This window comes from Geomicrobium sediminis, assembly GCF_016908595.1.
Classification (GTDB): Bacteria; Bacillota; Bacilli; order Bacillales; family Marinococcaceae; genus Geomicrobium_A; species Geomicrobium_A sediminis.
In genome coordinates this window covers 1-230,686 of sequence record NZ_JAFBEC010000001.1, presented here as the reverse complement: position 1 = coordinate 230,686, position 230,686 = coordinate 1, and the positions used below count along the sequence as shown (strand labels likewise).

The 230,686-nt window shown below is 41.0% G+C and carries 247 protein-coding genes, 1 other RNA gene and 4 pseudogenes (1 of these 252 cut by a window edge); 197 read left to right on the top strand and 55 right to left on the bottom strand.

Features of this window, described 5'->3' with window-relative positions:
* Positions 1–369 carry the end of a nucleoside hydrolase gene (locus JOD17_RS01250; protein ID WP_204695352.1) on the top strand. Its footprint begins 564 nt before the window's first position, so 369 of the gene's 933 nt are visible here — the last part of the coding sequence; its start codon lies beyond the left edge, outside the window; it ends in the stop codon at positions 367–369.
* A gap of 106 nt (positions 370–475) precedes the next feature.
* Here the strand turns inward: JOD17_RS01250 and JOD17_RS01245 are convergent, their stop codons facing one another.
* Positions 476–1,816: an alkaline phosphatase gene (locus JOD17_RS01245; protein WP_204695351.1), complete on the bottom strand. Its 1,341-nt coding sequence runs from the start codon at positions 1,814–1,816 to the stop codon at positions 476–478.
* A 278-nt stretch (positions 1,817–2,094) separates the two neighbouring features.
* A complete protein-coding gene (locus tag JOD17_RS01240; protein WP_204695350.1) occupies positions 2,095–2,733 on the bottom strand; it encodes a FusB/FusC family EF-G-binding protein in 639 nt (212 codons plus the stop codon).
* Between the two features lie 120 nt (positions 2,734–2,853).
* Between JOD17_RS01240 and JOD17_RS01235 the strand changes: the two genes are divergently transcribed.
* On the top strand, positions 2,854–4,257 hold the full coding sequence (locus tag JOD17_RS01235; RefSeq protein ID WP_169964555.1) for an APC family permease: 1,404 nt from the start codon (positions 2,854–2,856) through the stop codon (positions 4,255–4,257).
* Positions 4,258–4,293: 36 nt separating this feature from the next.
* Here the strand turns inward: JOD17_RS01235 and JOD17_RS01230 are convergent, their stop codons facing one another.
* On the bottom strand, positions 4,294–4,506 hold the full coding sequence (locus tag JOD17_RS01230) for a hypothetical protein (protein ID WP_204695349.1): 213 nt from the start codon (positions 4,504–4,506) through the stop codon (positions 4,294–4,296).
* Positions 4,507–4,731: 225 nt separating this feature from the next.
* Here JOD17_RS01230 and JOD17_RS01225 point away from each other — a divergent pair, with 225 nt between their 5' ends.
* Both JOD17_RS01225 and JOD17_RS01220 read left to right on the top strand, forming a co-directional pair.
* Positions 4,732–5,634 carry a cation diffusion facilitator family transporter gene (locus tag JOD17_RS01225; RefSeq protein WP_204695348.1) on the top strand — a complete coding sequence of 301 codons (903 nt, stop codon included), beginning with the start codon at positions 4,732–4,734 and terminating at the stop codon, positions 5,632–5,634.
* Between the two features lie 69 nt (positions 5,635–5,703).
* Positions 5,704–6,027, top strand: a complete 324-nt coding sequence (locus JOD17_RS01220; RefSeq protein ID WP_204695347.1) for a DUF3817 domain-containing protein — start codon at positions 5,704–5,706, stop codon at positions 6,025–6,027.
* Between the two features lie 43 nt (positions 6,028–6,070).
* Here the strand turns inward: JOD17_RS01220 and JOD17_RS01215 are convergent, their stop codons facing one another.
* Positions 6,071–6,502, bottom strand: coding sequence for an Rrf2 family transcriptional regulator (locus tag JOD17_RS01215; RefSeq protein WP_204695346.1), 432 nt, complete (start codon positions 6,500–6,502; stop codon positions 6,071–6,073).
* Between the two features lie 169 nt (positions 6,503–6,671).
* On the opposite strand from JOD17_RS01215, the gene JOD17_RS01210 reads away from it, so the two are divergent.
* A complete protein-coding gene (locus JOD17_RS01210; protein WP_204695345.1) occupies positions 6,672–7,307 on the top strand; it encodes an NAD(P)-dependent oxidoreductase in 636 nt (211 codons plus the stop codon).
* Positions 7,308–7,351: 44 nt separating this feature from the next.
* On the opposite strand, the gene JOD17_RS01205 is transcribed toward JOD17_RS01210, so the two are convergent.
* On the bottom strand, positions 7,352–9,160 hold the full coding sequence (locus JOD17_RS01205) for a UbiD family decarboxylase (RefSeq protein WP_204695344.1): 1,809 nt from the start codon (positions 9,158–9,160) through the stop codon (positions 7,352–7,354).
* Positions 9,161–9,358: 198 nt separating this feature from the next.
* On the opposite strand from JOD17_RS01205, the gene JOD17_RS01200 reads away from it, so the two are divergent.
* The 19 genes from JOD17_RS01200 (at position 9,359) to ssrA (ending at position 29,608) form a co-directional block, all read left to right on the top strand.
* Entirely contained in the window at positions 9,359–10,501 is a 1,143-nt protein-coding gene (locus JOD17_RS01200; RefSeq protein WP_204695343.1) for a TRAP transporter substrate-binding protein, read from the top strand.
* Entirely contained in the window at positions 10,458–10,985 is a 528-nt protein-coding gene (locus JOD17_RS01195) for a TRAP transporter small permease subunit (RefSeq protein ID WP_204695342.1), read from the top strand. The genes JOD17_RS01200 and JOD17_RS01195 overlap by 44 nt, the downstream gene beginning before the upstream one ends.
* 2 nt (positions 10,986–10,987) lie before the next feature.
* The gene (locus tag JOD17_RS01190; RefSeq protein ID WP_204695341.1) at positions 10,988–12,304 is read left to right on the top strand and encodes a TRAP transporter large permease; all 1,317 of its coding nucleotides are present in this window, start codon (positions 10,988–10,990) and stop codon (positions 12,302–12,304) included.
* 103 nt (positions 12,305–12,407) lie between these two features.
* Entirely contained in the window at positions 12,408–13,175 is a 768-nt protein-coding gene (locus JOD17_RS01185) for a 3-hydroxyacyl-CoA dehydrogenase (protein ID WP_204695340.1), read from the top strand.
* Between the two features lie 12 nt (positions 13,176–13,187).
* Entirely contained in the window at positions 13,188–14,333 is a 1,146-nt protein-coding gene (locus tag JOD17_RS01180; protein ID WP_204695339.1) for an acyl-CoA dehydrogenase family protein, read from the top strand.
* Between the two features lie 26 nt (positions 14,334–14,359).
* On the top strand, positions 14,360–15,514 hold the full coding sequence (locus tag JOD17_RS01175; protein ID WP_204695338.1) for a thiolase family protein: 1,155 nt from the start codon (positions 14,360–14,362) through the stop codon (positions 15,512–15,514).
* 14 nt (positions 15,515–15,528) lie between these two features.
* Positions 15,529–16,653 carry a CaiB/BaiF CoA transferase family protein gene (locus JOD17_RS01170; protein ID WP_204695337.1) on the top strand — a complete coding sequence of 375 codons (1,125 nt, stop codon included), beginning with the start codon at positions 15,529–15,531 and terminating at the stop codon, positions 16,651–16,653.
* 147 nt (positions 16,654–16,800) lie between these two features.
* Positions 16,801–18,321 carry a class I adenylate-forming enzyme family protein gene (locus tag JOD17_RS01165; RefSeq protein WP_204695336.1) on the top strand — a complete coding sequence of 507 codons (1,521 nt, stop codon included), beginning with the start codon at positions 16,801–16,803 and terminating at the stop codon, positions 18,319–18,321.
* A 73-nt stretch (positions 18,322–18,394) separates the two neighbouring features.
* Positions 18,395–20,023: a class I adenylate-forming enzyme family protein gene (locus tag JOD17_RS01160; RefSeq protein WP_204695335.1), complete on the top strand. Its 1,629-nt coding sequence runs from the start codon at positions 18,395–18,397 to the stop codon at positions 20,021–20,023.
* A 148-nt stretch (positions 20,024–20,171) separates the two neighbouring features.
* Positions 20,172–20,759, top strand: a complete 588-nt coding sequence (locus tag JOD17_RS01155) for a TetR/AcrR family transcriptional regulator (RefSeq protein WP_204695334.1) — start codon at positions 20,172–20,174, stop codon at positions 20,757–20,759.
* Positions 20,760–20,889: 130 nt separating this feature from the next.
* Complete coding sequence (locus tag JOD17_RS01150; RefSeq protein WP_204695333.1) at positions 20,890–21,660, top strand: enoyl-CoA hydratase/isomerase family protein; 771 nt, start codon at positions 20,890–20,892, stop codon at positions 21,658–21,660.
* A gap of 212 nt (positions 21,661–21,872) precedes the next feature.
* Positions 21,873–22,664, top strand: a complete 792-nt coding sequence (locus JOD17_RS01145; RefSeq protein ID WP_204695332.1) for an IclR family transcriptional regulator — start codon at positions 21,873–21,875, stop codon at positions 22,662–22,664.
* Positions 22,665–22,678: 14 nt separating this feature from the next.
* The gene (locus JOD17_RS01140; RefSeq protein WP_204695331.1) at positions 22,679–23,458 is read left to right on the top strand and encodes an enoyl-CoA hydratase/isomerase family protein; all 780 of its coding nucleotides are present in this window, start codon (positions 22,679–22,681) and stop codon (positions 23,456–23,458) included.
* 38 nt (positions 23,459–23,496) lie between these two features.
* Positions 23,497–24,675 (top strand): CaiB/BaiF CoA transferase family protein, encoded by a 1,179-nt coding sequence (locus JOD17_RS01135; RefSeq protein ID WP_042360475.1) that lies wholly within the window; start codon positions 23,497–23,499, stop codon positions 24,673–24,675.
* 15 nt (positions 24,676–24,690) lie between these two features.
* Positions 24,691–25,839 (top strand): acyl-CoA dehydrogenase family protein, encoded by a 1,149-nt coding sequence (locus JOD17_RS01130; protein WP_204695330.1) that lies wholly within the window; start codon positions 24,691–24,693, stop codon positions 25,837–25,839.
* A gap of 13 nt (positions 25,840–25,852) precedes the next feature.
* Positions 25,853–27,049 carry a thiolase family protein gene (locus JOD17_RS01125; protein ID WP_204695329.1) on the top strand — a complete coding sequence of 399 codons (1,197 nt, stop codon included), beginning with the start codon at positions 25,853–25,855 and terminating at the stop codon, positions 27,047–27,049.
* A 3-nt stretch (positions 27,050–27,052) separates the two neighbouring features.
* On the top strand, positions 27,053–28,330 hold the full coding sequence (locus JOD17_RS01120) for an acetyl-CoA hydrolase/transferase family protein (protein ID WP_204695328.1): 1,278 nt from the start codon (positions 27,053–27,055) through the stop codon (positions 28,328–28,330).
* A gap of 32 nt (positions 28,331–28,362) precedes the next feature.
* On the top strand, positions 28,363–29,124 hold the full coding sequence (locus tag JOD17_RS01115; protein ID WP_204695610.1) for an SDR family NAD(P)-dependent oxidoreductase: 762 nt from the start codon (positions 28,363–28,365) through the stop codon (positions 29,122–29,124).
* Positions 29,125–29,232: 108 nt separating this feature from the next.
* Positions 29,233–29,608, top strand: a transfer-messenger RNA (tmRNA) gene (ssrA, locus tag JOD17_RS01110).
* Between the two features lie 75 nt (positions 29,609–29,683).
* Here the strand turns inward: ssrA and JOD17_RS01105 are convergent.
* Genes JOD17_RS01105 through JOD17_RS01095 form a run of 3 tightly spaced genes read right to left on the bottom strand, consistent with a single transcriptional unit; the run spans position 29,684 to position 31,597 of the window.
* Positions 29,684–30,745, bottom strand: coding sequence for a site-specific integrase (locus JOD17_RS01105; protein WP_204695327.1), 1,062 nt, complete (start codon positions 30,743–30,745; stop codon positions 29,684–29,686).
* Positions 30,746–30,759: 14 nt separating this feature from the next.
* Positions 30,760–31,161, bottom strand: a complete 402-nt coding sequence (locus JOD17_RS01100) for an ImmA/IrrE family metallo-endopeptidase (protein WP_204695326.1) — start codon at positions 31,159–31,161, stop codon at positions 30,760–30,762.
* A 13-nt stretch (positions 31,162–31,174) separates the two neighbouring features.
* Positions 31,175–31,597, bottom strand: coding sequence for a helix-turn-helix domain-containing protein (locus JOD17_RS01095; RefSeq protein WP_204695325.1), 423 nt, complete (start codon positions 31,595–31,597; stop codon positions 31,175–31,177).
* 300 nt (positions 31,598–31,897) lie between these two features.
* On the opposite strand from JOD17_RS01095, the gene JOD17_RS01090 reads away from it, so the two are divergent.
* From JOD17_RS01090 to JOD17_RS01020, 15 genes are all read left to right on the top strand, one after another.
* Positions 31,898–32,101: a helix-turn-helix domain-containing protein gene (locus JOD17_RS01090; RefSeq protein ID WP_204695324.1), complete on the top strand. Its 204-nt coding sequence runs from the start codon at positions 31,898–31,900 to the stop codon at positions 32,099–32,101.
* Positions 32,098–32,325 (top strand): helix-turn-helix transcriptional regulator, encoded by a 228-nt coding sequence (locus JOD17_RS01085; protein WP_204695323.1) that lies wholly within the window; start codon positions 32,098–32,100, stop codon positions 32,323–32,325. The genes JOD17_RS01090 and JOD17_RS01085 overlap by 4 nt, the downstream gene beginning before the upstream one ends.
* A gap of 29 nt (positions 32,326–32,354) precedes the next feature.
* A complete protein-coding gene (locus tag JOD17_RS01080; protein ID WP_204695322.1) occupies positions 32,355–32,582 on the top strand; it encodes a group-specific protein in 228 nt (75 codons plus the stop codon).
* Positions 32,583–32,706: 124 nt separating this feature from the next.
* Positions 32,707–32,856, top strand: coding sequence for a hypothetical protein (locus JOD17_RS01075; RefSeq protein ID WP_204695321.1), 150 nt, complete (start codon positions 32,707–32,709; stop codon positions 32,854–32,856).
* 156 nt (positions 32,857–33,012) lie between these two features.
* Positions 33,013–33,198 carry a helix-turn-helix domain-containing protein gene (locus JOD17_RS01070; protein ID WP_204695320.1) on the top strand — a complete coding sequence of 62 codons (186 nt, stop codon included), beginning with the start codon at positions 33,013–33,015 and terminating at the stop codon, positions 33,196–33,198.
* 510 nt (positions 33,199–33,708) lie between these two features.
* Entirely contained in the window at positions 33,709–33,936 is a 228-nt protein-coding gene (locus JOD17_RS01065; RefSeq protein WP_204695319.1) for a hypothetical protein, read from the top strand.
* 79 nt (positions 33,937–34,015) lie between these two features.
* Positions 34,016–34,474 (top strand): hypothetical protein, encoded by a 459-nt coding sequence (locus JOD17_RS01060; protein WP_204695318.1) that lies wholly within the window; start codon positions 34,016–34,018, stop codon positions 34,472–34,474.
* Entirely contained in the window at positions 34,471–35,655 is a 1,185-nt protein-coding gene (locus JOD17_RS01055) for a DUF2800 domain-containing protein (RefSeq protein ID WP_239575093.1), read from the top strand. Before JOD17_RS01060 ends, JOD17_RS01055 begins: the two co-directional genes overlap by 4 nt.
* 26 nt (positions 35,656–35,681) lie before the next feature.
* The gene (locus JOD17_RS01050) at positions 35,682–36,467 is read left to right on the top strand and encodes a DUF2815 family protein (RefSeq protein ID WP_204695317.1); all 786 of its coding nucleotides are present in this window, start codon (positions 35,682–35,684) and stop codon (positions 36,465–36,467) included.
* Positions 36,464–38,419: a DNA polymerase gene (locus JOD17_RS01045; protein ID WP_204695316.1), complete on the top strand. Its 1,956-nt coding sequence runs from the start codon at positions 36,464–36,466 to the stop codon at positions 38,417–38,419. Before JOD17_RS01050 ends, JOD17_RS01045 begins: the two co-directional genes overlap by 4 nt.
* A gap of 11 nt (positions 38,420–38,430) precedes the next feature.
* On the top strand, positions 38,431–38,682 hold the full coding sequence (locus JOD17_RS01040) for a hypothetical protein (RefSeq protein WP_204695315.1): 252 nt from the start codon (positions 38,431–38,433) through the stop codon (positions 38,680–38,682).
* A 143-nt stretch (positions 38,683–38,825) separates the two neighbouring features.
* Complete coding sequence (locus JOD17_RS21810) at positions 38,826–39,263, top strand: zinc-finger-containing protein (protein ID WP_420827923.1); 438 nt, start codon at positions 38,826–38,828, stop codon at positions 39,261–39,263.
* Positions 39,260–39,553, top strand: coding sequence for an AbrB/MazE/SpoVT family DNA-binding domain-containing protein (locus JOD17_RS01030; RefSeq protein WP_204695313.1), 294 nt, complete (start codon positions 39,260–39,262; stop codon positions 39,551–39,553). The genes JOD17_RS21810 and JOD17_RS01030 overlap by 4 nt, the downstream gene beginning before the upstream one ends.
* Positions 39,550–40,233 carry a sigma-70 family RNA polymerase sigma factor gene (locus JOD17_RS01025; RefSeq protein ID WP_204695312.1) on the top strand — a complete coding sequence of 228 codons (684 nt, stop codon included), beginning with the start codon at positions 39,550–39,552 and terminating at the stop codon, positions 40,231–40,233. Before JOD17_RS01030 ends, JOD17_RS01025 begins: the two co-directional genes overlap by 4 nt.
* Positions 40,233–40,370 (top strand): hypothetical protein, encoded by a 138-nt coding sequence (locus JOD17_RS01020; RefSeq protein ID WP_204695311.1) that lies wholly within the window; start codon positions 40,233–40,235, stop codon positions 40,368–40,370. Before JOD17_RS01025 ends, JOD17_RS01020 begins: the two co-directional genes overlap by 1 nt.
* A 10-nt stretch (positions 40,371–40,380) precedes the next feature.
* On the opposite strand, the gene JOD17_RS01015 is transcribed toward JOD17_RS01020, so the two are convergent.
* Entirely contained in the window at positions 40,381–40,785 is a 405-nt protein-coding gene (locus JOD17_RS01015; RefSeq protein ID WP_204695310.1) for a YhjD family protein, read from the bottom strand.
* An 89-nt stretch (positions 40,786–40,874) separates the two neighbouring features.
* Here JOD17_RS01015 and JOD17_RS01010 point away from each other — a divergent pair, with 89 nt between their 5' ends.
* The 41 genes from JOD17_RS01010 (at position 40,875) to JOD17_RS00810 (ending at position 72,531) form a co-directional block, all read left to right on the top strand.
* Positions 40,875–41,303, top strand: coding sequence for a hypothetical protein (locus JOD17_RS01010; protein ID WP_204695309.1), 429 nt, complete (start codon positions 40,875–40,877; stop codon positions 41,301–41,303).
* Positions 41,300–42,046 (top strand): zinc-finger domain-containing protein, encoded by a 747-nt coding sequence (locus tag JOD17_RS01005; RefSeq protein ID WP_204695308.1) that lies wholly within the window; start codon positions 41,300–41,302, stop codon positions 42,044–42,046. The genes JOD17_RS01010 and JOD17_RS01005 overlap by 4 nt, the downstream gene beginning before the upstream one ends.
* An 8-nt stretch (positions 42,047–42,054) precedes the next feature.
* A complete protein-coding gene (locus JOD17_RS01000; RefSeq protein ID WP_239575091.1) occupies positions 42,055–44,469 on the top strand; it encodes a virulence-associated E family protein in 2,415 nt (804 codons plus the stop codon).
* 286 nt (positions 44,470–44,755) lie between these two features.
* Positions 44,756–45,049 carry a PDDEXK family nuclease gene (locus tag JOD17_RS00995; RefSeq protein ID WP_204695307.1) on the top strand — a complete coding sequence of 98 codons (294 nt, stop codon included), beginning with the start codon at positions 44,756–44,758 and terminating at the stop codon, positions 45,047–45,049.
* The gene (locus tag JOD17_RS00990) at positions 45,039–46,424 is read left to right on the top strand and encodes a DEAD/DEAH box helicase (RefSeq protein ID WP_204695306.1); all 1,386 of its coding nucleotides are present in this window, start codon (positions 45,039–45,041) and stop codon (positions 46,422–46,424) included. The genes JOD17_RS00995 and JOD17_RS00990 overlap by 11 nt, the downstream gene beginning before the upstream one ends.
* Positions 46,421–46,921: a sigma factor-like helix-turn-helix DNA-binding protein gene (locus JOD17_RS00985; RefSeq protein WP_204695305.1), complete on the top strand. Its 501-nt coding sequence runs from the start codon at positions 46,421–46,423 to the stop codon at positions 46,919–46,921. The genes JOD17_RS00990 and JOD17_RS00985 overlap by 4 nt, the downstream gene beginning before the upstream one ends.
* A gap of 129 nt (positions 46,922–47,050) precedes the next feature.
* Positions 47,051–47,452 carry a phBC6A51 family helix-turn-helix protein gene (locus JOD17_RS00980; RefSeq protein ID WP_204695304.1) on the top strand — a complete coding sequence of 134 codons (402 nt, stop codon included), beginning with the start codon at positions 47,051–47,053 and terminating at the stop codon, positions 47,450–47,452.
* 303 nt (positions 47,453–47,755) lie between these two features.
* Positions 47,756–49,462, top strand: a complete 1,707-nt coding sequence (locus tag JOD17_RS00975; RefSeq protein ID WP_204695303.1) for a hypothetical protein — start codon at positions 47,756–47,758, stop codon at positions 49,460–49,462.
* Positions 49,463–49,475: 13 nt separating this feature from the next.
* Positions 49,476–50,792, top strand: coding sequence for a phage portal protein (locus JOD17_RS00970; protein WP_204695302.1), 1,317 nt, complete (start codon positions 49,476–49,478; stop codon positions 50,790–50,792).
* 112 nt (positions 50,793–50,904) lie between these two features.
* Positions 50,905–51,660, top strand: coding sequence for a minor capsid protein (locus JOD17_RS00965; protein WP_204695301.1), 756 nt, complete (start codon positions 50,905–50,907; stop codon positions 51,658–51,660).
* Between the two features lie 50 nt (positions 51,661–51,710).
* Positions 51,711–52,292 carry a DUF4355 domain-containing protein gene (locus tag JOD17_RS00960; RefSeq protein WP_204695300.1) on the top strand — a complete coding sequence of 194 codons (582 nt, stop codon included), beginning with the start codon at positions 51,711–51,713 and terminating at the stop codon, positions 52,290–52,292.
* Positions 52,293–52,316: 24 nt separating this feature from the next.
* Positions 52,317–53,207 (top strand): phage major capsid protein, encoded by an 891-nt coding sequence (locus JOD17_RS00955; protein ID WP_204695299.1) that lies wholly within the window; start codon positions 52,317–52,319, stop codon positions 53,205–53,207.
* A gap of 73 nt (positions 53,208–53,280) precedes the next feature.
* Complete coding sequence (locus tag JOD17_RS00950) at positions 53,281–53,763, top strand: putative Ig domain-containing protein (protein WP_204695298.1); 483 nt, start codon at positions 53,281–53,283, stop codon at positions 53,761–53,763.
* Positions 53,756–54,076, top strand: coding sequence for a phage head-tail connector protein (locus tag JOD17_RS00945; protein ID WP_204695297.1), 321 nt, complete (start codon positions 53,756–53,758; stop codon positions 54,074–54,076). Before JOD17_RS00950 ends, JOD17_RS00945 begins: the two co-directional genes overlap by 8 nt.
* Positions 54,070–54,432, top strand: coding sequence for an ABC transporter ATP-binding protein (locus tag JOD17_RS00940; RefSeq protein ID WP_204695296.1), 363 nt, complete (start codon positions 54,070–54,072; stop codon positions 54,430–54,432). Before JOD17_RS00945 ends, JOD17_RS00940 begins: the two co-directional genes overlap by 7 nt.
* Complete coding sequence (locus JOD17_RS00935) at positions 54,432–54,824, top strand: HK97 gp10 family phage protein (RefSeq protein ID WP_204695295.1); 393 nt, start codon at positions 54,432–54,434, stop codon at positions 54,822–54,824. Before JOD17_RS00940 ends, JOD17_RS00935 begins: the two co-directional genes overlap by 1 nt.
* Positions 54,821–55,285, top strand: coding sequence for a phage tail terminator family protein (locus JOD17_RS00930; protein WP_204695294.1), 465 nt, complete (start codon positions 54,821–54,823; stop codon positions 55,283–55,285). The genes JOD17_RS00935 and JOD17_RS00930 overlap by 4 nt, the downstream gene beginning before the upstream one ends.
* Positions 55,266–56,318: a phage tail sheath subtilisin-like domain-containing protein gene (locus tag JOD17_RS00925; RefSeq protein ID WP_204695293.1), complete on the top strand. Its 1,053-nt coding sequence runs from the start codon at positions 55,266–55,268 to the stop codon at positions 56,316–56,318. Before JOD17_RS00930 ends, JOD17_RS00925 begins: the two co-directional genes overlap by 20 nt.
* A 12-nt stretch (positions 56,319–56,330) precedes the next feature.
* Positions 56,331–56,774 (top strand): phage tail tube protein, encoded by a 444-nt coding sequence (locus tag JOD17_RS00920; RefSeq protein ID WP_204695292.1) that lies wholly within the window; start codon positions 56,331–56,333, stop codon positions 56,772–56,774.
* 26 nt (positions 56,775–56,800) lie between these two features.
* Complete coding sequence (locus tag JOD17_RS00915; RefSeq protein WP_204695291.1) at positions 56,801–57,184, top strand: phage tail assembly chaperone; 384 nt, start codon at positions 56,801–56,803, stop codon at positions 57,182–57,184.
* Between the two features lie 23 nt (positions 57,185–57,207).
* Positions 57,208–57,363, top strand: coding sequence for a hypothetical protein (locus JOD17_RS00910; protein WP_204695290.1), 156 nt, complete (start codon positions 57,208–57,210; stop codon positions 57,361–57,363).
* 43 nt (positions 57,364–57,406) lie between these two features.
* Positions 57,407–59,311, top strand: a complete 1,905-nt coding sequence (locus tag JOD17_RS00905; RefSeq protein ID WP_204695289.1) for a phage tail tape measure protein — start codon at positions 57,407–57,409, stop codon at positions 59,309–59,311.
* A gap of 13 nt (positions 59,312–59,324) precedes the next feature.
* Complete coding sequence (locus JOD17_RS00900; protein WP_204695288.1) at positions 59,325–59,741, top strand: hypothetical protein; 417 nt, start codon at positions 59,325–59,327, stop codon at positions 59,739–59,741.
* A 2-nt stretch (positions 59,742–59,743) separates the two neighbouring features.
* The gene (locus tag JOD17_RS00895) at positions 59,744–60,739 is read left to right on the top strand and encodes an XkdQ/YqbQ family protein (protein WP_204695287.1); all 996 of its coding nucleotides are present in this window, start codon (positions 59,744–59,746) and stop codon (positions 60,737–60,739) included.
* Positions 60,740–60,998: 259 nt separating this feature from the next.
* A complete protein-coding gene (locus JOD17_RS00890; protein WP_204695286.1) occupies positions 60,999–61,442 on the top strand; it encodes a DUF2634 domain-containing protein in 444 nt (147 codons plus the stop codon).
* Positions 61,432–62,496: a baseplate J/gp47 family protein gene (locus JOD17_RS00885; RefSeq protein WP_204695285.1), complete on the top strand. Its 1,065-nt coding sequence runs from the start codon at positions 61,432–61,434 to the stop codon at positions 62,494–62,496. The genes JOD17_RS00890 and JOD17_RS00885 overlap by 11 nt, the downstream gene beginning before the upstream one ends.
* Positions 62,486–63,013, top strand: coding sequence for a putative phage tail protein (locus JOD17_RS00880; RefSeq protein WP_239575088.1), 528 nt, complete (start codon positions 62,486–62,488; stop codon positions 63,011–63,013). Before JOD17_RS00885 ends, JOD17_RS00880 begins: the two co-directional genes overlap by 11 nt.
* Positions 63,003–63,761 (top strand): hypothetical protein, encoded by a 759-nt coding sequence (locus JOD17_RS00875; protein ID WP_204695284.1) that lies wholly within the window; start codon positions 63,003–63,005, stop codon positions 63,759–63,761. Before JOD17_RS00880 ends, JOD17_RS00875 begins: the two co-directional genes overlap by 11 nt.
* Entirely contained in the window at positions 63,761–64,705 is a 945-nt protein-coding gene (locus JOD17_RS00870; protein WP_204695283.1) for a hypothetical protein, read from the top strand. Before JOD17_RS00875 ends, JOD17_RS00870 begins: the two co-directional genes overlap by 1 nt.
* A 16-nt stretch (positions 64,706–64,721) precedes the next feature.
* Entirely contained in the window at positions 64,722–65,045 is a 324-nt protein-coding gene (locus tag JOD17_RS00865) for a hypothetical protein (RefSeq protein WP_204695282.1), read from the top strand.
* Positions 65,046–65,198 (top strand): hypothetical protein, encoded by a 153-nt coding sequence (locus tag JOD17_RS00860; RefSeq protein ID WP_204695281.1) that lies wholly within the window; start codon positions 65,046–65,048, stop codon positions 65,196–65,198.
* A complete protein-coding gene (locus JOD17_RS00855; protein WP_204695280.1) occupies positions 65,191–65,340 on the top strand; it encodes a hypothetical protein in 150 nt (49 codons plus the stop codon). The genes JOD17_RS00860 and JOD17_RS00855 overlap by 8 nt, the downstream gene beginning before the upstream one ends.
* 44 nt (positions 65,341–65,384) lie before the next feature.
* Complete coding sequence (locus JOD17_RS00850) at positions 65,385–65,654, top strand: BhlA/UviB family holin-like peptide (RefSeq protein WP_204695279.1); 270 nt, start codon at positions 65,385–65,387, stop codon at positions 65,652–65,654.
* Position 65,655: 1 nt separating this feature from the next.
* A complete protein-coding gene (locus JOD17_RS00845; protein ID WP_204695278.1) occupies positions 65,656–65,916 on the top strand; it encodes a holin in 261 nt (86 codons plus the stop codon).
* A gap of 2 nt (positions 65,917–65,918) precedes the next feature.
* Positions 65,919–66,707, top strand: coding sequence for a peptidoglycan recognition protein family protein (locus JOD17_RS00840; RefSeq protein WP_204695277.1), 789 nt, complete (start codon positions 65,919–65,921; stop codon positions 66,705–66,707).
* 871 nt (positions 66,708–67,578) lie between these two features.
* Positions 67,579–68,103: a DUF4145 domain-containing protein gene (locus JOD17_RS00835; protein ID WP_204695276.1), complete on the top strand. Its 525-nt coding sequence runs from the start codon at positions 67,579–67,581 to the stop codon at positions 68,101–68,103.
* A gap of 16 nt (positions 68,104–68,119) precedes the next feature.
* Positions 68,120–68,284 (top strand): hypothetical protein, encoded by a 165-nt coding sequence (locus JOD17_RS00830; RefSeq protein ID WP_204695275.1) that lies wholly within the window; start codon positions 68,120–68,122, stop codon positions 68,282–68,284.
* A 773-nt stretch (positions 68,285–69,057) separates the two neighbouring features.
* The gene (locus tag JOD17_RS00825) at positions 69,058–69,909 is read left to right on the top strand and encodes an SDR family NAD(P)-dependent oxidoreductase (protein ID WP_204695274.1); all 852 of its coding nucleotides are present in this window, start codon (positions 69,058–69,060) and stop codon (positions 69,907–69,909) included.
* A gap of 629 nt (positions 69,910–70,538) precedes the next feature.
* The gene (locus tag JOD17_RS00820; RefSeq protein ID WP_204695273.1) at positions 70,539–70,862 is read left to right on the top strand and encodes a hypothetical protein; all 324 of its coding nucleotides are present in this window, start codon (positions 70,539–70,541) and stop codon (positions 70,860–70,862) included.
* Between the two features lie 49 nt (positions 70,863–70,911).
* Positions 70,912–71,844 carry a hypothetical protein gene (locus JOD17_RS00815; protein WP_204695272.1) on the top strand — a complete coding sequence of 311 codons (933 nt, stop codon included), beginning with the start codon at positions 70,912–70,914 and terminating at the stop codon, positions 71,842–71,844.
* Between the two features lie 408 nt (positions 71,845–72,252).
* Positions 72,253–72,531 (top strand): hypothetical protein, encoded by a 279-nt coding sequence (locus tag JOD17_RS00810; RefSeq protein WP_204695271.1) that lies wholly within the window; start codon positions 72,253–72,255, stop codon positions 72,529–72,531.
* A 271-nt stretch (positions 72,532–72,802) separates the two neighbouring features.
* Here the strand turns inward: JOD17_RS00810 and JOD17_RS00805 are convergent, their stop codons facing one another.
* Entirely contained in the window at positions 72,803–73,186 is a 384-nt protein-coding gene (locus JOD17_RS00805; RefSeq protein ID WP_204695270.1) for a hypothetical protein, read from the bottom strand.
* Positions 73,187–73,460: 274 nt separating this feature from the next.
* On the opposite strand from JOD17_RS00805, the gene JOD17_RS00800 reads away from it, so the two are divergent.
* Together JOD17_RS00800 and JOD17_RS00795 are read left to right on the top strand one after the other, a co-directional pair.
* Entirely contained in the window at positions 73,461–73,664 is a 204-nt protein-coding gene (locus JOD17_RS00800; protein WP_204695269.1) for an LPXTG cell wall anchor domain-containing protein, read from the top strand.
* Positions 73,665–73,882: 218 nt separating this feature from the next.
* Positions 73,883–74,236 carry a hypothetical protein gene (locus JOD17_RS00795; RefSeq protein WP_204695268.1) on the top strand — a complete coding sequence of 118 codons (354 nt, stop codon included), beginning with the start codon at positions 73,883–73,885 and terminating at the stop codon, positions 74,234–74,236.
* Positions 74,237–74,408: 172 nt separating this feature from the next.
* Here JOD17_RS00795 and JOD17_RS00790 read toward each other — a convergent pair whose 3' ends face one another.
* On the bottom strand, positions 74,409–74,666 hold the full coding sequence (locus JOD17_RS00790) for a hypothetical protein (RefSeq protein WP_204695267.1): 258 nt from the start codon (positions 74,664–74,666) through the stop codon (positions 74,409–74,411).
* A gap of 50 nt (positions 74,667–74,716) precedes the next feature.
* Here JOD17_RS00790 and JOD17_RS00785 point away from each other — a divergent pair, with 50 nt between their 5' ends.
* Together JOD17_RS00785 and JOD17_RS00780 are read left to right on the top strand one after the other, a co-directional pair.
* Positions 74,717–74,881: a hypothetical protein gene (locus JOD17_RS00785; protein ID WP_204695266.1), complete on the top strand. Its 165-nt coding sequence runs from the start codon at positions 74,717–74,719 to the stop codon at positions 74,879–74,881.
* 209 nt (positions 74,882–75,090) lie between these two features.
* Positions 75,091–75,525 carry a hypothetical protein gene (locus JOD17_RS00780; RefSeq protein ID WP_204695265.1) on the top strand — a complete coding sequence of 145 codons (435 nt, stop codon included), beginning with the start codon at positions 75,091–75,093 and terminating at the stop codon, positions 75,523–75,525.
* Between the two features lie 168 nt (positions 75,526–75,693).
* On the opposite strand, the gene JOD17_RS21465 is transcribed toward JOD17_RS00780, so the two are convergent.
* Positions 75,694–75,819: a hypothetical protein gene (locus tag JOD17_RS21465; protein ID WP_265182270.1), complete on the bottom strand. Its 126-nt coding sequence runs from the start codon at positions 75,817–75,819 to the stop codon at positions 75,694–75,696.
* A 132-nt stretch (positions 75,820–75,951) separates the two neighbouring features.
* Here JOD17_RS21465 and JOD17_RS00775 point away from each other — a divergent pair.
* Positions 75,952–76,478: pseudogene (locus tag JOD17_RS00775) on the top strand (GNAT family N-acetyltransferase).
* 126 nt (positions 76,479–76,604) lie between these two features.
* On the opposite strand, the gene JOD17_RS00770 reads toward JOD17_RS00775, so the two are convergent.
* The gene (locus tag JOD17_RS00770; protein WP_204695264.1) at positions 76,605–77,873 is read right to left on the bottom strand and encodes an acyl-CoA thioesterase/bile acid-CoA:amino acid N-acyltransferase family protein; all 1,269 of its coding nucleotides are present in this window, start codon (positions 77,871–77,873) and stop codon (positions 76,605–76,607) included.
* Between the two features lie 54 nt (positions 77,874–77,927).
* Positions 77,928–79,181 (bottom strand): aminopeptidase, encoded by a 1,254-nt coding sequence (locus JOD17_RS00765; RefSeq protein ID WP_204695263.1) that lies wholly within the window; start codon positions 79,179–79,181, stop codon positions 77,928–77,930.
* 265 nt (positions 79,182–79,446) lie between these two features.
* On the opposite strand from JOD17_RS00765, the gene JOD17_RS00760 reads away from it, so the two are divergent.
* The 4 genes and pseudogenes from JOD17_RS00760 to JOD17_RS00745 all read left to right on the top strand — a co-directional run bounded on the left by JOD17_RS00760 (position 79,447) and on the right by JOD17_RS00745 (position 82,264).
* Positions 79,447–79,881, top strand: coding sequence for an NUDIX hydrolase (locus tag JOD17_RS00760; RefSeq protein ID WP_204695262.1), 435 nt, complete (start codon positions 79,447–79,449; stop codon positions 79,879–79,881).
* 59 nt (positions 79,882–79,940) lie between these two features.
* On the top strand, positions 79,941–80,495 hold the full coding sequence (locus tag JOD17_RS00755) for a histidine phosphatase family protein (RefSeq protein WP_204695261.1): 555 nt from the start codon (positions 79,941–79,943) through the stop codon (positions 80,493–80,495).
* 78 nt (positions 80,496–80,573) lie between these two features.
* Positions 80,574–81,042, top strand: a pseudogene (locus JOD17_RS00750) (NUDIX domain-containing protein).
* Between the two features lie 916 nt (positions 81,043–81,958).
* Positions 81,959–82,264: a hypothetical protein gene (locus tag JOD17_RS00745; RefSeq protein ID WP_204695260.1), complete on the top strand. Its 306-nt coding sequence runs from the start codon at positions 81,959–81,961 to the stop codon at positions 82,262–82,264.
* Between the two features lie 816 nt (positions 82,265–83,080).
* On the opposite strand, the gene JOD17_RS00740 is transcribed toward JOD17_RS00745, so the two are convergent.
* The 4 genes from JOD17_RS00740 to JOD17_RS00725 are packed head-to-tail and all read right to left on the bottom strand — an operon-like array spanning position 83,081 to position 87,651.
* The gene (locus tag JOD17_RS00740) at positions 83,081–83,842 is read right to left on the bottom strand and encodes a cyclase family protein (protein ID WP_204695259.1); all 762 of its coding nucleotides are present in this window, start codon (positions 83,840–83,842) and stop codon (positions 83,081–83,083) included.
* A 26-nt stretch (positions 83,843–83,868) separates the two neighbouring features.
* Positions 83,869–85,845 carry a sodium:solute symporter family protein gene (locus tag JOD17_RS00735; protein WP_204695258.1) on the bottom strand — a complete coding sequence of 659 codons (1,977 nt, stop codon included), beginning with the start codon at positions 85,843–85,845 and terminating at the stop codon, positions 83,869–83,871.
* Positions 85,846–85,902: 57 nt separating this feature from the next.
* Positions 85,903–86,724 carry a TrmB family transcriptional regulator gene (locus JOD17_RS00730; protein ID WP_204695257.1) on the bottom strand — a complete coding sequence of 274 codons (822 nt, stop codon included), beginning with the start codon at positions 86,722–86,724 and terminating at the stop codon, positions 85,903–85,905.
* A 21-nt stretch (positions 86,725–86,745) separates the two neighbouring features.
* Positions 86,746–87,651: a fumarylacetoacetate hydrolase family protein gene (locus tag JOD17_RS00725; protein WP_204695256.1), complete on the bottom strand. Its 906-nt coding sequence runs from the start codon at positions 87,649–87,651 to the stop codon at positions 86,746–86,748.
* 250 nt (positions 87,652–87,901) lie between these two features.
* On the opposite strand from JOD17_RS00725, the gene JOD17_RS00720 reads away from it, so the two are divergent.
* Positions 87,902–88,174, top strand: a complete 273-nt coding sequence (locus JOD17_RS00720; RefSeq protein ID WP_204695255.1) for a hypothetical protein — start codon at positions 87,902–87,904, stop codon at positions 88,172–88,174.
* A 140-nt stretch (positions 88,175–88,314) separates the two neighbouring features.
* Here the strand turns inward: JOD17_RS00720 and JOD17_RS00715 are convergent, their stop codons facing one another.
* The gene (locus JOD17_RS00715; RefSeq protein WP_204695254.1) at positions 88,315–89,208 is read right to left on the bottom strand and encodes a hypothetical protein; all 894 of its coding nucleotides are present in this window, start codon (positions 89,206–89,208) and stop codon (positions 88,315–88,317) included.
* A gap of 114 nt (positions 89,209–89,322) precedes the next feature.
* Here JOD17_RS00715 and JOD17_RS00710 point away from each other — a divergent pair, with 114 nt between their 5' ends.
* Together JOD17_RS00710 and JOD17_RS00705 are read left to right on the top strand one after the other, a co-directional pair.
* Positions 89,323–90,261: a hypothetical protein gene (locus tag JOD17_RS00710; RefSeq protein ID WP_204695253.1), complete on the top strand. Its 939-nt coding sequence runs from the start codon at positions 89,323–89,325 to the stop codon at positions 90,259–90,261.
* Positions 90,262–90,288: 27 nt separating this feature from the next.
* On the top strand, positions 90,289–90,732 hold the full coding sequence (locus JOD17_RS00705) for a hypothetical protein (RefSeq protein WP_204695252.1): 444 nt from the start codon (positions 90,289–90,291) through the stop codon (positions 90,730–90,732).
* A gap of 111 nt (positions 90,733–90,843) precedes the next feature.
* Here the strand turns inward: JOD17_RS00705 and JOD17_RS21805 are convergent.
* A pseudogene (locus tag JOD17_RS21805) lies at positions 90,844–91,056 on the bottom strand (redoxin domain-containing protein); the annotation flags it as partial.
* Between the two features lie 362 nt (positions 91,057–91,418).
* On the opposite strand from JOD17_RS21805, the gene JOD17_RS00695 reads away from it, so the two are divergent.
* A complete protein-coding gene (locus tag JOD17_RS00695) occupies positions 91,419–91,970 on the top strand; it encodes a hypothetical protein (RefSeq protein ID WP_204695250.1) in 552 nt (183 codons plus the stop codon).
* 425 nt (positions 91,971–92,395) lie between these two features.
* On the opposite strand, the gene JOD17_RS00690 is transcribed toward JOD17_RS00695, so the two are convergent.
* Positions 92,396–92,647, bottom strand: coding sequence for a hypothetical protein (locus JOD17_RS00690; protein WP_204695249.1), 252 nt, complete (start codon positions 92,645–92,647; stop codon positions 92,396–92,398).
* A gap of 263 nt (positions 92,648–92,910) precedes the next feature.
* On the opposite strand from JOD17_RS00690, the gene JOD17_RS21460 reads away from it, so the two are divergent.
* From JOD17_RS21460 to JOD17_RS00585, 21 genes are all read left to right on the top strand, one after another.
* On the top strand, positions 92,911–93,966 hold the full coding sequence (locus tag JOD17_RS21460; RefSeq protein ID WP_275581610.1) for an ABC transporter ATP-binding protein: 1,056 nt from the start codon (positions 92,911–92,913) through the stop codon (positions 93,964–93,966).
* 101 nt (positions 93,967–94,067) lie between these two features.
* Positions 94,068–95,615, top strand: coding sequence for an ABC transporter permease/substrate-binding protein (locus tag JOD17_RS00680; RefSeq protein ID WP_275581609.1), 1,548 nt, complete (start codon positions 94,068–94,070; stop codon positions 95,613–95,615).
* A 368-nt stretch (positions 95,616–95,983) separates the two neighbouring features.
* Positions 95,984–97,954: a putative Ig domain-containing protein gene (locus JOD17_RS00675; RefSeq protein WP_204695248.1), complete on the top strand. Its 1,971-nt coding sequence runs from the start codon at positions 95,984–95,986 to the stop codon at positions 97,952–97,954.
* A 145-nt stretch (positions 97,955–98,099) separates the two neighbouring features.
* Positions 98,100–98,651 (top strand): putative glycolipid-binding domain-containing protein, encoded by a 552-nt coding sequence (locus JOD17_RS00670; protein ID WP_204695247.1) that lies wholly within the window; start codon positions 98,100–98,102, stop codon positions 98,649–98,651.
* A 104-nt stretch (positions 98,652–98,755) separates the two neighbouring features.
* Positions 98,756–99,610 carry an alpha/beta fold hydrolase gene (locus JOD17_RS00665; protein WP_204695246.1) on the top strand — a complete coding sequence of 285 codons (855 nt, stop codon included), beginning with the start codon at positions 98,756–98,758 and terminating at the stop codon, positions 99,608–99,610.
* Positions 99,611–99,913: 303 nt separating this feature from the next.
* Positions 99,914–100,120, top strand: coding sequence for a DUF3311 domain-containing protein (locus JOD17_RS00660; protein WP_239575086.1), 207 nt, complete (start codon positions 99,914–99,916; stop codon positions 100,118–100,120).
* A gap of 12 nt (positions 100,121–100,132) precedes the next feature.
* The gene (locus JOD17_RS00655; RefSeq protein ID WP_204695239.1) at positions 100,133–101,632 is read left to right on the top strand and encodes a sodium:solute symporter family protein; all 1,500 of its coding nucleotides are present in this window, start codon (positions 100,133–100,135) and stop codon (positions 101,630–101,632) included.
* Positions 101,633–101,646: 14 nt separating this feature from the next.
* A complete protein-coding gene (locus tag JOD17_RS00650) occupies positions 101,647–102,792 on the top strand; it encodes a M20 family metallopeptidase (RefSeq protein ID WP_204695237.1) in 1,146 nt (381 codons plus the stop codon).
* Positions 102,793–103,414: 622 nt separating this feature from the next.
* The gene (locus tag JOD17_RS00645) at positions 103,415–103,840 is read left to right on the top strand and encodes an NUDIX hydrolase (protein ID WP_204695236.1); all 426 of its coding nucleotides are present in this window, start codon (positions 103,415–103,417) and stop codon (positions 103,838–103,840) included.
* Positions 103,841–103,882: 42 nt separating this feature from the next.
* Complete coding sequence (locus tag JOD17_RS00640; protein ID WP_204695235.1) at positions 103,883–104,290, top strand: DUF1801 domain-containing protein; 408 nt, start codon at positions 103,883–103,885, stop codon at positions 104,288–104,290.
* 248 nt (positions 104,291–104,538) lie between these two features.
* The gene (locus JOD17_RS00635) at positions 104,539–106,053 is read left to right on the top strand and encodes a class I adenylate-forming enzyme family protein (RefSeq protein WP_204695234.1); all 1,515 of its coding nucleotides are present in this window, start codon (positions 104,539–104,541) and stop codon (positions 106,051–106,053) included.
* Between the two features lie 163 nt (positions 106,054–106,216).
* Positions 106,217–107,257 carry a Gfo/Idh/MocA family protein gene (locus JOD17_RS00630; protein WP_204695233.1) on the top strand — a complete coding sequence of 347 codons (1,041 nt, stop codon included), beginning with the start codon at positions 106,217–106,219 and terminating at the stop codon, positions 107,255–107,257.
* 282 nt (positions 107,258–107,539) lie between these two features.
* The gene (locus JOD17_RS00625) at positions 107,540–107,800 is read left to right on the top strand and encodes a metal-sensitive transcriptional regulator (RefSeq protein ID WP_042360513.1); all 261 of its coding nucleotides are present in this window, start codon (positions 107,540–107,542) and stop codon (positions 107,798–107,800) included.
* Between the two features lie 78 nt (positions 107,801–107,878).
* The gene (locus JOD17_RS00620) at positions 107,879–108,358 is read left to right on the top strand and encodes a DsrE/DsrF/DrsH-like family protein (protein WP_204695232.1); all 480 of its coding nucleotides are present in this window, start codon (positions 107,879–107,881) and stop codon (positions 108,356–108,358) included.
* Between the two features lie 14 nt (positions 108,359–108,372).
* Positions 108,373–108,936, top strand: a complete 564-nt coding sequence (locus JOD17_RS00615) for a sulfurtransferase TusA family protein (RefSeq protein WP_204695231.1) — start codon at positions 108,373–108,375, stop codon at positions 108,934–108,936.
* A complete protein-coding gene (locus JOD17_RS00610) occupies positions 108,933–110,060 on the top strand; it encodes an MBL fold metallo-hydrolase (RefSeq protein WP_204695229.1) in 1,128 nt (375 codons plus the stop codon). Before JOD17_RS00615 ends, JOD17_RS00610 begins: the two co-directional genes overlap by 4 nt.
* Before the next feature lie 29 nt (positions 110,061–110,089).
* A complete protein-coding gene (locus JOD17_RS00605) occupies positions 110,090–110,320 on the top strand; it encodes a sulfurtransferase TusA family protein (protein ID WP_204695227.1) in 231 nt (76 codons plus the stop codon).
* Between the two features lie 57 nt (positions 110,321–110,377).
* Positions 110,378–111,166 (top strand): sulfite exporter TauE/SafE family protein, encoded by a 789-nt coding sequence (locus JOD17_RS00600; RefSeq protein ID WP_338028737.1) that lies wholly within the window; start codon positions 110,378–110,380, stop codon positions 111,164–111,166.
* 137 nt (positions 111,167–111,303) lie between these two features.
* A complete protein-coding gene (locus JOD17_RS00595) occupies positions 111,304–111,852 on the top strand; it encodes a cupin domain-containing protein (protein WP_204695603.1) in 549 nt (182 codons plus the stop codon).
* 237 nt (positions 111,853–112,089) lie between these two features.
* A complete protein-coding gene (locus JOD17_RS00590) occupies positions 112,090–112,362 on the top strand; it encodes an ArsR/SmtB family transcription factor (RefSeq protein WP_204695602.1) in 273 nt (90 codons plus the stop codon).
* A gap of 53 nt (positions 112,363–112,415) precedes the next feature.
* Positions 112,416–112,820, top strand: coding sequence for an ArsI/CadI family heavy metal resistance metalloenzyme (locus JOD17_RS00585; RefSeq protein WP_204695223.1), 405 nt, complete (start codon positions 112,416–112,418; stop codon positions 112,818–112,820).
* Between the two features lie 305 nt (positions 112,821–113,125).
* Here JOD17_RS00585 and JOD17_RS00580 read toward each other — a convergent pair whose 3' ends face one another.
* On the bottom strand, positions 113,126–114,442 hold the full coding sequence (locus tag JOD17_RS00580) for a hypothetical protein (protein ID WP_204695215.1): 1,317 nt from the start codon (positions 114,440–114,442) through the stop codon (positions 113,126–113,128).
* A gap of 212 nt (positions 114,443–114,654) precedes the next feature.
* Here JOD17_RS00580 and JOD17_RS00575 point away from each other — a divergent pair, with 212 nt between their 5' ends.
* From JOD17_RS00575 to JOD17_RS00540, 8 genes are all read left to right on the top strand, one after another.
* Positions 114,655–115,476 (top strand): hypothetical protein, encoded by an 822-nt coding sequence (locus JOD17_RS00575; protein ID WP_204695213.1) that lies wholly within the window; start codon positions 114,655–114,657, stop codon positions 115,474–115,476.
* A 66-nt stretch (positions 115,477–115,542) separates the two neighbouring features.
* On the top strand, positions 115,543–115,719 hold the full coding sequence (locus JOD17_RS00570) for a hypothetical protein (protein WP_204695211.1): 177 nt from the start codon (positions 115,543–115,545) through the stop codon (positions 115,717–115,719).
* A 53-nt stretch (positions 115,720–115,772) separates the two neighbouring features.
* Positions 115,773–116,267 carry a hypothetical protein gene (locus JOD17_RS00565; RefSeq protein ID WP_204695209.1) on the top strand — a complete coding sequence of 165 codons (495 nt, stop codon included), beginning with the start codon at positions 115,773–115,775 and terminating at the stop codon, positions 116,265–116,267.
* Positions 116,268–116,285: 18 nt separating this feature from the next.
* Positions 116,286–116,837, top strand: a complete 552-nt coding sequence (locus JOD17_RS00560) for a GNAT family N-acetyltransferase (protein ID WP_204695207.1) — start codon at positions 116,286–116,288, stop codon at positions 116,835–116,837.
* A gap of 998 nt (positions 116,838–117,835) precedes the next feature.
* A complete protein-coding gene (locus JOD17_RS00555; protein WP_204695205.1) occupies positions 117,836–118,210 on the top strand; it encodes a transposase in 375 nt (124 codons plus the stop codon).
* The gene (locus tag JOD17_RS00550) at positions 118,207–118,380 is read left to right on the top strand and encodes a helix-turn-helix domain-containing protein (RefSeq protein WP_204695203.1); all 174 of its coding nucleotides are present in this window, start codon (positions 118,207–118,209) and stop codon (positions 118,378–118,380) included. The genes JOD17_RS00555 and JOD17_RS00550 overlap by 4 nt, the downstream gene beginning before the upstream one ends.
* Before the next feature lie 274 nt (positions 118,381–118,654).
* Entirely contained in the window at positions 118,655–118,831 is a 177-nt protein-coding gene (locus JOD17_RS21800) for an IS3 family transposase (RefSeq protein WP_420827922.1), read from the top strand.
* Positions 118,832–118,924: 93 nt separating this feature from the next.
* Positions 118,925–119,167 (top strand): hypothetical protein, encoded by a 243-nt coding sequence (locus tag JOD17_RS00540; RefSeq protein ID WP_204695199.1) that lies wholly within the window; start codon positions 118,925–118,927, stop codon positions 119,165–119,167.
* A gap of 338 nt (positions 119,168–119,505) precedes the next feature.
* Here the strand turns inward: JOD17_RS00540 and JOD17_RS00535 are convergent, their stop codons facing one another.
* Both JOD17_RS00535 and JOD17_RS00530 read right to left on the bottom strand, forming a co-directional pair.
* Positions 119,506–120,606 (bottom strand): hypothetical protein, encoded by a 1,101-nt coding sequence (locus JOD17_RS00535; protein ID WP_204695197.1) that lies wholly within the window; start codon positions 120,604–120,606, stop codon positions 119,506–119,508.
* Positions 120,607–120,989: 383 nt separating this feature from the next.
* Positions 120,990–122,729 (bottom strand): P-loop NTPase fold protein, encoded by a 1,740-nt coding sequence (locus tag JOD17_RS00530; protein WP_204695195.1) that lies wholly within the window; start codon positions 122,727–122,729, stop codon positions 120,990–120,992.
* 903 nt (positions 122,730–123,632) lie between these two features.
* Here JOD17_RS00530 and JOD17_RS00525 point away from each other — a divergent pair.
* From JOD17_RS00525 to JOD17_RS00505, 5 genes are all read left to right on the top strand, one after another.
* Positions 123,633–123,806 (top strand): hypothetical protein, encoded by a 174-nt coding sequence (locus JOD17_RS00525; RefSeq protein WP_204695193.1) that lies wholly within the window; start codon positions 123,633–123,635, stop codon positions 123,804–123,806.
* Positions 123,807–124,205: 399 nt separating this feature from the next.
* A complete protein-coding gene (locus tag JOD17_RS00520) occupies positions 124,206–124,961 on the top strand; it encodes a restriction endonuclease (protein ID WP_239575082.1) in 756 nt (251 codons plus the stop codon).
* Between the two features lie 395 nt (positions 124,962–125,356).
* Positions 125,357–127,849: a BsuBI/PstI family type II restriction endonuclease gene (locus JOD17_RS00515; RefSeq protein ID WP_204695191.1), complete on the top strand. Its 2,493-nt coding sequence runs from the start codon at positions 125,357–125,359 to the stop codon at positions 127,847–127,849.
* A 321-nt stretch (positions 127,850–128,170) separates the two neighbouring features.
* Positions 128,171–128,638 (top strand): hypothetical protein, encoded by a 468-nt coding sequence (locus JOD17_RS00510; RefSeq protein WP_204695185.1) that lies wholly within the window; start codon positions 128,171–128,173, stop codon positions 128,636–128,638.
* 123 nt (positions 128,639–128,761) lie between these two features.
* On the top strand, positions 128,762–129,211 hold the full coding sequence (locus JOD17_RS00505) for a DUF2188 domain-containing protein (RefSeq protein WP_204695183.1): 450 nt from the start codon (positions 128,762–128,764) through the stop codon (positions 129,209–129,211).
* Positions 129,212–129,283: 72 nt separating this feature from the next.
* Here the strand turns inward: JOD17_RS00505 and JOD17_RS00500 are convergent, their stop codons facing one another.
* Positions 129,284–129,568, bottom strand: a complete 285-nt coding sequence (locus tag JOD17_RS00500; protein ID WP_204695181.1) for a DUF5316 family protein — start codon at positions 129,566–129,568, stop codon at positions 129,284–129,286.
* A gap of 159 nt (positions 129,569–129,727) precedes the next feature.
* Between JOD17_RS00500 and JOD17_RS00495 the strand changes: the two genes are divergently transcribed.
* The 22 genes from JOD17_RS00495 to JOD17_RS00390 all read left to right on the top strand — a co-directional run bounded on the left by JOD17_RS00495 (position 129,728) and on the right by JOD17_RS00390 (position 160,172).
* Entirely contained in the window at positions 129,728–131,140 is a 1,413-nt protein-coding gene (locus tag JOD17_RS00495) for a sigma-54 interaction domain-containing protein (RefSeq protein ID WP_239575080.1), read from the top strand.
* A gap of 145 nt (positions 131,141–131,285) precedes the next feature.
* A complete protein-coding gene (locus tag JOD17_RS00490) occupies positions 131,286–132,605 on the top strand; it encodes a GntP family permease (RefSeq protein WP_169964969.1) in 1,320 nt (439 codons plus the stop codon).
* A 30-nt stretch (positions 132,606–132,635) separates the two neighbouring features.
* Positions 132,636–133,418, top strand: a complete 783-nt coding sequence (locus JOD17_RS00485) for a 3-hydroxybutyrate dehydrogenase (protein WP_204695174.1) — start codon at positions 132,636–132,638, stop codon at positions 133,416–133,418.
* A gap of 55 nt (positions 133,419–133,473) precedes the next feature.
* On the top strand, positions 133,474–134,406 hold the full coding sequence (locus JOD17_RS00480; protein ID WP_204695172.1) for a 3-hydroxyacyl-CoA dehydrogenase family protein: 933 nt from the start codon (positions 133,474–133,476) through the stop codon (positions 134,404–134,406).
* A gap of 1,117 nt (positions 134,407–135,523) precedes the next feature.
* Positions 135,524–138,322, top strand: coding sequence for a DUF2252 family protein (locus JOD17_RS00475; RefSeq protein WP_204695170.1), 2,799 nt, complete (start codon positions 135,524–135,526; stop codon positions 138,320–138,322).
* A gap of 17 nt (positions 138,323–138,339) precedes the next feature.
* Positions 138,340–139,845: a Ppx/GppA phosphatase family protein gene (locus tag JOD17_RS00470; protein ID WP_204695169.1), complete on the top strand. Its 1,506-nt coding sequence runs from the start codon at positions 138,340–138,342 to the stop codon at positions 139,843–139,845.
* Complete coding sequence (locus JOD17_RS00465) at positions 139,832–141,940, top strand: RNA degradosome polyphosphate kinase (RefSeq protein WP_204695167.1); 2,109 nt, start codon at positions 139,832–139,834, stop codon at positions 141,938–141,940. Before JOD17_RS00470 ends, JOD17_RS00465 begins: the two co-directional genes overlap by 14 nt.
* A gap of 178 nt (positions 141,941–142,118) precedes the next feature.
* Positions 142,119–143,177, top strand: a complete 1,059-nt coding sequence (locus JOD17_RS00460; RefSeq protein WP_204695166.1) for a tartrate dehydrogenase — start codon at positions 142,119–142,121, stop codon at positions 143,175–143,177.
* Between the two features lie 11 nt (positions 143,178–143,188).
* A complete protein-coding gene (locus JOD17_RS00455; RefSeq protein ID WP_204695164.1) occupies positions 143,189–143,929 on the top strand; it encodes an SDR family NAD(P)-dependent oxidoreductase in 741 nt (246 codons plus the stop codon).
* A 1-nt stretch (position 143,930) separates the two neighbouring features.
* Positions 143,931–145,355 carry an aldehyde dehydrogenase family protein gene (locus JOD17_RS00450; RefSeq protein WP_204695162.1) on the top strand — a complete coding sequence of 475 codons (1,425 nt, stop codon included), beginning with the start codon at positions 143,931–143,933 and terminating at the stop codon, positions 145,353–145,355.
* 16 nt (positions 145,356–145,371) lie between these two features.
* Positions 145,372–146,313, top strand: coding sequence for a bile acid:sodium symporter family protein (locus JOD17_RS00445; protein WP_204695160.1), 942 nt, complete (start codon positions 145,372–145,374; stop codon positions 146,311–146,313).
* 126 nt (positions 146,314–146,439) lie between these two features.
* Positions 146,440–147,762, top strand: a complete 1,323-nt coding sequence (locus JOD17_RS00440) for a short-chain fatty acid transporter (protein WP_204695159.1) — start codon at positions 146,440–146,442, stop codon at positions 147,760–147,762.
* A 475-nt stretch (positions 147,763–148,237) separates the two neighbouring features.
* The gene (locus tag JOD17_RS00435) at positions 148,238–149,632 is read left to right on the top strand and encodes an MFS transporter (RefSeq protein ID WP_204695157.1); all 1,395 of its coding nucleotides are present in this window, start codon (positions 148,238–148,240) and stop codon (positions 149,630–149,632) included.
* Between the two features lie 10 nt (positions 149,633–149,642).
* Positions 149,643–151,301: an IucA/IucC family protein gene (locus JOD17_RS00430; RefSeq protein ID WP_204695155.1), complete on the top strand. Its 1,659-nt coding sequence runs from the start codon at positions 149,643–149,645 to the stop codon at positions 151,299–151,301.
* The gene (locus JOD17_RS00425) at positions 151,270–153,063 is read left to right on the top strand and encodes an IucA/IucC family protein (protein WP_204695154.1); all 1,794 of its coding nucleotides are present in this window, start codon (positions 151,270–151,272) and stop codon (positions 153,061–153,063) included. Before JOD17_RS00430 ends, JOD17_RS00425 begins: the two co-directional genes overlap by 32 nt.
* Complete coding sequence (locus tag JOD17_RS00420; RefSeq protein WP_204695152.1) at positions 153,045–153,830, top strand: HpcH/HpaI aldolase family protein; 786 nt, start codon at positions 153,045–153,047, stop codon at positions 153,828–153,830. Before JOD17_RS00425 ends, JOD17_RS00420 begins: the two co-directional genes overlap by 19 nt.
* Positions 153,823–155,049 (top strand): type III PLP-dependent enzyme, encoded by a 1,227-nt coding sequence (locus JOD17_RS00415; RefSeq protein WP_204695150.1) that lies wholly within the window; start codon positions 153,823–153,825, stop codon positions 155,047–155,049. Before JOD17_RS00420 ends, JOD17_RS00415 begins: the two co-directional genes overlap by 8 nt.
* Positions 155,050–156,828, top strand: a complete 1,779-nt coding sequence (locus tag JOD17_RS00410) for an IucA/IucC family protein (protein WP_204695149.1) — start codon at positions 155,050–155,052, stop codon at positions 156,826–156,828.
* 1 nt (position 156,829) lies between these two features.
* Positions 156,830–157,432, top strand: a complete 603-nt coding sequence (locus JOD17_RS00405) for an RraA family protein (RefSeq protein ID WP_204695148.1) — start codon at positions 156,830–156,832, stop codon at positions 157,430–157,432.
* A gap of 254 nt (positions 157,433–157,686) precedes the next feature.
* A complete protein-coding gene (locus JOD17_RS00400) occupies positions 157,687–158,454 on the top strand; it encodes an ABC transporter ATP-binding protein (RefSeq protein WP_204695147.1) in 768 nt (255 codons plus the stop codon).
* Positions 158,455–158,468: 14 nt separating this feature from the next.
* A complete protein-coding gene (locus tag JOD17_RS00395) occupies positions 158,469–159,416 on the top strand; it encodes an ABC transporter substrate-binding protein (RefSeq protein WP_204695146.1) in 948 nt (315 codons plus the stop codon).
* Between the two features lie 3 nt (positions 159,417–159,419).
* Positions 159,420–160,172, top strand: a complete 753-nt coding sequence (locus JOD17_RS00390) for an ABC transporter permease (protein ID WP_204695145.1) — start codon at positions 159,420–159,422, stop codon at positions 160,170–160,172.
* Here JOD17_RS00390 and JOD17_RS00385 read toward each other — a convergent pair.
* The gene (locus tag JOD17_RS00385; protein WP_204695144.1) at positions 160,169–160,609 is read right to left on the bottom strand and encodes a winged helix-turn-helix transcriptional regulator; all 441 of its coding nucleotides are present in this window, start codon (positions 160,607–160,609) and stop codon (positions 160,169–160,171) included. The genes JOD17_RS00390 and JOD17_RS00385 overlap by 4 nt on opposite strands.
* A 109-nt stretch (positions 160,610–160,718) precedes the next feature.
* Between JOD17_RS00385 and JOD17_RS00380 the strand changes: the two genes are divergently transcribed.
* The 7 genes from JOD17_RS00380 (at position 160,719) to JOD17_RS00350 (ending at position 168,006) form a co-directional block, all read left to right on the top strand.
* Positions 160,719–161,234 carry a DUF4242 domain-containing protein gene (locus tag JOD17_RS00380; RefSeq protein WP_204695143.1) on the top strand — a complete coding sequence of 172 codons (516 nt, stop codon included), beginning with the start codon at positions 160,719–160,721 and terminating at the stop codon, positions 161,232–161,234.
* An 18-nt stretch (positions 161,235–161,252) separates the two neighbouring features.
* Positions 161,253–162,308 (top strand): acyl-CoA dehydrogenase family protein, encoded by a 1,056-nt coding sequence (locus JOD17_RS00375; protein ID WP_204695142.1) that lies wholly within the window; start codon positions 161,253–161,255, stop codon positions 162,306–162,308.
* 228 nt (positions 162,309–162,536) lie between these two features.
* Positions 162,537–164,618 (top strand): BglG family transcription antiterminator, encoded by a 2,082-nt coding sequence (locus JOD17_RS00370; RefSeq protein ID WP_204695141.1) that lies wholly within the window; start codon positions 162,537–162,539, stop codon positions 164,616–164,618.
* A 1-nt stretch (position 164,619) separates the two neighbouring features.
* Complete coding sequence (locus JOD17_RS00365) at positions 164,620–164,886, top strand: PTS sugar transporter subunit IIB (protein ID WP_042358364.1); 267 nt, start codon at positions 164,620–164,622, stop codon at positions 164,884–164,886.
* 19 nt (positions 164,887–164,905) lie between these two features.
* Positions 164,906–166,258, top strand: coding sequence for a PTS ascorbate transporter subunit IIC (locus tag JOD17_RS00360; RefSeq protein ID WP_169964749.1), 1,353 nt, complete (start codon positions 164,906–164,908; stop codon positions 166,256–166,258).
* A gap of 162 nt (positions 166,259–166,420) precedes the next feature.
* Positions 166,421–167,287: an SDR family oxidoreductase gene (locus JOD17_RS00355; protein ID WP_204695140.1), complete on the top strand. Its 867-nt coding sequence runs from the start codon at positions 166,421–166,423 to the stop codon at positions 167,285–167,287.
* A 335-nt stretch (positions 167,288–167,622) separates the two neighbouring features.
* Positions 167,623–168,006: a FixH family protein gene (locus tag JOD17_RS00350; protein WP_204695139.1), complete on the top strand. Its 384-nt coding sequence runs from the start codon at positions 167,623–167,625 to the stop codon at positions 168,004–168,006.
* A 34-nt stretch (positions 168,007–168,040) separates the two neighbouring features.
* On the opposite strand, the gene JOD17_RS00345 is transcribed toward JOD17_RS00350, so the two are convergent.
* A complete protein-coding gene (locus tag JOD17_RS00345; protein WP_204695138.1) occupies positions 168,041–168,352 on the bottom strand; it encodes a DMT family transporter in 312 nt (103 codons plus the stop codon).
* Positions 168,334–168,684, bottom strand: a complete 351-nt coding sequence (locus JOD17_RS00340; RefSeq protein WP_204695137.1) for a DMT family transporter — start codon at positions 168,682–168,684, stop codon at positions 168,334–168,336. The genes JOD17_RS00345 and JOD17_RS00340 overlap by 19 nt, the downstream gene beginning before the upstream one ends.
* A gap of 160 nt (positions 168,685–168,844) precedes the next feature.
* Between JOD17_RS00340 and JOD17_RS00335 the strand changes: the two genes are divergently transcribed.
* Positions 168,845–169,378, top strand: coding sequence for a TetR/AcrR family transcriptional regulator (locus JOD17_RS00335; RefSeq protein WP_204695136.1), 534 nt, complete (start codon positions 168,845–168,847; stop codon positions 169,376–169,378).
* A 157-nt stretch (positions 169,379–169,535) separates the two neighbouring features.
* On the opposite strand, the gene JOD17_RS00330 is transcribed toward JOD17_RS00335, so the two are convergent.
* Complete coding sequence (locus JOD17_RS00330) at positions 169,536–170,090, bottom strand: TetR/AcrR family transcriptional regulator (protein WP_204695135.1); 555 nt, start codon at positions 170,088–170,090, stop codon at positions 169,536–169,538.
* Positions 170,091–170,290: 200 nt separating this feature from the next.
* Between JOD17_RS00330 and JOD17_RS00325 the strand changes: the two genes are divergently transcribed.
* Positions 170,291–171,709 (top strand): DHA2 family efflux MFS transporter permease subunit, encoded by a 1,419-nt coding sequence (locus JOD17_RS00325; protein ID WP_204695134.1) that lies wholly within the window; start codon positions 170,291–170,293, stop codon positions 171,707–171,709.
* 485 nt (positions 171,710–172,194) lie between these two features.
* On the opposite strand, the gene JOD17_RS00320 is transcribed toward JOD17_RS00325, so the two are convergent.
* Both JOD17_RS00320 and resA read right to left on the bottom strand, forming a co-directional pair.
* Complete coding sequence (locus JOD17_RS00320) at positions 172,195–172,800, bottom strand: cytochrome c biogenesis protein CcdA (RefSeq protein ID WP_204695600.1); 606 nt, start codon at positions 172,798–172,800, stop codon at positions 172,195–172,197.
* Positions 172,801–172,820: 20 nt separating this feature from the next.
* Positions 172,821–173,276: a thiol-disulfide oxidoreductase ResA gene (gene resA / locus JOD17_RS00315; protein ID WP_204695133.1), complete on the bottom strand. Its 456-nt coding sequence runs from the start codon at positions 173,274–173,276 to the stop codon at positions 172,821–172,823.
* 224 nt (positions 173,277–173,500) lie between these two features.
* Between resA and JOD17_RS00310 the strand changes: the two genes are divergently transcribed.
* From JOD17_RS00310 to JOD17_RS00265, 10 genes are all read left to right on the top strand, one after another.
* Positions 173,501–173,857: a metalloregulator ArsR/SmtB family transcription factor gene (locus JOD17_RS00310; protein WP_204695599.1), complete on the top strand. Its 357-nt coding sequence runs from the start codon at positions 173,501–173,503 to the stop codon at positions 173,855–173,857.
* Positions 173,858–173,862: 5 nt separating this feature from the next.
* Positions 173,863–175,992 (top strand): heavy metal translocating P-type ATPase, encoded by a 2,130-nt coding sequence (locus JOD17_RS00305; protein WP_204695132.1) that lies wholly within the window; start codon positions 173,863–173,865, stop codon positions 175,990–175,992.
* A 44-nt stretch (positions 175,993–176,036) separates the two neighbouring features.
* The gene (locus tag JOD17_RS00300; RefSeq protein WP_204695131.1) at positions 176,037–177,074 is read left to right on the top strand and encodes a flavin-containing monooxygenase; all 1,038 of its coding nucleotides are present in this window, start codon (positions 176,037–176,039) and stop codon (positions 177,072–177,074) included.
* Between the two features lie 3 nt (positions 177,075–177,077).
* A complete protein-coding gene (locus tag JOD17_RS00295) occupies positions 177,078–177,473 on the top strand; it encodes a FixH family protein (RefSeq protein ID WP_204695130.1) in 396 nt (131 codons plus the stop codon).
* 12 nt (positions 177,474–177,485) lie between these two features.
* A complete protein-coding gene (locus JOD17_RS00290; RefSeq protein WP_204695129.1) occupies positions 177,486–178,082 on the top strand; it encodes an SCO family protein in 597 nt (198 codons plus the stop codon).
* A 253-nt stretch (positions 178,083–178,335) separates the two neighbouring features.
* The gene (locus JOD17_RS00285; RefSeq protein ID WP_081831703.1) at positions 178,336–178,683 is read left to right on the top strand and encodes a cytochrome b5 domain-containing protein; all 348 of its coding nucleotides are present in this window, start codon (positions 178,336–178,338) and stop codon (positions 178,681–178,683) included.
* A gap of 588 nt (positions 178,684–179,271) precedes the next feature.
* Positions 179,272–179,577, top strand: coding sequence for a PadR family transcriptional regulator (locus JOD17_RS00280; protein WP_042416701.1), 306 nt, complete (start codon positions 179,272–179,274; stop codon positions 179,575–179,577).
* Positions 179,574–180,017 (top strand): hypothetical protein, encoded by a 444-nt coding sequence (locus JOD17_RS00275; protein WP_204695127.1) that lies wholly within the window; start codon positions 179,574–179,576, stop codon positions 180,015–180,017. The genes JOD17_RS00280 and JOD17_RS00275 overlap by 4 nt, the downstream gene beginning before the upstream one ends.
* 460 nt (positions 180,018–180,477) lie before the next feature.
* On the top strand, positions 180,478–181,692 hold the full coding sequence (locus tag JOD17_RS00270; RefSeq protein WP_204695126.1) for an MFS transporter: 1,215 nt from the start codon (positions 180,478–180,480) through the stop codon (positions 181,690–181,692).
* A gap of 60 nt (positions 181,693–181,752) precedes the next feature.
* Positions 181,753–182,226, top strand: a complete 474-nt coding sequence (locus JOD17_RS00265) for a GNAT family N-acetyltransferase (protein WP_204695125.1) — start codon at positions 181,753–181,755, stop codon at positions 182,224–182,226.
* A gap of 70 nt (positions 182,227–182,296) precedes the next feature.
* Here JOD17_RS00265 and JOD17_RS00260 read toward each other — a convergent pair whose 3' ends face one another.
* Entirely contained in the window at positions 182,297–182,506 is a 210-nt protein-coding gene (locus JOD17_RS00260; protein WP_204695124.1) for a DUF2975 domain-containing protein, read from the bottom strand.
* 255 nt (positions 182,507–182,761) lie between these two features.
* On the opposite strand from JOD17_RS00260, the gene JOD17_RS00255 reads away from it, so the two are divergent.
* Positions 182,762–183,103: a VOC family protein gene (locus JOD17_RS00255; RefSeq protein ID WP_204695123.1), complete on the top strand. Its 342-nt coding sequence runs from the start codon at positions 182,762–182,764 to the stop codon at positions 183,101–183,103.
* A gap of 650 nt (positions 183,104–183,753) precedes the next feature.
* Here JOD17_RS00255 and JOD17_RS00250 read toward each other — a convergent pair.
* Positions 183,754–185,457, bottom strand: a complete 1,704-nt coding sequence (locus tag JOD17_RS00250; protein WP_204695122.1) for a sensor histidine kinase — start codon at positions 185,455–185,457, stop codon at positions 183,754–183,756.
* Entirely contained in the window at positions 185,454–186,158 is a 705-nt protein-coding gene (locus tag JOD17_RS00245; protein ID WP_204695121.1) for a response regulator transcription factor, read from the bottom strand. Before JOD17_RS00245 ends, JOD17_RS00250 begins: the two co-directional genes overlap by 4 nt.
* A gap of 167 nt (positions 186,159–186,325) precedes the next feature.
* Between JOD17_RS00245 and sppA the strand changes: the two genes are divergently transcribed.
* From sppA to JOD17_RS00225, 4 genes are all read left to right on the top strand, one after another.
* A complete protein-coding gene (gene sppA, locus JOD17_RS00240) occupies positions 186,326–187,297 on the top strand; it encodes a signal peptide peptidase SppA (RefSeq protein WP_204695120.1) in 972 nt (323 codons plus the stop codon).
* An 11-nt stretch (positions 187,298–187,308) separates the two neighbouring features.
* Positions 187,309–187,731 carry an RDD family protein gene (locus JOD17_RS00235; RefSeq protein ID WP_204695119.1) on the top strand — a complete coding sequence of 141 codons (423 nt, stop codon included), beginning with the start codon at positions 187,309–187,311 and terminating at the stop codon, positions 187,729–187,731.
* Positions 187,732–187,909: 178 nt separating this feature from the next.
* The gene (locus JOD17_RS00230) at positions 187,910–189,154 is read left to right on the top strand and encodes a hypothetical protein (RefSeq protein WP_204695118.1); all 1,245 of its coding nucleotides are present in this window, start codon (positions 187,910–187,912) and stop codon (positions 189,152–189,154) included.
* Positions 189,155–189,357: 203 nt separating this feature from the next.
* Complete coding sequence (locus JOD17_RS00225) at positions 189,358–189,657, top strand: hypothetical protein (RefSeq protein WP_204695117.1); 300 nt, start codon at positions 189,358–189,360, stop codon at positions 189,655–189,657.
* A 1-nt stretch (position 189,658) separates the two neighbouring features.
* Here JOD17_RS00225 and JOD17_RS00220 read toward each other — a convergent pair whose 3' ends face one another.
* The 6 genes from JOD17_RS00220 to JOD17_RS00195 all read right to left on the bottom strand — a co-directional run bounded on the left by JOD17_RS00220 (position 189,659) and on the right by JOD17_RS00195 (position 192,447).
* Complete coding sequence (locus tag JOD17_RS00220) at positions 189,659–190,051, bottom strand: hypothetical protein (protein ID WP_204695116.1); 393 nt, start codon at positions 190,049–190,051, stop codon at positions 189,659–189,661.
* Positions 190,052–190,125: 74 nt separating this feature from the next.
* Positions 190,126–190,365, bottom strand: a complete 240-nt coding sequence (locus tag JOD17_RS00215; RefSeq protein WP_204695115.1) for a hypothetical protein — start codon at positions 190,363–190,365, stop codon at positions 190,126–190,128.
* A gap of 43 nt (positions 190,366–190,408) precedes the next feature.
* Entirely contained in the window at positions 190,409–190,804 is a 396-nt protein-coding gene (locus JOD17_RS00210) for a hypothetical protein (RefSeq protein ID WP_204695114.1), read from the bottom strand.
* A 39-nt stretch (positions 190,805–190,843) separates the two neighbouring features.
* On the bottom strand, positions 190,844–191,335 hold the full coding sequence (locus JOD17_RS00205; protein ID WP_204695113.1) for a hypothetical protein: 492 nt from the start codon (positions 191,333–191,335) through the stop codon (positions 190,844–190,846).
* Positions 191,336–191,445: 110 nt separating this feature from the next.
* Complete coding sequence (locus JOD17_RS00200; RefSeq protein WP_204695112.1) at positions 191,446–191,757, bottom strand: hypothetical protein; 312 nt, start codon at positions 191,755–191,757, stop codon at positions 191,446–191,448.
* A gap of 204 nt (positions 191,758–191,961) precedes the next feature.
* Complete coding sequence (locus JOD17_RS00195) at positions 191,962–192,447, bottom strand: SH3 domain-containing protein (protein WP_204695111.1); 486 nt, start codon at positions 192,445–192,447, stop codon at positions 191,962–191,964.
* Positions 192,448–192,550: 103 nt separating this feature from the next.
* On the opposite strand from JOD17_RS00195, the gene JOD17_RS00190 reads away from it, so the two are divergent.
* The gene (locus JOD17_RS00190) at positions 192,551–194,149 is read left to right on the top strand and encodes an N-acetylmuramoyl-L-alanine amidase family protein (protein ID WP_204695110.1); all 1,599 of its coding nucleotides are present in this window, start codon (positions 192,551–192,553) and stop codon (positions 194,147–194,149) included.
* 311 nt (positions 194,150–194,460) lie between these two features.
* Here JOD17_RS00190 and JOD17_RS00185 read toward each other — a convergent pair whose 3' ends face one another.
* Both JOD17_RS00185 and JOD17_RS00180 read right to left on the bottom strand, forming a co-directional pair.
* Complete coding sequence (locus tag JOD17_RS00185) at positions 194,461–195,231, bottom strand: HAAS domain-containing protein (protein ID WP_204695109.1); 771 nt, start codon at positions 195,229–195,231, stop codon at positions 194,461–194,463.
* Positions 195,228–195,566: a PadR family transcriptional regulator gene (locus tag JOD17_RS00180; protein ID WP_204695108.1), complete on the bottom strand. Its 339-nt coding sequence runs from the start codon at positions 195,564–195,566 to the stop codon at positions 195,228–195,230. The genes JOD17_RS00185 and JOD17_RS00180 overlap by 4 nt, the downstream gene beginning before the upstream one ends.
* Positions 195,567–195,723: 157 nt before the next feature.
* Between JOD17_RS00180 and JOD17_RS00175 the strand changes: the two genes are divergently transcribed.
* Complete coding sequence (locus JOD17_RS00175) at positions 195,724–195,924, top strand: hypothetical protein (RefSeq protein WP_204695107.1); 201 nt, start codon at positions 195,724–195,726, stop codon at positions 195,922–195,924.
* A 166-nt stretch (positions 195,925–196,090) separates the two neighbouring features.
* Here JOD17_RS00175 and JOD17_RS00170 read toward each other — a convergent pair whose 3' ends face one another.
* Entirely contained in the window at positions 196,091–196,879 is a 789-nt protein-coding gene (locus JOD17_RS00170) for an enoyl-CoA hydratase/isomerase family protein (protein ID WP_169964797.1), read from the bottom strand.
* Positions 196,880–197,189: 310 nt separating this feature from the next.
* Between JOD17_RS00170 and JOD17_RS00165 the strand changes: the two genes are divergently transcribed.
* Positions 197,190–198,383 carry an ABC transporter permease gene (locus tag JOD17_RS00165; RefSeq protein ID WP_204695106.1) on the top strand — a complete coding sequence of 398 codons (1,194 nt, stop codon included), beginning with the start codon at positions 197,190–197,192 and terminating at the stop codon, positions 198,381–198,383.
* A gap of 80 nt (positions 198,384–198,463) precedes the next feature.
* On the opposite strand, the gene JOD17_RS00160 is transcribed toward JOD17_RS00165, so the two are convergent.
* The 7 genes from JOD17_RS00160 to JOD17_RS00130 form a co-directional block, all read right to left on the bottom strand.
* The gene (locus JOD17_RS00160) at positions 198,464–199,681 is read right to left on the bottom strand and encodes a CynX/NimT family MFS transporter (RefSeq protein WP_204695105.1); all 1,218 of its coding nucleotides are present in this window, start codon (positions 199,679–199,681) and stop codon (positions 198,464–198,466) included.
* A gap of 188 nt (positions 199,682–199,869) precedes the next feature.
* The gene (locus JOD17_RS00155; protein WP_204695104.1) at positions 199,870–200,310 is read right to left on the bottom strand and encodes a VOC family protein; all 441 of its coding nucleotides are present in this window, start codon (positions 200,308–200,310) and stop codon (positions 199,870–199,872) included.
* Positions 200,311–200,356: 46 nt separating this feature from the next.
* Positions 200,357–200,824, bottom strand: a complete 468-nt coding sequence (locus tag JOD17_RS00150) for a DinB family protein (protein WP_204695103.1) — start codon at positions 200,822–200,824, stop codon at positions 200,357–200,359.
* 94 nt (positions 200,825–200,918) lie between these two features.
* A complete protein-coding gene (locus tag JOD17_RS00145) occupies positions 200,919–201,629 on the bottom strand; it encodes a dihydropteridine reductase (RefSeq protein WP_204695102.1) in 711 nt (236 codons plus the stop codon).
* A 664-nt stretch (positions 201,630–202,293) separates the two neighbouring features.
* Positions 202,294–202,707, bottom strand: coding sequence for an arsenate reductase (thioredoxin) (gene arsC, locus JOD17_RS00140; protein ID WP_204695101.1), 414 nt, complete (start codon positions 202,705–202,707; stop codon positions 202,294–202,296).
* Between the two features lie 12 nt (positions 202,708–202,719).
* Positions 202,720–204,018, bottom strand: a complete 1,299-nt coding sequence (locus tag JOD17_RS00135) for an arsenite/antimonite efflux transporter (RefSeq protein ID WP_204695100.1) — start codon at positions 204,016–204,018, stop codon at positions 202,720–202,722.
* A 16-nt stretch (positions 204,019–204,034) separates the two neighbouring features.
* The gene (locus tag JOD17_RS00130; protein WP_204695099.1) at positions 204,035–204,382 is read right to left on the bottom strand and encodes an ArsR/SmtB family transcription factor; all 348 of its coding nucleotides are present in this window, start codon (positions 204,380–204,382) and stop codon (positions 204,035–204,037) included.
* A gap of 179 nt (positions 204,383–204,561) precedes the next feature.
* On the opposite strand from JOD17_RS00130, the gene JOD17_RS00125 reads away from it, so the two are divergent.
* A complete protein-coding gene (locus JOD17_RS00125) occupies positions 204,562–204,915 on the top strand; it encodes a DUF2200 domain-containing protein (protein ID WP_204695098.1) in 354 nt (117 codons plus the stop codon).
* A 35-nt stretch (positions 204,916–204,950) separates the two neighbouring features.
* Here the strand turns inward: JOD17_RS00125 and solA are convergent, their stop codons facing one another.
* Positions 204,951–206,102, bottom strand: a complete 1,152-nt coding sequence (gene solA / locus JOD17_RS00120; RefSeq protein WP_204695097.1) for an N-methyl-L-tryptophan oxidase — start codon at positions 206,100–206,102, stop codon at positions 204,951–204,953.
* 87 nt (positions 206,103–206,189) lie between these two features.
* Positions 206,190–206,654, bottom strand: a complete 465-nt coding sequence (locus JOD17_RS00115; RefSeq protein WP_204695096.1) for a DinB family protein — start codon at positions 206,652–206,654, stop codon at positions 206,190–206,192.
* A 139-nt stretch (positions 206,655–206,793) separates the two neighbouring features.
* Between JOD17_RS00115 and JOD17_RS00110 the strand changes: the two genes are divergently transcribed.
* The 11 genes from JOD17_RS00110 (at position 206,794) to JOD17_RS00060 (ending at position 215,707) form a co-directional block, all read left to right on the top strand.
* Complete coding sequence (locus tag JOD17_RS00110) at positions 206,794–207,243, top strand: GNAT family N-acetyltransferase (RefSeq protein WP_204695095.1); 450 nt, start codon at positions 206,794–206,796, stop codon at positions 207,241–207,243.
* A 16-nt stretch (positions 207,244–207,259) separates the two neighbouring features.
* Positions 207,260–208,102, top strand: a complete 843-nt coding sequence (locus tag JOD17_RS00105) for a hypothetical protein (protein WP_204695094.1) — start codon at positions 207,260–207,262, stop codon at positions 208,100–208,102.
* Positions 208,103–208,368: 266 nt separating this feature from the next.
* Positions 208,369–209,421, top strand: coding sequence for a Delta(5) desaturase DesA (gene desA, locus JOD17_RS00100; RefSeq protein ID WP_204695093.1), 1,053 nt, complete (start codon positions 208,369–208,371; stop codon positions 209,419–209,421).
* Between the two features lie 68 nt (positions 209,422–209,489).
* Positions 209,490–210,623 (top strand): sensor histidine kinase, encoded by a 1,134-nt coding sequence (locus JOD17_RS00095; protein ID WP_204695092.1) that lies wholly within the window; start codon positions 209,490–209,492, stop codon positions 210,621–210,623.
* Positions 210,620–211,219, top strand: a complete 600-nt coding sequence (locus tag JOD17_RS00090; RefSeq protein WP_042358413.1) for a response regulator transcription factor — start codon at positions 210,620–210,622, stop codon at positions 211,217–211,219. The genes JOD17_RS00095 and JOD17_RS00090 overlap by 4 nt, the downstream gene beginning before the upstream one ends.
* 310 nt (positions 211,220–211,529) lie before the next feature.
* Complete coding sequence (locus tag JOD17_RS00085; RefSeq protein ID WP_204695091.1) at positions 211,530–212,645, top strand: sensor histidine kinase; 1,116 nt, start codon at positions 211,530–211,532, stop codon at positions 212,643–212,645.
* Positions 212,642–213,250, top strand: a complete 609-nt coding sequence (locus tag JOD17_RS00080) for a response regulator transcription factor (RefSeq protein ID WP_204695090.1) — start codon at positions 212,642–212,644, stop codon at positions 213,248–213,250. Before JOD17_RS00085 ends, JOD17_RS00080 begins: the two co-directional genes overlap by 4 nt.
* A gap of 1 nt (position 213,251) precedes the next feature.
* A complete protein-coding gene (locus tag JOD17_RS00075; RefSeq protein ID WP_204695089.1) occupies positions 213,252–213,857 on the top strand; it encodes a DUF998 domain-containing protein in 606 nt (201 codons plus the stop codon).
* 2 nt (positions 213,858–213,859) lie between these two features.
* Entirely contained in the window at positions 213,860–214,507 is a 648-nt protein-coding gene (locus JOD17_RS00070; RefSeq protein ID WP_204695088.1) for a hypothetical protein, read from the top strand.
* A 74-nt stretch (positions 214,508–214,581) separates the two neighbouring features.
* Positions 214,582–215,280 (top strand): L-2-amino-thiazoline-4-carboxylic acid hydrolase, encoded by a 699-nt coding sequence (locus JOD17_RS00065; RefSeq protein WP_204695087.1) that lies wholly within the window; start codon positions 214,582–214,584, stop codon positions 215,278–215,280.
* 103 nt (positions 215,281–215,383) lie between these two features.
* Positions 215,384–215,707: a hypothetical protein gene (locus tag JOD17_RS00060; RefSeq protein ID WP_204695086.1), complete on the top strand. Its 324-nt coding sequence runs from the start codon at positions 215,384–215,386 to the stop codon at positions 215,705–215,707.
* Between the two features lie 116 nt (positions 215,708–215,823).
* Here JOD17_RS00060 and pdxR read toward each other — a convergent pair whose 3' ends face one another.
* Positions 215,824–217,281 carry a MocR-like pyridoxine biosynthesis transcription factor PdxR gene (gene pdxR, locus JOD17_RS00055; protein ID WP_204695085.1) on the bottom strand — a complete coding sequence of 486 codons (1,458 nt, stop codon included), beginning with the start codon at positions 217,279–217,281 and terminating at the stop codon, positions 215,824–215,826.
* 57 nt (positions 217,282–217,338) lie between these two features.
* Between pdxR and JOD17_RS00050 the strand changes: the two genes are divergently transcribed.
* The 5 genes from JOD17_RS00050 to JOD17_RS00030 all read left to right on the top strand — a co-directional run bounded on the left by JOD17_RS00050 (position 217,339) and on the right by JOD17_RS00030 (position 225,398).
* Entirely contained in the window at positions 217,339–218,202 is an 864-nt protein-coding gene (locus JOD17_RS00050; RefSeq protein WP_204695084.1) for a DMT family transporter, read from the top strand.
* A gap of 186 nt (positions 218,203–218,388) precedes the next feature.
* Complete coding sequence (locus JOD17_RS00045) at positions 218,389–219,546, top strand: TAXI family TRAP transporter solute-binding subunit (protein ID WP_204695083.1); 1,158 nt, start codon at positions 218,389–218,391, stop codon at positions 219,544–219,546.
* Positions 219,547–219,573: 27 nt separating this feature from the next.
* A complete protein-coding gene (locus JOD17_RS00040) occupies positions 219,574–221,484 on the top strand; it encodes a TRAP transporter permease (protein WP_204695082.1) in 1,911 nt (636 codons plus the stop codon).
* Between the two features lie 11 nt (positions 221,485–221,495).
* Positions 221,496–223,607 (top strand): acetate--CoA ligase family protein, encoded by a 2,112-nt coding sequence (locus JOD17_RS00035; RefSeq protein WP_204695081.1) that lies wholly within the window; start codon positions 221,496–221,498, stop codon positions 223,605–223,607.
* Positions 223,608–223,622: 15 nt separating this feature from the next.
* A complete protein-coding gene (locus JOD17_RS00030) occupies positions 223,623–225,398 on the top strand; it encodes an acyl-CoA dehydrogenase family protein (RefSeq protein WP_204695080.1) in 1,776 nt (591 codons plus the stop codon).
* A 38-nt stretch (positions 225,399–225,436) separates the two neighbouring features.
* Here JOD17_RS00030 and JOD17_RS00025 read toward each other — a convergent pair whose 3' ends face one another.
* The gene (locus JOD17_RS00025) at positions 225,437–227,287 is read right to left on the bottom strand and encodes a M14 family metallopeptidase (RefSeq protein ID WP_204695079.1); all 1,851 of its coding nucleotides are present in this window, start codon (positions 227,285–227,287) and stop codon (positions 225,437–225,439) included.
* A gap of 208 nt (positions 227,288–227,495) precedes the next feature.
* Here JOD17_RS00025 and JOD17_RS00020 point away from each other — a divergent pair, with 208 nt between their 5' ends.
* The 4 genes and pseudogenes from JOD17_RS00020 to JOD17_RS00010 all read left to right on the top strand — a co-directional run bounded on the left by JOD17_RS00020 (position 227,496) and on the right by JOD17_RS00010 (position 229,858).
* Positions 227,496–228,530 (top strand): S66 family peptidase, encoded by a 1,035-nt coding sequence (locus JOD17_RS00020; RefSeq protein ID WP_204695078.1) that lies wholly within the window; start codon positions 227,496–227,498, stop codon positions 228,528–228,530.
* A gap of 145 nt (positions 228,531–228,675) precedes the next feature.
* Positions 228,676–228,786: pseudogene (locus tag JOD17_RS21795) on the top strand (TetR/AcrR family transcriptional regulator); the annotation flags it as partial.
* A 36-nt stretch (positions 228,787–228,822) separates the two neighbouring features.
* Positions 228,823–229,113 (top strand): hypothetical protein, encoded by a 291-nt coding sequence (locus JOD17_RS00015; protein WP_239575076.1) that lies wholly within the window; start codon positions 228,823–228,825, stop codon positions 229,111–229,113.
* A gap of 100 nt (positions 229,114–229,213) precedes the next feature.
* Complete coding sequence (locus JOD17_RS00010) at positions 229,214–229,858, top strand: CPBP family intramembrane glutamic endopeptidase (protein WP_204695077.1); 645 nt, start codon at positions 229,214–229,216, stop codon at positions 229,856–229,858.
* A gap of 142 nt (positions 229,859–230,000) precedes the next feature.
* Here JOD17_RS00010 and JOD17_RS00005 read toward each other — a convergent pair.
* On the bottom strand, positions 230,001–230,686 hold a 686-nt coding region (locus JOD17_RS00005; protein ID WP_420827921.1), incomplete at its 5' end, for a BclA C-terminal domain-containing protein.

The following is a 230,686-nucleotide window of genomic DNA, read 5'->3' as shown; positions in this document are numbered from 1 at the left end:
GATCTTACTCATCAAGCGTTGGCGCAAGACCGAGAAATTGTTGCAATCGAAAACATTGATGGAGAAGTAGCGACATTTACTGTGGAATTATTGAAGTTTTTCCGTTCAACCTATCTAGATGTGTTTGAGATTGACGGGGGACCGATCCATGATGCATGTTGCATTGCATACTGCATCAATCCAGAAGTGTTCACGACGAAGCACCTTCATGTAGATATTGAAGTGAAAGCTGAACATACATACGGGATGACGGTCATTGATTATCATCATGTGTTAGAAAAAGAACCAAATGCACACGTAGCAATGGAACTGAATCAAGACATATTCTGGGATATGCTTTATTCCTCACTAAGAAACTTAAACAAATAGAATCGTCGACGGTTTTGTAAGCGGCTGTTGTGACTACGCCTTCGTCACAACAGCCGCTTTTTCTAACACATCGTTTCAATACAAGAATACAAGAATAAAAGCGTTGCTATTCGTCACGTTTCTCGGATTGAAGTTGTAGAAGTTCACGCATCTTTGCTGGGATCTCAGTGTTATCCTGCGTTGTAGCAAACTGAGAAGCGCCGGGACCGTAACTATACAAAGGGACATTTGCGGCTTCATGAGCGTGAGTCGTCCAACCAATCGCTGCTCGTTCACTGATGAGGGTAGCGATTTCTTTATGCATCGTATCAGCTTGTTCCACGCGTTCAACTTCGTCCTCTGTGACATCTTCAATTCCTGCGTATTCTTCTAGCACTTCTTGAACATCCATTTTCTCTTTTTTAATGTAATCTTCTAATGCATCTACAGAACGTGTGACGTTTTGAATAACTTCAGGATAGAAATGATAGTCGTTATCATAACCAAGAGCCATACCGCCAGTGCTATGATCAGCTGTCACGACAATAAGTGTATTCTCATCTTGTTCAGCGAAGTCATAAGCAACCTGAACCGCTCGATCAAATGCGAGCGTTTCTTGAATCATATCTGCTGGAGAATTGTCATGACCCGCATGATCAATTCGGCCACCTTCAACGACTAAAAAGAAGCCATCTTCCGTTTTATTAAGCTGCTCGATTGCGACTTCGGTCATCAATTCCAGCGAGGGCTCTTTTGTATCTTCTCGGTCAAGTTCAAAGGAGAGATGGCTATCATGAAACAAACCTAATACTTTATCCGTCCCGTCAATCCGTTCCAAGTCATCGATGTCTTCAATGAACTCGTAGCCAAGTTGGTTTGCTTCGGCGATTAAGTCTCGATCATCGTCGCGGTCGTCAAAATAGGTTCGCCCACCGCCAAATAAGACATCAGTCTCGTCATCGAGCAATTGTGGTGCAATGTCTTCTTCGCTTTTTCGACGATCAATGTGGGCTGTGAATGCGGCAGGTGTTGCATGTGTAAGACGTGCAGTAGTGACTATTCCAGTTGCTTTGCCATTCGATTTAGCTTCTGTAAAAATGGACGACACCTCTTCATAAGTTCCTTCTTCGGTTGGTGCTTTGCCGATGACACCATTATCCGTTTTATAACCAGTAGCGAGTGCCGTTCCTGCTGCTGCAGAGTCGGTGACAAGGTGGTCGTTGGAATGAGTTCGAACGAGACCGATAGAAGGAAATTGATCGACAGCAAGCTCACCGTAGTCACTACCATCACCGAGCGTATACGAAGCAGCGGTTAATTGATCTGTCCCCATCCCGTCTCCGATCATAAGAATAATGTTATCAACCGTTTCTGTTTCTTGATCCTCGGTTTGAAAGAACGATAATCCGATGATGGAACTTACGATGAATGCCAATGAAGCTACTGCTTTTATGAGTGAAAATCGCAAAGCAACCACCTCCACGATGAACTAGAATCTCCATTATGAAATGAATGTAGCATGAGAATTGCATGAGAAGCGTGTTAAAAATAACTTTGTTTAGCTTATGCAAAGGGGTGGGAAGTCTATCCTGTTGACGGTTTTTGAAGAAGGTTACAAATGATAAGTGTGTGGGGATTTAAGGGGTTTTTATTCTTAATGGGGGAGAGATCCCATCAAACAACTGTTTACGGAGGAATTTCAAACGAAAAAACGAGGAGGACTCCCCTCGTTTCTCAAACGCTTGATTACTTTGTCATCTTCGAAATGAACGTGTACAAATGGTCAAGTACACGAATGTTCTCGTTGCATTGGCGCGTGTCGGAACAGACGTATTGAGAATACGACGTGTAGTTTCCTTCATCACCACGTTCTTTGTACGAAGTGGTGAATTGTCGTGTTGCTGCATGGTGGTTACAAATTGAACAGACCCCGTGCACAGTTCGAGTATGTAAACGACCTTCGATTCCCACGTGTTTATGATCAACATAGGCAATAATATAGCGTTTTTGCTGCCCTGTGTCGTCCCAGCTAATGTAGGAAGAGAATTTTCGTTCTGACTCTTGGATGGACATGCGACCTAACTTTGCTTTTGGAAATAATTGCGTGATTTGTGTGTTGTTAATCGCAGGGAAAGGAATGATCAGCGATGCTATCTGGTCCAGAAACAGTTGTGCATCACCTTCATCGTTTAGTTGAGCAGTAAGCGTAATTAACTTATTTTGTTCATTGGATAACATAACAAACTGTTCAGCAATTTGCTCAATCGCAAGGGATTGGACAGCTTCAAGTACATCGTCATCGTTTAAGGTTGCTTGATTGTAGACAAGCTTATTCACTTGGTATTTCCATTCGTTGTACTGATCGTTGCGAATGAAGGCTTCCATATACATACGTCCTTTCTAGAACTCGAGGCGAGTATAACGCATTTTTTATGTAGATGTACAACAAATAATCATGCAAATTATTTGGAATATTTATTATACTGATAAAAAGGAGGCAAGATTATGGAAGAAAAGCAAAAACTAAAAAAAGTATTGAGCAAGACGGATGCCATTGTATTATCATTCGGTGCAATGATCGGTTGGGGATGGGTTGTCCTTTCTGGTGGCTGGGTTACTGATGCTGGAGTAATCGGAGCGATGCTTGCATTCTTAATCGGTGGAGTGCTCGTGCTTTGTGTAGGTTTTACATATTCAGAGCTGGCGTCATCCATGCCTAAAGTCGGTGGTGAGCATTCATATGCGCTACGCGGAATTGGTCCTCGGGGTTCATTTATCGCTTCATGGGCGATTGCGCTCGGGTACGTATCAGTTGTAGCTTTCGAAGCTGTTGCCTTACCTAACGTTGTTGAGTACTTGTTCCCGAACTACAAAGTTGGTTACATGTATAGTGTGACAGGATACGATGTGTACTTTACTTGGGTATTAGTCGGTGTTGCAGGTTCATTGTTTATCGCCTGGATCAATTATATCGGAATTAAATTCGCTTCATTCGTCCAGATGATTCTCACGCTAATGATTGTGCTCGTTGGTTTATTGTTAATTTTTGGGGGAGCTGTCAATGGGGACATTGCAAATGCAGATCCATTGTGGGTGACGAGTACGACGGGACTATTGGCGGTTATGATTATGACGCCATTCCTTTTTGTCGGCTTCGATGTAATCCCTCAAGCAGCTGAAGAGATGAACGTAAAACCTCGTTCGATTGGAAAGCTACTTATAGCATCTTTGATTTGTGCGATTGTGTTTTACTTAGCGGTTATCTATGCGGTGGGATTCGGTCTAGGTTCAGCAGAACGGGAGCAATCGGTGTTGCCGACTGCAGATGCAATGGTCAACCTGTTTGGCGGTGAGATATTCGGAACCATTCTTGTTTTAGGTGGGATCGCAGGAATCTTGACGAGCTGGAATGCCTTTATTATTGGGGGAAGTCGAATCATCTTTGCGATGGCGGATACGAAGATGCTGCCCCAATGGTTTGCAAAAGTTCACCCGAAATACGGTACGCCATCCAATGCTATTTGGTTTATCGGCATACTGTCGGCGGTCAGTCCATTCTTCGGTGCACCGATGCTCGGTTGGCTTGTCGATGCAGGCGGTCTGACAATCGTCGTTGCGTATTTAATGGTTGCGGTATCGTTTTTATTCTTACGTAAAAATGAACCTGCGATGGTTCGTCCATTTAAAGCGGGTCGTTCTTCAATCTTCGGTTGGCTGGCACTCGTCATGAGTATTTTCTTCGCTGTTCAATATCTACCAGGAATGCCTGCTGGTCTTGGGTGGCATGAATGGGTCATTTTACTAGGTTGGTGGATAATCGGGGCATACTTTGCAATTACTCGTTACAATCAATACAAAACACTGACGTATGAAGATGATATTCATGATTTGGATGAGCGAATTAGTTAATCGTATTGCAAAAAGCATGAGGAATCATTCAATTCCTCATGCTTTTTTTCGTTGTAAGCGAGCATTTTTTCGTTTGAAATTGTAAGCAATCCCAACCATCATTGCAAATAGAAGCAGAACGAGTGTAATCATGTTGAAGTTCCCTGATCCTATGAACGTTAACGTTGAGAACAAGAGACTGACGAAGATGATGAGCAATAAGGTTATGACATATACAGTTAATGGGATGTTAAGTAGAATCGTTTTCACCTTCTCACCTCCTAAAACAGTAATGTTCATTGTATCATCTGTAATTGCAAAATATCTTTCATATTTAAACTAGTTTGTTCAATGTTTAACAAACTTTAGACAAAGGGTAGAAAATCTGCTATAATGATTGATATTCAGTCACCTTGGGCGCTGACCGCTTGGGGTGGCTCTATTTATTCACAAAAAATGACTGATATTCAGTCATGAGAAATAGAGGTAGAAACAATGAATAGGGATACAACCTCAAAAATATTACTTCTTTCCGCTTCCACAGCTTTTGTATTTGCGGTTGTAGGAATTATTTGGGGAATCATCAGTGCATCACAAATGATTCTTTTTGATGGCATCTATTCAATAATTAGTTTGTTCATGTCACTAATCGCATTAATTGCATCGCAATACGTGCGAAAAGAGGATACAAAAAGGTTTCCTTTCGGTAAAGCTTCGATCGAACCGATGGTCGTCATTATACAAGCAATCGTGATTAGCGTTCTTTGTGTTGCTGCAGTGTCTTCATCGATTATGGCATTGGCTAGTGGTGGACGAGATGTGGCACTCGGGAGTGCACTTTTATATGGAATCTTCTCTCTTGTCGTCTGTTTTGTCATTCAACAAGTGATGAGAAGAAATCGACACCACTCTGAATTTATAAAGGCAGAATCAGCACAATGGTTGATGGATACGTTATTAAGTCTCGCTGTTGTGGTCGGTTTTATTAGTGCAATCTTTTTGCAAAACACAAGCCTTAGTTGGTTTGTTCCTTATATTGATCCGATTATGGTATTGCTTGCAGGTGTCTATTTCATGACGGTTCCTATTTCTTTAATTCGAAGAAATGGTCGAGAACTGCTTCACATGTCCTCTGACGCCAAGACGGATCAACAAGTGAAGAACGTAGTCACGGAACTTGAAGCCATGTATGACATTAAAGAGACCCACATCCGTTCTTCAAAAGTAGGCAGAACGCTTTATATTGATTTTCACTTCTTACTTGATGATCAGTCGAAAATTACGTGTGTCGACGATATTGATCAGTTCCGGGAGCAACTGTATGATCGGTTGTCGAATGTAAAGCAAACGAAATGGATGAACATTAACTTCACGAAGCAAAAAAAGTGGGCATTATAAAAAGGTTCACGGAATTGTCCTCTCTCTCGGCAAATGAAATCTAGTAAAGTGAATAGGGAGGGGGCGTATATGAAAAACTTCCAGCTTAAATGGTTTCGCAGAGTAGGATTGGTCGAGGGATTGTCACTCATTACGTTATTATTTATTGCCATGCCACTTAAATATATGTTCGGCGTTGACCAAGCAGTCTCTATTGTCGGGATGGCGCACGGTGTACTGTTCTTGCTCTACATGGCGTTTGTATTTCTTGTCACACTTACAGTGCGTTGGTCTCTTAAGTGGTTTCTCGGGGCAAGCGTGGTCGCAATTATCCCGTTTGGGAACTTCGTGTTCGATGCCAAATTAAAAAAAGCAGACTTTGCACAACCAGAATCGGTTGTAGAAAAAGTATAGAAAAAACAGCCCTTGGGCTGTTTTTTTGTGTCTATCGTGAGATCTATGAATGTACGTCTTTTCTTATGTCGTTGATCACATCTTTAATCGTCATCGTTTTTAGTTCGTCTTCCATCGCTTGTTGAGCCCGGTGGAAATAATGCTCCACAGATCCTTGGATGTTTTGACCAACAATACAGTTTGGATTAGGGTTGTTGTGAACACTAAATAGCTCATTATCTTTTACCACATGCACCGCATGGTACACATCAAGTAAAGTAATGTCTGCGTAATCTCGAGCGAACTGAATTCCTGCAACTCCAGGTTGGACGGTGATGAGGTCAGCTTTTTTTAGCATTCCCATAATCTTACGAATAACAGCTGCATTTGTATTGACGCTTTCTGCAATGGATTCAGATGTATTGACGGTATTCTTATTTAGTTCAATGAGAGACAAAATGTGTATTCCTACGGAGAATCTACTACTAATTGACATAAAGTCACCTGCTTTCAAGACAAATGCTTATCGTAAAGTAGTTCCTATTATAGCGCAGAAAAAGGCAAGATGCTTCTTGTTAATAAATACAAGTTGACGAATCACTAACATGTAACTATTATGAATACATGTAATGATAATGATTACAAGTTGTGAAGGAGTCGATCAAATGAAAGTGGCGATCATCGGAGCAAGTGGTAAAGCTGGACGTTTAATTATGAAAGAAGCATTAAAACGAGGTCATGAAATTATGGCAGTTGTTAGAGATCGTTCTAAAGTAAAAGAAAATGTAGTCATTCTTGAAAAGGACGTATTTGAACTTACGTCTAATGACTTGGAACCATTTGACGTTGTCGTTAGCGCATATGGTGCGGCGTTCGGTGAAGAAGACAAGTATGTTCAAGTCGGTAAAGCTCTGGTTGAAGCGCTAGCTGGAACAACAGCACGATTTATCGTTGTTGGAGGGGCAGGGAGCTTGTATGTGGATGAGCAAAAAACAACGCAACTTATGGAAACAGCAGAATTCCCTGAATTTGCGTTAGCTACGGCTAAAGGACAAAATGAAAACTTGGACGTTTTACAAAACACAACAAACGTCACGTGGACATTTATCAGCCCAGCCGCTTTCTTTGACCCAGATGGAAAGAAAACAGGTGCCTATGAAAAAGGTGGCGACATACTCATCGTAAATTCGACAGGCGAGAGCTACATTAGCTATGAAGATTATGCGATTGCAGTCGTCGATGAAATTGAACAAGAGAAGCACGTGAACGAACGCTTTGCGGTCGTTGGTGAAAAAGCGTAATCATAATAAAGCCCAGTTCCTAAACTTAGGAACTGGGCTTTATATTAGTTCGTTGTTAACGGAAAGTAGCGATCAATCTTCTCATTGATCGACTCGTCTTCAATGAGTGGCGGTGCATGATGAGGCTTTAGACGGGCATCGATAATGACGTTGTCACAACCCCAATGTTTGTGCTTCGTGAAACTATTGATTCCGTGCATGTCGTGAGAAGGATTACTTCTCGTAAATGTGACCCATAAAAAGTTTGAGAGTGTTTCGCTTACGAATGAACTGTCATCAGCAACGACAATCAGTGGGCACTCATCTAAGTCTTGATGATTTGCTAATTGATTTGTAACACGTTCAATCTGCTTCTCCGCTTCCTCTTCATTAACATAGTCACCGAGTTCAATGCTCACAACCCCTGGAATGACGAGTTGTGGATTGTGGATATCTTTGTTTTCTTTTAAAGATTTCGGGACCTCTGTGGATAAGTCGCGCAATTTATCCCCATAGGCGGCAAAGATAACTTTGCTTCCGCTATTAAGACCTGTGCCTGAATAATCGAGCGTATCAATGGTTGTATTCGTTTGGAAATGCAAATCACGGGATAAGTCAATTCGTTCGAGCACGTACTGCATGAATTTTGCTTCATCGTGCGTACTAATGTCATCATCTGCCGTAATAAATAAATACTTCGCTAAGCTAAGCTGACCAAATCCGAGAATACGGTTAGCGATTGTTAGCAGTTCCATCGGTTTTTTGACCGGTTGGAATGGTGTATAGCGCTCACTTCCAATCGCAAATAAAAGGGGATGAACACCTGCAGCATCAACCGCATGGACTTCTTTTACACCAGGGAGTTCTTGTTTTACAGCGTCGCCAGTTAATTCATGAATCACGTCACCGAAGCTTGTATCTTCTTGTGGAGGACGTCCGACGACAGTAAACGGGTAGATTGCGTCTTTTCGTGCGTACACTTTGTGCACGTGCATCACTGGAAATTCATGCGTCAAGCTATAATAACCAAGGTGGTCGCCAAACGGGCCTTCGGGTTTCGTGTCATCAGGGTAAATCTCACCTGTAATGACAAAGTCAGCGTCGTGGCTAATCATAAACCCGTCTTCATAACTATGGCGAAAACGTCGGCCAGACAAGAGACCTGCAAATAGCATTTCACTTAAACCTTCAGGGAGAGGCATAACCGCAGCGACCGTGTGTGCAGGGGGGCCTCCGACGAAAATACTTACTTTTAGCGGTTCGCCCTTTTTAACTGCTTTGGCTTGGTGAACGCCAATTCCACGATGGATCTGATAATGAAGGCCGACTTCTTTGTTAGGCACGTACTCATTCCCGTTAAGCTGGACACGGTACATGCCAACGTTTGCGTTCATGATCCCAGGCTTGTCCGGGTCTTCAGAGTACACTTGTGGAAGTGTAATAAACGCTCCACCATCATCTGGCCACGACTTAATCATCGGCAAGTCAGATAGAGAAACTTCTTCTAATTTGGAATGTTTCACACTCGGCAAACGCATTGGCAATGCTTTGACGGCAGAGACGCCTGTTGTTGCGTTTTTGAATGGATGCTTCAGAGCGCTCATCGGATCGTCTCGCATCGCGATTACATCGTTCACACCATCCCACGTTTTTCGGAAAAGAAACTTTGTTCTCTCCACGGAACCGTACAAGTTTGCGACGGCGCGGTACTTAGAGCCTTTTACATTTTCAAAGAGGATGGCAGGACCATTTTCTTCGTACGCTCTTCGTTGAATGGCAGCCATCTCTAAATCAGGATCGACTTCTTCTTTTATACGTAGTAAATCACCGTTTTTTTCTAAATCTAGCAATGCTTCTTCAAGGGTATGATACATCGTCTTTTCAGCCTCTCTATGAAGAAATTGAACACTACAATCATATCACGAGTCAGTAGGAGTGGTCATGATCAACACAAGTTAGGAAAGTAAAACTTTAAATAATTAAAATAATTTGACATTTGAATATACATTCAGTAATATAATGGAAATGCAAAAAATGAAAGCGATTACAAAATAAAAGAAGGTGGGGATCGTTTGCGCTGGTTGTTAGTAAGTGTAGTCGTTTGCAGTCTAGTGCTGACCGGGTGTAGCTCAACAGTAGCATCAGAAGAAGAGGGAGGCGAAGAGACGTACCACCTCGTATTAAATTCTTCGCAACACCCTCCGTATTTTGATTGGGAGCCAAAGTATTATGCGGTTGAGGAGTTTACACAACTAGTTGAAGAACGTACGAACAATCAAGTGACGTTTGATATTTATTATAGCAATCAATTGGCGGGTCAAAGGGAATCTGCGGACGCGCTTGCAAGAGGAACGTATGACATGCAAGAAGTGAATGGGGCGTTTTGGACGGAGCGGATTCCTGAGCTATACGTCGTTTCGTTAATGTTTTGGAATTATGGTGAAGAGCACACGTTGCATATGATGCGTAATACAGAGTTCGGAGAACTCTATGAACAATCATTAGAGGACTACGGAATTAAGCTGATGCACTTTTGGCCAGCGAGTGTGACTGGTTATATGTCTTCAACGCCACTCGCTTCCATGTCTGATATGAACGGGCTGATTATGAATCAAACGAGTAATCTAGCTATGGATTACCATCAACAGGTAGGTGCTGGGATTGCGACCATGCCAACGGTTGAGCAGTATGAAGGGTTAATGCGAGGAACGCTCGATGCGATCCAATTCCCATTCTATTCGTTGGAAACGTATCGTTACGTAGAAGTCGTTGACTATATTTCGTTACCGACGTTAAATCCTGCAATCTCGATGGTAACGATCAATCAAGATTCGTGGGATGAACTGCCCGAAGACATTCAAGAGATTATGATTGAAACGTCACAAGAAGTCGAAATGAAAGCTGCTGAAGCATCTAAAGCAATGACGGAGCGTGCGTTTGAATTTGCGAATGAGAATGATGTTACGTGTGTAGCTATGGATCGTGAAGATTTTGAGAGTATGCGTAGTGCAGTCAAAACGCATTTGTGGGGGAAGTACGCGTCGATTAATGAACGGACAGAACGAATGGTAGAAGTGTTAGAGGAAGAAACCGAACGTTGGTTAGAAGCAAATCCAGAATTCAAACAGTATTTCGATCCATACTTAACGGATTATTCTGGAGGTGAAGAAGATGAGCATAATCATTCAGATGATGAAAGCAATCACTATTGTTAATAAATCGATGCCGTGGTTCATTGGCTCTTTAATCGCTGTTGTTAGTTTCTTGCTTGCCTTAGATGTTGTGCTGAGATACTTCTTTAGTGCGCCAACGGTATGGGCCTTTGATTTATCCACATGGTCAACGGGTGTTGTCGCATTTTTACTCGGTGGGTACGCGCTTGCTAAGGGGCACCACGTCAGAGTGGATATCCTCTTTGAGCGTTTTTCTGAACGAACGAAAAGCATCGTCGACGTCATCGGTGGGATGTTTCTGCTCTTAATTGCAAGTACGTTAGTCGTTGTCGGTTTCTCGTACGTTATTCATTATTTCCAGATTGGTGCAACATCATCAGGTGGGATGGAAATGCCTCTTTGGGTTCAATGGTTGATCGTTCCGATTGGTGGTCTTTTAATCGGATTGCAAGGACTTGTGAAATTGATCAATGACATTGCGATGATCACGAGAGGCAAGCCTTTGTATGTGACAGAGGAGGAATAACGATGGAGATTTGGATCATTGCATTACTATTGTTTCTGTCGTTGTTAACGTTCCTTCTCCTTGGTGTTCACGTCGCCTTTGCTCTTGGTGGCATCTCAATTCTATTCGGTTTGATTTTTTGGAATGGGTTGCCGAGTTTAGACGGCTTTGTACTTGGAACGTATGAACGGACGACACAAGCGATATTAACAGCACTACCGTTGTACATTTTTATGGCTGCGGTGCTCATGTATAGCGACTTGGCAGATGATATGTACGAAGCAATTTATCGTTGGTTTGGCGGGGTGAAAGGAGGATTGGCAGCAGGGACGTCTATTGTAGCTGCGGTTTTTGCATCGATGGTTGGTGTCGCTTCAGTCGCTACAGCAGCGGTTGGAATGGTCGCTAGACCCTCAATGTTAAAGCGTAAATACGATGACCAGCTTACGTTAGGTGTTATAATGGCTGGAGGTGTACTAGGTGCGTTAATTCCACCGAGCATCGTCATGATTGTCTATGCTGCTGAAGCGAGTGTTTCGGCGGGTGCATTGTTTATGGCAGGTATTGTACCGGGGATTATGGCTTGTTTGCTTTTTATCGTGTATTCACTCATTCTCTGTTACTTCCGACCTGAGAAAGGCCCGAGTGTTGAAGTAGATATGCGATATACGTTAAGAGAGAAATTCCAATCGTTAAAATCAATTGTTTTACCTGGTTTGGTCATTTTACTCGCTCTTGGATCCATTTACTTAGGGGTGGCGACACCTACTGAAGCAGGTGCAGTTGGCGCTGTAGGAGCTGTCTTTGCTGCAGGCGTACGGAAAAAGCTCACCTTTGTAAATATCAAACAGATCTTTATGATGACCGCAAAGCTTTGTGGAATTGTGTTTTGGATTCTGATCGGAGCAGTGGCTTATGCTCGTATTGTAACGGTGACCGGTACAGGAGAATGGTTAGGGAGTATGATTACTGACGCGGGACTCAATCGCTGGGTCGTACTCATCCTTATATTACTCTTCTTCTTAGTGTTGGGGATGTTTATTGATACGGTTGCGGTCTTACTGATCACTGCACCACTCTTTCTACCTGTTTTAGGTGCTTTTGACTTTAATATGGTCTGGTTTGGTATTCTGTTTACAATAGCAGTATGCATCGGGAATTTAACGCCACCATTTGGGATTAGTATTTTCATTATGAAAGGTGTCGCACCAGATATTAGAACGTCGACACTATATCGTGCCGTATGGCCATTTGTTTTTATTTTATTGTTCTGTATGATTCTCGTCTTGTTGTTCCCTGAAATTGCCATGTTTGTGCCTACACAAATGCTCGGACAATAAGTTGAATTTTCTAAAACTTAACTTGACATTCAAAAAGTAAACATTTAGAATTCTAACTAATTATAAGCTCATTTTGCTACTTGAGATCGAAAGGGGTATTCAAATGGAGATTGCTAAGAAGACGGTTGTCGTAACAGGTGGAGCGTCTGGTCTTGGAGAAGCGGTTGTACGCCAATTTGTTGAAGCGGGAGGAACCGCAGTTATTCTAGATGTAAATGAAGAAAAGGGCGGAGCGTTAGCAGACTCGCTAGAAGATAAAGCTGTTTTCGTAAAGACAGACGTCACGAATGAAGAAAGTGTTGAAAGCGCTTTAAAAGTCGCAGTTGATCACTTCGGCAAGATCGATGTACTCGTCAATTGTGCGGGTGTAGGTGGCGCGATGAAGACGTTTGGACGTCAAGGAGTACATGATCTTGCACACTTCACGAAGATTATTAACATCAACCTGATTGGTACATTTAACGTCTTGCGATTAGCAGCAGAGAAGATGAGTGAGAATAGTCCAACTGACCAAGGGGAGCGTGGCGTCATCATTAATACAGCATCTGTTGCTGCGACAGATGGGCAAATCGGTCAGGCGGCTTATAGTGCGTCAAAAGGCGGTATTGTCGGAATGACACTGCCGATTGCAAGAGATTTATCTACACTAGGTATTCGTGTGATGACCATTGCTCCAGGGATCTTTGAAACGCCACTTATGGCAAATGCGCCAGAAAAAGTGAAGAAAGCACTCGGTGAAATGGTGCCATTCCCACCACGCTTAGGTGAACCACCAGAGTTTGCCCAACTCGCACTCAGCATCATTCAAAACCCAATGTTAAATGGAGAAACAATCCGCTTAGACGGTGCAATTCGTATGCAACCAAAATGATGAGGTGAGACGATGAAGCGAACGGTATTTAAAGAGGAGCATGAATTATTCCGTAAGTCGATTCAAAGATTTCTAGATTACGAAGCGATGCCCTATTACAAGGATTGGGAGAAAGAGAAGCAAGTCCCTCGCTCGTTTTGGAAGAAGATGGGCGAGCAAGGGTTTCTCGCACCTCAAGTTGCTGAGAAGTACGGTGGTATGGGCACGAACTTCTTATATAACGCATTGCTCTCAGAAGAATACAACCGCGTAGGCAGTGGTTTAGGTGGGGTTGGTGTCCATAGCGACATCACCGTTCCTTATATTGAAGCCTTTGGCAGTGAAGAAATTAAAGAGCATTATTTACCGAAGCTCGTAAGCGGTGAGATGATCTGTGGAATTGCGATGACTGAACCAGGAACAGGTTCGGATTTGGCGAACGTCAAAACGACGGCAGTTCTTGAAGGCGATCATTATATCGTCAACGGTGAGAAAACCTTTATTACTAACGGTTATTACGGTGATCTGTTCGTCGTCGTTTGTAAAACCGATCCAAATGCTGAACCCGCACGTCGTGGAATTAGCCTTCTACTCGTGGAAGCAGAGTACGATGGATTTTCACGTGGTAAGAAGTTAGAGAAACTAGGTCAGCACGCCAACGATACGAGCGAGCTAGTCTTTGAAAATGTGAAAGTACCGAAAGAGAACCTGCTAGGAGAAGAGAATCAAGGCTTCTACTATTTAATGGAAAAGCTACAACAAGAACGTTTAATGCTATCGATTTCTAGTATTAACACAGCGAAGATTGTGCTTGATCAAACGATTGATTATGTAAAAGAGCGAAAAGCATTTGGTACACCGATCTCTAAGTTTCAAAATACGCAATTTAAAATTGCAGAAATGAAATCAGAAATTGAAATTGGTCGTACATTTGTTGATCGTCTCATTGAAGAGCATACAGCAGGCAACAAAGTTGTAAACGAAGTCTCGATGGCAAAATGGTGGGTGACGAGCTTGTATAAGCGAGTCGTGAACGAGTGTTTACAGTTGCATGGTGGGTATGGCTATACCGAAGAGTATGATGTAGCAAGACGTTACCGTGATGCTGCGGTGACTTCGATCTATGCTGGTTCAAATGAAATTATGAAAGTAATTATTGCAAAGAATGAAGGATTATAAATCAGAAGATTAAAGGAGGTCATTTCATGAGAGAAGTCGTTATTGTAGAAGCCGTACGTACGCCTGTTGGTAAGAACCGGGGGGCATTAAGCGGGATCCGAGCCGATGAATTAGCGGCGTTGCCGATTAAAGAAGTCGTGAACCGTGCTGGGATTGATCCGGGACTTGTTGAAGATGTGATTTTAGGGTGTGTAAGCCAAATCGGTGAGCAAGCTTTAGACGTCGCTCGTAGTGCAACGTTAATTGCAGGGTTTCCGATTGAAGTCCCAGGAACGACCGTTGATCGTCAGTGTGGTTCGAGCCAGCAAGCAGTAAGTTTCGCGGCACAGGCAATACTGAGTGGTGATATGGACGTTGTCATCGCTGGTGGTGTTGAGAGCATGTCCCGTGTTCCGATTGGTTCAACGAGACAAGGTGTAAGGCCTAGCCCGAAATTATCTGAAAGGTTCGAATTGATCCATCAAGGGTTGTCTGCAGACCGGATCGCAGATCAGTGGGGATTTACTCGGGAACAGATGGATGAATACGCCTTTGAAAGTCATCGTCGTGCGGTGGAAGCGCAAGACCGTGGCGGCTTCCAAAGTGAAATTATGCCGATTGAGGTAACACTCCCTGATGGGACGACGGCGACAATAACAGAAGATGAAGGGCCTAGAAGGAATTCGAGTGTCGAAAAACTAGCTACATTAAAACCAGCTTTTGCCGAAGATGGCAAAATAACAGCGGGGAACTCGAGTCAGATTAGTGATGGCTCAAACGCCTTGTTACTCATGAGTAAAGAGAAAGCAGAACAACTCGGGTTAAAGCCGCGCTTTAAAATTGTTGCGCGCTCGGTAACCGGCTCTGACCCTACGCTCATGCTAACGGGCCCAATTCCTGCGACTCATAAAGTGTTGGAAAAAGCGAATCTATCAATTGAAGAGATTGATCATTTTGAAGTGAATGAGGCCTTTGCAAGTGTCCCGATGTGTTGGCTGGAAGAGTTCAAAGTTGATCCGAAAAAGTTAAATCCAATTGGTGGTGCAATTGCGCTTGGGCATCCACTTGGAGCGAGCGGTGGACGATTAATGATTAGCATGATGAATGAGCTAGAACGAACAGGTGGAAGATACGGTCTTCAAACGATGTGTGAAGGAAATGGGATGGCAAACGCGACGATTATCGAACGAATCGTGGATTGATAAGGAGGACTTCAATGCCACTTACATCTGTAAAAGTATTGGATTTAACTCGTCTTCTTCCTGGGCCGTATTGTACGATGATGCTTGCGGATTTTGGAGCTGAAGTGATTAAAGTTGAAAGCCCTGATGTGGGAGATTATGCACGGGAAAGCCCGCCTATTGTTGACGGCGATGGTGCGATGTTCCATAGCCTCAATCGCAATAAGAAAAGTGTGACACTGGACTTGAAAAGCGATGAGGGTAGGGATCAGTTTCTAGCGCTTGTTAAAGATGCAGACGTCATCGTCGAAGGGTTTCGTCCTGGCGTGATGGAGCGTCTTTCATTAGGCTATGAAGAAGTAAAACGAGTGAATGCTCGCATTGTGTATTGTTCGATTACAGGATACGGTCAGACAGGTCCTTATGCAAAAAAAGCCGGTCACGATGTGAATTTTATTAGTACAGCCGGATTGTTGAATCTAATCGGTGATGAGACAAAGCCACAAATCCCTGCCGCGCAAATTGGGGATATTGGTGGTGGAGGATTAACGGCTGCGGTTGGAATTTTAGTCGCTCTATTGGAACGAGAGCGTTCAGGTGAAGGGCAATATGTCGATATTTCAATGATGGACGGTGCGGTCTCTTGGATGCAAACATTCTTGCCTCATTTTCTTATGGGAGGCAAGGAGCCTAGCCGAGGCAACATGGTCTTAAGTGGTAAACTTGCTTGTTATGAAACGTATGAAACAAAAGACGGTCGTTGGTTTGCGGTAGGCGCACTTGAACCGAAGTTCTGGAAGAACTTCTGTGAAAAGCTTGGACGTCTTGATCTCATAGAACAACACCGTGCATCAAGTGACGTACAGCGCCGTGTGAAACATGAAGTACAGTCAGAATTCTATAAACGAGACTTTCATGAATGGCAGAACGTCTTTTTAGATGCGGATGCTTGTGTCACACCAGTTCTTACGTTAGACGAGATGGTCGATGATCCACAAATCAATGATCGTCAGATGATTCTTCCATATGGAGCAATGAAAACGATCGGATTCCCGATCAAACTTTCCCGCACACCTGCGAAACTAAAAGAATTGGCTCCGAAACTAGGCCAACATAATCAAGAGGTGTTAACAGCTCAAGAACAACTAAGAGAAACGTAGACGGTTGCGAATTCGAATCATCAACCGTGTATGTGCAAAAGGTCGGTGCCAATCATTTGTGGCAGCGACCTTTTCAGCAAAATCGTGTTGGCACAATCACTTCATAAGAAACTCATTTGTTTTTATAGTAAAGGTGGTATGTGATCAATGATTTACTCATTAGTAAAGGAGAGCGTAACAAAAGAGGAAGATCCATTCGTCCACTTTGAGGGAGAAGCGCTGCGCTATTCTGAGGTGTTGCAACGAGCAGACGGTTTTGCTCAACACCTAGTCAGTCTCGGAATTAACGCTCGTGATCGGGTGGCATGGCTCGGAACTAATCATCCCCATTTCATCGTTTCCTTACTTGCTTGTTCGAAACTAAATGTGACATTCGTTCCGTTGAACTATCGGGGAAAGTATGCGGAATTGCAGCAGATGGTTGAGGATAGTGGCGCAAGAGTTATCGTGAGTGAACGTCGTTATCGTGAGCTGGCAGACGACTTAAATACGCACTGTCGTACAATTGAACAGGTTATTTCGGCAGAGGAAGTGTATGTGGGGCAAGAACCGCTTGCTGTTACGCAAGGCGCTAATGATGATTTGGCATATTTGATTTTTACGAGTGGGACGACATCACAGCCAAAGCCTGTGATGATTACGAGCAAAACGATCGCAAACTTTCTTAGTGTGTATCCGAATGCAGACTCCATTGGTAAGACGGTCTCATTGCTTCACGCCCCGAACTTTCACATTGCAGGTTTGTTAAATGCGCTTTTATCCTTAGTAGGAACGAATCATATTGCGATGCTTCGACAATTTGATGCTCGTCAGTGGCTACAAGCTGTAGAAGACGTAAACGTTACGAAAACATTTCTAGCTCCAACGATGATGAAGCTAATCACCGACACACTTCAAGAGCGCCAGTATGATCTTAGCAGCTTGCAAAGTATTGTGTACGGGTCAGCGAAAGCTCAGTTACCGGTACTAGAAGCATTTATGAATGGTTTACCAGAACAAACAGCGGTCACCCACGTGTATGGCATGACGGAAACGTTGTCCACAATTACGCTATTAGGATCTGACGTGCATGATGAACATCGCAAACGTCCAACTGAACAGACGAAGCGACGCATTCAATCGGTCGGGAAGCCACTTCCTGATGTGGAAATTCAAATTTGGGATTCTGAAGGTCAAGTGTTGCCGGCTAATGAAGTAGGAACGGTTGTGGCTCGTACATCGCGAACGATGCAAGGGTATTACAATCGTCCAGAGGCGACGGCAAAAGCATTACAAGGCGGTTGGTACGTATCGAGTGACGCGGGATATCTAGATGAAGAAGGATACTTGTATGTTGAGGGACGACTTGACGACATGATTATTCGTGGTGGTGAGAACATTGCCCCGAATGAAATTGAGGAAGTCTTATTGTTGCATGAAGGCGTATACGACGTTTCGGTCGTACCTCGTGTCAGCGAAACGTGGGGGCAAGAAATTGTAGCGGTCATCGTACCTAGTCACGCGAAGAACACCTACAGTGAAAAAGAACTCCAAGAGCATGTAAGGCAACACTTGTCTAGTTTCAAAGTTCCTTCTGCATGTCATTTTGTTGATGAATTGCCTCGCAATGCCACCGGTAAGATATTGAAGCAACCTTTAATTAAGGCAGTAGAAAACTTAAAAATGTAAGCGTTAACATATGAAGATTAAATGTCGTGTGAGCGAACGGTTATGTGAAAAAATTCGATGGAGGCGATGAACGATGACACAGCTGACGTATCCGCAACAGCCTGTGCACCACATATTAAAAGGGAGTGCAAGGCGCTATGGGGAGCGGCTCGTGTTAATTGACCAAGAAGAACATCTCACCTATGAACAGCTTTATAAAGATAGCCTGAAATTCGCTCGTGCCCTCGTACGGCTTGGTATTGAAAAAGGCGATGTCGTTTGTGTGCATCTTCCGAACTGCTCATCGTTTCTTGTTGCTTATTACGGGACGTTGATAAGTGGGGCGACATTTACACCGGCCAATCCCTTATTATCTGAAGATGAGTTGTCTCATCAATTAAACGATGCGAGAGCACGAGTAATCATTACGTCGAACTCAGCGGTGTCTTTTAAAGAGACATTGATCGAACACATCATCTATGTCAGTGATGAAGGTGTAGAAGGTTTGAATTTCAAGCAACTGCTTCAACAAGAGGAAGCCACTCCGGTTGCAATTGACATAGATGTGGAGAGTGATTTGGCGCATATTGCATACACGGGAGGTACAACTGGAAGAAGTAAAGGCGTTATGCTTACGCACGCAAATGTTGTCACAAACGTTGTTCAGTCGTGTTGCTTTACAAACGGAGGCGTGGCGGAAGTTGAAGATGAAGCGATCGTATTAAATGAATTACCAGGTGATAAGGAGAAGTATGCCATTCCGTTTGGTACAGGAAGGTTATTAAATGTAACGCCTTGGTACCATGCCATGGGAACAGTCGGTTATTTGAACAATGTGCTACTTCAAGGTTCAACGATTATTTTAATAAAGCGGTTTGAGCCCAAATCATTTCTAGAGGCGATTGCCTACCACCAAGTGACATCGGTCGGTGGAGCAGCGCCGATGTTTCATGCACTCATTAATGTTCCAGGCATTGAGAAGATGGACCTTAGTAGTGTGAAGCAAGTCCGTTCAGGAGCATCGCCAATTTCTAAAGTTGCATTGGAGAAGTTAAAAGGTATTTTCCGTAATGCAACAGTTACGGAAGCATACGGGTTGAGCGAGGCGACGATGATGTTAACATCGAACCCTGCAGAAATTGGAGGAAAGACGAAAGTGGGCTCTGTAGGAATTCCTACGTACGATACAAAAATTCGCATTGTAAAAGAAGACGGAAGTGAAGCGGCGACAGGAGAAGTTGGTGAAGTAGCTGGCAAAGGACCACAAATCATGCAAGGGTATTTGAATAATCGGGAAGAAACAGCGATTGCCTTACGTGATGGCTGGCTTTACACCGGTGACTTAGGTTACGTAGACGATGAAGGGTACGTATACATTGTCGATCGCAAGAAAGACTTGATCTTATATAAAGGATACAACGTCTATCCGAAGGAACTTGAAGAGATTCTGTACCGACACCCAGAAGTTGCGACAGTCGCAGTCGTCGGTGTCCCTCATGAAATTAACGGTGAAATCCCAGTCGCATTTGTCGTGTTGAAAAACGATCAACCAACAGAACCGATGAAACAGGCGTTAATGGGCTACGTAAACGATCAAGTAACACCGTATAAAAAAATCCGTGAGGTCGCGTTCGTCAAGGAATTACCGACAAGCGGGGCAGGGAAGGTTTTGAAACGAGCGTTAAGAGATCGCGCAAGTGAGTGGCTGAAATTAAACCAATAGCTGTCCATCTATACTTGTCTACGTGGTCTGCTCACGAGCAGTTTAAGGGGAAAACAGCTGTGATCGTAAAATAAATAGAAATTTCAAAAGATTAATTTGACATTTAAAAATTGAACCCATAGAATTTATGTCAATAAGGTGTGATGATATGTCATTGAGAGAGCGAAAGAAAGAGAAGAAGATCAATGAAATTATGAATTCTGCCATGGGTTTAATCTCAAAAAAAGGATATCATGCAACGACGATGGATGATATTGCAAGTGAGTTACTCATGACGAAGGGGTCGTTGTATTACTATTTCAAGGATAAAGAAGACCTTGTCTTTTATTGTACGAAGCAGTTGCTCGGTGAGAGTATTCAGCAGGCGGAAGAAATTGAGCGATTAGACGTGAACAGTCACGAGAAATTGCACAAAGCCATCGTTGTCCACATGGAATACTTATTAACCGAAAGGTCAGGCTTTGAAATTGGGTCAAAGCCGAGGTCGTTCTTTTCTGGAGAGAAGCTGGACCATGTCGTGAAACTCCGGCACGATTATGCATCGTGTATGGACCGTATGATTGAAGAGGGTATGGCGTCTGGAGAGTTTGAGCAAGGTGATGTGAAAGTAAAACGGAACCTTTTATTAGGTGCGATGAATTACTCAATTTCTTGGTACTCACTGTCGGGCCCATTAGACATTACCGAGACAGCTCATAAAAGTGCTGAACATTTAATGAAGATGTTTGTGAAGTAACGGAAGGGAGGAACGGGAAGTTTCATCATGTGATTTTGAGAGCGCAGTCACTCGAGTGATGGATCGAAAATTGAGGTCATAATATACGACGCAATAACAACGAGCGTTGAATTAAAGAGGAGATGTTACGATGTACGAAGTGATTTCTTTGGAGAAAAAAGGTCCAATTGCAATTGTAACGATCGATAACCCACCGATGAATCCACTCAATATTCAAGTGCGTACTGAACTGATTTCTATGGTTCGTGAGCTTGAGCAAGACGATGATGTTGTCACGCTCATCATTCGAGGAGCTGGAGACAAAGCATTTGTCGCTGGAGCGGACATCAAAGAGTTTCCGCAACGCTTAAAGCAACAACAGCAATCAGCAGATCAAGAAAGTGTCTTTGAAGTGGTTGCGAATACACCAAAACCTACGATTGCTATGTTGAATGGCTATACGTTAGGCGGTGGGTTAGAACTTGCGCTCGCGTGTGACTTGCGGGTTGCTGAAGATCATGTGAAAGTGGGCTTCCCTGAAATTAAGCTCGGTTTACTTCCAGGTGGTGGCGGAACGCAACGCTTACCGAAGATCGTCGGACCATCAAAAGCGAAGGAAATTATGTTTACAGGTTCTCAAATTGAAGCCGAAGAAGCGTTAGCACTCGGCATTGTGACTGAAGTCGTACCAAAAGGCGCAGGTATGGAGAAAGCAGAGCTTCTCGCAACGAAAATCTCCCGGCACTCGTTACAAGCACTGTCGAGAATTAAAAGCTGTGTAAACGTAGGAGAAGAACAACCGTTGAGTGAAAGCTTGCAATATGAACGGCAAATGTTCCAAGAGTTGTTTAGTACTGAAGACGCAAAAGAAGGCATTAGTGCATTCATTGAAAAACGTCGACCGGTCTTTACACATAAATAATCACAAGGCGAAGTCAAACGTCATTGACTTCGCCTTTAGTATAAAAGAAGAAATCGTCTAAATTTTATTGACAAAATAAGTTTTTATATATAAAATTTTCTGTAAGCGATTACAGTTAGGGGTAGTTTGTTTCGACAAGAAATCACGTTGTAATCGCATGAGAGCCCCGATGAATTTTTACGAAGGGGCGGATTGAAGGAGGTACTCCACCGTTGCTTACTGGAGATCAGAAGAAAAAACAAAAAGCAAAGTATAGTGTACCTGCCGTAGATAGTGCATTTAGAATCTTAAGGTTACTAAGTCGCAAGAAGTTCAGTGATAGCACAGTAACAGAAATCGCAAACGCGTTAGAACTGCAGCCCACAACGTGCTTTCGAATTCTACAACAATTAAAAGAAAGCTCGATTGTTACCTTCCATGAGAAGTCAAAGCGTTATCGCCTAGGGCCTTACCTCGTCGTACTTGGTGAGCGGGCGAAAGAAAATTCTCTCGACTTGGCGTTAGTATTGCCATATCTTGAGAAGATTTCTGAGAATACGGGTCTTACATCTGTGATCGTAAGTCGGGTAGGTAAGATGAAGACAACGATCGTTGCGAAAGTAGAAGGTGGAGACTTTGGCGTTCATGTTTCAGTCGGTCGTCATTTTTCTATTGAAGCAGGCGCATATGGAAAGTGTTTGCTCGCTTACATGCCGCCAGAGGAACAACAAGACATTTTCCGAGAGCTTCATGAGAGTGAGACGTTTGAAGACGTCTCAAAGATTGAACAAGAACTACCAAGTGTCGTAGAAAAGGGATATGCAACAAACTACGGAGAGTCAATTGAAGGGATCTTTGGTGTTGCAGCTCCGATTTTTAATGTGAATCACGATGTCGAGATGAGCATTTGTTTGTTTGGGATGACAGCAAGGTTGAAGCAAGATGAACTCGAAGAAATCGGAAGTTATTTACATAGTGTTTCTAAAGAAATCAGTCGCAAGATTCAAGGGGCTGAACAATTCTAAAAGGAGTCGATGCTATGCAGCCGTCATTCATTGTTAAAGAGAAAGTAGGTACAGTTCTAAGGATTGCGCTAAATGTACCAGATACAAGAAATGCACTTTCCATGGAGTTACGTTCTGAACTGTTGCAAGCGTTAGAGGAAGCTGAACGTGATGAAGACGTTCGAGTCATCATTTTAACTGGAGAAGGAAAAGCATTCTCCGCAGGTGGCGATCTAAAAGCGTTAAAAGGAATGACAACACTTAAAGGTCGACAGCGATTGCAACAGTCACAACCACTAATCTTTAAGATGCTAGATATGGAGAAGCCGATTATCGCTTCGGTGAATGGACCGGCTGCTGGCGCTGGGTTTAGCCTCGTCCTTCTTTGTGATTATGTGATCGCTTCTGAACAGGCGTTTTTCGTTCAGTCGTTTGTTCATGTAGGGCTCGTGCCGGATTTTGCGGCGCTTCATTTTTTACCGACACTAATTGGTAAGCAAAAGGCAAAAGAATTGATGTTCTTAGGAGAGCGTGTGACCGCACAAGAAGCTGAACAATTAGGCATTGTGAATCGAGTTGTCGCTCACGACTCTCTGCAAGAGGAAACGTATGAAGTTGCCAAACGGTTAGCGAGTAAATCGCCAGTATCGATTGGCCTTACGAAGAAATTACTGAATTCTCATATGAATCGGGATTTAAAAACGTTGCTAGAACTTGAAGCGAGTGCTCAAGACTTATGTTTCCAGTCTGATGATTTTAAAGAAGGTGTATCGGCGTTTTTTGAAAAGCGTAAACCTGAATTTAAAGGAATGTAGCAGATCGCACATTCATGCCAATGAAAAGGGATGATTCGATGGAAGCTTTGTTACGAGGAATTAAAGTGCTGGACTTAACGCGGTTACTTCCAGGTCCATATTGCACGATGTTTCTATCTGATCACGGAGCGGATGTTATCAAAGTGGAAGAGCCAACGCTCGGTGATTACGGTAGAAGCACTGAACCAATCGTAGACGGATATAGTGCGAGGCACTTGTCAGTGAACCGCAACAAACGTAGCCTCTCACTGAACTTAAAGAGTGAAGAAGGAAAAGAAATCTTTTTAAAGCTCGTTCAAGATGCAGATGTCGTTGTGGAGAGCTTTCGACCAGGTGTGATGAAGAAGCTCGGATTGTCGTATGAAGAACTGACGGCGTACAAAGAAGACCTCATTGTCTGCTCAATCTCAGGTTTTGGTCAAGACGGACCTTACGTGAAGCGTGCAGGTCATGACCTTAATTACATTGGGTATGCGGGCATCTTAGGATTAATGGGTGAAAAAGGACAGACGCCACCTCCTCCGAGCGTCCAAGTGGCCGATCTTGGTGGCGGTTCATTAATGGCACTTTCGGCAATCTTAATGGCTTTGTTTTCAAGGGAACGAACGGGCAAAGGACAATACATTGATATATCGATGTTGGATGGTGCGTTGTCTTGGTTATCTGCGATCGCTGGAGGTCATCTCGAAAAAGGAGATCTCCCTCAACAAGGAGAGTTCAGGTTGTCGGGTGTGAAGGCCAGCTACTCTGTGTATGAAACGAAAGATGCCAAGTACATGGCGGTCGCTCCGATGGAAGAGAAGTTCTGGCGTCGTTTTTGTGAATTGATTGGTCGTGAAGATCTCATTGAACACCTCCACGACTCACTTGAAGGTCAAAAGCAAATGAAAGAAGACCTCCAACAACTCTTCTACACGAAAACACAAAAAGAATGGACCGATTTGCTTGCGCATGAAGAAACATGTGTAAGCCCTGTAAATGATATTGAAGAAGTGTTGCGTGACCCACAAGTTGAAGCACGGAACATGATTATTGAAACCGAGCACCCTGAACTTGGGACTTTGAAGCAGCTAGCTTCTCCGCTTAAATTTTCCGGTGCCGATGCGCAAATAGAACGAGAAGCACCAACGCTTGGACAACATACCGATGAAATTCTATCGGAACTTGGGTATTCAAAGGAAACGATTCAGCACCTACGACAAACAAAACTAATTTAATGGAGGTTTTTTTCAATGACAGTTGTATTTTCAGAAGAAGTAAAAATGCTAAAAGATACCGTGAGAGGGTTCATAACGAATACCGTTGAGCCGGTAGCTCATGAGATTGAAGAAAACGACCATATTCCAGCAGAAGTGATGAAGAAAAGCAAGGAACTTGGGCTGTTCGGATTAAGTATTCCAGCTGAATATGACGGTCTTGGCATTACGATGTATGACAAGTGCGGGATTTACGAAGAACTCGGAAAGACCGTGAACGGTTTTACTACGGTTATTGGAGCACATACAGGAATCGGTAGTGTCGGCATTGTTGAATTAGGGAACGAAGCGCAAAAACGCAAATACTTACCCCCAATGGCAAGTGGTGATTGGATCGGTGCATTCGCACTTACTGAACCGAGTGCAGGGTCAAACGCTGCCAACTTAAAAACGACAGCGGTGAAAAAAGGAGACCACTACATTCTTAATGGTTCCAAGCACTTTATTACGAACGGTACGATCGGTGACATATTTACGGTAATGGCGGTTACAGATCCGGAAAAAGGTGCAAAAGGGATTACATCGTTTATCGTCGAAAAAGACTTCCCTGGATTTATCGTTGGAAAAGTCGAAGAGAAAATGGGTCTGCACGGTTCACAATCAGTTGAATTATTTTTCGAAGATTGCGAAGTGCCTGTCGAAAACGTACTCGGTGAAGAAGGTCAAGGTTACGTGAACGCGTTGAAGATCCTTGCAAACGGACGTACTGGTTTAGCGGCAAGAAACTTAGGCTCTTGTATTAAATTGTTGGATCTTTCAATGAAGTACTCCCTTGAGCGAATTCAATTCGGCAAGCCAATCTTCGAACAACAAATCATTCAACATTACTTAGCGGACATGGCAACAGACATTGAAGCACTATCAGCAATGACGTACAAAATTGCCAAAGACACTGATGAAGGCAAAAAAGTCATTAAAGAAGCGGCAATGGTCAAGCTTTACGGATCAGAAGTGTACAGCCGTGTCGCTGATTTGGCCGTCCAAATTCATGGCGGTATGGGTTACATGCGTGAATTCTCAATCGAGCGTTACTACCGTGATGCGCGTATTACGAGAATTTACGAAGGAACGTCTGAAATCCAGAAAAACATTATTGCGGCTCAGTTGAAAAAAGAATATTCATAAGAGGTGATTGTGGATGAGAGAAGTTGTTGTAGTGGATGGTGTTCGAACTGCGATTGGTCGTATGGGTGGAACGTTAAAATCAGTTGAACCAGATTATCTAGCGGCACATGTCATGAAAGAACTACTCGAACGCAATCAATTTGACGGGAATGATGTGGATCATGTCATTCTCGGACACGTCAAACAGAGCACAGAACAACCGAATATTGCTAGAAAAGCAGCACTAAGAGCAGAGATGCCGATTGAAGTTCCTGCTTATACGGTTCATCGTCAGTGTGGTTCTGGTTTGCAGTCAATTAATAACGCTGCTCAAGAGATTATGAGTGGGTTAGGAGAAGTGATCGTAGCGGGTGGTGTTGAGAGCATGAGTACAGCACCGTATTACATTCGTGGCGCGCGTTTCGGGCTTCAAGCCGGCAACAGTGTGATCGTTGATCCGAATACCGAAAGCCAACCGAAAGCGCAACCAGAAGAAGTGTATGGCCACCACTTAACGATGGGCTTAACCGCGGAGAATTTAGCGGAGCAGTACGATATCTCCCGTACAGAACAAGACGAATTTGCATTGCGAAGCCAAGAGCTTGCAAAGTCAGCAATTGAGCGTGGCGCATTTAAAGATGAAATCACACCGTTTGAAGTGAAAGAACGAAAGCAGACGATCTTGTTCCAAGAAGACGAACATCCACGGGCGACGAACCTTGAGAAGCTCGGCAAGCTAAACGCCGTCTTTAAACAAGGTGGAACGGTCACGGCTGGGAACTCGAGTGGCAGAAACGATGCCGCCGCAGCAACGCTCGTTATGTCAAAAGAAGAAGCAGAGCGCCGTGGACTGCAACCGAAGCTACGCGTTGTCGCTCAAGCAAGCGCGGGTGTCCGTCCAGATTATATGGGGATCGGTCCTGTACCATCAACACACAAAGCATTAAAACAAGCCGGTCTCACGTTAGACGATATTGATTTGATTGAGTTAAACGAAGCATTTGCAGCGCAAGCATTAAGCGTCGTGAAAGAACTCGGAGCCGATCTAAACCGTGTGAACGTGAACGGTGGTGCAATCGCGCTCGGTCACCCATTAGGTGCAACGTGCAACATTCTTACGATCAAATTAATGAACGAAATGAAAGTAAGAGGAAGTCGCTACGGCTTAGTAACGGCGTGCATCGGTGGAGGACTTGGAATCACGACAATTTTTGAAAACTTACAGGTGTAAGTGATGATTTCATATACGCCAATCGATCAAGCAATTGCCCAGATTCCTAAAAGCGGTACCGTCGTTTTACCTGGCCTTTCAGGGGAACCGTTGCACCTTCTCGACGCACTCGTGTCAGAACGTGAACGCTTTACAGGTTTGACGATTTATCATATGCCACTTGCAACGCCATGTCATTATGCAAATCCGTTTTATAAGGAGCACTTTCAGATTCGTTCGTTTTTATTAAACGGTCAAGTGAAAGAAGCGGTTAAACAGAACATGGCTGAGTATGTGCCGATGAACCTGTCTAACGTTCCAGGTTATATGGAGACTCTACAGCCAGATGTTGCGTTCATCATGTGCACAGAACCAAACGCCGAAGGGCACACAAGCTTAGGTGTTTCATGTGATTATACGTTGGCTGCGCTTCGAGCGGCAGACGTTGTGATTGCCGAAGTGAACCCGTCGCTGCCATGGACAGACGGTGCGCCAGTCATTTCTACGGATGAGATTAGCTACTTCGTAAAAGGTGAAGGGCAATTAAACGAGCTGTCGGCCGCGACGCCAGGTGAACTTGAGCAACAAATCGCAACACATGTGGCGACGCTCGTACCTGACAAAGCGACGATTCAAGTAGGAATTGGCTCTTTAGCAAATGCGGTCGTCGCATCGTTGCATGATAAACAAGAGCTCGGTGTTCATACAGGGACATTCCCAGAAGCGATGATTCAATTAATCAACGATGGGGTCGTCACAAATGAACATAAAGAAATGGATCAAGGCAAAGTCATGGCCACGTGCCTCGTCGGCTCAAAGGAATTGTACGCCTTTGCCGATCGCAATCCCCTGATAGCGTTGCAACCGTCCAACTACACGCACCATACCGCAACAATTGCTAAGCTTTCCAATTTCATTGCCATTAACTCTGCGATTGAAGTCGATCTTGTCGGCAACATCAACGCAGAAATGATTAATGAAACGTTTGTTGCAGGTGTAGGTGGGCAAATGGACTTCATGCGTGGCGCGATGGCGTCTCGTGGTGGGAAGTCAATCATCGCTTTGCCGTCAACGGCAAGTCGTGGCAAGCGATCAAGAATTGTCATGAACGTCCAAGGGTTTACTTCTACGAAATCGGACGTTCATTACGTTGTTACAGAGTACGGGATTGCCTCGTTATTCGGGAAGAGCACGAGTGAACGTGCAGAGGCATTAATCGACATTGCCCACCCGGACTTTCGGGAGGCACTTCGACAAGAGTTTTATGAACAGGTTGGACAACATGAACCAAAGAGCGTGTAAAGAGAGAGATCGGAGAAGGAGAGATTTTCGTGATGAAACGTTTTGATACACGCGTGGCTGTCGTAACAGGCGCGAGTCAAGGAATCGGTGCAAAAACGGCAGAGATGTACGCATTGGAAGGCGCATCGGTTGCGCTGTTTGATGTGAATGTTGAAAAAGCCGAAGAAGTTGTAAAGCAAATTGAAGAGCAAGGCGGCACAGCCATGGCCGTACGTTGTGATGTGAGTAACAAAGAAGAAGTCCAAGATGCGATGAAACAAGTCGCAGAACGTTACGGCCGCATTGATATCCTCGTTAACAATGCCGGGGTTACTCGTGACAGTCTTCTGTTCAAATTAGAAGAAGAGGACTTCGATCTTGTTATGGATACACACTTAAAAGGCGCGTACCTCTGCTCAAAAGCGGCACAAGCGTATATGGTGAAGCAAAAGTACGGCAAAATCGTGATGCTTTCTTCGCGCTCTGCACTCGGAAACCGAGGGCAAACGAACTATTCTGCCGCCAAAGCAGGGCTTCAAGGAATGGCCAGAACACTCGGCATCGAGTTAGGCCCATTTGGCATTAACGTCAACGCGGTTGCACCAGGCTTTATTGAAACGGATATGACAAAAGCCATTTCAGAGAAGACAGGCATTCCGTATGAAGATGTGAAACAAGGCGCAATTGATCAGAACAACATTAAACGCGTAGGAACACCAGAAGACGTCGCAAATACGATCCTATTCTTAAGCTCAGACCAAGCAGGCTATGTGACAGGGCAAGTCATTTATGTCGCCGGTCGCGTCGTCGGCTAATCGTTAACCATCCGCAGAACGTTTCTGCGGATGGTTATGTAATTGACACATGTTTTATTTAGTGATAGTATATACTATCCAGAGGGTAACCTCTGCCTCATACACCATGGGGACGATACGGATTCGACAGGAATAGGTCGAGCTTAGACCGCGAGTCGAGCTGGGTAGGCTCGTAAAAATGCCCACGCCTATAATTGGCAAAGCTAAAGAAACTTTCGCAACACCAGCTCTAGCAGCTGCGTAAATAACGTTGCGGATCCTTCCTTCTATCGCCCATGTGGAAGCTTCGAAGGGTCTCACTTATTAGTGGGCTACGCTGTCTGACCCCCGTCTGAGGTCAGCAGAAGAGACTAAACAGACTAGCGTTCATCTAAGCCTGTTGCTAGGCCGAAATGATCGCGAAATGATAATATAGCAACTACGCTCGTAGACGTTTAAGTATCGTTATTTCTGGACGCGGGTTCAACTCCCGCCGTCTCCACCAATACTTAGCAAACACCTTCACCACAAGGGGTTTACGTTGGTGGTAACATTTTTGGTAACATATCAATTTTCAAGTTTAGAAGTCGTTTTCCATTTGGAGGACGGCTTCTTTTTCTGTACTAGGGTACAAATGGCTATAAATGTTTAATGTTGTCGATATATCACTGTGACCAAGTCTCTGAGCTACTATCCCAGGAATGGCATTGTTATTTATTAGATAGCTTGCGTGGCTATGCCTGAAATCGTGGATTCGAATCTTCTTTAATCCTGACAATTTTAGATACTTCGTAAAATAACGATCTAAAGTCGTTGTTGAAGTGTAATCATAAACTTCACCAAAAACAACATAGTCTAGTTTTTTGTGACCCTGGGCCACCTGTAGATCAGAAAGGAGTGACATTGTGTGCTCCGGCATAATTATTGTTCTTCTGCTAGCTTTTGTTTTTACACTAGTTACGTTGCCTTTGTAGTACGTTTTATTTATTGTAATCTTGTTATTTGGAAAATCAATATCATTCCAAGTTAACGCTAAAGCCTCTCCTTTTCGCATTCCACTGTAATAAAGTGTCATGAACAGAGTGTGATAGAAGGGATCATCTATCTTTGAAAGAAAGCATTTGAATTCCTCGAGTGTCCAGTAATCAACATGACGCTCTTCTTCTAAATCAACATTTCCAACAATAGCAGCTGGATTCAGCTTAATGTATTCTTGTTTTATTGCGTAGTTGAATACTGCCGATAGCGTAGTGTGTATTTTCTTCACATGGTGTGCTGAGTAATGTTTATCGATTAACTTGTCTTGAAATTTAGTGATATCGCGGTTTCTGATAGCGTCAATCTTTCTCTTGCCGAAGTTTGGGTTTAAGTGTGTTCTTATCAAACTAGACAGTTTACTGTAAGAAGATTCCTTCCTTCTTTTTTTGTACCAACTTAAATATTCAAGAGCAACTTCTGAAAATAGCATGCTTTCATCTTTTGTTTCTTCATTTTCCCAGTCAATTAACAGTTGAGCTTCTGCGAGTCTAGCTTCTTTAGGTGTTTTAAAACCCCTACGTTTAATCTGTTTAGTTTTACCATTTCGCAATTTTACACGAGTAACGAAATAATGAGTGTCATTTACGTCTTTATAAACAGTCAATCTTATTCACGCCCTTAGTTAGGTTGGAGGTATTCAAGAGGGATGCCGTATTCATACAACAACTCATCTTTAGTGATGGTTTTGTCCGAAAACAAAAGCATAGATGCAAAATAGTTAGCTTCTTTCTCAATGCTATCAGTGGAAAAAAGAGTGTATTTATTGAGGAAAGACGTGTTTTCATTAGGGTGTAGTATTGCATGCCCCAATTCGTGAGCCACCACAAATAATCTTTGTTTATCACGCACCTCTTCATTAATGTGAATAATCGGAATACGAGACATGTTAGAGTAATAGCCCCATATACTTCCTAAGAACTCAAATTGAACTAAGATCTTTTTTTGTTCAGCTATTTTATATGGATCAGTTGTATTATATTTTCTTTTTAACTGATCCACTCTCTCTTTAATATGATCCATTAAATCGACACTCCTAATTTCGGTATTTTTTAGGGGTGAATTTCTGTTTTGCTATTTTCTTGGATATTTTCAGCGAATGTCTTAGTGAATCAATGAGTAGTTCACGATCCTCTTCGTCCAAATCGTCTATTCCTCTGCCACCAAAAGCCGCGTATCCACCATTGTCTAAACCTGCGATCATTTTTTCAAGATCTTTTTCAATGTTAGCCTCATCTTTATCAGTGAGTTCGTAGTACCTTTTCTTGTCAGTTTTGCCCAATAGATAGTCCACGCTTACGTCGAAAAACTCGCTGACTAATTCAATCTTACTGATACTAGGACTGGAAGTATCCCATTTTCTTACTTGACCGTTAGATATACCAGTTTTTCTTTCTAGTTCAGCGATTGTAATTTTTTGTTCGTCACAGAGTTTTTTAATTCTATTCACCAAACTCATTGAGCTACCTCCTGGAGCTTATGGGATAAAATATCAAATAAGTTAATAATGTGTTGACAATTATTTTATTTGATATTATTATGTGTACATAAGCTAATTTATTGGCTAAAAAAGGCAACAAAAATATGACTTCGCAATATACAATTTTAATGCTGGGGAGCAGACAAAATGTATTAACCGCGGACTTTTTATGTCTTATTTAGCTCTGCCTTCATAATATCATATTCGCTAATTAGGGTCAAATAAATTAGCTAATAAATTAGCTTAATATTTGCATTTATTTACAGAGGAGGTGAAACGGTGAGTAAGTACACTGAGTTCGGAGCAGAAGTTCGAAAAGAATTGTTGCTAAGAGGTAGATCGGTGAGGTGGCTAGCTGAAGAAATAGGAGTGTCGGCACCTTATTTGACAGACATTCTTAAAGGCAATCGAAAAGGAACAGCAGTAAAAGTGAAAGTTCAAGAAATATTGAATATCGAATCAGTTAAGGAGATGAGGTTTTGAAGAACTACAAACTCTATATTGCTCGAAAAGAGCGAAAGCTCCGCCAGATAGACATAGCAAAGAAGTTAAGTATATCTAAGCAGAGTTATTATAAAAAAGAAAACGGGTTGAGTTGTTTCACTCAAATTGAAATGAATATGCTTGCAAAGATATTTAATTGTAGCCTGGATGATTTATTTTGGTATGAAGAATCAAATATCGAGTCAAAGTTACATCTATTATAATCATTCCTAAAAGCTAAGGAGTGATCGTAATGATAGAAATTAAGATTGACCGCGATGAAATAAAAAGCTTGATTGAGCAAGAGATGAAAAAAGCGCTAGAAGAAACAGACAACGAACTCTTGTTTTGGGATTCTAAAGAGCTGAAAAGAAGAACTTGTATGGGATGGAATACCATACTAGATCAATTTTTCCACGATCCTGACTTCCCAAAATATAAGAAGGGTGGTAAATGGTACTATCCGGCAGAAGAAACCTAAGAGTTTTTGATCAACTGGCTGAAAGAATGAACTTATAGCAGTTCCTAAGTGAAGGAAGTAGCTTCATTTAGAAGGTTAGATATAATTCGTTATTATCATCCCTAAATACTGAGGAGTGATTGAAATGAAAGAACGAAAAGAAATTAACCATCAAAACAATTTAAAGCAACCTTCACAAGAAGCGCTTTACCAAGCATTGCATTTCATCTATACCCAGGCTTATCCTCGCATCTTGAGAGAAGAACAAATTCGAGATGATGTTGATCAAAAATAGGAGGTGACAAAGTAAATGCATAAATCACTTGAACGATTTTTCTTAGAATTTGCAGTAATTATGCTTGCTAAAGGTAGAAAAAACACTGCGGATTGGGCTTATAAGAAGTCGTTGAGTTACGGATCAAGGTAAGAAGTATGAGGAGTTGAAAGTAACGTGCAGCATCTAAAGGAGATTAGAAAAAGACAAGGGCTTAGTCAAGAGGGCATGGCAATGCAAATCGGAGTATCGATTTCATATTACGAGAAAGTAGAAGGCGGTTTTAAAAATCCAAGCTTTCAATTTCTTGTAAAACTAAAAAAGAGTTTTGGTGAAAAAGTTGACCTTAACAAGTTCTTTTAAATTAAAAAGACACTTCTCCACCCTACTGGAAAAGTGCCACGGAAATTTTTAAAAAGCTTTTAGTTAGTAGGGTAACTACCACAACTTCGCTGGTATCGTCTCCAGCACTGCAAATGGCGTAATATCCACTGTAATTTTTTAACGTGCTTAGGTATGTAAATGTCACCCATGAAACGGAGTTAGTGTCTCCCTAGCATGTCTGCCATTACTACCTTTCCCTCTAATTTTTACGTCTTAGGAAGACGATTGCAAGCCAGCAACGCAAGACCTGCGACTACAGATTCAATTACAAAAGCACAGTGAAGTTCAAAAGTTTGCCCATTAGGCATCACTCCTATTTACACAGGATCTTTGAACAATTCTATTTTAGCAAAATTATCACTATTTGTGAAGATTGGAGGTGGAGGTTTTGGTTGATCCGCATAAAAGTCAAGAGCCGATGATCATGATTGTAGGAATTTTAACGTGGTTCGGTTGCATGGCTTTACTAATTTAAGGAGGTGAGAAGTTTTGAAGGTGTACGTAGTTGAAATTGACAATATTATGGGGCTTAACGAGCATCGAGTTTTTAATCGTGAACGTGAGGCCATCCAATTCCTAATCGATCGCACCGGCAGACCTTTTAATTTAGGGCGAGTTGATAAAGTAATTGAATTAAACACAATTAATTGCGCTGCACAAGAAGTCGAGATTACGGTTTTTAGAAATGAGTTGTCTTTAACAAAAAAAAAAAGCTGATCAAGCAGCCACTTGATCAGCACACAAAACTATAGATAGCTGGATTATAACACAGTCCAGTCTAGAGAGGAAATTTTATATGAATCATACCATTAGCGTTGAAATTAAAGCATCACCTGAACTTTTGGCAGTATTACAAGGACTAGCTGTGACATTTGGGCAAGCTGACAATTCAGTCCAACAAGAGCAACCGTCTTTAGATCATAAGGCTTCAAACGTTAGTCAAGACACGCCAGTGCAACCGCCAACGGTTCCAACACAACCACCACAAGAGCCAGTGCAACAGTCGCTAGTTCAACCACCGACTCAAGCACCAATGAATCAAGCACCGACTGAGCCTCACACCGTGCCGACGACTGCTCCATCTTATTCATTTGACGATTTAGGCATTGCGGGTAGGACGCTTGCTGAACAAGGTCACGGAGATCAAGTACGTAACGCGATTCAATCACTTGGTTTTGCCTCGCTTGTAGAAGTCCCACAAGAGCAGTACAACGCCTTGGCACAAAAATTCCGTGAGCTAGGGGCAAAAATATGATAGCAGAGCAAGGACATGCAGCTCGTGCTCATGCTTTGTTGTCTGCATCTGGTGCTGTTCGGTGGCTTAATTGTCCACCGTCAGCACGGCTAGAGGAAGGTTTTGCAGACACAACTTCTGATCACGCAAAGATCGGTACGCTTGCTCATGAAATCGCAGAAATTAAGCTTCACAAGCAATACACGGCTGGTTTCGGTCAAAAGAAATATGACGCAGCACTAGCAGAGTTTGTAGAGCACGGACTGTATGACGAGGAAATGCTTGAGCACACAGACGCGTATTTAAATGTCATCAAAGACATCGTTAAACGTCTAGGTGGCAAACCTCACGTAGCAATTGAACAGCGTGTGAGCTATGACAAGTACGCACCGGAAGGCTTCGGGACTTCTGACACGATCGTTGTAGGTGACAACGCGATGTACGTTGTTGACTTTAAGTACGGCACAGGCGTGCCAGTGTCAGCCGAAGACAATCCACAAGCAAAGCTTTACGCGCTGGGTGCTTATGAAATGTACGGCTTTCTTAGTCAGATCGACGAAGTGCACATGGTGATTGTACAGCCAAGACTTTTCGATGAACCTTCACACTGGTCAATATCAACGACGGACTTACTTTCATGGGGTGAATCGATTAAGCCCGTCGCAGAACAAGCCTTTAAAGGTGAGGGTACGTTTAATCCTGGTGAACATTGTGGCTTTTGCCGTGCACGTTTCCAGTGTCGAGCACGTGCTGAACAATTCAGCCCACTTAAAGATTTCGGAGATCCGAAGCCTAAACCTGATTTGATGACGCATGAAGAGGTTGGAAAAGCATTAGAAATTGGGAAGCACTTAGCGCCCTGGGTTAAGGACTTGGAAAAGTTCGCACTCTCTGAATCATTGAACGGAAAAGAAGTGCCAGGTTTTAAAGCTGTCCACGGTCGAGGATCACGGGCATTCGTTGATCAAGATAAGGCGTTCGAGCATCTTCAAAATAACGGTTATGATGAGTCAGTTTTGTATGATAAGAAACCTCTATCCGTTGCACAACTTGAAAAGATGCTCGGTAAGAAAGATTATCGAAAGCTTTTAGAAGAAGAAAAGCATGTAGAGAACAGTCCAGGTAAACCGACACTTGCACCGGAGTCAGACAAGCGCGTAGCAATTACTCACGCCCCTGCTGCAAGTGAAGACTTTCAATAAATTAAATAAGAGGAGATTGATGATAAATGACAGATCAGACTAACCCAACAAGAGTAGTTACAGACGAGGTTCGTTTCAGTTTCGTGAATCTATTACAACCGCGCTCGATCAACAACAGTGATCCTAAATATAGCGTTGTTTGCTTGCTACCTAAATCAGACGTTCAGACGAAACAGCGTATTGATTATGCTATGCAGCAAGCCGAACAACGCGGAATTAAAGATAAGTGGAATGGCAAAAAGCCTGCTCGTGTAGCAAGTCCGGTCTATGATGGAGACGGCACGCGGCCTAACGGTGAACCTTTTGGCGAAGAATGCCGTGGACACTGGGTGTTTACTGCTACGACTAAGGCCGATCAACCGCCTGAAATTGTAGATGCAAACCTGAATAGCATCATGAACCCTACAGAAATTTATTCTGGTATGTATGGTCGTATTGCAATCAACTTTTCTCCTTATAGTGTTAATGGAAATAACGGCATCGGTTGCTATTTGGCTACAAACGTTATGAAAACACGTGACGGTGAGCCTTTAGGTGGATCAGCCCCTTCTGCTACAACTGACTTTGGCGGCGCACCGCAGACGCAACAAAGTTTTGGACAACAAGCGCCAGCGCAACAAGCAAATTACGGACAACAACCACCGAACTACGGGCAACAGGCACCAGTGCAAGAGCCGAATTACGGTTACCAAGTACCGCAGCAGGGCTATGGACAAGTTCCACCGACACAACAAGCGCCACAGCAGCAACCGCAACAGCACGACCCGATTACTGGCTTTCCTGAGCAACGAGGCAACATTTACGGGATATGAACAATTTAAGCATTGATATTGAGACGTATTGTGAAGCTGACCTTAAAAAGACAGGGCTGTATAGATACGTCCAGGATGATAGCTTTGAGATTTTGCTTTTTGCTTACTCAGTCGATTTTGGCGAGGTGCAAATTGTCGATCTAGCCCAGGGGGAGCACATTCCCCCTGGCATCATCTTTGCACTGTCTGACGAGAGCGTTACTAAACGAGCCTTTAATGCAGCATTCGAATGGTATTGCCTAAACACAATCGTTGCCACACCACTTAATCAATGGCGAGATACAATGCTACAAGCGTTGTATTGTGGCTATCCGGGTGCACTTGGCACCGTGGCAAAAGCACTCAAACTTGATGATGGTCAGCAAAAGAAAGCCGTTGGTACAAAACTCATTAACTACTTCAGTAAACCTTGTAAACCAACGAAAAATAACGGCAACCGAACAAGAAATCTACCGCACCATGACGTTGATAAATGGCAACTATTTAAGGATTACAACATTCAAGATGTTGTCGTAGAAATGGAAGTCTTAAGGCGCTTTGAATCCTTCCCTGTGCCCGAGCAAGAGCAACGTATGTGGGAACTCGATCTACAAATCAATGCTCACGGTGTTGCTGTCGATCAAGATGTCGTAGACGGTGCACAGCATGTCAGTGACGAGGTAACGGACAAACTCACAGCCGAAGCAAAAGAGATCACAGGCTTGAGCAACCCAAACAGCACCGCGCAGCTTCAAAAATGGCTGCAAGAACAAGGGATGAAAATTGACAACCTTCGTAAAGACACTGTTGCCGATAAGATCGAAGAATCTACAGGTGACGTCAAACGCATGCTAGAGATCCGCAAGGAGCTTTCTAAGACCAGCGTTAAAAAGTTTAAAGCGATGGATGCCGCACGCTGCGAAGATGGCCGTGCCCGAGGACTATTACAGCATTACGGCGCTAATCGCACCGGGCGATGGGCTGGAAGGCTCGTGCAAGTACAGAACCTTCCAAAAAACGAAATGGACTCATTGGCGTTTGCTCGCAATCTCGTTAAAGATCGAGCCACGGAAGCGCTGGAACTGATATACGGTAACGTGTCAAACGTGTTATCTGAGCTTATCCGCACCGCGTTTGTCGCTTCCCATGGTCATAAACTTGCTGTGTCTGATTTTTCAGCCATCGAAGCCCGTGTGATTGCTTGGTTGGCGGGGGAGCAATGGCGATTAGATGTGTTTGCTACACACGGCAAAATTTATGAGGCATCGGCATCGGCTATGTTTAACGTCCCCATTGAAGAGATTACGAAAGGTAGTCCTTTAAGGCAGAAAGGAAAAGTGTCTGAGCTAGCACTTGGCTATCAGGGATCAAAAGGAGCTCTTATGCAAATGGGTGCACTGGACATGGGGATTACTGAGGAAGAATTGCCGGACATCGTAAAACGTTGGCGATCGGCAAACCGACGGATTGTTGATTTATGGTACTCACTCGAAAACGCCGCATTAGCTGTTATGAAAACTGGTGATCCAGTCGGTGTAAAAGGATTGCTTTTTGCGAGAGAGTTCGACATTGAAAGAGGACTCGACTTTCTTACAATTCAATTGCCTAGCAGGCGAAAGCTCTATTATGCCAAGCCATTCATTGCACCGGGGAAGTTTGATCAAGATGCTGTTCACTATTACGGATTAGGCGAAAACAGGCAGTGGGCGAAGATTCCTACGTATGGTGGGAAGATCGTGGAGAACGTTGTACAAGCCATTGCTCGTGATTGTCTGGCAGAAGCACTGTTCCGTGTACACAATGCCGGTTATCAAACTGTGATGCACGTGCATGATGAGGTCGTTATCGATGTGCCAGAGCATCAAGCTGACATTAAGTACCTGGAAGAAATAATGGGTGTACCGATGCCGTGGGCGCCTGACTTGCAGTTAGAAGCTGACGGATTCGTGACAGATTTCTATCAAAAAGATTAGGGGGCTTATTAATGAACGATATAATCACGAAATTAGTTGCTGAATTAAAGAGAGTTGCGAATGTCGAGACATTAGACATTAAAAATAAAGATTACATTCTTCAACTTCAAGACGGCGCTTTTCATTTCGGTTGGGATGAGGACGAAAAAACCTTAAAAATTCAGGTTTCCATTGGAGAAGAAGTAGAGTTGTACCATTCTGATAAGCGCATTAATGACATTGGTGACAGCCCAGTGTATGAGGAGAGCGAGTCAGATGAGTAAAGCTGTTGAAATTAAACAATTCAACAGCTCGCTGAACTACTGTAATTGTTGTGACATGGACGAAGTAGAGCCCCCGGTGTTTATGATCACTTTTTATCATGGTAATAGTGGCGTATCAATCCGGTTATGTCACGACCATTTAGATGAGCTTCGTGTTCGTTCTAATATCGTCTTGGGCCAAGTGCATTGTGAGAGTTAACTGCTCGTACTGTTTTCGACCAGCAAAACTTATCAAAGCTAAGGAGCTTCATCCTAGAAAACGTGGATGGTTATATATCTGTTATAACTGCAAAGCTCATGTCGGCTGTCATCGTGGTACACGTGAGCCTTTAGGCTACTTGGCCACAAAAGATGTTCGAAGACTACGGCACAGATGCCATAAAGCACTTGACCCAATTTGGCAGAGTCAAATAGTGACACGATCGGAAACTTATGAATGGGTGGCGAAGGTGCTTAATCTGCCTGCTGAGGAAGCACACATTGGCAAGTTAAATAAATCACAATGCCAAAAGCTATTGGTGGCAACTAAACAATTAAAATACCAATTCTACGGGTTACTACAAAAGGGTGATAAAGAATGAAGAGTATCGGAATTGTACGCAGGATTGATGATTTAGGACGTGTCGTTATTCCAAAAGAAACACGTAAAATGTTGGGCATTAAAGAAGGAGACGCTTTAGCGATCGGTGTTCAGGGTGATCGCGTAATTGTTGAAAAATACGAGCCTCATTTGACTAAAGATGATTTATACGAAATGTGGCGCGTTGAGGTAGGCGAGAGTAAGGCAAAGCTTTTATATCGTGGCGCTGCAATAACTGCTGTTATGAAAATGTCCGAAGAAGATGCTAAAACCGAGGCAGATCGACCATGAGAAAAGACATCGGTGATGGGCTGCAAACCGTAGACGAAGCGTTTGAGCAGCACGGAAAACTCGTTTACTTCTGCGCTCATAAATTTCAACGATCGTTGTTAGATACTGGATTAGATTTTGAAGATTTAGTTCAAGCAGGATGCGAAGGGTTTACCCTAGCTTTTCAAAGGTTCGATGAGAGTAAAGGGTTCAAATTCTCCACGTACAGTATTTCTATAATTAAAAGCCACATGATGCGATTGTTACGAGATTATTCAACAGTGTATTTCAGTCGACCAATGAAAGATAACGGTAAAAAGCTATTGAAGAATGGTTTTGATGAACATTCAAAAGTTGATGACATCGTTAATTTTCTTAACTGCTCTAAGAGAGAAGCGAGGTACGCACTTCAATATATCACTCATCGACAGACAGCCTCTTTCGATCGTATCATCGACCCTCACTCAGGGCTCACTTTGTATGACGTAGTTGATCAAGGTGCAAATGATAGCAATTACGTGGTGAGCGATTTTGTTAGTCGGCTCTCACAACGTGAACAGGATGTTGTCCGTTTAACACTAGCTGACGTTAAGCAAATCGAGATTGGCAATACGATCGGATGTGCTCAAGCGCACGTGAGCCGACTAAGAAAACAGGCTTGTGATAAATGGGAACGTTACGCAGCAGGAGAAGCGATTTAGTGAAACGTTATGTACAAGAAACGGTTGAATGTATAGACGGAGAAGACTTGCAGAAGGTTGTCATCTTTGAAGAAAAGCAGAAGCCTATTAATTTTGAATATGTCGTGTTTCTCCCGCAATTAGAGGAATCAAGATGATCGTAGCTCCCTAAACATCCCATAACAACGTTTCTATACCTGTTTCTACTGGCTTATCAATTAATTGCTGCATCATATCACATGAGTGGTTGTAGAGCATAGTCGGTTGGTACTTCATTTCTATAAGTTGCCCGCGGCACCAAGCTTCGTAATGTACAGTACCGCCAGAGCTTAATTGATCTTTTTTTGAAATCTTAATCCCGTATTTATAGAGGTGTTTTTTGATGTGCTTCATGCGCCGATTGCCTTTTGATATTAGAGACTCTGTGTAACCTTGCCAGATACGGCTCAACTTAAACGGTGAGTTATCCGCAGCGTATATCCGTTGATCACGGTTAAGGGATCGGATCGTTAACTCCAAAATGATGTACTCGTGTGCAAGATCATAATCACGTTTGTACTCATGGGGTTTCATCAATTACACCTCTTATCCGAACGTATGTTTGTAATTAAGAGTATATGACAAAGGAATTTGTAAAGCAAATGGAAATTGGAGGGTTAACATTGAATGCTATTTTTCTTCCAGATTTCGCACTTGAAGACAGTAAATCTGTATTAAAAAGTCATCGAGATCAATGGAGAAGCGACGCTTCTAACTTACGGAAGAGGTATCGTGTTTCGAAGACTGAGCAAGAACGTCCATTTGAAATACAAACTAAAATTGATCGATTTGAATGGCTTCTTTCAACGTTTAAGCAAGCCAAGTGCCGACCTGTGTTAATGGATAATACATCTATTGTCATCGACTACGGGTTGTATCAATCGTTAATGAAGAAGCCCAAATCGTTTGAAGTAATCGTGCAATATGACCTTCATGGAGTGTACATCCACTACTCTAATTCATTCGAAGGAGTAAAAGGTGCATGTTTTCTAAATGACATTTCCAGTCATTTTTATAGTGCTGAATCATTTCCGAAGGCTGAGATACGATGAGGGATCGCAAAGAGATTATGACAGACATTGGAGTAAATCTAGATCGTTACTGTGAAGGTTGCAGTGTGAACAAAATCGTCTATGGTAATCAAGTCAATCAATTTTGTTGGAGCCAGTGCAAGATTGGTTACAAGCTTCTGGCTTTAGGTGACGAGTTAGAAGATCTAGGCAGATCAAAAGCGAAGCAAAAGAGAAAGAAGGAGGTTCTTATGAAACGTAATAAGCACGAGCTAACAAAAAAGAAATACCAGGAACTGAAAGCTTCAACTTCTTACTCTGATTATGAGATTGCAGAAATCTATCAAATCGCTACAGCCACGCTTTATAACTGGAAAGTTAAATGGGGTCTTGCCGGTAAAAACAGAAAAAGCAAACCTTCTTCAAGCGTTGAGCCAAAAAAGGAAGTGGAAAAGTTGGATAGCAATCAATCGAAAGTACCTGTTAAACCAGCAAAGGCACAAGAATTGGAAGACATTCATCCGCGTCGTATTTCTGCACCGTCACAGGCTGCCTCCCCTCAATCTTGGCAAAAGCCTACGCCGCAGTTCGTTAGTAAGCCAGATAAGCAATCAATTACAGCCGATCAGGTGATTCGTGAAGCAGTGCGAGACCTTAAAGAAATGGAAGCGTATTACGTCGGAAATCTTTTTAACAGTCTCTGGATATGGAAGCAAGACGGCAACCCCGCAGCGCTTAAAAGAGCACAAGGATATATTAATCAGATCATAGAGCAAACAGAGTAGGTGAGGGCATGATTCAATACGATCGACAGTTAACCATATCAAGCGCTGGCAGTCGAAGAGATACGCTTTGGCCGTCTCAAACTATTCATTGGTCGGACATGGTAGAGAAACTTCGCTACGCCGTTCGAGGAACTGAGACGCTTGACGAGTATCTAAAGATGCGAAAGCCCGAGCAAGATGAACGTAAAGACGTTGGGGGATTTGTTGGGGGAACCCTTCGTAACAACCGGCGAAAGGCTGCCAATGTGGAAGGGCGTGACCTCGTTACGCTGGACTTGGACAACATCGACAACGGCTATACCGATTACGTAATTAGTCGTGTTGATAGTCTAGGTTGCGCTTATGCGATTTATAGTACGCGAAAGCACGAGCCGACTTCACCTCGGCTTCGCGTGCTTTTCCCTGTCAATCGGACTATGACAGCTGACGAGTATGAGCCGATTGCTCGCAAGTTGGCTGACATGATCGGTATAAGCTTTGCCGATCCGACCACGTTTAAAGCTGAACGCCTCATGTACTGGCCGAGTGTCAGTGCAGACAGTCAGTACGTATTCACATACGGTGACAAGCAGATGGTCAACGTAGACGGAATGCTCAACCTCTATCAAAACTGGAGAGATGTTCAAGAATGGCCAGAAGTACCCGGTGCTGCAAAGACGCACGTACGGATGGCTGCCAAGCAAGGTGACCCGGCTAGTAAACCGGGTGTCGTAGGCGCCTTTTGCCGTCAATACGACATCCACCAAGCCATTGAAACGTTTCTTCCTGGTATTTACGAGATGACCGATGACGGGTCAGGACGTTATACGTTTATCGACGGCTCAACGGTTGGCGGTGCAGTGGTATATGACGATGGGGCATTTCTTTATAGTCATCATGCGACTGACCCGACAGGTGGGCGCCTCGTAAACGCTTTTGATTTGGTAAGGCTTCATAAGTACAGCGATGAAGACGATGAAGCAAAGCCGGATACACCAATTAACCGGATGCCATCGTTCAGCAAGATGTCAGCATTTGCGCTTAACGACGCAGATGTTGCGACAGCTATTAATCAAGAAAAATATGAACAAATGACCGAGGATTTCGGCGGTACATCAACACCTGCCACAAAGGTAGATACGGAGTGGATTAAACGGCTCGAAGTAAGCGCAAGCACAGGTAAACCCGCCAAGACCATCGCAAATGTCGAGCTAGCACTTGCTAATGATCAAAACCTTGCAGGAAAGATCATGATGGACACTTTTGCAGATGCAATTCTCGCACAAGGCCCGTTCCCATGGGCACCGCGAGAAGACGATCACAATTTGTTCATGTGGACAGATCGAGACGACGCCGGATTGCGTTCTTATATGGAAAAGATTCTCGGTTTCAAAGTCAAAGATACGATCAACGATGCCTTGGTGATCGGTGCAGCACGGAATCGTTTCAACCCAGTTGTAGATTACTTAAATAGCTTGGAGTGGGATGGCGTGCACCGACTAGACCGACTTTTTATCGATTATATGGGTGCGGCAGACACGTCTTACATCCGTGCTGTCACACGCAAGTCCTTTATCGCTGCTGTCGCGCGTGCAATGGTGCCTGGGATCAAGCATGACACGATGCCTGTATTAACCGGGGCGCAAGGATTGGGAAAGACGACATTGATTCAAAAAATGGGGCAGTCGTGGTTTACCAATAGCATTGAGAGCTTCGAGGGTAAAGACGCAGCCGAATTGCTTCAAGGCGTCTGGATCGTCGAGGTCGGTGAGATGTCGGCGTACAGTAAAAGCGATGTTAATACGATTAAGGGTTTCCTAAGTCGTACGGAAGATCAGTACAGGGCTGCATATGCCCGTAAAGCCGAGAAGCACCCGAGAAAGTGTGTGTTTTTTGGTACGAGCAATCAATCGGACTATTTAAAGGACGCAACCGGTGGTCGTCGTTTTTGGCCTGTTGATGTTGGGGTTACAATGCCGGTTAAGAGTGTTTTCACTGATTTAGATGAGGAGATTGATCAGTTATGGGCTGAGGCAGTCGCAGCCTGGCGGTCGGGCGAGATTACGTTTTTAACTGGGGCACTTGAAGAAGAGGCGAAACGTCAACAGGAAATGCATACGGAGCAAGATCCGCGTCAAGGGCTGGTACAGGACTTCTTGGAACGCCCTGTTCCTTTAGATTGGCAGAAGAAAAGCATTGAGCAACGGAAGATGTACTGGAGTAACGATTTTAAGACCGAAGCGCCTGAGACGGCGTCACGTGATCGAGTGTGTGCTGCCGAGGTGTGGGTGGAGTGTTTCAATAACGATTTAAAGTTTATGAAACGTCACGATACCGTTTCAATTAACAGTATGATCGATAACGTCGTAGGTTGGCAGAAGCTTCCCAATCCATCCAGATATGGGCCCTACGGAAAGGTTCGGGGTGGCTTCGTAAAGTCTTGATCTTTGTCTACATTCTATCCAATATGTCTACTTTGTAAAAAATGGAATATGTCTACGTTGTCAACCTTGTAAATTTAGAAAGTAGACGAGAAAGTAGACGGTTAAACCCGCACCAATAACGTATTTATTATAAATGTCTACTTTGTCTACTTTATATATATATATAAATAAAAATAGGTAAATAGAGAATATTAGACACGCCCTAGTACGCCCTGTACGCCTAAATTTATATCTATACACGTGTAAGTGTGCAAAGTAGACGAGGTTAGTTTATGGAGGTTTGATCATGAGAGAACGAGACATTGAAAACTATCTCCGAGATCGCATCAAGAAGGTCGGCGGAATTGCTTATAAATTTGAATCGCCAGGAAATGTTGGGGTGCCGGATCGACTTATCTTGCTTCCTGGAGGCGAGGTGCATTTCATAGAGCTAAAAGCACCAGGACGTAAGCCGACGAAAAACCAAACGCATCAACACAAAAGGTTTGAACGATTGGGAAGTATCGTCCATGTGATTGACAGTAAACAAGGCGTGGACGAGTGGATCGACAAGATGGTGGGTGCATCAAATGCAGTTTAAGCCTTATGACTACCAACGCTATTGCATCCACCGCGTTCTACATCAACCGGCACTTGGCTTGTTTTTGGATATGGGACTTGGAAAAACAATCATCACCTTAACTGCAATAAATGATTTGATTTACAGCCGATTCCAAGTTGCAAAGGTGCTGGTAATCGCACCGAAAAAGGTAGCTGAATCAACTTGGATCAATGAGACCAAGAAGTGGGATCATCTGCATTTGCTTCGAGTGACGTCAGTGCTTGGCCCGCAAAATAAACGAATGAGAGCTTTGAGCCAACCGTCTGACATCTACGTCATTAATCGTGAAAACGTGCCGTGGCTTGTCGAGTATTACAAAGATGACTGGCCATTTGACATGGTGGTCGTGGACGAGTTCTCCAGCTTTAAGAGCCGTCAGGCGAAGCGCTTCAAAGCGTTAAACAGTGTTCGGCGTCATATTAAACGAATCATTGGGCTAACGGGAACGCCAGCACCAAACGGGCTATTAGACTTGTGGGCTCAGGTGTACTTGTTAGACGGCGGAAATCGATTAGGTCAAAACATCACCGGCTATCGTGAAAGATACTTCGTACCGGATCAACGCAGCCGTGACATGATCTACACTTACGCCCCTAAAGATATGGCAGAGAGCACGATCCACAGACAGATTGCAGACATATGCGTCAGCATGAAATCAGAAGACTACCTAGAATTGCCAGACATCACGTACAACACAATTCCTGTTTATTTAGACAAGAAAGCACAAGAAGCTTATGACGAGTTTGAAAAAGAAATGCTGCTTGAAGTAGGAGAAGACGAGATCGTGGATGCTAACAATGCAGCCGTTTTATCTAATAAACTTCTGCAATTAGGTAATGGGGCGATGTATGGCGAAGAACGTCAAGTACACGAAATCCACAACAACAAGATCGAAGCGTTTCAAGAGCTTGTGGAAGGTTTAAACGGCAGTCCTGCTTTGGTCTTTTACAATTTTCAACATGACAGAGAAAGGATCAAGCAGGCGCTTAAAAAAACAAAGCTTCGTGTACGAGAGTTGAAAACGCCGCAGGATCAAGACGATTGGAACAACCGAGAGATTGATATTCTTCTAGCACATCCGGCTAGTGCAGCCTACGGACTTAACCTGCAAGAGGGTGGGAATCACGTGATTTGGTTCGGTCTTAATTGGTCACTGGAGCTATACCAGCAAGCCAATAAACGACTGCACCGACAGGGTCAAAAGGAAAAGGTGATTATTCATCACTTGGCAATGGCCGGTGGCGTAGACGAAGATGTCGTTGCTGCATTGCAGGATAAGACGGCAACGCAAGATGAGTTGCTTCTAGCACTTAAAGCAAGGATCGAGAGAGTTCAAGAGGGGGAGTCTGCATGACGTTAACCTGGGCAGACGAATTAATCAGACAGTATTTGCGCACGATCAGTGATCTCAAAGACCAGAGCACATTGTTATCAGACAACGAGTTAGACATTGAAGATCGGAAAAAGATTAATAGCATGATTCGTGATTTACAAGATTCTGTACAGTGGATGGAGACAGGACGAGAACCTGGAGCAAGACGAGGCATTGATCAACGATCGGTTTATCAGAGCACGGCATTGATGGATACAGACATTTTTCCGTCACTAGCCGTTGATGAGGAACAACCTCTGACAACATACGAACGCCGCAGGGTTGCAATAGTCCTTCGACTGTTATCAAAGCAGGAACGAATTTGTTACGCTTTATTCAAAGCATATGAATTACCCCAACAGCAAATTGCTGAAGAGATGAATCTATCAAGGCAGAGTGTGAGGACGTATATTGATAGAGCAGAAAAAAAGATAAAAAAATATTTTGAGGAGAAAAAACCTACAATGACAGGGGATTGAAAGCCCTTGTCATTTTATTTTGGTACGAGAGAAGGCAAAATTTGTAGCCGTTATGTAGCCATTTTCCCAACTATTAGTAAGAGGGTTTTTAAATCGTAAACGTGTAAAACGAGAAGGGAGGGTCGGCAGATGCTAAACGAGCCGATGATGAGAGCTGTTGAATTGATCGCTGAGGGACAGCTAAACAAAAGCGAGATTGCAAGTCGGGTCGGCATCAGTCGACCTACACTTTATAAGTGGCTGGACAACGAAGAATTTAAGGCTGAGGTTCACAGTCGCTTACACAAGGAGAGAGTCTTTGCTGAGAAGATGATCGAGGCGAGATTAGAGTTTGCTATCAATAAGCTGCATGAGATTGCCAAGGACAGCAGTAACCGCCGGGTGCAGGCCCAGACCCTACAGTACCTAGTGGATAGGGCACTGGGTAAGCCTACCACCAGGGTAGACCTAGACCAGGTTACCAGTACCGCCCAGGGCGTGGAGGGTGATGTGTTGGATGCTGAACTGGATAAGTGGTCAAAGGATGAATAGATTATTCATCGGTATACAAATCGACTTCCGAAAAGGATCATTATGTTAACTAAATAAATTGAGGAATCCTTTGTTATCAAGGGATTCAAGGCGATCAATTGTTAATGAATATTATTGAATTTATACAGTCCAAAAAGCCTGCTAAATCAGGCTGTAAAATAATTGGAAGTCGATGCGTTTTGCATAAAATCCTGCATAAACGTAGCGATGGGGGTACTTTCTGTTTGAATTGTCAGACAATTGGCTTTGGGGACACTGACAATTTTGTTCACAATTTTTGAAGTCTGAAAGGAGGCGTCGGTAATGGAAACGCCTGTTGAAATTAATACACCGGATAACCGGCGCACTCTGTTCAAGTATCTGGTGAAATTGTATGGCAGCGATAAAGCAAAACAACTCATGCACAAACATCGAAGAAATTTGTTTGGGGTGAATGGACTATCTTTCGCAGTAGGGAAAAGAAGTATTGAATATTTTTGTATGTTCTACTTGCAGGATACTTTCGTTCCTAAAGAAGGCAACGATGTACGAGAACTTGCGCCGTTCCACTATCAGATCTGGGAAGAATTGAACGCGATGTTTGTTGACGATGAATACGATCAGGAAGCATTGATTTGTCCGAGAGGTGTAGGCAAGACGACCGTAGGAAACTCTGCACTTGCCGTATGGGCTCATGTATATGAGGTGAGTCATTACTCGCTTGTTGCAGGACGTACTGAGCAAGATGCGGTGGAATTCATCCGTGAAGTTAGGCACGCATTTGAAGAGAATGAGTATGTAATCACGACGTTCGGCAAGCTATTAGATCCGCAGCGCTTTTTGACGAATAAACTTGAACTTGAACTCACCAACCGAACGAAGGTGCAGGCAATCAGTTCCACATCATCGTTACGAGGAAAGAAATACAACGGTCGCCGTCCGTCAATCATCATTGCCGATGACTACCAAGGTAAACGAGACGTGATTACGCAGGAAGCGCGCGATAGCAAATTTAATACGTTCCAGCAAGATGCAAAATATGCCGGAGATACGGCAGTCTACCGTGACGGAAAGAAAGTTCGAATGGCTACGAAGTTTTTGGTGCTCGGAACGATCCTACACCGCGACTGCTTCGTTAGCAGGATTTCAAGGTTACCATCTTATCGATCTATCAGTGAGAAAGTCGTGCAAGTAGAAGATGTGGATGAGTTGTTTAATACTGGTTTATGGGCTGAATTTAAAAGTCGCTACTTCAATGCGAAAGATCCTCATGCAGAAGCTAATGCGAAAGAGTTTTATTATCAAAATGACTTTCTCATGGATTACAAAGTACTTTGGCCAGATAAGTTCAGCTGTTTGCAACTTGCCATTGATTATTACGAAGATCCAACCAGTTTTAAGCAAGAAATGCAGAATGATGCTAGTAAAATCGGACAACGTGCGTTTCACCAGATCACGAAAATACCGCGTGCAGAAATTGAGGAAGAAGATTTCGTCAGAACCATGCTCGTTTGTGATCCGGCTGTTGAAACGGGACGACATAATGACTATACGGCGCTACTAGTCGGCGGGAAAACCTCCAATGAATTCCGTTGGATCCGAGAAGGTCGCATCAAGAAAGTCAGCTTTGATGACTACATCAGTAACGTGATTGAACTGCTACATGGCTACCCAGACATCACACACATCTGGGTGGAGAAAAACACATACAATGGCGCTGACGTTCGGGAGATCAAAAAATGGATAGAAAAAGACGTTGATCTTTCCCACCGTAACATAGAAATTTTGAATGAACGCCAAAACAAGAACAAAGAAGCGAAGATTCGTGCCATATCCGCAAAAGTGGATAGTGGCTTTTTTGTATTTGCTGAAGAGGATCAGCCTTTCTACGACCAAGTGCTTGCTTACGAGGGCGAAGGATTTACCGCACATGATGATGCGCCGGACGCACTAGCAGAGTTTGACCGAGTTATCGATGAGATCGAGGAAACGCCAGAAGTGAAAATTTTGGACAGCTCGTTGCTGTTTTAGGGGGTGAGGGAGAGTGGATGAGGAGTTAATCAAAAAATGTCTACGAGCATTTCGCCAGCAGCGAATTAAATACCGTAAATATCAAGATTACTATGATGGGCGTCATGATATTGTGAGAAATTACGCAATGGCAGATTCGAGAGCGAATATGAAAGTGGTAGTCAACTTTTTCAAGAAATTCATCAATGATGAAGTTGCTTACGCCCTAGGGAATCCAGTTTCATACGTTTCTCGTAAGGATGACCACAATACTACTGATTTAGTTGATCTTAATTTTGGCCACTGGTCAAAGCAGCACGATCAGAATTTGATTCGACAGGCTAATATTTTTGGAGAAGCTTATGAACTCTTCTATATCAATGAAGATAGCGAATTTAAGGCGACAACACTAACTCCACTGAACGCTTTCGTCTTGGAAAACGGTGATGCCGAGAATACAGTACGACTTGCGCTGCACGTCTATAAAGAACACCGATTCAGCGACAGAGAGATGCTGGATGTTTACGAGGGTGAGAAGGTACATCAATTCTCAATTGGCAATAACGACGCTCACAGGCTCGTTCACCTTGATACGAAAACAACCAATTTTAAGCAAACGCCAGTTGTGGTTTGCATGGCAAATCCAGCAAGACGCTCACTTCTCGATGATATTAAGTCGGCAATCGATGCCTATAACAACACACTGTCCGATCTAGTCAACGAAGTATCAGATTTTAGACAGGCTTTTTTGAAGATCACCGGTGCAACACTCGGGGATGACGAAGCCAAGAAAATGAAGCGATCAGGAATTATCAATGTTCCAGCGAAAGGTGAAGTTGATTATCTGACTAAGCAAATTAACGATACGTTTGTAAATAACCTTCTTAGTAATCTTGAGGAGAAAATTTACAAGCTATCCAGCCACATTGATACGAATGAGAAGTTACAGTCCAACTTATCGGGGGCAGCATTGCGATCGCGGATGATAGCACTCGAAAATCGTTGTGTACTCATGCAAAGCATGCTTGAAAAAACTGTCAAACGGCGGTTGAAAGCGTTTTTTGAATACCAACAGCTAAGAACCGGACAAGTTTTGGATTATCGACAGATTAAACTTAAATTTACGATGAACGTTCCGCAAGACATTTTGATGCTTGCTGATGCACTCAGCAAGTACAACGGGATCGTTAGTCATCGAACCATGCTGTCTATGCTGCCGTTTGTTGAAAACCCAGATCTAGAGCTTGAGCAAGTCAGAAAAGAACGAGATGACGAAACGCAACGCTTTCTTGATTTGGATCGTGTCGGGATGAACCCGGGAACTGTCACTCCAGGTGATGACGATGGCTAGTATGCAACGAGACATACAAAAGATCCATCGTCTAATTGACCGTAATACTTCGGGCGGTATGCGTCCCATCTTACGTGCTTATAGAGACTCGCAGAATCGCGTGCAGGGTGAGATGGCCAGACTCACGGCAGAGTACATCCGTGACGGGACTCTGAGCATGTCGAGTCAACAACGATATCAAGTGTTAGCTCAACTTGATCAACAGATTGTCGATCAAGCACGCCAGCTGGGTGCCGTTGACCTTGAGCACACAACAAATATCTTAAAAGAATCGTATCAACAGAGTTATTACAGAACCGCATACACACTAGACCGGGGTTTGCAGCAGCCGGTTTCTTTCTCGTTACTCAGACCTGAGTTTGTAGAAGCATCAGTCAATATGCCTTTAGCAGGCGAACGATTTAGCGATCGCATTTGGCATAACAAGGAAAAGCTGGTCGCTCGTACACGGTCGCTCGTGCAACGCTCGATGATCGACGGTGCCGATCCTGTGAAATTGGCACGGGAGCTCAAAAGGGAATTTGGAACAAGCGCTTACGAAAGCACTAGACTGGTTCGGAATGAAGTCGCTCGTTGTACACGGATGGCACAGGATCAGATATACAGCGATTCCCAAGTCGTTAGCGAGGTCATGTTTGATGCAACACTCGATGGGCTAACTAGCGAAATTTGTAAGGATCTGGACGGGGAACGATACCCGATCGATCAAAAACCTGAGATCCCAGATGACACACATGTTGGCTGTCGCTCAGACTACATTCCTGTAGTCGACGGATGGGAGCCATCGCAGAAGTTTGATAACGAAGAAAAACAATTAATCGACTATAGCTCATATCCCAAATGGGCGGAATCACAAGGAATCACATAACATTTTGCGTATCCAGGGCGTTGCGTTGGGTGGGCTAGGAGGATGACACGATGAATTGGGAAGAAGTAAAAAAATGGCTAGAAGAGAACAGCAATGATGAAAACGTTCGTACTTTTATTGCCGGCAACATTAAGACTGAGGAAGTGAAAAAGCTTGCCGATGATAATAAAGATTTAAGCAAGTGGCTTGAAGGAGAGAAGGATAAACACTCTTTAAAAGCTTTGGAGACTTGGAAAGAAAATAACCTTGATAAGCTCGTAGATGAGAAGGTCAAGGAGCTTTACCCTGACGAGACAGAAGGCCAAAAAGAAATGCGGAAACTTCAGGAAAAAATCTCGCAAATGGAGGGGGAGAAAACACGTGAAACTTTACGAAATAAAGCCCTTACTATTGCAGGTGAAAAGGACTTACCTACATCCATTCTTGACCACTTTATCGGCAAGGACGAAGAAACCACCTTGAAAAATCTTGAGACGCTAGAGTCTGCTTTAAAAGACGGTGTACAAAAGGGTGTCGATGCTCGGTTGAAAGGTAGTAGCTACACTCCTCCTGGGGGTGACGACAATGAAGGTGGTTCTAATGATGGCAACAGCTTCTTAGATGTCATCAAAGATGAGCAAGTCAAACGATAAATTACTTTATGGAGGACGAATAAGATGACATATCTAAAAGATGAACTACGAGGCTTCGTGCCAAAACCGAAAGCCAATGAAATTATGAAAGATGTAGCGCGGGGGTCAAGCCTCATTCGTTTGTCGCGCATTGAGCAAATGACAAGCGATAAAAAACAATTCCCAATGATGGTAGATGGGCCCGGTGCCTACTGGGTAGGCGAATCGGAACGAATCCAAACATCGAAAGCCGAGTGGATTTTTCCGGAGATTGAAGCGAAAAAACTCGCTGTAATTGTGCCTACGACTCGTGAAAAAATGAACGACTCAACCATTGATGTATTCGGAGAAATGCGCCCTGCAATTTCTGAAGCGTTTTACACAACTATTGATGCTGCTGGATTAATGGGTACCAACTCCCCATTTTCGAAAAGTGTGTTGAAATCCGCAGTTGAAGCTAAGAATGAAATTACTTTAGGTGATAATCTCGATATTGACGCGTCCGAGTTAATGGGGTTGATTGAAGAGAAAGGTCACGATGTAAATGGCTTCGCTGCCCATTACGGAATGAAAAATAAGCTTCGTAAATTACGAGATGCCAACGGGAATGCACTTTTTGTTCCTGGTGTAGGCCAAAGTGAATTTTACAGCAACCCGATTGAATTTGTTCGTAATGGTGCTTTTGACAAGTCACAAGCAGAGGCAATTGCAGCAAACTGGAACTATTCAATTGTCGGCATCCGTGAAGATATTTCTTATGAAATTTTGACTGAGGCAACATTGCAAAACGTAACAATGAGCGACGGTAAGCCGTTATCGTTGGCAGAAAACGACATGATTGCTATCAAGGCGACCATGCGTATCGGCTATCTGCCAATTAAAGATGAAGCATTTGCAGTGCTACGTCCTAAAGGGTTTGGTGACTCGGGGGAGTAAATTACCCCGAGATTAAGGATGTCAATCCTACGACTGGCGGGGCAGTCATCAACTTATCGTAAGGAGGGCTATCATGGCTTTTAAAATCTATCAAGGTGATACCGTGGTGGTTGAGGGTGAAAGTCCTCTTGAAATTACAGGTATTGATCCAAACACGAGCATCGAAAGTGGAGAATACAAGGCTGTGAGAGTTGAAGATGACAGGGAGTCCGAACCAGTGGATGTTCCTGCATTCACCACACGTCTAATTGAGGTTGAGGGTGTTAGCCTTGCACCTCGCTCATCAAGCGCTGAAACGGGCGAAGAAGGTAATCGTCAGCTTAATGCTACAGTATCACCGTCTGAGGCTAACAATCCTGCTGTTTCTTACGTTATTGCTCCCGAGGCAGACGGTTTATCTGTAAGTGATGGTGGTAGAATATCTTGGTCTGAAAACACACCAGCTGGCGAGTATACAACGACAGTTTCCACAGATGACGGCGGGCACACAGACACTCATGTCTTGACGTTAACGGAACCTGAGCCAGAGCCCGGTGAGGAAGATAATAATGAGTAATCAAAAAAAGATCATAAAGCAGCTTCTTGAGATTGACGACGAACTAATGGACGATGTGATTGAATATTACATTGAATCTGCTCGTCAACGCCTTATGAACGCTTGTTATCGAGATGATTTTCCGTTGCAGTTGAACCACATTGTAACGGAAATGGTCTTTCAGAAGCTGGATAACGGATCGACGCCAGGCGTGACTTCTGTAAGACGTGGGGATACGTCTACATCATTCGATTCCAGTGATGCGTTTCATCGGGTCATGGAGCGATACAGTGAGGAAATCGCAATGTTTAGAAAGGTGCGATCAGGGTGCTGAAAGCTCGAGCAGAACGAAAGGCGCTTGAGTCAACCTACTATCACAGAGCACGGATAGAACGGTATGAATCGTATGTAGAAGAATGGAGAGAAACGCGCCAGGGCTATCGTATGAAATACGACGATAAACCTTGTGCGCTAAGTCAGGCAAGTCGCTCAAATTCAACACAAACTCAAGGGCCGAACCAGATCGATTACGACGCAAAGCTATTCTGTAGCCCGAAGCTACTCATTAAGCCTGGTGATCGTGTTACAGTTACTTTTGAAAACGGCTTAGAACGACAATTTGAGGCAGGCGAACCCTTCCCTTACCCACATCATCAAGAGATCCCATTACTAAGAGAGGATGATGCATAGTGTCGGTAGAAACATTTGGATTTGATAATTTACAAAACCGTCTACTTGCTGTTGCTGAACGTGATGCACCACGACTCATTGATGAGTCTGTTGAGCGTCAAGGAATGCAAATCGTAGCAGATGTCAAACAAGGATCACCGGTGCGTGCGGAATCTGGTGGAGGAAACTTGAAGCGCAAGTGGACAATCGGCGTTGTTTCTAATGGTGCTGTTGAGATTGGTACGAATGTTGATTATGCACTACCAGTTGAAAAAGGCTTCATCCATAATAACGGTGGCTTTAAAGTCAAAGGAGTCCACATGCTAGAAAAAGCAGTAGAAAACGGACGCCGTAGACTTCCTGGTGAAATGGATCGACTCATGTCTGCCATTCGAAACGAGTTAGGGCTATGAAGTTAATTACAATTCAACGTGCCGTCATATCTCAATTGGTTGAGAAATTTGGGTATACGGTTTATGGCGAAGAAGTAGGGACGGGCTTTAAGCGACCGTCCTTTTTTGTGTATCTGGTGCCTCTTGAAACTCGAAATTTAACATACTACGAACTGGATAAAGCAGTGATGGTCAAAATCGATTATTACAGCAGGGACGAGACCAGAGCTGAACACTGGATGATGGCTGATGAACTTGAATCCTTGTTTAATAAATCGTTAAAGGTTGACAATCGCTATTTGAATATTGAGCGATCAACGAAAGAAGAAATTGAAGGCGTTCTTTCATTTGGATTCACGGTCGAATACACCGTTGCCATTGATCGGAGAGATGTTGATTTAGGTTACGGAGACGGAAAAGACAGGAATATGGAAATTTTAGAAATGGAATGGAGTGATCCGAATGGGACTTCCAGAAATTAATATTCGATTTCAGACACAAGCCACAACAATGATTCAGCGCTCAATGCGGGGCGTTGTTGGGTTAATTCTTAAAAGCGAAAACAATCAAGGCATTCATACGTTCCGTAGCCCAGAACAACCACTTGAAAACGAATGGGGTTCGAGCAACTATGATTACATTCGATTAGCTTTTATTGGAACGCCATTTAAAGTTGTAGTGTTTGCTATTGATCCCGAAGATGGAATTAATAACGCTTTAGAAAAGGTGAAAGGCAAGGGCATTAACTATGTGGCGATCCCAGAAGCGACATCTGACGAATCAGAACTACTGAGTACCTTTATCAAAAGCCAGCGTGAAAATAAGGCAAGCACTATCAAGGCTGTGGTTGCCAATCAAAGGGCTGACAATGAAGGTGTCATCAATTTTACGACAGGAAATATTGTTGTCGGCGATGAGACTTACAGTGCAGCTGAATATTGCACTAGAATTGCTGGAATCTTTGCAGGTTTATCATTGGAACGGTCTGGGACGTTCTATGAACTTTTAGAAATTGATAGCATTGAAGAGAAAGACGATCCTGACGCCGCCATTGATAACGGTGAACTCATCCTCATCGACGACGGGGAAAAGATCAAGATTGGTCGGGCTGTCAACTCGTTTACTTCTACCACCCCTGCTAAACACGAAGAATTTCAAAAGATCAAGATTGTTGAAGGTGTTGACATGGTTCGTGACGACATTAGAAACACTTTCCAAGATGAATACATCGGTAGAGTAATTAACGATTACGACAATAAGATGCTGTTCTTTGCTGCTGTAAATGCGTATTTTAGACAGATCGCACGAGAGAATGTCCTTGATTCTAATTTTGACAATTATGCAGACATCGACTTTGAAGCACACCAATCATATATTGCTGCACGAGGTGATGATCTTGATGAATATGAGGATCAACAAATTCGAGCTGTGAACACAGGATCTACTGTTTTTGGTCAAGCATCAGTAAAGTTTGTTGATGCGATGGAAGACCTTGAATTTGATGTATTTATGTAGGAGGGATAGCATATGACAGCAACTTATAGAGGACGTAATGTGATCAACGGCGCTCACGGTAAATTGTGGTGGGATGGTGAACTCATCATGGAAGTTAAATCGTTTGAAGCAAAGGTGGTCGCCAACCGTGAAGAAGTCCCAATCGGTCTTGATGTTGATTCCAAGATTGTCAGTCTTGCCGGCGAAGGAACGATGACACAGAAAAAAGTCTACTCTCGCGGGATGCGCAAGTTTTTGGATGCTTGGCGCAATGGTCAAGATTTACGGTCGACACTTACAGGAGTCTTGGCTGATCCAGACGCTATTCGGTCTCAAACAGAGCGTGTGAGCATCAGTAATGTTTGGTTTAACGAAATGACAATTATGCAATGGGAAGAACAAGCGAAGTTAGAACGAGAATTTCCGTTTGGCTTCACGGTTTCTGACGTAGATATTCAAGATACAATTGACGCTTAAAATACACTAATCGGAGGTTATTCATAATGGCAAAAGATCGAATTACGATTCAACGTTTATTGGCAAAGCGAGAGCATATTGAGAAGGGTCATGAGAAACAGGCTGAAATGTATATTAAATCCTTAGATGGCACGGTTCATGTGCAATCACCACCGCGTGATGTTGTGCTTGATGCATTAGATGCGGAGAGTTCAACCGAAGGGAATCGAATGCTCGTTTATGAGGCGGTGACAGAGCCTAATCTTAAAGATGCGGAGTTGCATAAAGAATTCGGCGTTGCTCACAGCCCAGATCTAATCGTTGATAAGCTTTTTAACCTAGGTGAAGTGGCTGGCATTGCAACTGAAGTGATGAAGATGAATGGTTTCGATGGGAAGTCCACCCAATTGGTAGATGAACTAAAAAACTAATTGATAGTGATGGAGAGTTTCAGATGCTTCATCACTACACCCAAAAAGGTGTCCATCCTGACGTTATTATGAATGCAGATATTACATTGAAAGCATGGTATAAGGCTTCTATGGCTAAAGATATTGAAGATGATTCTTCACAAAACGCACAATTAAAGAAGATGTTAGGACGTGGATAATCCACGTTCTTTTTTTTATCCCCGATGAAAGGGGTGAGAAACCTTGAGTAGCTATGAATTTGGCGCGAAATTTACGATAAAAGACGAGTATTCACAACCTTTAAAAGATGCAAATGAACAACTAAAGGGCACAGAAGATGCCGCCAAAAAAGGCGGTAAAGGTGTCGATGGCATAAAAAAGAAAATGCAAGGCGGCATTAAAACAGCTGCTAAGTGGGGAGCTGGTATCGCAGCCGCAGGGACTGCTGTAGTCGTTGGCGGTGTTGCAATGGCAAACCAGTTTAGTAAGACAGCTAATAAAATTGATCAAGCATCGATTAAAGCTGGATTACACACAGATACCTTGCAAGAAATGCAGTACGCACTTGGACAAACAGGCATGGGCACACGTGACGTCGAACGTACTTTTGAGCGTCTGACTCAACGTATGGGTCGTGCAGCGTCAGGCAATGAGAAGTACGGAAAAGCGCTTGAAAACGTTGGTGTCAATCTAGCAGATGTGAAAGACGGCACGGTAACGACAGAAGAGGCTTTTGTTCAGGCTATTGATACGTTGCACGGTATGGAAAATGCCATGGAACGGTCGGACGCTGCGGGTGACCTTTTTGGAACAACGCTAGGTCGAAAGCTCTTGCCGGCGATTGAAGAGGGCGGTGACGCCTTAGAGGCGCTTCGAGAAGAAGCCCACCTGTTTGGAGCCGTAATTGATGAAGATGCGATTGAAGCAGGAAAGCTGTGGGGCCAATCGATGGATCAAGTGAAGACCATTCTTAGTGGAGTGGGCACAACACTAGCCACAACAGCACTTCCTTACTTACAGCGTTTTCTTGATTACGGCATTGAGCACATACCGAAAATACAAGAATTCATGAGCAACGCAATGGAACGAGTCGGATCGGTTTTCTCTTGGATTGGTGAGACTGGTGTTAGTATTTTTCATAGCATCCGTGATGCGATCCAGGATAACATGCCGTCGTTTGATTTGATTAAAGATCAAGCGCAAACCTTCGGTGAGATGCTCGTGAATGCGTGGGAAGGCGCTCAACCGTATATTGAGTGGTTTATCGATGAAGGAATCCCGAAAGGTGTAGAGGTACTAAGTGACATTGTAGATTCAGCAATGGATCTGTACCACACGATCGTTGATAACTGGGGAATGATTGAGCCGTTCGTTATCGGTATTGTTACTGCATTTACAGCTTGGCGTGCAATTACTGCTGCCCATGCTGCTGTAACTGGAACTATGACCGCAGCGCAATGGGCACTCAACGCAGCCATGACAGCAAACCCTATTGGAATTGTAGTCGCTGCAATCGGAATACTCATCGGTATAGGTATTTTGCTTTGGCAAAACTGGGATACGATCCGTGAAAAAGCAGGCGAGTTATGGGATCGCATACGTGAAACCTGGGACAACATCAGAAATAGAACTTCTGAAATTTGGAATAACGTAAAGGATGCCATATCTGATGCAATGGTCAGTGCTTTAGCATCTGTAACAAGCTTCTTTCAACCATTGCTAGATTTCATCTCTAACGTCCGCAGTGCATGGGATCGATTGACCAGTGCGTTTAGTAACTTCAGCATGCCGGATATTGGTCTTCCAAAATGGATGGGCGGGGATGGGCTACTAAGCTTTGACGTTGGTACAAATGCTGTTCCTCATGACATGATTGCACAGATTCATAAAGGTGAAATGATTGTGCCGGCGAAACAGTCAGCAGAGCTACGTAAGCAAGGCGTCACGATCGATAACATCACCGATATGTCGCGAGTTGTAAGAGGGAAGAAAGAGCAATCTGAGCCAACGAGTCAAGTGAAGTCGGTTCAAGCACCAAATAAAACTGGTTCAGGGAACAGCTTCAATTTCTACATCAACGGTCTTTCTGTAGATGAGGTTTTAAATGAACTCGTTCCAAAATTAAAATTGGCTTTAGCTAATATGTAAGGAGGGGAACAGCGTGGATGTTTTTTTGAGTGTGAATAACAGAGAACGAGTAATTCAATTGCCCGTTGTTCCTGAGGGTTTTAAGATCGATAGTCCTCACAACAACGAGACGTACAACTCGTTTAAATGGGGCGATATTAAGTTGATCGGCACTACTGGTCTAAAAGGGTTCACCCTATCAAGTTTTTTTCCTATTAAAGACTATCCGTTTCTACGCAGTCGTGATTATTTCGGCTGGGAGTACATCGAAGAAATAGAGGAATGGAAAAATAGGCGTGTCCCGATTCGTGTAATTGTCACTGGAACACCGATTAACTGGCCAATGTCTATTGAGAATTTTACGTATGGCCCAGAAAATGGGAGTGGCGATTTGTATTATGACTTGCAGCTTGACTACTTCCCTTGGCTGACGAGATTGGAGCGATCGTAGACATGGCCAATAAACCTTTTCAATTGCTCGTGACTACATCTGCTACACGTACCATTGATGTGACGCCTCTCGTTGGCAATATTAGTTGGCGCTCAAGTGTGGACGAGCTCGGCCAAGAGTTGGATTTTGAGGTCGCGTACAGTGATCAAAAGCACCTTGCTGGCAATCCTATACAGATAGGTCACCAAATGACACTACTACAAGGATCCGAAGAAGTGCTTCGAACAATTGTTGTAGACGAAGGACGACAAGGGAGATCATCTCGCTCATACGCAACATTTGACTCTGCTTTCTACCTTAATAAATCGATAGCAAGCTATCAATTTAATAGCATCACCGGTGATCGTGCCATCCGCAAAATTGCCCATGATTACAGTATCCCGATCGGTCATATTACGTCCATTCCTACACGCATCAAAGAGATCTTCATTGGCGACACGCCAGCTGACATCATACGAGAGATTTTAGAGCAGGCCGAACGTGACCAGGGAGAAAAGTATCGCCTTGAAATGCGCGTTGGGCAGCTGCATGTAATGCGCCAGCGTGAAATGCTCGTGCGTGGCCGTTTTAAGCTATATCATCCACGAGGGTCTTGGCGAGATATGTCTGAAGGTATGAGTAACCCTCAGCGTTCGCAGTCCATTGCGGATATGCGAAACAGCATCATCGTTGTCCGAGACGATGAGGTGATCGCCACAGCTGAGAATCAAACATTGATTGACCAGTACGGCTTGCTACAGGAAGTGGTTGATGTGGATGAGGATACAACAAGGTCACAAGCACGTAACATCGCTCGAAACACCCTTCGTGAACTCGGACGTATCCAAGAAGATAACAGCATGGATTATGTTGGAGACATACGTGTCCGATCTGGACGCTTAATTGACATAGATGAACCTGTGACTGGCATTGCCGGTCGCTTTTTAGTATCTGCTTGTTCTCACACATTGAGTAACGGCTTGCACAAAATGACACCGACTTTAGAGAGGGTGGTATGATGACTGATGCATTAACGGAGTTCGCTAAACTTTTTAAAGACCGAGATCATAAACCCGTTAAGATGCCTACTACCGGTTTTGTAAAGTCCGTACCTCCCAATCCTAAAATTAGGTTGACTGATAACATTATTTTGGATAAAAGCCACTTGATATTTTGTAATAGAACAGCACTGTCATATGACGTTGGTGATGAAGTGGTGCTCGTACCACAGCATCGTAATATGTACATTGTTTTAGATCGGGCGGTGAGGTATTAATGTTGCCTAAAATTACGCAATTGGAATTCGATCGACCTTACGATCAAGAAGTTACTGAAGCCACTCATAGTGGGAAATCTTATTTATTTGATTTCGAGAAAGGTGACTACGTAACTCGTGACGGTAAAATGGTTCCGATTGAGGGTATTGATGCTGTCAGGCAATGGATAAAAACGACAATGCTCACCGAGTTTGGTCGTTACCGAGTGTTTGAGGGCGTTGATCACGGCATACGAACGACAGGACTGATTGGTTCGGCATATCCAATTGATTTTGTTAAGACGGAATACAAGAGAGAGATAATTGACGCGTTGACTCTGCATCCGGCGATTACATCGCTTGGTCAATGGTCATTTGCACACGAAGGGTCAACGCTGCACATCTCGTTTCGAGTGGATACGATTTACGGCGATTACAGAGATGAGGTGAGGGCAATTGTCAGCTGAAAGAGAACGGGAAATTCACCAGGAAATACTGGACGGTATATCCGACGATCATGAGAAGATACCCGGCGCACCGGTCTACGATTGGACACGACCGCCAGCGCGCAAATTTGCGGAATACGAACAGCAACAAGACCGCATTGCTGGCAAGCTGGATGTACGTAATCTGACTGGCGATGAGTTGGAAAGCTACATTAATCAGCGCACTGGCCAAGAACGCCAGCAATCGACGCATGCGATCGGCCAAGTGCTTGTTGTAGCTGACGGCACTGTACCAGCTGGCGCTCGTTTTGAGACAGTATCGGGCATTGAGTATGAGGTGTTGGAAGCTACACCTATCGACGAAGAAGGGCGCGTTGACATTCGTGCGGTAGAGTCTGGACCAATCGGGGTAGTGCCTGCCAATCAGATCATAGAAATACCCGTAACACTTGAAGGTGTTGTTTCAGTGACCAATCCAGAGCCAACATATGACGGCTTCTCAGCCGAGTCAGACGATGACCTATTACAGCGTTACTACAAGCGTATTCGTACCCCTGCAACATCGGGAAATAGATTTCATTACGAGAATTGGGCGCTTGAGGTGACGGGCGTTGGTGCTGCTCGTGTCTTTCCGTTGTGGGACGGGGACAACACCGTGAAAGTGGTCATCATTGACGCTGATCGGCTACCAGCATCAGATGAATTGGTTGCCGAATTGCAGGAATACCTTGATCCAGGCATCACCGGCAAAGGTGACGGACAGGCGCCAATAGGTGCATACGTCACTGCAGAGAGTGCCGCCGACAAAGCCATTTCGCTATCATTCACACTGTCGGTTGCAGGAAGCGCTGAGGTGGATGAAGTGATCGAGGGCATTGAAACTGATGTGACCGCCTATTTGCGAGAGATCGCATTTGAACAAGACTTTGTTTCATACGCTGCAGTAGGCGCTATTATTTTGGCTGCTGATGGCGTAGCAGACTATACAGATCTGCTCGTTAATGGGGACAATCAAAACGTAGCGATTGGAGAGCAAGAAGTGGCTGTGCTCGGAGGTGTTGACGTTGATACGTGATCTTCCCACATTCATGCGCGGATCGTCCATCCTTAACCAGGTCTTTAATGCTGAGGGCAGGCAGTTTGATAAGCAAGGCTATCGGATATTGGACATACACCGGCAGATGAACCTCGAAACAGCTACATGGGCGCTTGATATTTACGAACGTGAGCACGGCATTCGTGTTGATCGACGCAAACCATACGAGGAGCGCCGGTCTGTTTTACGATCTCGTATCCGTGGTACTGGCTTAGTGAGCGCCGACATGATCAAGGCGGTGGCTGACAGCTATACAAACGGTGACGTAGACGTGGACTTTCTCGGCTATATACTCATTACGTTTACATCTCGTATTGGGCGGCCGCCCAACTTGGTGGATGTGACACAAGCGCTTGAGGATGTTGTTCCCGCCCACCTTCGTATTGAATATGCTTTTCGCTACCTTACTATCGGTGAGATTAGCACACGGACGATCGAAGAGGTGCAAGGGATGACACTAGGTAAATTCGCAGGAGGTGAAGCTGTTGGCAACTGAAACAGAGAAATTGAAGCTATATAGAGCCAATCCAGAAGCCAATCCAGATGAAGTGTTTGACTTTGACCGTTTGCTTAATGAGAACTGGGAAAAGTTGGACGAAGAAGCACAGACCGTCGGTGAGTTCATGGACAGCAAAGGTGAACCGGGAGGTTTGGCAGAACTAGATGAAAACGGAAAAGTAAAAGGTGTAGAGATTCCAGAGTTACCCGAAATGACAATCGAGAACATTGAAGGGTTGCGAGATGCACTCAATAGAAAAGCACTTATAGATCACTCGCATAATCCTTCGCAAGTTGGTCTGGGAAATGTAATTAATGAAAAGCAAGCTACTAAAATTGAGTTTGACGATCACACGAATGACAACACCGTTCATATTACGCAGCACGAACGAGAGAAATGGGATTCAAAAGAGACGCCCTCAGGCGCTCAGCAAAAGGCTAATAATGCAGAAACCAAAGCTAATGAATACACTGACAAACATGCCGAATCTTTTATTGCACACGATGAGATCAGTAATCGCAAACGTCTAAATAAAGACGACTCAGGTATCTTTACAACGATCGAATGGCGCCGAGAAGACGGTACACTTGCCAAGCGATCGGTACTAAGTGGCGGGGAGTCGCCTGATTACACGCAACGTACAGTGACTTATTTTGCGTTAGATGGTTCATCAACAGAACATACGGTTGTTTACGATCAACAGTACGATGAGGATGGCGACTGGATCGAGGAGGTGCCACGATAATGCAGGATATACAGCTTCATGGGATCACTGCTGGATCGAATATGCGAGGGAGAAGGCACTTTAAAATTTTTGTTCAAGCTGACGAACCTTCAGCAAATAACATCGGTGATATTTGGATCGTTACTGATCAAGCCATTAACGAGATAAAGACGACAGGACGACAGCCGCAGAGCCCTAGACGTGATGACGTGTGGGTGAGGCTCAACAATTTAGAATATGAATTAAGTCTCGATAAAGCAAACGATCTATTCTATGAAGGTACAGTCCATACACTCTATTATGATACTACCGAAGAAAGTCTTGTTAGCGAGTTAACTGATGATAATTTGCTGCTATGGGAAAACCCGTCCACAAAAGCTTACGGAAGACCGTCTCACGTCCACAAGTGGGACAGGGACAATGTTAGATGGAATCGCTTAGAAGCTTACACGTGGAATGGAGAAGAATGGGAACAAATCTCGTCTCTAACATTCTATCTTTATGAAGAAGGCACTCTGCATGAGCCTTGGGAGTTATACAGAACGGGAGATGCGGCGACATGGAGAGCTACTGTGGAATTTAGAGACGATCACATGTATTTGTCGGGAGGAGCGCAAGCAAATAGTCAACCTGGAACGGGATATCAAACAGGACACGGTAACGCTGTTACAGCAAACCCTATAGATGTTACTAATTTAACTACGCTCCACCTTAGATACACACTAACTGTATTTGGTGGCCAAGGAAGAATGTATATAAGCGATGTTGCATCATCGCCAAGTCAGGGTAATTCACTTTTGTACGCTCGCCTAGATAATAATAGAGACAAAGATGAGTGGTACTCTTTTGATGTATCTTCTTTGACAGGTGAAGCATATCTTCACTTTTCAGCTTGGGCTTCACTCGGTTTTAGTGCCAATAACGGTTACGCAAGATTGAATGTCTATGAAGTTTATTTTGAATAAGGAAGGGGACGGTGTAATGGAAGGTTACAAGTATTTAGTGTACCACTTGGAAAGTGGTCTCGTTATTGAAATTCGAGAAACGGAGCCGGTTCACCAAACAGGTTATAGCTACGCACTATCTGATCAACATAAACCTGGTGACGAATTCGAGTTCTCAATCTGGGTCATTAGAGTAAATCATAATAAGATATTAGTTTCTCACACTTCAATTCGTAATAATCCACAAGCTGAAAGACTTTTGCGGGAAAGTGTAGAGATTAAAAATGATATGAATGAAGCTATATTGGAGCTAACAATGCTACTGGCGATGCAGAGTGCGCCGCAGACGGAGGACGATTAAATGTTTGATCAAAACAGCATAGTAGCCCGGACATGGGCAGAAGTGGTTTATAAAGGGGATCGATCCATTGAAGAAGTTCCTTCTCTTTTTAATCTTGTTGACGTTGTTACTCACATGGTTAATGAAGATAAAGGGGGTGAAAATAATGTTTAATGAGAATAGCATTATCGTTAGGACTTGGTTCACAGCTGTGCTTGCTAACGTTTATCCATTTCATATGGTGCCAGATCTTTCTAACTTAAAAGAAGTTGTAGGGCAGAAATTAACTGAACTTGGTTTTGACACCAACGCCTAGATAGGCGTATTTTTTATGCCATAAATAGAGATAGGTGACAGATAATGTGGGAGTCCATAATTAAATATGGAATTGATTCGGACATCGGTATTTTCGGTGTCCTTTTTATTTTGTTGTTAGCACTGCTTTGGGTAGGTGTTTGGTGGATTATGAAGAAGAACGATGAACGAGAAAAGCGCCTTCAAGCTAGGAATGAAGAACGGGAGAAGCGCTATATTGATGTGATCGACAAGCAAGCAGAAGGACTTACTGCAATTAACAATGTACAAAAAGATGTGTCAGAAATGAAAAGTATGCTTTTAAGGAGGAATTGATGTGACTGAGATTTTAGCAATGGTATCTGTTCTCGCACCGGTAACAACAGGCGTAGTATTAGCACTTCACAAGACAGGATTGAAGAAAAGCTATAAACCTTTCATTGCGATGATTGTTGGGGTAGTTATCGGTCTACTTGGCGCACCGTTGATCGTTGATGCTGAGATTGGCCAACGTTTATGGGCGGGCTTTCTATCTGGTCTGACGGCTGTCGGCTTATTTGAGGCAGGGAAGCAGACAATTAAAAGTAAGGAGGATTAGGTATGATTAAACCTACTCTGAGGTGGGGGAGTCTTACACCGATCGGACAGGTGAGACGTATTATCATTCATCATCCCGCAGCTGTAAGATACTCTTATTTACAGATCCACAACCAACACCGTAATCAAGGATGGTCAGGGGCAGGGTACAATTACTATCTGCAAAAGAACCATGAGTTTTATGAGCTTCGAGGACTAAATGTAGGTGCTCATGCTGCCAATGAAAACAGCGATTCATTAGGCGTCTGTGTTGAAGGGAACTATGACGTAGAGAATATCAATGAATCTTTGTTTTTGAGGTTTGTCGATGAAGTACGGAAGCTCATGAGAAAACACGGTTTAACAGCGAATGACGTCTACCGTCACAGTGATGTAGGGAATACCAGTTGTCCTGGTGGTTACTTCCCGTGGGCGCGGTTTAAGAGGTTGATTGGGCAGGCAGAAGAAGTGAAGTCAATTGTACATGAACCAAAACAAGAAGAGGTGATCTACGTGAAAGCAGGAGATTTTCAGTGGGCATCAGGTAAAGAGCGATTTGAACATATTCTTAATCGTCACGGAAACAGCAGCGAACAAGAAGCCTATAAGAATGATGAGTTAACAGTTAGCGATGCATTTGGAGTTTTGGCTAAAGGTGTACTTGCTGAGCCGTCACAGACAGTACCAGAAGCTCATAAAGAGGCATGGGATGAGTATACAGAACGTGGTGTATATAACGGCAAGAATCCGAACCATCCGATCACAAGAGCTCAGCATGCAACAGTAACAAAGCGCATTGAAGATGGTATGTGATTGGTATATTTTACTATTACAAAAGTATTAATTATTTAGGTTATAAGTGCTATGATTAAAACTCCATCATTTGCTCGCAATGGTCGAGCGATTACCCCGTAACTAACCGTGCGGGGTTTTTTTATGCAAAAAAAAGCACGCCCCCAGAAGGGGCGTGTCAAGGTTGATGCGAGAAACAAAGGGTTGCTGTAGTAAAGTTATGTACAAGTTTTAAAGGAAATATACCTCTGTGTTAATAAAAGACACGTCTCACCACAAGACGTGTCAATGTATGCATATACGCGGAAATTGGAGTGGGTAATTATAATTTAACCCATTGATGGAATTATATACATTCCTAAACAAAAACACGCCTCATAATTGAGACGTGTTCACCCAATGTCATGGTTTGGGTTTACCACACAGGAGTGGTACTTATAAAGTACTCAAAGTCGCATTGATATATACATCTGTATAATGGAGGGATTTGAAGCGTCTAAGAATCAACGGGAGGAATAGACGTTGCCCTCTGCAATTATTGTATGTAACGAAATTAAAAACGTTATAAACAATAAACAGAATTAGTTATAGGGATTTAGGACTGGATGTTGATTGACATAAAATTGAGACTATTTTATTATGTTAGTGAAGGAGTTGCACACAGCTTCTTTCACTTTCGATTAAAAGCCACGTTTTAAATGGACGTGGCTTTTACTACTTATAGTTGGGGTTGAGTCAAATTACACAAATACATATGATGAACAGGAATTTTTCAGATAAGCAGTCGACATACACATCTAATACATTTCCTAGTAGCTGTCCCAGATGTAATCTGACACAACAGCCGAATTTGCTACGCGGCATACATATCAAGGGGGGGATTTATGAAGTATTGTTCAAATGCGTGAACTCAAAATGTTTATTTTTATTTTTAGCTGAATATAGGAAGGTTGGTTCTCCAACAAATATGCGTGTGGCATTAGTAAGAACTTATCCTGCTGAACCAAAAAAGTTCGAGTTCAGTGAAGATGTACATAGAATATCAGAGAAGTTCGTGAAAACATACAATCAATCTGTAGCAGCTGAAGAAGCTGGTTTAGATGAATTAGCAGGTGTAGGGTACCGAAAAGCGTTAGAATTTCTCATAAAAGATTATTTAATAGAGCATGAAAATGTAGATCCTGACAAAGTCGCAAGCAAGTTTCTTGGAACAGTAATTAACAACTTTGTGAAACACGAAAGTATAAAAGAGATGGCAAGGCAAAGTGCTATCCTAGGAAATGATGAAGCGCATTATGTTAGAAAGCACGAAGACTATGATATAGAAAATCTTAAAGTGTTTTTGAATTTAACTGTTAAATGGATTGAAATGGAACTAGATACTGCTAAGTTAACAGGCATGATTCAGAGCAAATAGCGAAGGGTTTGATCCAATGAGCTTAAACAAAACACGAAACAAGTTGTACAAGGCTGCACGGATCCTAGGTGATGTGAACGCTGTGAAGAAAGGTCGAGTCGGACGTCGCGTTGCTCGCCGTGCTGCCGGCAGAGTCACTGGTAGAGGCTTGGGTAAGTTATTCAAAGGATGGAAGTTCTAATAAAGTAAAAGCCGTACTTAACTGTACGGCTTTTTCAATGAATATTTTATGCATTTTTTATACATTCTGGTAACATTACCGGTAACATTGAAGTAAAAACATACTACTACAGGCAAAATCCTAAACCTTGTCAAACCTCGATAAGTAAAGGGATCCTGTTAATAATACATTTGTTATTTTATCCTTTATCTGACTCCCGCCGTCTCCACCATACATAGAGATGGTGGTTTTTTTTGTGGATTTGTCACTTGAACCATAAGTTTGCCAAAACGGCAAGCTTATGGTTCTTTTTACTTTTGGCAATTTTATGGTTCCAAACAAGGATAATTTATATGAATTTTACTTTAAGGATGGGATCTCATTTACTCGAGAAATCTTCAACAATCGGCCATTTAATGGAATAACAAATAATTTTTATCTGCCGAAACATTTTTTGGATTAAACTCATAACTACGCTAGTGGTTGCTTTTAGCGCTTTTTTTAATTATACTTTATGTACAAAATTAAGGAGGGATTTATGAATGTTAGTTATTTTCCGCGCGTTGAACAGCTAAATTAATAGTTCAGTGGCTCTGATTTTTCAGGGTGAAGCGGGATAAGTCTATCCATTTATATTTCTCTTTCGGTCATAAAAGGAGTAAGGTGGGTTAACCATCTTACTCCTTTTTATATATTTTTTGAATGTATCCTTAATTACTTTGCAATTATCTCGGAGACACTGCTCTATTCCATTTGATTTTACTAAAAGATGTTTTAGAGAGGTGTGTTTATTAATGACGAATAAGCCATTAGAATCTAGAGTCTGGTTGATTACTGGCGCAAGTAGTGGGCTTGGATATGAATTTACAAAAAAAGCACTTGAATCTGGCGACAGAGTAATTGGAGTTTCTAGAAATTCAGATAAATTAATCAGGTTTGAAAAGGATTATTTAGAAACTTTTAAATCATTTGAGCTAGATATAACAGACAGAGATTCTGTATTTCAAGTTATAGATAACGCTGTTGACCATTTTGGCAAACTTGATGTTGTTGTAAACAATGCAGGAAGTATGATATTAGGAATGATTGAAGAGTTCACTAAAGCTGAAATACAACAGCAGATGGAGACAAACTTTTATGGTGCCGTTTGGGTGAGTCAGGCAGTGATGCCTTATTTAAGAGCACAAAAGTCTGGTCACATTGTGCAAATATCAAGCATAGGTGGTATACTCTCTGGTCCTATGACAGGTATCTATAGTGCAAGCAAGTTTGCTCTAGAAGGGTTTAGTGAAGCGTTAGCCCAAGAAGCCTCACATTTTGGCGTTCATGTCTCCATTGTTGAACCAGGAGGTTACTGGACTAATTTATACACAAAAATGCAATTTGCTAATTTAAATGAAGACTATAATTCAGTCAGAGAAGTATTAGCAAAACAAAACATTGAAAGTAAGGATAGCCACCCAAAAGAAGCTGCACAAGCGTTAATGAAACTTGTGAACAACGACAATCCACCTTTAAGGTTAATTTTAGGTAGCCTTGTCTTTGATGCGGCTATAGATCATGCCAGCAATAAAATTAAAATATGGAAAGATTGGGAGGATACGAGCCGTTCGGCTGAGAAGGCAATCCCTGACCCTAATGAATAAATGTAGGGTACTTCCTGTTTAGGAAGTACCCCACCCTAGCTCATGCTTATCTTGAATCTTTAGTTTACTGCAGTTACTTATCTTTATTCCATTAACAATCGGGCGCCATCCTGTAAGAGGGATTGCGCTTTTTAACATGTAGCATATTTAATTTATATAGTGCAGAAGATGCAAATGATAAAGCCTCCAGTTACTATTCACAAGGACTGACCCTAATTCGGACAGAAATTGTAAACAATCATACTGGGAATTATGAGATCTTAGGAACACTCGATACAAACTTTATAGAAAATGAAGAATTTGATTGGAAAGATATATGAGCAGGGAACAAGCAGGGTAAATTAGCTACCTTGCTTGTTTTCTGCGAATGTTGAATATGATGAAGACTTCTTTACATTAGAAGATGTTGTATTTCTAATTGGAGTTGTATCAATGGCCATAGGTCCCGCACTGTTTTTATATGTTCTGTTTTATTATCCTGCTTGAGATGAAAGCTGTGGGGAGGTTTAGCAGTTAATCTGTACTCAAAGTATTAGGATTAATAGTTGCTATAGTAGGTATTATTACAGGTACAATAAATTTTATAATTTGTTGTGCTAATTATCAATTAGACTTAACTGAAAGCTATAATGCAAGCTGGGGATGGTTTTACAACATTTGCAAACCCTCGTGTATGGGGGAGTACTACGGTTCAAAAAGGCACTAGTTACAAAGGATGGGCAAAAACTAATGCTAACACCAACTTAGATCAAATTCGAGCAGTAGCAAAACTATACTATAGAGGTGGAAAAATAGCTCAGGGTACAGATACAAGAAGAAATCATAATTATGCTGGAGCTATGTTTGACAAGGCTAATGTAGGGTTGACACGAGATCATTATGCGGCAGGAGAACATATTGGTAGAAAATCCGGGTACAAAGATTTAACATTTAACACAAGAAAAAGTTATTAAATATTGATTCTCGCCGTGGAATTTTCACGGCGAGAAATACAAGGAGTGCATGAATATACTTAAACCCACTAAATGTATAGTACTTATATTAGGTATTAGTTTACTAATGTCATGCAATAGTAATAGTGAAAGTAATGCCAACATAGATGATGACATTCAAAGAAGTGAAGATGATATAACTGGCATGGTAGATAAAGACAGTATGGTTTTATCTTATGGCTTGTATGATGATAAAGAAATAATTATTGACACATACATTGATGCTAAATATGATGACGAGTACAATTTAACTTTTGAAATGGGACAGTATTATCCGAATGATTTAGAATTTAAACTGCTTGTATTTGAGGATTATATTCAGAAAGATTTTTATACTGATGAAGAGACTGTATCTAGTGTCGACTATACAGTAAAATCCAACGGTATTGAAAAGATTGACTTTAAAATATATCCAGATCAGCAAGCAAATGAAGTATCAATTTTAAATATAATCTCGCCAAACATTCAATTACAAGACATTGATGAAGAATTTGGTTATGATTCTAATACAGCCTATCCAATTAGGAGAGCTGTATCTCAAGAAGTTAATAAGAAAGAGTTCGACCAAAATGTAGAGGTAAATAATATTGATGAGGTGAACTTTGACTCTTTCTTGTCACGTTCCGAAGGTGAGTTTGAATTAATTAATGACGCAGACAAAGGTGAAAGTTTATATTTGAATTTAGGCAATATTTATGATCGAGATGTAACATATGCAGTAATTGCTTTGCTTGATTGGAAACAAGTACCTTTAAATGGTAAAGATGTTTTATTTACTAAAGTTGATAAAGATAAAACAGGTGTTTTGGAAATTGAACTTCCTGATGATATTGATGGAAATCCATCTTATCAACTTATTGCATTTTCTTACCCTTATGAAATTGAAGAAGGAAATTATGATGCTGCTGATGTATATCCCACTCAAAGAATATTCTTAAAATAAATAAACTTGCTGTTTTCAATTAAAATAGATAGCTCTTTTTTAGAGGGCCATAGATGAGGGACATTTCACGCCATATATGCTCACTGTTATTTACGGAGCAAACTTTGATCCAATCCAAACTATGGGCGAAGATCAGTTTGAGCGTTTATTGGGGATAATGGGAGTCGAAATGTTCCATATAGGGGCGATTATAGCTCTAGTTTTGGCAATTCTGATGCTTCTATGGGCGGAATTTAATATAATACGAAAAAAATAAAGCATAGGGAATTAAACTAGCTGTCAAATGGTTGGTATTTCCTCTGAACTTCGCCTAGACATTTACCTTTTCAGGAATAAATAGTAGACCTTTAAAAAAGTGTTCAAGTTACTATTGCCATTCCAAAATAACTAGGTAGAGGTATGAATAATATGAAAATTAAAATCCTTATTACCGTATTAATTTGTGCTATATTAATCGTTGTTTTTTGGCGCTTGAACGTAGAGCCGGAAATATCAGAAGAAGAAGCACTTTCGTCAGTAATTGATAAAAACAGTAATGAAGACGAAGAAATCGAAATGTTATCTATAAAAAAACGATGGGGAAACTATATTGTAGAGTGGGAAAAAGAAGAACACTGCGAAGAAGGTACAAATACCGTTGACGGAGTTACCGCTGAAATTATAAAAGGTGAGGTATCCATTTGCTAATGTAGGCTGACTCTCTGTGATCTTTAAAGATTGTTGGGAGTATATATTTTAAGGACCACAAAGAATTTATGAAGAATATAAATTTATGAACGAATTCCATAACTAAGACCATAGCCTTTCAAGGTTTTCACACTACAAAAAAGAGTATCCTCCCAGACAGTCGAACGAGTAAAACTCGATAATTCGAAGCCCTCTTATGGCCACTATTCAACAAGCGAGCTTAATTCCACAATAGGGCGCAATCCTGTAATGACAGAGGTTGCGCTTTGAATTACTTTATGTAGAAATCATTTTTGCGTTTAGATATCTCCAGTACTTTTAAGGAAACGTAGAATGATAATCCTGCCAATAAGTATAATAATATCTCCCAATCTATAGGAGAGTTATTGACGAAATAAATCATTAGGCCGCCAAGAACACCAGCAACGGAGTAATTCACCCAACGAATTCCTTTATTGATATGTTCTATGATGAATGAAGCAGGTACAGCCAGAAGCAAATAAGCTGGCAAAGCATAGATTAAGAAGATCAGATAATAGGAGTCTAAAGGAAAAGACGGGAAAGTACTATTTAAGATGAACTTTGGTATTTGATAAATACCAATGAGTAAGGAAAATACAAAAGGGGATAGTATGGCAGCAAATATCTTTAACATAGGATCACCTCCACTGTTGATCCTAGCATGAACGATCAGGTTTAGACAGGATACATGAAATTGAGTGTTCATTATGATGCCAGCATAGAATTGCCCATAAGAGATTGATGTAACAATACTTGTTATATGTTTAACGATCGACCCAAAATGCTAAACGTGGATTTGGAAAAACATTCAGAGTAGTTTTGATTGTAATACGTATGTCGAAGATGAGCCTGGGATTCCAAGATGGGAGTGGGATAAATTATTAAATTAATCACTTGGAGCTTAAAAGATGTCAACTGATCAAAAAGCATTCCATACGACAGGTATAATAACAATCCTATTAGGTATCATAACTATCCTTTGGATTAACGTTGGTAACGGTGGCGAAAGCGATTTAAATTGGACTTACATCATAACAAGAGTATTAATTGGTGTTGTAGTAATAGGACTGGTTGTGTTCTTTTTCTATCGCAAAAAGAATAAGAAAGACTAGAGGGTGCGCATGCATTGCGCTCCTTATTCAACGGGTAATTGGTGTCTTGTTGATGGGTGTTTCTTTGTATCTATTTTATAAAAATTAAAGCAGTCTTAAACAATCGGTCGCTTTAATGTAAGTGAATGTAGTAGTCAAAAACAATAAATTAATATCACTTAATATTCTTTATAATGTAGCATGCTATTTAAACTGAAATATGTATAGGGGGGTCATATATGAAAAGAATAGTTTTATTATTATTAACGTTCACTCTCTTTCTGGCTGGTTGTAGTGAAATAATGGAGAAAAGCTATGAGGGTGATGTATGGAATGTGGAGTTTGAAGCAGAGGAAACGAGTTCTATAACATTCACGTATTTACCGAGTAATCCAGAAGATATAGATACTTTTGGTTTTGTTTCAAGTACAGGTATAACTAAACTTGGGATTCCTCTAGATCAAAACGGTATGCACACAGATAATAGCGGTTGTAGAGGATGTGCACAAACCGTTGATAATCCAATAGATATTGATATGACTTGGGTTACAGTGGATGGAGAAGAATTTGAAAAGTCCATCACATTGAATTAAACACATCATGCTCTTTCATGTAATTATCCAAGTTTAATTACTTTAACCATAGGTGCTACTGTTTAATTTTATAGATTAACACGTTGTGGTTTTGTGTAACTTATATGGATCATTATGTATATCAATAAGAGTACAACAAAGAAGCATAAATAATTGATAGTTATAAAATCATTTATGCAAAAAAATCAAGCCAAATCCGCCATATAGAAAGTATAAAAAGTAATGAAATCAAGATATAATTAAAAATAATGAAACCTCTGGAAAGAGTGTTTTCTTTTTTCCCAATTATATTTTGTACTAATAAAAACGCACCAAAAATTAAAGGGATTGTGAAAAATAAGCTAAAAGAACTTCCTGAAATAAAAAGTGTGAGGTCAATTATTACAAAAATAACCATAAGCACACCTAGTATGTTGCTTACCTTCTTCAAAATATACACCCCTCCCAATTATTACCATTACATTATAAAGAGGTCAATAGATGCTCCTGCAATTTGGTGAGAAGTCACAGATCGGTTCAACAACTGGCAACTTTGTTGGAAGAGAAATTAATATTGAAAAAGCGGCATTCAATCAATCGGGGTTAGAGATTGGAAAATTCATGGCTATTTTGCATACAGCATGGTGTGCATCTGGAAAGATTTAATTTAAATATGCTATTAAACAATTGGGCGTTTTGTTTAATTAAGGGAGACATCGTTTCTCAGAAGTTTGTAACATCAACAATATATACTGGCCTATGCTTTTGGAATTCATAAACTTGAAATGATGCTGTACAATAAATGCAAATGTTTTAGAAATCTTTGTCTGTTGAATACTTTTTAAAGGTTCACATATAATTCTGGAGGTCTATCCATGACCAAAAATGCTTGGGTCCATATTGGCTTTTTTATATTGTTAGTGTTCTTGTCTGTATTTAGTTTTTTTTATATTTTTGGATCTGGATTTGGTGGAAGTTTGAATGCATCTGTATTTATTATGTTGGCAATCTTTTCAATCCTATGGTCTTATACGTACATTAAACAAATCCACCTAAGCAAATCTTATTATTATGTTATTTCAGGCTCAATCATTGTTTACAATATTTTTCTCTCTACATTGTTTTGGTATCCAGAGAATTGGCTTTATATTGGAACGCCTATAATTATGCTTGCAGGATGGTATATTTTAATCTTACTTGCGGATAAAAAGTATGCATCGCATTGGTCAGTATTACTTTTGGTAATTATTATTTCAATTTATTATGCATGGGACATTACAAGGTTTTATTACGAAGGGATCGGGATTTGAAGATTAATTTCTACAAGAAAGTATTGAGTTAGATAAAGAACAGCAGTATGACTACGGGTTCTATAGGAGGTAGTAAACAAATCAAGGAAAAACGGTAAAATTTCTTCTCGATTCCTAAGATCCATTTTTCAATTACCTGTATATAAAAAGGTTCAGTGAGTTCATTTACTAATCATTAACTTTCTTAAGTGCTTTAATAAGTATATAAAAAAGAAAAGATACGATTGTTATAACCCCTAAGATTGTAATAATTTGAATGGCGGTAGTTGCTACTGCGATTTCTGAGTACGGCATAATGTTCTCTCCTAATGAAGTACATGTTATTACTATAATCCTAACAAAATCTTAAGTGGAATTAAATGGATACTCTATTTTAGAGAGCAATCCTGTAACGCCTGAAATTATAGTTATGAGGGATGTGTTTCGTTGAATTTTAACACTGAAAGATTAACAATCAGACCATTTGAAAGTAATGACTCACTTGATGTATTTAAAATCTATAATAACGATGATACTTGTAAATACCTCCTGCATGATAAATGGGTACATGAAGATTTAGAGGGAGAATTTAATAAAAAGCTAACCAATTGTTCATTATCAAAAGACTCTATGTTGAGTTTGGCGGTTGAAAATGGGAATAGAGTCATTGGTGATTTATCAGTATGGTATACAGATATGAAAGATACTGTTGAGATTGGATATAGTTTCTCGAATGAAGTATCAGGAAAAGGGTTGGCAACGGAAGCAATAAGTAGTTTAGTCTATAAACTATTTGATGAATTTTCTGTACATCGCATCCAAGCAAATCTTGATGCACGGAATATAGCTTCACAAAAATTATGTGAGCGAATAGGTATGAGAAAGGAAGCGCATTTCATACAAGATTTTTGGAAAAAAAAGATGAATGGACAGACAGTATTGTATATGGAATGTTGTCTTCAGATCTGAAGTGAAGATAGTAAAAGATCGGTTTGAATGAAGATTTATAATGTCACTATCATTAATTAAGTACTCTAACAATAAACCAGCTACTTTTATGGCAGTTGGTTTCTCTTACAAAATTTCTATCATTCATTGGGTTAACAAGCGTGTCTTTGTAAAAAAGATACTATGATGGGCCAAGATTCCTTGGCAGCATTGGCATTGGCAGATTGCGTTCCTCCATATTTCATTACCATTCCTCCACCAACGTGTTCATAAATAGTAGAAGGCATGTTGGGTAGAGCGTAAGGAAAAGAAAGAAAATGTCCTGCATTTTCAAAATAGAAATGTTCTGTTTGTGGTAACCGACTTTTTATTTCTTCGGAAAATAAGGAAGACGGCCAGATTTCGTCATCAGTACCTGAGAGGAGAAGAACTGGGGCTTTAATATTTTCTGCTTTTATTCTGACCTCTTCATTAATCGTAGTCTTGAGGCTGCTATCCCAAATTCCTTTAAAGGATACTGGCTTTTTTGTTAACCATTTACTTATGAAATAAAGCATAGTACTGGGACGATAACGGAACTTAAGATAGGGTTTAGCTTCACCGTTAATTGTCCACGAGTTGATTGGTGCGTAAATCGAATTTCTTAATCCAGATGTTATGTATGCACTCGGTGCCCCTGCAACAACCGCATTAAACTCATCGTATTCCGATGCTAACAAAAGTGCCAGTTCAGCACCTCTTGAATAACCAACAAGCGTTACTTTTTCGTGATTATCGGTAATTTTCTTTAGAAGTTCTATTGAACTCTTAAAATACTCCAAAGGAATGTTTTCGAGATCTTTTGGTACCCCTGATTGATTAAAATACGAGAGATCTAGCACGTTAAATCCTTTAGAAGCTAGGAGAGCTGCTGAATGTTCTAAACGTCCCCCATCTGACCCTGCTAACAATATGATATTTTGATAGTTTCCTTCATAAATTGGTTGATACAAGGTACCAACTGTACCGTCTTGATTAACATCGGTTCTGGTGACCTCGCCTTTATCAAAATATCTTTCGATTAGAACCTCATCAACAACTTCATTATTGATTTCTAACTTAATCGTAATCTTTAATTCCTTTGCAGTCGTTTTTGTGAAGTAATGACCGTGTTTTTTCGTTTCATGGGACATTGACCAGAATATGCCGTTCACATCTACTTCATTATAATTCCCAGAAATAGGTGCCACTTTAGAGATCAGTACCTGGCCTTTTGTATCCGTAATAAACGTAGCTTTTGACATAAACGGTTCACTTTCATCGTCTGTTACGTATGCATATAATGAGACTTCTTCACCGGGGTTGCATCCACTTATTATGATGGTTACATCCTCGTCTATATAGGATTGTCTTGGTGTGATCGTTACCGTAGGTTTTGTCATTCTATAATTCCCCTCTAATTATTAATTACTCAAAATACTTCAGTAGTAGCCAAGTTAGAATTGAAAATCCCCATCTTTCAGTAAAAGGACTTTAGTTTTGTCTTCTTTAATACCTACTACTTTCATATCTTCGGTACCAAAGGTCACATTGATTAACAGGAGTGAAGTATTTAGTCCGGCTTCTTTCAATTCTTCCTTCGATAAGTCACTGCCATTTTGAAGGTTAGAAGGGGAAGCGTTGCCGATTCCAATATGACAAGCGGTATTTTCATCAAATAAGGTGTTGTAAAAGAGAGTATTCGTTTGAGACAGAGGAGAATGGTTAGAAACTAAGGCGATCTCACCTAGATAATGTGAACCTTCGTCGGTTTCGATGAGACGTTGTAACGCTTCTTGCCCTGTGGTGGCATCATAGTCTGTAATCCGTCCCTCTTTAAAGGTTAGGTAGAAATCGTCGATGACACTTCCTCCATAGATCAGCGGTTTAGTGGAGAATAGTTTGCCATTGACCTGATCTCTGTGGGGAGCGGAAAAGATCTCTTCAGTGGGAATGTTCGGAAAGAATGGGATACCCTTTTTATCCTTAACACCCCCGCCGATATATCGGTGATTTTTAGGCATTCCGACTAATAAATCAGTTCCCCGACGATTCGTAAAATGTAAGGCATCGAACTGGCTGTCGTTTAAGAACTTTTTTCGGGACTCGAAAGCTTTGTCATGATTTTCCCACTCTTTTATAGGATTTGGTCCATCTGCCCGAGCTCCTTGTAAGATCAATTGCCATAATAATTGCAAAGCTTCTTCTTTACATAAGTGGGGAAATACTTTAGTTGCCCACGAAAAGGAAGGCACAGCGAGAAGACACCAACGTACCTCGTGGGATCTAGTCTTTGCGTAATGATCCTTCAACTTGGTGCGGGAAACTTTTTGGAAATGGCTCATCCGTTTCGGGGATACCTCTTTAAAGACCCCTGGATTTTCAGAAATAATATGGATATACGCAGCACCCATATTGTCCCACTCCTTATAGCGGGCAATCTGCCAGTCAGGAAAGTGATCGATGGCATCATTTGTTGCATGTAAATAAAATTCTTTAGTAGACGCTTCATCTGTCCAATCGATAACCACGTTTGAAGCACCCGCATCATAGGCAGTTGTTTGGATTAGACGTGCAAACGTAGCATGTTCGATGTCACTATGTATAATGACTAATTGATTCTTTTGCACATTCACACCCGACCATACAGCAAGCTCTGCATACTTGTTCAACTGTTCTTCACTAACAAGCTCATACTTCCCTCTAATCATATTCTCAGCTCCTAACCGTTACAATAACGATCCCAATTCACTTAGTTATCTTTAAATTATACCAACTAATGTGAATTCAATAAAAGCATCGAAATAGTAGGCTATTTTAAACACTATATTAATTAGAAAAGAATTGGTGACGTTGTACTATGATCAGACGTGATTGTGTATGAAAGTCCATTTAACGACATAAGAGAGCTTATAAAAGGGGATATTGCAAGCTGTGAAGAAGTAGTAAGGATATTTTAATAGGAGGTATTTAAAAATGTTTATTGTAAATGTTGAAGGTGCAATAAGGAAAAATGATAAGTGGCTGATTATTGTAAGAAGCCACAAAGAGGAACATGCAGGTGGCCAGCTTTCTCTTGTTGGGGGCAAGGTAGATCTAGTTGGGAATTCATCAGACATATTAGAGAAAACAGTGAAACGAGAGATCGTAGAAGAAGTCGGTGTGAACGTTAAAGACGAGTTGAATTATGTACATAGTACATCGTTCGTAACAGATAAAGGTGAACATGTTGTGGATATTGTTTTTCTTTGTAAATATGAATCGGGGGAGGCATTTTCTAAAAGCCCTGACGAAGTAGAAGACGTATTATGGTTAACAACTGAGGAAATCGTAAGTCAATCCAATTCACCAATACATTTAAAGGAAAGCATTAAACATGCGGAGTCATTAATTCGAAGTCATTCGTCATAACAACGTTGATGTGTAGATGGAAGTAATAGTTGTTATACATAAATGGGGAGAAATGGTGTATGGAAAAAAGAATATACATAGTACGACATTGTGAAGCACAAGGGCAACCTCCGGAGTCACAATTAACTAAACAAGGATTTATGCAAGCAATACATTTAACTGAATTTTTCTCGGAAATTACAATCGATCGAATTATATCAAGTCCCTTTTTACGTGCAATTCAGTCAGTTGAACCCATGAGCGAGAAAGCTAAACTAAAAATAGAGATTGATGAACGTTTATCAGAGCGCACATTAAGTACAAGGGATTTACCTGGCTGGCTTGAAAAGCTTAAAACAACATTCAGTGATTTGGATTTGAAATTCGAAGGTGGCGAGTCGAGTAAAGAGGCTATGAAGCGAATCGTAAACGTTGTAGACGAAGCTTTTGAAAATGAGTCTGAAAACACCATAATCGTTACTCACGGAAATTTGATGTCTCTATTATTAAAGAGTTATGATAACAGTTTTGATTTCAACAGTTGGAAACGTCTTAGTAATCCTGATGTGTTTGTATTAAATTACATCAACAATGAAGTTACTATGGAACGTTTATGGCGAGAGGATCTAAGATAAGAGTTGTGGAGTTTATCTTGTCCACAATATGGATCGCGTAAATCTTAGTGAAGAGGCACGTAAGGGAGTGAATAAGTCATGGATATTAATGATAAGTTTTGGACGCTTTGCTTAATACAACATGGCGATAAAGTTCTGTTATTAGATCGAAACCATGACGATTTTAAAGGGTTTATTCCACCTGGAGGTAAGGTTGATTTCCCTGAAAGCTTTGTAGAAAGCACAATTCGAGAAGTAAAAGAAGAAACGGGTTTAGACATTTTCAACCCTCAATTCAAAGGGATATATGAATATGTAAACCCTGGGAAAAAAAGATCGGTACATCATCTTTAATTATCTATGCAAGGAATTCCAAGGAGAAGCATTGTCGAATCCTCCTGAGGGAACGCCAACTTGGGTTGAAATTAAGGATGTGAACGATCTACCAATGCAAGAGTCTATAAGAAGGCGGTTTCCGTTGTTCTTTGAAGATGGCACATTTGAAATACAGGTACAGTGGGATAATGAAAAAGATACTGCTGGTAACATCGTAACTAGAATAACTTAAATAGTAGCATCTCGTAATCAATCTTATAAGCTTAACTTAAGGAGTGAATACGTATCGCTTACCTAAGGACGCTTGCAAAAATATTGTTCGGTGCAGCCGGAGGTTTTGTATTACTTCTCACCTACCATTGGTTGGCTGACCCGTAAGTTTCTCTTCGAAATACTGTAACGATAGGTATCATTGCTACGATTTTAATTTCTATTATAGGTGCAATTTATACATTTATGAAAAATAAAAAAGAAAATAAGAGAGCGTGAGGTATCTTGTGTAAATGCACAAAAACTCGAAAAAAGAAGCGCTTTTCTAGAAAAATGATTTGATCTATGGCTACTCAACGGCAGTGTTTGTGATGCTCTTTTGGGTACTAATAACATTTTTCATATAAGAATACACTCTTGCCTCAATATGTTTTGTGGAGGAATTCCAATGACGAATACGGAATCGAAGCAGATAAGGAATCGATTGTTTCTTTATTTTTTTATTCTTTTTCCCTTTTCAATCGTTGCAGGAAGATACCTATCGGAGTTGGGTCGATCAGGAGAAATTGCCAGTATAAGTGATATAGTTTCGACTGGTGTTATATCAATGATGATGTTTGGACTTATTTACTTTCTTTTTAAAAAGCATCTTATATATAAAATGAGAGAAGAGATGAATACAAGTAAGAAGAAAATTATTATCGGATGGGGTGTATACCTTACTATCTTAATCTTATTGGTATATGGAATCCCTTTCATGTTTAATTTGTTAGTGTAAATGTTTCTCATTTCTATGTAAACAGACCAGGTAGTTGAGCATTTAGTTGGAAGATTAGTGGAAGTTTCTTGAGGGTATAGAAATAACACTGGTGAAGCAATGAGTATTGGCTCTCAGAAAAATTGCTTGGAGTTGGCTATCCTGGAAAGGGGCTCTGTTAATGAGTATTAAAGAATACTTATTTAACCTGTTAAAGCATGCTGTAGGGTTACTTATAGGAATACCACTATTATTAGTGTTGGCATGGACAGTTAATATGGATCTTGCATTTGTTCAAGTTTTGACTGTTGCGATTACTGTTTTTGTATTATCAGCCGTTCTAATGCCTTTAATACAGCCTTATTATAATGAAAGAAAAAAATCTAAAAACCTAACAGGTAAGCAAAAGGTAGTGCGTTATAGCATTTTCTTTGGCGTGATTTTGATTATGTTTTACGGAATAAATTTACTGGCAATAACGACTTAATTCTCTGATCGTTGTTGTGGGGGTGTCGGCGTTAACGTAATTAAGAATGTATTCATAGTTTTGACGGTGCTTTATTGTCTATTCGGTTCTAATATCAACTTTTGAAATTATCCCTATTGAATTACCTCTGTTTCCTATTTTTTTAGCTGTAAGTGCGGTGTTCTTCAATGAATTTATTTCAGAAAAAGAAAGTCTGCTGAGTAAAGCTCATTATCTTTTATTGGCGATCTTATTCTTGATTTTGTTCGGGCTGTTCTTTTTCAATTTTTAGTTTTTTGGTTGATTCACTATAGGAGTCAGGGGGAGATTATGAGGGGGATAAGCAACATAATTATTATGCTTATGATTATTGTCGTCATTCTTAACTTTGTCTTTTCTTTTAGTTTGTTTAGTGCAATCCCCTTCCTGTTTGGTGCCTTTTTAATAGTACAGACTTTAATCGGTAAAAAAGAGAACACAGTTTCAAATCAACAAAGTGTTTTTTACTATATTTTAGCTTTCATATTTCTACTATTGACCATTTGGTTTATTTGGATTGATTTTTTATATAAATAATTTTGTAAATAGAGGCTCACGGTTTATATTTTACAAAAGGATTCTAAGTTTATTATTGGGGTTTGTATTAAATCTGGACGAAAGAATACACACAAGTACTTTGATACAAATAAGTATTTATAGCTTGGTTGTTTCAACTTTGAAGGCGATTAAAGCTGAAAAGAGATCCAAGGATAATAACAAGTTATTCTGTGGACCTCTTAAGATGATATTTAATCGAATTAGCGTTATAAAAGCTTCACATAGCTTGTAGCATAAAATTTATTCGAAAATTGCTACTGGTCTAGACCAACCAGCGCTTGCTCCTGTGATTTTAATCGGAAACGCTGCGACCTTAAATCCGTGTTTTTCGGGTAGTTGATCAAGGTTAGCAAGCTTCTCAATTTGACAATATTCCGCCTCTTTGCCGACGAAATGCGCTGCCCATAGTACACCCTCTCTTGGATTCGTACGATAATCTTCAGCTTGTAGTGCTAGTGGGATATCCCAACCCCAGCCATCGATACCCATAACCTTAATACCTTTATCTATGAGCCAACGGGTAGCATCCGCAGATACCCCAGGTTGTGAAGCTAGATAGTCCTCTTTAAACAAGTTATGATCTGTGTCCGTTCGAATTAGAACGATATCAAAAGGTTTAAGATCATACGACATCTCATTTAGTTGTTTTTGTAAATCCTCAGTCTGTATTTCATAACCTGGTTCTTTGTCACTAAAATCAAAGAGAACACCATCACTATAAAACCATTCTAAAGGTAACTCATCAATCGTTCTGGATTTTTCACCTGCAGTTTTAGAAGCATAATGCCAAGGCGCATCAACATGTGTTCCTGTATGAGTGGTCAATGTGACGGTTTCATTTGCCCATGCCTCATTATTAGGGAAGTCGCTTGCCTCAAGCCCTAAAATCCCTGCTGCTTGAACGGCGCCTTTAGCATGAGAATCATAAGTGATCTCTGGTGGAAAAGGTTCCTTTACATTATTGTCCATCGGAACACTCAAATCAATTATTCTTCTAGTCATGTTATTTCCTCCTAAGTTAATTAATTTTAAGCTTCTTTTATTATTTGGTTTTTGTATTTGTTCACTATGCCTTTACCTTTGTCAGTTACAAGGATTTGTCGCCGCCATAACCCTTTTTCAATCAAATATTTATCATCTTTGAGCTTCGAGAACATTGCGGATATTTTGAGTGATTCTAGATTTTCTTCGTCAATATATTGATTAAAAACCTCAATGCCTGCATCAATTTTCTCTATGAACATAATCTCTTCATTCGTTAATTTATCTTCAATGAATGTGACAAGTCCTTGGCTATATCTGGTTCCATCATCGGTTAGCGAGAATGAATAGAAGCCTGCTCCAGTAAGTTTTTTTCGTACAATAAGTCCTTGTCGATCAAGGTTTTCGATGGCTCGATTACTTACAGATGAATCCACACCAAGCATATCGGTAATTTGTACCATCGTATTGTAACCCCGATTAATTAAGCTAAGAATTTGTTCCTCATGAGAGCCTTTTTTAACGGATACATCAAGATTTTGCGACTGAAGATTCCAACTGGCTTTTCCGTAATAATTAGGTTGAGTGGCTAAGCTAACGAACACCGTTATCGATAGTGTAACAACTAGACCAATGATGCCGATATGTGTGTATTCGCTAATTGGGATAATTCCAGCAATATCGCCTAGTAGTGTAGCTAATGTTGTGGCAATAATCCCTGAAAGTCCCCCTATGAAAGCGCCTTTCATTGTCGTCCGCTTCCAAAAAATACCGAGAACAACGAGTATGGAAGGGGGGCCGAGCCATGCTGTCGAAAATGCAAATAAATACAATGGCCCTCCTGGATAGAACGTTAACAACCATACGAGTAATCCAAGAACGAGCGTGATGATTTTTGACGGCTTTATTAACTGTTTGGAAGTTGCTTCAGGGCGAATATAACGTTGATATATATCGCGCACCGCAGTACTTGAGGCACCGATTAATGCGGTTGTCGCTGTTGAAACGGAAGCTGCTAAAGCTCCTAGTAGTGCAATGGCTGCGATTCCAATTGGGAGAGAGGTTAACATCAATCCATATGCACCCATAGGATCTGAATCGCCGTACGGCGGTAATAAATCTGAGAACGCTGCTCCTGTGTAAACACCAACTACAAGTAAAATTAAAGAGGGAACGAGTGCTAATAAGAGTGCTGCGTAAACATACGACATTTTTGCTGTTTTTTCATCACGAGCAGTTGATGCCCGTAACCAATAGTAGTTATTCCCCCAGACAAGAAAACATCCAAACATCACAACAAAAGTTAAAATACTTGGATATTGCAGAGAAAAAACGGGAATGGTTTGACCGCCTATGCCTGCTGTAAAGAAAGATGTTGCTGATGGCCAATTCGAGTTTATAAATGAGATTCCGCCATACTGAGAAATTATTGCAATTAAAAGGACTGGCATCGCAATTAAGCCGATAATCATTTGAATAAAATCAGTAAGTGTTATTGCCCAAAATCCTCCTATATAGGTGAAGAAGAGAAAAACGAAGAATATTCCCGCTAATGTCAATAAAAGTGACCAGCCTGTAAATTCAGTTGTGATAATCGCCATAGATATCACATTATTCGCCATAATGCCAAGTAATCCAAAGATAGATGATATTGTTATAAGAAGTCTCGTCTTAGCATCAAAGCGCATTTCGAGCCACTCAGGTAGTGTTTGAGCGCCAGATCGACGAATATAAGGTGTAAAGAATAGCCCGTACAACATTAGACCTATTATCATAAAGGCGATACTAAACCCCAAAGAACCCCATACACCGTACAAAATGGTAATGCCTGGCCCCAGAGAGATCATCGTTCCCGCGAATCCGATGGCAGCAACCCCGAAAATGTTTACAATCATACCGACTTCTCTACCGGCAATCAAGTAATCATTGGAACTCCGAATCCATTTACGCGTGACGAGAGAAGCAACAACAAGAATTAACCCAAATGTTAATAACATGAACAAAAACAATAAATTAAAACTCATATCGTTCACCCCTAAGATCAATATGTGAAGCGCTTACATTTTAATGATTGATGAAGATCAAAAATCATCAATTAAAGCCGAAAAGTTTTCTCCGTAGATTTCTTGTAACTTTTCATGACCGATGTCCGCAATCATACGATTAACGTAAATGTCATGACGAATATAATTCACTGCAGTTCGTACCATAAATTGATGATTAGAAATAACTGCGTTCGCTTTTCGTCGATTTGCTTCAACACTAATGGTTTTGTGTTCATCGATTACGATAATTAACTCGTTTTTGTGGCGCTGGCGCACCTTTTCATTTGCCTGATGAGTAAAATTGCGCCAAGGAATTTTTGAAGAATCAGGTGTATAGTCAAATACTAAGCTCACTACACGTATGCCTCTTTTGTGAGCTTGCAACAGATGTGGCAGTAAAGCCTGCAATTCCTTTTCCCAGCAGCTAATGAGTATGGACTCCTCGGATTCATCAATAAAGTGCTTAATTGCTTCAATGGCTGGTTCGTACCCTTCAATGTGCGATAGTTTTGGCCATGTTTGTTCACTTTGCTCATGAATGTCTTTTAGATGTTTTTGTAAAAATGAAATTTCATCACTGAACTGTACTTCAAACCGTTTGATTAAGTCTTGATAGGGGAGTGGTGTATAAAGCTTATTTTTGGACTGTTCACCTTTAGATACCAAGAAAACAATGCCTTTGTTCATTAAAGTCCTTAGCGATTCATAAATTTTAGGGCTTGGTACGCCTGAATCTGTAGCAATCATATTTCCGTTTGATGGGTTTTTATATAGAAGTGACAAGTATACCTTCGCTTCATAGGAATTTAAACCGTAATTCTTTAGGGTTAAAATAATGTCTTCATATTCGTTACTCATTGTAAATCACACCTTGTTTGTTTACTTGATTTGATTCTTTAATGTTCCGATTCCTTCGATGTGCAGCTCTACAATATCGCCTGGTTCTAACCAAGGCTGAACGTCTGTACCGAGTTCCAAGATACATCCTGTGCCAACGGTTCCCGATCCTATGATTTCACCAGGGTGTAACTCTACACCATCTGATGCTCGTTCAATCATTTGTTCAAATGAATAGTGAATATCTTTAAAGTTTCCACGAGACAATTCAACACCGTTTACCTTTGCTGTCATCGCCAAATTATGCCCCTTTTCGGTTTTGTACAGCTCTAATTCATCCTTTGTCACGATGACCGGTCCAATTGACGTAGCAAAATCTTTGCCTTTTGCGGGTCCGAGTCCCACTTTCATTTCTTTCATTTGTAAATCACGTGCAGACCAGTCATTAAATATGGTGTAACCAAATATGTGTTGTTCGGCATTTTCAGCTTTTATATTTTTCCCACGTTTACCGATGATACAAGCGATTTCTAATTCAAAGTCCAATGCTTTGCAGTTAGGCGGTCGTTCTACAATTTCTTCGTTGCCGACAAGGGCTAAATGATTTGTGAAATAAAAGGCAGGTATCTCGTACCATTCCTTTGCTAAAGTGAGACCGCTTTTCTTCGTAGCATTAACAATATGTTCTTCAAATGCCATAAAGTCGCGGATGCTTGGTGGATTCGGTATAGGCGCTTTAACCTTCACTTGATCTAAATGATAAGATGGTTTGGCATTTGCGAAATAAGTTGGGAGTGTATCCTGATACTTCGGATAACTTTGAATGAGCTCCAAGATTGTATTTGGTAGCTTATTATTGCTTATTGTTTGAAGGTCGTAAATAGATTCTTCCTTTAAAAACCCTGCACGTAAATTCCCTCTTGGGTCTTGAAACGTTAAAAGCTTCATACAAATCACCTTTCTTCCACCGAGTATTTATTTCAAATAATCATACTACTATAGTAGTAAGTAGTCAATGATTTAAATGAATATTCTGTTAATATAATGTAATTCCTAACACTTTATATGCCTGTTGTTATGACAATGACATGTACAATGATTAGGTTCAAATTTAAGAACCAAAAGAATATACTGCATTTAAGTTGATATTTATACTGTTGCGTTTCACTGATTAGATCCATTGAAGGAGGGCGGTACATTGAAAGAAGACATTGACTATACCTTTGAAGAGCGCGAAGAAATAGCGAGATTATTGATACAGTTAAAAGAAACCCAAAGCTATACAAATGCACGGTTTTTTTACGAATCATTAAGAATTATTCGCTGGAATGCCTTGGCAAGACAAAACTTAAAAAAGCAAGCGCTGCTCGATTTTTACGGCCTTATAAAAAGATACAATGAGACTAAATTAAAGATTAAAAAGACGAAAATCGAAAAGGAAATCATGAATTTACTAAATACAGATCTTTGAAGAGAACTCCTCGAGTGAATTAATTAGCTTGAGGAGTTTGTACGTTATGTCTGAATTAGATCTTCAGCCAATAACCATGAACATGTTGTTTCAATGTATACGTTTAAAAATAGACAATATTTATCTTAGGGAGTCTTTTGCTATTTAATGAGGTAAGATTTTAGCCGGGAAGGTTGTTTTGATTTACAATAATGATTAGTCATCTTCACCAGTCTCATCTTCAATTTCATCTGAAATAATTTCAGAAATATCTCCTTCCTCAGCTTCATTAGAAATGACATCTTCAAGTCTGAAAAAACCTTCTTCAAAAGGTCCAGCGTTCTGTTCGAAATGAAATCAAGAATTTCAGTTGTTGTTGTTGTGTCCGATTCCTGATCAGATTCGTGTAATTGTGTTTCTGTCTGTCGAACATTGAATGTACTTTCTTCTAACCAAAAAGTAGTCATTGCCCCCTCATCACTTACTGAAACTTTGTAAGATGGATCGCCGTTAACTTCCTCTAATCCTTCGTAATTTATATTTGAAGAATCGATCGTTTCGATCGCATTTCTCATAAGTCCAACCCAAGCACTTAAGTTGGTCGTTCCTTCATCTAAAAGCTCTTCCGATTCATAAACGAGATGATCTTCTAAATAATTATAAATACGCTCCGCATCATTAGATGTGTACAATACACCAGCTGCGTGATCCAAATGCTCTTCTCTAGAATAAATAACATCATCATCGTAGAGTACATACTCATTGATGTCTCTTGCATCATCCTTCAACTCTAACTCTTCATCAAATTCATTCGTTATTCTTAGTTCAATGTAGTAAGATTCCGTACTTTCATTTGTAAAAATTGCATTTTGAAGTATCGTTTCACCTTCATTGAGGTCATCTGGATGTTGAGCTAGTGCGTCATCGTTTTCATCAATTGAAGCGACCTCTTCAGTTTCTTCGGGTTCAGCTATATTCTCTGTCCCGTTACTGCAACCCATGAATACAATCGATGATATCGTCATAAGACCTATGTAAGTATAGCTTTTATCCATGAACTCTCCCCCTAATCTATTACTTACTATTTTCATTAATATAGATACTTTTAAACTAATATAGGGACAGAACATGATAGAAGAATTGCATCAAGTTGTAGTGGGGCGGGGGAATTGAAAGAGCGGAAGCTTCGCAGTTTAAGTATTGAATTTTCTGTTAATTATGTTGATAAATTACTCATCTACTATATAATTAGGAAACAATCTCATTTTGTGGAGTGGTCAACGATTCGAAAGAGTAGATCTTTATTATTGTTGTTTGGTTTTCTTTTATTTGGGTGCCAATCTGAGAGTAATGTTGTGCAAACCGATGATGAGACTAGTGAAGGTTATCAAAAGGAAACTGATCACAGCATGACGATTGAGTCTTCTTTTGATCAGGAGGATTATTATCAAATTGGAACCTTGTTCGCTGATTTTGAATTACCTGAAGAGGGACGAATAACAGAAGATGAAGCACGAGAGCAACTCCCTGACAATTATAATTTTAGGGAAAATAGCATTTACTATAGCAATCATCTAGTTTTTGATAAAGAAACGAAGATGGTTAATGATTTACGCTGGTTAAATTTTGATCGTCACGATACGAATGAAATTGAACCACATGGAACTCAAGCAATTGGTTTTATGATGAGTATTATTGAAGCATTGAATCAACATCATTATGATGTTAATGGAGAATTTCATGAAGGAAAGCTTAAGGAACTTAATGAAAATGAAATTCAACTCATTAATGATGAGCAGTTTGATCAAGTATCTCAGATGGACGTAGAAAACGGTGATTTACGCGGTTGGGGTGCTTTGTTAGTAACTGCACAGAGTGTAGAATATCAACTTGCAAAGATTGAACCCTATATACAGGATTATAATAAGTTAGCAGCCTGGTCTAAAGAGACACGTGAATTTTTTGAAACTGGCAAAGAGATTGGCATGCAAAGTGATCAAAGACATGAAGAAGCATACCCGTATTTTGTTGAGGGAACAAGGAATATTGAGGCAATGAATGAGGAGTTACCTCAACGATCACCGCATAAAACGGACGATTTATTATAAGTGTGGAATTATGGGAGGAGACGGGTTTTGAAAAGACGCCAATATCTATTGCTATTATTGCTGCTTCTTATATCAGGTTGCAATTCAAATGAAGTGAAAGGTCTAGAGGATGTAAATTTAAGTTCTCAAGAAAAGCACAATATTGAGTTAGCACGAACAGATATCGATGAAGAGTCCTTTTATGAGGGAATTGATAATGTTGTTGGCACGGATTACGAAGTGTTACCAACAACCAGTTATGATGCTTATATTTATAGCAGAGCAGTATTATCAGAGGATAACTTCTTGCATTTACAGGAGACACAAGGCATATTCACTGAATCATTGAGTTATGAAGACTATCTCATGTTTGCAGAAGGATTTATAACCAAAGAAGAATATGAAGTTACTACAGGTTCAGATGAATCAACCAATGAGTATTTGGAGATCTATGTTTTAAGATTGGTGCAATACTTAAATGTGGAGCACTAAAAGTAAGGTTTAGAACCTTACTTCAGTTATAGAAACTTAAATCATACTTCGCCTACATTTATAATTGTAGGCGGATAACTTAACATCACAAACCATCGTTTTCTCGGTTCGCTACAGCAAGAAAGGCTTGACTCCATAGGCATTTAAAACACCCCTATTATGATCTAATAAAATAGGAAAAGTTAGCTCGTGTCTGTTAACGAATCGATCAACTTTGACTTCGCTTTCTCCCACATTGACGGCAAAGATCTCAATGTCTCCATCTTGTACGTAATATTGATTTTCCGTGCAAGGCATTTCCTCGCAAGGAGGACACCAAGTTCCCCAGAAATTTAACTAGACCCCTTTGCCTTTAAAGGACTCAAGTTCAATCACTTGATCATCAAGGATGTTATATAAGGAAAAGTTTGGTGCGGCATCACCGACTTGTACGGACCCAATTTCTGTTTGTGATTGGCTATAAAATGTGTAGCTGATCAGTAGAAGGACTTGTCTTATCTGCGCTTTCTGCTTGTAGTGAGACTGAGAATGAAGAGACTGCCTTAACGGGTGGGGATAACGAAGCCTCAGAAGATGGTTCTGATAATGAAGAATTAGGAGATATTGAAACGGAAGAGCTAAATCAAGCTGAAGAGATTGCAACTGAATTCATCAGGAATGTTGCTGAAATTGAGCGTTATCGAATTGTGTTTGAAATTGCTGGTGAGGAGAATGAGCCACTTGATACAATTGAATATGCAGATTTATCTGCGGATCCAGTCCACTCAAGGTTTGAAATAGATGAAGAGCAAACGACAGGCACGATGTATCAAGCATCTGACGGTCAACATGTCATCAATTATCAAGATTATTATAACGTTTACAATGAAGAAGAATTACCGATTGAAGAAGATGCTGCTGCAGACTTGTTGAATTGGGCGAGTACTCTTGAAAGTAATATTGCTGAGGAGGACACGTCGCTCACGTATGAGGGTGAAGAAGAAGTGAATGATGTGCTGACTTACAAAGTCATTGTCAGCTTTGATGAAGGTGAAAGTGAGCACTGGTTCGATCAAGACACCAATATGATTGTGAAAAGCAAAACTTCTACACAGTTTGAGCAGACGATAACGGTTTTGGATTTTGAAGAAGTTGATGAATTTGACGAGGGTTTCTTTCAACTTGAAGATGTAATTCCTGATGATGCAGAAGAGGGCGATATTGCTGAGGAGATGGCAGAAGAGCAAGATAATGATTAAAGCCAAACTATGAAGACTGTGTTTCGCAGTTCAGGCTTACCTCGCGCTCTGCCGACGATCATGCTGTTCTTCTAAACCTCGTTCTCTTGTTTGCTCCTACGAAAAGCTTCCATTAACCATATGATTAGGAAAATTACGCTAACAAATAAAGCGGAGGCTATGTTTTCAATCCAAGTAATGTCACGATCCCTGAATACATCCAACAGGCTAAAGTAACTAATCAATGATGTAAGAAGTAAAATGGCTATTAGCAACTTTCTGATGATGACTTTCTTAATACAATTACCTCCTACTGTTATGAATGATCTTGTTTAATGATAAAGGCAATCAATCGATTTGAAAAGATATTCCAGGAGCGTAAGTAAGCTAGAACTAGGAAATTAATAAGGCTTGTATTCATAGCAGTTTTTCTCTTCAATCCACCCTCAATAAACAAAAAATTCTAAAATCCCAAGCAATAAAAATATAATAAAGAATGCTCCATAAAATATGGAAAGTTTCTTAGTCCCTTTTCTAATTTCTACAATCGTTAATCCGCTAAAGAAGAAGAGAAAACCTATAAGATAAAAATAACCCATACTGTTTGTAAACACCAATGAGAGAAAGGATGCAACCCAAAAAACGAAAAACAGGGTGTAGCTGACGGTCGTAATGATCTTATTTACATCTCTTTGCACATGTTTCCCCCTTGCGTTTCCATTCGAAAGGTTCATAGTAAGCGACAAACGAATACAGTTCAAGCAATAGCCTTTCACGTTCGCGGGGGCTCTACTATGTAATCCCCGATTAAAAGATCAAAACGTTTTACCTGACATCCATTTTCTGTTAAAAATAGACTATGCATTAAGAGTAAAGCTCAGGAATTATGTGAAGTTTGCGAAAGTGGTCGTTTATTTTTAAAGTTGAAAGTCGGGTTATACTACGTTTAATGAGCAATTGAATGAGTGAAGAAATGAGGGGTACGGTTTCGGTGATTACATTTAATCAAGTGGACAAGTCGTTTACAGAAGATAGAAAAGCAGTAAAAGGATTATCGTTTACGATTGAACGTGGTGAATTCTTCGTGTTAATTGGGCCGAGCGGATGTGGCAAAACGACGACGCTTAAGATGATTAACCGATTAATTGATGCGTCAAGCGGTACGATTACGATTAATGGTTCAAATCATACAGACGTTAACATGCATGAATTGCGATGGAACATTGGTTACGTCTTGCAACAGATTGCACTATTCCCTCATCTAACTGTCGCAGAGAATATTGCGGTCGTACCTGAGATGAAAAAATGGAAACAAGACGATATACAAAAACGAGTGAATGAATTGCTAGAACTGGTGGGGATGGATCCCGAGACATATCGTGACCGGCTTCCGGCTGATTTATCGGGTGGTCAACAACAGCGGATCGGGGTTGCAAGAGCTCTCGCAGGTGATCCGGACATTATTTTAATGGATGAACCGTTTAGTGCGCTCGATCCACTCGTACGAGAACAATTGCAAAAAGACATAAAAGCATTACAACAAAGAATCAAAAAAACGATTGTGTTTGTGACGCATGACATGAACGAAGCGACTTTGCTCGGAGACAGAATTGGCATGATGGAAGCGGGTGTTTTGTTACAAGTAGGTACGGCAGATGAGTTGAAACGAAATCCTGCAACACCAGCGGTCGAAGCTTTTATTGGTCGGTCCGTTGAAAAGAAGAACCTGTCGTTAAAAGAATCGTTAACGCCAATTGACAGGAGTGAATACATACGAACTCATCGTGATGAACAGCGAGTAACGGTACAGTTTATTATAAATGAGCACGGTGAATGGGTAACGACGTATAACGATCACAACGAGTTGGAGGCGATGATTCCAATTGATGCATCAAGTTCTGTGAAGTCAGCATTTGAACTATTGGAGAGTAGTCATCTTCCAGCTTTACCGGTTCAAGAGAATGGCAAGGTCATTGGAAGTGTCTCTTATAAAGACTTAGCTCGTGCGTTAGTATAGCTGCAATCAGAAAAAAAGATTACATGCACCCTCCTAGTGCAAGGAATAGAGGAATGCACAGTCAACTAGGAATGAGTCAATGTTGATTGGTGCAAAACGATATGGCGAATTTTATGGAATCTTACGTGTCACTGTTTCAAGAACGATCGGATTTACTATTCAACTCCTTTTGGGAGCACGTACAACTTTCACTCGTCTCACTATTGATTGCAGTTGCGATCGCCTTACCGATAGGAATTTTATTAACGAGGTACACTCGCTATTCTGAGTGGATCATTGGGTTTGCGGCGGTATTACAGACGATTCCATCGCTTGCTTTACTCGGTTTTCTCGTTTTATTTGTTGGAATTGGGACGACACCAGCGATTATTGCTCTGACGGCGTACGCATTGTTACCGATCATGAGAAATACGTTCACCGGAATTCGAGAAGTTGATCCGGCCATTGTTGAAGCGGCAAGAGGGATGGGGATGAATTCTTATCGAAGCTTAATGAAAATCGAACTTCCCCTAGCGATGCCGACGATCATGGCGGGAATTCGTACGTCAATGGTGTTAATTGTCGGCACGGCAACGCTTGCGGCTCTCGTTGGTGGGGGTGGCCTCGGGCAAATCATTATGACAGGGATTCAGCGAACGAATAATGAATACATCTTGTTTGGAGCACTTCCTGCTGCACTTCTAGCGATTGTGTTAGATGTTATTCTTCGTTTAACAGAACGAGGTACAAAAAGGAACCGACGTGCCTCATTTAAGCCGATCATAGCCGTTGTCGCCATCGCCCTTTTGATCGTGTTTATACAACCGGTCGTCTCTATGTTTAAAGATGAACCTGATTTAGTCATCGGTGGGAAGCTAGGTCCGGAACCCCCGATTCTTGCGAATATGTACAAGCTATTAATCGAGGAAGAAACCGACTTAAACGTAGAAGTCATTGCACCTCTTGGTGCAACGAACGTGAACTTCAATGCGTTAATTGTTGGAGATGTTGATATTTATCCTGAATTCAGTGGGACGGTATTGGCCGACCTATTAAATGAGGAAGAGTTTAGTTATGACGAAGAAGAGTCGTATCAAGAAGCACGGGACGGAATCTACGAGGAGTATGGTTTTCACTTTTTAGAACCAATGGGCTTTCAGAATACGTATGCCTTAGCGATGCCGAGGGAGCTCGCTGAAGAATTAGAAGTGAGTACGATTTCTGATTTAATGCCATATACGAACGAGTTAAGTGTGGGCTTTACCTTTGAGTTTATGGATCGTGAAGACGGATATGCGGGGTTTGAAGATGTGTATGGGTTTAGTTTTTCAGATGTGACGTCCATCGATGTGTCGACCCGTTATCAAGCCATTAGTAACGGGAGTATTGAAATTAGTGATGTCTTCTCGACTGATCCACAACTCGTAGAATATGACATGGTCGTTTTGGAAGATGATGAAGATTTATTCCCACCTTACCAAGCAGCACCTTTAGTGACGAACTTTGCACTCCAACAACACCCTGAAATCGAAGAGATTTTAAATCAATTAGCAGGAGTTGGAACGGTTGAAGAGATTTCAGAGTTAAACTTCCGAGTCGATATTGAAGATGAAGATCCCGAAGAAGTTGCACGAGATTTTTTAGTTGAACAAGGACTATTGGATAATTAAAACATTAACTTTGTAAAGTATAAAACAACGCGATAAAAGGAAAAGCCACCAGGTGAAAACTGGTGGTTTTTCCTTTTATACTGCGCTTTTGAGGTGAAAGTTCAGAGTGAAGTCCAGTGCATAAAGTCTGTGTATTTAGACACTTTGATATTGTTGTATAGTTTAGAATCTATTAACTTCGGCTTTATGATCACTTAACATCGATCATTTATAGTGAATTTATAGCAATTATAACAGAAATAATCAGCAGTTATAAGAGAATGCACAGGTGAAGCGTGATTGGAGGTGATTCATGGAGGTCTTACAAAGCGGTATGGAAAACGTATCTTGAGATCAAATTTCTAATTAACTTTGTAAGGAGGACTACAATGAAAGTAAAAACTCGAGGTTTTCGGATCGCATCAATTCCAAGAAGGCGACAATGGGCAACGCGTGCAGGTTTTATGATGGTGGCATTTGGAACGGCTGCAACGCTGATTGCAGCCTCAACATCTGAAGTGGTCGCAACTGAGCCGTTTGGTGCCACGCAAGGAAGTTTCACAGATGAGTTACAAAGACCGGCACTCATGGATTTCAGTTCTGCACCAGAGGAGGTTCTTGAGGAAGACGATGAACTCTGGCAGTCGGAACAAGTTGGACCAAATGCTTCCCCTTATCAGGCGTTTGAATTGGAGCATCCTGGGGAGCACACTCCAGTTAGATGGAGCGGGAAGGTTGACCCAGAACGTGACGTTTCCTTATTGGCGTGGAATCATGAAAAAGAGCGTTGGGATCAATTACGAAGTGAATCAGGCTCTGCACCTGACAATACAGTATTGAAAGCCTATCTGTCTGAGGATTATCGTGATGTGAATGATGCTGCACACATCGCCATTGTTGGTGAAGATTCATCGATGACGAGAACAGGCAACTGGAAACCTGACTCCAGCGGTGTTACAGACGATTTCCGTGATCCTGAAACGTATGATTTCTCGATGGCTCACATCACAGATACTCAGTTCTTAGCAGAAGGAGCCGTTGACCCAGAACTCGATGAAGACGCACAGGAGCGTTTCGCTTCAGCTTACAGAGATAAGATGAATTGGATCGTTGATAATCAAGATCAGCGAAAAATCGCATACGTTGCTCATACAGGTGACATTATCGAAAATTGGATGTTGCCGCATCATTCAGAAGAACAGGCGCAGAAGGAATTCGGATTTGCTTCGGATATGCAGGCGATCATTGATGAGGCTGGGATTCCAAACGGCATCCTCCCAGGTAACCACGACAACGGTTGGGGTGCTTTTGGCAATGATATGTTCAATGATTATTTCTCTCAAGAACGATACGAGGAAGCATCACAATCTTGGGAGAACGGTACTTACGGCGGTCCATGGCAAGAAGGGGATAACTCCGCTCATTACGACTTATTTGAAGTCGACGACCATGAATTTATCGCGGTTCACTTGCCATATGGTCATACGAACGCACAGAGAAACTGGGCGAATGAAGTGCTTGAGGCGTTTCCAAATCGTGATGCATTTTTGTTCACGCATTCCTATTTGAGAGCATCAAGTAGTGATGATGCTACAAAAGCGTCTGGAAACAGAGGCTACGGTGATAACAGTCATTTACTGAGAACACAAGTCGTCGAAAAAAATGACAACATCGTCATGGTCTCTTCCGGTCACTATCATGGAACGGCTTGGAATCAGAACTTTAACGGCAACAACGGTCCAGTTTTTGAAATGTTAGCAGATTACCAGAACTATGAAGTCGATGGCGAGCGTAACACAGGATTCATGCGGTTGTTGCAGTTTGATATCGATGCTGGTGAAGTTACCGTAAATACGTACTCACCGAAACTCGGTGAGTTCAATGCAACAGACTATGATACTGGAAATCGTAACTATCAACCGGAAACCGATGAGTACACGGCTCCGCTGTCTTTAAGCACACGAGGAACGACTGTTATGACCGACCAGATCCAACTTGGCAATGTTGATCAATCGGTTGCTGAACCTCCAGAAAATGAACCTAAACCGATCCCATATGAGTCACCAAAAAGGGATGGAGACGACGATCAGCAGATCGGACAATTGAACATCCGCCAACAAGATGACCTGACTGTGAAATCAGGCGAAGAAATCAGTCCAATTGATCTATTCGTCAATGATGACGATGCAGCCATAGAATTCGAAGGACTACCCGAAGGCATGGTCGGTGTTGCGGATAGCCGCACAATCTCAGGTGTCCCAACCGAACCAGGCACGTATGAGATTACAGTGACAGCATTCAACCAATTCGAAGTTGAAGAGACGATGAGCTTCTCGATTACGGTAGAAGAAACTGAGTGATGGTTATCCGGTAAAGTTAAAAGGAGTTCCTTCTAAGCGATACGTTAATAGCGTATCGCTTTTTCTAATTTGTAGAGTGTTAGGGTATTAAACTGTAGAAGGAAATGTTTTATAGAAAGCGAATAGACAACGAAGGAGAGATACAATGAATAAAAAAATTATATGGAAAAATTTAGAGGCATTCGGTTACGAGCATTTTGATTTGAGGATAGAAAAAGACATTAATGCAATTGGAACAATCATTACTACCGTCGATGACGTTAAACCAATAGCAATAAAATACTGCATCCAACTAAATCAAAATTGGGTTACAACTGAAGTGAATATAGAAATAGAAAACCAAAATCGATTGAAAATACATAGCGATGGAAATGGGAATTGGTTTAATGAGGATGGAGCACCTTTAGAAAACCTTAGAGGAGCGATTGATGTAGATTTATCAGCAACCCCGTTTTCAAACACGTTACCAATCAATAGAGAGAGTTGGAATGTAGGTGATGAAAAGAAGTTTGAGATGGTGTATATTTCTTTCCCTGAATTAGAAGTTATGAAGGTTAAGCAGAGTTATAAATATAGTAAAACAAAGGATGGCAATCGTTACTATGATTATGAGTGTCGAGGTTATCAAACAGAAATAACAGTCGACGATGATGGTTTTGTAATTGATTACCCTAATGTTTTTCAAAAGATCTATTAAAGTAAAGTGTGCAAGTAAAACGTTAAAAATTAGCATAAAGTGCTGAGTAGTATCGATTAAATAGAAGTTTATCAATGATTACAGAATGAAATGGAGGGTCTTGCATGTGGACTCAACAGCTGATTGAGACAGACAGGGGTGTCTTTGAAGTTTTCATAAAAGGAGACGGTGAGCCTTTAGCCGTCACCCATCATTATAGTGCTTTTAATGAACGTGGAAATGCCTTTGCAAATCCATTTACGGATGTCTATAAGGTACACCTCATTAATCTTAGGGGTGCAGGTCAATCCGTAGGTGCGAAACAGGAACATGAATACAATATGGAAGTGACGATCTTGGATTTGGAAGCACTTCGTGACACCTTAGAGTTTGACCAATGGGGATTTGCAGGCCACTCTACCGGTGGGATGTTGGCATTGAAGTATGCGATTAATCGACCAGCTTCTTTAACGAAGATTATCGCAGGTGGGGCAGCGGCAAGTTATGAATATGGATCAGATCCGAACTCCATTTATTGCCCCGAAAATCTGAATTTCACGCTCATCGTAGATATTATGGATCAACTAAACGATCCGACAACACCAATTGAAACTCGAAGAAAACTGAATTATGAATGGGCTTTAATGTCCTATTACTCAGAAGATAAGCTGCAAGATGCGATGACGAAGCCGAATAGTGGTAAACCTGTCGGAGAGAGGCTAGATTATTTTAGGAAAGTTGAATATCCTACCTATGATATCAGGGAGAAGCTAAAAAATGTAACTGTACCTAGCTATATTTATGCCGGAAAATACGATGCCCAGTGCCCGATGAAGTTCGGAATTGAAATTGCTCAATTGATCCCAACAGCTTCGTTAACCATCTTTGAAGAAAGCAACCACAATCCATTCTCGGAAGAGGAAAAGAAGTTTCAAGAGTTTGTGAATGGAACTATTAAAGAAGCCCTCAAAGAAAACTAGCGTAGGGGTAAGTTCTTGTATGTGGGGATTTTGATGGTTCGATGTATATAGTCGATGCAAAATCCCCTCGTAAAAACGTTTATTTGGCGATTTTGAAGTTTTAATTTTTAGCTACATAATCTCCCCATTTTATGGTATTTGATTAAAACTCCTTGATAGATTCGTTCACAATAGGAATACAGAATGTAACGGTAAATATGAGGTTTGTTAAACAGCATGTATGAATCATTAAAGTTAATTGTTTGGTATGTTAGTAATAATAAAATAATCTAATAATTCTGATTCAATAAGGGGTGAGAAGTTTTGAGTGTACGTAAAGTAATCTTGATCTTAATAATTGGTGGTTTATTTATGCTTCAAAGTCCAATAATCTTATTAGCGAATCGGATTGAACCAGTAATTTTAGGTTTACCTTTTTTTATTTTTTGGAATTTTCTTTGGTGGGCAATTTTAACCCTAGTTATGTACATCGCATATAAATTAAATTGGGGTAATCAAAAAACAGAGTAAGGGGTGAAGAAGTTGGTCTCTGGTGTAGTTATAATACTATTATTTATGATAATCCCATTAATCGTAGGGGTATTGGCGGCAACTAAATCGGACAATACGAGTGATGATTATTTCATACAAGGCCGTAATATGGGTTCAATCACAACATTTTTTACAGTATCGGCAACATGGTGGAGTGCATTTGCTTTTTTGGGATCCAACGCCTCTTTATATTCTGAAGGACCTGTTTATTTAACTGCAATTGGTTGGAACATTTTATTTGGGATTTTGTATTTTGTAGTTGGGAAGAGGGTTTGGTACTTAGGGAAGAAGTTTAATTATGTGACGCCGTCAGATCTTTTAGGTGATTTTTATGATAGCGAAAAAATAAGAGTAGTGGTTGGTATCGTCGTTGTGGTTTTTACGATTCCATACTTACAAATTCAGTTGACAGGCGGAGCTTATTTAATAGAAATTGCTTCAGGAGGTTATATTCCTTTTTGGTTAGCTGCATTAATGTTTTATATCGTTATTTTAATTTATGTTTGGGTTGGCGGGATAAGAGCAATTGCGTGGACAGATATTATCTATGGTGCAATTTTATTATTTGGTCTGCTATTTGCTGGGCTTTACCTTTCTAATGTTGTAGGTGGACCCATAGCTATGTTTGAGCAGATGCAAGCTCAATATCCAGAACATATGGTGTTACCTGGTCCTGATGGGAATGCAGGATATGGTATGTGGATTTCACTTTGTTTTATAACAGCAATTGGAGCATTAATGGGTCCTCAAATGTGGTTGCGTATGTATTCGGTTAAGAATGGTACGATCTTTAATCTAATGCCTTTTCTAATATCTATTATTGCGATTTGTTATGCAGGTTCACTGTTAGTTAGTTGGACAGGGGTTCTGGTAATGCCCGGTGTAGAGAATCCCGATCAAATACTTCCGTTACTATTAATGGAGTATGCACCATTTATTATCGCTGCATTAATTCTGGCAGCTGGGGCTTCGGCTGCAATGTCGACTGCAAATAGTCAAATCCATGCTGTGTCTACTGTAATGACAAAAGATTTTTATCAAAGATATAAAAATCCCAATGCTTCACATGAAAAACTTATGAGAATTGGTAGGTATTACTTAGTTGTATTTTCAGCTATTGCTTACGTTTTAGCTTTATTTGCACCAGGTCTACTCGTAACGGTGGGTCTAATTGCGTTTGGTGGGACTGCGCAGTTAATCGTACCTACATTGGGTGCATTATTCTGGAAACGCTCTACTTCAATCGGAGCATTGACTGGCATTATTAGTGGATTGTTCGTCATGATGATCCTTCAATTTACTCCTTTACCGTTACCATTTGGTCTTAGTTCTTCAATGTATGGTCTATTTGTAAATGTAATACTCTTCGTTGTGGTCAGCTTGCTAACAAAGCCTCGACCTGTATCGGTGTCGAATCGCTTTGAGTTGGCATTGAAAGAGTTCAATCAGGAAGAACATAAAGGACTTAATGATAAGAAAAATATTGCATAAAGGAGATGTTAGTTTTGCATACGGCGATTCAATTAACGAGAGACTTAGTGCAAATTCCGAGCGTAAATCCTTATGGTAACGAAAAAGAGTGTGCTGATTATATTTTAAAATGGTTGGAGGGAATAGAAGGTATTTCCGTAAAGGTACAATCAGTTGAAGAACATAGAAACAATATAATTATAAAGTATCCATGTGAACATAGTTCATTACCGCCTCTCGTAATTATTTCTCATATGGATACCGTACCAGCAGAAGGGGAATGGAGTGTAGGTCCTTATTCCGGTGAGATCATTGATGGAAAGCTGTATGGTAGAGGTTCTTGTGACATGAAAAGTGGCTTAGCATCAACATTAGTTGCTCTAAAAGAACTTGCGGAATCAAAAACTGAAGTGAAACGTGACATTTATGTAATTGCTAGTGTCGATGAAGAAGGTCCGTATATGAAAGGGGCTGTAGCTTTAATTGAGGATGGAATCGTACCTGAAGATGCTCATTTTCTGGCTACCGAACCAACAAGTTTAACACTATCGAAAGTTCATAAGGGAACAATATGGTATAAGATCACTGTTATTGGAAAAAGCTCGCATTGCGGAAATGCAAAGTTAGGTATTGATGCTGCACACGCTGCAGCAGAATGTATCACTGATCTTAAACGTAACGTAAGTAAACTAGAATACAATCATGAGATATTCGGTGAGCCTACATTGTCTGTAGGAACGATTCATGGTGGTGAGAAAACAAATATGGTTTCGGGTTCTGTTCAGTTTGAGATTGATTTTAGATTAGTACCCCCAATGACCCAAGAAGAAGCAGAAAAGATTGTAGAACAATCACTAAAGCAAGGTTGTGCAAGAGTGACAGGATCAAACTTCAAAATAGAACAATTTGGTTTTGCTCGAATTCCTTTAGAATCAGATGAAAACTCTAACCTTTTAGCTCGAATTGAACATGCATATGAAGCATCTTTTCAAACCGACATCGGTCATAGCGGTTTTCCTGCTTATACAGATGTCGCGATGATCGGTTTAAAGACTGGCAATAAGAATATTGCTGTGTTTGGACCTGGAAATTTAGAGCAAGCTCATATGATTGATGAATACGTTGAAGTACAGCAAATTATTGATTGCGTTACAGTCCTTAAAAAGCTTATGGAGAGTTAGTTTCTTTTGGATGACTGGAATGCTATTTGTATTCTGCATACAAGCCTCTTCAAACTACTCTAGCGTTAGTCTTGGAAAGTTCATCAGCGTGGGATGGGAAAGCATCTCCTACTATGATGTAAGGGAGAAGCTAAAAAATGTGATTATCTAGCTCTATTTATGCTGAAAAATACTTTGCACAGTGTCTAATCTTTAAAGAAAGCAACGACAATGATTATTCCAAACAAAAATGAAGAGCATAGGGTATGCTCTTCATTTTTGTTATTTATAATTGAGGGTATATATAATCGCGCGAAACGCATCTTGAGAAAAAAGGTAGACGAACGTTAAGATCATCGAAATTGGTATAATAAATATTAAGAGTTTTACTAAAGGCGTTTTGATTACTAGTGTTTCTGCTTTTCTTAGGAGTGACATGGAATCATTATTGTTCATGATGATCCTCCTCGATAGGTGGTTTCGTCATGGCTAATTGATCGGTCGTTTTATTATAATTATGACACTACGATTTTAAAATCATTTTACGTGAATATTTTTTATTTTTATATAGTTTCTGAAGAATTGAGTCGAATGACTATACTCATTTTTTACTGAAGGAACTTCTTTTAATGGGGGATCAAAAATGAAAAAATGGTTGGGTTCTTCAGGTGTATGTGTCAACCAGGATGGTCAATTGTTAATGGTTTTGCAAGGCAAACCTGAAGAAAAGAAAACGTGGTCCATTCCATCGGGTGGAAAAGAACAAGAAGAAACATTTGAAGAGTGCTGCATTAGAGAAGCGAAAGAAGAAACGGGTTATACAGTGGAAGTCGTTGAGAAACTGAAGGTGAAGCAAAGAACTTATGAACAGATTAGTCTAGCTGTTGAAGCTCACTATTTCTTTGTGAACGTTGTAGGAGGAAAAAGAAACATTCAAGATCCTGACAATCTTATTTATGATATCGCTTGGAAAGATGTAGATGAATTAAAAACGTTAGAGTTAACCTTCCCCGAAGATCAAGAATTTCTTACTAAATACTTAATGAAAGTATCTAGGCAAAACTTATAATTCAACGAATCGCTTTATCCAAAATAAAAGGAGAATGCATACATGCCCGAGCCAAAGATGAAAGAAACCAACAATAGTGTAAACGAATTTATTGAAAGTGTAGAAAGTGAGAAGAAAAAGGCAGACGCCTATCAATTAGTAGAAATCTTTGAAGAGGTAACGGGGTACAAGGCAAAGATGTGGGGACCTAGTATTATAGGTTTCGGTAGCTATCATTATAAATACGCATCTGGACGTGAAGGAGACGCTCCTTTAGCGGGTTTTTCACCAAGAAAGGCAAAAATTAGTCTCTATTTAGCCTATGAAAGTGAGAAAAGAGAGGAACTGTTAGCACGGTTCGGTAAACACACAAAGAGTAAGGCTTGTATATATGTTAATAAATTGGCTGATATCGATCTAGATGTGCTCAAGGAATTGATCCAGCACACAATAGAAACGTATCAAGACTAACAGCATTATGAAAAGAGCACTTCTACAATTCAAAAGTAATTGGTCTAAGGTTCTTTATAGGGGGAAATTATGATCGAGTCTTTTGCATGCGCTATTCCTTCCCTTTTTGCACGATTCATCAAACCACACGTCAAACAGATCATAAGTTTAGTAACGAGGTATTTCTAAAAATAAGCAGGAACTTTTATGAAAGCGCTTAATTTATATAGGGAGTAAAGGTACAAACTTATTCCACGAGGAGTGTTGTCATGAACCTTGCCTCTATCATTACGCAGAAAGCTGAAGAAACGCCAACGAAACTTGCACTTGAAAATGAGGATGTGCGTATTACTTATGAGCAACTAGAACGAACGATTAATCAAACGACGCATTTGTTCCGTCAGCGAGGTGTCGTTGAGGGTGATCGGATCTTGTTGCAACTAGGTAATAGTTTAGAGTTTGTGTATTGTTATTTTGCAGCTGTAAAGTGCGGTGCCATTATCGTACCGATTAATCCGACCTATACAGCAGCAGCAGAAATAACGCATATCGCGTTTGACTCACAACCGGTGCTTTTTGTTGTTGATGCTGCAGCTTCGGAGAATGTTCAAGCTGTTAGGGAGAATAGCGACAATCTTATTGATGTAATCTTAGTTGATGCCCAATCATCTGACAATGCACTGTTGCGTGCGATTCAGTCTTTGCCTACACATTGTGATCCAGGTGTCGTTGATGATGAACGCGTATGTCAAATTTTATATACGTCTGGAACGACTGGGAAGCCAAAAGGTGCAATGCTCACTCACAAAGGGTTACGAACGAATGCGATGACGTATAAAGACATTCTCCATTGTTCTAGTGATGATTATTGCTTAATCTCTTCTCCTCTTTATCATGCTGCGTCTCAGACCAATTGCATGCTTACAATGCTTGTTGCTGGTGGTACGAGCTACATTTTGCCAAAGTACTCGACTGATAAAGTCTTAACGCTTTTAGAAGATAAGAAGGTCACGTTTTACTTTATTCCACCTAGTGTTGTCGCGATGTTGCTTAATCACCCTCGAATCAACGAACGTACTCTATATCTTCGAATCGCTTTTACAGGCTCAGCCCCAATGCCAGTAGAACTACTCGATCGGTGGAAAGCTGTGTCAGGGGTTGAACTAATTGAAGGGTACGGGCTTACGGAATGTTCTCCAATCGTGACTAGTCATCGTCCAGAAGGTAAAAAGAAGCCCGGATCCATTGGTACGGCACTCCCCCGAGTTTCTGTGGTGATTCGAGACAACGAAGGTAAAGAAATGCCGAGTTATGAGAAAGGTGAACTTACGGTTAAGGGTCCAAATGTAATGAAAGGGTATTGGAAAAATGAGGTCGCAACAGCTAATACGATTCGAGATGTCTGGCTATATACGGGTGATATTGCATATCAAGATGATGAAGGTTATCTCTATATCGTGGATCGGAAGAAAGATCTAGTGATTCGGGGAGGGATGAACATTTACCCGAGAGAAATTGAAGAAGTGCTCTACACCCACCCAGATATTTTAGAAGCAAGTGTCATCGGCAGTCCAGACCCAATTATGGGCGAGGTCGTACATGCATACTTTTCAACGAAAGATTCGAGTGTTACATTGACCACAGACATGTTGCAGCGTCATTGTCGGCCCATGTTAGCACCCTATAAAATACCCGCTTACTTTACACAACTAGATGAATTACCTAAAACAACGAGTGGGAAAATTTTAAAACCCGCTCTTCGGGAATTGGTCACTCGTAAGTAGGTGGGGCGAAGACTTAACGATACCACACACAAGTCAGGCACAACACCTGCTTGTGCTTTTTTTATGGATGAGCATTGAGAGAAAGCAGGGGCATGGAATTAGCACGTTGAATGTATGGTGATGGGTGAGAGTTCTTACGTATCAAACTAAAGGGAGGATACAGATGAAAGTTGGGATAATCGGCGGTGGATTTGGCTTAAACGTTCAAGCTCCAATCATTGCGTTGCATCCTGAAATGGAAGTTACGGCAATTTGTACGATGAATCGGCATCGTTTACCAGATCATCTATTAGATGAGGAGCGGGCGCCAGTTCATTATAAGTGCTGGACCTTAATGCTAGAGAAGGAAGAGCTAGATGTCGTGTTTGTTAGTTCGTTACCTCGGTATCATTTTGTTATGGTTAAAGAGGCGTTGAAAAGAGGCATCCATGTCGTTTGTGAGAAACCGTTTACGATGAATCATCGTGAATCACAAGAACTTGTAGAACTTGCAGCTCTTTACGATGCGAAAGTCGTTATTGATTTTGAATGGCGGTATCACCCTGCCTGTCAGAAGATGAAGGAGCTCATGCTACAAGGTCTAATCGGGGAGGCTATTCACTTTGAGAATCACATCTCAAGCCCTCAATATCAAAGCTTGCATTTGAACAAAAGAGGTTGGATGGGTGAAAAACAACAATTCGGAGGTATGCTAGGCGCTTTAGGCACACATATGATTGATTGTTTGAGATGGTTAGTGGATGATGAGGTAGCGAACGTGAATGGGTTGTTACATACGCACGTACCTGAAGGTGCTGGAGAAATGAGAGATGCTGATGATGGGTTCTTTATTCACGGAAAGATGAAGAAGAATTGCACATTTTCAATTCAGTTGCTTTCTTGTGTTAACCACGGATTTGGGTCTAACATCAAGGTATTTGGAAGGCAAGGAACGATTAAACTAGAGAATGATAAGTTGCTTTTAATAGGGCAAGCTCAAGCACCATTAGAAGAGCTCGACATTCGGTCAGAAGGAAAGCTGCCAGCGCTACAGTCGAAAGAGGCAGCGGCTTATTATCCAGCATTTTATCCTTTCTTAGAAAAGGTGTATGATTATTTTGCCTTTCATCAAGTCGATCGGGATTTACCACTCATTGAAGATGGGCATCATAACCAAGTCGTGATGGATACAATCATTGAAAGCCAAACGTTATTTTATAAGTAGGTGGTAGTGGTGAGAAGGATCGTTGCGTTCATCATCTTGTTTGTTTTGTTTTCGTATCTTGCTAATTTTGAGCCTGTTATTGTCTTCGTCGAGGCGTTACTTCAAAATAATTTTATCATGTTCATTGGGCTTCTTTCTTTTATTATCATAACCGTCATGGTGACCATGATCTTGAGACCGAGTTAACAGTAAATCATTTTCTAGAAGATCATACAAATTGACATTATACCCATAGGGGTATATTATGAGAAATAAGTTAATCGAACAAAGGGGTGAAACGACATGGAATATACCGATCAAATGAAAAATCGATTAAAACGAGTTGAGGGACAACTTCGGGGCGTTTTAAAAATGATGGAAGACGGGGAAGATTGTCGTGATGTTGTGTCCCAACTAGCGGCTTCTCGTACAGCCATTGATCGCACGATGGGGGTTATTGTTAGTGAGAACCTCGTAGAATGTGTTCAGAAAGCAATTGAAGATGGAGAAGATACGAAAGACTATGTCGACCAAGCTGTGAACTTGCTCGTTAAGAGTCGCTAGGGTAGCCTGTCTACCCTAGAAAAAAATTTTAGCAATTATAATACCTATACGGGTATATGTATAAGTGAGGAGAAGACGATGACGGAAACGAAATCAACGAACATTATTCTTTTTAGTGGAGACTATGACAAAGCAATGGCTGCGTACATTATTGCAAATGGTGCAGCGGCTTATGATCATGAGGTCACCATCTTTCATACGTTCTGGGGACTTAATGCGTTGAGGAAAGATGAACCAATTCAAGCGAACAAAACGATGTTGGAGAAAATGTTCGGCAAAATGATGCCCCGTGGTGCTGAAAAGATGGGATTGTCTAAAATGCACTTTGCGGGAATGGGGCCAAAATTAATAAAAAAGGTCATGAAAAAACACAATGCGATGCCGTTAGCCGATCTCATTGAAATGGCAGAAGAACAAGATGTCAACTTAGTGGCCTGTACGATGACGATGGATTTGTTAGGACTGCAAAAAGCAGAACTGAGAGAAAGTACTCAATATGCCGGTGTTGCAGCGTATTTAGCCGATGCTGAAGATGGAAACGTGAACTTATTTATTTAAGAGGAGTGAATGTAATGGAAGACGTCACATTAATTGTTGATGCAAAAGGATTGGCTTGTCCAATGCCAATCGTTCGAACAAAAAAAGCAATGAAAGACATTGCCCCAGGAAGCATTGTTGAAGTGCAAGCGACAGACCAAGGCTCAACGGCAGATCTAAAGGCATGGGCACAAAAAGCAGGACATGAGTATTTAAAGACTGTGGAAGAGGATCAGTCGCTAAAACATTATTTACGCGTGGGAAGTAACGATTCAAACGAGTGCAAATTTCCACATGTGATTGATAACAAAGGACTTCAAAGCGTCATTGATGGTGACTCGAATTTCGTCATTGTTGATGTGAGAGAGAAACATGATTACGACGAACAGCACATTCAAGGTGCTCGCTCAATTCCCTTTGGTGAATTACGTGAGCGCATGCATGAATTAAGAAAAGATCAAACCATTTATGTCGTATGTCGGACGGGTAATCGTAGTGATTTAGCAGCTCAAGCGTTAGCTGACCAGGGGTATCATAACGTCGTAAATGTCGTGCCTGGCATGAGTCAATGGAATATCAAAGGAGGAAACCAAAGGTGAGCTTAATAGCTATGAATCCCAGTGAGTTAGCGAGAAAGGTCATTCAGAAAGAGCCGTTGTTTATTTTAGATGTTCGAAATGAAGATGCGTTTCGTGATTGGAAGGTTGAAGGAGAGAATATTCAATACTTGAATGTCCCGTATTTTGATTTACTAGATGGTGTCGAAGAGATCGTTGATCAGCTTCCTAAACATCAACCGATTCTCGTCGTCTGTGCAAAAGAAGGTTCATCGATTTTAGTCGGTGAGATGCTTTCGGAGGAAGGGTTCAATGCTTCTTATTTAGCAGGCGGTATGAAAGCATGGAGTGAACATTTAGAGCTCATTAAAGTCGCCGATTTACGTGAAGGTGGAGAGTTATACCAATTTGTTCGTCTCGGTAAAGGCTGTTTATCGTATATGGTGTTGTCCGGGAACGAAGCCGCCATTATTGATGCGACGCGAATGACAGATGTTTACGTGACGTTTGCGAAAGAGAAAGGGGTATCGATCTCGCATGTGTTCGATACCCATTTACACGCCGATCATATTTCGGGTGGCAGAATGATTGCTGAAGAAACCGGTGCGACCTATTGGTTTCCACCAAAAGATGCCGAAGACGTCACGTTTAATTATAAGCCGATTGAAGATAACACCCATTTGCAAGTAGGTGCTTCTCGAATTGACATCCAATCTCTAGAAACGCCAGGTCATACGATTGGTTCGATGTCCTTTATTATCGACGAGGTCTATTTATTAACGGGAGACATTCTATTTATTGATTCAATTGGACGACCAGATTTAGCTGGAAAAGCAGAAGATTGGGTGGGGGATTTAAGACACTCGTTGTATAAAACGTATCAAGCATTATCACCAGACCTTATCGTCATGCCTGCGCATTTCATGATCATTGATGAATTGAATGACGATGGAAGCGTGGCTGAAAAACTTGGTGTCTTAATGGAGAGAAACCACGGATTAAACGTAGACGACGAGCGAGAATTTCGCTCAATGGTTACCGATCATTTACCACCGCAACCGAATGCTTATCGTGAAATTAGAGAAACCAATCTGGGCAAGAAAAGCCCTAGCTTAGAAGATCAACGTGAAATGGAAATTGGTCCAAACCGATGTGCGGTTCGATAATACTTTTAACTAAAAAGGAGTTCATACCAATGAAGATTACTAAGGTAGTAGATGCAAAGGGAATGGCATGCCCGATGCCAATCGTAAAGACGAAAAAAGAAATGAAGCAGTTAGAAACAGGAGACATTCTTGAAGTACAAGCAACCGATCAAGGTGCGTTAAAGGACTTCGAGGCATGGGCGAAGTCAACAGGCCATGAGTTGTTACAAACTAAGGAAGCGGACGGGGTTTTGACGTTCCACATAAAGAAAGGAGAATAATAGGCGATGGAAGAGGGGCACATCACTGTCCCTTTTCTTATCAGTAAGGGGAACTTCGTGGATATTCTTTTTATCATAACCATTTTTCTAATTGGTTTTATCGGCTCATTCATTTCTGGAATGGTAGGTGTTGGGGGCTCGATTATTAAATATCCGATGCTTTTATTTATTCCTCCACTAGTGGGATTTACAGCTTTTACGGCACATGAAGTTGCCGGAATTAGCGCAGTTCAAGTGTTTTTCGCGACAATTGCGGGTGTGTGGGCGTATCGGGGAACCGGCTATTTGCACAAGCAATTGATTGTTTATATGGGAGCTAGCATTCTACTTGGAAGCTTTATCGGAGCGTTTGCTTCTAATCTTCTTCAAGAAAGCGCCGTGAATGTTGTCTATGCCGTACTCGCGACAATTGCGGCAATCATGATGTTCTTACCAAAAAAACAACTGCCTGACCAGCCAGCACAACACATTACATTTCATAAAGGACTGGCTGCTAGCTTATCCTTTGTCGTAGGTGTAGCATCTGGAATTGTAGGAGCAGCAGGATCGTTCTTGCTCGTTCCAATTATGCTAACCGTATTAAAGCTCCCCACTCGTGTAACGATCGCAACCTCGTTAGCGGTAACGTTTATCTCTTCCATCGGATCTACGGTCGGTAAAGTTGCAACAGATCAAGTCCTCTATGGACCTGCAATTGTAATGATTATAGCAAGTGTTATTGCGGCGCCGATCGGAGCAAAGCTTGGTCAAAAAATGAATACAAATCGTTTGAAATGGATCCTTGCCATACTCATTCTTACATCCTCACTACAAATTTGGTGGGATGTATTGCGTGGCTGGTTGTGAAGATGAAGACATGTTTCTATAGAAGAAGCATGTCTTTTAATTCCATTAGTTGGAAACGGAATAATTCGTGACCTAACAAGCACCCTCGATCATCGGATACATACATTACGATTAAAACGGTGAAAGGTTTGATGTTCGTGTATTATGTACCATGCATGTATCCATATGCGTATTATCCATCTATGCCAACCCAAAATTATCGGCAGATGCCTACTCAATCATACGCACATCCGAGTCATTCGTATCTAAATGAAAGACAGTATGAGAACTCTGATTATGGTAAAGAACCAATCGTTTTCAATATCGATCAAGCAACATATCAAAATGAAACATTTCGAACAGCAATCTGGACAGGTGATCATTTACAAGTAACATTAATGAGCATTCAGCCTGGTGAGGATATCGGTTTAGAAATGCACCCCAATGTTGATCAGTTTCTTAAAGTTGAGCAAGGGCAAGGCATAGTACAGATGGGAGAGAGTGAGCTCAATTTACCGTTTGAAAGTCTGGCTGGTGAAGGATCAGCTATTCTAATCCCGGCGGGAACTTGGCATAATGTTACAAATACCGGTCAATCGCCATTAAAACTATACTCAATCTATGCCCCTCCAAATCATCCATTCGGAACGGTTCATAAATCGAAAGCAGATGCACTTGCTGCAGAAGATCATGAGAATAATGAGTAATAACATTTGAAGCACGAATTATAACTAATAGAGGGCTGCCAACTTCAATGGTAGTCTTTTCATTTATGGTAAGGGTGAATGAGCGTATTTTCTGAGGAAAGAGAGTTCTTCGATAGTAATTAATCAAAATAAATTGATTAATTAAGTTTTGTTTGTTATTGTTAAGTTACCCAATTGCTAACTGGAGGTACAATCGTGCAACAATCCTATGCAATAGTAAGCGTTGAAGCACTTGAAATGTATAAGCAGAAGTTTAAGGCTTTAGCAGATACGAAACGATTACACCTATTGAACGTTCTTAGTAATAAAGGTGAAACTTGTGTTTGTGACTTAACAGAAGAGTTGGAACTTCCCCAATCTAAGCTATCGTACCACTTAAAGGTCTTGATGGATGCAGGTTTATTAATGAAAGAGACACGAGGTACGTGGAGTTATTACAGTATTAACGAGGAAGAAATCGATCAGCTATTATCGGAACAACTATGCTGCGTGTTAAAACCATCCAAGTGATGGTTTTACATATCTATCATTAATCAAAAAAAGTTGATGAAAGGGTGTTGAAAATGACTAGCGTACACATTGGATTAAACGTAAGTAATTTGAAAGAGAGTCGAGAGTTTTATGAGAAGTTATTTGGAGCATCTCCAAGCAGGTTAAAAGAGGACTATGTAAAGTTTTTACCGAAGGAAGTGGCAATTAATTTGACGTTAAACGAGGTGTCGTCTGTAACTGGTAATCAAGTGAATCATTTTGGTATACAAGTTCCGTCAAAAGTAGACCTGTTACAACATAAAGAACGTTTAGAGCACGTTGGTTTTTTTGCTCGTGAAGAAATGGATACGACATGTTGTTATTCTCTTCAAGATAAGTTCTGGGTAACAGATCCAGATGGTAATGAATGGGAGTATTTTTATACGAAGCAAGATACGGAAATTCGAGACGAGGACTCAACGTGTTGTACTGCGTAAAGTGACTATTCTTTTAACTTAATAAACACTAAATCGGGCGCTCTGTTTCTCGAATAGCGTCCCTTTTTGTGATTGAGCTCATCGTGACTTAAGATACACCTCTGCTCACATACTGCTCGTAATGTGAGCAGAATCAAGGTAAAAACGACGATTTACAGTTCTTCTGATCACATAAAAGATGATTCTACTCACATACTGCTCATAATGTAAGCAGAATCAAGTTAAAAAGGTCGATTCTCGGTTCTTCTGATTACATAAGCAGCAGTTCTCGTATTACGTAGCGGACCGATTTAATGTCCTCGATTCTATTTTAGGTCTGTCTGTACAATCCAAGTAACGTTGTTCGTAACATTCGGTTCTCTCTCTATATCTTCAGAATGGATTTTTGCAGAATGAGTAATGCTGTCGCCAGGTGAATTTAAGTTCAGATCATGTGCAGTCCTGCGCATACTCTTAACGACTTCGCCTTCATCTTCAAGTTGACTTTGATACGTAGAATAAGTAACGATCTCCCTAGTCTCGTTAGACCCTCTAGTGAGGCCATTTATGAATTCCTGTAAAGTACGTATAGGTTGTGAAACACTCGGCATGGCTCTTCGAATAAAGTAGTTTGGAAGGTCACTTGAAAAAGGATCAAACCGTTTCTTCTCTTGGCCAATCTGTAAATTCTGCTCAAAGAACACAGTTCTTTCAGAAGATATAGATTTCGTGCTTGCATATTCGATTACTTGATTCGGAGCAAATGCTTGGACGACTCTGACAGTGTTAGTGGACTGATCATACGCCATAATGACCCCATCAGATAGTAGCAATGTAGACCGATGTTCACTAACGCTAGCTCCTTCACGCCAATCCGTAAGTACTTGATTACCGTGGAAAAAGCTTACTTGCAACAGGTATTGATCAGAACTCTGACGGATTCCATACATCATGTAGCCATGATCACCAGTTAAATTTTGAGACCAGGCGCCATTTAATGTGAACATAGATGAATCTAAGTACTCGTAATCATTAATATCTATGGGACCAGAAGTCAGGGTGTTCAAATCAGCGATTAATTGTTCCACATCGTCTTTTTGTCCTTGTTGGGTTTCTTGATGTTCAGTTTCAACATTCTCGTCCTGATTTTCTGCTGTAGCATAGGAAGAACTTTGGTCTTCTTGCAGTTCGAAGTCAATAAGGGCGTTGTAAAGCACCATATTGTTGTCTTCTAATTTGGTTTCAAAAGAAACCGTATTACCTTCCTCTAGATCTTCAATGACAAGATGGAGTGTATTTGTCTCGCCCCGAATATAAAATTGTAAGATCGTATACTTCGTATTCGTTGTATGTACATCTCCAAGTGCATTCTCGGAAATAATTCCTTCCCCATAAGGAGTAAGGTTCCCCTTAATGTCTAGCATATAATCTTCATTGAATTTTAATTGCCCCTCTACCATGATTGTTTCATGTACCTGATAAAAATCTAACTCGATTAATTCAATCGTCGGTTTGACGGGCGACGAAAAGGCACTAAGTTCAATGGTGTCAGCGTGTAGCTGGTCGTGATCATTTGCTTCAAGAGGCTGAGGCATAAAAAAAGAGCTAACGACAAGAAATGCAACAAATAACCTTCTCTTCAACATGACCACTCCTTTACACGTTTGAATGACTACATAAAATACCCTAGAGTAATGCACTACGAAGATCAAGATGATTAGAAAAGTTAATAGAATTGTAAAACAACTTAGACTGCAAATAGCGTCCCTCTGTCCTTTCATTCGAAGTGTTTTAGATTCCATATTTTAGTGAATAGACTATTGACCATATTTAAATGTAGAGGGGAGAATGTCACATGAGAAAATCGTCATTATTCATTGGTATGTCACTTTTGCTTGTTGCTTGTAATGCTGATGAAGAAGGTAATGCAACGAGTGATCAAGAACAACCCCAAAGTTCAGAGAATATTGAAGGGGAATCAGACCCGTTTGCAGAAGAAGTTGTTCAACGAGCGGCTATGTTTTTTGAAGATTTAGACGGACTGTATTTTGAAGTAGAAGGGCAGCTGGATGTTACGGTTGATCGTGATGGAAACGTAATCGAAGATGGTGAAAACGTTACAATGCTCGAGAAGCATTGGCACTATATGAAAGACGATGAGTATTATAATCGCTTCCAAATCGATACCATTCAAGAAACAGAAGAAAACGGTGAATTAAAGGTTGAAGAAGAACCGACTAGTTATACGTTTACAGATAGAGACGACCCAGAGTATCAGTTTGACTATAACGAAGGTGACGAGTCGGCGATTCGTTATGAAGTCGATCGTGTGGAAGAGATTGAATCCATACCTGGAGCAGCCCCGCATGAGCGACGATTAGAGGAGTCCGTGTTGACATACCTTGGTGAAGAAGACGTGAATGGCTATCAAACGTATGTCGTGCAGTCGGAAATTGACGATATGCAGATGACACATTGGTACGATCAAGACACGTATTATGAGGTGCAGTCTGAGACCGTTATTTCAAGAGATGATGAAGATAACGTAGAGACAATCAGTATAATTACGGTTCTTGATTTTGAAAAAGACCCTGAGTTCGAAGAATCCTTATTTACAGTACCTGATGAAGTGGAAGTCGTTGAAGGTGATATCATGGATACCGTTGGCGATGAATAAAGGATGTTAACGTCCTTTGGGTCCGTAATAAATGATGGGGAATTCTTAGTTATAGGAGGAAGTAATATGAGGCACATCACAGGATTGTATATCATCATGACAAGTATTTTCTTTCTAAATTATACGAGTGTATTTCTGTTGAATAATAATTACTCGGGTATTATTGGTTGGATCACAGGCATTCTTTTTTTAGTTGGAACCGTGTATTTTGTCGCTGCAAAGAGAGAGCGTTTGACTGGATAGGTATAAGGATTTTTCTCTGCATTAAGAATTGTATGGAAAGCAAGGTGAGTGACATGGAACCTTCCAAAGTTCATGAAGCGGTCATCATAGCCCCTGCAGAACTTAATTTTCTAGTCTATTGCCATAAAATTATTAACAATAAATCTTTTCCATTTTTGAATCATATCCATATGGATATGATTCAAAAAGCGTCTGCACTTGAAGTAATAAGAATTGAATGGGATGCCGTATGTTCTCAAATTGCGAAGAGAAATGAGTATGTAATGGAGAGCCATTACATTTATGCTGCCGCAACCAGAATATTTCCAGGCTGTCGTGATGAAAGTGTACAAGAAGTGATTCAATCCTTTGAAGCATTTTGGTTCCACCTTCCAGGTTTTGGATATCAAAGTGTCTTAGAAACCTTAATGGTAGCGGCTATTGATCGTATAGCCTTATACACAAATACGTACAACGTAATTATAGCGTTGTTTGATGAGCCGCATTTTATTGAAACAAGAAAGGTTGGAAGATTTGGCGAGATCGTTCCGATTACATCGTACCTTTAAGACGTAGGGAGAGACGGTATGGAGTACAACAAACAAAACAGAACAATACGTACAGACCGATTGTATTTAAGAGTCTTTGAAAAAAGCGATGCACAATCTGTTCAAGCTTTATGTAATAACAAGAACATATACAAGAGCACACTGTACTTACCGTATCCATACGCCTTAAGCGATGCGTTGCGATGGATTGAAACTCACAAAAAGAATTTCGATGACAATCGATCCTATGAATTTGCGGTTACAGATCGGGAAAGTGGAACGTTGTACGGTGCAATTTCTTTATCGAATAATCAAAGATTTAATCATGGTGAACTAGCTTATTGGATCGGTGAAGAGCATTGGGGAAACGGCTACGGGACTGAAGCGGCACGAGCAATGGTTGAATTTGCATTCGAAGAAAAGAAGTTGCATAAAGTATTCGCCCGTTTCTTCAAGTCAAACCCGGCTTCAGGTGCAATTATGCAAAAAATAGGGATGGAGCAAGAAGGAGTATTAAAAGACCAAGTGGTCAAAGATGGTAGATATGAAGATTTAATACATTACGGAATTATCAATCCTGATCATGAGTAACGAAGATTTTCATAGGCTACTACAATAAGTCTATTGGAAAGGTGGTCATAACAATTAGTGAGGTCTTATTTTATGGTACATTATTTTCAATACCAGTCATCATTGCTATTGTTATTGCCAAACCTTCGTATTTAAGCTTTGTCATTAGTGGACTTTATTTATTGGTTTTTGGTTACTGTTCTTTTCTATTTTGTTCTTTTCTTTTCAAGATCTGAATCAAGGGATTATAGGAATGGTGATTTTACTAATTACATTTCCAGTAAGTTTGTTATTCATCATAATCGGTGCAATTTTAGCAGTGGGAAAAAGTAATTAAAAGTTAGATAGATTTGTTTGGGTTAACCTGCTGCATAATGATGCAAAAACGACCGATGACCGAGTGCGGATGTGAGGCGAACATAAAAAGCCTAGGAGATCCGTACCGATAAATTTAAAAATTGTGATAAAATATGTAATAAAGATAGAGCTTGAATGGGACATTTTAGAGTTTATGATTCTGATTTGCCTTGATAAGAGCGAATTTTGTATAAATATAAGCAGAGTTCGCTGTCGCACTCCATGTGAGTACGTGGATAAAGATTGCTGCGCGTACTTTACCGAAGTAAGCAGCGATGCCGTCGCACTCCATGTGAGTACGTGGATAAAGATGCTAAAGGTCTTATGTTCATTGGCGCCACACTACGTCGCACTCCATGTGAGTACGTGGATAAAGATAACTTGTGGTACTTCTTGTACTCGTTTGAAGTGTGTCGCACTCCATGTGTGTGTGTGGTTTGAAATATAGGGCTGTCAACACGATTCAAGTAGCGAACAAGTCGCACTTCATGTAAGTGCTTGGAGTGTATTTACTATTTTAAAAGCAGTCAGCACAACTTTAAGGTCGTAACTACTCCAAAAAACATAGTCTAAGAAATGGAAAAAGAAACTAGATCCATGGTGTGTGATATGCTCCCTCCAAAGTAGACACTTAAAAAAGTGAAACCTTTGGAGGGATTTTTTTGTCGAGAAAATTGAAGGTTGATTTGGCGATTCTAGAAGACGTTTTCAAGAAACGTGCTGCCGGCTATTCCTACAAGTGGCTCATTGAAACGTATCAACTTCCGATCGTTGAAACCACCTTACATCGCTATTATGAACGGTATCGGCTTCATGGACTTGAGGGTTTACAAACGAGGAAATCGAACCAGCGGTATTCGAAGGGCTTTAAAGAAAAGGTGGTTCAAGAATACGTAAACGGTCATGGCTCGCTTCAATCCCTCACGATTGCGTATAACATTCCAAGTCTACAGATATTGAAAAACTGGGTGATGCGACACACTTTAGGAAAAGAGATGAAGGTCTACCTTCCAAAACCTGAGGTGTGTATACCATGAACGCACGCAAAACAACCCTTAAAGAACGGATCAAAATAACCGAAGAATGCATTCGAGAAGGCCTCAACTATAAAGAAACGGCTGAGAAGTACCAGGTCAAGTACAATCAGGTCTACCAATGGATGAAAAAGCACAAAGAACACGGACCGGATGCGCTGATGGATGGATGAGGGAAAGGAAAAGCCCCATACATTCAGACGGACGCTGAAAACTCGAGGCAGAAATCACAGCGATGAAGGCACGTAACCAATGGCTAGAGATGGAGAACAACGTCCTAAAAAAGACCAAAGAAATCGAAGAGGAGATGATAAGAAGCGCCTCCACTAAAAAGCGTCTTACCAAACGATCGAAGCGTTAAAAGAAGCCTACCCAAATTCCTGACTTTGTGAAGCGCTGGCGAACTCTCGAACTACTATAAATGGACACAGCGCCAAACGCCTGACGATGAAGCCTATGACCGAGAACTTATGGACGAGATCACAACCATTTATCACGATCATAAAAGGGATTTATGGATATTGCCGCATCACGATTTATTTACGTCAACGGAAAGGCATAATTGTTAACAAAAAGCGTGTTCATCGACTGATGAAACATCTTGGTTTACGTGTCGTGATCTGACAAAAACGAAAGTCCTACCGCCCAGAAAATCTTCTAAATCGAAAATTCACTGCTGTACGTGAAAATGAAAAGTGGCTTACCGACGTGACCTAATTGAAGTTCCCTAGTGGTCCAAAAGCGTACTTAAGTGCAATTCTAGACCTCGGGAAAGGAACCATTGTGAGTCATGTCCTCGTCCATTCCAACAATAATAAGCTTGTCTTTGATACGTACCATCAAGCGATTGAAAAAACGCAAGCGACCCATGTTCTTCTCCATAGTGGCCGTTGCTATCAGTACATATCGCCAAGTTTTCAACGCTTGTTAAAGCAGCGCCAGTTTGTGCAAAGCATGTAAAGTGTAGGTCGATATATTGATAACGTGCCGATTGAAGCGTCTTGGGGAAAGTTTAAAATGGTATAGCTCACTACGAGCTATGCCACGTCTACGTACTTTACTTATTTATCTGTCTACTTGACAGGGAGCAGTTCAATGTCTCCTGATTCATCTTGTTTTTAATTGCATAGATATTAAAGGAAAGCTGTAGAGTACATGATTAAGTGATACCTATAAAACAAACAAGGCAAAAACTATCCTTATACTTCTAGCTGTACCCGATCTTCTTTTTAACTAACGACTCTGTTAGTTAAAGTATTCCACAATCGACCTTTAATTGAATAGCTAACTTATGAAATTCAATAGATAATATTTTTAATTAATTTTTCTGCAATTTTCATTTCCTTATAAACGGTGGTAAGCAATTCTTCTAAAGGTAAAGAGGTCAGTGTTTTTACCATAATTTTGAAATAGTTTTCACTCAATGGAGAGTTAATTTCAGTAGAAAGATTATAATGAAACAGATTATTTCTAAAAGCATTATCACTAAATATCCTTTTATGATTCTCTATTACTGAGATAATTGTTCCATGATATTCTTCAAAGTCTTCTAAATTACCAGTGCTAAAAGCAAAATCTATTGCTTGGACCGAGTAATAGTAAATCAATAATTGAATCCTGTATTTAAGTGGATGTTCGTCTATTATTAAATCTAAAATACAAAGAGCGAAATTTAATTGACATTGCATATTAAGTAGATATAATGAGACACCTTTATCCATAACTTTATTAAAAATGTTTCTTTGTTTTTCTTCGCTATAGATATAATCTTGAGTGGTTAAGTCTTCACCACCTACATTAGATTTGTAATCCTCTTGTTTTAAGTATGGTAACTTGTGTCCTTTTAATGCATTATAAAACCCATTTATATACATAACGTTCTGCATACTGAATTTTAATACATCATTCCCAACTTCCATAATACTTGAATTAAAAGGTTTAACATATAAATTTATTTGAGTACTGTTAGCATAAGGTTTGTCTTTATAGTAGAAAACACCTAAGTCTTCTTGTCCAAACGCTTGTATATATGCCAATTGTTCCACAGTATAGTCTCTTACTAATTCATCATGAAATTTTTTAGTTTCACGATTTAGCATTTTTATTGAAGTTCTTATATTTTTTTTATCAGTAAGTAATTTTGAACTTGCTCTTATGTTTTTGATAAGCGTCGTGAAACTCTTTCCATTTATATCTTCAAATCGACTAGAAAGTACAACCGTATCTTCGGTTTGGAAAAGACTATCAATTCCATCACATATCATTGACATATAAGGTAATAATGAACTTGAGATATTCGGCTGAATATCTTTTGGTAAGTTTATTAATCGGTAAATCATTTTGTTAGATTCGTATATTTCACTAATTAACTGGCTTCTGGAGACTTGCAATAAATTCATAATTACCACCTCGATTAATATATCTGCCTGTTTTTATTCTCTTACACTAACGCGTCTCTCTAGTTCGAAAATTTCTATGCTTGTCTCGAACCTATGCACTCGTGGCTTAATTCACCAACAATAACGAAAGGAAAAAAATTCTAGTTTACTAAACTGCCACGTTAGTGTATGAGTGAGAGTAAAACCGTGTTGAAGATTTTACTATTGCAAATTACTTCCGATTTCGGTTACCACCTATAATACATAGTTTGCAAAACTCCATAGCCTATTTGTGAAATGTTTTGATAAATAAAAAGGGATAGGAACTAATCGAACAGTTAAATCGCTTGAGCGAAACAAAATAGCAATACTTGATCACTCACATCCCTGCATTTAAGTTAGCTTTAGAGCATTTCACCTTTATTATCGAGAGTATCCAGAAGTATACTAACTCTATGCTCATGCATTTTGTCTGTGTCACCATTTTTTAAAGAGTTTAGGTGAACTTTTAAATTATTAACTATACTTGCTTCTGGACATTCATTTTGTAGATCTTTAATTAAGTAAACTATTAACCTACTCCAACTCCACTTGTTTTCGTTAATCTGACCTTTTAGGTTTGGTAACAAATAATGTTTATCTTCAAAAGAATTTATAATGACTTTTAAGATTTCTATAGGGATGCGTTGACTAATTTGCTCCCTTAATATGTGTAGATATTTTAAACTGTTATATTCCCCGTTATAATGCTCATTTGTTACTGATTCTAGCAGTTTCTTAAAGTATTCTTCTTTAATCTTTTGGTTAATCAGTTCAATAACCTTAGTAATATCTTCAGAACTCGACATAGCACCATAGTTTGATATTAAGTTTAAGTAAGCAGACTTATCGATTTCTATACTATTTGTTATAGCAGGTGCAATTTTCTCTACTATTTCATATTGATCCATAAATTCTTCTTTAACTAATTTACCCCAACCGTACCCAAATTTAATGTGAACCATTATCGAGCCCAATGATTTAGAACCATCAATATTATTAATAATTTCTTTAGCTGTAATAATACTCTTTCTTATTTGTTCCTCTGATGAATAAAAACCTATAGGTTCTTCATAGACATTTATAGCCTGTATAGCCTCAAGAAAAACTTTTTTTGAATAATCTCCTGTTTTATACCACGAGAGAAGGATCGGAAGGATTGTATTGCTCATTTCATTTTCTAATGATGTTGTAATGATATACCTTAATAAATATAATGTTGTTCCTTTTTCTCCTGCATTGTAAGTTGCATTACTCAAACTTGTAGTAGAGTCTTTCGATTTACTTAGAAACTTTTTCTCTTCTTTATCTTCCACAATATAATAAACTACGGCATAACACATTTTATATAAATCGGATTTTGTAAATTTATTGGTGAAACCATCATCTCCTACAACACTCATAACTTCATCAATAAACATATTAATTTTTTCAGCTGTTCTAAGATTCATAAGACTTAGATCCCCAACCATAAAATTAACCGCTCTCAAAACATCGTTACCAAGTATGCTTTCTAAGGCATCATCTGAAAACTTATCAATTTTATAAGATCTATCAATTGACTTTTCCTTATACTGATTAAAAGTTTCTTGTTCACTGTTCAATTTGTCTATTTCCCCAACTAAAACTACCTTGATTCCATCTATCTTTGCAAGATTATCTATTAAACCAAGAACTTCTCTTATGTCTAATTCTTCATGCTTTCTCTCAAGATCGTCTAAAATGACGATACTTCTTCCTCTGGTGTTTAATTTTTTTTGCAGACTGGACTCTAGGCTTGCTAATAATGGGATTGATAACGAAAATCCATAATATGAGAAGTTTACTGTCTCAAGTTTCTTACTTATTGACTTTCCCAACTTTTCTAGTTTTGCATATGGTAAGCTTTCAATAATTTGAAAGTATAAATCATTAATGATACTCTCTATGTCTTTTCGTCCAAATAAGGAGACATAATAAACGGTATCGTTGCTACTATCACTTTCTTTAATAAAATCAGTAATGTTTTTTGTTTTACCTATGCCCCAGACACCTTCAATTAATATCTTTTGATTATTTGAGTCACTAAGTTGACTTAAAAAGCTAGGTATTTTATCCGCTTTCATTTAACACCCTCCTCAGAGAGCAAGCTCTTTGCTCTTTTTAATAAGAATAAATCTTTTTGAGTAACTGTATGAAAATGACAAACTTTATTTCTAACCTGCTTAGTGGTTGATAACATTTTAACGAGATCACTCCCCAATCTTCGCTCGTAAATAGTAATTACATAATCTAAACATTCACGGTACGATCCTTTTCTTTGCAAGGGTATATTGTAGCCATCTATTAACGTAGTGTAAATTTCATAGAGTAATTGATATGCAATAACATTGTTGTTAGTTTCATTATACATATAGCACCTCACTCGCTGCCTCACTCAATCGGCGTTCGGGAAGATCACCCTCACACTCTCCCTCGAGTCGCAGCGTTCCATATTTGTGCCACCAATTACCCGTGACGAGTTAGTTTTGTTGCAATCCGTATTTCTTCGCATCGCACTAGCGGTGATCCCTGATTTCTGCCACCTGTGGCCTCCAAAGGGATACCGCCCCCCTCCTTCTCCAACCACCTATTGTTCTTACGAACTTAAGCTGACGGAAGGCGAGGCTGGATACTTGCTCACTTCGTTCGCAATCGAAAGAACTGACTCCGTCAATTCTTTCTCTTCATATTTCTTTGGAGGCTTGTCTAGTGAAACCTATGGTTTAGCGTTCTGATTTAAGTACGCGCTCTTGCACAACGCAACTACTTCGTTACATTCATAGACGCGAGCGCAAGTAAAGCCTCATTGTACTTAAGAAATCAAATGATCATGCATAGTGTTACTTTCTTCTGTCTGCTTATTTTGTCATGCGAGTCAAATTGATTAAAGGAAAGCTTTTCTGCAAGCAGAAAAGCAATTAATTAAGTTCAATTGGAATTCGCATGTTATTCATTTTGGTGACAGAAGAAACTAGGGAGGCTTTAAGATGAAGGTCATTAATTCTTACGATGAGGCACGTCAGTTTGTAACAAAAAGCGTTGAAGAATTGCAAGAAGTTGTTTGCAGAGATTTTAAACTTAGATATGATATTGATTCCAAGATGATATATCTATCAACATCAAAAAAAGAGCGGTTCAGTAGAAAAGCAGTACTATCCTAGTGGGTTATCAATTTTTGCATTTCAGCAGCGGAAACAAATCAACAAAATATTGCGGGATTAATCAACATTTTACTTTTTCAAATCACTGGTAAAAATATCCTGAGTATATTACCATTATAAATGATTAAATATTCTAAATAAAGGGTTTGATTGTATATCAGTGTTTGGTTATTCCGAGCGGGTAAAGAGGGACAATTTGAAAAGAAGTTTCTAGATGACAGTCGTATTTATCTTACTTGGGATGAGTTGTATTTCGACCTTAATGATCACCCTGACAAAACAGAATTGTAAGAAGTTATACTTAAGCATTACGAACTTGATAACCGTAAAGTCGCTATAAATTGGGCTTCACAAATCTATCCAATTGCACACAGGGTGGAGATCGGTGACTGGGTAGTATTGCCAAGTAAATTTAATCGTAAGTTACACTTTGGCAAGATCACTGGTGAGTACACCTATGATGAAGAACAAGAAAATCCTTATAATCACTTCCGCGATGTAAACTGGTTTGCCACTGACATCCCGCGGGATCGGTTTGATCAGGATATTTTATATTCTCTCGGTGCTTTTCTAACAGTCTGTAAAATTAATAAAAATGATGCAGAAAATCGGATAAAGAAAATGCACGAAAATAATTGGAGTATTCCAAACAGAACGGTTACTGAAGAGTTTATTGATACTGAAGAAGATATAATCGTAAACATAGAAGAAAATATCCAAGACCGTCTTTCTGAACACATCATACGTAAATTCAAAGGTCATCGAATGGAAGAATTAATCGAAGAAATCTTAAAGGCGGAAGGCTTTACTACCTATCGTAGTCCCGAAGGCGCTGATCACGGTATTGATATTTTAGCTTCAGCAACTACACTAGGTTTCGGTTCTCCTAAACCAGACGTGCCTGTTGATCGACCGACGATGGATCAACTCATTGGTACAATGAGCAATGTAGATGCAGATTATGGAGTTTTAGTATCTTGGAACGGATTTAAATCTTCCGTCATGAACGAGGTCCCTAAACAGTTCTTTAAATTAAGGTTGTGGGACTCAGCAAAAGTAATTGAAGAACTTAGAGAGAATTATGAACTTCTTAGCGACGATATTAAATCTGAAATTCCTTTAAAGCGAGTTTGGTTGTTAAATAAAGATGAGTAACTATCAAGAAGACCCCCGTTTATAACGGGGGTCTTCTTGAATCAAAACTTATCCAAGTATCTAGTCTTCTATTAAGGTGCCCAACTTTGATAAATTCTCTTGCAACAACACCTCGGTAGTCACCGGTGACGTTTCATTCGGTTATCATGTAAATCCAGATAAAAGTAACTTATTTACATTGATTATGGCTATTTGTTAAGTACTAATGGCATACTGACATAACGAGCTAGGGCTGTTGCTTTCTTTTTTTGCTCAAATTATAATTACTACCTAAGTACAGTGCTTGTTATTAACTGCTTTCCAATTTAACTAACATTTAAAGTTCGTTACACCAGACTTTACAAAGCACTATAAAGTACTTAATTAATTAAAATCTACGCAAACAGGAGTAAATCATGCAACTATCTGATTTTGATGAACGTAAATTTTTACAAACAGTTGAAGATATAGCTGAAATTGCCAATAAAGAACTCAATGACGAAGAAAAAAAAAATAAAGGACAATATTTCACACCTATTTCTATCGCAACCTATATGGCCAAACAAATAAATTTAGGCAAAGCAAATAACTTAAAAATACTCGATCCCGGAGCAGGAACGGGCGTACTAACAGCTGCGTTGGCTGATCGAATCATAAAAGAACAACGCAAAATCAATTTAGTCGTAGATCTATATGAGCGTGACTTAGAAGTATTGCCTTTTTTAAGAGAAACATTAGATTTATGTGTTCAATTATTTAATTCTAAAGGTCTTGTATTCCAATTTAACATTATAGAAAACGATTTTATCATTGATAATAAATCTCTATTCTTTAACGGGTTGCTACAAAAAGAAAATACTAGCCTTTATGATATAATTATATCGAATCCACCTTACTACAAAGTCAATAAACAACATGAGTACTCAAAGATATTAATAGATTACATTTATGGTCAACCGAATGTTTATTTTATGTTCATGGCAGTTGCGGAAAAACTGTTAAATACCACAGGGCAATTAGTATTTATCACACCAAGAAGCTTCTGCTCTGGTGCTTATTTTGAAAAGTTTAGAGAAAAATTCTTTGCAGTTATCGACCCCGATCATATACATTTATTTGGATCAAGATCAGGTAATTTCAAATCCCAAAAAGTACTACAAGAAAATATAATCATTAGTGGTTTTAAAAGATGGCCGTTTAACCCGTATATTACTATAAGTTCTTCTTCATCTCTTGATATCAAAGACGATTACAATGAAGAAGTATACGAAAAGTCATTAGTGTTAGACTCTTTCGATCAGAAGAATATGTTACGTTTACCCTTAAATGATGAAGATAAAAACACACTAGAACTATTTGATAACTGGACTAACACTTTATCCCAAATGAATATGGATATTTCAACGGGTCCTGTAGTTACTTTTAGACATAAAGAATATCTAAGTAAGTTTCTAGAAGAAGAAAACTATCCTTTACTTCTAATGAAGCACATAAAAGATGTGAAAATTAATTTTCCAATCAGTTCTGATGAAAAGGGAGTCATTGCTGCTGCTGAAAAAAGACGTTTACTTTTGGACTCACGTAATTACGTATTATTAAAGCGCTTTACATCAAAAGAACAAAAGAAAAGAGTCGATGGTGCACCATATATAGCAGATGCCCATAATTTTAAAAAGATCGGTTTAGAAAATCATTTGAATTACATCCATAAGGTAAATCAAAGTTTGACCTCTGCTGAAACTTATGGCTTAGCAGCTTTTCTGAATTCATCACTAGTAGATCGGTATTTCAGAATTATAAATGGCAATACACAAGTTAATGCTTCTGATATAGTCTCACTTCCATTACCTGAATATGAAATAATTGAAGATATAGGGAACAAAATCATTTTTGGTAAACTAACATTTGAAAATGTCGATAAGTATATTGCAGATATTATATCAAATCCTAAAGTTTACACCTCAAAAGAGGGGGATAAAATGACAATTGAGGACGAAGCATTACAAATTATAAGTGAATTAGAATTAGAAAAAAGACAACAAAATTCAAGGTCAGCTCTTACACTTCTCGCTCTTCTTGGATTAAAAGTATCAAGCGAATGGAAAGATGCTCAGCAAAAGTTAATGCGAGTTGTTGATATAATGTCTTTCATGAAAGAGCACCACGACAAAGAATATGCAGCTAATAGTAGAGAAACTATAAGAAGACAAACACTACATCAATTCGAACAAGCAGGCTTAATTAGTAGAAACCCTGACGATCAAACTCGACCAACTAACAGTGGAAAAACGGTATATGCTGTTACAGACGAGTTCCTTAGACTAGTACAATCTTTTAACACTAGTGAATGGGATAATAACCTACTAATATTTAAGGATGAATTCTCTACATTAAAGCAAAAGTACGAGAAGATTAGAAATACCGCTAAAATACCTATACAGTTAGATGAAAAGGTCTATAAACTATCCGCGGGTGAGCACAACATACTTCAAAAGAAAATTATTCACGATTTCAGAGCACACTTTGCTGACAAGGCTGATGTCCTTTACTTTGGCGATACAGCTAACAAATCAATGCATATAAAAGAAGAAAAATTAAAAGCACTAAATGTTCCTTCGCTTAATCATGATAAATTACCTGACGTTGTATTGTATGATGAATCTCGAAACTGGCTATTCCTCATAGAAGCAGTAACAACACACGGACCTATTTCTAATAAGAGATATTATGAACTAGAGAAAATGTTTAGGAACTCATCTGCCGGAACAGTGTATGTTACAGCATTTTTAAGTATTCAAGACTTTAAAAGTTATGCAGATGATATAGCCTGGGAAACGGAAGTCTGGTTTGCAGATTTACCTGCTCATATGATGCATTACAATGGTGATAGATTTTTGGGACCTAGATAAGTCATTAATTATAATCACACCTTGATTATCTATTTTTTTATAAGGTTGCATCTAAATAAAAATGACCACACACTTATTGTTTTTGGCTTTTTCCAATGTTTAAAGTCAATTGAGTTAGATTACAAAAAACGCAGTAGAATGCATGTTATGCACATGCCTCTACTGCGGTAAAAATTCGTCCCGACAATGGTAAGGATGAGAATGAGGTCAATAGTTCACTCATACTTGTCTGGAAAATAAAATTCTGCTTGAAATTCCTCAATAAAGGGTATTGCTCTAGAAGAAGTAGAAGCTGCGATTGAATTGAGGTGCAGGAAGGTCATGGATGCTAAGGAAAGCATTAAGCGAGAGTTGAACAAGTATTATCGTCGAAGAATTGCTTTGATGCAGGCGATCGATTTGATCGATAATTATTGCAATGAGTTGGAAGAGGAGCTTAGTTTCTTCTTAGAATTTGCGGATGATGATCTGTATTTTAATCAAGAAAAGGACATTGGCAGTTGGAATATTGAAATTCCTGTGAGACGTTCAATTTCCATCAAATTAAGAATTGAAGATCATGAGGAGCCGTTGAATGCGAAGTACATTGACGTCATTGTGACAGTAAGTGAGAATAGAATCTTTAAGGACGTTCTATATTATGATCCAGATCGCAGTGAGGACCGGTATATTTCTGAGACGTCTGGCGAAGAGATTTGTAATGATCTACTGAATAAGTACTTTAAGATTCTTCAGAATGAACATACGGCTAAACAGATCTTGGATCGTTACAGTGATAAACAATTATAAATCGTAAGAGCTGGGACAAAGGGCTTTGAGGACGTGATGGTGTTCTTAAGGCTTTCTTTAATTTTAAAAAGATCATCGCTGTTTAAACGTGACTTATCGCAAAATGAGAAAGGAGTAAGCAGTATGCCTTGGACAATGGAGAATTACCCATCATCACTCAAGAACCTCGATAAAGCGGTGCGCAAGAAAGCGATTGAAATTAGTAACACGCTTATTCAAGATGGTTATGATGAAAGCGAAGCCATCCCAATTGCAACCTCCCAAGCAAAAGAATGGTTTTCCAACGCAACGAAAAAGGAACGAGAAGGTTTTTTACAACACGCAACGACCTCTCCGAGCAGTACAACGTCGTCAAACAGGCCAGAGTTACTCGATCGTCCTTTATTTGTAACAGCTAACGAGGAAGGCAACTGGGTCGTCCAAACTGAAGGAGCGAAACAGCCTGCCCACGTGTTTAATAAGAAAGAAGATGCAGTGAAGCGAGCAAAGGAGATTGCGAACAACAAACAAACTCAGTTAATCATCCATCGCAAAGACGATACGGTCGAAGAGAAAATTAATTATGAGAAGTAGTCATTTAGATATCTGTTCTAAAAAGTGAAAAGGTCACCACCGTCGTTGTGACCTTTTTTGTCGTGCCTATTGCTATACATAGAGATATAGACCGACAAACACAGCAATTAAATGGGGAAAAGAGAATAGGAAAAGTGATGTCGCCCAGGATGATCTCTTGTTTCGGGTCGATTGATCTTCTTGAAAGTGATTCGGATCGTTTCTCCATTGAAAGGTTCCTAGAAGTAACCCAGAGACGAGTAGGCCACCGACGCCTATGATTGCTGTAATGATGAGGAAGAGTTCTGCAGAGGTAATTAGCCATGAGGTTAGAAAAGCAACGATGAGTAAAAGAAAACCGAGTATGAAGGATTTCATATTTCTACCATTCCTTTCCACTTACCCTTGATATTCCCGCTGAAGGGGTATGCTTAAACGAGTTAAAATAAGAAGAAAGACTGTAAGGGTTGCGATCACTGATATTACGGTAGCCGTTTTCGACAGAAGCTGATTATAATGAGTGAGGGAGGGAACGCGATGAACATAACGACCAATGGCTGGGTGCACCAGCTTATGCGACAACTTGGAATGAAGAACGAACAATTACAAAAAGAATTGTCTTTATACCAAACGGCATTAGAACATTCTTATGAAGGCATTATCGTCGTAGACCCTGACGGTTATATCATTTCGGTGAATGAGACGTATGCGTCTTTTATAAATAAAGTTCCAGATGACGTGCGTGGCAAGCACGTAACGGAAGTTGTAGAGAATACGAGAATGCATCTTGTAGCCAAAACGGGCTACCCAGAAGTGGCGAACGTGCAAGAGATTAATGGTCATCAGATGATTGCGAATCGAATTCCAATCGTGTTGGACGGAGAGGTCGTTGCGGTTGTCGGGAAGATCATGTTCCAAGATCTTGATGATTTGTTTAAAATGAATTCGCAATTCCAAGAACTCATCAAGCAGTCTTCGTTATTTGATACACCTCATGAACAGTTAAAAGCTAAATATGCGTTCCAGCAAATCGCAGGTCAAGATGACAAGATCGTCAAGACGAGAAAGATGGCCAAAAAAGCGGCTAAAACGGATACGACGATTCTAATCGAAGGGGAGAGCGGGACAGGGAAAGAGTTGTTTGCCCATGCGATTCATCGTGAGAGTCGGCGCGCGAACGGGCCTTTCGTGCGACTTCATTGTGCCGCGATCCCAGAGTCATTGTTCGAATCGGAGTTATTCGGTTATAAAGAAGGCTCGTTTACTGGAGCGAAGCAAAGTGGCAAAGTTGGAAAAATTGCATTAGCGCATCGTGGCACGTTATTTCTTGATGAGGTGAGTGAGATGCCACTTGCGATGCAAGTCAAGTTGCTTCGCGTGCTGCAAGAAAAGGAGATTGAACCGATTGGAGGCGTGGCGCCAGAAGCGGTTGACGTTCGAATTATTGCTGCTACGAACCGGCCCCTTGAAGCACTTGTGAAACAAGGAAGTTTCCGAGCGGATTTATATTATCGTCTTTATGTAATGCCTCTACGAATTCCTCCTTTGCGTGAACGTCTCGAAGATTTCGGAACACTTGCTCATTCTCTATTGCGAGAGTTAGAACGAGAGATGGGAATTGACGTAGCGGGTCTGACAACTCAAGCGGAAGAGAAGCTTAAGAAACACGCGTGGCCAGGGAACATTCGAGAATTAAGAAATGTACTTGAGCGAGCCATGATTCGCAAGGAAGATGAATGGATTGAGTCTGGCGATATCGACTTTTCACTCAAACTTACTGAAGCGGTCGCAACTGATGAGTCGCTTCAAGAGACAATTGAGCGTGTAGAGCGTGAACGAATTGAAGAAGCGTTGAAGCATGAAGATGGCGATGCACAACGTGCAGCAAAACGATTAGGAATCGGGAAATCTAGTTTTTATGCAAAGCGTTCCAAGTACGATATTCCATAAAAATGGAGCGCTTTCCGGATTTGAGGAAGAAAAAGTGGAGTCGTTTACAGTAAAACCTTGTCACATCCACCTCTAAATATTGGCACACTTCTTGCAATAAATAATGTAATCGCTTACAAAAGAAGGTTTAGGAGGGTTTAAGGTGATTTTTAGCTTAATCGGTTTAATTGGGGGACTAACGCTACTTATCGTGCTAACGATGCGTGGCTGGAATTTATTAATTTCAACGCCATTGTGTGCATTGTTCATGGCTGTATTAAATGGTATTCCGCTGTTCCCGCAATTGGTAGCAGAAGGGGATCCGAACCTTGTAGGAAACTACATGACTGGATTTTCGAACTTTGTTGGTCAGTGGTTCTTAATGTTCTTGCTTGGCTCAATGTTTGGAAAAGTTATGGAAGACGCTCGTGCAGCGGACAGTGTTTCGAAGTTCGTTGTCGATAAACTTGGCGTAAAATATGCAATTGCGGCAATTGTCGCAGCGTGTGCCATCTTAACGTATGGTGGTGTGAGTCTATTCGTTGTTGGTTTCTCTGTTTTTCCTTTGGCGCTTAGCTTGTTCCGTCAGGCGAATTTGCCGAGACGATTTATTCCGGCAACGCTTGCGTTTGGTTCTGTAACGTTTACGATGACGTCTGCTGGATCTCCAGAAATTCAAAATTGGATTCCGATGCCGTTTCTTGGCACATCACCGTATGCAGGTTGGGAAGTAAGTTTGATTGTTGCAATCTTTATGATTTTCTTCGGTTATTACTTACTCAAATGGATGATCAACCGTGCGGTTAAAAAGGGTGAAGCTTTTGATGAACGCCCTGGCGATCCTGAACCGACGAGTAAAGATTTACCGAATCCACTTTTATCAGCCATTCCATTAGTTGTTGTGCTCGTCATTTCATTTTTGTTCCACGATACACTTGAGCATTCAGCGTTAATCATTGCTCTAGCGAGTGGGATTTTTGCAACATGGATTTTAAACCGTAAATACTTAACCGATGTATGGGGTTCTGCTTCTAAAGGAACGATCGGTGCACTTCTTGCGATTACGAATACTGCAGCAGTTGTTGGTTTCGGTGCTGTAGCACAAGCGACACCTGCGTTTTCAGCAGCTGTTGATATTGTTACGGGTTATGAAGGTAGCCCATTAGTTGGTGCAGCTGTAGCTGTCGGTGTTATTGCGGGTCTTACTGGATCTTCTTCAGGTGGTCAACAAATCGCGTTGCCGCTCATTGCTCCACATTACTTGGATGCAGGAGTCAACCCTGAAGCACTTCACCGTGTTGTTGCGATTTCATCTGGTGCGCTCGATACACTTCCACACGGTGGATACGTTGTAACGACGATTCGAGCGATTTGTGGTGAGTCACATCGTGTGGCCTATGGTCCACTTGCGATGGTAACCGTACTCGTACCAGTAATTGGTGTAATCTTAGCCATCTTCTTATTCTCATTAGGACTAGGAATCTAAGAAATATAGAAAGAAAGAGACGTGACAGTGATGACAGAATTACAAGGACGTGTAGCTTTTATTACAGGGGCTGCGAACGGATTAGGATTAGAGATTGCGAGAACTTATGCACAAGCAGGAGCTAAAGTCGTGCTTAGTGATATGAACGAAGACGCAATCAAGACACGAGTAGCAGAATTTGAAAAAGCTGGTCACAACGTGATCGGTGTTGCGTGCAACGTGCAAAGTGAAGAAGACATTAAACGAGCGGTGGCACAAACGATGGAGCAATACGGTCAGTTGGACATTCTCGTAAACAATGCAGGTATGCAGCACGTGTCTCCTGTTGAAGACTTCCCGACGGAGACGTTTGAACGCATGATCGACATTATGTTGACGGGACCGTTCCGTTTGATTAAAGAAGTATTCCCAATCATGAAGGAACAACACTATGGTCGTGTCATTAACATGGCTTCCATTAACGGTTTAATTGGTTATGCTGGAAAGTCAGCGTACAACAGTGCAAAGCATGGCTTAATCGGTTTGACGAAAGTGTCAGCATTAGAAGGAGCGGCTAATGGAATTACGGTAAACGCTCTTTGTCCGGGTTATGTTCGTACCGACCTCGTCCAAAAGCAGTTGGATGACCTTTCAGAGGAACGGAATGTGAGTGAAGAGAAAGTATTAGAAGAGATCTTCTATCCATTAATTCCGCAAAAGCGTCTCCTTGAAACGGAAGAGATTGCCCATTATGCGCTATTCTTAGCGAAAGAACAGTCTAGAGGCATTACAGGTCAAGCGAATGCGATTGATGGAGGCTATACAGTTCAATAATGTTGGGATGGTCAGCTTGCTGACCGTTTCTTCACGATGAAAGGAGAGGAATCCAATGAAGAAAGTTACGGTTATCGGTTCTGGTGTGATGGGGCATGGGATCGCCCAGCGCGTGGCTCAAGTAAAGGTACCGGTTGTGTTGTTTGATATCAACGAAGAATCGTTAGTAAAAGCTAAGTCGTTAATTGAAAGCAACTTAACGATGCAAGTGAATGAACAACTACTCGGTGAGCAAGAGAAAGAAGAAGCACTTGCGTTTCTTAACATGTCTACAGATTTGGAAGCGTCAGTTCAAGGAAGTGAGCTTGTGATTGAGGCAATCTCGGAGAAATTGGAGCTAAAACATGGGTTGTACCGTTCACTTGAATCACTCGTTCCAAAGGAGACAGTGATCGCGTCAAATACATCAACGTTTTCTATGAAAGAACTGACAGAAGGGGCAGCGCATCCAGAGCGATTCGTCGTTACCCATTTCTTTAATCCTGCACAGTTTGTGCCGCTCGTTGAAGTCGTTAAAGGAGCTCAAACGACGGAGCATGTCGTGAATGAAACGATGTCGTTCATGAAGCAGATTGGTAAGAGCCCAATCTTACTTAATAAAGACATTCCAGGGTTTGTTGCTAATCGACTGCAAGCCGCACTAGTGAGAGAAGCGTTTTATCTTCTTGAAGAAGGCGTTGCGGACGCTAGAAGTATTGATCTTGCAGTAACTGATGGTCCTGGATTCCGTTGGGGATTTGCTGGGCCGCTTGAGACGGCTGATTTTGGGGGTTTGGACATTTGGAAAAGTGTCGTTGAGAACTTAGCACCTACGCTATCAGAAAACACGAAAGTCCCTGATTTCATCCAAACGGCGATTGATGAAGGGAACCTCGGTACGAAGACAACCGAAGGTATTTATTCGTATTCGAGCGATATCATTCAAGACCGCTTAGTGGAGCGAGATCAATACCTTATGCATTTAGGGAAACTAAAACAATCAACGTAAATGAAGAGCGTCCTAAACAGGGCGATTAGGGTTTCAAAAGACCTCTGCTGTCACACCATAGGAATTCAAAGTGGATGAACTGATTGTATTGCTTAGACAATCTGTTTAATTTGCTTTTACAAATAGAGTTTGTATGAAAAAGTGGATTTTTGTGGCGAAGGCGTCCGCGGCAAGCATAGCCGCAGGAGCCGCTTTACTCTTTGAAAGTACGTTTGATTCGCTCAAAAACTCAGCGTCCCGAAAAAAGACCGCTGAAAAACAGCTTTTTGCTCCTGAAAGACCAAAGTAATTAAAAAAACGGATATTTATCACCATATTTAAAAGACCTGAGGATTGGGCGGTTTCTTACTCGAGTTGGTGCTTGAGTTCATGGTTCTTGGCGATGAATCACCGCCTCCTCCGGTGCCATCTCTAGAAAATACTTAAACGACATATCATATTCCGATCGACAAGGTTAACGTCAGACAACGGATAGATACTCTTTAACAGTAAGTATTTAATCATTCGTAGGGGGTCAATGGCGGAACGCACATAAGTCAATATTTAGGTTGATTCTAGTTCCTCATATGTGAACGAAAAATCAATAAGTTATTCATTATTCTTAATTGTAGTCTGTTGGAACAACTACATCGTAAAGGTCAGCATACTCAATACGTGGAGGAGACGGATGACGCTGAATCATGAATAACACGGCTTTTTTTGGGTTTTTATTTTGATGACCTTTGTGCGTCAATGAACTATTCTTTTAACGAACACACTTGATTGGAACGGAAGGCGGTGACGCCTGCGGAAAAAGGGGCGAGTCGAGACCCGAATGGCGAAGCCTGAGGAGGCTCGGCCGCTCCTCCGCGGCATAGAAAACACGGTGATTGCGAAGCAGGAGCCGATGTTGCCCTTGTGCCAGGGGTGCAAGCATCCGCCTGCAGTGGAAATCATAGCTCTAGTATAGGTTATTAAAAAAGAACGTACGCTCGAATTTCGAGCGTACGTTCTTTAATTAGAGACTTTTTCAGTGGTCTTTCCAAACAGGACGCTTTTTTAAGATTGTATAGAGAGTTTGTTAATTTTTCCGAATACGGCAATTCAATCGCTAGAATGAAGAGGAGGAGGGGATCAAATGAAAAAATACATAGGGATGGCAGGCTTGTTTCTAGTGGTTGGATTGTCTACGACAGACCTTGTCGATGCAGAGGAATTAAATCTGAAAGAAGCAATACCTGACGAGGCGTTGCGCGATGCGGTGAAAGCTTCATTAGAGACAGAAGAGAGTATCATTGATGAAGCGACGCTAGAACAGCTTGTTCAGTTGGACGGAGCTCGCGGACAAGGAATTGCTGATTTAACTGGGCTGGAGCTCTTTACGAACCTTGAAGACATTGAGCTACGTTCCAACGAGATTACGGATCTTGGTCCGCTACAACGGTTAGGCAACCTTGAAAGTATTGACCTTAGGCAGAATCATATTCGTGATCTTGCTGCACTTGAAGGACTTACCAGCTTGTTGGACCTAGACCTTCGCGGGAATGCGGTCTCTGATTTATCAGCACTAGAATCACTTGTTAATCTAGAAACACTCGATCTTAGACAGAATCAAGTCGCATCAATTGATCCACTAGCTAATCTACATAACTTAGAAGAGCTAAATCTTCGCGAGAACAGTGTTCATGATCTACAACCACTACAGCAATTGGTTCAATTAAAAGAGTTGAATTTACATACGAATCGGGTCAATGACTTAAGCCCAATTTCAAATTTAGAAAAATTAGAAGTGTTAACGCTCCGACGTAACCAAGTAACCGATCTCTCCCCACTCCAGTCATTGGTGAACTTAAATGATATGAATTTACGTGACAATGACATTGATAGTCTAGAACCATTAGCATCGTTACCTCGACTTACCGAGCGTTTGCACGTAAGAGGGAATGATCGCTTAACCGACTATTCACCTGTGGAATCGTATTATGCAACCATTAAAGACGTTGATTTTATCTTGCGACCGCTCATGCCGTTTCCATTAGAGCGCTTCGACATGCAAACGAGTGCTGAACGACAACGATCCATTTACGAATCACTCGTTCGTAACAACAGCCATTTTAAAGATGAGTCGATTTTTGAACAGAAGTTTCAAACGATGAATACAGGCATGTTTTCTTTTTTTCGAGGCTCTTCTCACTTGTATGCCGATGATGCGTTACGAGGGAATATGGGGGTTCCGGATGCGTGGCTTGAAGACGATGTGAACACGTGGATTACGGGTGACTTTCATGTAGAAAACATCGGCTTTTATGGAAATGGGAGTGGTGAACCTGTTTTTGATTTTAACGATTTCGATGAAGTTGTTTATGCACCGTTTTACTATGATCTCATTCGTTACGGTTCAAGCATAATAAAGTTAAATGACATCGCGCCAGGCTTACAGTTGAGTGACGATGAAATCAGTGACGTCATCACCGAGTTCGTATCGACGTATACGAACGAACTTCAAAAAGTAGTGGACGGAGAAATTGAACCGAATCAGTTCTCATTTACACCAGAGCATACAGAAGGATTTGTGAAGGAAACGGCTGAGGAATTGCAGTCCATTTCACAGTTGGACGAGCTGAATACGTGGACGACGATGATTGGTGAACAAAGACACTTTGAGGAAGATAATCCCCGCTTAGCCGCAGCTTCTGAAGCAGAGAAAGCAATGATCAACACGTATTGGCAAAACTATGTACACGAGCAAACACAAGACTATGATTTAGATGAGGAACACTTTGAAATTAAAGACATTGCTCGTAGAACGAATGCAGGCCTTGGTAGTCTTGGATACGATCGTTACTACGTGTTAATTGAAGGTGCGAGTGACAGTGAAGATGACGATATTATTTTGGATGTGAAAGCTCAAACAAAAGCACCTTTTGAAGAAGAAGAGTCAATGCAAACCCCTCATGCAGAGCGTACGATCACGGGTGCAAAGGCATTGTTGCCAGATAACCATAGTCCATATTGGGGAATGTTGGACACAGAAGAGCAATCGTTTTCAGTGCGTGAGCGTTCTCGTTATAAAGAAGAATTTGGTGAGGCGTCCTTCGAGTCAAAAGAGCAGTTAGAAAGTGTCGTGCAACATAGTGCGCAAGCGGCAGCGATTGCCCACAGTCGTGCCAATCCGATATTTGCTGAAAACGCATCTCGCGCGATTCACAGTTGGGAAGACTTTGACGATATCTTAACAGAGATTTCGGTTCAGTATTATGACCAAGTGATTCATGATTATGACGTGTTCAGCGCGCAATATACGAATGGGTTCTTTGAAGGCAATCCGTATGTTCCAACGTTGTTAGACTACGTATCTGGTGCAAACTATCAAGACGTTTCTGACACGCACTATGCCATTGACGAAATCAATGCGATGTACGCACTTGAGGTTATGACAGGGAATAGCTCCGGACAGTTTATGCCTGCACGCCATACGACAAGAACACACTATACCGTGATGCTCGTTCGAGCGTTTGGTTTAAACGGTGATGAGGAGTCCTATGAACAAGCCCTTTCATTTGCCGACGTGGATGAAGAAACGTGGTATGTGAATGAACTGTCTGCAGCGTTAAAACACGGACTGATTCAAGGATACAGCGATGGAACATTTAGAGGAGAGCAATCGATTAGTCGTATTCATTCCATTCGAATTCTAGGAAGAATGCTTGAATATACATTTGATGTTGATCCTGATCAATTCGATGTGGCGCCTTTTTCGGATCTTGACAATATCGATGAAGAGACGCAATCTTATGTAAATGCTCTTTATCACATGAATGTTTACCAAGGAAGAGACGATGTACTCTCACCTAGTGAGCGCTCTTCTCGTGCACAAACTGCGGTTGTATTCTATCGTCTATTAAATGAGATGCAATCGCTACAAACTACACGCTAGTTAGGGGCGAACGGTAATTGGATGCAGCGATCATTACGATCAGTTCTCAAATCATGACGTTAAAAATCTATGAAAGTAAGACAAGAGTGGTTGAGGAGACGTTGCAATTCCGGGTCTCGATTGGACATGATATTTATCATGCCGGCTTAATTGAATTAACGACATTAAAAGAGATGTGCCGAGGGCTAGAAGGCTTTCGGCTCAAGCTCGAAGAATTTGCGATTAAAGAAGCGCTCGTTTTTGCTACAGCGTCAATTCGTGAAGCGGAAAACGCGTTGTATGTAAAAGACTATGTGTACAACAGAACCGGATTTTCTTGGTATTGGTTAGACAATGCGGAGGAGAGGCAATACCATCAGCTGGCGGTAGCTGAACATGTGCCTAATTATCAAGAGCGGCTTAAAGAGGGCGCGTTGCTCGTTGATATTGGAAGCGGCAGTATCCAATTGACGATGTATCAACAAGAAAAGCTCCTATTCTCTCAACATGTGAAGCTTGGTCCTCTTCGAATTCAAGAAGTCGTGACCCGTATGGAAAATCAAATTGATCGCCATCAAGATTTGATTGAAGATTACATTTTGAGCAAAATTGAAAGTTTGCAACCGATCATTGAGTCTACACAGGAATTGAAGCATTTAATCGTATTTGGCACAGATTTAAAAGCATTTAATCAGTTGTTCCAGGCGTACGATCAATTAACCGTTGATCATTTTCATGAAGTCTATACACAGTTACATGAGAAAGAACCGCGAGCGTTTGCGACGGAGTTCCAAGTATCAAGAGCTGAATATCTGCAGCTGCTACCGTCCGTAATTATTTTGAAGCTCATGTTGCAGTGGACAAATGCTTCGCAGCTGCATCGTTCGGAGTCAGACTTGTGTGATGGATTAATTGCTGCACAAAATGAGCGAGCACTACTGGCATTTGAGCAAGATCTAATGACGGCGGTCTGGCGTATTGCCGAACGTTTTCAATGCTCGAAGTTGAACAATGATGCTGTGCTAATGTATGCAACGCGTGTGTTTGATCAGACAGGGGACATCCATAATCTCTCAAACCGCGAACGTTTATTGCTACAGGTAGCCTGTATTCTGCGAAACATCGGGAACTTAGTTTCTATGAATCACCATTATCTTCACTCATATTATCTGATTAACGAAATGGAAGTCATCGGACTGTCAAATAGAGAGAAACAAATCATTGCCCATTGTGTTCGTTATCATAGCAGCTTGACCCCATTAAATGACACATTACATTTTCAAACGTTACCTGAACAACAAGCGGTCATCATCGGTAAGCTAACGGCAATTCTTCGAATTGCCGATGCGTTAGATGATAGTCGACAACAGAAGATTTCCCGTGTGAACGTCACCATTGAAAAGCAGAATGTTCATCTCGATCTCTATTCGAATGATGAAATTACGCTAGAAAGTTGGGTTTTATCAAATAAAGCCTCGTATTTTGAATGTGTATTCGGTATGAATTTTACGTTTAAGGAGATTCGAAGCAATGTTCTTGCATAAAAAGTACATCAATCGGGAGTTTAGTTGGTTGGCCTTTAATGAACGGGTGTTAGACGAGGCGAGAGATCGATCCAATCCATTGATGGAGCGTTTGAAGTTTTTATCGATTACTGGGAGTAACCTGGATGAGTTTTTTATGGTGCGCGTTGCAACGTTGCACCATCAAATGCAAATGTCAATTTCAGATGTTGATATTGCAGGTATGACCGCGACTCAGCAAATCGAAGGCATTTATGATTGGACACAACAAATGGTCCGCAAGCAATACAATACGTATTCCTACATGTTACTGCCTGCTTTAAAAAAGCTAGGCGTAACTTTTTTATCCATCTCGGCGATGTCTCCTGAACAGCAGAAGAAGCTTCATCTCTATTTTAAAAAGGAGATCTTCCCAGTGTTGACGCCACTCGCTGTTGATTCATCACGGCCGTTTCCTTTCGTGTCTAATCAATCCATTCATATCGCGGTTCGACTTCAAAAGAAGGACGATCCAACGAGTCCAGTAAAGTTTGCGACAATCGAAGTTCCTTCTGTACTGAGTCGAATCGTCCAAATACCTTACAATGATGCGCGGGAATGGGTGTTGCTTGAAGATGTGATTCAATTTTTCATGTCTGATCTGTTCCAAGGATACCGCATCATTGAAAGTTGTTGCTATCGTGTTATTCGCGATATGGACATCGAGGTCGAAGAAGGCGATGCGATTAATTTATTGAATGAAATGAAAAAGCAACTTCGCATTCGAGAGCGAGGCGAAGTGCTTCGGCTAGACGTAGAAGGGTCCATTTCTAAAGAGATGCATCATGAACTAACACATTCGTTCTCAATTGATGACAACATGATTTTCATACTGCGTGGTCCAGTTGACCTGACGTTTGTACCTAAGCTTGCCCCATTGTTGCCTGAAGATGGATCGCTGTATTACAAAGAGTACGTCCCATATCTCGACGCTGCTCTCGATGATGGAGAGATCTTCGAACAGCTTAAAGAGGCGGATTACTTGTTGCATCATCCTTACGAATCGTTCAAGCCCATCTTAAACTTATTGCAACAAGCAACAGACGATGACGCTGTGCTTGCAATTAAAATGACGTTATACCGGGTTTCTGGCAATTCGCCAGTCATTCGCCAACTTGAAAGAGCGGCTAAACGGGGAAAGCAAGTGACGGTACTTCTGGAATTGAAAGCTCGGTTTGATGAAGAGAATAATATCCTCTGGGCAAGGCAATTGGAGAAGGCTGGTTGTCATGTGATTTACGGCGTCTTAGGGTTGAAAACCCATGCGAAGCTATTGCTCGTCGTACGTCGTGAAAGTGATGGCATTCGCCGGTACGTGCATTTAGGTACGGGGAATTATAATGATCAAACGGCGAAGCTTTACACTGATTTTGGACTGATGACGTCGAATCGGCAATTAGGCTTTGACGTTTCGGCGTTGTTTAATATGTTATCTGGCTTTGCTGAGCCTACACTTTTTAATAAACTCATTACAGCGCCTTACTCATTACGAAATCAAGTGCTCGAGTTTATCAACGTTGCCATAGAGGATCAGAAGCTTGGGAAAAAAGCGTCGATTGCAATGAAATTAAATTCCTTATCTGATCGGGCAATTATTGATGCGTTGTACAAAGCGTCAGCAGCAGGGGTTACGATCCGTTTGCTGATCAGAGGCATCTGTTGCCTTCGTCCGAACGTGGCTGGCTTGAGTGAGAACATCGAGGTTCAATCGATCGTTGGACGTTATTTGGAGCACACGAGAATGTTTTTGTTTACGAGAGAAGAGGGAACAAACGTGTATCTATCAAGTGCTGATCTTATGGTTAGAAATTTAGATGCTCGTGTGGAAACGATGTTCCCTATTGACGACAACGCTGCAAAAACCCGGATCGTTCAAATGTTCGAGACGATGTGGTTAGATAATGTGAAAACGAGGATTCTACAAGAAGATGGTAGTTATAAGCGAGTCGATAAGCGGGGAAAGAAGCGGTTAGATGCACAAGCGCACTTTCAAACAGAAGCCGAAGACAAACGCTCGCAACAACGAAATGAAGAACGGCCCATGTATCCGTTGCGTCCGCTTGATCAGAATACGTAATGATTGAACGCTCCTTACGGGGCGTTTTTTGGTGTGTGGAACCATCAAAAATACGCAATGAAGTATAAAATTCACTATTTTATAAAAATATTAGAGGATCTACGATCTAGATCATGAATTAGGTAAAGGGAAGATTTTTTTACTAACTATAAAAGCGCTTACAGATGAGGTGGGTAATGTGAAGAAGTTCGAAGTAGCTTGTATGCCAGGAGACGGTATTGGGGTCGAAGTCGTACCAGAAGCAATGCGAGTGTTGGAAGCTGTGGCAAAGATTCATGGAGGGCTCATGTTTTCTTTCGATACATTTTATTGGAACTGTGATTACTACGTTCAACATGGACGAATGATGCCAGAAGATGGACTCGATCGATTGAGTCAATATGATAGTGTCTTTCTCGGTGCAATTGGAGACGTTACGAAAGTGCCGGATCACATATCCGTTTGGGAGTCGATCTTGACGATTCGCCGGGAATTTGAACAAGCCTTAAACATCCGACCTGCAAAGATCATTCAAGGTGTCCATTCTCCACTCGTTAATCCAAAAGATTTTGATTTAATTGTTGTTCGGGAAAACAGCGAGGGGGAGTACAGCACAGTTGGCGGAAAAATGTATAGAGGTAAAGACGAAATCGCTGTTCAGAACAACTTCTTCTCACGCCGAGCGATGAGTGAAGCGATGCACTACGCTTTTGACCTTGCTAAAAAACGAAAAGGTCATGTGACAAGTGCAACGAAGTCCAATGGAATTTACCATTCGATGCCGTTTTGGGATGAAGTGTTTCAAGAAGTTTCAACAGACTATCCACATATTCAGACGGATTCACAACATATCGACGCGCTCGTGGCGTTTTTTGTAACGGACCCGTCACGATTTGATGTGATTGTAGCCTCGAATTTGTTTGGGGATATCCTAACAGATCTCGGAGCGGGGATTATGGGAAGTGTCGGAATTGCACCAGCGGCAAACATTAATCTTAATGGAAAGTATCCGTCAATGTTTGAGCCTGTTCACGGTTCAGCGCCTGATATTGCTGGAAAAGGGATTGCTAACCCAATTGGTCAAATTTGGACAGCTAAATTGATGCTTGATCATTTCGGCGAAACGGAACTCGGGGACCTTGTCATGGATGCGATCGAAAAGGTCATTCAATCAGGACGCACGACCAAAGACATCGGCGGAACGTTGTCTACAAAGGAAGTCACAGTCGAAATACTATCAGAATTAAACAACTATTAGGGGGCAGTCCTATGAAATTAAAGAATAAAGTCATGATCGTTACTGGGGCAAAGGGGGGAATGGGGAAACAACTAGTTGAGGATAGTTTGGCTGAAGGTGCGATTGTTGCGGGCTTTGATTTAGCAGAAAATGCCCCGATCTCAAATGATCGCTATTTCTATCAACGTGTCGACCTTAGTGTGGAAGAAGATGTAAATCGTGCGTTTTCAGAAGTGATGATGCGTTTCGATCAAGTTGATGCACTCGTCAATTTAGCTGGAATTGCTCAATCAGCAACACCGCTTGAAGACGTAACATTAGAGGACTGGGAAAGAATTCATAAAATCAATTCGACCTCTGTTTTCTTAACGTGTAAAGCGGCAAGCCGTGTGATGAAGAAAGCGGGAAGTGGTTCGATTGTGAATGTGGCATCCGTCTCGACTGTAAGGCCACGTCCTGGTTTGAATGCATACATTGCATCCAAAGGAGCTGTTGTCTCATTCACTGAAGCGATTGCGATAGAGCTAGCCGAATACGGAATAAGAGCAAATGTTTTGCACCCAGGACCTGCTGATACGGCGATGATTAGCCAATTTGCTGGCGTTGATCAAAACATTGATGAAGTCAAAGAGAACATTTTCAAAAAAAGCGTCCCGCTCGGACGACTCATCCGACCTGAAGATATTAGCACTGGCATCATTTATTTATGTAGTGATGATGCGAGTATGGTTACGGGTACGACATTACGAATTGACGGGGGAAGGGGGCTGTAATATGCAAAAGCCAATGTATATCAATGGTGTTTGGGAAAAGCGGGATGAGGAGCTCATCGTTTTAGATCCTGCGACGAGAGACGTGCATTATTCGGTTCCTAAAGCAAGTGTTCAAGACGTCAATGAGGCTGTAGAGGCGGCACATCACACATTTAATTCCTCGACGTGGCGCTCATTTAAACCGCACGAACGAGGCTATTGTCTACATAAGGTGGCGGCTGACTTACGGGAGCGTCTTGATGAATTCGCTAAGGCTGAAACGTTAGACGTCGGTAAACCACTCAAACAAAGTGAAGCAGATGTCGAAGCGGCCGCCCGTTATTTCGAGTATTATGCAGCGATGGCTGATAAAGTGCTCGGTGAAACGATTCCAGTTGAGCCTGGGATTTTGGATTATACCGTACGAGAGCCGCTTGGCGTTACGGCTCATATTATACCTTGGAACTATCCGATTCAAATTACAGCGAGAAGTGTTGCAGCAGCGATTGCAATGGGAAATACGACGGTCGTTAAACCAGCAGAACAAACACCGAGTACGGCACTTTTATTAGCAGAGAGCATGGAGAAAGCAGGGATTCCAACAGGGGTCTATCACGTAGTGACGGGTACGGGCCAAGAAGCAGGACAGGTGTTAGCGAGTCATTCGCTCGTGCGCCATATTGCATTTACCGGTTCAGTGAAGACTGGAAGTACGATTATGCAAACCGCGGCGAAGCAAATTACACCAGTCACGCCCGAGTTAGGTGGAAAGTCACCGCAAATTGTTTTTCATGATTGTCACTTCGAGCAAGCGGTACAAACGGTCACGAATGCCATTACGCAAAACGCTGGGCAAACGTGTTCAGCAGGTTCGCGGTTAATTATTGAGGCATCGTTAGAAGAACGATTTGTTGAAGCGTTAAAGACAAGCTTTGAAAAGCTGAGCATCGGGCCTGGCATGGACAATCATCAGCTCGGACCGATCATTACCGATGCGCAAGTTGAACAGATTGATGGGTACATTAAACAAGCCAAAGCGGACGGTGCGACGATCGTGACGGGTGGAATGAAGCAAGATGATTATTATTATCGACCAACAATTATTACGAACATCGATGCAAGTCATCCTATTGCGCAAGAAGAAGTCTTCGGACCTGTCATTACTGTTCACCCATTCACGACTGAAGAAGAAGCCATTTCCCTTGCGAATGGAACGGATTATGGTCTCGTTACAGGGATTTGGACGAATGATATAGGACGAGCCCATCGTGTTGCAGAAGCCGCGGAATCAGGCCAAGTGTTTATGAATAACTACGGTGCTGGTGGGGGAATCCAAATGCCTTTTGGTGGCTATAAACGAAGTGGTTATGGTAGAGAGAAAGGCTTGGAAGCTTTGCAAAATTACACGCAGCTTAAAAACGTTGCAGTGTCGTATCGTCAATCTTAAGAAATGAGGTGTGGGTATGAGCGGCGTCCAAAAATACTTTGCTTTTATCGTTGTCGGTTTCAGTGTCATTGCGTTACTATACCCGCCACTGTTTAGCTGGTTAAGCCCATACATCCCTTATTTATTAGGGATTGTCATGTTGGCAATGGGGCTAACAATTAAGCTTCGAGATTTCACGATCGTCTTTAAGCGACCGCTCCCGATGCTTATTGGGGGTGTTGGGCAATTCCTCATTATGCCGTTGATTGCGTTTGGGATTGCAATTCTTTTTCAGTTGCCTCCAGAATTAGCGGCAGGACTTATTTTGGTCGGAGCCTGTCCTGGTGGTACCTCATCCAATGTAATGGTTTATCTAGCAAGAGGAGATGTCGCATTATCGGTTGCAATGACAACAGTGTCAACAGTCATTGCGCCGATTATGACGCCATTAATGATTCTGCTGTTGGCGAATCAGTGGATGCCAATTGATGCTGGTTCTATGTTGTTATCGATCGTACAAGTGATTATCGTTCCAGTTAGTCTTGGAATTCTCATCAACTATTTTTTTCCAAAGGTTGCAAGTGTTGGACGAACGGCACTGCCGAACATTTCGATCTTTGCGATTGTGCTGATTGTGAGCGCCATCGTTGCTGTGAATCAAGAGAACTTAATAACGGTTGGGTTACTTCTATTCGTAGCGGTTATTCTTCATAACGGTTTAGGGTTGTTTGTCGGTTATATCATTGCCAAATGGTGTGGGCTTAACGAAGAACAACGACGTACGATCGCATTTGAAGTAGGGATTCAGAACTCTGGGCTTGGTGGAACACTAGCAACGTTACATTTCAGCCCTTTGGCGGCCTTGCCAAGTGCGATTTTCTCAGTTTGGCAAATTATCTCGGGACCGATCCTCGTCTCGTTTTGGAATCGCGGGAAGAAAGGAAGGGGTCCGTTAAGTTCTAAAAAGCGTATCGTTTAAATGTATCAACAAAACGCGAGTCGAAAAATCTAGGGCTCGCTTTTTGTTATGGAGCCAGTTGTTCTTTCTATTTCAATACCATAATGATAAGATTATTCAAAATAATAAGAGGGGAATGGCGAAATAATGTTTACTGCGCTTACAAGGTTCTCAGACAGGCTCGTACAACGGTATTTGCCGGATGCATTTATCTTCGCATTAGTTTTAACATTGATCGTTTTTCTGTTAGGAATCTTCATTACACCGAACAATCCTGTACAGATGGTACAGCTCTGGGGAGATGGATTTTGGGGTTTGCTAGAATTTACGATGCAAATGTCACTCATCGTTGTAACCGGTTACATATTAGCGAACACGAGTATCGTCAAATCAATTCTTGCTCGTTTAGCCCTTTTTGCTAATACCCCAGGACAAGCCATCATGCTCGTTACCTTTGTTGCGTGTATCGCTTGTTTAATCAATTACGGGTTTGGTCTTGTGATTGGTGCACTATTTGCAAAGCATGTTGTACAACAAGTACCTACGGTGAATTTTCGTTTGCTTGTCGCGTCTGCATATAGTGGCATGATCGTATGGCATGGTGGCTTGTCTGGATCAATTCCATTAACAATTGCAACTCCCGGACACTTCTTGGAAGATACGATGGGAACAATTGCGATTCAGGATACATTGCTTGCTCCATTTAATATCTTTATCGTCGTTGTTCTTGTCATTATGTTGCCATTAATGAATCGTTTGCTCATGAGAGCTGCTGACAGTACAACAAAAATTGAACCGATCGTAATTCAAGAAGAAGCAGCGGTGAAGGAGGAGCCGTCGGAGAATCTCACACCGGCAGATCGCTTGGAAAACAGTCAAATCATTTCGATTGTTATTGGTGGTTTAGGACTTATATTTGTAGTCATGCATTTTATTAATAATGGATTAGATCTGAATATTAACATCGTGAACTTTGCGTTCTTGTTTCTCGGTATTCTCTTCCATCGGACACCAAGAAGGTTTTTGAAGACAGTGTCTGAAGCAGTCAAAAATGCAGGAGGAATCATCATACAATTTCCGTTTTATGCAGGAATCATGGGGATGATGGTCGGCTCAGGACTAAGTGATATGATGTCGGTTATGTTTATAGCGATATCTACTGAGTTTACCTTTCCGCTGTTTACGTTCATTTCCGCTGGAATTGTGAATTTCTTCGTTCCTTCGGGCGGTGGTCAATGGGCGGTTCAAGGTCCAATTATGATGAGTGCTGCCTATGAAATAGGAGCGGAACCTGCGCGTGTGGCGATGGCAGTCGCTTGGGGAGATGCATGGACAAACATGATTCAGCCGTTTTGGACGTTGCCGCTTCTTGCAATCGCTGGATTAAAAGTTCGTGACATTATGGGATTCTGCGTCATTATTCTTCTCTGGACGTTTTTCCCGATTGCTATTGGGTTGCTTTTGATTTAACTTACTATTGATTTGTAGTAACTTAAACCACATTCTCTCCACTAGTTCTTACCTCAAATTAATCAATCACGTAAAAATAGACGAATGCTTGAGCTGGCCCGTTTAGGACTAGCTCAAGCATTCGTTTTGTTAGTTTTATGATCTTCATCTTCGTCCCTTATCCCCTGCAATATCAATTCCTTTGAGCACATTCTCACTCTCTAAGTCTTATCCGCTTAAAACATAACACCTTTCACTCCTATAGATCATTATCCTATTTGAGTTATGGCGCAAAAGATTGATTTTCACTGGACGATAGAGGTATGAAGTACGGTGTCATTTCAGTTTTCTATGCCAGAACTCATAACTGGAAATTGAATCCAAAAGACTAATTGACAGTGATTATCATTCTCAATTAAAGTGAGAGTAGATGAAAACAAGGAGGCGATGATCGTTAGAGCGGTTAAATACGATTTCTCAAAAAGACAATAACAAGATGTTGCACAACAAAGAGAAACCAACGTATATAGTCGTTGCCGCCATTATCGGCGGTGGATTTGCCTTAGTTGTGACCAACAGTGCATTTAATGTGCTTATTCCAGGTTTATCGAACTTGTATGAGATAAAGACATCGGAAGCAAGCTGGTTAATTACGATCTACTTGTTAGCGATGACGGTAACGATGCCAATTGCTGCGTACCTATCAAGAGTTTGGGGGAGGAAGCAATTATTCACTAGTGGAGCTCTCATTTTGTTTGCATCCTCAATATATGGCGCCTTATTCTATGATTCTTTTATTGCGATTGCCTTCGTCAGGTTGTTGCACGGCGTAGCGGCAGGAATTATGATTCCCCTTTCGCTCGTCTTGTTGTTCTCTCTTTACCCGCAATCCTTTCACGGGAGGATTTCAGGATTGTGGGGGCTCGTATTAACAGCAGCACCTGCAATCGGACCATTCTTAGGCGGAGTACTAATGGATTTGGGTAAGTTCCACTATTTATTCTGGTTCATGGTTCCTTTTGCACTATTTGTAAGTTTCATAGGTGTCTTGAAATTACCAGAGCAACGAGCAGTACCAAGAAAAAAGACGAGTCCATATATAATTGGCGTGTTCGCCTGTTCGTTGCTATGTATCTGCTTAGGATTACAGCTGATGGGCACGACAAACCTTACGTATTGGCTGCCCTATCTTTTCTTAATTCTAGGAATTGGTCTACTGTATCTATTTTTAAGAAATCAGAGAAATGCTTCTGAACCTATGATTGCCTTGCACTTGTTTCAGAATCGTCTATACACAGCGTCGGTCGTCATTGTGACCGTGCAACATTCAGTCATGTTTGGTGTATTAATTCTATTTCCCCTCATGATGCAAGATGTATTTTCTTACAGTGCAAGTGTTACTGGTGCACTGTACATCCCTGCTGCAATCTTTGCGAGTCTGTTTGCTTGGTATGGAGGACGAAAAATCGATCAACAATCCACATCTTTTGTGAAAATAGGCATACTACTAACCGCACTTTCTATCCTACTTCTAGCGTTCGTTCCAATCCATGCATCTTTACTTGTATTGATTGTCATTATGGCTATTCGGGGGATGGGAATGGGCCTATCGAACTCGCCCGTCGTAACGATTGGTCTGCATGCACTTGAAGAGAAAGAATGGCATGATGGATCGGCGTTATCCAACACGTTAAAGCGGCTTTCGTCGATGGTAATGGTCATATTCATAACGATGTACTTTGATTTAAGGTGGACTGCCCTTGAGGCAACAGTGACCGTAACAGAGGCTAAATGGCAAGCACTTCAAGAGCTTTGGCTGTTACTCGGATTTCTAATGATCGTGACATTACCGTTAACTAAAGTTATTACAAATCGAACGAAAACTAGGTGAGGAGATAACGATGAATCGTAATCCATGGACGTATGCAGATGAACATACGTGTAAGACATTGCTTAATTGTTACCTAAGAGAATGTGAAGGCACGTTCATTTATGAACAAGAGGATCACTCCTATGAAATTCCATTTCCATCTAGTCGAGCAGCAATTACTGGGAAACTAACGTATTACTCGGCAATGGGAGAACATGAATATCAGAGCTACTTCATCAGACAACAACGAATCGATTATATGGATATCGCTTCTTTAATCGTAAAAGAATTAGAATCAAGCCATTCGACACTCTCACAAACTGAGAAAATGGTATTTCTAAAAAAGGTGAGCAATAGTTTTCATAAGCTCAACATTTTCCTTAGTCAAATGAACGATCGACCGGTTCATGATTACATTAGCTCAGAACAATCTCTCATTCATGGTCACCCGTTTCATCCTTTCCCAAAAAACCGTGAAGGGTTCTACGCCGAAGAAATTGACCGTTACAGTCCGGAATGTCACACAGCGTTTCAGCTTGGTTATGTGGCTGTGAAAGAAGATGCCTATGTTGAAAAGTGGGTCCATGAAAAGGTTCAATTCCCAGATCCGTTAATGGAAAAGGTGAAACGACGTTTAGGCGACCAATATGATGACTATCGGGTTTTGCCGATGCATCCTTGGCAGTATGAACACGTTCAACGTGTGCCTGAGATTAAAGTGGCGATACGCGAAGGCACATTACAATTTCTAGGAATGTTCGGACCGATGGCATATCCTACATCTTCAGTACGAACAGTGTATGTGCCTGAGATGACGTGCAATTTGAAGTTGCCATTAGATGTGCAAATTACGAACTTGAAACGTAACAACACTGTGGAGCAGATGAGACGAACACTTCAAGCGACGCACTATTTAATGGACAATAAGTGTTTCTCTGACGAACCGTACACGCAAATTTCATATGAAACAGCGACAGCATCCTGTCACTTTGATGATGAAAAGTTAAAATCAATGTTCACGTATGCATACCGGCCCGTAAACTTTGATACGAGTCGGACGATGATTGCGTCTAGTTTAGTTGAATGGAATCCGTCAACGGACTGTTACCAATTGGAACAAGTTATTGGACGAATTGATATAGAAGATTGGTTTGAACGGTATTTAGAGATTTCATTAGTACCAATTGTCCGCTTAATTGAAGATAAGGGCGTTCACTTTGAAGCTCATTTACAAAATTGTCTTGTCACATTGGACGAGGGGCTGCCTGTTCAATTCATCATTCGGGACCTTGAAGGTGTAAGTGTTGAACGGGAGAAAGCAACAAACGTTGATGACGATATTGAGCATTCTTATTTGTTTTATTCGACTCAAGCAGCAAGGGAGAGAACGATTTATTATTTCTTCGTTAACCATCTAGGATCTTTAATTCATGTCATTGCGCAACTATGCAACGTGTCCGAGCAGAAGATTTGGCAACGGGTCGATGACGTTTTGGAAAGAGAATATGTGCAGACGAACAATCAATTTGTAAAAGAGATTCGTGATTCAGAATCATTTATTGCAAAGACGAACATGGTTAGCTGTTTATTGAGTAAAGGAGAAACGCCATCATTTGTGCGTGTTAACAATGTGATGCACGCCACACGGAGGGATTTAGATGTACGAAAACAACCTGTTGAAATCCAATAACCGTAACCTTCCAGAAGAAGTAAGAGACCGAATCATGCGCCAAACGTTAGAAGCTCTCTTATTTGAAGGAATCGTATCGTATGCGCATACGGATGGCGATTGGGCCGTCTACGGAGAAAATGAAGAAGGGTCTAAGGTCATCTATACGTTTAAGGCTACTCAAAAGCATTCGTTTCATCGGATAAAAATTAACCCTTATTCGATTAAACGCAACGACGAAACGTGTGAGGATTTATATGTCTTTCTCGAAGAGTTGATTCAGAATCAATTCCATGAGAATCAAGCTTCGTCGTTCATTCGTGAGTTGCTTGAAACGTATGCAAAGGATGCACAAGCGTTACGAGTGCAGCAAGAACCTCAGCCAGTAAATTCACTTTCCTTTGATGATATTGAAAGCCTTCTTATCGAAGGGCATCCGTATCATCCAAGCTATAAATCACGCATAGGGTTTTCATTAGAAGATAATGAACGTTACGGGCCAGAATTTAATCAATCGATTTTCCCGTTTTGGCTCGCAGTACATCAAGATTTAGTAAAAGCAACCAAACTCGCAACAATTGATTGGCAAGAACTTTTGGACGAACACCTTCCTCTTGAGGATCAGCAGCGATTTATAAAGTACATCGAAGGTTCAGGACAAGCACCTGAAGAAATGTATTGGATTCCTGTCCATCCGTGGCAATGGGAGAATGATTTACAACCAAAGTTTCTTCAAGCGATTGAAAATCATAGTGTTGTGTTATTAGGTCGTTCATCGGTTCCTTACCAAGCCCATCAATCTCTGCGTTCGTTAACGAATAGAAATTATTCTGAGTCGACGTATCTAAAACTTCCGTTAAACATCACCAATACATCATCCAGCCGAATATTAGCGAGCCACACTATCCAAAACGCCGCAAAGATAAGTGAGTGGCTGCATTCCATCATTGACGAGGACCCGTACTTTAAAGATGATTCATTCAATATTTTGCGTGAGGTCGCAGGAACGGCTTTCGAATATAAAAAAGCGACTCAAATTGAACAAAAGCAACTATACGGGAATTTAGGTGTGATCTATCGAGAGAATATAAACACCTATGTGAATGAGAATGAACGCGCACTCCCATTAAATGCGGTCACTCACATTCAGAAGAACGGGGTTCCAATCATTCAAGCGTTTATTGATCAATATGGGGCGAAGAGGTGGCTGAACCGACTAATAGAAGTCGTTTCTAAACCATTAATGCATTTGCTTTATAAGCATGGCATTGCGCTCGAATCTCACGCTCAGAACTTGATCGTCATAGTAGAGGATGGCTGGCCAAAGCGAGTCGTTGCAAAAGACTTGCATGATGGGGTTCGTTTTGTACCAGATTCCCGTTTTGGTCCGAAGAACCAACCCGTGCTTATTTCTGAGCCTGAGGCCCATAAAAAGGTGAACCGTTATTCTTTCCTAGAAGCTGACGCATTTACCGATGTGCGTGATTATTATTACGATGCGTTTTACTTTATCTGCATGACAGAAATCGCGTTCTTCTTTGAACGATATATGATTGATGAAGAAATGTTTTGGAAGATGTGTACGAACGCTATTCTTGACTATCAACATGAAGTGAACCTTGATCAAGAACGCTGTGAAGCTTACGATCTCTTCGGTGAAGACATAAAGATTGAACAAATGACAAAGCGTCGATTATTTGGCGACGGTGAATTGTACTTTTCACAGGTAGAGAATCCACTTCTACTAGCAAGGAGGCAGGTAGAATGCGAGCCAATCTCTTAAAGCAGAAGATTGCCCGTAACGAAAAGGTGTTTGGCATGTTCGTGTCTACCCCCCATCCTACGATGGTTGAGTTGCTCGGCTATGCGGAGTTTGATTTTGTCATCATTGATCATGAGCATGCTTCAAGCAGCAAAGAAATGATTGAGAACATGATTCGTGCTGCAGAAGTGACAGGAACGACTCCTCTCGTACGCTTAGCGGAAGTCAACCGCCAAGATATTTTGAAAGTTCTAGATGCGGGTGCGGCCGGGATTGTCATTGCGAATGTGAAGACGAAAGAAGAAGTTGAACGAGCGGCTCAACATACGTTCTATCACCCTAAGGGAATGAGAAGTCTGAATAGTGGTCGTCCTGGTCAGTTCGGCAAGCACTCTTTAACGGAATATATTGAAACAGCCAATGAAGAACTGATGCTCGTACCGATGATTGAAAGTATCGAAGGCATTGAGCAGAGAGATGCGATTGTATCGTGCTCACCTATTGATTTTGTGTTAGAAGGTACGGCTGATCTATCACAATCGTTACACGTACCATGGCAGCTTAATCACCCAGAAGTAGAAGAACATGTAGAGCAACTTTTTGAATCTACAAAACGAGCGAACATTCCTTATGCGATCGTTTCCAGAAATGAAGCCCAACATCAGCAGTGGAGTGAAAAAGGTGTATCGATCTTCGTTCTTGGAGATGAACGAGGAAATGCTTTTCGAGCCTATCAAGCAAAACTGAATCACTACCGTTCGTTAGCGAGGAGAAAATCCGATGAATAGGGAAATCCAACAGTTAGTGACACAGTATAGAGAAGCGTGTCATCAACCATTGTGTGCGTATGTCTATGATCTCGATCGGTTAGCACAAGAAGCTAGAAATATGGTCAAGTTGTTGCCGAAAGATACAAATCTGTTCTATGCAATTAAGGCCAACCCTGATGAACGAATACTTGGGGCATTGTTGCCTTATGTGTCAGGCTTTGAAGTCGCTTCGATTGGTGAATTAAAGAAAGTGAGAAAAGTCTCTGCCGACGTTCCCGTTCTCTTCGGAGGCCCGAGTAAGAAGGAATACGAATTGCGAGGGGCATTGCGTGCGGGAGTGACGTACATTCACATCGAGAGTACGTTGGAGTTACAACGGTTACTACTGATCGCAAATGAATTACAGACCTCAGCGCAAGTTCTATTAAGAATTAACTTGAATTATGATGACCTCCCAACAACAAACGTAACGATGGCAGGAGAACCGTCGCCCTTTGGGATGGAAGAAACAGAAATTGAACGTGCGTTAAAGTTAGTCGCGCATCAGAATTTGGTTCAAATCTATGGCTTTCACTTTCACTCGATATCAAATAATCTACGTGAAGATTTGCACGTAGCGATGATTGACCATTATGTAGATAAAGTGGAAGAGTGGCAATCTACGTACGGACTTGATGTTAAGGTTCTAAATTGTGGAGGTGGATTTGGCGTCTCGTATGATGAGAATCCTAGTTTTGATTGGGAGAAGTTTATCGCTGCTTTAAAGTCTAGTGGTGTTCTTGATCGTGTGAAAGGTAAGCAACTGCTTTTTGAACCTGGAAGAAGAATCGTTGCCAACTGTGGCTATTATGTGACTGAAGTGAACGATCTAAAACAGTCTCAACAGGAACACTTCGCCATTCTTCGTGGCGGTACGCACCACCAACGTCTGCCCGCTTCTTGGGGACATAATCATCCCTTTAAGATTATCCCGATTGAAGAATGGCCGTACCCGTTCTCGCGCCCGACAGTAACAGAGGAGCGAGTCAACATCGTTGGTGAGCTCTGTTCTCCGAAAGATCGACTGCATTCTCAAGCTGAGGTGTCTCAACTTCGGGTCGGAGACTTGGTCGTATTTCTACAATCAGGGGCTTACAGTTGGACAATTTCACACCATCAATTTCTAGGGCATGATCAACCAGCATTTCTTTACTATCGTGACAAGCAGTTTCAGTCTATTTCAAGGAGCGATCATTAAATGGCACCTACATTAAACGTTATTAACGCTGAGACATTGATTATTCAGGATTTGATTCAGGCGTTACGAAGTGAAGGGTTTTTCCCGTTAGATCAGGAACTTCCTTTGCTACGAGATACACGTCCAGAAATTCAACGTTTGTTCGGTGTTGAAGAAGAAACAGTTGTTTATGAACATGATCTTTGCTTTCTATTAGAAAGACGCGCCGGTAATGAGTTGAGCTGGAAGCTTGGTAGTCCCATTTATAGGCGAGGACCAAATGGTTGGACTTTGTTAAAAACAGCAGCGGAAATTGCCAGATCGACCTTCGACATGAATCATGTTGGTGCAAGGAAGTTAATTGAGAGTATAGAAACGTCAATTCACCAGCTGCAGTTAAGTATTGACCATCTTAATGAACAAGACAACAAAGAACTGAATCACTCTTACGATTGGTTTATTGAAAGTGAGCGGGTGGCGTCTTATCGCGATCGCCCGTTTCACCCTACAGCGAAGGCAAAGATCGGGTTTACTGATCAACAATATAAAAAGTATATGGCAGAATTTGGGTGTACGATGCAGTTGTATTGGGTCGCAGTGAAAAAAGATGCGATGGTAACAGGCGAGACGTCTTTAACGCCAATAGATGGTCTCCCTCTAGAAGAACAAAAGATGTTAGAAGAGGAGTTAGGGAGAACGGGAGTCACTCTAGAGGACTATACACTCATGCCTGTGCACCCGTGGCAGATGGAAGTCATCATTAAACCAACGTATGAGCAAGAGATTAAAGAAGGCATCATCGTTCTTTTGGAAACGAGAGCAGGAGATTATGTGGCGACGTCGTCCCTTCGTTCATTAGCGACTGAAGAACCGTCATCAATGATGCTGAAATTACCAGTTAGTGTCACATCATTAGGCGCATCCCGCTATCTACCTGTCGTGAAATTACTAAATGGCGGCTCAGGTGAGCGACTATTAAGGCAAGCAATTGAATGCGATGACGTCCTAACAGAGAAAGTCTACCTATGTGATGAACGTCATTGGTGGGGGTATATGCCTGAATCGAAAGGGTGGTTTGATGAACAACCGAGACATTTAGCTGCTCAACAACGACTCTATCCAGAAGAATTAACGAAAGAGCCTTATCGAATGATTACAATGTCAGCACTTGGTGCTGGGGTTGCAAGTGAAGGCTTCTTGAAACAATTACTAGGTGATCTAGACGTTGAGACGTTTTTTGATGAGCTTGTTGAATTGTTCTATACCGTTGTCATGCGGTTGTTTAAAATTGGTGTCGTTCCAGAGATTCACGGCCAAAACTGTTGTGTCGTCGTAAAACAGGGAAAGCCCGTTGCTCTCTTATTCCGTGATCACGATTCTGTCAGGTTGCACCCACCTTATACTGAGCGCTATGGACTTGAAGATCCTAACTACCGAATCAGACCGGGTTATTCAAACAGCTTGTACAATAACACGGTCGATGATTTGCTATTTTACGTACAAACATTAGGTACTGAAGTTAATATTCGTTCAGTGATTGAGACCTTTGCACAGACGTTTGAGATCACAGAAGAAGAGCTATGGCTCGTAACGAAACAAAGGTGGCAACAAGCATTGAAGGCAGTTGGTTTCTCAGAATTTGAAGAACAGCGGCTACATGTAAAGTTATTTGAAGCGGATCATTGGCCTGTAAAACAAATTCTAAAACCGTTGCTTGATGTTGACGGAGTACCAGGAGCAATGCCCTCCGGGAAAGGTCAAGGTCACAATCCGTTTAAGCGCATTTTAGGAGGCGTCTAGAATGATTCGAATCGTTGATAAGAAAATGAAATACACGAATGAGACGATGGAATTGATGCAACCATTACACACGTCAACCATTGGTCATTTCACCGATTTTGGATTCGTTAACGATCTTAAGACCACGCACCCGGGTAACAGAATTAGTGGCACAGCCGTCACCGTAAAGCTTTCAAATGGTGACGGGAAACCAATCACAGAAGCGCTAAACGAGACGGAAGCTGGAGATATCTTAATTATCGATACGTCAGGCAATAAAACGCACGCGTGTTGGGGAGAGTTTCGCTCCTTACAAGCATTGGCAGCGAAGATTTCAGGAGTGATTATTAACGGAGCGATCACGGACCTCGACACGTTATGGCAAGTGAATCTTCCTGTTTATTATGAAACGGTTTCAGCACAAACGACGAAACCGTTAAATCTAGAAGCAGAGATCCACGGTCTCGTTAGTGTAGGTGGCGTCGTCTTTGAGTCAGGCGATTACGTCATTGCCGATGCGGATGGGATTTATAAATTTAACCCATTGGATTACGAGGATATTATCGAAAAAGCACAGGGAAAAGAACAGCGAGAAGAAGTCAGAAGACGCACGTTTCAAGTGTGAGCTTCAGATGATCGAGATTCGTCGGACCGAGTCATCTCGTATGTGGCATTTTGAAGTTTTATGTTGAGATTTTTAATACTTCCCTTCAATTCTGAAGCAAAACCCCAACATACAACGCGAAAGCAGCTGTTTTCTAACAGTTGCTTTTTTGGTGGAAAAATATTGGTTGTTTTTTGTTACTAAGTATATTAAACTAACTTAAAACATAGTAAACAACTTTGTATTATCAAAATTGAATGGATTTAGGTGATGACATGTCTGCGCTCGTACAAGTGAAAGAGATGAGCAAATCGTTCCATGACAACGAAGTATTGTCAGAGATTTCTTTATCCATAGAAAAGGGTGAATTCGTCTCGATCCTCGGTGAAAGTGGCTGTGGGAAGAGTACGTTACTGAACGTCATTGGGGGATTTGAGGCTCCGACGTCTGGGCATGTACTAATGGATCAAGTTCCTATTGAGAAGCCAACGAGACGTGCAATTATGCTCTTTCAACATTATGGACTTTTGCCTTGGCGTACTGTGAAGAAGAATGTGGAGTTTGCATTAGAACCGACAATCTCATCTGCAACCGAACGAACGAAAAGAGCAAATGAATACATTCAATTAGTTGGTCTTGAAGGCAGTGCCAATCAGTTTCCTGCGGAATTATCTGGTGGGATGCAGCAACGTGTCGCCATTGCTCGCGCACTTGCGATTCAACCTGAGCTGATTTTAATGGATGAACCGTTTGCTGCGCTTGATACGTTTAATCGCTATTATCTTCAAGATGAGCTTTTGCGTATTCAACAACAAGAGCAAACGACCGTAGCGCTAGTGACACATGACATTGATGAAGCCGTCTATTTGTCCGATCGCATTATTATTATGGATCGTAATCCAGGGAGAATTAAAAAGACGATTGCCATAACGCTTCCTAGACCGAGAGATCGTAGCCATGGAGATTTTCATTATTTTAGAAAATTGATTTTTGATACGTTTCATTTTGGAAGAAACGAACTTGATTCTGACTATCACATTTAACGTAAGGAGGAATGATGGTGCATCGTCAAGTGAAAGCGATCAGTGCAAGTGTATTACTCATTGCGGCAATGGTGATTACGGGTTGTCAGCAACGAGAAGCGGCAGCTGATTCAACGATTAAAGTCGGGTATTTGCCAATCACTCATGCAGCACCTCTTTACATTGCAAATGAGAACCAAGAACAATTTATGCAAGACGGAGATATTGAATTAATACGTTTCGGTACGTGGATCGATTTAATGGATGCGTTGAACAGCGGCAGAATTGATGGGGCTTCCGTATTGTTTCCTTTAGCTATGAAAGCTCATGAAAAAGGAATTGATATTAAAGCGACCGCACTAGGACATGAAGATGGAAATGCAGTGATTGCTGGTCCGAACATTGAACAAGTAGAAGATCTAAAAGGTGAAACGGTCGCCATCCCTCATACTTTATCTACACATAACTTGTTGTTAGATGAAATGTTAGAGAACGCTGGCATGAACTACAGTGACGTGAATGTCGTAGAGATGCCACCAGCTGAGATGCCTGCAGCGTTATCAGAAGGAAGAATTGAGAGTTACATTGTTGCAGAACCATTCGGAGCGATTGGTGTGACGTTAGATGTGGGGCATGTGTTGTATCAATCAAATGATCTTTGGCCAGGGTGCCTCTGTTGTGCAATGGTCTTTAGACAAAGTTTCTTGGAAGATCGTCCAGAGTTAGCGAAGCAATTTATGGAAGGTTACGCTCATGCTGGAGAACATGCTGAATATGATCTTGATGCACATATGAACTACTTGAACGTTGATGAAGAAGCATTAGCTCTTTCATTAGAATGGATTTCTTATGAAAATCTGAATATCAATCGTGAAGATTATGAGTATATGAGAGAACGAGTATTGCAATTAGGGTTGATGGAAGAGCCACCAACGTACGACGAGTTCGTCGATACGTCATTACTTGAGGAGACCCAAAGGTAGCTTATGAGAAAAATACTAAATGTCTTAATTGCGTTCATTGTCCTCATTGTCATTTGGCAATCGGTGATTTGGGTTGGTGGGTATGAAGAGGCACTTTTACCTTCGCCGCTCAGTGTTGCGAGTGGCATTGTTGAGATGGTCATTACCGGAACAATTTTCGAGCACATCGGTATTAGTTTGTATCGTTTCTTTATGGGCTACGGTTCAGCAGTGATTGTCGCAATCGTCCTTGGTTTAATCTTAGGGCGTTCACCAAAACTATGGGGAATTGTCGATCCGATTGTTCAAGTATTGCGCCCTGTGGCTCCGGTCGCGTGGACACCTTTTATCGTCTTGTGGTTTGGGATTGGGAATATGCCAGCGATTGTTATTATTTTCATTGCTGCGTTTTTTCCTGTATTGCTCGCAACCGTTTCAGCAGTGAAAAAGGTCGATAACACGTACTTGAAATTAGCGGAAAATTTAGAAGTGAAACAACCAGCTTTAATGTACAAAGTCATTCTTCCGGCTGCATTCCCAGGAATTGCGAGCGGGTTGCACCTTGCTGTTGGGACGGCTTGGATCTTTCTCGTTGCTGGGGAGATGGTAGGCGCCCAATCGGGATTGGGCTACCTCATTATCGATGCAAGAAATGCGCTTGACCTTGATTTGGTGTTAGCGGGAATCTTCTTTATTGGCGTTCTTGGGTTATCAATTGATAAGTTACTTGGATTGTTTGAATCATGGGTAGGCAAACAGTGGGGATTTAACCGTTAGGTTTGACGCTCAAACGGGATGACAGATAAATGTTCTTGGGGAATTCTTTCGCCTGTTTTTTGGTCATAATAACCGATCTCCACGTCGTTGTCAGTTTCTGAATTGATGAGGGCTTTATAACACGTATCAAGGTGTTCGCGTCCCCATAAAAGAAGGGCATGAAAGACCGGTTCAAGGTCTTTGCTTTTCTTGGTCAGTGCGTATTGGTAGCGTGGTGGATGCTTACTATAAAGTTCTGAAACGACCATGCCTTGTTGTTCTAAAGCTTTGAGGCGGGTCGATAACAAATTTGCTGAAATGGTCTCCAGGTTGTGCTTAATATCATTAAATGTCGTATTGCCGACAAGAATTTCATGAATGATTAAAAGTGTCCAACGATCACCGACAATGTTGAGTGTTTGTGCAATGTTACACGGTAATGGATAGCGTTCTTTCATCACGTTTCCTCCTTTAATATCGTAAGTATAACACAGAGTTTACTAAGTTGATTTTTTTAACCTAGTATACTAAAATAACCTAAATAATCAAAAAGGAGTGACGAATACAATGGCATTATTTTTAGTCGAAGCAACATTAACGGATGCAAGGGAGCAAGCTGCTGTAGAGCGTGCGGTCGATACACTTAAACTTGGGGATGCAACACTTATTGAGGTGCAAGTAGCAAACGATTATAAGAAAGTGTATGTCATTATTGAAGCCTCAAAAGAAGCGGATGTAAGTCCAGCATTTAGTGAAAGTGTATTTACAGTACAAGAAGTAAAAGAAGTGAGAATTGTAGGCCAGGACCTAGAGGATGTTCGAAAAACGGCAGGGAAAATCAACTATTTGGTTGAATGGAACTTCCCAGCAGATCTTACGATGGATCAATATTTGGAACGTAAGAAGAAGAATTCTGTGCACTACGCAGAAGTGCCTGAAGTTGAATTCCAACGGACGTATGTGTGTGAAGATATGACAAAGTGTCTTTGTTTCTATGATGCTCCTGACGACGATGCGGTGAAACGCGCAAGAGAAGCAGTGAAAGCACCAGTGAGTTCCATTACTAAACTTTCAAGAGACTAGGATTAGGAGGAGAAGTATATGCTTGAACAATGGCTGAAAACAGAGTTAAAACCTCTCGCACAAGAGATTGATTTAGAAGGGTTTTATCCGAAACAAATTTTACAAGGCCTTGGTGAACAAGGGTGCTTCTCCTCTTCGAATCAACAATCTTATTTGCAGTCGGTACAGCAAGAAGTGGATACTGTACGGCTTGTATCGAAGTATTGTATGACAACGGGCTTCATCACATGGTGTCACTTAGCTGCCATTACGTACGTAAGGCATACAAAAAATGAATCATTGAAAAAGAGGTTACTGGCTCCTTTGGAAAGTGGAAAGGTTCTCGGGGGAACGGGTCTTTCAAACCCAATGAAAAACTATGCAAACCTTGAGCCACTCCATCTAAAAGCACGAAATGTCGATGGAGGCTATGAAGTAAAAGGGACGCTACCATCCGTGTCGAATCTGGGTGAAGATCACTGGTTCGGGGCGGTTGCTAAAGTAGAAAATGAAGATCGTAACGTGATGATTTTTGTGGAGTGTCGAGGAGAGAGACTCGATCTAAAAGAGAAAAAAGATTATGTTGGAATTAATGGAAGTGCGACGTATGCTGTCCGTTTTTTGGACTTGTTCGTTCCAACAGAGCAAGTGTTAGCTGAAGACGCAGATGCGTTCATTAAAACGATTCGTCCCTATTTCCTTGTGTATCAAATTCCCCTCGGTTTTGGTGTCATCGAGGCATCCATTGCTTCAAGCGAAAGTGCGCTAAAGAAGCAAAACGGTTGCAATGCTTATATGGAAGAGCAACCAGATCAAGTGAAAAGGGATTTGGCACGTCAACAAGAACGACTGAAAGAGCAATTCCAAAACGGGCCCCTCATTTGGGAATCATTGTTGCCGATTCGTAAAGCAAGTGCTGAAGATGCTGTGAAAGCAGCACACATGACGATGCTTCATGTTGGAGGGCCCGCCTATTTAAGGAAAAGTCATCCGGCAAGACGTCTCAGAGAAGCGTACTTTCTTGTGAACTTAACACCGACCATACGGCATTTAGATAAGATGATGCAAATCACTTCTAATGAAGCGATAAACTAGGACATTTCCGAGGTCTATGACCTCGGAAATGTCCTTTTTTGTTTTTGAGCGCTTGTTGCATAAAGAATGGGCAAAACCTATGATAAAACAATCAAGAGTATAGTTTTGCAAAATTCAAATGTACAGTTATTGCATGTCAAAACCTCTTAACAGCTGGAATAGACTGATATATACTCCGAGTAGGTTATGGAGGAAGTGCAAAATTGTATTGTGCAAGGGGCGTACGCTGTGGTTTTAGATCAACGAAGAATTGCCATATTGTCTTACCTTAGCCGTGCAACAACAACGGTATCCATACCTGAACTAGCAAACGCTTTAGGTGTGTCAAAACGCACACTTTATTATGATTTTAATGAGATTGACCACTGGCTCATGCATCATCACTTATCACCGATTCAAAGGAATTATAACAAAGGCTTATTTCTTGAAACGTTGACAAAGGAACGCTTACCTTCTTTGTTAACACTCAAGAGACAATGGGATTATCGGTTCACTCAGGTGGAGCGACATTACGTGATTAGTGCGTACTTATTGCTTCATGATGGGTTTGTGTCTTCAAATGAATTGAGTGAACTCGTTCAAGTGAGCCGGGGCACGCTGTTCAAAGATTTAGCAGTCATTACTGAGAAACTTGATGCGTTTGACGTTTCTTTGAACTACTCGAAACAAATTGGATATGAACTGAAAGGGTCTGACCAATCGTTATGGCGTGTGATTCATCAACTCATTCAAATTGTGATTGAAAATGAACATGATGAAGTCATACAAATGCTATTGAATCAGTGTAATCAAGACGTTGATGATGCTGAAGTCATGATTCGAGAAGAGATTGGTAAGCTTGAGCAACAGCTTGACCTTTCATTTAATGAGCAAGTGACGTTGTCTCTCTTGCTACACATACTGATGCTATACAAGCGACCGTTAAATAACCTTTGGGTCGATCGTGAAGAACAGGAAGTCCTGTTGCAATCACAAGCTTTTGGAGCTGTTGATCAACTAAATGAACGTCTTTCAAGTAAGGGCTTCAGACGATTTACTCGTCTCGAATGTGTTGTCTTAACGATTAGAATTCTCGGTTCTCGTGTAACCGATGGCTTAGCGTCATTCACTAAAGATGAGCGCTCCGATATTGACGTCGTAACAACGGAAATTATTGAGCAATTCGAGGCTCATAGTGGCGTTCGTTTTCGTGAAAAGGAACGTCTACAAAAGAACTTAGTCGCACATATTAAGCCTGCCTATTATCGACTAAAGTACAACGAGCCGTTAGATCATCGATATTTGCCATTAATTGAGCATCAATTAAAAGAAGTCTACACCCTAACAGAACAAGCGCTAGAACCATTGGAGCGTTATGTGAATCGTACGATTCCGAGTGAAGAAGTTGCACTCATTGCGATGCATTTTGGCGGATGGATCCATCGAAAGGTAGACCGAAGATCAAAAGCGTATCGCGCTGTAGTGATTTGTGAAAACGGGATTGCAGCATCTTCAATGCTTTTTGCGCAACTAGAAGGATTATTACCTGACGTTGAGATTCTAGACTTCTTGCCCGTTCGTGCGTTTTCGGAGTATGAACAAGACATTGATTTTGCCTTTTCTACAACGTACATTCACACTTCCACTGTGCCAATTATTTATGTTCCGGCGATACTTGGTGATTCGGAGAAAGCACACGTATTACGAGAGTTGCAACGGTTTATGGATCCCGACCGATTAAAACAATCAGATTTTGAAAGTGTAATCGGCATCATTGAGCAACATGCCACGATTCATGATCATGACGCATTAAGGCGCCAGATTGAACCGTATTTTCGCCCAACTAGATCAAGACTTGAGGTGCACAAACCGATGCTACACGAATTAGTAACTGAAGACATGATTACTGTGAAACCAAGTGTCACGTCGTGGCAAGAGTCCATTCGAATTGCCGCCGAACCATTACTAGAGAAAAAATACATTCATCAAGAGTACATCGATGCAATGATCGCAAATGTCGTGACGAACGGTCCGTACATTGTCATTGCACCTAATATAGCAATGCCTCATGCCCGCCCTGAAGAAGGTGTCGTTCAGCTTGGTATGAGTATTCTAAAAACCGACGAGCCGGTTCACTTCTCAGAAGAAGAAAAGCATGATGCTCGAATTATCATTGTGCTTGCGGCCGTTGATAATGAAACGCACCTTAAAGCACTTTCGCAACTTTCAGAGTTGCTCTCTGAAGAAGAGAATACTGAAGAAATTCTAGCAAGTACGACCGTATCAGAAATTGCACACGTGATTCAAAACCATAACAAAGGGGAGTTTTAATATGAAAAAAGTATTAGTTGTTTGTGGAAATGGATTAGGAAGTTCAATGATTGTCGAGATGAATGCTAAAAGCATCCTAAAAGATTTACAAAAGGAAGCTGATGTCTCCCACACGGATTTAACAACGGCTAAGACAGAACAAGCTGACTTGTATATTGGCTCCGATGACATCGTCAACAACTTACAAGACGGATCACGACATGTCGTTGGGTTGAAGAACTTACTCGACAAAAATGAATTACGAGAAGTGCTTGATCAAAATTTATAATTAGTGGAGGTCACAGACAATGATTGATTTCATCATGAACGATCTCTTAGGTACACCAGAACTTCTTGTTGGTCTCTTTGCGCTGATCGGTTTATTGGCCCAACGAAAAGCGATCGCCGATGTTGTATCAGGTACGTTAAAAACCGTGCTCGGCTTCGTTATTCTAGGGGCCGGTGCGATGGTTATCGTCCAATCGCTTGATCAATTTAGCGCAATGTTTAACCATGCTTTTAATGTAAACGGCGTCATTCCGAACAATGAAGTGATTGTGGCAATTGCACAAGATGCGTTTGGTACAGAAACGGCGATGATCATGCTTTTCGGAATGGTTGCCAACATTCTGTTTGCCCGGATTACCCCTTTTAAATATATCTTTTTAACGGGACATCATATTATGTTTATGGCTTGTTTGATTGCGGTAATTCTGACGACAGCAGGAATGGGTGGCGTACCGATGGTGGCGCTCGGTGCCATTATATTAGGTTCACTAATGGTATTACTGCCAGCGATGCTTCAACCTTATACGCGAGAGATTACAGGGTCCGATGATATTGCCGTCGGTCACTTCGGCTCGTTCGGTTACTATGCATCTGCTTCCATTGGAAAGTGGTTTGGTAACAAAGAAAAGACGACGGAAGATATTAAAGTACCTAAGTCACTTGGGTTCCTTCGTGATACGACTGTAGCCGTATCGTTAACGATGGTTATTCTCTTCGTAGTTGTCGCCTTCTTTACAGGAAGCACATTTATTGAATCAGAACTAAGTGGCGGTCAAAACTTCCTCGTGTTCTCACTCATGCAAGGACTCACGTTCGCTGCAGGTGTGTACATCATCTTAGCTGGGGTTCGTATGTTACTCGGAGAAATTGTACCCGCGTTTAAAGGAATTGCCGATAAAATTGTTCCGAATGCAAAACCAGCACTTGATGCACCAGCCGTATTTCCTTTTGCGAACAACGCCGTAATTATCGGTTTCTTGTTCAGTTTCGCGGCAGGTTTGATTAGTATGATGTTCTTGCCACTCTTTGGATTGGCTGTGATCGTACCAGGTCTTGTCCCGCATTTCTTTACAGGTGCAGCAGCCGGTGTATTCGGTAATGCAACGGGTGGTCGACGTGGCGCAATTATTGGTGCCATGGTCAACGGAGTGTTAATCAGCTTCTTACCTGCGCTACTTTTACCAGTACTCGGTGATTTAGGATTCCAAAGCACGACGTTTGGTGATTCAGATTTCGGTGTCATCGGGATTGCATTAGGCGTACTTAGCCAACAAATTACCTCAACCATTCTCTTTGCACTCGCAATTCTTCTGATCCTTGCAGCCTTTTTCTTCCTCGGATGGAAAACAAGAAAAGAACCGAGTAAATCATAATCAAAAGCTAGGCCGAGTGCCTAGCTTTTTTGTTTTACCTAAATTGATCTGTATGTTTAGGCTCGTCTTAATTTTGATTATCCGTAGGTAGGTTTCAGTAATCCTTATAACGGATAAAGAAGGAGACGTTACTAATTTGAGCAACAACATGGAGGAATGATGATGAAACCTACGGACATGCAAAAGGGAGAAACCCCGCGCCAAAAGCAAGAAAAGCAGCCAGGTATTGAATCGAAGATGCAGCCCCTTCCCCATCACCCTCATGAGTATATCGGTACGAATAAATTAAAAGGAAAAGTTGCGTTAATTACAGGTGGAGATAGTGGAATTGGACGAGCAGTGGCGCTGCTGTATGCAAAAGAAGGAGCCCATGTCGCGATCTCGTATAAAGATGAACATGATGATGCCGAACAAACGAAAGTTTGGGTCGAGCAAGAAGGGGTCAACTGCCTCTTGTTGCCTGGAGATGCTCGTGATGAAGATCACTGTGTATCGCTTGTAACTGACACAGTTAATGAATTTGGCAAGTTGAACATTCTCGTTAACAATGTTGCTATTCAATACATTAGAGAAGATCTATTAGACATTACGTCTGAACAATTCAGAGAAACATTTGAAGTGAATATGTATTCTTATTTTTACATTACAAAAGAGGCCGTGCGTCATATGTCAGAAGGCGACAGCATTATCAACACATCAAGTATTAATGCGTATCAAGGGAATGCAATCTTAATGGATTATTCCGCGACCAAAGGAGCAATCACAGCATTTACTAGAAGTATTGCACAAAGTTTAGCGAACCGTGGAATTCGCGCAAACTCCGTTGCGCCAGGGCCAGTCTGGACGCCGTTAATTCCGTCATCGTTTGATGAAGACGGGGTTCAAGAGTTCGGTCAAAATACGTTAATGGGTCGTCCGGGACAACCATCAGAACACGCATGGCCGTATGTGATGCTTGCATCCAATGAGTCTAGTTACATGACAGGACAAGCCATCCATATCAACGGCGGTTCGTACACGTCGTCGTAAAGGAAATGTGCTAGAAGTACAGGCCTCCATGAGAGTGTTAGACCACCCTGCTAAAAAAAGATAAATGTAAGAAAACGAGGAGCGTGCTCCTCGTTTTCTTATTGGATTAGGGTTGTAGTGAATTCCTTTCTTCAAAAAAGCCATAGACATGTGCCAAACTAGACACGTTTTCCCCACAAGAAGTTCACAAACTTCTCGTATCGTTACAAGTGAGGTAATCTCTTCTTTATGATTGAGAAAGTATTGTAGTAACTCTCTTCTATTTCAATGTTCCTGAACATAGAAATAGAAAATAATTGTAACTAGTAATCGAGATGTGGAGAGGATGGCAATTGGTGAAGCGATGGATGAGTCTAGTTTTTTTATTAGTGGTAAGTGGTTGTGGGTCAAATGAAGAAACACAAGAACTGTCATTGTCTACTGAACCGATCGACGTGGAAATTCAGCCAATCTCAGAAGCAGTGGTTGGAGAAGAAATCACAATTGAGACTCTCGTGACCCAAGAAGATTATCCGGTCGAAGATGCACAAGCTGTGGAAATTGAAATTCGCTTTGAAGGTCAATCTGAAGGGGCATTATTCCCAGCAGAAAATGATGGGGAAGGTCTTTATCGTAGTACCCACACTTTTGCAGAAGCAGGTGTTTACGAGATTCAATCCCACGTGACAGCTAGAGGGATGCACGTGATGCCTGTTCAAAAACTACAAGTGGAAGAATAAAGAAGTCGTTCGATAAACATCGAACGACTTCTTTTTAAGATAAGAGCTTCAACCCGACAGCAGAGCAAAGAATAAGCGCAATACAAACGATCCGTTTCACTTCTTTTGACTCTCCGAATAGATACATACCAAGCACTGCAGAACCTGCCGTACCAATCCCAGTCCAAACTCCGTATGCGGTTCCCATTGAAATGTCATTCATTGCATACGTAAGAAGAGAAAAGCTAACCCCGAAGAAGATTACCAAATAAATGATGGCAGACCACTGTTTCATGGCGACTTTCTTCAAGTTAATCACACCAAGTACTTCAAATAACCCCGCAACAATTAAAGCTGTCCAGTACATGGTTCTTCCTCCTTCACGTCACTACTTAATAACTTCAATCCAATAACGCCGAGTAGAAGCGTACCGATTAACAATACTTTCATCCAACTAAACGGTTCATTGAAAAAAAGCGTCTCGACAACGACTGTACCTGCCGTGCCGATCCCTGCAAAGACTGCGTACACCGTACCAATTGGAAGAGTGCGAGTGGCTAAAATGACGAGCGTGAAACTTATGATGATGGCAATAACGGTCAATGCCCATTGCCAGAATGTTGAAGAATAGTTAAGGCCAGAAACCCAAAAGATTTCAAGTACACCTGCTGCAAGTACCATCAACCAATTTGTGTTCATGTGGATCGCTCCTTTATACGTGATGACAATTCTCATTCTATACTAAAATAATAAAACCGTCCAGTCGGTTTTATTTGAACTCTGTTAAAAATACTCATTTTGGATGTTCTCCTATTGTGCGCTACACTAGTAATAAGAAAAGCCGAAAGGTTTGAGACATATGCGTAATGAAGAGAAAAACACACGAATCTTTGAATCAACAACAATGGTCATTAACGAACAAGGAATTAATCAGTTTACGTTAGATAAAGTAGCAGAACGTGCAGGAGTGAGTAAGGGGGGCTTGTTGTATCGTTTCCCTTCAAAAGAACGCCTTTTAAAAGGATGGAGCCACTATGTACTAGCATTATTTACAACGCTCGTTGAAGAGGAGGAAGAGAAGTCCAATTCCTTTGCAACGGCGTATTTACAAGCGACGTTACGAAGCCTAGAAAGTGCGGAGATGAAGACGTTTATGACGGTTTCTGGCTATCAAGCTGAGGAACAGTTCTATGAAGGATGGAAAGAATTCTATGCGCAAACGATCGTGAAGTTACAAGAAGAAACCAGCCCTGAATTAGCCTCAATTATTCAATTAACGTGTGATGGACTCTGGTTACAAGATGCATTTCAGTTTGAATCATCGTACCGAGCACAAGCCAAGCAATTGGTTTCTTATTTACAAAAGCTTGCAGCAAGTGATTTCGATCGTTGAAATGAATGGTGAGAAACAGTAGAAGGAGAGTAAAGCATTCTTCGAGGGTGTTGCTTTAAGTAACATCCTTGTTCAATTATTGGGCCATTTAACGGAAGAAGGTTGCGTTTTCTATGGCCTTATTTGTGAACTTTTTTTAAGGTCCCTATTAAGCTATTTACTTTAACATATCAAAATACATGGGATTCAAAACAGAATGAAAATAGTTGTCCATTTCTTTTGGAGTTTCTTCTTTTTTGTTCTTCATCCAATAAGAAAGTAAAGTTCCAATTGTATTGGAGTAAACTTCAATGGCAATCTCTTGTGGTACAGAAAGAGGCTTATATACTAATAGTTCCTGTAAATCATGAGTTAATATATTTCTTAAACTTCTAGTACAAAGATCGGTAAAATAATCATCTTTTGCATTTAATAATGCAATTTTCTCGACTATGTGATGGGATTCTTGTAGGGAGATCATTTGAAAAGGGGTGAGAATATGTTGTTTTCGTTCTTTGAAAGTTAGTCCTGCAAATGGATCCATCTCTTTAAAGAACAAATCATACTTATCGGTGTAATACTTATAGAACGTTGAACGATGAACCATAGCTAAATCACAAATTTCTTGTACAGATATATCGCTAAATTTCTTGGATTTGGTATAGGTCAACTCTAAGAAGCTTTCTAATAATAGTTTTTTTGTTCTTCTCACTCGTAAATCTTCTTTAGACATAATATACTCTCCCATCATTTTTATCGACAGCAGATTAAGGCTGAATTTATCTTAATACAGATGATGATGGCGAAGGTAGACATTTTAACAACAGTGTCGCTTAACTATACAGGTTAATTTAACTGAAGATATTATGCAAATTGGATTCCTTTTATACTGATAGTGTAATTACACTATGAACAAAGAAAGGAATATAAATTATGCAGGCTAAAACAGATAATACAAGGCAACAAGTTAACCTGAATAAAGGTCAAAGAACAGGAATTTTAATCGCACTTATTATAGGTGCTTTTGTTGCCATCTTAAATGAAACACTCTTAGCCAATGCCTTGAATGTATTGATGGGTGAGTTCAATGTTGCTGCGACCACTGTACAGTGGCTAACGACTGCTTATATGTTAGTTGTTGGTATGCTAATACCAGTTACAGCATTACTTCAAAAATGGTGGACAACTCGTCAAATGTTCCTGACCGCAATGATTGTGTTCTTAATCGGGACGCTCATTGCAGCAGTTTCACCAAACTTTACCTTGTTGCTAGTCGGACGCATCGTTCAAGCATTAGGTACAGGGTTAATACTACCCTTACTTATGAACACGATTCTACTAATTTATCCTCCTGAAAAACGAGGAGCTGCCATGGGAACGATGGGACTTGTTATTGTATTAGCACCATCGCTAGGTCCAACATTGTCTGGCATTATACTCGATTACTTATCTTGGCAATGGCTATTTTATACAATGATTCCATTTGGATTAATCGCTATATTTATTGGAAATAAATTTTTGGTTAACGTTTCTGTAATAACAAAGCCAAAAGTCGATTACCTGTCAATTCTCTTATCATCCATTGGTTTCGGTGGTATTGTTTATGGATTCAGTACATCAGGAGCTGCGGGATGGGGCGCACCAGAAGTATATGGAACCATCATTGTAGCAATTATTTCATTGATATTGTTTACAATTCGATCACTTCGTATATCCAATCCTATTTTGGATCTACGTACATTCAAGTACCCGATGTTTAGTTTAACGGTTGTATTAATGATCGTTGTAATGATGTCACTGTTTGCTTCGATGACATTATTACCTTTGTTTATGCAAAGCGTACTATTAGTGACTGCTTTCACCTCAGGGTTGATGATGTTACCAGGTTCACTGATTAATGGCTTATTAGCACCAATATCTGGAAGGTTGTTTGATAAGTTTGGACCAAGAGTGTTAATTATCCCCGGGTTATCACTTGTCGTTATAGCTATGTATCTATTCTCTGGTCTCCAGTTAGATTCGACCCCTTTTGAAATTATTAGTACCCATATGCTATTAATGGTCGGTATTTCTCTCGTAATGATGCCAGCCCAAACATTCGGTTTAAATCAGCTAACTTCCGACTTATACGGATCAGGGACTGCGATTATGAATACACTGCAACAAGTAGCTGGAGCTGTTGGAACTGCTTTATTTATTTCGGTTATGTCAGCAAGCGCAACAAATTATATAGAGACCGAAGTAACCGATCCGTCAGACCCTACACAGTTGTTAGAGGGTTCGTTGCATGGATTTGAGACTACATTCTATCGTGGCATTAGTCATATCGCTATTCATAAGAACGAAGAGTAAAGAGAACGCATAATTTTAGAAAATGGCTGTCACTTTAACAGCCATTTTCTATTAGTATTAGATTAGACATAAACTAAGTTAGAAGTCATTAATCGTGCTTAGTTATATGTCTACTTATAATTAAAAGAAAATCCTATAATATATGGATTTTAGTGGTTGAGTTATTATTTATTATTGGTGATGTTAATTAAGTCATTGATCTTCAGCAATCGGGCGCAATCCTTTACTAAGAAATTTCAGTTATCTTTGGGGAATGACATTTATTAAGTATAAAAAAAGAAAAGGGCTTACTAATTAAGCCCTTTTCTTCAATGACTAATTATCAACTTTAAGGAGGTTTATAGACATTATAAACCTTATTTTATTGCATGTAAACAAAAAAGTTTCCTTAAGGAAACTTTATGCGAATCGTATTATATCCTTAAGCTGTTCGGCTTCAGTTCAAAACAATCCAAGGGTAAAATCACTTATCCCCATTTAAAATCTTAGATATTAAATGGTACAAATTGAGCAAGGTAACTAGAAATGATTTGGAAGTACCCTGTGAATAACAGTAGCCCCATAGCAATCATAATGTAGCCCCCAACTTTTTGAATTACAGGCAAGTACCTGTTCATTGCGCTAAGTTTATGAATAGATTTTGAATAAAAGAAACCCACCAATAAAAATGGCACACCTAGACCAATTGAATACATCAGAAGCAATAGAATTCCGGATGACACGGTTTCATTTTGACTGGCAAGTGCAAGAATAGACCCCAATACAATGCCCACACAAGGTGTCCATCCTGCTGCAAAAAAAACGCCGAATGCTACAGATCCCCCAAAGCTGTTTACTTTTTTGGGTTTCTTTTTAATGCTTTTTCCTGTCATTAACGTTTTGAAGTTCACTAACCCTGTCATTTGTAATCCGAAAAGAATAATGATGATTCTGCCCAACTGTGAAATCATATTGCTGTATTGATTAAAAAGTTGACCTAAGTATGTTGAGGAAGCTCCTAATAGCATAAATACAAGTGTAAAGCCTAAAATAAAACCCACGCTGCGGAACATGATAATTCGTTGTTGAGAGTTAACTTCGTTATTAGATATTGTCGTTCCCGTAACCTGTGCTAAATTGCAGGAAGATAAGTTACACCGTAGGCATTTAGGACATCCCTATTCTGATCTAATAGAATTGGAAATGTGAGCTCATGTCGCTTTACGAAGCGATCAACCGTTAGTTCAGATTCGCCTACATTAACAGCAAGAATTTCTACTTCTTTATCTTCGTATTCTTTATGTTCAGCTTCCATATAAGGCATCTCTTCTTCACATGGCGGGCAATATGTTTCCCAAAAGTTTAGGAATATTCCTTCTCCTTTGTAATCTTCTAACTCTACTCGTTCACCCTCCAAGTTTTGCAAAGCAAAGTTAGGGGCTTGGTCTCCTACACTTATTATTTGTGTCTCTTCTTGTATAAAGTTGGTGTAGAATACATAGCCAACAGCAAAGGCAATAATTAAGAGGATTGATGTGCGCATCATAAGTCTGTGTTTTTTATTTTTCTTACGCTCATCTTTATTCATAATTAACTTTCCTCCCTTCAGCATCTTTGCACTCAGTCTACGCATGATTATTAACGAATTCAATCCATTGCTCTATTGAACATTTGAATATAGTGTGAAACATCATGCACCTACAATAGCTATTTAACGTATAGTTCAGTATATATTTAAACATTGACACATTGATGAATTGGAAATAAACTAATAATCAAATGATCATTAGTTTATTGGAGAGGTGAAGAAATATCAAAAATCATAAAGATACATGTGACATTTTTTGTTATGACGAAGAAAAAGTAAATCGCATTTCACAAATTGTCGAGAAGCAAGAATTTCTTAATACTACTGATATTTTTAAAGCATTAGCTGATCAAACAAGATTAAAGGTTGCTTTTACGTTGACACAAGAAAATGAATTATGTGTTTGTGATGTTGCTAATATTATTGGTACGACAAATGCAACAGCATCACACCATTTGCGACACCTACGCAATCTACGTTTAGCGAAAAGTCGTAAAGAAGGTAAGCTTGTCTTTTATTCATTAGATGATCCACACGTTACAGCGTTGATTTCTATGGCTATGGCTCACGCACAGGAGTGAATTTGATGAATGATATGAAGGGAAAGCAAGTTTATCGTGTTAATGGTTTTTCTTGCGCAGGCTGTGCAGGAACGTTTGAAAAGAATGTAAAACGAATTCCCACTGTTCAGGATGCCGAAGTCAATTTCCCCGCGTCTAAAATTACCGTATATGGATCGGCTTCAATTAAAGAATTGGAACGAGCCGGTTCTTTTGAAAATCTAAAAGTACGCTCTGAAGACGATGAGGAAGACTTTAATGTAAAGTCTAAACCGTTCCTTTTGAAATATTGGAATGTGCTACTCGCTCTTGTTTTTTTTCTTTTTGGTTTAAGTAACCAATTCCAATTTGGTGAAGAGCATGTATTGTCATATGGTTTTTTCCTGCTTTCAATGATTGCAGGTGGCTACTCGCTTTTTATTACCGGAATTAAGAATCTAGTTTGTCTACAATTCGATATGAAAACCTTGATGACTGTGGCTGTCATCGGTGCTGCTATCATTGGAGAATGGACTGAGGGTGCAATTGTTGTCATTCTATTTGCAATAAGTGAGCAACTCGAACGATTCTCAATGGATCGTGCAAGGCAAAGCATTCGTACCCTTATGAATATTGCCCCGAAAAAAGCACGTATCCGTCGTAATGATGAGGAAGTTACTTTACCTGTTAAGGAAATTGAAATTGGGGATATTCTCATCATCAAACCTGGAGAAAAACTAGCTATGGATGGGGAGGTCGTGCACGGTCATTCTTCAATTAATCAAAGTGCAATTACTGGGGAGTCCATTCCAGTTGAAAAACATAAAGGTGACTCTGTGTTTGCAGGAACACTCAATACTGAAGGGTATTTAGAAGTTGAAGTTACCAAACGGGTAAAAGACACAACACTTTCAAAGATTATTCACCTCGTAGAGGAAGCACAAGCCGAACGAGCACCTACACAAAGTTTTATCGATCGGTTTGCTAAATATTACACCCCTGCCATTATGGTTGTAGCTGCGCTTGTTGCCATCACACCTCCACTAATTGTAGGAGCAAGTTGGGAAGTCTGGGTCTATCAAGGCTTAGCCGTTCTTGTTGTTGGGTGCCCCTGTGCACTTGTGATATCTACCCCGGTCGCAATCGTTACAGCGATTGGAAATGCAGCCAAGCAAGGTGTGTTGATTAAAGGGGGCGCTTACCTCGAAGAAATTGGTCGACTTAAAGCTGTTGCTTTCGATAAAACAGGGACACTTACAAAAGGAGAGCCTAGTCTAACTTATTTCTACAATCTCTCAGATAAATCAGATGTAAACATTTTACAATCAGTCACGGCAATTGAATCGTATTCACAACACCCCCTTGCAGGTGCAATAATTAGGAATGCAGAACAGGAACAGCTTTCCTATCATAATGTCCGTGTAGATAACTTCCAATCAATAACGGGTAAAGGGGTTCGTGCAAGTGTTGATGGTGAGGCACTTTGGATTGGGAATAAGCAATTGTTCGAAGAACAGTTGCACATGACCTTCTCGGAACATGTTCGGTCTATTCTTAAAGACCTTCAATCTACTGGAAATACGGTGATGATTGTCGGTAATCATGATGAGATAAAAGCGATCATTGGTGTTGCCGATAAAGCACGGACGCAAAGCGAACATGTGTTGAAGAAACTAAAAGCTATTGGTATAAAACAAACTATCATGCTCACAGGCGATGACAAAACAACAGCGAAAGCCATCGCTGAAAAACTTGGTATTGATCAGATTAAAGCTGAATTGATGCCTGATGAGAAATTGACGGCAGTTAAAGAACTTCGCCAGCAGCATGGCAGTGTAGCAATGGTTGGTGATGGAGTTAATGATGCACCTGCATTAGCTGCATCAAGTGTAGGAATTGCAATGGGAACTGCCGGAACCGATACAGCTTTGGAAACAGCTGACGTTGCACTGATGGGTGATGATTTAGAAAAGCTTCCTTATACTGTTTCATTGAGCCGTCGTGCATTAACAATTATTAAACAAAACATAGCACTTTCACTTGGACTAAAAGCAATTGCACTTTTGCTAGTTATCCCAGGATGGCTCACGCTGTGGATTGCGATTTTATCTGATATGGGAGCAACTCTACTCGTTACTTTGAACAGTCTTCGTTTACTCCGTAAGAAAAATAACTGATGAGAAGCACTCTAATGGGGTGCTTCTTTAAAGAGGAGAAAGCATTGAAATTTGATACGATCATTATTGGCGGTGGCCAAGCGGGACTAGCAATGGGATATGCGCTTTCAAAGAGGAAAGAATCGTACATCATTATTGATGAAAATGAAGATGTTGGCACTTCTTGGCGTGATCGCTACGATTCTTTAACTTTATTTACCCCTAGAAAATACAATCAGTTGTTTAATATATCATTGAATGGTAACCCGAATACGTTCCCAACCAAAGATGAAATCGCCTTATATTTAAAAGATTTTCAACAGAATCATGAACTGCCTATCATTCTAAATCAAAAAGTGATAAAGCTAAAAAGAGAGAATAAAGAATGGTATAGAGTAATCACTCAATCACATTCTTATTTGGCTAAAAACGTTGTCATTGCTACTGGGGCTTTTCACACCCCCTTTATACCGAGGATTCATGATTCTTCCATAGAACAGATGATGCATATATCTGAATACCGAAACCCTGAACAAATTGCAAATAATAAAGTTTTAATTGTAGGTGCAGGCAATTCCGGTATACAAGTGGCAGCTGAGCTTACGAAGAGTCATCAAGTTTATTTGTCTAAAAGTAAGATGCTCAAACGCTTGCCACCAGAAATTGCAGGTAAAAGTTTATTTTGGTGGATGGAAATCTTTGGAGTGATGAAAGCTGACACCAACTCTTTTGTTGGAAAGATTTTAAAAAAGAATGACCCATTAATAGGGGAGGATCTAAAAACAGTAAAAAATGCAGTCAGGATCATGAATCGGCTAGAAAAAATAAAAGATGGTTTTGCTCATTTTCATAATGGAGATAAGTTCACAGTAGATACTGTTATTTGGGCTACTGGTTATCGAAATGATTATTCTTGGGTTGAAGTTGAAGGCGTTATCGATCAAGAGGGGATACCTATTCACAAATCAGGAGTGTCCAATGAAAGAGGAATTTATTTTATAGGATTAAGCTGGCAGAGGAACCGTGGTTCTGCATTACTAAAAGGGATCAGCAATGATGCACATGTCATTGCCGATGTAATGACACAAAAGAAGAAGGTGTAGTGATTGAGTAAAAGATGGATTGGACTTGCAATAGCTGGAATACTGCTAATTGGATGTGAATCGGAAAATGAACAAGGGGATGATCTGTCCTTATCTTTAGAGCCGGTAGAAGTCAATATTGATTTGCCATCTGAAGCAAGCGTTGGTGAGGAGTTGTTCATAGATACGATCGTGACTCAAGAAAATGAACCGGTAGATGATGCTCATGAGGTGGAAGTTGAGCTCCGAATTGAAGGCCAAAACGATGGTGTTCTAATCCCCACTGAACATGATGACGGAGGAGTTTATTCAATGACCCATACGTTTCAGGAAGAAGGAACATACGAGGTTCAATCTCATGTCACCGCGAGGGGAATGCATGTCATGCCAACCAAAACCATTGAAGTTACGTCACCATAGGAGTGGTATAGAATGATGAAGAAACATGGCTTTATTTTTATTGGTTTTCTTTTATTACTTACAGCTTGCCAAGGCCAAGATATTGAAGATGTCCAAGGAATTACAGATATTAGTGAAGCAAATTGGGAAGTTGAATCATTCGAATATAAAAATCAAGATAGAGAACCTTTTGGATTAGGTGACTTAGAAGACGGTTATTGGATTGCGAATTTCATCTTTACACGCTGCCCAACTGTTTGTAACACAATGACACCAAACATGGTTATCTTGCAAGAAGCTGTCTTAGAAAATGATATTGACGTAGAGTTTGTATCTTTTACCGTAGATCCTAGTTACGACAACCCAGAAGTATTAACGGAATACGCTTCAACTTATGGTGTAAGTCAAGAGAATTGGACGTTTTTGACTGGATATGATGATGAAGAAATTCGTGAGTTATCCGAAGGGAGCTTCCGTCAAGAAATGAAAGATGATCCTGAAGGTAATGATATTATTCATGGAGTTAATTTCTTCTTGATCACAGATGAACAAGAGATCATCCGGCTATACGATGGAATGAACACACCAGTTGACGAAGTCATAACAGATTTAGAACAAATTGGTCTATAGAATTTAGTAGAATCCTAAGGGTATCTTATTCCATTATACGAAGGGCGCGATCCTACAATAAAGATGGCGTTTTAATTAAAAACTGCTTGTGTAGATCATAAGGAAAGAAGCGTTTCTTAACTTGTAAATATAAACTTTCTATGAATAAAAACTGACAAAACTATGAAGTGCCTATGTAAGATGAAATACACATGTTATATTGTGTGTGGAGAAATCATAAGTAATGATTAGTTTTAAGGAGAGTGGACTTTCTATGAATAAATTATTATTGGTTCTTGGTAGTAGTTCAATGTTGCTACTTGCTGCTTGTGGCGGTGGCGAAGAAGAAGGAACGGATGAAGAAGCTGCAACAGATGAAGGCCAAGTATTCACTTTAGAAGAACTTGAAGAATATGATGGTCAAGATGGAAACGATGCTTATGTAGCTGTTGATGGCGTTGTTTACGACGTTACAGGTGTTGACGCATGGGAAGGTGGAGAACACGCTCCTGCTGGTGGATTAGAAGCTGGTGGTGACCGTACTGAAGAAATTGAAGCAGCTCCACATGGTACGGATGTATTAGAAGACTTACCAACTGTCGGAACTCTTGAAGAACAATAAGAATTAGTCACGAAGTGTAACCCTTTGGATCAAGTGATTCCAAAGGGTTTTTTGATTTCTAGAAGTATATTTCTAAGAACACTTGAAACTAGCAATTATCCAAAATAACTATGAAACGACCAAGCGATCAGCGTCATACTCACGATTCCCCAAACTGTGGCACTCAAGATCCACCAAATGATAGAATGTGTTTTTATTGAATGTGGATCGTCTTCTTTATTCGCAGTTATAAAAGCAAGGTTATTTTCCATACCCTTTTTCATAGAAAGAAGAACAAAAAATCCGATTAGGATGAAACCAATTGTTATCCATAGTAAAACGTCGATTTTTTATACCTCCCTTCTTATTTTATTCGTTTAATAACTCTGTCTGTTTATTTTCTTCAAGTTAACATGAAAAGTTAGTTGCTGGAAGTCTTATATTAATGAAGGAAGACGATTGTGACCAAGCCGAGTGTCCAACAAGCGGTTCAAAATGAATCGAAAAAAATTGAAATTTTGAAGTATTCATTTTGACTTTCGCTTACGCATAGTTTATTATTACGTTATACGATATAACGTTTGACGTAATAAAACAAGGAGTGAAAAGATGGTCAAAAAAGGAAAGTTTTCAGAACCATCATTGTTAATATTGATAAGCCTTGCAGAAAAAAGCCGTCATGGATATGCAATTATGGAAGATATTCAATCGAATTATGATATTAATCTAGGACCAGGTACGTTATATGGAGCAATCTCACGCTTGGAGAAGGCAGGGTATATACGTGTTCTTGAATCAGAAGATCGTAAGAAACCTTACAAATTAACAAAAGAGGGTAGTGTGTATTTAACTCAACAAATAGAAGAACTTCAAAAAATCGCTACGCTCGGTTCAAAAAGGCTTGGCTTAATATGAGGTGGTTTATCTACCTTTACCCTAAAATTTGGAGAAAAAGATACGGTAAGGAGTTAGAGCAAGTTCTACAGCAAACAGGCCTCTCTGTTAAGGTCATGATTGATCTGTTATTGGGCATTTTAGATGCTTGGCAGATTGAACTAAGTGAAAGAAAAATTTATGGTTTCCGAATGGATCGGTTATTGGTACTCATAAGCTTGCTAAATGTACTTTTAATCGTGCAATTAATTTCATTAAGGGAGGTTATCATGTTGGAACAAATAGCCTTAATTATTGCAATGTTGTCATTCTTTCTAGCGGTTTGTATTTTAATCGTTAATATGTTTAAGGTTGGAATTGCAAAAGGGTTTTCATTAAATACAAGGTTAGGAAAACTCTCGATTGGGTTCATGGGCTCCTATGCGCTATTTTTTGTTTCATTTTTAGTGTTAGCTAACTAATTAGAATGTACTGATCCTGCATGAAGGATTGCAGAGCTTGATAAGTGTAAAGGACGCAAGTAAGGTATAACGATCTATTTGCGTCCTTTAATTGATTATTGGACGAGCAGATGAATGTTTTTATACAGTTTGCTATCGTGAACTACATGTGTTAAGTTATTCGAGATCATTGTAAAAGTGAGGTGTGTGCATGTTACTGAGCGTTCAAAACTAATAACAGTAATTGAAAAGGGTAATTAAAAAATTCCGTTAAATACGGAAGTTTATTTCGCATGCGAAATTTTAAGACCCTTGCATTTATTAGTAGAGAACATCAAGACAACATCGCCTTACTGTTCAAAATTAGAACGTTAAGTCCATGCTGTGTTCAAGTGTGGGCTTTTTTATATGTATTTATGAACAATAATAGATTGCACTGGATGTTCTCTGACTCATGTTAATTTGATAAGGAGAATAGAGTATGGAACAAAATGATACTAAGTCATTATTTAAATACCGAACATTTGTCTTACTGCTTTTTGCTGGTTTCTTTACAATTGCTAGCTATAGCATGTTTATTACGACAACGACCTGGTATGTCGTTACGGACTTAGGATCGGCTAGTAACTTAGGGGTAATCTTGATTGCAGCAACCCTCCCACGTTTAATCATGATGGTTTTTGGAGGCGTATTAGCGGACACCTTCAAAAAAACGACGGTCATGTTCTCGGCCAATCTAGCACAAGTCATTATCTTAGCAATCATTTATTATTTTGTTGCCTTTAATGACATGACTTTTCTATTATTGCTTGTTCTAACAGCTTTCTTCGGTACGATTGATGCGTTCTTTGGACCCGTGAAAACGTCCATGATTCCGAAAATCGTTACAAAAGACCAAATGCAAAAAGCTAATGCCCTTTTCCAAGGTTTTGATCAAGTGTCATTTATTATGGGGCCACTTCTCGCTGGAGTATTTATGGAATTTGGGAATGTTTCAACGAGTTATTTCGTCGCAACCGCTTTAGTTCTCCTTTCAACAGTGCTCGTGTTCCCACCATTTATTAAAGAAGCACCGATTGAGGTTAAACTACACCATACGCCTATTCTTGATCTAAAGGAAGGCTTGCTTTATGTATTGAAATCCAAGTATTTAATAACGGGAATAATCATTTTGATCTCATATAACTTCCTTGTGATGGGAGCCATTATTGTTTCGATTCCGCTTGTTGTAGATTTGTATGGGGGAACACCGATTCATTTAAGCTATTTAGAAGTTAGTTTAGGGATTGGCATGGTCATTGGTTCTACGATTGTAGGGTTTGTTCAATTAAAAAATAGAGGGAAAACCTCGATTTATGGGTTGTTAGGGGCAGCTGCTGTGTTAGTTGTATTTAGTCAACTAACAGATTTATTTTGGCTAACACTTGTCGTTTTCTTCATCGGTTTAGCGATGCCAATTGTTACGATTCCGTTCTTCACTTCTGCTCAAGAGACGACAGATCCAAAATTAATCGGGCGTGTGATGAGCCTTATTTATTTAGCAATGAATGGATTTGACCCCATTGCATTTGGCGTCATTCCGTTACTCATTGAAGAAGGAATAGCGATTCAACATGTGTTGCTAAGCTTTGCCTTGTTAGCTGTTCTTATTGGCCTAATTGTTCGATTTAAAGGGAAGAGTTATCAGCGCATCTAATATATAGGTAACTGCCTTTATTGGCAGTTACCTATATATTAGATCTGGAGTGATAGTTAAATGAGAATAATAAGGTATGAAGAAAACGATGCGAAAGAGATTGTTTCATTATTTTACGATACCATCCACTCCGTCAGTTTGAAGGATTATACCCAAAAGGCAGTCGATGCTTGGGCACCAATAGATGAAAAGGAATCTAAAGTGAAAACTTGGAAGGAATCCTTGAATCAAAATATCACCTATGTTGCAAAGATTGATGACGGAATCGTTGGTTTTGGTGATCTAACTTATAGTGGCTATCTAGATCGACTTTTTGTTCATAAAGAGCATCAAAGACAAGGCATTGCCACAGCAATCGTTGAACTACTTGAAACCGAGGCAATGCAGTTAAATCTTATAGAAATTCAGACAGAAGCGAGCATAACAGCTAAGCCTTTTTTTGAACAACGAGGGTATAACGTTATTTGTAAACAAACGGTTGAACGAAAGGGCGTTAACTTGGTTAATTACAAGATGGTTAAAAGAGTAAAATGACAAATTTTGAATAAATGGCATATTGATGGAGAAGTGTTATTTCATAGTTGTTTCATTGTGTAGTGTTTAGCTATTTTGATTTTGATTTGTATTTTTCTTTTAAGAACAGCCCTATTGCGAAGCCAACCATGATTGCGAATCCTGAAAGTAAAATGGATGATGATGGCCTGCCAGTTACAGATGGAGAATCAAATTCATTTGCAAAATAGAAACCAAGAGTCAACAACGCAATGCCCGCACAGCATAGAGATAATTTTTTGAGATATTTCTTGAAATTCAATGAATTACCCCCTTCTTCTTAAGAAATACCACGAAGTTCTCTACAAATAACGGAAGGCTACTGTTTTATTTATATAACCTGTCTCGGTTAACACAACTCGTTCATGATCGAAACATGGCATTTCTTGGGATAGAGAATATGAAGGAATTTAGTTTTACTCTCTTCTTTCTTCTCCTGCTACCACCACCTATACTAATTAAAGGAGTCAGCAGGAAGGTAAGGGGAAAATTTGAAATTCTAAAGGAGGTAATAGTGATGAAACTGGGCCATTTAAATTTAACAGTGAATGATGTGAATGCATCTAAGGAATTCTTGGAAACTTATTTCGATATGACGTGTGTTGGTAGCCGTGGTAGTGGGTTTGCAGCTATGTTTGATGACGATCAATTTGTCTTAACATTAATGAAAGGCAAAGAGGTTCACTATCCTAAAACGTTCCATATAGGATTTCCGCAAGAAAGTAGAGAAAAAGTTGATCAAATGAATAAGCGACTTCTCGATGCTGGTTATGTGGTCGACCTTCCTATTGAATCTCATGGATATACGTTCTATGTCCAAGCCCCGGGTGGTTTTACAATTGAGGTTCTGTCAGAATAGGTTTATCTTAGTAGAACATTTTATTTCTGAGGCTCTATGTTGAAAGGTTCTCCAGTTAACTTGGCGCAATTCGGGTGTAATAACCTGTTTGCGTCTTATTTCATGAGCGGACCAGGTTGAAGGGCTCTAAACTAACTGGTCAGATCAGTATAAATTGAGGGGGATTAGATGTTCAGTAAACTAGTCACCGCAATTGGTTCTTGTATTCTATTGAGTGTGATTTTATCAATTCCTGCTTTTTTCTCTTATTATGATGAACATGTATACAGTAGTTTTACTGATCATTTCTTCATAGTAAGTGTCTATGCAATGGTCATGTATTTAGTTATCGGGATACCTTTGTCGTATATCGCAGATCGGTTTCGGTATAAGCAGGTTGCTTACTTAATAATGGGGGCAATTATTGGGCTAATTATAGTAGTGGTAGTGAATGTAGGGGGAGAACCAATATCAGTTCAAGTTTCATTCTTTATCTATAGTTTACTAGCCTCTTGGATATTTTATATCGTTCAGGAAGCTTTGAATCGTCCTATATTCAACAGGAATACATAGCTTACGGGTAGAGGCGGATTGTACCGTTTGGGTAGTGAAATGAGTAACCAAAAGCGAAGCATCTAGTCTAGACACTCCGCTTTCAAGGTGTACATCACTCATTTTTCAACACTTGAACCGACTGGCAAAACGAGCGAGACGGTCGTGCCTGCATTGAGTTCGCTACTCACATCAATGGAACCGCCGTGGTGTTGGACGAGCTCTTTTGTAATTGTCATTCCGAGCCCGCTGCCAACGGAGTGTTCTTGTGAAGACTTGCCACGATAGTAACGGTCAAACAGTCGCTTTAGGGTTTCTTGACTCATGCCCTGTCCGTGATCGGCGACCTGTACGGTGAAGGTATCGTCTCCATTCATGAAAGCGCGCACCCGAATGTTCGTTTCTTGTTCGTTATGCTTCAACGCATTGTCTAGTAAGTTCTCAATCATCCGACCGAACCATTTCGGATCAACATACGCCTTTTCAACAGACGGATCAATCTGTAACTGGATGGAACGATCATCATGTTGGAAAGCTTCAATGCTCTTTATGAGCAATTCAGTTACATCGACGTTTTCTTTTTGTAACGTCATCGCGTGACTTTCGAGGCGATACGTTAAGCTTAAGTCGTCAATCAGCTTCGCCATGAAGTTTGATCGTTCAGTGAGTACTTTACCGATTTCTTGTGTTTCGTGGCTTTCCCAATCATAGTGTTCATTGGCGAGCATAATTGAATAACCTTGGATTGAAGCGAGTGGCGTTTTCATATCATGTGATAGACCCGCAATCCATGCTTCGCGACTTGCTTCCAATGCTTCTCGCTTTTCTTTGTTGACTCGAAGTTGATTCGATAAATTGGACAGTGATTGATACAACTCTTGATAGAGGTGATAAGGACGTTTCCATCGTCCTTTTTTTGTTTTTCCGAATGTTTTCGGTTCTTGGAAGTTCCCGTCTTCAAGCTGTTCAAGCCAATCCACTGCACCGTTGATCGGCTTTGTGAATGTACGTGTAAACCAAAGAATCGAGACAATAAACGATAGAATAGCCAGAGCTAAGATCGATAAAGCAATCCACGTTAATGTTGTGCCAACTTCATTTAATGGAAGAAAAGGAAGTTCTGGAATGGGAGAATAAACGACGTACGTGAGACCATCTGCTTCCCCGATTTGAACATAAGCATCAACACGCTCTGGTTGTGCTTGATGTAAGAGCACCTCTCCCATACTTGGATTTCTTAACGAATGAGGCGCTTGCAACTGTTGAATCAATTCGTCGCCATCAAACACATATCCCCAAGCAGAATGATCATTAAATCGCTGCAAAACCTCCGTTGTTGTGCCCTCTGCTTGCAATAGTCCGAGAAGCTCATCGGTGATGCGCTCTTCTCCGTAGATGAGTAAATACGTCTCATCGGTCTCTTCGAAAAGCGTCGTGTACACATGGTGTGATTCGATCGTCCTTGAATCAATTAAGGTCGTAAGCTCTTGCATGCTGTACGAATCTGAAAAGCCTGAGCCATTCGGATAGGAATCGAGCACATTGCCATCTTCACTAACAATTTGGAACCAGCCATTTCGAGCATCAGCTTCTTGTTGTAAGTTATCACTGATCGCCAGTTCTCCTTCAAATGCATAGTCCGTTGCCACTGAGAAGGCAAGACTGTCGAGCCCTGCCTCATAGAAGTTTGTTCTCCGTTCTTGCGTCTCAAGATAAAATCCAAAAATCAGAATAAATGTCATAAGCAAAAGAGCAGTAACAAAAAGAACTAATGAATATTGGAAAGTGAACCTGCGCCATAATCGGAATCGAAACCCTTTCATGATGGCTCCTGATCAGGGACAAACCGATAGCCAAGACCTCGTACTGTCTCGATATAGGTTGGTCGGCTAGGGTCGGCTTCAATTTTTTCGCGCACTCGACGAATGTGTACCGTTACAGTATGGGCATCAAAGGATAAAGGATCCTCCCATACGTGTTCGTACAATTGTTCTTTATGAAACACCTGGTTTGGATGTTTGCAAAAGAATAATACCAATTGAAAGACGAGTGCGGGACACTGCACACGTTCACCTAATACGGTTAATGTGCCTTCTCGCTCATCGATGGTAAAGCGCTGATACGTAAACCGACGTTTCTCTTGTTGGACGACAGGTGAATGGCGGGCAATCCGGGCACGAATGCGGGCTACAATTTCTAACGGGTTAAACGGTTTTGTAATGTAATCATCACCACCGATTGCAAATCCTGATAGTTTATCAAAGTCGGTGTCTTTTGCACTAACAAAAAAGATCGTCGCAGACGTAAGGTGGCGAATTTGGCGACAAATTGAAAAGCCATCGCCGTCTGGCAACATAACATCTAACAAAATAAAATCGTATGTATACGTTTGGCATAATTCAAGCGCTCTTCGTTGTGTTTCTGCGCTATCTACCATGTGGAATCCTTCTTTGTTCAGCACCTTTTGGAGCATCATGCGAATGGAAGGATCGTCTTCTACAAGTAAAATGCGTGGTTCACTCATCTGTATCGCTCCTTTACGATGGTACAACTAGTGTATCATCACAACATTACGAGAAGATCAACCCATTAGATAAAAGTTGAGCTCGTTGTGATTTCTACGTTTCCTTCATGTGAACTTCAATGATTACGATAGATGTAGAAGCGAATTGAAGAGAGGGATAAAAGACGATGAATACAAAACGATGGATTGCCAGTGCAATCGCTACTGTAATTGTGATCATTGCAATACCGATTCAAATTGTAACCGCGGTACTAACCGCAGAAGGATCGGAGTGGTTGTCTTTTGACCAAATGTACAATAAAGAGGTTATGAAGAACGGTTCGAACGGAGAAATTGTTGTACTGGAACTTGATGGTGTCATTGAAGATACGGGAAGTAACAATGGGTTCTTCTCAGTTGGGTACCATCATCGCCAGTTTCTTGAGATGTTAGAAGATGCGATGGAAGATCCGCTTGTTGATGGCATTGTAATCACGGTCAATACACCTGGTGGAAGCGTCGTTGCCAGCAATGCAATTTATGAACAAGTGGTTCGATCTAAGGAAGAGTTTGATACTCCGGTCTATGTGTCGATGGGGGAGATGGCTGCATCAGGAGGATACTATATTGCTGCTGGAGCGGACTACATTATGGCACACCCTGCAACATTGACAGGTTCAATTGGCACCGTCATGAGTGCAGGTCTCAACTTCGCTGACTTAGCCGAAGAATGGGGCATTTCTGAAACGAGTGTGTCATCAGGTGAATACAAACAAATGGGGTCACCATTTCAGACGTTAAGCGAAGAAGAAGAAGTATTACTCCAAGAGATTTCAGATGACATGTACGAGGATTTTACAGCAGTGGTTGCAGAAGGAAGAGGATTTAGTGATGAAGAGATTGATACACTCGCTCAAGGTCAATTGTTCACAGGCAATCAAGCCTTAGAAAATGGTCTTGTCGATGAGCTAGGGGATCTAAGAGATGCGGTATCACATATGGAACTTATGCTTGATTTGGATGCAACGGTCACCCATTATACGAGTGGATCGACCGTAGGTTCGATGTGGAATGTCGTTGCCCCGATGGCTTCAAAGGACCCTGTTTCTACGATCCTAGATGAGAGTAGAGCAACAAGAATGCTCTATTTACATCAGTAGGAGGCGAACTCATGAGAACCTATGCAGGATTTTGGCTACGGCTTTGGGCATATTTGATCGACCTTCTCATTGTAGCGTCATTAAGTTCAATCATCATTCATCCCCTATTTGCATTTTTGTTCACCCCTGAACTAGCAATTGGTGTATTTACGATACAAGGAGTACTTCTTGCTGTAAGTTACTATGTATATTTTGTCGTCATGACAAAAGTTTGGCAGCAGACGCTTGGCAAAATGGTGTTCGGCTTGAAAGTGGAACGTACCGATGAGCAACGACTCGTTTGGAAAGATGTGTTCATACGTGAAGTAGCAGGGAGAATCATCCACCGTGTATTATGGATTACAAACATCCTTTACATCGTTGTGGCAGTACACCCAGAAAAAGCCGGGATCCATGATCTCTTATCTGATACGAGAGTTGTACTTGAACGTTAACCCTCTGATCAGGCCAATCTTCGTATGAAGGTTGGCCTTTTTAGTTTGGTTCGCCTGCAACTTGAATCACTAGCATGAAGTAATTGTCTTTTTATTCCAAATTATATTTATATTCCTTCGTCTTTAGAGTACACTTAATCTATATGCAATTATACATCTTAATTAAGGGAGAAAAAGCATGAAAAAGTTCGCTTTTATAACATCGATTTCGATCGGTTTCTTTGCGATGATCGTCATTATTTGGAATCTCGATCTCCATCAATCTACTGACGGTATGGAAGTTAAGGGTCAAGATGAGGAACTGGAGAGTCAGATTGATGAGGAAGAAGATCGTTTAAACTACTTATCTGACGTTCATCAGATGCACCATTCAATTGTGCGATCGGTGCAAGCAGGTCATGGATTGATGAATGGGTATGCGATGTATGGTTGGGAAGATGAGAATTATAACCTAGAGAATTTCAAAGTTTCTGAAGCGAGAAGAGTAGCATTATTAGAGGAAGCGATTGAGCATAGTGAAGAAGAGCACGTGACAAAAGATTTGATAACGATTTTAGAGAAATTTAACGAGTTAATAGCTGATCTCGATCATAGTGAAAAGAGGCTGATCCACGTCAGAGAATTGCAGTCGTTGTACCGGGATTTGGATTACTATTTGCTAAATAATACGTATTACGAACCTAGAAATGTTAGTTCAACTTCTGAACAGTACGAGGACGAAAGAGTAGTTGCTGATGAGGACACTCTCATTGCACTAGATTCACAGTTTGATGATGGTGATTATGAGGAATTTGCAATGTTTTTTCGTTCATATGAGTTGCCAGATGAAGGACGTCTCTCAAGTGAGGAAGCAGAAAGCCATTTTTCGATCTTTCAAGGTCATTTAGGTTGGGAATACAATGAGGATTACGTGTTCTATGAGAACTATTTAGTATTCGAAAATGAATCTAAGCTTCCAGTAGCGGGGCTAAATCGTATGGATCCCATCACTTCTGAAATGATTGTTCCATACGGTACTCAAGGAGTTTCTTTCGTTAGAGAGGAATTAATGAGGTTAGGAGAAGCTTATCCTTCTCCCAATGGGGAACGTCATGAAAACATCGTGCCTTTGCGTGACGAAGATCGAACGTATTTGGATGATATTCAATACCTCGTTGCTTATAAAAATGGTAACGAAGATGAAGCAATTCAAAAAGGCTGGGGTGGGACTCAGTTGTTGTTGACCCACACACCGCAACTACTTTCAGAATTAGAACTGTATGTTCATGAACATGAGCAGCTTACGTTATGGTTTCAAGAAACGCGAGAATACCTTCAAGCCGCAGACGCTATAGGCTACGACGATTATGAAGAAGCGTATACCTACATTGAAGCTGCTTTTAGGAATATTGAACGAATGAATCAGATTGCGCTTAATGATTGATTTAGTATGAACGAGTGAGAGTATGACCATACGATGCACGATAACGGCGATCACCGCTAGTCGTTATCGTGTGTTTGTTTACAATACTAGCGATAAAAAATTAGAGGACTGCAGACGTTTAAAGATTTTTGGCTTCGTGACATGAAGTCAATAAAACGCGAGAAGGAGAGATTATTATTTCTGAGGATCCGACTCACGAGAAAATGAAGAAAAAGTTATTCTTTCAATATGTGTTCTTTTTGCCTTTTGTCATTAGTGCAGTATCCGTGATTCATTCAATCACAAATGAAGACCGCACCGTGTCGATTGTTTATAGCGTTTTGTCGTTTCCTATACTGGTAGGCTTAGCATTCATCTTATTTCATTATTTGAAAGATATGTTAATTGAACAAGAGCAAAAGCGCTTAGGGAAGAAAAAGAACACCAATAAAAGCGAGTTATATTTCTTTTATGTATGGTTGGGTGTTGGTGTGGTTCTCGCGGTGATCATTCTTTTCTTTTAAACTAAACTTCCTCCACTGCAACAACAAAATCCTCAAGATGTTCATTTCCATCATCGTCCTGCCAAGCGATGTAGAATTGATAGGAGTCTTCCAGTTCAATATCATGATATCGATGTGCCTTCGGCGTTGGATTATTACCAGGGCTAGAGGATTGTAGCCACCCATTCATCTCAATTTCATAACCCATTAAACGATCGGTATCTTCTTTAAAGCGTATCTCCATCGTGTAAGTTCTCTCGTCTGACGTTTCATGGTCTGTAATAAGCTCTGCTTCCCAAGTCGAAGAAGAGCCATGTCCTTGAACGATTGGCAATTCTTCATCTTTATGATGCGTTGAGGAACATGCTATAACGAACGTAACGATAACGAATAGAGATATTGTCTTGTAGAACATCGTAATCACTTCCTACGAAGGAACTCAAACTCAGGCATAGTAGCCGACTCTGAAATCGGCCAGCTTGTTATTCATCAGAGATGGTGATTCTTCACTTTTCCTTTGTTAAAAAACCTCCACCAAATTGCTACTGCGATAATTGCAATAAGAATGATCATTAATCGGTTGTTAGCACGGTCAAAACTCATGGGCGGTAATTCGCCATTCATGATCCAGTACCCTAAAACCCAGCCGATGAGCAATCCTAAAAATACAAAAGTTCTTATAGGTAAACGAGGTTTATTTCTGCTTTCTGAGTTGTTAGAATGCAGCATGAAAATACTCCTTGTTTTGTTATTCGTTAATCATTGCAGTGATTTATTTTCTTATGTGATACGACTTAATTTCCTTTACGACACCTTTATTTGAAGCGCTTGTAAATGTGAAAACATCACAAAAATAAAGGATATGGTTATTAGAAAAATGAACAACGCCATCAACAGAAGCGAACTTTCCGTGTGTAATCACTGATGCAATGGTTAGATCACGTATAGGTTGATGAGTCGCCTCGACATTTTGTTTAATTTCTTCTATGCCAGTTAATTCTTCATTCGTAGCAAATTTCATCCATTCAGCGGTAGGATTTAAGTATTCTTGAATCGTAAGAGAATCATTTGCCAAAAAAGCCAACGTTAGATCGATGATTACTTTTTTTCGTGGAGCGTTGTCACAACCAGTTGGTAACGTAAGATTGATGTCTTTGAAGTTTTCCATATTGATCGCTCTCCTTGTTAATGAAGGTCCATAAATTTATTAACCATGATGTACTTGAATGACTAAATCAATGAGTTCATCCACTTCCAATTTATAATCCCCAAGTCCGTCAGTATCTCTCAACATATACATAAACGTTGCCACATAATTATCCTTCTCTGCCCACCAGATGGACTGGGTCTGAGTGCCTTCTAAATAATATAAAATCGTACCATTATCAAGTTGGAAAATTTCATCGTAACGATCATTATGAGGTAAGGTGTCGTGCACAAATGTTTCATTTGTTTGATGTTGGCTTAGTGTGTACTTTAAAAATTGTCCTGTTTCATCATTATCATAAGATGTAATGTATTGGTGAATTCCATCTACATGTTGGATATCGATGATGGTTTGTTTCTGGTCAACTTCAAATGGTAAAGCGGTAGGGATTTCAAAATCGTGTATGATGGAGATGTTTGTTATATCTTCTTGTGCTTGCATACACCCCCCTAGTAATAGTGTTGATGCAATAAAGAGTAGCCTTTTCTTCATCCGAAATTCTCCTTAGATTAATAAAAACACTTCACATTCTACCACTGAAGTTCGTGATTCTAAACCCTCATGTAGCAATAGGCTTGTGCACCGACGTTTAATCTTCGTCGTTAAACTAAAATTAGAAATCGAATCGTAACGAAGACAAAAGCACTTGTCAGCAATGTATAAAGAACAATTCGTCCGATCCTTTGGAAGCGTGTAGGGTTTTGTTCTTTTTCTTGGACGGCTAATTCGGGTTTGAAAATACCCATTAAAGAGCTTGCGATGAAAAAGCCAATCGTCAACCCGATGCCTGCAGATAACGGTGGCCACCCCACCTCAATCATTGCTCTGAATAAATAAGCACCAATGCCTGTGGTAATGGGAAAACCGAGGAAAATCCACCATTTTCTTTTGGTCGGTATGTCAGAAAAGCGCAATGGAAACACCTCAAAACTATTGGTTTCGTTCAGTTGTCATTACAGTTTCTTCTACCCATGAGTAGTGTGAATAAACAACGTTAATTCGACATGTAGAGTTATGGGCGATAACGGCATCAGTAAGGAAAGTACCGTGAGTTAAGTATGACTGTACGCTTTACTATTAGAATAAAATAGTGTAATGGCGTGTCATGAATGTCATTTTTATGTATTTTTTTGTAAAATTTGACCATTGAAATCCGTTACGAACCACGGCGACCATTTCTGGTCATAGATGTTCACTTCTTCTCCATGAGAGAAACTACCGATTTCTTCAGCACTTTCATAAGGCTGTGAATATACGACCATCTCTTCGCTTCTGACATTCATCGTTTCAACGACTTCACGCTCTATACTTTCTAAATAACGTTCCGCTATCATAGAACTATGTACATAACCACTTGTTCCCTCATCATTTTCTATTTCAATCCAACCGTTATCCTCCACATGCTCCATCGTAAACCGCTCATCTGACTTAACCTCACCTATAATTGCTGCTGATTCATCGGCACTTTCCCGTATTTCCAACGTCTCATGAGCAAAATGAGTCTCTTCTAATGCCTCTGTTTGAGTACTATTCGCGGTACTCAAACTCAACACGAACACCAATGTTATGGCGACTTTACAAAGCAATGAATTATAATTTCGCATACAACACCCCTTTAGGAAAAATAGACTTTAATTCCAATAAACTCCAGTAAACTTATCATACTTTATAAAATTTTACAAAAAATACATAAAAATGACATTCAAGTTGGCATTCGTCCATGAAGATGCCCTCATTCTTAAGAGAGAATCAGAGAATCAAGAAGAGGAGAATGAAGGTTCGGTTGATGATGAGCAAGTAGAAGAATCGCAACAGATCGAAGAGGAAGCTGAAGTTCCGGAAGATTCTCAACTTCAACCTCAAAGTGCAGACGGACTTGAACCACGTTCAATTGGCATTGTTACGCATCGTAATCTAGCCATTCGTGAATCTGCTAGTGGCTCAAGTCAGCGAGTTGGAAACGCAACTGAAGGTGATGCGCTTGAGATTCTCGAAACGGTTGGGGAGGGACCTTGGGTAAGTATTCGTTATAATGGAGACATTGCCTACACGCACAGTAATTACTTCGTCGAACTTGAAGTAGCAGGTGAGGATGAACCTGTTATTGGCACAGGTACAGTCACTCATCGCGCACTCGCCATCCGCTCTCATCCTAGTGGTTCTGCTGCACGGGTCGGTACGTTAACGGAAGGCGCACAAGTGGAAGTCCATGAATATGTAAATGACGGTCCATGGTTTGCTTTCACATTCAAGGGTGGAATTGCCTATACACATCGCGATTATGTCGACATTGAAGAGATCACGCCACCAACGGATCCTCCGGGAGATGGGGAGTTAGGTGAGGTGATTGCGACAGGGATTGTTGATGCAAATGGAAGGCTTGCTGTACGGACAGAACCTAGTGGGTCGAGCGAATCGCTAGGCCATTTGGTCAGTGGTGATATCGTCTTGATTTATGAGTACATCAACGGCGGCCCGTGGGTGAAGATTGAATATGAAGGTCAAGTCGCTTATACACATGCTGATTATATGAATGTAACCGAGATGGGTGACGTCATTGATACTGCAACCGTTACGCACCATCGTCTCTCTGTGAGAAGTGGTCCGGGAGCGTCTTATGAAACCGTCCATCGATTAACGACGGGTGATCAAGTTGAAATCTTACAATTCGTTAACGGTGGTCCGTGGGTAGAGGTAAACTTCAACGGCGGGAGTGGATTTACACACTTAGATCATCTCCGATTGCACGCTGGCAATACGGGACCGTTGCAAGGAAGGTTAATTGTTGTTGATGCTGGTCATGGAGGACATGATCCAGGGGCTCAAGGGAACGGACTCGTAGAAAAAACATTAAATCTTCAAGTTTCCTTAGAGCTTGCTCAGCGGTTAGAAAGCAGCGGAGCTGAGGTGATCTTGACAAGAAACACGGATACTTTTATTGATTTGTCTGTGCGAGCGAACATCGCAAATCAGGCAGATGCAGATTTGTTTATAAGTGTACATGGTAATGCAGCAACAGATCCGCGGGCAAGAGGAGCAGAGACCTTTCATCATACGTCTGCGAACCCTGCCAGTGTACGACTCGCAAATGTGATGCAAGATCGTTTAGTGAGTGATACAGGGATGACGTATCGCCGTGTGGATTCAGCAAACTTTGCCGTATTGAGAGAGACGGCAATGCCAGCGACTTTAATCGAATTAGGGTTCTTGACGAACAGCGGTGACGCATCAATTATGAGACAACCGGGATACCCTGCTCGTGCTGGAGAAGCGTTGCATCAAGGATTCTTAGATTACTATAGTTAATGAAGGAATAGGCAATAAATGTGGCAAAGATATCATTCAACTGTGTATTTAGAATCCAATATATGATATATTATAAAAATACTATATATTTCCTTTGTATAGTAAAACAAGTTTGAGCTACTCTTCTTTAGAGTAGCTTTTTTAGTGTTTTTATAGAGATATCTTTTATAAATAAATTATTCATATAAGTTATCTAAAGTGATAAATATAATGAATGAATATTAATCAAAGCAAAAAACCTTGCAACGAGTCTAAGAGATCGACTGCACGGTTTTTTCGCTAGTTATCACTTATTTAATGCCTTTTTATATTTAAGTAGCATAAGACTTTTCATCGTCTTCATCATTCATGAACATCAGGTAAAGAATAATTACACCAAAAGCAATTACAGTAGCGAGTAGTGACTGTATATCTGTTGTTAAAGGCGTATAAGCTAACAAGATAGGCGGCAGATGAAAGGCGATTAAAATGATTGGAAGTATAAAGGTTCTTGCCCAAAATGAAAAGGAGATGACAAATATAATCATCAGAAAGGACAGCAAGGTTTGACCAATAATTCCAAATTCTATCATTGGAGAAACAACATTCTGATCAAGAATTAACGCACCAATTAGAATTAGCATACTTAGCAGGACAGGTATTCCTAGCCAAGTCATTTCTTTTAAGAATGATTTCTTAGATTTTGCTAAATGGTTAAAAGCAATCAAAACCCCACCTAGAAATGAAATAATAAATAATAAATATCCTGTTATTTGAATCGTGCTATATGCAAATTCACCTTGCAATAAGTCTTGAATAAAAAGAAAAGATATAGCCCCAAGAAGTAACATCGGTATAATCTTTAATCCCCATGTACGATAATCACGATTCATTTCTGATGACAAACTTTTCATGTACGCTTTAGGTGACTGACCAACAATCTCTTCTGTGGACTTTCCTTCTCTTTCTGCATCGGTTAAGTGCTCTGTTAGTTCTTGGAGAATATCATTTATTTCACTTTCACGTTTTCCAGATGTAAATAAATACATTCTTAAATTTTCAAGAAACTGTTGGCTTGTCTTACTCAATACATGAGCGTTCATTTTTCCTCTTCCTCCACCTCTCTAGTTATGACAGCATTTACGTTACGGCTGATTTCATTCCAATTTCTTAAGAATACTGCTAATTCATCCTCACCTTTTTGAGTTAAGTTGTAATATTTCCGTTTCGGTCCAGCGGTTGATTGCTTACGTGTAGAACTCACGAGCTCTTCTCTTTGTAATCGTAAAAGCACAGGATATATTGTCCCTTCACTAATTGAAGAAAAGCCATAATGGCTTAAGCGAGTAGCCATTTCATATCCATAACATTCCTCTTCGTTGATAATTGCAAGAAGACAACCATCAATAATCCCTTTTAACATTTGTGTTTGAGACATAGATAAACACCTTTCGTATAACTTGTTAAACAAGGTATACGTTTATAATAATTGAGTATATCTTGTAATACAAGGTAAACAATTAAATAAAAATCAGTTTTTTTGAAACGTTTCGTGAGTAACGGGCGTAACTGAATATACAATGGGGGTGATGAGTTTGAAAAGGAAGACACATAGCGCATTGTTTTTGATGTTGCTAGCTTTTATCGTAACGTATGTCGTTGCTTCAGCGAGTGCGCGTTTTGGAATTGATCCAACGACAGGGGTTGCTAGCCTACTTATTATTTGTACGGGTTATTATTTAACTACAGTTTTGAATAAGGTCTTTGGAAACACCGTGAAATTGATCAATGATTAGATAATTCCAGAGCCAATCAATGGGTCCTTTTTGTAACTTTAAAAGGCAATATGAATGCCGTTTACATGTATAAGGATTACTTGCCAGAAGAGATTTGAAAATACCCGATTAATTCGGGTATTTTCGGCAGTTTATTCAATAATGATAACGATTACAAAAGATGTAATTACTCACCTTGGAAAACTGGTTTTCTCTTCTCCAGAAAAGCTTGAACACCTTCTTGGACGTCATTTGTTTGGAAACATTTTTGAATGAGTAAATATTCTTGTTTGAGCAAGGTAGTAAGGTCAATGTCGTTGCTTGCTGTTAAAAGACGTTTCGAATAGGTCATCGCAACGGGAGGTCCTGCTGCTATTTCTTTTGCTAAGTTAAGTGCGTGGTTATATAGTTCGTCATCCGGTAACACATCGTTTACGAGTCCCAGTTCTTTTGCTTCTTGAGCGGCAATGTCACGTCCCGTAAAGATGAGTTCTGCTGCTTTCGGATAACCAATTAAGCGAGGTAAGAAGTAAGACATTCCTGCATCTGGACTTAAACCTCTACGAATATAACCCGTCGTTACTTTGGCACTTTCACTAATAAAGCGAATGTCACACGCGAGTGAAAGGGCAAATCCTGCACCAGCAGCCACACCGTTAATGGCTGCAATCACCGGTTTATCACACTGAACAATCCCTAATGCTTGATGCCCAACCCATCCAAGATCATCTAACGTCTCATGACGCGTTTTCTCAGATGCTTTCCGGTTTCCGAGATCTTCAAGGTCAAGTCCTGCACAGAACCCACGACCATTCCCCGTGACGATGACTGCTCGTACTTCATCATCGAGTGAAGCTTCTTTGAACGCTTGTACAATCTCTAAACTTAATTGACTGTTTACCGCATTTAGGCGTTCCGGACGATTTAATTTGAGTGTGCGTACGCCATCCTTTGTTTCAACGAGAATGTGTTCCATATCCGTTCCTCCTTAGTTAATTGAAATAGTTCATTGTAAATGAGAGTGGTGCGAAAAGAAAGGTGATACATACTGGTTAACGTATCACAATTGTTAATTTAGTTGAAGTGGTAATATTCAGATTATGTAAAGCGGAGTTAAAGTTACAGAATGATTCATGTGTTGGGATTGGCACATCCTTTAAAGTGAGGAGAATGCTGCGTCAAAGTAGATAAAGTGTTTATAGTATCTTTATGGAAATAAAGGAAAATGGTCATTTACGTAAAACTTAATAAAGGTTAAGAGATTTGATAAAGGTATAGGTGCACTAATGGATATAAAAACAATATGGGGTTTAAGGGTACAGGAATTTTATCAAAAAATGTTCAGGTATTATTCAATTATTGGGGCCAATGTTTTTTATTTTTTCCTGATCATGAGTAGTATTTTCATTTATTTTTTTCATTTATTTCTAGAGTGGGTTCCTCCTCAACTACCTGTTGAAGTAATCGGATCCCTCTTTGTAACTTACCTATTAATGTGTACAAAAGTCCGTACTTTTGTTAAAAGGGCAGACATCCCCTTTTTGCTGCCATTAGAATGGCGTTTAAAGAACTATTTTATTAAATCCATTCTGTATAGTTTTGTGATTAATGTTGTTATCTTGGTGAGTTTCTTAACTGTATTTTTAACTCTATTTTTGCAAGCAACGACGATAAACTTTCTCTTTCTTATTTTTATAGTGGGGGTTGCTGCTTGTAACATTTTCATGAAGTGGATTGAGCAATGGTTAGATAACCGTGTACAACTTATGTTACATCGGTTGAACAGGCTCTTATTGCTGTATGTAATGTGCTACTTTTTACTTGGAAATGATTGGATGTATGTACTTGTATTAATGAGTGCCAATTTCGTCTATTTAATTTACTTTACAAGTAAAAAAAGAAAGTTGAATTGGCAGTGGCTAATTGATGAAGAAGAACGTGCTTTAGTAAGAAATTATAAATTTATTAACTTTTTCATAGATGTTCCTAATCTAAAACGTTCTTTTCGACGTAGACGATTGCTTACAATGATTCTGAAAAGATGCATCCCAAGTAGACAGAGCCATACATTCGTCTATCTATACTCACAGTTGTTTGTACGACATAATGATTATTTTTACCTTTATTTAAGACTGACTGCAATTGGCATCGTTGTTAATTATGCAATGCCAGCAAATGGAGGGGTTTTTAATCTTCTAGTTCTATTTATGACTGGATCTCAAGTAACCCCTTTGCAACATGAACTGAATCAAAGTGTCACATTGTATCCGATTTCAGAATTTCAGAGAAAAGATTCTTTCTTAACGTTTGTCTTGATCATGCTCTATACTCAATTAGCTATTGTATTTTTCGCTACATCCATGCTTACGTCTACTGCAAACGTATTCAATCTTTTCATTGGAGGTCTATTTGTACATGTATTCGTTTATTTCTTTGTAGCAAAGAGAGTCAATGTCTCAGGAAGTGCCTCTAAAAGGTAGTGTGGTAGGAAAGGCTTCAGCGTAAAAAGTCAACTAGCACAGAACAAGATGCATTCTGTGCTAGTGGAGGTCACATGTCGTTACTCTTTAGAATCTGCAGTCACTAGTTTATTCTGACCTGCTACGAGGCCAAACAAAGCAATGCAAGTGGCAACGCCCATGAGAATCATGTATGGGACTGTCCAGCCATTTGTCCATTGCGCAACAGTTCCTAGAAGAATCGGTCCAGTCGCAGCAATGAGATAACCGACGGATTGAGCCATTCCGGATAATTGAGCAGATTCGGTAACTGTGCGTGTACGTAAGACAAAGAACATCATCGCTAAACTAAACGTTGTACCCGCGCCCATGCCAGTTAAAATGAGAAAAACAAGAATGAAATAAGAGCTGGAAAGCGATGTTCCTAATAAACCCGTAAACAATAGAACGCCGGATAAGAACGCAAGCATTCGTTGATTGTGCATTTTAGCAGCAATCATCGGCACGATAAATGTAGCTGGAATGAGACCTGCTTGATAGATGGCCATAAACCACCCAGCTTCGGTTGCATCAAATCCTTTTTCTAGCATCATATCAGGAAGCCACGTAAAGATGCTGTATGGGATAAACGATTGAAAGCCCATGTATAATGTGACGGCCCAAGCGATTTTTGATTTAAACAAGGCAGATGAAGGTTGATTGTTGACTTTACCAGGCACCTTTTTATCTTCTGCGAGAATCGCAGGTAGTCGCATCAGAAGTACAATAATCGCTACGACAGACAAGATTCCCCAAAGCTGCAATGCGCTTTGCCAACTAAACAATGCCGATGATGCGACAGGTACAGATATGCCTGATGCAAGCGCACCAAAGACATTCATGGAGACCGAATAGATGCCGGTCATAAGACCGATCCGATAAGGGAAACTCATTTTTATTAAACCAGGCATGAGTACATTACCGACGGCAATACCAATACCGAGTAACACGGTCCCTGTCAGTAATAACGAGACGGAGCCGGTTGAACGAATGAAAATCCCGAATGATAAAACCACCATCGCCAACATTAACGTAACTTCCATGCCGTATTTTCTCGATAGTCTAGGTACAAATGGTGAAAAGAGACCAAATGCAATAAGAGGGAGTGTGTTTAAAAGTCCAACCGTAGAGTTTGAGATTTGAAGATCTTCTCGAATAAAGGGAACGAGTGGACCAACCGAAGTCATCGGTGAACGTAACGTTGATGCGATAATTAAGATTGCGAGAATCAGTAAAAACGTATAATAACGATTGGACTGTTCTTCAGGTGACAGTTGCATTTGGACCCTCCTTATCAAGCGACTTAATGCTGATGAAGTGTATCACAAAAGTAGGATGTTATAAATATATGTTTCTTAGTAACAAAAAAAGCACAGGTTAATGGTGCACCTTGTGCTACTAGTATGTACCGTGATCCTTCTAGATCATTGTTCTAAAAAAAGTCTTAAGGCAACGGACGAACCAAACGCTAGGAATATCTTTGGTGTTGTTCCACTAATGATTCGTCCCATTTCTCTTGTGGCAACTTCGTAATCAATTCGATTAAATTTCCATCTGGGTCTCGTAAATGTACAGTCGAGATTCCCCATAACGGCATAGCTTCAATATCTGAAATGAATCTCCCGCCTCGTTCCTTAATCTCTCGTACTGTTTCTTCTAGATCCGAGACTTCAAAGATACACATGAATGGATCCTGAGATCTTACTTGTTCTGGTAGTTCTTTCGTTCCGACAGTCTCAGCAATCAGCTCTTTTTTGAACAAAGCTAATACGCTGCCTTCACCAACATCAAAGCTTGCATAATTCCCACCTCGTTCTCCCCAAGTAAGTGAGAATCCCATAATCGTTTCATAAAAGTGCAAACAGTCATCGAAGTTCGAGACGAGCAATCGAATGTTATCAAGTTTCATAAGTATTCCTCCTTATTTATATTTGAATATTATAAATTCTGAGCTCCTAGTTATGCTGAACCACTCGTTTCACTTGGGCGAAGTGGTGAAGATCATGTTCAGCAAGTCCATTAAAGTAGTCATATAACTGCAACCGTGTTTGACCAATAAGGAGTTCTTCTTTCCAACGGTTATTGGAAATCTCATGAATGGCGTTAAGAAGATTGGATCGTACTGAAACAAACTGACGAATTGTTGCACTCTTTTCTTCATTTCTAGATTTGAATGCGGATGCGTTGTTTAGGGTCGTTGCTTCAGGTCCTTTTGGAAGTTGTTCGTTCGTGAATAGATAAGGAATCCGCTTTTGCAAAACAAATTCATCCCAAGGAATCAAGTGACCAATCACTTCGGCTACGCTCCATTGACCAGCTCCTAGTTCCATCCGCCATGTTTCTTCACTTACTTCATGCAAAGAATGTACGAATTCGATCGTTTTTCTATGATGTCCTACAATCTCTGCTTTTCTTTCATTCATAAGATCAACTCACTTTTCTTACTTAAAGCTTATCATAAAAAGAGGCACAAGCTAGGTTGTTATACCTCGCTTGTACCTCCCATCATTCAGCTAATTAAACTTCGATTGTTAAAAACTTATCAAGTTGCTTTTGATGTTTGTCGAGTTTAATTTGTTCCGGTTTAATTCCTTGTTCGAGCAAAACATTGATGTTTTCAGTAAGAAACTCATCGCTTCCAACAACGTAGAAAAGACCATCTTTGTCTGCAGAAAGGTTCTTCACTTCTTCATAATAATCATGACGGTTATCGACGAACTGTGATGTGAATTTCTTATCAGGTGCCGGTTCAAATAACGTTGTGAAGAGGTAATCTTTTGATGAATCGATGTTCAAGGAATGGATGTGGCTAACGTTGTCTGCACGATCGAAATAATCAAGTAAAAGTGGTCTGAACGTTGCTAGACCAACACCAGAGGACAAGAGGTACACATTTTTGTTTTCTCTTTTAAGTGGTATATTCGAATGCGTCTTAAAGATCGCAACTTCATGCCCAACGTCAAGGTTACGTAAAATGGATTTGAATTCCGAACATTCTTCCTTGATTCGCGTTGTAATACCGATTGAATTCTCGTGTGGCAATGTGGAAATTGACATATGACGGATGAGGCTACGATTTGGTTTTTCACCAGCATTAAATCCTTCGAATGCGAAGTGAGTGTGAGCTCCTTCTTCCCAAGTGAAATCCTCAGGGCAGTCGAGTAAGTACGTTTTAACTTCTGGTGTTTCTTCGACAATCTTATTTATTTTCGTCCAGTAAATTTGCATAATCAGATCCCCTTAAACCGTGATATGACTCTTTAGGAGTTAGTATACAACAAATGATAATGATTCTCAATATCGATTGTTGGATATTGAAATTTGTAATTAGCGTTTATACGTAACCAACATCTAGAACACAATCTTCCCGATTTTTCATCGCAAGTCCGGAAGAGAAAGGGTGTAAAACCACCGTCCAAGAGAAAAGTTTTTTAGCGCGAATTTTAACTTATCAAGATGTTAAGATAGCAATATATTTTTATGAATGAGGTGTTCCAGTGTTTTTTGAAAGAGACAGTGAGTCAACAGACAGGCGTAGTGTAAATGTAGCTACTTTTTTAACGTTTGCATTTTGGGGTTCGTTTTTATTATTTATGTCTATTTACAGTATGTGGGTTCTTGACGATTTATATAATATACATTCTGTGATACTTTTTATTGGATTAGTAATATTTTTTACAACAAGATTATTTATAGAAATTAGTCAAAAGAGAAAATGAGTACCTATAACATTATAATCAATATTAAGAAAAGTTAATATGATCAAAAGGAGTTTCTATATAATTTATCAGTGCTTATAAAAAATAAAGCCAATGACATTTAACTAGTCATTGGCTTTATTTTTTAATCCTGCGTGTTCTTGATAACGTCTCTGTTGTTTTAAGATGCCTGTTTAGTCTCGTTTGAAATTGTGAATTCGTGTTTGAATTTCGTCACGAACACGCTGAAAAACTCCCCACTTTTCTTCATGTGTGCCTGTGGCTTTTGCTGGATCGTCAAAGCCCCAATGCTCACGTCTTACGTGAGCAGGCGTGATGGGACACTTATCTTTTGCATCGCCGCAAAGGGTGACAACAAGGTCAGCGTTTTGAAGTAGCTCCATATCAATCTGATCAGAGGTTTGGTTTGAAATATCAATTCCGATTTCATTCATCGCCTTGATGGCGTAGGGGTTTAGTCCGTGTGCTTCAATTCCGGCACTGTAAACGTCCCACTCATTTGAAAGAATCTGCTTCCCAAATCCTTCTGCCATCTGACTGCGACAAGAGTTACCAGTACAAAGGAAATATAGAGTTTTCTTTTTCATGTTATCTGCTCCTTAACTAATGATCATAAGCCAGAGGTATAGTCCAAGTAATGTGATGAACAGCACCGGCAATGTAATGACGATTCCGGTTTTAAAGTACGTCCACCAAGAAATCTTTACCCCTTTTTGGGTTAACACATGTAACCAGAGAAGCGTCGCTAATGAACCAATCGGTGTAATTTTTGGACCTAAATCAGAACCGACTACATTGGCGTAAATGAGAGCTTCTTTCATTAATCCGGTCATTGCCGTCGTATCAATCGCAATCGCATTAATCATAACGGTTGGCATGTTGTTCATAATTGAACTTAAGATCGCAGCGATAAAGCCCATGCCCATCGTTGCTGCAAAAACACCATGTTCTGCAATCGCTTCTAAACCAGAAGCCAATACATCGGTGAGTCCAACGTTTTGTAGCCCGAATACAACGACATACATCCCGATCGAGAAGAAGACAATGTTCCACGGCGCACCCTTTAGCACGGAGCGAGTCTGAACGACTGGACTTCGACTTGCAATGCTTAAGAATAGTAGCGCAATGACGCCTGCAACGATTGAAACGGGGATGTGTAGAAATTCACTGACCAAGTAACCGACTAATAAAATCCCTAGAATCCACCATGATAATTGAAACATTTTCTGATCTTTGATCGCCGTTTTAGGAGCTTGCAGTTTGTCATGATCATAGCGTTTTGGAATCTTTTTTCTGAAATAAAGGTACAAAACTAGGATGCTTGCAATTAATGAGAAAAAGTTCGGCACGATCATGCGCGTCGCATATTCAATAAAACCGATCCCAAAATAATCAGCAGACACGATATTCACGAGGTTACTGACGATGAGTGGCAAGGAAGTTGAATCGGCAATAAAGCCACTTGCGATAATGAATGGAAAGACCATCGCTTCGTTAAAGTTCAACGAGCGGACCATCGCAAGCACAATCGGTGTTAAAATCAACGCGGCACCGTCATTGGCAAAGAAAGCAGCCACAATTGAACCGAGAATACACACATAGACGAACATGAGCACTGCATTTCCTTTAGCAGCCCTAGTCATATGTAAGGCAGACCACTCGAAGAAGCCAATTTCATCTAAGATTAAAGAAATAATGATAACAGCAATAAACGTTAATGTTGCATTCCAGACGATACTTGTCACTTCAATCACATCTCCAAAGGAGACGACGCCAAGAAGCAAGGCAATCACCGCACCTCCGCAGGCGGACCAACCGATGTTTAAGTTCTTCGGTTGCCAAATAACGAGAACAAGTGTCGCAATAAAAATTAATGAAGCCAAAATTACAGAGGACACGTGTTAATCTTCCTTTCTAGCCACAATCAACGGGGCGTTCTTTGTTGATGAGCTCGATGTAACGCTCATCTTGATCTGAAATTTGATTAATAATGGCATGAACAATGCCGATTGCATCGGAAGCGGTGTTCAATGAGTAGAAACGCCATTGTCCTCGCCTAGTTTCTTCAACAAGGCCATAGCTTTTTAGTTTTTTCAGATGTTGACTGATGGATGGCTGGCTCATTTCAAACATTTCGACAAACTGGCAGACGCAATATTCTTTTTTAGATACGAGCTTTATTATTAACAATCGTGTTGGATCGCTCATGACTTTGGTATAGGTAGCAATTTCTTCCGAACTTAAACGATAAGATTGGTTCATTTTCTTCCTCCTTTAGACTACGATTATAATCGAAGATTTATATATAAGTAAATGATTATATAAATGAAAGTTAATATATTATTTTCAATAAATTCATTGTGATACAATCACGAGAAGAGAAGCTTCGTTAGACAAAGCTGATGGTATTTAATGGTTCATAAAGGATTGGAGTGATCGTGATGACGAAACATAAAATTTATACGATGAGCTTTGCGAGTGTGTATCCTCATTATGTTAAGAAGGCTGAAAGAAAAGATAGAACAAAGAACGAAGTCGATGAAATTATTCGTTGGTTAACCGGATACAGCCAGCAACAACTCGAAGCACAAATCGACAATCAAACCGATTTTGAAACATTCTTCAATGAAGCTCCTCAATTAAATTCATCAAGAGCACTCATCAAAGGCGTCGTGTGTGGCGTACGGGTGGAAGAGATTGAAGAGCCGATAATGCAGGAAATTCGCTATTTAGATAAGTTAATTGATGAATTGGCAAAGGGCAAAGCGATGGAGAAGATTCTACGTCAACCATAAAGAAAGGCCACACAGGGTGAACTGTGTGGCCGAAGTTATTTTTGATACGCGTTGAGCGCACTGCGTGTTACCGAGAACGGCGACAAATCAAAGTTGCTTTCACCTGTTAAGGTAAGGTCAGCGAGAATTTCTCCGATGACCGGTGCGTACTTGAAACCGTGTCCTGAGAAACCACCTGCTAATACAATAGATTTGTGCACGGGGTGGTGGTCAATGATAAAGTCGTGATCTGGCGTACGCGTATACATACACGCTCTTCCGTCATTGCACTGACCAGCAGCTTTAGGTAAAAAGCGATCAAGAAATTGGCGTGGGTCTTGTTCGTCTTCAGGATATGTGCCGAATGTGCGATCCATCGTCGAGGGGTCCACATCAGGACCGTGATCGTGACGACCTGACTTTACTCCTTTTTCATCGATCATTGGAAAGCCGTAATATTCTCCGTCTGGTAAATCAGCAAAGAAAATGGGGAAAGAATCCTCAATACGATAGAGATTCTCTTCAGGTTCAAACCAGACATTCGTCTGTCGAGTCGGTTGCATAGGAATCTGCAGATCAAGCTGTTGGAATAGTTCTGTATTCCAAGCGCCCCCACTAACGACGACTTTCTTGGCAGAATAGCTACCCTGATCGGTCGTTACCGTACCGGATCCGGCATCAATTCCAGTCACTTTCGTATTCGTTAACAGCTCTGCTCCTTCAGAGAGTGCCATCTTTTTGAACGCTAGCAAACAGTTCGCACTATACAACATGCCAGCATTTTCTTCAAGACAACCTTCATAACCATCAGGCGCTTCGATGCCAGGCCAACGATTGTGAATTTGCTCATGATCTAACAGTTGATATGGAATGTTGTGCTTCTTGGCGCTGTTGATCGTTTCGCGAATAAACGAAGCATCTTTAGGTCCAAAAGCTAGCACCCCTGTGTTGCGAAATAGTTCATATCCAGACTTCTCTTCTAACTCTTCCCACAGTTCCTGTGCTCGAAGAGCGAGAGGGGAGTAAAATTCTCCTTCTCCTAAAGCGTGGCGAATAATTCTCGTCTCTCCGTGATGACTTCCCATTTCGTGGGGAGGGTCAAATTGGTCGATGAGTAACGTGCGGACATTCTTCTTTGAAAGATAGTAACCTGCAGCCATTCCCATCGTACCTGCCCCGACGACAATTACATCATAATCCTTGTTCATTATGAGAACTCCTTTGCTTATTCCATCGTGTCCGTCAGTTTCCCTAATCTAAGAATATGAAAACGTATTGATGATGAACAACCCGAATTAATCAACGCCAAGTTCGTCGTCCCAAACTCCTTGTTGCTTTCGGATGTCAACAATTTGACCAATATGATAAGCGTTGTGAATGGTTAGATGGGTCAAGTCAGGAGATTTCTCATTGAGTGTTTCTTTGCTAGAAGAACGAACAGCATCCGTCCACTCTGTCATCAACGTATCAAACGCACGAGTCGTGTCTGCCCAAGAATCATGATTATGGTTATCAAAAGACTCATCATTCGAATCGATCGTATAAGGTGAACCTCCTTGACCTTTAAAACGATTCAAGTAAGAACGATTGTAGTAAAGCAAATGATTAACCGTTCCCCAAATTGTGTTGGCACTTTGATGATTTGTCCATAGCGCCTCTTCTTCGGTAACACCAGTTAGTGCTTCATTCATCGACACAAACCAACCGCTCTTGTTGTGAATCGCTTGTAACTGGGTAAGAAGTAATTCTCGTGTATCCATCACATTCACTCCTTTATTCTCCATTGATGGGTGAAGTATAAAGAAAGGAATTGAAAAAGTCCAATTATTGAATCAATTGCGTTGTGATTCAAAAGATTGAATGCTACGTTAGAAAGCGTGTAGAAGGGAATGGTTGACTATGAATATCAGACCATATAAGCAAGCAGATCAAGATAAGATTAAAGCGCTAGCTGAACGTTTTTTGGAATTTGAGTTGTTGCCTTATCGCGATCATAAGCGAATGTACGAGAAGCAAATGGAGCTTGCAGAATCATCGGTAAAAAATGCTTCGAATATTTATGTAGCAGAACAAGGACAACAATTCCTCGGGTATATCGAATTGGCTGAACAACGAGATTTCTTTACAAATGAAAGCGTGGCATACATCTCAGCCATTGCGGTTACCCCAAAAGCTCAAGGTAGCGGGGCAGGAAAACAATTAATGAAAAAAGCAGAACAATGGTGCAGTGAACGAGGCCACTCTCAACTCGTATTAGATGTGTTTAAGGCAAATGAGGGGGCTGTGCAATTTTACAAGCGATTAGGGTTCGAAGAAGAGGTTGTGAAAATGGTGAAATCGTTGAAGTGAGAACGGAGGAATGGTCATGATTACCGTCCTTGAATCATACGAATGCGCAAAAACAGGAAATCCATCTGACATGGAAGACGTAACGGTCGTGACAGAATCGTTTGCAGCAGTCATTGATGGGGCAACGAATGTCTCTGGTCGTAAGATCAATGACCAAACACCAGGACAACACGCAGCAAGACTCGTTGCTGAAACGATTCAAACCCTAGCAGGGCATGAAGGGATTTGTGAGATTATTCAGCTGATTAATCGTCGTTTCATAGCGTTTTATAGACAGTACAACATGTTAGAAGATGTTCAAGAACGGCCCTACCTACAGCTTTCAGCAACGATGGTACTGTATAGTCACCACCACAGAAAAGTATGGACAATTGGAGACGCACAATGCTTGCTTAACGGACGCCACGTTCAAAACCAAAAGATCGTAGATCAGATTACAGCTAACGCCCGTGCATTAGTTGTCGAGGCTGAACGAGCTAAGGGCAAAACGGAAGCTCAAATTCAAGAAGATGATCAAAGCTTTGAATTGATCAAACCACTTATTCAATCTCAGTATCAATTTCAGAACGGTCATCCTAACGACCCTTATTCTTATAGTGTCATTAACGGCTTTCCTATACATCAGGAGAGCATTGTAGAACGGGCTGTGAAAGATGATTCGACTACTCTTATCCTCGCATCCGATGGCTATCCAATGCTTGAAGAGACATTAGTCGAAACGGAAGCTGTTCTTGCTAAAAGCATAAAAGAAGATCCGCTGTGTATTCGTGCGAACAAAAGTGTTAAAGGGGTGACAAATGGAAGAATCTCGTACGATGATCGAAGTTATCTTAAGTTAAAGATTGAAAGACTAGCATAACGAAAAGCGTCGAAGAGAGTGAATCTACATAGCGTAGGACTTGTTTTAGAGTGACCGCATATATTTAGGGTATTCGTTTAAGAGTTCTCGAACACCTTGTGGGAGACCTTTCGTTAGTAAATAAGAGGGCTTGGAACACCAGGAATGTTCTCAATTAACGTCTTACCTATGACACTTGTCATGGGTGGGCTGTGACACGTGTGTCTTACCTAACTTGAAACGGTTCGCTACACTGAACGTATTCAGTGAGGTTGGGTGGGGTAGACATGAGCAGGGAAAAACAAAAAGCACTAAAACAGAGTGTCGCACCATATGCGACGTCCAATACGAAAGTCGGCATCTTTCAATTAGTGAATACATTGTTGCCATTTCTTTTTGTCTGGTTTTTGGCTTATCAAAGTTTAAGCATTTCAATTTGGTTAAGTCTAGTTTTTTCAATAATTGCTGCAGGGTTTGTTGTACGGATTTTTATTATCTTTCACGACTGTACACATGCAAGCTTCTTTAAAAATCGAACGTGGAACAGAATTGTAGGAAATGTATGTGGTGTGCTCACACACTTTCCATTTGAAAAATGGAAACATAGCCATGCCATTCATCATGCGACGAGTGGGAACCTTGATAAGCGTGGTGTTGGTGATATCTGGGTCATGACCATTGATGAGTATAAGGAAGCGTCCAAGTTTGAGCGATTGAAATACCGGTTGTACCGAAACCCTTTAATCTTATTTGGGTTAGGACCACTCTATTTATTTCTCGTCGATAATCGGATTAACAAACAGGGCGCGAAGCGTAAAGAGAAGTACAATACGTATCTAACAAATGTGTGCATTGTTTTCGTATACGGTGTAATGATTTCATTGATCGGTTGGCAAGCGTTCTTACTCGTCCAACTACCCATTATGTATTTGTCAGGCGTTGCAGGCATTTGGTTGTTTTATGTTCAACACCAATTCGAAGATTCCTATTATGAGAATGATGACGAATGGGATTTTGTAAAAGCGGCTGTTGATGGTAGCTCTTACTATAAACTCCCGAAAGTTATTCAATGGATGACGGGGAACATTGGTTATCACCATGTGCACCATTTAAGCCCGAAAGTTCCAAACTATCATTTAGAGAAAACACATGACAATATACCGCCTTTGCAAACGGCAACGACGATTACGCTGAAAAAGAGTCTTGAATCGATTCGATTTCGGTTATATGATGAAAAGAATCAGACGTTTGTGACTTTTAAAGAGATGAAACAATCACATCGTCCACAAGTGGCAGCTAGTTTAAAGAGTAAATCCAAGCAAGTTGAACAGAGATTTTAATGAAAGCTCTCCTGACTGAGAGCTTTTTTCTTCGTCATAACGAGTATCGAAGAAAAGGGGTTATTCACTTGTATCATTGGTTTCATATTTTCCCAAAGAATACAGGCCTAAGCTTATATGCGTGGATTGCTTTTTGTATCTTGCCTTTTTACTTTATTATTCGGTCGTCCACGTTATATGAGATTATTGTTGGGGTCACGGTACTTATATTATTTTTCACGATTTACCGACTCTCCTTTGTGAAACAAGGATGGACGGTTTACGTCGCGCTTAGCTTTGAAATGGTCATTAGCATAGGCATGACGATTTACTTTGGGTTTGTATATTTTGCATTGTTTATAGCGTTCTTTATAGGTAATGTGAAAAGCAAAGCAGGGTTTATTAGTCTTTATGTGGTTCATCTCTCGACAACCGTTGTTGCATTTATCACTGGTTTTCTCATTCATAGTGAAATTTTTATTGCCCAAATCCCTTTTAATGTGTTGGGAATACTCGGTGTAATTTTACTACCTTTTACCATCTATCACCGTAATCGAAGAGAAGAACTAGAAGGCCAGTTAAGGGATGCCAACGAACGAATTTCTCAACTGATGGTCATGGAAGAGCGACAACGAATTGCTCGCGATTTGCATGATACACTTGGGCAGAAGTTATCATTAATCGGGTTAAAAAGTGATCTTGCAAGTAAGTTGTTGAGTACAAAACCAGACTTGGCAAAGCAGGAACTTGATGATATTAATCAGACGTCGAGAACAGCATTAAGTGAAGTGCGAGAGATCGTTTCAAATATGCGAACGGCAAGGTTAGAAGACGAAATGGTTCGTGTGCAAGAGTTGTTAACGTTTAGTCAGATTGAATGTGAAATCTCTGGAGAGCAAACGCTTAACCAGCTCCCTCTACTCGTTGAAGATGTGTTTTGTATGTGTTTACGTGAATCCGTGACAAATGTTGTGAAACACAGTCAATCCTCTACTTGTAAAATACAATTAAATAACTTGCCAGATGAGTGGCGAATGATCGTCCAAGATGATGGAATTGGCATTAAGCCAGAAACTCCATCAGATAAAAAGAGTGGTATGAAAGGAATGAAAGAACGGTTAGAATTTGTGAATGGCAAGCTAGATGTGAACTCGAAGCAAGGGACGCAGCTAGTCATTCGTATACCGAGGATTATCCATCAAACTGAAGGAGGGCTCAGATGATTCGGATTGTGTTGGCAGAAGATCAAGGAATGCTTTTAGGGGCTTTGGCATCGTTGCTAGAGTTGGAAGAAGATATGACCGTAATTGGCAAGGCAACGAATGGACATGAAGCGGTGGAATTGGTTCGAGAACACCAACCTGATATTTGCATTATGGATATTGAAATGCCACTTATGACTGGGATCGAAGCTGCCGAAGCTCTAAAAGACGAAACGTGCAAAATCATCGTGCTAACGACCTTTGCACGAACCGGGTATTTTAACTATGCACGCGAAGCAGGCGTAAGCGGCTACTTGTTAAAGGATAGTCCAAGTGATGAGCTGGCGAGAGCGATCCGAACGATTATGAGTGGCCGTAAGGTGTACGCTCCAGAGTTAATGGATATGATGCATAGCAATATTAATCCGCTGACAGAACGAGAAGGGCAAGTGATTTCGTTAATTGCTGAAGGCAAAAGTACAAAAGAAGTGGCCGATCTTCTAGACATAAAAACAGGGACGGTTCGAAATTACGTATCCGTAATTTACGAGAAGTTAAACGTAAGTAATCGCATAGAGGCCATTTCGCTTTTTAAAGAAAAAGGTTGGTTCAAATAATAGAGGCACGTGTTGGGTGTGTAAACAGAAGACATGCGATAAGCAAGCGACTGTTTTTGGAGTAGCGTTAGCTGAAGATCAACGTGAAAAGCACAATAGTTGAGGAAACGCCCGCGGCAACCGGGGCAACAACAGCCGTTTGTATAGTTATCAAGAACGTATAAGTTTCTAAACCTAGTCGACGATTGTGTGCATCGACTAGGTTTTTTTGTGGTGACACGTGTCACATTGAAGAGGTGACAAACGTGAATAGGTTTCTTCTAGAGACTTCGCTACAATGGTAACAGACTAGTCAAAGGGGCTTAAGGTGATGAGCTTTTCATTCTATCCGGATTATGCAAAGCGTTTTCTCGTCTTGGAACTCGTGAGCATTGTGTTTTTCTTTTTTAACGTTTTGACGTATGACAATGACGTTTCGTTGGTATTGCGAATTGCTATTGTCCTTGCGATCTTGGCACTTTATTTAGGTACGCTTTGGTATTTTGACGTGCGATATGTCTTGTTTAGTGCGCTTGCTTTTATCTTATTTATTTACCTCAGCGTAGCACTGCACTATTACTTGTTGTTGTTCATGTTGTTTTTTGTTGACCTTCATAAAAAAGTGCCGATTGTACCAACATTAATCATTCAACAAGTGCTCATCATTTTTACACATGCGGTTGTATATATCCTTGCCGTTCCGCCCGCAGATGGTTCGTATTTTACGACGGTGCTCTTTCCGGTGTTGCTCATTCAATTGTTAATTCCTTACGTATCACGTTCGGTCATTCGGGCAAAAGAATTGCGAGAGGAATTGGAAGACACGAAGTCTCAGTTGGATGTGTATGTGCAAGAAGAAGAGCGAAATCGAATTGCGCGAGAACTGCATGACACATTGGGGCATACGCTCACGATGATGAAAGTAAAAAGTGAGCTCGCGCTGCATTATATCGACCGCGAGCCAGAGCGTGCGAAAGTCGAAATGAATGACGTGCTACAGACGACGCGGTTTGCGTCCAAGCAAGTGCGCGAAGTCGTCACGACACTTCGCTATACATCCATTAAAGAAGAGATGGAGCACGCGAAACAACTGTTTGCGACCAATCATACTGCATTTATAGTTGATGGAATTGAAGAGATTCCCTCACTTAGTCAGGTCATTGAAACGATGGTTGCCCAGTCACTTCGAGAAGCACTAGTAAATGCGTATAAGCATAGTCACGCAAAGCGAATATGTGTGTCATTTCACTATGATGAAGAGCAGTTGACCGCCCGTATAACCGACAATGGCGTAGGGTTTGAAGAACAGATGACAGATCTTGGGAATGGCTTGCATTCCATTCGGGAGCGAATGAAATTGGCAAAAGGAAAGGCAAGTATCCACTCATCACCGAAAGGAACGATTGTGACGTTAACCATATTCGTAGGAAAAGAGGAACAACGATGATTCGACTATTACTCGCTGAAGATCAAGTTCTCCTTCGCGACGCTCTGCAATCTTTACTTCAAGTATCTGAAGAAATTGAGGTTGTCGCTACGACCGGTGATGGAAGTGAAGCACTACACCTTGCGACCACTGAGAAGGTGGACGTGGCGTTACTCGACATTGAAATGCCTGGGCTCACTGGCATTCAAGTAGCAGAAAAGTTAAAAGAAAGTGATACGTATTCAGGCAAAGTTGCACTATTAACGACATTCTCAAGGCCTGGATATATTGAAAAAGCCATGGTGGCGAAAGTGGATGGGTACTTGTTGAAAGACGAACCGATTGCCACTTTGATTGACGCAATTAAGACGATTGATTCTGGTAAACAAGTCGTTTCAACGGACTTACAACCGTTGCTCTTCTCCTTAGAGACAAATCCGTTAAATGAACGTGAAATCATGCTTTTACATGCGGTAAAAGAAGGCTTATCAACTGAGGAGATTGCTCAAGCCAAGCACTTATCAGAAGGAACCGTTAGAAATTACTTGTCATCTGCTCTACAAAAGTTGCACGTTACCCACCGTCATGAGGCGGTCCGCGTAGCGGAAGAGAAAGGATGGATGTAATGTGAACCGATGGTATTGGATTGGAATTACTGCATGGATCCTCTCCTTAGTACCGCTTTTGTATGAACCGATCGCCATCGCCGCATCACCCGTGCCGTATAATCCTATGCTTCAACCGATGAGTGATCTTGGTGTGACCGTCTGTAAGGAAAATGCTTATCCGTTAGTTCATTCATTAATGATTTGTTCACCTCATTATGTCATCGTTAACGCGTTGTTCACGTTATCGGGTGTCGCTTACGTTGTCGGAGCACTTGCATTGCGACGTTTTGTGTCCGAACGTCTTCCATTTGTCTTACTCATGCTGTTTGCCATCGGTGCAATCATTTCTGGATTAGTTCCAGCAGACGTAAATTTTGTGGCACATACGATTCCGGCGCTTACGATGTTCTTTGTGCCAGTTGTGATCGGTTTCTATGCAAAACGGATGCATGTTGCTAAAGTGTGGAATTGGTCGATTTTCTGGCTGATGATCTTAATCTTTGTAGGAATGGTGCTTACCGTGTTTTTCCCGATTGGTGGTCTCTTGCAACGAAGTTTTTATGCGCTAGTTGTGGTATGGGGAGTTGGATTTATGGTACTTCTTCGTAGAAAGCAAGGAGATTAGTGATGAGTTCATTTCTATTAAATTACCAGTGGGAAGCGTTTATTGTTGCAGAAATTCTGAGTTGGATTTCGTTATTGGCATTTGGTCTTTTGCGATATTTCTTTCAACGAAAAGCTACAAGTCGATTGTTTTTGGTCTTATTTGTAGCGATGACCGCATTCCAGGCGTTACTTGCATGGGTTGTGTACCGCGAGACAGGTGAAATATCGACGTTTACGATTATTATTACGATCTTTGTTCTGTATGCTTGTACGTTTGGAATAAATGATTTTCGCAAACTGGATCGATGGATGCGTATGAAGATTGGCAATTTCCGTGGGCAGGATCTATTAACAGAACATGATCATGAAGCAATGAGAAAACAGAGCAACCCCCGTTACGTTGCGCTAAAAGATATAACGATCACGGCTTTGCATGTCCTTATCTTCCTAGGCGTTCAGTTGTACTTCTGGTCGCAAGGACCAATTACTGTGGCAGAATGGGGCGAAGCGCTCGGGAACTTTAGTGAATGGTTTTCATCTGGTGACTATGAAGACTCGCCTTATGCGAATGAAACAGCTCTTGCCATTTCTTCCGTTTGGATGATTGTTGTCGCTATAGATGTGATTTATTCTGCGAGTCATCTATTTTCGATCGGTTCCAAAAAATAATATGAACTGAATTCCCTCTAATTTGATCTGTTTTGTTATACTTGGATTAGAAAATGTTGACTAGGAGGGCTCGCATGAGTGAACAAACCCCGTTAGCGCACCACTCGATGTATCGAATTACCGCTCGTCTTGTGACTTATTTACATGAATCCGTGACAGAGTCCTTTGGAGATGAAGCAAAAACACTGATCCGAAAAGGGACCGAGTCCTTCGGATTGGCACGAGCGAAAAGCATTGCAGAACGTGCTCATCAAGAAGGTGAAGAACATATTCTTTTTGACTATGTATCAGAAAGCGAGCAGCCAACAACGGAGAAGTTGGATGATCAAGTCATTTATCCTTGGATGGCTACATGGTTCGCTCAAATTGCGAAACAAGTCGTCGATCAATTCGGAGAACAAGGTAAGGACGCGATCCGAGAAGGCGTTCGACGCTTTGGACTTCAACGAGGCGGAAACATTGCAAACCGTGCTGAACACTTGGGCTATGACAACACGATTGAACATTACCTATCGAATTATGATATGGGACGTAGCGATTTGTTTGAATTCGATACGACCATTCATGCTGAGAACATTGATCAAACGTTTACGAAATGTCCATTTGGCCAGCAATGGGCAGATGAGAACATGCATGAGTATGGCATTTTATATTGTGAAATGATTGATCCGTCCATTGCAAAAGGATACAACAAAGACTTCGAAGTTGATCATCCTAAATTCATTCTAAAAGAAGGCGTATGCCAATTTGATTTTAAATTGAAAAAGAGCTGAGAATGTTCAGCTCTTTTTTTCGTAGAGTAGACTGAATCTGTTATACTTTGTGTCAATACAATTATAAAGGGAACGGTGTAATTATCGTCGAGGAGATGATCGGGTGAACGTTGCAAGTGTCGTATCTGTTGGACTGCTACTACTGCCATGGATGTTCCTAACCGTTGCGATCCTTTATGCCACCTTAAAGAAACCGTGGCGACGGGAACGTGTGCTGTATGCCGGGCTTGGTTTTCTAACGAGTGTGTTAATTATCGCGATTGTTCCGATTCAGTTGGTAAGTGGGGCAAGTGGTCATGCGATGTGGATGGAATCTGCTGTCGTTACTTCGATCATAAATCTGTTTCTAATGGTACCTATTAGTATTGTGTTTACGTTGATTGGTTTGTTTATTTATTTTAACAACAAAGAAGGTAAAACAATGTAATTTGTGTTTTACCTTCTTCAATAACTAGAAACATCGAAAGGCGGCTTCTTTTGAGAGGTCGCTTAATTTTATGAACTCACTATATTACGATGATGGTTCTCTAACAAGCAACATTTTTAACGTACCCAAGCTTCTTTCAACAACTGGATTCCGTTTTGAATGTCTTCGATCGTTAGTCCAGAAAATCCAAGTTGCAACGTTGCTGGTGGTGTGTCGCTTAAGTACGCGTGTGACGTTGGGTATACTTTGACCCCTGCTGCATCTGCCTCTTCGATGAGTTGCTTTTCTCCTTTATCTAATAAGACATCAATTAAAACTCTCGGTCCTGCAAGGTGTCCATGGATGTGGATGGTGTCGCCAAATGAGTGTTTAAGTTCATTCAGAAGGACTGTTTTTTTCTTCGTATACATTGTGCGCATTTTATTTAAATGAATCGTCCATTCGCGTCGTTCCATAAAGTCAGCGAGAGCGAGTTGCTGACTTGAAGACACCGTTTGTTTATAAAGTAAGGTTAGCTTCTGCATGCGTGGGAGCAGTGATTTGGGAAGAATCATATAGCTTAACCGCAAGGACGGCAAAAAAGACCTTGAGAAGGTTCCCATATATATCAAATTGTCGCGCTTCGCGAGTGCGTGCAGTGACGGTAAGGGTTCGGTCGTGTAATGAAACTCACTGTCATAATCATCTTCAATAATGTATGCGCCAACATCTTCAGCAGACTGTAGTAACTCTACTCGTTTCTGAAGCGTCATCCGAGATCCAAGTGGATAGTGATGAGAAGGCGTAACATAGATAAGGTCGGGTTTTGTAGAATGAATGTCGCCCAATAGTAATCCTTCAGTATGATCGACTCGTAACGGTACAACTTCTTTTTTTAGTAGTGTGAAAATTTCTCGAGATCGCGGATAGCCAGGATCTTCAAAGCCAACGCGCTGACACTCGTCAAGTACGTAGCAAAGTAATGTCAATACATAGGACGTTGTCGAGCCAACATACACATGATCGGCTGACGTGTTCACGCCCCTTGCTTGATAGACGTAATCGGCAATCAATGAACGTAATGAGTGCTCTCCAAATTCATCACTCGGTTTACACAAACGATCCAAATGAAAATCATAACTCAAGGAAACGCTTTTCTTCCAGGAATGTAGAGGGAAGTCTTCTGAATTCACATGTCCATAATGAAAGTCAATGACGGTTGAAGCTGGATGTTTAGGAGATCGGACACCCTGACTTCCTTTATAGTGAAGACAACTGACTGCACCGTAATCGACATACATGCCACTTCGAGGTCGACTAAAAATATAGCCCTCAGCAAGCAGTTGTTCGTAACATCGTTCGACGGTCGTTTGACTGATGTGTAATTTGTTTGATAATGATCGTTTTGAAGGGAGCTTCATTCCTTTACGTAAAGCCCCGTCATGCATGTTGTTTTTGAAATAGTCAATCAGTTGTTTGTATAAGGGGATCGTCGATTCTCGATCTAGAAATGGCGTGACATCCATATCGTGCTTGCTCCTTTCAAACTGACGCGCAAAAAAAGTAATCAAGTGACCTTTTTCGTTCTGTTTCATCCAGTATACACTTGGTTTGCATAGTGATCACGGTCGTGTTGAACAGGAGGATGTCACATGAACTCAAGTGCGAAAGGGTGGATCTACGGGTTTGTAGGGATCATCATCTTTAGTGGCTCACTCCCAGCCACTCGTGTTGCAGTCATGGAACTTGACCCGTTGTTTTTAACGGCGATTCGAGCGATTATTGCTAGTCTGTTAGCAGTGGCTGCGTTACTGCTGTTTCGTTCAAAACTGCCTCGTCGTACGGATCTCGCTTCACTCGTCATTGTAGCAGGTGGAGTCGTCATTGGATTTCCACTTCTTACAGCGCTTGCTCTTGAACACAACACCGCAGGGCAATCGATTGTGTTTTTAGGATTATTGCCTTTATGTACGTCGATCTTTGCTGTTATTCGTGGAGGAGAGCGTCCGAATGCACTGTTTTGGTTTTTTTCTATTATAGGTAGTTGTATTGTTTCCGGGTACGCACTGCTCTCAAATGGTGATCTATCGATGCTCGGCAATGGATACATGTTGCTAGCCATTATCGTCTGTGGGCTAGGGTATGCCGAGGGAGCGATTTTGTCTAAGCGATTAGGAAACTGGCAAGTCATCTCTTGGTCGTTGTTAATTAGCTTCCCTTTTATGCTCGTCATCACGCTTTTCCTATTCCCAAGCTCAATGATGACAATGCAAGTAGAAACGTACGTTAGTCTTTTTTATGTTTCATTTTTTAGTATGTATATCGGGTTTGTCTTCTGGTACCAAGGCTTAGCGATTGGAGGCATCGCCTCGGTCGGACAAATTCAATTGTTGCAACCGTTTTTTGGCTTGGTTATTGCAGTTGTGTTATTACAAGAAACGATTGGGTTGTTTCTTGTCATCGTCAATGTCGCTGTCGTCCTTTGTGTCGTCTTAGCGAAAAAGTATGCGAATTGAATGTCATGATCGGGTTACTAAATGTAGCATGATGCACAAACAATACAGAAAATCACGATAGTGTAGCGATTGCAGCTACACTTTTTTATTTAATTATCAGATTTTATTGACAAAATAAAGTTTTGTATATAAAATTCATGTAAGCGATTTCAAAATAGTTTAATTACGGGGAGAAGGGTGTTGTAGATGTCCAAGTCGTACCTTTTTTTGACGGGGCTCGTTGGTCTTGTGTTACTAACCAGTTGTGATAATCCGAGGGCAAGTCCTGAAACGTTGAGTGTAGGTGCTCAAGGAGAGCAAATTCCTGAAGCGATGGTTTGGAGCGTGTATGACATTAACTCTGGCGGATATGCAGAAGCAGCCGCTGTTGCTAATGAGATGACAGAAGAATACGGCACGCAAATTCGCATGTTGCCTTCTTCAAGTGGTGTGGGACGGATGATGCCATTATACAACCGAGATGCATTACTCGGAAAGATCGGTGATGAAGTGAAGTTCTCGTTTGAAGCAACGGAAGAGTTCTTTGATTTAGGATGGGGACCACAACCGATGAGAACGATTTGGGCACCAATTTCACCGTTTGGCTTTGCGGTACGTGAGAATTCACCAATTCAATCGATTGAAGAAGTTGAAGGGCTACGCGTACCGATGATTCCTGGGAACAATTCAGTGAATATTAAGACAGAAGCGATTCTTGGCTTTGGTGGATTATCTAGAGAAGACGTTGAAATCGTTGATATTAACTCATACGGTGGACAAGGTGAAGCACTCATTCAAGGTGAAATTGACGTTGCATCGATTAATCCATTAGCCGGTGGGATGTTTGAGGCTGATAGTTTAGGAGGCATTCGTTGGTTGCAAATGCCAGGTGACGATGAAGAGCGCTGGGCACAGTCAGCCGAAGTCGCCGATTGGTTTTTTCCTAGAGAATTAGATAACGGTGCAGGTATGGACGGGATGAATGAAGTCTTAGGTCACGGTTACGTCTTTGCCACCTATGAAGAAGCCTCGACTGAAGCGATTTATACATTTACGAAGGCACTGATTGAGCAATATGAAAACTATGAAAATGCTACTTCTAATATGTGGACGTATCATCCCGATGAAGTCATTATGAATCCAGCTGACACAGGAGTACCGTTCCATGAAGGCTCAATTCAATATTTCGAAGAAGCAGGTCTTTGGAGCGAGGAATATGAACAAGCGAACAAAGATCTATTAGAACGAGAAGAGCAATTAAATGAGATTTGGGAAGAAGCAAAGCAAGTAGCAGAAGCCGAGAACCTAACAACCGAAGAGCATGAACAACTATGGCTAGAAATGAAAGCAGTTCTTGATGAGTAAGCACGGCATAGGAGAGGGGTGCTTCGGTTGAAGCGACTAACAGGGACATGGGTCTGGGTTGTTATTATCGCAACGGTGATCGGAATTCTTTTAACAATCAATCAAGTGTTTTATTTGCGTTTCTTAGGTTTTGCTCCGCTTGCAAATGAGTATCTCTATTACATCATCGCAATTTTTATGTCGATTTCGTTTTTGATTCTACCAGCCCGAAAGAGCGATACGAAAGTTCGATTCTACGATATTACAGCTTTTCTTTTAACCGTCATCTGCGCGCTTTATTTAGGGTTTAATGCGGAGCGGATTATTCTTGAAGGCTGGGACTGGGTAGCCCCTGTTCAAGCAACAACTGCAGCGATTATTCTTTGGATTCTCGTTTTAGAAGTGTTGCGTCGTGCAGGAGGGAAAATACTCTTTTTTATCTGTTTAACCATTTCACTGTATCCTCTTGTGGCACATGTTATTCCGATTTATTTCTTACAAGGTCATAGTTTTGATTTCATTACACTCGCAAACAACCATCTGATGAGTACGAATAGTGTACTCGGGATCCCGCTTAGTACAATCGGTTCACTCGTTATCGGGTTTATGATCTTTGGGGTTATCTTAACGCATACAGGTGGGGGAGAGTTTTTCTTCAAGTTGGCACAATCGATTTTCGGCCGTTCCCGCGGTGGAGAGGCGAAAGTGTCGGTCGCAGGTAGTGCGTTTTTCGGGATGCTTAGTGGAAGTGCAATCTCGAATACAGTAACGACTGGTCAGTTAACGATCCCTGCGATGAAAAAAGCAGGTTATGAGCCGGAATACGCAGCTGCTATTGAAGCGACCTCTTCAACGGGTGGGACGATTACCCCGCCGATCATGGGTTCTGCAGTGTTTATTATGGCATCATTTATCGGTGTTGCGTATCTTGAAATTGCTCTCGCGGCGATTATACCAGCCATTTTGTTTTTCCTAGCTGTCTTTTTACAAGTGGATGCATATGCGGCAAAGCGGGATTTAAAAGGCATTCACAAGTCGAAATTACCGAAGCTCGTCGCGACATTGACGAATGGTTGGATGTATTTACTTAGCATTTTGGCACTAATCCTTGTATTGATCTTCATCCGTTCAGAAGCGCAAGCTCCGTTTTATGCAAGTGCTTTAGTGCTCGTGCTCTCGTTCTTCTCTGCGCAAGCAAAATTAACGTGGCAATCGTTTAAAACGATGATCTTTGACATTGGAAAAGTACTCGGTGAAATCGTCTCATTAATTGCAGGGATTGGTCTCATTGTTGGTGCGTTTTCTGCAACAGGCGTGTCGTTCTCATTCTCACGGGAACTCGTACAAATGGCAGGCGATAACTTATTGTTGCTGCTCATTGCAGGAGCTGTGACGAGTTTTATTTTAGGTATGGGTATGACTGTTTCAGCGAGTTATATTTTCTTAGCGATTGTCTTAGCGCCAGCGCTTGCACAAGTGGGTGTGAATGTGATTGCTGCTCATTTGTTTGTACTATATTGGGCAACGGCATCGTACATTACACCACCTGTTGCACTCGCATCGTTTGCTGCGTCGAGCATTGCCAATTCTAATCCGTTGAGGACGAGTGTCGTATCAACGAAACTTGGGATTGTCACCTTTTTCATACCGTTTTTCATCGTCTACCAGCCAGCACTCATTTGGCAAGGAACGTTTACAGAATCGGTTGTAAGTATTTTTGCTGCCGTAGCAGGGGTTGTACTAATAAGCGCTTCACTAAGCGGTTACCTTGTTGGTGTTGGTCGGGTCAATTTGCTTATTAGGATCGCATTCGTAATAGGTGGATTGCTCATGCTCATGCCGAGCACTGTTGTAAATCTGACGACAATTGCGGTGACGGTTATTTTGTTAATTATTTATAAGATGATCAAGAAACAACGATTTGATCAATCTGGAACAGTCGATGTATCAAATTCCTAGGAGGCGATTGAATGACGAGAACAGAAGCCATTGAACGTTTACTTCATCCGAAATCAGTAGCCATAGTTGGCGTGTCGAAAGACTTTTCATCGATTAGTGGGAAACCGTTGAAGAATTTGCTAGAGCACCGCTATCCTGGTGAGATCTATCCGGTTAACCCGAAGTATGATTCGATTGGAGATCTTACGTGTTATGATTCAGTGTTAGATATCCCAGGTGAAGTGGATGTGGCACTACTTGCGGTGTCCGCATCACGCATCCTCTCGATTCTCGATGAATGTGAGAAAAAGCAAATCCGTTCACTGATTTTGTTTGGATCGGGGTTTGCGGAAGTCGGTGAGGAAGGCAAAGCGTTACAAGAAAAAGTCGAGCAGAAAGCCAAACAAGCGAACCTTTCGTTACTTGGACCGAATTGTTTAGGGTTACTAAATGTGAAAGATTCCTTGCCACTCGGGTTTGCGACTTCGTTTGAAACAGAAACGGGATTCATTTCAGGAAACGTTGGTTTCGCATCGCAAAGTGGGGCACTCGGATTCTCACTGTTTGGCATCGCTCAAGAGCAAGGCATCGGGTTCTCCTACATCATTAATACAGGCAATCAAATGGACATTAATACGATCGACATTATGGACTATTTACTCGATGACAATGATACTAACGTCGTTGCTGGCTACTTGGAGAGTATTCCAAACGGTGAAGCGTTCATTACACTAGCCAAGAAAGCAAAAGAAAAACAGAAGCCTCTGCTCATTATGAAAGCTGGTCGCTCAGAAATTGGTCAAGAAGCTGCGATGTCACATACCGCTTCCATGACAGGGTCCGATGAAATGTTCCAAACGATTGCAAAGCAATACGGTGTTGTTATTGCAAACGATGTGGATGACTTAGTAGATTTAATGAAAATCTTTTCTCGAGCAAAACAAATGCACGGCAAGCGGGTTGCGACCATTTCAAACTCTGGAGCAGCAGGCATTACGATGGCAGATTACAGCGAGCAACTAGGGCTGGATCTTGTCCGATTAGAGGAAAGTACGTTAAAGCAAATCTCATCCATCATTCCAAGTTACGGATCTGCAGTTAATCCGATTGATGTGACCGCCCAAGCGTTAAAAGAGCAACACATTATTGCAGATACTCTGGATGTGCTAGCGAAAGCAAGCGAAGTGGATGCTATCGTCGTACAGACAACATTTGGCGGCGAACTCGGTAAAAAAGTGTGCGAGCGAATTGTAGAGATAGACCAGCAAACAGAAAAACCAATTGTTGTTACCGTGACTGGTTCTGAGGAGCTAACAGGTGCAGGTCGGAAGGCGCTTGAAAGCGCTAATGTGCCTGTGTACGTTACATCATACAAAACGATGTACGCGGTTGAGAAGCTCTCAACGTTTACGACGACGACACTTGAAGAGTTGAACGTTCAACCGTCATTTAAAGTCAACGCGAGTGAAGCAATTTGGACAGAAGTCATCGCCAAACAAACAGTTAAAGATCTCGGCATTGAAGTGCCAAAAGGCATTTTAGTCACTGGGCAAGAACAATTAACCAACGTATCGAATGAACTGGCGTATCCAGTCGTCGCGAAAGTCATTTCGGATGATATTTTGCACAAATCGGATGTAGGAGGCGTAGAACTCGGAATTGAGAACAGTACGCAACTTCGTGAAAGCTATGATCGTATCGTTCAAAATGTTGCAAAGCACCATCCATCCGCTTCTGTTGAGGGCATTCTCGTAGAAGAGATGATGCAAGAGAAATCAGTGGAAATGTTCATTGGCATTCAACATGACGTTGATTTTGGACCATTTATTGTCTGTGGTCTTGGTGGGATTTACATTGAAGTGTTCAAAGATTATGCAATGCGACATGCGCCTGTCTCAAAACGTAGTGCTTATCAGATGATTGATGAGTTACAGTCCGCTGCGATCTTAAAAGGTGTACGTGGTCACCAAGGGTATGATGTCGATGCGTTAGCCGATGCCATTGTTAAGCTCTCACAATTTGCAGCTGCGAATCAAGATCGTATTCAAGAGATGGATCTTAATCCAGTCTTCGTTCGTGAACAAGGCTTGCAAGCGTTAGATGCGATTATCGTTTGGAGAGAGGTCGATCGTGTCCATTCATAATAAGGAGGTACGTGTATGATGAACCCGTCTACTCAATTACCTGATACATTGGGAATTAATTATTATGAAGCAGATCAGAACTTGTCATTTTTGTTACGTCAGTATGTAGATGTTGATTCTTTTGAGCAATTAGAACCTCTTCTACAACAATTAGGTCGTGTTGCGAGTGAAGAGATTGATCCGTTGGCTTCCGTCGCTGACAAACATCCACCTGTTCTTCAAACGTACAATCGTAGAGGAGAGCGTGTCAATGAGGTGAGCTACCACCCCGCGTACCTTGAATTGGAGCGGATCGGCTATAGCCAATTTGGGATGTCAGCGATGACCCATCGAGCAGGCGTGATGGGGCGGAATCAACCATTCAAGAAAATCGAGAAATATGCGCTCTGGACACTGTTTGCCCAAGGAGAGTTTGGCCTGTGTTGTCCGATGAGTATGACCGATGCAGCGGCGACGGTGCTTACCAACTATGCAAATAAAGAAATGAAAGAGAAGTACGTTCCTAGGCTTACGAGTACGTCGATGGATGACTTGTTCACTGCAGGTCAGTTCATGACCGAAAAGCATGGCGGTTCAGACGTAGGCGAGAATACGGTAAGTGCGAAGCTGAAAGGAGATCACTTTGAAATCTATGGAGACAAGTGGTTTTGTTCAAACGTTTCAGGCGATGTTGCGCTCGTGTTAGCACGACCAGAGGGTGCTCCAGAAGGTTCAAAAGGGTTAGCGATGTTTCTCGTGCCTAAATATTTGGAAGACGGCACTCATAATCACTACACAATTCTAAGATTAAAAGATAAATTAGGCACGAAAGACATGGCGAGTGGTGAAATAAACTTCCACGGAGCGATCGGTTACGTCGTCGGGAGTATCGAAAACGGCTTCAAACAGATGATGTCGATGGTGAACGCATCACGATTGTCCAATGCGGTTCGGTCTACGGGTATCATGAGAAGAAGTTTCCTGGAAGCGATCGAAACCGCTAAAGAGCGAGAAGCGTTTGGAGGCAAGCTCATCGACTTACCGATGATGCAAGAGAACCTCGTGGAAATGCAACTAGATGTGGAAGCAGCCCAAGCAATGATCTTGTACACCGCTCATCAATTCGATGAAAACGACCAAAACGTCGAAGGTGCAAAAGAGATGATGCGAATTCTAACCCCGATTCTAAAAGGGTACATTTGTAAGCGAGCCCGCTACGTGAGCGCCGAGGCGATGGAAGTTCGAGGTGGGAATGGCTATATTGAAGAATGGGTTAATCCACGCCTCGTTCGAGATGCTCATTTAGGATCGATTTGGGAAGGAACGACGAATATCGTTGCATTAGATGTGATCCGGGCGATGCGTAAAGAACAAGCAGGTGAGGTTCTTTTATCGAGACTTCGTCAAACATTAACGTCCCTTTCTGAGAGTAGTGAACTATTCACAATGGCGCAAAGTGCTGTGGATGCACAGATTACCCACGTTGAATCGGTTATGCAAGATGTGGTGAAATCAACAGACAGAGATGTCGATGCATTTGCTCGCCATTTTCTTGAGTTGTTGTACCACACGACTGTACTCGTTCGGTTCCTAGAAGAAGCAGCTGTTGAATTAAAGGAAAGCAAATCATACCGAAAATTGTATGTGTTCTTCCAGTATTATCGAAGGTATCTCTCTCATGAGCCGCGATCCATTCAAGATGCACGCAGTACGGCAGCGGTCAGTAAACGGATGCTGTTATGGCAACCGATTTTTTTAGAAGATGTTGAGGGATATGGTCGATATGTATTAAAGCAAGCCGTTACGATGTAAAAAACGAGGAGGGGTACTACTCCTCGTTTTTTTATGGATTAAGATTTTTTACGGGCTCTTCTGTAGAACAGGGCGGTGATACCGGCGAGTACAGCACCAATGGAGCTGATGAGAATAACGAGACTAATCGATGAAGCTTCCTCAGGTTGATTGCTCGATTCGTCTGAAATCGGGCTCGAATCTAGACGATCGTTATCCATATAACGATAGACTGGGATTTCATCACCTTGATTAACTGGGATGAAATTATACGTAACGTAGCTGTCTTCAGATTCAGGTTCCAACGCTAACGCTATGACAGTTGCTGCGGTCTGATCCATTTCGAAGACGAGGCTACCAGCCGGAAAGATTCGCGTGGCCGTTTCTATTTCAGTTTCAACGTGATTCGTAATGTGACCTTCTTGTACTTGTTCTCCGATGGTTTGCTCGACGACTTCATACCGCTCAACAGCTAATTCAACTTGTTCATTAAGTGCTTTTACTTCAACGCCATGTATGCGTAATTTATCAGCGATATGCTGGTGAGAAGGTGGCAAAAGGTATGCTCTAGGAAGGACTCTTTCTAGTGTCGGTAAAGCCTCTGTTGCACTCAAATAAGTCGTTGGTACTTCTACAACATCCCCCGTTTCGATGTCCAATATTTCCAATGGACGATCCAGTTCCGTTGCCTCACTACGAATGACAATAGTGTCAGAAGGGTCAACAGTCTTTCCGTTTTCAACCAATTGCTCACGTGCGTCGTGTATCATGGAAGATATATCGTCAGAATGCTCTGCAGTCGTTTGCAAAAAGCTTTCAATGGCCAAGTAATGAGAATGAACACGTCTTGCGAAGCTTTCACGGCCAAAGCGATCGCCACGTCCTTCTAATAAAAACGTAAAGCTCGGAAGTAAAGCGGCTATCTCTTTTTCAAAACGAGGTGAACCATTACCCTCCGAGACAGTGATTGATTCTGTGTCAGGGTCATAGTCTTCAGGAAAAGATACGTACGTATCGGTTGAATAACCAGCATCTTCTAATTGGTCAAACGCGTTTTGGATGAAAAGGTCGTCAGCCATTTGACGAATCTCTTCGGGTACATTAAGGTTATAGCCTTTAGCGAGTAAGATGTCGTGGTATGGACCGCCGCCTTCATTGCCAAATTCTTTAAAAGCATCCCAGTTTCGGTGTCCATATTCATGTGAGGTTAGGACAACTTCTGGCTTGAATCGTTGCAACGCTTTGTTCATTGCTCTCGTTTCAGGAAGGTCTAACTTCATATGATCACGGTTAATCCAAGGACCCCTCGCACTTCCAAATTGGAAGTAATGCGAACCATCAGGATTGACACGAGGAATAATGATGACGTTGATGTTAGCTAACAATTCGTCACCGATCTCTTCTAGAGCAAGTTTTTGAGCGGCAACTAAGGCAGCTTCACCGGCACCGGGCTCACTACCGTGAACTTGGGCTTCCAGCCATACGGTAGGTTTATTCTTCGTTTCATCAATCGCCCCTCCATCTTCTGTGAAAATAAGTAAAGGAATTTCTCGGTTTTCTTGTGAATAACCGATGTTCTCTAGTTGGAGGCGATCACTTTCTGTATCTAGTTCATGAAGAAAGCTCATCATTTCTTCAGTTGTCGTAAAGTTTTCTTTCTCAGGTGCAAAACCAGGTGTAGTGAATGCAACATCTGGGTCGGGGTAGAGCGATTTAATATGATCAGGTTGCTCCATACTTTGTCCAAAGTAAGGCTGATAAGAAAAGGGAATGGTTGCATCAGGCTTTTGACCCGCAGCAGGGGGAGTATCTGCAGGTGGGAGACCGTCACTTGAACTAGTTGCTTGAACAGGTGTTGTCATGAGAAGTAAACCTCCAATTAAGATCGAATAGTTCTTTAATTTAGACATTTTATCATACCCTTTCTAAATTGTTCAGAGAGATGCACGAAAAAGGATTTCTGGATAATCGTATTGACGTAGTAAGGGTTCCATGTTGATTTCGTGCGTTATTGAGGAAAAACTAGAAGTAAAGACTAGTCAAAGTAGGTATTTATTTCATATTTTCATAACGATGTTCTTAAACCGCACAGTCAAACTAGTGGGAAGGGTGTTTGAGATGCTAACCAAACCAAAAAAGCTACAACGTGGAGATAAGGTTGCAACAATTAGTCCGTCTTATGGGGGAGCAGGAGAACCTGATCTACACTGGCGTTACAAGCAAGGTGTGGAGCGTTTAGAATCGGTGTTTGGTCTAGTAGTGGTTCCGATGCCGAACAGTTTAAAACGTGCAGTCGACTTGTATGATCATCCCGAAGCACGTGCAGCCGATCTAATGTGTGCATTTAAGGATCCGAGCATAAAAGCAATCATTGCAAACATCGGTGGAGACGATAGCATTCGTTTACTGCCACATATTGATTTTGACGTAATCCGTAACAATCCAAAGGTTCTTCTTGGCTATTCTGATGTAACAATTAGTCACTTATTCTGTCATAAAGCAGGTCTTTCTTCGTTTTACGGTCCTGCTGTATTAACGGACTTCGCAGAAAACGTAGAAATGTTTCCATATACCATTGAGATGATCAAGAGGACATTGTTTTCGAGCGAAGTAATTGGAGAAGTAAAGCCTGCCACAGAGTGGACGAGTGAGTATTTGCCGTGGGAAGAGGAAGAGACGAAGCATCAACGTCGTTCGACTCAAGTAAACGATGGAATTGAAGTGCTACAAGGAGATGGAGTCGTCAGTGGCCGCCTCTTTGGTGGGAGCATAGAGGCGCTAGAACTTGCGAAAGGAACCCTCTTGTGGCCGGATGAGGAGTATTGGAATAATCGAATCTTATTCTTTGAAACTTCTGAGGAAAAACCAGAGCCGAGGCTGATTAGAAGTTGGCTTAGAAACTATGCCGCGCAAGATATTCTTCATAGAATTAACGGAATCATCTTTGGGAAGCCGCAAGATGAAGCGTATTTTGAGGAATACAAAGAAATCATTCGTAGTGTTATGAAAGAACAGCAATTACAGTCAACTCCAATCTTGTATAATGCAAACTTTGGTCATACAGAACCTAAGTTTGTCTTGCCTTACGGTGCGTTGGCTGAAATCGATACAAAGAACAAGACGTTCTCAATCTTGGAAAGCGGCGTTCAATAGCGTATATTTTTATTTTCAAAAAGTTCTTATGATTAATGGGTATTTTCTGTATCTTTATATTGACTAATTAATCAATCAAAAACTAGAGGTGTAACATGCCAAGGGACGAACATCAAAATCGTGAGATACGAGATGCAAGGCGAGCATTATCTTTGCAAGGAGAGGAATAGCTGGGACGAAAATTAGTGAAATAGCAAAGGAAGCAAAGCTCAGTCACGGTTTGGTTTATCATTATTTTAATTCGAAAGAACATCTGTTTTTTGAACTTGTCAAGAAAGCAATTGAAAGGTCGATGGGAAGCATTACGAAGGCGACGCAAGTGGAAGGTACACCTCTAGAAAAGTTATCGGAAATGACAGAAGAGATTTTGCGTTCCATTGCACGTGGCAATGAATTGTATTTGTTCGTGATTAAGATTCAAGCGAGCACATCAGACGCAGTACCAGACGACGTGACAAACTTATTAAGAGATGAACAGAATTCGCCAGTCAAGGCGATCTTACCGATAATTATGGCCGGTCAAGAACAAGGAGAAATTGTAGATGATTCCCGGTGCAGCTCGCGGTTGCTTATTATGCAATGATCCAAGGGTTAGCGATCAATAAATTGCAATGGGCAGAATGCCCAATACCGGAAGCATCACTAATTCTTCGCTTGTTTACGAGTAAGGGTGGAGAGTAAAGATGGCAAGCCGTGCTAAAACGACGTGGATTCTACTATCTCCGATCATCATTATTGCAATTGGCTTTGTAGTGGCAACGTTGTTCTCATCATTTATTAATGAGTGGGCATGGGTACCGCTGGCGATCGTGTATTGGTCGTTGCTTGGCTATTGCATCTATCGATTTAAAGGAAACAAAAAAGTGAAAAGCTGGCTTGGCAAATCAAGACCATCGAAAGGAATCGTAAGTCTAGGCTGGGTTGTAGGGTTGTTTCCATTCACTGTCTTACTCATGAATCTACACGTGTTAAATGATCCGTGGATCATCGGTTTATGGCTTCTGTTCGCGATGATTAATCCAGTTTTTGAAGAGCTCTACTGGAGAGGGTTATTGTTGGATGCGGCAATGAAGAGGTTTCCCAATTGGGCAAGTATTGCTTACACAACGGTGTTCTTCGTTCTGAGTCATCCACTCATGTGGGGCGTATTCTCAATTGCAAATCAACACGTTCACGTTCTTCTCTATCTTCCAATCTTGGGAGTCGTATGGTCACTCATCTACATAAAAACAGGAAGCTTACGTTTTGCGATCGCCTCTCATGCACTCGTAAACATCGGTATCTTGACCGTTCCGGTATTCTTGAATTTGTACATTCCGCCGGTTTGATCACCGGATTATGTTCTGAATAACTAACATTTACTAATGTTGATAGGGTATTCGATGCTAGGTGCAGCATCGTAATAAGTTAATGTAAGCAAAAAGAGCCATCCATGAAACATCATGAATGGCTCTTGGAATAAAAATCGTTTTACAGAATACCTGGTACATCTAAACCAATGACTTGTAAGGTTGCATCTGTTGTTCCTGCTTCAAGTGTGATTGTTGTACCTTCTGGACCAACGGCGGCTAATTGCAAGTTATCTCCTGCAACAAGATCGATTAGAACTTCATTATTATAATCAGTGTACGAACCACTCAAATTGCGATTTAGTGCTGATGGTTCAATAGGAACACCGTTTAACAATACCCTCGTAGAAATAACTCTTGATGTGAGCAATAAAAGAGCATAGGAAACTCTGTAACGACCCGGTTCAAGAACGGTAAAACCATCATCAGCTGCAATAATATTCGGGCTCGTTAATTGAAAGTCAGGAACAGGGATGATTGCACCAGGTTCACCTTCAAGTGTTATGGTTTGCCCAAGGACTGAAGCTCCGAAGGCTGATTCAACTGTTGAACCACCGCCGCCAGGTCCAGTTGGTCCAGGTGGTCCAGTTGCTCCTGTCCCTGTAGCACCTGTAGCTCCAGTTGCGCCCTCACCACCTGCAGGCCCTTCTGGTCCTTCGGGGCCTTCAATCCCTTGTGGTCCTTCTGGTCCCTCCGGACCTGTAGCACCAACAGCGCCAGCCTCACCCGTAGCGCCCGTAGCCCCAGCGGGTCCAGTAGCCCCTGTGCCAGGTGGTCCAGTAGCGCCCGTCGCGCCAATAGCGCCAG

Coding starts and splice junctions, on each gene's coding strand:
- JOD17_RS00250 (WP_204695122.1), bottom strand. CDS start 185,457: ATGAAAGGGTTTCGATTCCGATTATGGCGCAGGTTCACTTTCCAATAT.
- JOD17_RS00165 (WP_204695106.1), top strand. CDS start 197,190: ATGGATATAAAAACAATATGGGGTTTAAGGGTACAGGAATTTTATCAA.
- JOD17_RS00220 (WP_204695116.1), bottom strand. CDS start 190,051: ATGTTCTACAAGACAATATCTCTATTCGTTATCGTTACGTTCGTTATA.
- JOD17_RS01125 (WP_204695329.1), top strand. CDS start 25,853: ATGAGAGAAGTTGTTGTAGTGGATGGTGTTCGAACTGCGATTGGTCGT.
- JOD17_RS01130 (WP_204695330.1), top strand. CDS start 24,691: ATGACAGTTGTATTTTCAGAAGAAGTAAAAATGCTAAAAGATACCGTG.
- JOD17_RS00975 (WP_204695303.1), top strand. CDS start 47,756: ATGGAAACGCCTGTTGAAATTAATACACCGGATAACCGGCGCACTCTG.
- JOD17_RS00335 (WP_204695136.1), top strand. CDS start 168,845: ATGCGTAATGAAGAGAAAAACACACGAATCTTTGAATCAACAACAATG.
- JOD17_RS00160 (WP_204695105.1), bottom strand. CDS start 199,681: ATGCAACTGTCACCTGAAGAACAGTCCAATCGTTATTATACGTTTTTA.
- JOD17_RS00500 (WP_204695181.1), bottom strand. CDS start 129,568: ATGAAATCCTTCATACTCGGTTTTCTTTTACTCATCGTTGCTTTTCTA.
- JOD17_RS01075 (WP_204695321.1), top strand. CDS start 32,707: ATGAAAGAACGAAAAGAAATTAACCATCAAAACAATTTAAAGCAACCT.
- JOD17_RS01100 (WP_204695326.1), bottom strand. CDS start 31,161: ATGGATCATATTAAAGAGAGAGTGGATCAGTTAAAAAGAAAATATAAT.
- JOD17_RS00665 (WP_204695246.1), top strand. CDS start 98,756: ATGTGGACTCAACAGCTGATTGAGACAGACAGGGGTGTCTTTGAAGTT.
- JOD17_RS01190 (WP_204695341.1), top strand. CDS start 10,988: ATGGAGATTTGGATCATTGCATTACTATTGTTTCTGTCGTTGTTAACG.
- JOD17_RS00325 (WP_204695134.1), top strand. CDS start 170,291: ATGCAGGCTAAAACAGATAATACAAGGCAACAAGTTAACCTGAATAAA.
- JOD17_RS00235 (WP_204695119.1), top strand. CDS start 187,309: ATGAGAACCTATGCAGGATTTTGGCTACGGCTTTGGGCATATTTGATC.
- JOD17_RS01040 (WP_204695315.1), top strand. CDS start 38,431: ATGAACGATATAATCACGAAATTAGTTGCTGAATTAAAGAGAGTTGCG.
- JOD17_RS00915 (WP_204695291.1), top strand. CDS start 56,801: ATGGCAAAAGATCGAATTACGATTCAACGTTTATTGGCAAAGCGAGAG.
- JOD17_RS01030 (WP_204695313.1), top strand. CDS start 39,260: ATGAAGAGTATCGGAATTGTACGCAGGATTGATGATTTAGGACGTGTC.
- JOD17_RS00395 (WP_204695146.1), top strand. CDS start 158,469: ATGGTGCATCGTCAAGTGAAAGCGATCAGTGCAAGTGTATTACTCATT.
- JOD17_RS00830 (WP_204695275.1), top strand. CDS start 68,120: ATGAGCTTAAACAAAACACGAAACAAGTTGTACAAGGCTGCACGGATC.
- JOD17_RS00860 (WP_204695281.1), top strand. CDS start 65,046: ATGTTTGATCAAAACAGCATAGTAGCCCGGACATGGGCAGAAGTGGTT.
- JOD17_RS00630 (WP_204695233.1), top strand. CDS start 106,217: ATGAAAGTTGGGATAATCGGCGGTGGATTTGGCTTAAACGTTCAAGCT.
- JOD17_RS00450 (WP_204695162.1), top strand. CDS start 143,931: ATGCAAAAGCCAATGTATATCAATGGTGTTTGGGAAAAGCGGGATGAG.
- JOD17_RS00280 (WP_042416701.1), top strand. CDS start 179,272: ATGGTCAAAAAAGGAAAGTTTTCAGAACCATCATTGTTAATATTGATA.
- JOD17_RS00210 (WP_204695114.1), bottom strand. CDS start 190,804: ATGGAAAACTTCAAAGACATCAATCTTACGTTACCAACTGGTTGTGAC.
- pdxR (WP_204695085.1), bottom strand. CDS start 217,281: ATGAAACAGAACGAAAAAGGTCACTTGATTACTTTTTTTGCGCGTCAG.
- JOD17_RS00780 (WP_204695265.1), top strand. CDS start 75,091: ATGACCAAAAATGCTTGGGTCCATATTGGCTTTTTTATATTGTTAGTG.
- JOD17_RS01240 (WP_204695350.1), bottom strand. CDS start 2,733: ATGGAAGCCTTCATTCGCAACGATCAGTACAACGAATGGAAATACCAA.
- JOD17_RS00365 (WP_042358364.1), top strand. CDS start 164,620: ATGAAAAAAGTATTAGTTGTTTGTGGAAATGGATTAGGAAGTTCAATG.
- JOD17_RS21810 (WP_420827923.1), top strand. CDS start 38,826: ATGAGCTTCGTGTTCGTTCTAATATCGTCTTGGGCCAAGTGCATTGTG.
- JOD17_RS01060 (WP_204695318.1), top strand. CDS start 34,016: ATGAATCATACCATTAGCGTTGAAATTAAAGCATCACCTGAACTTTTG.
- JOD17_RS00755 (WP_204695261.1), top strand. CDS start 79,941: ATGGAAAAAAGAATATACATAGTACGACATTGTGAAGCACAAGGGCAA.
- JOD17_RS00380 (WP_204695143.1), top strand. CDS start 160,719: ATGGCATTATTTTTAGTCGAAGCAACATTAACGGATGCAAGGGAGCAA.
- JOD17_RS00430 (WP_204695155.1), top strand. CDS start 149,643: ATGAATCGTAATCCATGGACGTATGCAGATGAACATACGTGTAAGACA.
- solA (WP_204695097.1), bottom strand. CDS start 206,102: ATGAACAAGGATTATGATGTAATTGTCGTCGGGGCAGGTACGATGGGA.
- JOD17_RS00510 (WP_204695185.1), top strand. CDS start 128,171: ATGGATGCTAAGGAAAGCATTAAGCGAGAGTTGAACAAGTATTATCGT.
- JOD17_RS00255 (WP_204695123.1), top strand. CDS start 182,762: ATGAAACTGGGCCATTTAAATTTAACAGTGAATGATGTGAATGCATCT.
- JOD17_RS00390 (WP_204695145.1), top strand. CDS start 159,420: ATGAGAAAAATACTAAATGTCTTAATTGCGTTCATTGTCCTCATTGTC.
- JOD17_RS00620 (WP_204695232.1), top strand. CDS start 107,879: ATGACGGAAACGAAATCAACGAACATTATTCTTTTTAGTGGAGACTAT.
- JOD17_RS01175 (WP_204695338.1), top strand. CDS start 14,360: ATGAGAGAAGTCGTTATTGTAGAAGCCGTACGTACGCCTGTTGGTAAG.
- JOD17_RS00105 (WP_204695094.1), top strand. CDS start 207,260: ATGATTACCGTCCTTGAATCATACGAATGCGCAAAAACAGGAAATCCA.
- JOD17_RS00640 (WP_204695235.1), top strand. CDS start 103,883: ATGCCCGAGCCAAAGATGAAAGAAACCAACAATAGTGTAAACGAATTT.
- JOD17_RS00760 (WP_204695262.1), top strand. CDS start 79,447: ATGTTTATTGTAAATGTTGAAGGTGCAATAAGGAAAAATGATAAGTGG.
- JOD17_RS00080 (WP_204695090.1), top strand. CDS start 212,642: ATGATTCGACTATTACTCGCTGAAGATCAAGTTCTCCTTCGCGACGCT.
- JOD17_RS01160 (WP_204695335.1), top strand. CDS start 18,395: ATGACACAGCTGACGTATCCGCAACAGCCTGTGCACCACATATTAAAA.
- JOD17_RS01205 (WP_204695344.1), bottom strand. CDS start 9,160: ATGTATCATACCCTTGAAGAAGCATTGCTAGATTTAGAAAAAAACGGT.
- JOD17_RS00770 (WP_204695264.1), bottom strand. CDS start 77,873: ATGACAAAACCTACGGTAACGATCACACCAAGACAATCCTATATAGAC.
- JOD17_RS00870 (WP_204695283.1), top strand. CDS start 63,761: ATGCAGGATATACAGCTTCATGGGATCACTGCTGGATCGAATATGCGA.
- JOD17_RS00435 (WP_204695157.1), top strand. CDS start 148,238: ATGTTGCACAACAAAGAGAAACCAACGTATATAGTCGTTGCCGCCATT.
- JOD17_RS00930 (WP_204695294.1), top strand. CDS start 54,821: ATGAAGTTAATTACAATTCAACGTGCCGTCATATCTCAATTGGTTGAG.
- JOD17_RS00170 (WP_169964797.1), bottom strand. CDS start 196,879: ATGGAACACATTCTCGTTGAAACAAAGGATGGCGTACGCACACTCAAA.
- JOD17_RS00305 (WP_204695132.1), top strand. CDS start 173,863: ATGAATGATATGAAGGGAAAGCAAGTTTATCGTGTTAATGGTTTTTCT.
- JOD17_RS00960 (WP_204695300.1), top strand. CDS start 51,711: ATGAATTGGGAAGAAGTAAAAAAATGGCTAGAAGAGAACAGCAATGAT.
- JOD17_RS01225 (WP_204695348.1), top strand. CDS start 4,732: ATGAATAGGGATACAACCTCAAAAATATTACTTCTTTCCGCTTCCACA.
- JOD17_RS00590 (WP_204695602.1), top strand. CDS start 112,090: ATGTATAAGCAGAAGTTTAAGGCTTTAGCAGATACGAAACGATTACAC.
- JOD17_RS00850 (WP_204695279.1), top strand. CDS start 65,385: ATGTGGGAGTCCATAATTAAATATGGAATTGATTCGGACATCGGTATT.
- JOD17_RS00895 (WP_204695287.1), top strand. CDS start 59,744: ATGGCCAATAAACCTTTTCAATTGCTCGTGACTACATCTGCTACACGT.
- JOD17_RS00285 (WP_081831703.1), top strand. CDS start 178,336: ATGAATAAATTATTATTGGTTCTTGGTAGTAGTTCAATGTTGCTACTT.
- JOD17_RS00585 (WP_204695223.1), top strand. CDS start 112,416: ATGACTAGCGTACACATTGGATTAAACGTAAGTAATTTGAAAGAGAGT.
- JOD17_RS01180 (WP_204695339.1), top strand. CDS start 13,188: ATGAAGCGAACGGTATTTAAAGAGGAGCATGAATTATTCCGTAAGTCG.
- JOD17_RS01135 (WP_042360475.1), top strand. CDS start 23,497: ATGGAAGCTTTGTTACGAGGAATTAAAGTGCTGGACTTAACGCGGTTA.
- JOD17_RS00670 (WP_204695247.1), top strand. CDS start 98,100: ATGAATAAAAAAATTATATGGAAAAATTTAGAGGCATTCGGTTACGAG.
- JOD17_RS00050 (WP_204695084.1), top strand. CDS start 217,339: ATGAACTCAAGTGCGAAAGGGTGGATCTACGGGTTTGTAGGGATCATC.
- JOD17_RS00560 (WP_204695207.1), top strand. CDS start 116,286: ATGGAGTACAACAAACAAAACAGAACAATACGTACAGACCGATTGTAT.
- JOD17_RS01015 (WP_204695310.1), bottom strand. CDS start 40,785: ATGAAACCCCATGAGTACAAACGTGATTATGATCTTGCACACGAGTAC.
- JOD17_RS00150 (WP_204695103.1), bottom strand. CDS start 200,824: ATGAATGAAAGAAAAGCAGAGATTGTAGGACATCATAGAAAAACGATC.
- JOD17_RS00840 (WP_204695277.1), top strand. CDS start 65,919: ATGATTAAACCTACTCTGAGGTGGGGGAGTCTTACACCGATCGGACAG.
- JOD17_RS00515 (WP_204695191.1), top strand. CDS start 125,357: ATGCAACTATCTGATTTTGATGAACGTAAATTTTTACAAACAGTTGAA.
- JOD17_RS00810 (WP_204695271.1), top strand. CDS start 72,253: ATGAAAATTAAAATCCTTATTACCGTATTAATTTGTGCTATATTAATC.
- JOD17_RS01080 (WP_204695322.1), top strand. CDS start 32,355: ATGATAGAAATTAAGATTGACCGCGATGAAATAAAAAGCTTGATTGAG.
- JOD17_RS00735 (WP_204695258.1), bottom strand. CDS start 85,845: ATGAGTTTTAATTTATTGTTTTTGTTCATGTTATTAACATTTGGGTTA.
- JOD17_RS00645 (WP_204695236.1), top strand. CDS start 103,415: ATGAAAAAATGGTTGGGTTCTTCAGGTGTATGTGTCAACCAGGATGGT.
- JOD17_RS00445 (WP_204695160.1), top strand. CDS start 145,372: ATGAGCGGCGTCCAAAAATACTTTGCTTTTATCGTTGTCGGTTTCAGT.
- JOD17_RS00815 (WP_204695272.1), top strand. CDS start 70,912: ATGAATATACTTAAACCCACTAAATGTATAGTACTTATATTAGGTATT.
- JOD17_RS01195 (WP_204695342.1), top strand. CDS start 10,458: ATGAGCATAATCATTCAGATGATGAAAGCAATCACTATTGTTAATAAA.
- JOD17_RS00565 (WP_204695209.1), top strand. CDS start 115,773: ATGGAACCTTCCAAAGTTCATGAAGCGGTCATCATAGCCCCTGCAGAA.
- resA (WP_204695133.1), bottom strand. CDS start 173,276: ATGAATAAAGATGAGCGTAAGAAAAATAAAAAACACAGACTTATGATG.
- JOD17_RS00265 (WP_204695125.1), top strand. CDS start 181,753: ATGAGAATAATAAGGTATGAAGAAAACGATGCGAAAGAGATTGTTTCA.
- JOD17_RS00275 (WP_204695127.1), top strand. CDS start 179,574: ATGAGGTGGTTTATCTACCTTTACCCTAAAATTTGGAGAAAAAGATAC.
- JOD17_RS00985 (WP_204695305.1), top strand. CDS start 46,421: ATGACGTTAACCTGGGCAGACGAATTAATCAGACAGTATTTGCGCACG.
- JOD17_RS00945 (WP_204695297.1), top strand. CDS start 53,756: ATGAGTAATCAAAAAAAGATCATAAAGCAGCTTCTTGAGATTGACGAC.
- JOD17_RS00410 (WP_204695149.1), top strand. CDS start 155,050: ATGGCACCTACATTAAACGTTATTAACGCTGAGACATTGATTATTCAG.
- JOD17_RS00570 (WP_204695211.1), top strand. CDS start 115,543: ATGAGGCACATCACAGGATTGTATATCATCATGACAAGTATTTTCTTT.
- JOD17_RS01025 (WP_204695312.1), top strand. CDS start 39,550: ATGAGAAAAGACATCGGTGATGGGCTGCAAACCGTAGACGAAGCGTTT.
- JOD17_RS00130 (WP_204695099.1), bottom strand. CDS start 204,382: ATGAACCAATCTTATCGTTTAAGTTCGGAAGAAATTGCTACCTATACC.
- JOD17_RS00360 (WP_169964749.1), top strand. CDS start 164,906: ATGATTGATTTCATCATGAACGATCTCTTAGGTACACCAGAACTTCTT.
- JOD17_RS00125 (WP_204695098.1), top strand. CDS start 204,562: ATGACGAAACATAAAATTTATACGATGAGCTTTGCGAGTGTGTATCCT.
- JOD17_RS01055 (WP_239575093.1), top strand. CDS start 34,471: ATGATAGCAGAGCAAGGACATGCAGCTCGTGCTCATGCTTTGTTGTCT.
- JOD17_RS00025 (WP_204695079.1), bottom strand. CDS start 227,287: ATGTCTAAATTAAAGAACTATTCGATCTTAATTGGAGGTTTACTTCTC.
- JOD17_RS00535 (WP_204695197.1), bottom strand. CDS start 120,606: ATGAATTTATTGCAAGTCTCCAGAAGCCAGTTAATTAGTGAAATATAC.
- JOD17_RS00030 (WP_204695080.1), top strand. CDS start 223,623: ATGATGAACCCGTCTACTCAATTACCTGATACATTGGGAATTAATTAT.
- JOD17_RS01150 (WP_204695333.1), top strand. CDS start 20,890: ATGTACGAAGTGATTTCTTTGGAGAAAAAAGGTCCAATTGCAATTGTA.
- JOD17_RS01045 (WP_204695316.1), top strand. CDS start 36,464: ATGAACAATTTAAGCATTGATATTGAGACGTATTGTGAAGCTGACCTT.
- JOD17_RS00910 (WP_204695290.1), top strand. CDS start 57,208: ATGCTTCATCACTACACCCAAAAAGGTGTCCATCCTGACGTTATTATG.
- JOD17_RS00035 (WP_204695081.1), top strand. CDS start 221,496: ATGACGAGAACAGAAGCCATTGAACGTTTACTTCATCCGAAATCAGTA.
- JOD17_RS00205 (WP_204695113.1), bottom strand. CDS start 191,335: ATGAAGAAAAGGCTACTCTTTATTGCATCAACACTATTACTAGGGGGG.
- JOD17_RS00480 (WP_204695172.1), top strand. CDS start 133,474: ATGAAGAAAGTTACGGTTATCGGTTCTGGTGTGATGGGGCATGGGATC.
- JOD17_RS00745 (WP_204695260.1), top strand. CDS start 81,959: ATGAGTATTAAAGAATACTTATTTAACCTGTTAAAGCATGCTGTAGGG.
- JOD17_RS00425 (WP_204695154.1), top strand. CDS start 151,270: ATGTACGAAAACAACCTGTTGAAATCCAATAACCGTAACCTTCCAGAA.
- JOD17_RS00455 (WP_204695164.1), top strand. CDS start 143,189: ATGAAATTAAAGAATAAAGTCATGATCGTTACTGGGGCAAAGGGGGGA.
- desA (WP_204695093.1), top strand. CDS start 208,369: ATGAGCAGGGAAAAACAAAAAGCACTAAAACAGAGTGTCGCACCATAT.
- JOD17_RS00730 (WP_204695257.1), bottom strand. CDS start 86,724: ATGAGTAACGAATATGAAGACATTATTTTAACCCTAAAGAATTACGGT.
- JOD17_RS00245 (WP_204695121.1), bottom strand. CDS start 186,158: ATGAGTGAACCACGCATTTTACTTGTAGAAGACGATCCTTCCATTCGC.
- JOD17_RS00195 (WP_204695111.1), bottom strand. CDS start 192,447: ATGCGAAATTATAATTCATTGCTTTGTAAAGTCGCCATAACATTGGTG.
- JOD17_RS00550 (WP_204695203.1), top strand. CDS start 118,207: ATGAACGCACGCAAAACAACCCTTAAAGAACGGATCAAAATAACCGAA.
- JOD17_RS00230 (WP_204695118.1), top strand. CDS start 187,910: ATGAAAAAGTTCGCTTTTATAACATCGATTTCGATCGGTTTCTTTGCG.
- JOD17_RS01185 (WP_204695340.1), top strand. CDS start 12,408: ATGGAGATTGCTAAGAAGACGGTTGTCGTAACAGGTGGAGCGTCTGGT.
- JOD17_RS00725 (WP_204695256.1), bottom strand. CDS start 87,651: ATGAAGCTTTTAACGTTTCAAGACCCAAGAGGGAATTTACGTGCAGGG.
- JOD17_RS00995 (WP_204695307.1), top strand. CDS start 44,756: ATGAGAGAACGAGACATTGAAAACTATCTCCGAGATCGCATCAAGAAG.
- JOD17_RS01170 (WP_204695337.1), top strand. CDS start 15,529: ATGCCACTTACATCTGTAAAAGTATTGGATTTAACTCGTCTTCTTCCT.
- JOD17_RS00785 (WP_204695266.1), top strand. CDS start 74,717: ATGCTCCTGCAATTTGGTGAGAAGTCACAGATCGGTTCAACAACTGGC.
- arsC (WP_204695101.1), bottom strand. CDS start 202,707: ATGAAAAAGAAAACTCTATATTTCCTTTGTACTGGTAACTCTTGTCGC.
- JOD17_RS00865 (WP_204695282.1), top strand. CDS start 64,722: ATGGAAGGTTACAAGTATTTAGTGTACCACTTGGAAAGTGGTCTCGTT.
- JOD17_RS00330 (WP_204695135.1), bottom strand. CDS start 170,090: ATGTCTAAAGAAGATTTACGAGTGAGAAGAACAAAAAAACTATTATTA.
- JOD17_RS00085 (WP_204695091.1), top strand. CDS start 211,530: ATGAGCTTTTCATTCTATCCGGATTATGCAAAGCGTTTTCTCGTCTTG.
- JOD17_RS00950 (WP_204695298.1), top strand. CDS start 53,281: ATGGCTTTTAAAATCTATCAAGGTGATACCGTGGTGGTTGAGGGTGAA.
- JOD17_RS00090 (WP_042358413.1), top strand. CDS start 210,620: ATGATTCGGATTGTGTTGGCAGAAGATCAAGGAATGCTTTTAGGGGCT.
- sppA (WP_204695120.1), top strand. CDS start 186,326: ATGAATACAAAACGATGGATTGCCAGTGCAATCGCTACTGTAATTGTG.
- JOD17_RS00505 (WP_204695183.1), top strand. CDS start 128,762: ATGCCTTGGACAATGGAGAATTACCCATCATCACTCAAGAACCTCGAT.
- JOD17_RS00605 (WP_204695227.1), top strand. CDS start 110,090: ATGAAGATTACTAAGGTAGTAGATGCAAAGGGAATGGCATGCCCGATG.
- JOD17_RS00575 (WP_204695213.1), top strand. CDS start 114,655: ATGAGAAAATCGTCATTATTCATTGGTATGTCACTTTTGCTTGTTGCT.
- JOD17_RS00765 (WP_204695263.1), bottom strand. CDS start 79,181: ATGATTAGAGGGAAGTATGAGCTTGTTAGTGAAGAACAGTTGAACAAG.
- JOD17_RS00635 (WP_204695234.1), top strand. CDS start 104,539: ATGAACCTTGCCTCTATCATTACGCAGAAAGCTGAAGAAACGCCAACG.
- JOD17_RS00020 (WP_204695078.1), top strand. CDS start 227,496: ATGCTAACCAAACCAAAAAAGCTACAACGTGGAGATAAGGTTGCAACA.
- JOD17_RS21465 (WP_265182270.1), bottom strand. CDS start 75,819: ATGCCGTACTCAGAAATCGCAGTAGCAACTACCGCCATTCAAATTATT.
- JOD17_RS00290 (WP_204695129.1), top strand. CDS start 177,486: ATGATGAAGAAACATGGCTTTATTTTTATTGGTTTTCTTTTATTACTT.
- JOD17_RS00385 (WP_204695144.1), bottom strand. CDS start 160,609: ATGAAAGAACGCTATCCATTACCGTGTAACATTGCACAAACACTCAAC.
- JOD17_RS00420 (WP_204695152.1), top strand. CDS start 153,045: ATGCGAGCCAATCTCTTAAAGCAGAAGATTGCCCGTAACGAAAAGGTG.
- JOD17_RS00465 (WP_204695167.1), top strand. CDS start 139,832: ATGTTCTTGCATAAAAAGTACATCAATCGGGAGTTTAGTTGGTTGGCC.
- JOD17_RS01210 (WP_204695345.1), top strand. CDS start 6,672: ATGAAAGTGGCGATCATCGGAGCAAGTGGTAAAGCTGGACGTTTAATT.
- JOD17_RS01155 (WP_204695334.1), top strand. CDS start 20,172: ATGTCATTGAGAGAGCGAAAGAAAGAGAAGAAGATCAATGAAATTATG.
- JOD17_RS00485 (WP_204695174.1), top strand. CDS start 132,636: ATGACAGAATTACAAGGACGTGTAGCTTTTATTACAGGGGCTGCGAAC.
- JOD17_RS01005 (WP_204695308.1), top strand. CDS start 41,300: ATGAGGGATCGCAAAGAGATTATGACAGACATTGGAGTAAATCTAGAT.
- JOD17_RS00340 (WP_204695137.1), bottom strand. CDS start 168,684: ATGAACACAAATTGGTTGATGGTACTTGCAGCAGGTGTACTTGAAATC.
- JOD17_RS00155 (WP_204695104.1), bottom strand. CDS start 200,310: ATGAAACTTGATAACATTCGATTGCTCGTCTCGAACTTCGATGACTGT.
- JOD17_RS00855 (WP_204695280.1), top strand. CDS start 65,191: ATGTTTAATGAGAATAGCATTATCGTTAGGACTTGGTTCACAGCTGTG.
- JOD17_RS00045 (WP_204695083.1), top strand. CDS start 218,389: ATGTCCAAGTCGTACCTTTTTTTGACGGGGCTCGTTGGTCTTGTGTTA.
- JOD17_RS01215 (WP_204695346.1), bottom strand. CDS start 6,502: ATGTCAATTAGTAGTAGATTCTCCGTAGGAATACACATTTTGTCTCTC.
- JOD17_RS00990 (WP_204695306.1), top strand. CDS start 45,039: ATGCAGTTTAAGCCTTATGACTACCAACGCTATTGCATCCACCGCGTT.
- JOD17_RS00225 (WP_204695117.1), top strand. CDS start 189,358: ATGAAGAAAAAGTTATTCTTTCAATATGTGTTCTTTTTGCCTTTTGTC.
- JOD17_RS00110 (WP_204695095.1), top strand. CDS start 206,794: ATGAATATCAGACCATATAAGCAAGCAGATCAAGATAAGATTAAAGCG.
- JOD17_RS00625 (WP_042360513.1), top strand. CDS start 107,540: ATGGAATATACCGATCAAATGAAAAATCGATTAAAACGAGTTGAGGGA.
- JOD17_RS00740 (WP_204695259.1), bottom strand. CDS start 83,842: ATGACTAGAAGAATAATTGATTTGAGTGTTCCGATGGACAATAATGTA.
- JOD17_RS00185 (WP_204695109.1), bottom strand. CDS start 195,231: ATGAACGCTCATGTATTGAGTAAGACAAGCCAACAGTTTCTTGAAAAT.
- JOD17_RS00795 (WP_204695268.1), top strand. CDS start 73,883: ATGAAAAGAATAGTTTTATTATTATTAACGTTCACTCTCTTTCTGGCT.
- JOD17_RS01165 (WP_204695336.1), top strand. CDS start 16,801: ATGATTTACTCATTAGTAAAGGAGAGCGTAACAAAAGAGGAAGATCCA.
- JOD17_RS00925 (WP_204695293.1), top strand. CDS start 55,266: ATGGGACTTCCAGAAATTAATATTCGATTTCAGACACAAGCCACAACA.
- JOD17_RS00015 (WP_239575076.1), top strand. CDS start 228,823: ATGGGAAGCATTACGAAGGCGACGCAAGTGGAAGGTACACCTCTAGAA.
- JOD17_RS00010 (WP_204695077.1), top strand. CDS start 229,214: ATGGCAAGCCGTGCTAAAACGACGTGGATTCTACTATCTCCGATCATC.
- JOD17_RS01220 (WP_204695347.1), top strand. CDS start 5,704: ATGAAAAACTTCCAGCTTAAATGGTTTCGCAGAGTAGGATTGGTCGAG.
- JOD17_RS00400 (WP_204695147.1), top strand. CDS start 157,687: ATGTCTGCGCTCGTACAAGTGAAAGAGATGAGCAAATCGTTCCATGAC.
- JOD17_RS00495 (WP_239575080.1), top strand. CDS start 129,728: ATGAACATAACGACCAATGGCTGGGTGCACCAGCTTATGCGACAACTT.
- JOD17_RS00820 (WP_204695273.1), top strand. CDS start 70,539: ATGCAAGCTGGGGATGGTTTTACAACATTTGCAAACCCTCGTGTATGG.
- JOD17_RS00180 (WP_204695108.1), bottom strand. CDS start 195,566: ATGTCTCAAACACAAATGTTAAAAGGGATTATTGATGGTTGTCTTCTT.
- JOD17_RS00800 (WP_204695269.1), top strand. CDS start 73,461: ATGTCAACTGATCAAAAAGCATTCCATACGACAGGTATAATAACAATC.
- JOD17_RS00355 (WP_204695140.1), top strand. CDS start 166,421: ATGAAACCTACGGACATGCAAAAGGGAGAAACCCCGCGCCAAAAGCAA.
- JOD17_RS00270 (WP_204695126.1), top strand. CDS start 180,478: ATGGAACAAAATGATACTAAGTCATTATTTAAATACCGAACATTTGTC.
- JOD17_RS00980 (WP_204695304.1), top strand. CDS start 47,051: ATGCTAAACGAGCCGATGATGAGAGCTGTTGAATTGATCGCTGAGGGA.
- JOD17_RS00440 (WP_204695159.1), top strand. CDS start 146,440: ATGTTTACTGCGCTTACAAGGTTCTCAGACAGGCTCGTACAACGGTAT.
- JOD17_RS00680 (WP_275581609.1), top strand. CDS start 94,068: ATGGCGAATTTTATGGAATCTTACGTGTCACTGTTTCAAGAACGATCG.
- JOD17_RS21460 (WP_275581610.1), top strand. CDS start 92,911: ATGAGTGAAGAAATGAGGGGTACGGTTTCGGTGATTACATTTAATCAA.
- JOD17_RS00115 (WP_204695096.1), bottom strand. CDS start 206,654: ATGGATACACGAGAATTACTTCTTACCCAGTTACAAGCGATTCACAAC.
- JOD17_RS00415 (WP_204695150.1), top strand. CDS start 153,823: ATGAATAGGGAAATCCAACAGTTAGTGACACAGTATAGAGAAGCGTGT.
- JOD17_RS01095 (WP_204695325.1), bottom strand. CDS start 31,597: ATGAGTTTGGTGAATAGAATTAAAAAACTCTGTGACGAACAAAAAATT.
- JOD17_RS00065 (WP_204695087.1), top strand. CDS start 214,582: ATGAGTGAACAAACCCCGTTAGCGCACCACTCGATGTATCGAATTACC.
- JOD17_RS01050 (WP_204695317.1), top strand. CDS start 35,682: ATGACAGATCAGACTAACCCAACAAGAGTAGTTACAGACGAGGTTCGT.
- JOD17_RS00345 (WP_204695138.1), bottom strand. CDS start 168,352: ATGTACTGGACAGCTTTAATTGTTGCGGGGTTATTTGAAGTACTTGGT.
- JOD17_RS01235 (WP_169964555.1), top strand. CDS start 2,854: ATGGAAGAAAAGCAAAAACTAAAAAAAGTATTGAGCAAGACGGATGCC.
- JOD17_RS01140 (WP_204695331.1), top strand. CDS start 22,679: ATGCAGCCGTCATTCATTGTTAAAGAGAAAGTAGGTACAGTTCTAAGG.
- JOD17_RS00375 (WP_204695142.1), top strand. CDS start 161,253: ATGCTTGAACAATGGCTGAAAACAGAGTTAAAACCTCTCGCACAAGAG.
- JOD17_RS00530 (WP_204695195.1), bottom strand. CDS start 122,729: ATGAAAGCGGATAAAATACCTAGCTTTTTAAGTCAACTTAGTGACTCA.
- JOD17_RS01000 (WP_239575091.1), top strand. CDS start 42,055: ATGATTCAATACGATCGACAGTTAACCATATCAAGCGCTGGCAGTCGA.
- JOD17_RS00920 (WP_204695292.1), top strand. CDS start 56,331: ATGACAGCAACTTATAGAGGACGTAATGTGATCAACGGCGCTCACGGT.
- JOD17_RS00145 (WP_204695102.1), bottom strand. CDS start 201,629: ATGCAAATTTACTGGACGAAAATAAATAAGATTGTCGAAGAAACACCA.
- JOD17_RS00525 (WP_204695193.1), top strand. CDS start 123,633: ATGAAGGTCATTAATTCTTACGATGAGGCACGTCAGTTTGTAACAAAA.
- JOD17_RS00615 (WP_204695231.1), top strand. CDS start 108,373: ATGGAAGACGTCACATTAATTGTTGATGCAAAAGGATTGGCTTGTCCA.
- JOD17_RS00805 (WP_204695270.1), bottom strand. CDS start 73,186: ATGTTAAAGATATTTGCTGCCATACTATCCCCTTTTGTATTTTCCTTA.
- JOD17_RS00825 (WP_204695274.1), top strand. CDS start 69,058: ATGACGAATAAGCCATTAGAATCTAGAGTCTGGTTGATTACTGGCGCA.
- JOD17_RS01115 (WP_204695610.1), top strand. CDS start 28,363: ATGAAACGTTTTGATACACGCGTGGCTGTCGTAACAGGCGCGAGTCAA.
- JOD17_RS00715 (WP_204695254.1), bottom strand. CDS start 89,208: ATGGATAAAAGCTATACTTACATAGGTCTTATGACGATATCATCGATT.
- JOD17_RS00215 (WP_204695115.1), bottom strand. CDS start 190,365: ATGCTGCATTCTAACAACTCAGAAAGCAGAAATAAACCTCGTTTACCT.
- JOD17_RS00955 (WP_204695299.1), top strand. CDS start 52,317: ATGACATATCTAAAAGATGAACTACGAGGCTTCGTGCCAAAACCGAAA.
- JOD17_RS00405 (WP_204695148.1), top strand. CDS start 156,830: ATGATTCGAATCGTTGATAAGAAAATGAAATACACGAATGAGACGATG.
- JOD17_RS00675 (WP_204695248.1), top strand. CDS start 95,984: ATGAAAGTAAAAACTCGAGGTTTTCGGATCGCATCAATTCCAAGAAGG.
- JOD17_RS01120 (WP_204695328.1), top strand. CDS start 27,053: ATGATTTCATATACGCCAATCGATCAAGCAATTGCCCAGATTCCTAAA.
- JOD17_RS00965 (WP_204695301.1), top strand. CDS start 50,905: ATGGCCAGACTCACGGCAGAGTACATCCGTGACGGGACTCTGAGCATG.
- JOD17_RS21800 (WP_420827922.1), top strand. CDS start 118,655: ATGAAGCCTATGACCGAGAACTTATGGACGAGATCACAACCATTTATC.
- JOD17_RS00070 (WP_204695088.1), top strand. CDS start 213,860: ATGAGTTCATTTCTATTAAATTACCAGTGGGAAGCGTTTATTGTTGCA.
- JOD17_RS00475 (WP_204695170.1), top strand. CDS start 135,524: ATGAAAAAATACATAGGGATGGCAGGCTTGTTTCTAGTGGTTGGATTG.